This is a genomic window from Rhizorhabdus histidinilytica (assembly GCF_900167915.1).
GTDB lineage: Bacteria > Pseudomonadota > Alphaproteobacteria > Sphingomonadales > Sphingomonadaceae > Rhizorhabdus > Rhizorhabdus histidinilytica.
This window is the reverse complement of sequence record NZ_FUYM01000003.1, coordinates 113,571-334,145: the sequence shown is the minus strand read 5'-3', so window position 1 is coordinate 334,145 and position 220,575 is coordinate 113,571. Positions and strand designations below refer to the sequence as shown.

At 67.2% G+C, this 220,575-nt stretch carries 236 protein-coding genes, 3 tRNA genes and 1 pseudogene (2 of these 240 running past the window's edge); 127 read left to right on the top strand and 113 right to left on the bottom strand.

Annotation, left to right across the window (positions count from 1 at the left end):
- The 16 genes from B5X82_RS26730 to B5X82_RS08220 all read left to right on the top strand — a co-directional run.
- A protein-coding gene (locus tag B5X82_RS26730; protein WP_079647671.1) for a coiled-coil domain-containing protein crosses the window boundary here: on the top strand, positions 1–3,436 show its 3' portion. Its footprint begins 1,625 nt before the window's first position; 3,436 of the gene's 5,061 nt are visible here — the last part of the coding sequence; the start codon falls outside the window, past its left edge; its stop codon occupies positions 3,434–3,436.
- Positions 3,433–4,335 carry a hypothetical protein gene (locus tag B5X82_RS08290; protein WP_079647670.1) on the top strand — a complete coding sequence of 301 codons (903 nt, stop codon included), beginning with the start codon at positions 3,433–3,435 and terminating at the stop codon, positions 4,333–4,335. Before B5X82_RS26730 ends, B5X82_RS08290 begins: the two co-directional genes overlap by 4 nt.
- Positions 4,336–4,347: 12 nt before the next feature.
- On the top strand, positions 4,348–5,184 hold the full coding sequence (locus tag B5X82_RS08285) for a hypothetical protein (RefSeq protein WP_079647669.1): 837 nt from the start codon (positions 4,348–4,350) through the stop codon (positions 5,182–5,184).
- Positions 5,184–5,822 carry a hypothetical protein gene (locus B5X82_RS08280; RefSeq protein WP_079647667.1) on the top strand — a complete coding sequence of 213 codons (639 nt, stop codon included), beginning with the start codon at positions 5,184–5,186 and terminating at the stop codon, positions 5,820–5,822. The genes B5X82_RS08285 and B5X82_RS08280 overlap by 1 nt, the downstream gene beginning before the upstream one ends.
- Positions 5,822–6,439: a DUF4376 domain-containing protein gene (locus B5X82_RS08275; RefSeq protein ID WP_079647665.1), complete on the top strand. Its 618-nt coding sequence runs from the start codon at positions 5,822–5,824 to the stop codon at positions 6,437–6,439. Before B5X82_RS08280 ends, B5X82_RS08275 begins: the two co-directional genes overlap by 1 nt.
- Positions 6,440–6,524: 85 nt before the next feature.
- On the top strand, positions 6,525–6,965 hold the full coding sequence (locus tag B5X82_RS08270; RefSeq protein ID WP_139385059.1) for a hypothetical protein: 441 nt from the start codon (positions 6,525–6,527) through the stop codon (positions 6,963–6,965).
- Positions 6,962–7,564, top strand: coding sequence for a glycosyl hydrolase 108 family protein (locus B5X82_RS08265; protein ID WP_079647662.1), 603 nt, complete (start codon positions 6,962–6,964; stop codon positions 7,562–7,564). Before B5X82_RS08270 ends, B5X82_RS08265 begins: the two co-directional genes overlap by 4 nt.
- Positions 7,561–7,905 carry a hypothetical protein gene (locus B5X82_RS08260; RefSeq protein WP_030092263.1) on the top strand — a complete coding sequence of 115 codons (345 nt, stop codon included), beginning with the start codon at positions 7,561–7,563 and terminating at the stop codon, positions 7,903–7,905. Before B5X82_RS08265 ends, B5X82_RS08260 begins: the two co-directional genes overlap by 4 nt.
- 196 nt (positions 7,906–8,101) lie before the next feature.
- The gene (locus B5X82_RS26725) at positions 8,102–8,968 is read left to right on the top strand and encodes a hypothetical protein (protein WP_176152507.1); all 867 of its coding nucleotides are present in this window, start codon (positions 8,102–8,104) and stop codon (positions 8,966–8,968) included.
- Entirely contained in the window at positions 8,968–10,497 is a 1,530-nt protein-coding gene (locus B5X82_RS08245) for an SGNH/GDSL hydrolase family protein (protein ID WP_079647658.1), read from the top strand. The genes B5X82_RS26725 and B5X82_RS08245 overlap by 1 nt, the downstream gene beginning before the upstream one ends.
- 14 nt (positions 10,498–10,511) lie before the next feature.
- Positions 10,512–10,892, top strand: a complete 381-nt coding sequence (locus B5X82_RS26280; protein ID WP_139385058.1) for a hypothetical protein — start codon at positions 10,512–10,514, stop codon at positions 10,890–10,892.
- On the top strand, positions 10,870–11,106 hold the full coding sequence (locus B5X82_RS08240; RefSeq protein WP_139385057.1) for a hypothetical protein: 237 nt from the start codon (positions 10,870–10,872) through the stop codon (positions 11,104–11,106). Before B5X82_RS26280 ends, B5X82_RS08240 begins: the two co-directional genes overlap by 23 nt.
- 54 nt (positions 11,107–11,160) lie before the next feature.
- Positions 11,161–11,640 carry a hypothetical protein gene (locus B5X82_RS08235; protein ID WP_235862629.1) on the top strand — a complete coding sequence of 160 codons (480 nt, stop codon included), beginning with the start codon at positions 11,161–11,163 and terminating at the stop codon, positions 11,638–11,640.
- 58 nt (positions 11,641–11,698) lie between these two features.
- Complete coding sequence (locus B5X82_RS08230) at positions 11,699–13,645, top strand: phage head spike fiber domain-containing protein (RefSeq protein WP_079647654.1); 1,947 nt, start codon at positions 11,699–11,701, stop codon at positions 13,643–13,645.
- A gap of 10 nt (positions 13,646–13,655) precedes the next feature.
- On the top strand, positions 13,656–14,039 hold the full coding sequence (locus tag B5X82_RS08225; RefSeq protein ID WP_079647653.1) for a hypothetical protein: 384 nt from the start codon (positions 13,656–13,658) through the stop codon (positions 14,037–14,039).
- Positions 14,036–14,302, top strand: coding sequence for a hypothetical protein (locus tag B5X82_RS08220; protein WP_079647651.1), 267 nt, complete (start codon positions 14,036–14,038; stop codon positions 14,300–14,302). Before B5X82_RS08225 ends, B5X82_RS08220 begins: the two co-directional genes overlap by 4 nt.
- Before the next feature lie 235 nt (positions 14,303–14,537).
- Here B5X82_RS08220 and B5X82_RS08215 read toward each other — a convergent pair whose 3' ends face one another.
- Both B5X82_RS08215 and B5X82_RS08210 read right to left on the bottom strand, forming a co-directional pair.
- Complete coding sequence (locus tag B5X82_RS08215) at positions 14,538–14,912, bottom strand: HigA family addiction module antitoxin (protein WP_079647649.1); 375 nt, start codon at positions 14,910–14,912, stop codon at positions 14,538–14,540.
- Positions 14,913–15,013: 101 nt separating this feature from the next.
- The gene (locus B5X82_RS08210; RefSeq protein ID WP_176152506.1) at positions 15,014–15,313 is read right to left on the bottom strand and encodes a type II toxin-antitoxin system RelE/ParE family toxin; all 300 of its coding nucleotides are present in this window, start codon (positions 15,311–15,313) and stop codon (positions 15,014–15,016) included.
- Positions 15,314–15,653: 340 nt separating this feature from the next.
- Here B5X82_RS08210 and B5X82_RS08205 point away from each other — a divergent pair, with 340 nt between their 5' ends.
- A complete protein-coding gene (locus B5X82_RS08205) occupies positions 15,654–16,415 on the top strand; it encodes a Mom family adenine methylcarbamoylation protein (RefSeq protein WP_079647645.1) in 762 nt (253 codons plus the stop codon).
- Positions 16,416–16,807: 392 nt separating this feature from the next.
- Here the strand turns inward: B5X82_RS08205 and B5X82_RS08200 are convergent, their stop codons facing one another.
- The 3 genes from B5X82_RS08200 to B5X82_RS08190 are packed head-to-tail and all read right to left on the bottom strand — an operon-like array spanning position 16,808 to position 17,581.
- A complete protein-coding gene (locus B5X82_RS08200) occupies positions 16,808–17,059 on the bottom strand; it encodes a hypothetical protein (RefSeq protein ID WP_079647643.1) in 252 nt (83 codons plus the stop codon).
- 25 nt (positions 17,060–17,084) lie between these two features.
- Complete coding sequence (locus tag B5X82_RS08195; protein WP_079647641.1) at positions 17,085–17,363, bottom strand: hypothetical protein; 279 nt, start codon at positions 17,361–17,363, stop codon at positions 17,085–17,087.
- Positions 17,360–17,581 carry a hypothetical protein gene (locus B5X82_RS08190; RefSeq protein ID WP_079647639.1) on the bottom strand — a complete coding sequence of 74 codons (222 nt, stop codon included), beginning with the start codon at positions 17,579–17,581 and terminating at the stop codon, positions 17,360–17,362. Before B5X82_RS08190 ends, B5X82_RS08195 begins: the two co-directional genes overlap by 4 nt.
- Before the next feature lie 110 nt (positions 17,582–17,691).
- Between B5X82_RS08190 and B5X82_RS08185 the strand changes: the two genes are divergently transcribed.
- The 6 genes from B5X82_RS08185 (at position 17,692) to cysK (ending at position 23,855) form a co-directional block, all read left to right on the top strand.
- Positions 17,692–18,084 carry an HIRAN domain-containing protein gene (locus B5X82_RS08185; protein ID WP_079647638.1) on the top strand — a complete coding sequence of 131 codons (393 nt, stop codon included), beginning with the start codon at positions 17,692–17,694 and terminating at the stop codon, positions 18,082–18,084.
- 106 nt (positions 18,085–18,190) lie between these two features.
- Positions 18,191–18,445, top strand: coding sequence for a hypothetical protein (locus B5X82_RS08180; protein ID WP_176152505.1), 255 nt, complete (start codon positions 18,191–18,193; stop codon positions 18,443–18,445).
- 543 nt (positions 18,446–18,988) lie between these two features.
- Positions 18,989–19,156: a Flp family type IVb pilin gene (locus tag B5X82_RS08175; protein ID WP_029549160.1), complete on the top strand. Its 168-nt coding sequence runs from the start codon at positions 18,989–18,991 to the stop codon at positions 19,154–19,156.
- Positions 19,157–19,282: 126 nt separating this feature from the next.
- Positions 19,283–21,562: an ATP-dependent helicase gene (locus B5X82_RS08170; protein WP_079647905.1), complete on the top strand. Its 2,280-nt coding sequence runs from the start codon at positions 19,283–19,285 to the stop codon at positions 21,560–21,562.
- 89 nt (positions 21,563–21,651) lie between these two features.
- Positions 21,652–22,941, top strand: coding sequence for an MFS transporter (locus B5X82_RS08165; protein WP_079647636.1), 1,290 nt, complete (start codon positions 21,652–21,654; stop codon positions 22,939–22,941).
- A complete protein-coding gene (gene cysK / locus B5X82_RS08160) occupies positions 22,938–23,855 on the top strand; it encodes a cysteine synthase A (RefSeq protein WP_079647634.1) in 918 nt (305 codons plus the stop codon). The genes B5X82_RS08165 and cysK overlap by 4 nt, the downstream gene beginning before the upstream one ends.
- Positions 23,856–23,902: 47 nt before the next feature.
- On the opposite strand, the gene B5X82_RS08155 is transcribed toward cysK, so the two are convergent.
- From B5X82_RS08155 to B5X82_RS26275, 3 genes are all read right to left on the bottom strand, one after another.
- Positions 23,903–25,249 carry an AmpG family muropeptide MFS transporter gene (locus B5X82_RS08155; protein WP_079647632.1) on the bottom strand — a complete coding sequence of 449 codons (1,347 nt, stop codon included), beginning with the start codon at positions 25,247–25,249 and terminating at the stop codon, positions 23,903–23,905.
- 68 nt (positions 25,250–25,317) lie between these two features.
- Positions 25,318–25,737, bottom strand: coding sequence for a hypothetical protein (locus B5X82_RS08150; RefSeq protein WP_079647630.1), 420 nt, complete (start codon positions 25,735–25,737; stop codon positions 25,318–25,320).
- A complete protein-coding gene (locus B5X82_RS26275) occupies positions 25,734–26,321 on the bottom strand; it encodes a hypothetical protein (protein ID WP_139385055.1) in 588 nt (195 codons plus the stop codon). The genes B5X82_RS08150 and B5X82_RS26275 overlap by 4 nt, the downstream gene beginning before the upstream one ends.
- A 186-nt stretch (positions 26,322–26,507) precedes the next feature.
- Between B5X82_RS26275 and B5X82_RS08140 the strand changes: the two genes are divergently transcribed.
- Entirely contained in the window at positions 26,508–27,773 is a 1,266-nt protein-coding gene (locus B5X82_RS08140) for a dicarboxylate/amino acid:cation symporter (RefSeq protein WP_079647628.1), read from the top strand.
- A 22-nt stretch (positions 27,774–27,795) separates the two neighbouring features.
- Here B5X82_RS08140 and B5X82_RS08135 read toward each other — a convergent pair whose 3' ends face one another.
- The 3 genes from B5X82_RS08135 to B5X82_RS08125 are packed head-to-tail and all read right to left on the bottom strand — an operon-like array spanning position 27,796 to position 29,967.
- The gene (locus tag B5X82_RS08135) at positions 27,796–28,089 is read right to left on the bottom strand and encodes a putative quinol monooxygenase (protein ID WP_079647627.1); all 294 of its coding nucleotides are present in this window, start codon (positions 28,087–28,089) and stop codon (positions 27,796–27,798) included.
- A gap of 11 nt (positions 28,090–28,100) precedes the next feature.
- Entirely contained in the window at positions 28,101–28,949 is an 849-nt protein-coding gene (aguB, locus tag B5X82_RS08130) for an N-carbamoylputrescine amidase (protein WP_079647626.1), read from the bottom strand.
- Between the two features lie 13 nt (positions 28,950–28,962).
- A complete protein-coding gene (locus B5X82_RS08125) occupies positions 28,963–29,967 on the bottom strand; it encodes an agmatine deiminase family protein (RefSeq protein ID WP_079647625.1) in 1,005 nt (334 codons plus the stop codon).
- A gap of 116 nt (positions 29,968–30,083) precedes the next feature.
- Here B5X82_RS08125 and B5X82_RS08120 point away from each other — a divergent pair, with 116 nt between their 5' ends.
- From B5X82_RS08120 to B5X82_RS08110, 3 genes are all read left to right on the top strand, one after another.
- The gene (locus tag B5X82_RS08120; RefSeq protein ID WP_079647623.1) at positions 30,084–31,112 is read left to right on the top strand and encodes an SDR family oxidoreductase; all 1,029 of its coding nucleotides are present in this window, start codon (positions 30,084–30,086) and stop codon (positions 31,110–31,112) included.
- Positions 31,113–31,137: 25 nt separating this feature from the next.
- Complete coding sequence (locus B5X82_RS08115; RefSeq protein ID WP_079647622.1) at positions 31,138–32,415, top strand: nucleotide sugar dehydrogenase; 1,278 nt, start codon at positions 31,138–31,140, stop codon at positions 32,413–32,415.
- A gap of 255 nt (positions 32,416–32,670) precedes the next feature.
- Complete coding sequence (locus B5X82_RS08110) at positions 32,671–33,084, top strand: group II truncated hemoglobin (RefSeq protein ID WP_079647621.1); 414 nt, start codon at positions 32,671–32,673, stop codon at positions 33,082–33,084.
- Between the two features lie 82 nt (positions 33,085–33,166).
- Here the strand turns inward: B5X82_RS08110 and B5X82_RS08105 are convergent, their stop codons facing one another.
- Positions 33,167–33,715 carry a glutathione peroxidase gene (locus tag B5X82_RS08105; protein ID WP_079647620.1) on the bottom strand — a complete coding sequence of 183 codons (549 nt, stop codon included), beginning with the start codon at positions 33,713–33,715 and terminating at the stop codon, positions 33,167–33,169.
- Positions 33,716–33,859: 144 nt separating this feature from the next.
- Between B5X82_RS08105 and metZ the strand changes: the two genes are divergently transcribed.
- From metZ to B5X82_RS08085, 4 genes are read left to right on the top strand one after another with little or no spacing between them, the layout of a single operon-like run.
- The gene (gene metZ / locus B5X82_RS08100; protein ID WP_079647904.1) at positions 33,860–35,068 is read left to right on the top strand and encodes an O-succinylhomoserine sulfhydrylase; all 1,209 of its coding nucleotides are present in this window, start codon (positions 33,860–33,862) and stop codon (positions 35,066–35,068) included.
- 2 nt (positions 35,069–35,070) lie between these two features.
- On the top strand, positions 35,071–35,469 hold the full coding sequence (apaG, locus tag B5X82_RS08095; RefSeq protein ID WP_029549164.1) for a Co2+/Mg2+ efflux protein ApaG: 399 nt from the start codon (positions 35,071–35,073) through the stop codon (positions 35,467–35,469).
- A gap of 16 nt (positions 35,470–35,485) precedes the next feature.
- Positions 35,486–36,271: a LysR family transcriptional regulator gene (locus tag B5X82_RS08090; protein WP_079647619.1), complete on the top strand. Its 786-nt coding sequence runs from the start codon at positions 35,486–35,488 to the stop codon at positions 36,269–36,271.
- Positions 36,272–36,301: 30 nt separating this feature from the next.
- Positions 36,302–36,556, top strand: a complete 255-nt coding sequence (locus B5X82_RS08085) for an aldo-keto reductase family protein (protein WP_079647618.1) — start codon at positions 36,302–36,304, stop codon at positions 36,554–36,556.
- 99 nt (positions 36,557–36,655) lie between these two features.
- Here the strand turns inward: B5X82_RS08085 and B5X82_RS08080 are convergent, their stop codons facing one another.
- Positions 36,656–37,216 carry a dihydrofolate reductase family protein gene (locus B5X82_RS08080; protein WP_079647617.1) on the bottom strand — a complete coding sequence of 187 codons (561 nt, stop codon included), beginning with the start codon at positions 37,214–37,216 and terminating at the stop codon, positions 36,656–36,658.
- Between the two features lie 184 nt (positions 37,217–37,400).
- Between B5X82_RS08080 and B5X82_RS08075 the strand changes: the two genes are divergently transcribed.
- Positions 37,401–37,739, top strand: coding sequence for an ArsR/SmtB family transcription factor (locus B5X82_RS08075; RefSeq protein WP_079647616.1), 339 nt, complete (start codon positions 37,401–37,403; stop codon positions 37,737–37,739).
- Positions 37,723–38,220 (top strand): SRPBCC family protein, encoded by a 498-nt coding sequence (locus B5X82_RS08070; protein ID WP_223811262.1) that lies wholly within the window; start codon positions 37,723–37,725, stop codon positions 38,218–38,220. The genes B5X82_RS08075 and B5X82_RS08070 overlap by 17 nt, the downstream gene beginning before the upstream one ends.
- A 129-nt stretch (positions 38,221–38,349) precedes the next feature.
- Here the strand turns inward: B5X82_RS08070 and B5X82_RS08065 are convergent, their stop codons facing one another.
- The 4 genes from B5X82_RS08065 to B5X82_RS08050 all read right to left on the bottom strand — a co-directional run bounded on the left by B5X82_RS08065 (position 38,350) and on the right by B5X82_RS08050 (position 42,818).
- Positions 38,350–39,450, bottom strand: coding sequence for an NAD(P)/FAD-dependent oxidoreductase (locus B5X82_RS08065; protein WP_079647613.1), 1,101 nt, complete (start codon positions 39,448–39,450; stop codon positions 38,350–38,352).
- Positions 39,429–40,148, bottom strand: a complete 720-nt coding sequence (locus tag B5X82_RS08060) for a methyltransferase domain-containing protein (protein WP_079647612.1) — start codon at positions 40,146–40,148, stop codon at positions 39,429–39,431. The genes B5X82_RS08065 and B5X82_RS08060 overlap by 22 nt, the downstream gene beginning before the upstream one ends.
- Positions 40,148–41,203, bottom strand: a complete 1,056-nt coding sequence (locus B5X82_RS08055) for a type III polyketide synthase (RefSeq protein WP_079647611.1) — start codon at positions 41,201–41,203, stop codon at positions 40,148–40,150. The genes B5X82_RS08060 and B5X82_RS08055 overlap by 1 nt, the downstream gene beginning before the upstream one ends.
- Positions 41,204–41,372: 169 nt before the next feature.
- Positions 41,373–42,818, bottom strand: coding sequence for a sigma-54-dependent transcriptional regulator (locus B5X82_RS08050; protein ID WP_079647610.1), 1,446 nt, complete (start codon positions 42,816–42,818; stop codon positions 41,373–41,375).
- A 156-nt stretch (positions 42,819–42,974) separates the two neighbouring features.
- Here B5X82_RS08050 and B5X82_RS08045 point away from each other — a divergent pair, with 156 nt between their 5' ends.
- Genes B5X82_RS08045 through B5X82_RS08030 form a run of 4 tightly spaced genes read left to right on the top strand, consistent with a single transcriptional unit; the run spans position 42,975 to position 45,999 of the window.
- Positions 42,975–43,118, top strand: a complete 144-nt coding sequence (locus B5X82_RS08045) for an aa3-type cytochrome c oxidase subunit IV (RefSeq protein ID WP_079647609.1) — start codon at positions 42,975–42,977, stop codon at positions 43,116–43,118.
- A gap of 5 nt (positions 43,119–43,123) precedes the next feature.
- Entirely contained in the window at positions 43,124–44,245 is a 1,122-nt protein-coding gene (locus B5X82_RS08040; RefSeq protein ID WP_079647608.1) for an NAD(P) transhydrogenase subunit alpha, read from the top strand.
- Positions 44,246–44,267: 22 nt separating this feature from the next.
- Positions 44,268–44,558 carry a proton-translocating transhydrogenase family protein gene (locus tag B5X82_RS08035; protein WP_047167427.1) on the top strand — a complete coding sequence of 97 codons (291 nt, stop codon included), beginning with the start codon at positions 44,268–44,270 and terminating at the stop codon, positions 44,556–44,558.
- 22 nt (positions 44,559–44,580) lie between these two features.
- Positions 44,581–45,999, top strand: coding sequence for an NAD(P)(+) transhydrogenase (Re/Si-specific) subunit beta (locus B5X82_RS08030; protein WP_079647607.1), 1,419 nt, complete (start codon positions 44,581–44,583; stop codon positions 45,997–45,999).
- 57 nt (positions 46,000–46,056) lie between these two features.
- On the opposite strand, the gene B5X82_RS08025 is transcribed toward B5X82_RS08030, so the two are convergent.
- Entirely contained in the window at positions 46,057–46,950 is an 894-nt protein-coding gene (locus tag B5X82_RS08025) for a LysR substrate-binding domain-containing protein (RefSeq protein ID WP_079647606.1), read from the bottom strand.
- A 95-nt stretch (positions 46,951–47,045) separates the two neighbouring features.
- Between B5X82_RS08025 and B5X82_RS08020 the strand changes: the two genes are divergently transcribed.
- The 3 genes from B5X82_RS08020 (at position 47,046) to fghA (ending at position 49,497) form a co-directional block, all read left to right on the top strand.
- Positions 47,046–48,158: an S-(hydroxymethyl)glutathione dehydrogenase/class III alcohol dehydrogenase gene (locus tag B5X82_RS08020; protein WP_079647604.1), complete on the top strand. Its 1,113-nt coding sequence runs from the start codon at positions 47,046–47,048 to the stop codon at positions 48,156–48,158.
- A gap of 28 nt (positions 48,159–48,186) precedes the next feature.
- A complete protein-coding gene (locus tag B5X82_RS08015; protein ID WP_079647602.1) occupies positions 48,187–48,585 on the top strand; it encodes a VOC family protein in 399 nt (132 codons plus the stop codon).
- A 66-nt stretch (positions 48,586–48,651) separates the two neighbouring features.
- Positions 48,652–49,497 (top strand): S-formylglutathione hydrolase, encoded by an 846-nt coding sequence (gene fghA / locus B5X82_RS08010; RefSeq protein WP_079647600.1) that lies wholly within the window; start codon positions 48,652–48,654, stop codon positions 49,495–49,497.
- 6 nt (positions 49,498–49,503) lie between these two features.
- On the opposite strand, the gene B5X82_RS08005 is transcribed toward fghA, so the two are convergent.
- The 3 genes from B5X82_RS08005 to B5X82_RS07995 are packed head-to-tail and all read right to left on the bottom strand — an operon-like array spanning position 49,504 to position 54,445.
- Positions 49,504–50,526, bottom strand: coding sequence for a threonine aldolase family protein (locus tag B5X82_RS08005; protein ID WP_079647599.1), 1,023 nt, complete (start codon positions 50,524–50,526; stop codon positions 49,504–49,506).
- Positions 50,527–50,531: 5 nt separating this feature from the next.
- A complete protein-coding gene (locus B5X82_RS08000) occupies positions 50,532–50,933 on the bottom strand; it encodes a YybH family protein (RefSeq protein WP_079647597.1) in 402 nt (133 codons plus the stop codon).
- Positions 50,934–50,971: 38 nt separating this feature from the next.
- Positions 50,972–54,445: an indolepyruvate ferredoxin oxidoreductase family protein gene (locus tag B5X82_RS07995; protein WP_079647596.1), complete on the bottom strand. Its 3,474-nt coding sequence runs from the start codon at positions 54,443–54,445 to the stop codon at positions 50,972–50,974.
- A 116-nt stretch (positions 54,446–54,561) separates the two neighbouring features.
- On the opposite strand from B5X82_RS07995, the gene B5X82_RS07990 reads away from it, so the two are divergent.
- From B5X82_RS07990 to arsH, 6 genes are all read left to right on the top strand, one after another.
- Positions 54,562–55,041 (top strand): Lrp/AsnC family transcriptional regulator, encoded by a 480-nt coding sequence (locus B5X82_RS07990; RefSeq protein ID WP_079647594.1) that lies wholly within the window; start codon positions 54,562–54,564, stop codon positions 55,039–55,041.
- Between the two features lie 172 nt (positions 55,042–55,213).
- Complete coding sequence (locus B5X82_RS07985) at positions 55,214–56,101, top strand: OmpA family protein (protein WP_079647593.1); 888 nt, start codon at positions 55,214–55,216, stop codon at positions 56,099–56,101.
- 130 nt (positions 56,102–56,231) lie between these two features.
- A complete protein-coding gene (locus B5X82_RS07980; protein ID WP_079647591.1) occupies positions 56,232–56,564 on the top strand; it encodes an ArsR/SmtB family transcription factor in 333 nt (110 codons plus the stop codon).
- Between the two features lie 11 nt (positions 56,565–56,575).
- Positions 56,576–57,010, top strand: coding sequence for an arsenate reductase (glutaredoxin) (gene arsC, locus B5X82_RS07975; RefSeq protein ID WP_079647590.1), 435 nt, complete (start codon positions 56,576–56,578; stop codon positions 57,008–57,010).
- Complete coding sequence (locus B5X82_RS07970) at positions 57,007–57,675, top strand: aquaporin (RefSeq protein ID WP_079647589.1); 669 nt, start codon at positions 57,007–57,009, stop codon at positions 57,673–57,675. The genes arsC and B5X82_RS07970 overlap by 4 nt, the downstream gene beginning before the upstream one ends.
- On the top strand, positions 57,672–58,418 hold the full coding sequence (gene arsH, locus B5X82_RS07965; RefSeq protein WP_079647588.1) for an arsenical resistance protein ArsH: 747 nt from the start codon (positions 57,672–57,674) through the stop codon (positions 58,416–58,418). Before B5X82_RS07970 ends, arsH begins: the two co-directional genes overlap by 4 nt.
- Before the next feature lie 33 nt (positions 58,419–58,451).
- Here the strand turns inward: arsH and B5X82_RS07960 are convergent, their stop codons facing one another.
- The 6 genes from B5X82_RS07960 to B5X82_RS07935 all read right to left on the bottom strand — a co-directional run bounded on the left by B5X82_RS07960 (position 58,452) and on the right by B5X82_RS07935 (position 67,980).
- Positions 58,452–58,862 (bottom strand): RidA family protein, encoded by a 411-nt coding sequence (locus tag B5X82_RS07960; protein WP_079647587.1) that lies wholly within the window; start codon positions 58,860–58,862, stop codon positions 58,452–58,454.
- The gene (locus B5X82_RS07955) at positions 58,859–60,088 is read right to left on the bottom strand and encodes a carboxylesterase family protein (RefSeq protein ID WP_235862628.1); all 1,230 of its coding nucleotides are present in this window, start codon (positions 60,086–60,088) and stop codon (positions 58,859–58,861) included. Before B5X82_RS07955 ends, B5X82_RS07960 begins: the two co-directional genes overlap by 4 nt.
- Before the next feature lie 88 nt (positions 60,089–60,176).
- Complete coding sequence (locus B5X82_RS07950; RefSeq protein ID WP_079647585.1) at positions 60,177–62,534, bottom strand: TonB-dependent receptor; 2,358 nt, start codon at positions 62,532–62,534, stop codon at positions 60,177–60,179.
- Positions 62,535–62,912: 378 nt separating this feature from the next.
- Complete coding sequence (locus B5X82_RS07945; protein ID WP_079647584.1) at positions 62,913–64,013, bottom strand: LLM class flavin-dependent oxidoreductase; 1,101 nt, start codon at positions 64,011–64,013, stop codon at positions 62,913–62,915.
- Between the two features lie 160 nt (positions 64,014–64,173).
- The gene (locus B5X82_RS07940; protein WP_079647583.1) at positions 64,174–65,178 is read right to left on the bottom strand and encodes an AraC family transcriptional regulator; all 1,005 of its coding nucleotides are present in this window, start codon (positions 65,176–65,178) and stop codon (positions 64,174–64,176) included.
- A gap of 459 nt (positions 65,179–65,637) precedes the next feature.
- The gene (locus tag B5X82_RS07935; RefSeq protein WP_079647582.1) at positions 65,638–67,980 is read right to left on the bottom strand and encodes a transketolase; all 2,343 of its coding nucleotides are present in this window, start codon (positions 67,978–67,980) and stop codon (positions 65,638–65,640) included.
- Positions 67,981–68,121: 141 nt separating this feature from the next.
- Here B5X82_RS07935 and B5X82_RS07930 point away from each other — a divergent pair, with 141 nt between their 5' ends.
- Together B5X82_RS07930 and B5X82_RS07925 are read left to right on the top strand one after the other, a co-directional pair.
- Positions 68,122–68,607 (top strand): Lrp/AsnC family transcriptional regulator, encoded by a 486-nt coding sequence (locus B5X82_RS07930; RefSeq protein ID WP_328588181.1) that lies wholly within the window; start codon positions 68,122–68,124, stop codon positions 68,605–68,607.
- Positions 68,604–69,410 (top strand): SirB1 family protein, encoded by an 807-nt coding sequence (locus tag B5X82_RS07925; protein ID WP_079647580.1) that lies wholly within the window; start codon positions 68,604–68,606, stop codon positions 69,408–69,410. The genes B5X82_RS07930 and B5X82_RS07925 overlap by 4 nt, the downstream gene beginning before the upstream one ends.
- 38 nt (positions 69,411–69,448) lie before the next feature.
- Here B5X82_RS07925 and pbpC read toward each other — a convergent pair whose 3' ends face one another.
- From pbpC to B5X82_RS07900, 5 genes are all read right to left on the bottom strand, one after another.
- Complete coding sequence (pbpC, locus tag B5X82_RS07920; RefSeq protein ID WP_079647578.1) at positions 69,449–71,566, bottom strand: penicillin-binding protein 1C; 2,118 nt, start codon at positions 71,564–71,566, stop codon at positions 69,449–69,451.
- 10 nt (positions 71,567–71,576) lie between these two features.
- The gene (locus B5X82_RS07915) at positions 71,577–77,309 is read right to left on the bottom strand and encodes an alpha-2-macroglobulin family protein (protein ID WP_079647577.1); all 5,733 of its coding nucleotides are present in this window, start codon (positions 77,307–77,309) and stop codon (positions 71,577–71,579) included.
- Between the two features lie 111 nt (positions 77,310–77,420).
- Positions 77,421–77,801, bottom strand: a complete 381-nt coding sequence (locus tag B5X82_RS07910) for a response regulator (protein WP_079647576.1) — start codon at positions 77,799–77,801, stop codon at positions 77,421–77,423.
- Positions 77,798–80,287: a CHASE3 domain-containing protein gene (locus tag B5X82_RS07905; protein ID WP_079647575.1), complete on the bottom strand. Its 2,490-nt coding sequence runs from the start codon at positions 80,285–80,287 to the stop codon at positions 77,798–77,800. The genes B5X82_RS07910 and B5X82_RS07905 overlap by 4 nt, the downstream gene beginning before the upstream one ends.
- Entirely contained in the window at positions 80,284–80,913 is a 630-nt protein-coding gene (locus B5X82_RS07900; RefSeq protein WP_079647574.1) for a response regulator transcription factor, read from the bottom strand. The genes B5X82_RS07905 and B5X82_RS07900 overlap by 4 nt, the downstream gene beginning before the upstream one ends.
- Before the next feature lie 125 nt (positions 80,914–81,038).
- On the opposite strand from B5X82_RS07900, the gene B5X82_RS07895 reads away from it, so the two are divergent.
- Together B5X82_RS07895 and purU are read left to right on the top strand one after the other, a co-directional pair.
- Complete coding sequence (locus B5X82_RS07895; protein ID WP_223811264.1) at positions 81,039–81,701, top strand: response regulator; 663 nt, start codon at positions 81,039–81,041, stop codon at positions 81,699–81,701.
- A 104-nt stretch (positions 81,702–81,805) separates the two neighbouring features.
- Positions 81,806–82,660 (top strand): formyltetrahydrofolate deformylase, encoded by an 855-nt coding sequence (gene purU / locus B5X82_RS07890; protein WP_079647573.1) that lies wholly within the window; start codon positions 81,806–81,808, stop codon positions 82,658–82,660.
- Positions 82,661–82,679: 19 nt separating this feature from the next.
- Here purU and B5X82_RS07885 read toward each other — a convergent pair whose 3' ends face one another.
- The 8 genes and pseudogenes from B5X82_RS07885 to B5X82_RS07850 form a co-directional block, all read right to left on the bottom strand.
- The gene (locus B5X82_RS07885; RefSeq protein ID WP_079647572.1) at positions 82,680–85,307 is read right to left on the bottom strand and encodes a M1 family metallopeptidase; all 2,628 of its coding nucleotides are present in this window, start codon (positions 85,305–85,307) and stop codon (positions 82,680–82,682) included.
- Positions 85,308–85,394: 87 nt separating this feature from the next.
- Positions 85,395–87,212: a sensor domain-containing diguanylate cyclase gene (locus tag B5X82_RS07880; RefSeq protein ID WP_079647571.1), complete on the bottom strand. Its 1,818-nt coding sequence runs from the start codon at positions 87,210–87,212 to the stop codon at positions 85,395–85,397.
- Between the two features lie 86 nt (positions 87,213–87,298).
- Complete coding sequence (locus B5X82_RS07875; RefSeq protein WP_079647570.1) at positions 87,299–88,720, bottom strand: efflux transporter outer membrane subunit; 1,422 nt, start codon at positions 88,718–88,720, stop codon at positions 87,299–87,301.
- A gap of 11 nt (positions 88,721–88,731) precedes the next feature.
- A complete protein-coding gene (locus B5X82_RS07870) occupies positions 88,732–91,917 on the bottom strand; it encodes an efflux RND transporter permease subunit (RefSeq protein ID WP_079647569.1) in 3,186 nt (1,061 codons plus the stop codon).
- A gap of 259 nt (positions 91,918–92,176) precedes the next feature.
- Positions 92,177–93,457 (bottom strand): annotated as a pseudogene (locus B5X82_RS07865) (efflux RND transporter periplasmic adaptor subunit).
- Positions 93,458–93,637: 180 nt separating this feature from the next.
- The gene (locus tag B5X82_RS07860) at positions 93,638–94,399 is read right to left on the bottom strand and encodes a FadR/GntR family transcriptional regulator (protein ID WP_079647568.1); all 762 of its coding nucleotides are present in this window, start codon (positions 94,397–94,399) and stop codon (positions 93,638–93,640) included.
- A 52-nt stretch (positions 94,400–94,451) separates the two neighbouring features.
- Positions 94,452–95,855, bottom strand: coding sequence for an FAD-binding oxidoreductase (locus B5X82_RS07855; RefSeq protein ID WP_079647567.1), 1,404 nt, complete (start codon positions 95,853–95,855; stop codon positions 94,452–94,454).
- A gap of 70 nt (positions 95,856–95,925) precedes the next feature.
- A complete protein-coding gene (locus B5X82_RS07850) occupies positions 95,926–97,416 on the bottom strand; it encodes a carboxylesterase/lipase family protein (protein WP_079647566.1) in 1,491 nt (496 codons plus the stop codon).
- A gap of 253 nt (positions 97,417–97,669) precedes the next feature.
- Here B5X82_RS07850 and B5X82_RS07845 point away from each other — a divergent pair, with 253 nt between their 5' ends.
- Positions 97,670–98,092, top strand: coding sequence for an Hsp20/alpha crystallin family protein (locus B5X82_RS07845; RefSeq protein WP_079647565.1), 423 nt, complete (start codon positions 97,670–97,672; stop codon positions 98,090–98,092).
- Positions 98,089–100,485, top strand: coding sequence for an endopeptidase La (gene lon / locus B5X82_RS07840; RefSeq protein ID WP_079647564.1), 2,397 nt, complete (start codon positions 98,089–98,091; stop codon positions 100,483–100,485). Before B5X82_RS07845 ends, lon begins: the two co-directional genes overlap by 4 nt.
- Positions 100,486–100,691: 206 nt before the next feature.
- Here lon and B5X82_RS07835 read toward each other — a convergent pair whose 3' ends face one another.
- Genes B5X82_RS07835 through B5X82_RS07825 form a run of 3 tightly spaced genes read right to left on the bottom strand, consistent with a single transcriptional unit; the run spans position 100,692 to position 104,800 of the window.
- Positions 100,692–102,215 (bottom strand): DHA2 family efflux MFS transporter permease subunit, encoded by a 1,524-nt coding sequence (locus B5X82_RS07835; protein WP_079647563.1) that lies wholly within the window; start codon positions 102,213–102,215, stop codon positions 100,692–100,694.
- A 4-nt stretch (positions 102,216–102,219) separates the two neighbouring features.
- Entirely contained in the window at positions 102,220–103,341 is a 1,122-nt protein-coding gene (locus B5X82_RS07830; RefSeq protein WP_079647562.1) for an HlyD family secretion protein, read from the bottom strand.
- Positions 103,334–104,800: an efflux transporter outer membrane subunit gene (locus B5X82_RS07825; protein ID WP_079647561.1), complete on the bottom strand. Its 1,467-nt coding sequence runs from the start codon at positions 104,798–104,800 to the stop codon at positions 103,334–103,336. Before B5X82_RS07825 ends, B5X82_RS07830 begins: the two co-directional genes overlap by 8 nt.
- A gap of 94 nt (positions 104,801–104,894) precedes the next feature.
- On the opposite strand from B5X82_RS07825, the gene B5X82_RS07820 reads away from it, so the two are divergent.
- Together B5X82_RS07820 and B5X82_RS07815 are read left to right on the top strand one after the other, a co-directional pair.
- A complete protein-coding gene (locus B5X82_RS07820) occupies positions 104,895–105,527 on the top strand; it encodes a TetR/AcrR family transcriptional regulator (protein ID WP_079647560.1) in 633 nt (210 codons plus the stop codon).
- Positions 105,528–105,694: 167 nt separating this feature from the next.
- Positions 105,695–106,780: an acyltransferase family protein gene (locus tag B5X82_RS07815; protein ID WP_079647559.1), complete on the top strand. Its 1,086-nt coding sequence runs from the start codon at positions 105,695–105,697 to the stop codon at positions 106,778–106,780.
- A 126-nt stretch (positions 106,781–106,906) separates the two neighbouring features.
- On the opposite strand, the gene rpsD is transcribed toward B5X82_RS07815, so the two are convergent.
- Positions 106,907–107,521: a 30S ribosomal protein S4 gene (rpsD, locus tag B5X82_RS07810; protein ID WP_047167529.1), complete on the bottom strand. Its 615-nt coding sequence runs from the start codon at positions 107,519–107,521 to the stop codon at positions 106,907–106,909.
- Positions 107,522–107,720: 199 nt separating this feature from the next.
- On the opposite strand from rpsD, the gene B5X82_RS07805 reads away from it, so the two are divergent.
- Positions 107,721–108,047 carry a chorismate mutase gene (locus tag B5X82_RS07805; RefSeq protein ID WP_079647558.1) on the top strand — a complete coding sequence of 109 codons (327 nt, stop codon included), beginning with the start codon at positions 107,721–107,723 and terminating at the stop codon, positions 108,045–108,047.
- On the opposite strand, the gene B5X82_RS07800 is transcribed toward B5X82_RS07805, so the two are convergent.
- Positions 107,978–108,892: a sterol desaturase family protein gene (locus tag B5X82_RS07800; protein WP_079647557.1), complete on the bottom strand. Its 915-nt coding sequence runs from the start codon at positions 108,890–108,892 to the stop codon at positions 107,978–107,980. The genes B5X82_RS07805 and B5X82_RS07800 overlap by 70 nt on opposite strands.
- A 176-nt stretch (positions 108,893–109,068) precedes the next feature.
- Here B5X82_RS07800 and B5X82_RS07795 point away from each other — a divergent pair, with 176 nt between their 5' ends.
- On the top strand, positions 109,069–110,520 hold the full coding sequence (locus tag B5X82_RS07795) for a UbiA family prenyltransferase (RefSeq protein WP_079647556.1): 1,452 nt from the start codon (positions 109,069–109,071) through the stop codon (positions 110,518–110,520).
- Positions 110,513–112,360, top strand: coding sequence for a hypothetical protein (locus B5X82_RS07790; protein ID WP_079647555.1), 1,848 nt, complete (start codon positions 110,513–110,515; stop codon positions 112,358–112,360). Before B5X82_RS07795 ends, B5X82_RS07790 begins: the two co-directional genes overlap by 8 nt.
- On the opposite strand, the gene B5X82_RS07785 is transcribed toward B5X82_RS07790, so the two are convergent.
- The 6 genes from B5X82_RS07785 to rpiB all read right to left on the bottom strand — a co-directional run bounded on the left by B5X82_RS07785 (position 112,335) and on the right by rpiB (position 117,841).
- Entirely contained in the window at positions 112,335–113,354 is a 1,020-nt protein-coding gene (locus B5X82_RS07785; protein WP_079647554.1) for a glycosyltransferase family protein, read from the bottom strand. The genes B5X82_RS07790 and B5X82_RS07785 overlap by 26 nt on opposite strands.
- 2 nt (positions 113,355–113,356) lie before the next feature.
- On the bottom strand, positions 113,357–114,304 hold the full coding sequence (locus B5X82_RS07780) for a PEPxxWA-CTERM sorting domain-containing protein (RefSeq protein ID WP_079647553.1): 948 nt from the start codon (positions 114,302–114,304) through the stop codon (positions 113,357–113,359).
- A 152-nt stretch (positions 114,305–114,456) separates the two neighbouring features.
- Positions 114,457–115,521: a TrmH family RNA methyltransferase gene (locus B5X82_RS07775; RefSeq protein ID WP_079647552.1), complete on the bottom strand. Its 1,065-nt coding sequence runs from the start codon at positions 115,519–115,521 to the stop codon at positions 114,457–114,459.
- Between the two features lie 78 nt (positions 115,522–115,599).
- A complete protein-coding gene (gene nrdR / locus B5X82_RS07770; RefSeq protein WP_011951976.1) occupies positions 115,600–116,064 on the bottom strand; it encodes a transcriptional regulator NrdR in 465 nt (154 codons plus the stop codon).
- Between the two features lie 5 nt (positions 116,065–116,069).
- Positions 116,070–117,386: a serine hydroxymethyltransferase gene (gene glyA, locus B5X82_RS07765; RefSeq protein WP_079647551.1), complete on the bottom strand. Its 1,317-nt coding sequence runs from the start codon at positions 117,384–117,386 to the stop codon at positions 116,070–116,072.
- The gene (gene rpiB, locus B5X82_RS07760; RefSeq protein WP_079647550.1) at positions 117,383–117,841 is read right to left on the bottom strand and encodes a ribose 5-phosphate isomerase B; all 459 of its coding nucleotides are present in this window, start codon (positions 117,839–117,841) and stop codon (positions 117,383–117,385) included. Before rpiB ends, glyA begins: the two co-directional genes overlap by 4 nt.
- 185 nt (positions 117,842–118,026) lie before the next feature.
- Here rpiB and B5X82_RS07755 point away from each other — a divergent pair, with 185 nt between their 5' ends.
- The 3 genes from B5X82_RS07755 to ada all read left to right on the top strand — a co-directional run bounded on the left by B5X82_RS07755 (position 118,027) and on the right by ada (position 119,995).
- Positions 118,027–118,548: a hypothetical protein gene (locus tag B5X82_RS07755; RefSeq protein WP_079647549.1), complete on the top strand. Its 522-nt coding sequence runs from the start codon at positions 118,027–118,029 to the stop codon at positions 118,546–118,548.
- A gap of 32 nt (positions 118,549–118,580) precedes the next feature.
- Positions 118,581–118,850: a hypothetical protein gene (locus B5X82_RS07750; protein WP_079647548.1), complete on the top strand. Its 270-nt coding sequence runs from the start codon at positions 118,581–118,583 to the stop codon at positions 118,848–118,850.
- A gap of 95 nt (positions 118,851–118,945) precedes the next feature.
- Positions 118,946–119,995, top strand: coding sequence for a bifunctional DNA-binding transcriptional regulator/O6-methylguanine-DNA methyltransferase Ada (ada, locus tag B5X82_RS07745; protein ID WP_176152504.1), 1,050 nt, complete (start codon positions 118,946–118,948; stop codon positions 119,993–119,995).
- Here the strand turns inward: ada and B5X82_RS07740 are convergent.
- Positions 119,973–121,220: a GGDEF domain-containing protein gene (locus B5X82_RS07740; RefSeq protein WP_079647546.1), complete on the bottom strand. Its 1,248-nt coding sequence runs from the start codon at positions 121,218–121,220 to the stop codon at positions 119,973–119,975. The two genes, ada and B5X82_RS07740, sit on opposite strands and share 23 nt — an antisense overlap.
- A 145-nt stretch (positions 121,221–121,365) precedes the next feature.
- Here B5X82_RS07740 and B5X82_RS07735 point away from each other — a divergent pair, with 145 nt between their 5' ends.
- The gene (locus B5X82_RS07735; RefSeq protein WP_079647545.1) at positions 121,366–122,298 is read left to right on the top strand and encodes an EamA family transporter; all 933 of its coding nucleotides are present in this window, start codon (positions 121,366–121,368) and stop codon (positions 122,296–122,298) included.
- Here the strand turns inward: B5X82_RS07735 and B5X82_RS07730 are convergent.
- Positions 122,258–123,001, bottom strand: a complete 744-nt coding sequence (locus B5X82_RS07730) for a MauE/DoxX family redox-associated membrane protein (protein WP_079647544.1) — start codon at positions 122,999–123,001, stop codon at positions 122,258–122,260. The two genes, B5X82_RS07735 and B5X82_RS07730, sit on opposite strands and share 41 nt — an antisense overlap.
- Before the next feature lie 80 nt (positions 123,002–123,081).
- On the opposite strand from B5X82_RS07730, the gene B5X82_RS07725 reads away from it, so the two are divergent.
- Genes B5X82_RS07725 through B5X82_RS07710 form a run of 4 tightly spaced genes read left to right on the top strand, consistent with a single transcriptional unit; the run spans position 123,082 to position 129,310 of the window.
- Positions 123,082–123,489 (top strand): MerR family DNA-binding protein, encoded by a 408-nt coding sequence (locus tag B5X82_RS07725; protein WP_235862626.1) that lies wholly within the window; start codon positions 123,082–123,084, stop codon positions 123,487–123,489.
- Positions 123,490–123,544: 55 nt separating this feature from the next.
- Positions 123,545–124,342 carry an ImuA family protein gene (locus tag B5X82_RS07720; protein WP_079647542.1) on the top strand — a complete coding sequence of 266 codons (798 nt, stop codon included), beginning with the start codon at positions 123,545–123,547 and terminating at the stop codon, positions 124,340–124,342.
- Positions 124,233–125,780: a Y-family DNA polymerase gene (locus tag B5X82_RS07715; protein ID WP_079647541.1), complete on the top strand. Its 1,548-nt coding sequence runs from the start codon at positions 124,233–124,235 to the stop codon at positions 125,778–125,780. The genes B5X82_RS07720 and B5X82_RS07715 overlap by 110 nt, the downstream gene beginning before the upstream one ends.
- On the top strand, positions 125,777–129,310 hold the full coding sequence (locus tag B5X82_RS07710; protein ID WP_079647540.1) for an error-prone DNA polymerase: 3,534 nt from the start codon (positions 125,777–125,779) through the stop codon (positions 129,308–129,310). Before B5X82_RS07715 ends, B5X82_RS07710 begins: the two co-directional genes overlap by 4 nt.
- A 168-nt stretch (positions 129,311–129,478) precedes the next feature.
- On the opposite strand, the gene B5X82_RS07705 is transcribed toward B5X82_RS07710, so the two are convergent.
- Together B5X82_RS07705 and B5X82_RS07700 are read right to left on the bottom strand one after the other, a co-directional pair.
- The gene (locus tag B5X82_RS07705) at positions 129,479–129,910 is read right to left on the bottom strand and encodes a DUF5990 family protein (protein WP_079647539.1); all 432 of its coding nucleotides are present in this window, start codon (positions 129,908–129,910) and stop codon (positions 129,479–129,481) included.
- Positions 129,911–129,921: 11 nt separating this feature from the next.
- Positions 129,922–130,854, bottom strand: coding sequence for an alpha/beta hydrolase family protein (locus B5X82_RS07700; protein WP_079647538.1), 933 nt, complete (start codon positions 130,852–130,854; stop codon positions 129,922–129,924).
- Between the two features lie 250 nt (positions 130,855–131,104).
- On the opposite strand from B5X82_RS07700, the gene B5X82_RS07695 reads away from it, so the two are divergent.
- Entirely contained in the window at positions 131,105–133,585 is a 2,481-nt protein-coding gene (locus tag B5X82_RS07695; RefSeq protein ID WP_079647537.1) for a TonB-dependent receptor, read from the top strand.
- A gap of 82 nt (positions 133,586–133,667) precedes the next feature.
- Here B5X82_RS07695 and B5X82_RS07690 read toward each other — a convergent pair whose 3' ends face one another.
- Complete coding sequence (locus B5X82_RS07690; protein WP_079647536.1) at positions 133,668–134,147, bottom strand: Lrp/AsnC ligand binding domain-containing protein; 480 nt, start codon at positions 134,145–134,147, stop codon at positions 133,668–133,670.
- Between the two features lie 109 nt (positions 134,148–134,256).
- On the opposite strand from B5X82_RS07690, the gene putA reads away from it, so the two are divergent.
- Entirely contained in the window at positions 134,257–137,355 is a 3,099-nt protein-coding gene (putA, locus tag B5X82_RS07685) for a bifunctional proline dehydrogenase/L-glutamate gamma-semialdehyde dehydrogenase PutA (protein ID WP_079647535.1), read from the top strand.
- 316 nt (positions 137,356–137,671) lie between these two features.
- Complete coding sequence (locus B5X82_RS07680) at positions 137,672–138,415, top strand: prepilin peptidase (protein ID WP_079647534.1); 744 nt, start codon at positions 137,672–137,674, stop codon at positions 138,413–138,415.
- A gap of 22 nt (positions 138,416–138,437) precedes the next feature.
- Here the strand turns inward: B5X82_RS07680 and B5X82_RS07675 are convergent, their stop codons facing one another.
- Positions 138,438–139,496: an endonuclease/exonuclease/phosphatase family protein gene (locus B5X82_RS07675; protein WP_079647533.1), complete on the bottom strand. Its 1,059-nt coding sequence runs from the start codon at positions 139,494–139,496 to the stop codon at positions 138,438–138,440.
- Positions 139,497–139,702: 206 nt separating this feature from the next.
- On the opposite strand from B5X82_RS07675, the gene B5X82_RS07670 reads away from it, so the two are divergent.
- From B5X82_RS07670 to B5X82_RS07660, 3 genes are all read left to right on the top strand, one after another.
- Positions 139,703–140,077, top strand: coding sequence for a YciI family protein (locus B5X82_RS07670; RefSeq protein WP_079647902.1), 375 nt, complete (start codon positions 139,703–139,705; stop codon positions 140,075–140,077).
- A complete protein-coding gene (locus B5X82_RS07665; protein WP_079647532.1) occupies positions 140,074–141,318 on the top strand; it encodes an RNA polymerase sigma factor in 1,245 nt (414 codons plus the stop codon). The genes B5X82_RS07670 and B5X82_RS07665 overlap by 4 nt, the downstream gene beginning before the upstream one ends.
- A gap of 82 nt (positions 141,319–141,400) precedes the next feature.
- Positions 141,401–141,850, top strand: coding sequence for an SRPBCC family protein (locus tag B5X82_RS07660; protein ID WP_079647531.1), 450 nt, complete (start codon positions 141,401–141,403; stop codon positions 141,848–141,850).
- A gap of 115 nt (positions 141,851–141,965) precedes the next feature.
- Here B5X82_RS07660 and B5X82_RS07655 read toward each other — a convergent pair whose 3' ends face one another.
- On the bottom strand, positions 141,966–142,337 hold the full coding sequence (locus tag B5X82_RS07655) for a hypothetical protein (RefSeq protein WP_079647530.1): 372 nt from the start codon (positions 142,335–142,337) through the stop codon (positions 141,966–141,968).
- Positions 142,338–142,713: 376 nt separating this feature from the next.
- Here B5X82_RS07655 and pstS point away from each other — a divergent pair, with 376 nt between their 5' ends.
- The 4 genes from pstS to B5X82_RS07635 all read left to right on the top strand — a co-directional run bounded on the left by pstS (position 142,714) and on the right by B5X82_RS07635 (position 146,513).
- Positions 142,714–143,763: a phosphate ABC transporter substrate-binding protein PstS gene (gene pstS, locus B5X82_RS07650; protein ID WP_079647529.1), complete on the top strand. Its 1,050-nt coding sequence runs from the start codon at positions 142,714–142,716 to the stop codon at positions 143,761–143,763.
- Between the two features lie 70 nt (positions 143,764–143,833).
- Positions 143,834–144,787: a phosphate ABC transporter permease subunit PstC gene (gene pstC, locus B5X82_RS07645; RefSeq protein ID WP_079647528.1), complete on the top strand. Its 954-nt coding sequence runs from the start codon at positions 143,834–143,836 to the stop codon at positions 144,785–144,787.
- Between the two features lie 11 nt (positions 144,788–144,798).
- A complete protein-coding gene (gene pstA / locus B5X82_RS07640; protein ID WP_079647527.1) occupies positions 144,799–145,638 on the top strand; it encodes a phosphate ABC transporter permease PstA in 840 nt (279 codons plus the stop codon).
- Entirely contained in the window at positions 145,635–146,513 is an 879-nt protein-coding gene (locus tag B5X82_RS07635) for a phosphate ABC transporter ATP-binding protein (RefSeq protein ID WP_079647526.1), read from the top strand. The genes pstA and B5X82_RS07635 overlap by 4 nt, the downstream gene beginning before the upstream one ends.
- Positions 146,514–146,530: 17 nt before the next feature.
- On the opposite strand, the gene B5X82_RS07630 is transcribed toward B5X82_RS07635, so the two are convergent.
- Together B5X82_RS07630 and B5X82_RS07625 are read right to left on the bottom strand one after the other, a co-directional pair.
- Positions 146,531–147,559 (bottom strand): sensor histidine kinase, encoded by a 1,029-nt coding sequence (locus B5X82_RS07630; RefSeq protein WP_223811268.1) that lies wholly within the window; start codon positions 147,557–147,559, stop codon positions 146,531–146,533.
- A gap of 105 nt (positions 147,560–147,664) precedes the next feature.
- Positions 147,665–149,413, bottom strand: coding sequence for a hypothetical protein (locus B5X82_RS07625; protein WP_079647525.1), 1,749 nt, complete (start codon positions 149,411–149,413; stop codon positions 147,665–147,667).
- Between the two features lie 571 nt (positions 149,414–149,984).
- Between B5X82_RS07625 and B5X82_RS07620 the strand changes: the two genes are divergently transcribed.
- From B5X82_RS07620 to B5X82_RS07580, 10 genes are all read left to right on the top strand, one after another.
- Complete coding sequence (locus tag B5X82_RS07620) at positions 149,985–150,194, top strand: hypothetical protein (protein ID WP_079647524.1); 210 nt, start codon at positions 149,985–149,987, stop codon at positions 150,192–150,194.
- Positions 150,194–150,850 (top strand): hypothetical protein, encoded by a 657-nt coding sequence (locus B5X82_RS07615; RefSeq protein ID WP_079647523.1) that lies wholly within the window; start codon positions 150,194–150,196, stop codon positions 150,848–150,850. The genes B5X82_RS07620 and B5X82_RS07615 overlap by 1 nt, the downstream gene beginning before the upstream one ends.
- On the top strand, positions 150,847–151,362 hold the full coding sequence (locus B5X82_RS07610; protein WP_139385053.1) for a hypothetical protein: 516 nt from the start codon (positions 150,847–150,849) through the stop codon (positions 151,360–151,362). The genes B5X82_RS07615 and B5X82_RS07610 overlap by 4 nt, the downstream gene beginning before the upstream one ends.
- Positions 151,359–151,688 (top strand): hypothetical protein, encoded by a 330-nt coding sequence (locus B5X82_RS07605; protein ID WP_079647521.1) that lies wholly within the window; start codon positions 151,359–151,361, stop codon positions 151,686–151,688. Before B5X82_RS07610 ends, B5X82_RS07605 begins: the two co-directional genes overlap by 4 nt.
- A complete protein-coding gene (locus B5X82_RS07600) occupies positions 151,685–151,903 on the top strand; it encodes a hypothetical protein (RefSeq protein WP_139385052.1) in 219 nt (72 codons plus the stop codon). The genes B5X82_RS07605 and B5X82_RS07600 overlap by 4 nt, the downstream gene beginning before the upstream one ends.
- Positions 151,900–152,058 carry a hypothetical protein gene (locus B5X82_RS26720; RefSeq protein WP_176152503.1) on the top strand — a complete coding sequence of 53 codons (159 nt, stop codon included), beginning with the start codon at positions 151,900–151,902 and terminating at the stop codon, positions 152,056–152,058. Before B5X82_RS07600 ends, B5X82_RS26720 begins: the two co-directional genes overlap by 4 nt.
- Positions 152,055–152,936 carry a hypothetical protein gene (locus tag B5X82_RS07595; protein WP_079647519.1) on the top strand — a complete coding sequence of 294 codons (882 nt, stop codon included), beginning with the start codon at positions 152,055–152,057 and terminating at the stop codon, positions 152,934–152,936. The genes B5X82_RS26720 and B5X82_RS07595 overlap by 4 nt, the downstream gene beginning before the upstream one ends.
- Positions 152,933–153,502 carry a DUF1643 domain-containing protein gene (locus tag B5X82_RS07590; RefSeq protein ID WP_079647518.1) on the top strand — a complete coding sequence of 190 codons (570 nt, stop codon included), beginning with the start codon at positions 152,933–152,935 and terminating at the stop codon, positions 153,500–153,502. The genes B5X82_RS07595 and B5X82_RS07590 overlap by 4 nt, the downstream gene beginning before the upstream one ends.
- A 233-nt stretch (positions 153,503–153,735) precedes the next feature.
- Complete coding sequence (locus B5X82_RS07585) at positions 153,736–154,203, top strand: XF1762 family protein (protein ID WP_079647517.1); 468 nt, start codon at positions 153,736–153,738, stop codon at positions 154,201–154,203.
- Positions 154,203–154,388 carry a hypothetical protein gene (locus B5X82_RS07580; RefSeq protein ID WP_079647516.1) on the top strand — a complete coding sequence of 62 codons (186 nt, stop codon included), beginning with the start codon at positions 154,203–154,205 and terminating at the stop codon, positions 154,386–154,388. Before B5X82_RS07585 ends, B5X82_RS07580 begins: the two co-directional genes overlap by 1 nt.
- Before the next feature lie 45 nt (positions 154,389–154,433).
- Here the strand turns inward: B5X82_RS07580 and B5X82_RS26265 are convergent, their stop codons facing one another.
- Positions 154,434–155,042, bottom strand: a complete 609-nt coding sequence (locus B5X82_RS26265; protein WP_139385051.1) for a hypothetical protein — start codon at positions 155,040–155,042, stop codon at positions 154,434–154,436.
- Positions 155,043–155,178: 136 nt separating this feature from the next.
- Between B5X82_RS26265 and B5X82_RS27215 the strand changes: the two genes are divergently transcribed.
- The 3 genes from B5X82_RS27215 (at position 155,179) to B5X82_RS07565 (ending at position 156,336) form a co-directional block, all read left to right on the top strand.
- Positions 155,179–155,310: a hypothetical protein gene (locus tag B5X82_RS27215; RefSeq protein WP_268878217.1), complete on the top strand. Its 132-nt coding sequence runs from the start codon at positions 155,179–155,181 to the stop codon at positions 155,308–155,310.
- A 90-nt stretch (positions 155,311–155,400) separates the two neighbouring features.
- Complete coding sequence (locus tag B5X82_RS07570; RefSeq protein WP_139385050.1) at positions 155,401–155,856, top strand: hypothetical protein; 456 nt, start codon at positions 155,401–155,403, stop codon at positions 155,854–155,856.
- Positions 155,857–155,862: 6 nt separating this feature from the next.
- Positions 155,863–156,336 carry a hypothetical protein gene (locus B5X82_RS07565; protein ID WP_079647513.1) on the top strand — a complete coding sequence of 158 codons (474 nt, stop codon included), beginning with the start codon at positions 155,863–155,865 and terminating at the stop codon, positions 156,334–156,336.
- A gap of 3 nt (positions 156,337–156,339) precedes the next feature.
- Here B5X82_RS07565 and B5X82_RS07560 read toward each other — a convergent pair whose 3' ends face one another.
- Positions 156,340–156,780, bottom strand: a complete 441-nt coding sequence (locus B5X82_RS07560) for a thermonuclease family protein (RefSeq protein ID WP_235862625.1) — start codon at positions 156,778–156,780, stop codon at positions 156,340–156,342.
- Between the two features lie 29 nt (positions 156,781–156,809).
- Between B5X82_RS07560 and B5X82_RS07555 the strand changes: the two genes are divergently transcribed.
- Positions 156,810–157,418 (top strand): SOS response-associated peptidase family protein, encoded by a 609-nt coding sequence (locus B5X82_RS07555; protein ID WP_079647512.1) that lies wholly within the window; start codon positions 156,810–156,812, stop codon positions 157,416–157,418.
- A 184-nt stretch (positions 157,419–157,602) separates the two neighbouring features.
- On the opposite strand, the gene B5X82_RS07545 is transcribed toward B5X82_RS07555, so the two are convergent.
- The 25 genes from B5X82_RS07545 to B5X82_RS07435 form a co-directional block, all read right to left on the bottom strand.
- The gene (locus B5X82_RS07545) at positions 157,603–157,866 is read right to left on the bottom strand and encodes a hypothetical protein (RefSeq protein ID WP_079647510.1); all 264 of its coding nucleotides are present in this window, start codon (positions 157,864–157,866) and stop codon (positions 157,603–157,605) included.
- Positions 157,863–158,222 carry a hypothetical protein gene (locus tag B5X82_RS07540; RefSeq protein WP_079647509.1) on the bottom strand — a complete coding sequence of 120 codons (360 nt, stop codon included), beginning with the start codon at positions 158,220–158,222 and terminating at the stop codon, positions 157,863–157,865. The genes B5X82_RS07545 and B5X82_RS07540 overlap by 4 nt, the downstream gene beginning before the upstream one ends.
- Positions 158,219–158,446 (bottom strand): hypothetical protein, encoded by a 228-nt coding sequence (locus B5X82_RS07535; protein ID WP_079647508.1) that lies wholly within the window; start codon positions 158,444–158,446, stop codon positions 158,219–158,221. The genes B5X82_RS07540 and B5X82_RS07535 overlap by 4 nt, the downstream gene beginning before the upstream one ends.
- Positions 158,443–158,676 carry a hypothetical protein gene (locus B5X82_RS07530; protein WP_079647507.1) on the bottom strand — a complete coding sequence of 78 codons (234 nt, stop codon included), beginning with the start codon at positions 158,674–158,676 and terminating at the stop codon, positions 158,443–158,445. Before B5X82_RS07530 ends, B5X82_RS07535 begins: the two co-directional genes overlap by 4 nt.
- On the bottom strand, positions 158,673–159,356 hold the full coding sequence (locus tag B5X82_RS07525; protein ID WP_079647506.1) for a glycoside hydrolase family 19 protein: 684 nt from the start codon (positions 159,354–159,356) through the stop codon (positions 158,673–158,675). The genes B5X82_RS07530 and B5X82_RS07525 overlap by 4 nt, the downstream gene beginning before the upstream one ends.
- Positions 159,353–159,847, bottom strand: a complete 495-nt coding sequence (locus B5X82_RS07520; protein ID WP_079647505.1) for a hypothetical protein — start codon at positions 159,845–159,847, stop codon at positions 159,353–159,355. Before B5X82_RS07520 ends, B5X82_RS07525 begins: the two co-directional genes overlap by 4 nt.
- A gap of 45 nt (positions 159,848–159,892) precedes the next feature.
- Entirely contained in the window at positions 159,893–162,343 is a 2,451-nt protein-coding gene (locus B5X82_RS07515; RefSeq protein WP_079647504.1) for a hypothetical protein, read from the bottom strand.
- A 73-nt stretch (positions 162,344–162,416) separates the two neighbouring features.
- A complete protein-coding gene (locus B5X82_RS07510) occupies positions 162,417–164,645 on the bottom strand; it encodes a phage tail protein (protein ID WP_079647503.1) in 2,229 nt (742 codons plus the stop codon).
- The gene (locus B5X82_RS07505) at positions 164,645–165,037 is read right to left on the bottom strand and encodes a DUF6950 family protein (RefSeq protein WP_176152502.1); all 393 of its coding nucleotides are present in this window, start codon (positions 165,035–165,037) and stop codon (positions 164,645–164,647) included. Before B5X82_RS07505 ends, B5X82_RS07510 begins: the two co-directional genes overlap by 1 nt.
- On the bottom strand, positions 165,034–165,579 hold the full coding sequence (locus B5X82_RS07500) for a hypothetical protein (RefSeq protein WP_079647501.1): 546 nt from the start codon (positions 165,577–165,579) through the stop codon (positions 165,034–165,036). Before B5X82_RS07500 ends, B5X82_RS07505 begins: the two co-directional genes overlap by 4 nt.
- Entirely contained in the window at positions 165,576–166,175 is a 600-nt protein-coding gene (locus B5X82_RS07495) for a hypothetical protein (protein WP_139385049.1), read from the bottom strand. The genes B5X82_RS07500 and B5X82_RS07495 overlap by 4 nt, the downstream gene beginning before the upstream one ends.
- A gap of 65 nt (positions 166,176–166,240) precedes the next feature.
- Positions 166,241–168,343 carry a phage tail length tape measure family protein gene (locus tag B5X82_RS07490; protein WP_079647499.1) on the bottom strand — a complete coding sequence of 701 codons (2,103 nt, stop codon included), beginning with the start codon at positions 168,341–168,343 and terminating at the stop codon, positions 166,241–166,243.
- A 42-nt stretch (positions 168,344–168,385) separates the two neighbouring features.
- On the bottom strand, positions 168,386–168,559 hold the full coding sequence (locus B5X82_RS26715) for a hypothetical protein (RefSeq protein WP_176152501.1): 174 nt from the start codon (positions 168,557–168,559) through the stop codon (positions 168,386–168,388).
- Between the two features lie 8 nt (positions 168,560–168,567).
- On the bottom strand, positions 168,568–169,080 hold the full coding sequence (locus B5X82_RS07485) for a GTA-gp10 family protein (protein ID WP_176152500.1): 513 nt from the start codon (positions 169,078–169,080) through the stop codon (positions 168,568–168,570).
- The gene (locus B5X82_RS26710; protein WP_176152499.1) at positions 169,056–169,502 is read right to left on the bottom strand and encodes a phage tail protein; all 447 of its coding nucleotides are present in this window, start codon (positions 169,500–169,502) and stop codon (positions 169,056–169,058) included. The genes B5X82_RS07485 and B5X82_RS26710 overlap by 25 nt, the downstream gene beginning before the upstream one ends.
- Positions 169,503–169,541: 39 nt before the next feature.
- Positions 169,542–169,814, bottom strand: coding sequence for a hypothetical protein (locus B5X82_RS07480; protein WP_139385048.1), 273 nt, complete (start codon positions 169,812–169,814; stop codon positions 169,542–169,544).
- 32 nt (positions 169,815–169,846) lie between these two features.
- Positions 169,847–170,254 carry a DUF3168 domain-containing protein gene (locus B5X82_RS07475; RefSeq protein ID WP_235862646.1) on the bottom strand — a complete coding sequence of 136 codons (408 nt, stop codon included), beginning with the start codon at positions 170,252–170,254 and terminating at the stop codon, positions 169,847–169,849.
- 32 nt (positions 170,255–170,286) lie between these two features.
- On the bottom strand, positions 170,287–170,814 hold the full coding sequence (locus tag B5X82_RS07470) for a phage virion morphogenesis protein (RefSeq protein WP_079647495.1): 528 nt from the start codon (positions 170,812–170,814) through the stop codon (positions 170,287–170,289).
- A complete protein-coding gene (locus B5X82_RS07465) occupies positions 170,814–171,323 on the bottom strand; it encodes a hypothetical protein (protein ID WP_079647494.1) in 510 nt (169 codons plus the stop codon). Before B5X82_RS07465 ends, B5X82_RS07470 begins: the two co-directional genes overlap by 1 nt.
- Positions 171,324–171,335: 12 nt before the next feature.
- Positions 171,336–171,713: a hypothetical protein gene (locus B5X82_RS07460; RefSeq protein ID WP_079647493.1), complete on the bottom strand. Its 378-nt coding sequence runs from the start codon at positions 171,711–171,713 to the stop codon at positions 171,336–171,338.
- Positions 171,710–172,114 carry a DUF4054 domain-containing protein gene (locus B5X82_RS07455; RefSeq protein ID WP_079647492.1) on the bottom strand — a complete coding sequence of 135 codons (405 nt, stop codon included), beginning with the start codon at positions 172,112–172,114 and terminating at the stop codon, positions 171,710–171,712. Before B5X82_RS07455 ends, B5X82_RS07460 begins: the two co-directional genes overlap by 4 nt.
- Before the next feature lie 108 nt (positions 172,115–172,222).
- Complete coding sequence (locus tag B5X82_RS07450) at positions 172,223–172,786, bottom strand: hypothetical protein (RefSeq protein WP_079647491.1); 564 nt, start codon at positions 172,784–172,786, stop codon at positions 172,223–172,225.
- Positions 172,787–172,857: 71 nt separating this feature from the next.
- Positions 172,858–173,961 carry a DUF2184 domain-containing protein gene (locus B5X82_RS07445; protein WP_079647490.1) on the bottom strand — a complete coding sequence of 368 codons (1,104 nt, stop codon included), beginning with the start codon at positions 173,959–173,961 and terminating at the stop codon, positions 172,858–172,860.
- A gap of 13 nt (positions 173,962–173,974) precedes the next feature.
- Positions 173,975–174,694 carry a structural cement protein Gp24 gene (locus tag B5X82_RS07440; protein WP_079647489.1) on the bottom strand — a complete coding sequence of 240 codons (720 nt, stop codon included), beginning with the start codon at positions 174,692–174,694 and terminating at the stop codon, positions 173,975–173,977.
- Positions 174,695–174,706: 12 nt separating this feature from the next.
- Positions 174,707–175,759, bottom strand: a complete 1,053-nt coding sequence (locus B5X82_RS07435) for a DUF2213 domain-containing protein (protein ID WP_176152497.1) — start codon at positions 175,757–175,759, stop codon at positions 174,707–174,709.
- Positions 175,760–175,842: 83 nt separating this feature from the next.
- Here B5X82_RS07435 and B5X82_RS26705 point away from each other — a divergent pair, with 83 nt between their 5' ends.
- Complete coding sequence (locus B5X82_RS26705; RefSeq protein ID WP_176152496.1) at positions 175,843–175,989, top strand: hypothetical protein; 147 nt, start codon at positions 175,843–175,845, stop codon at positions 175,987–175,989.
- Here B5X82_RS26705 and B5X82_RS07430 read toward each other — a convergent pair.
- The 18 genes from B5X82_RS07430 to B5X82_RS07350 all read right to left on the bottom strand — a co-directional run bounded on the left by B5X82_RS07430 (position 175,976) and on the right by B5X82_RS07350 (position 187,779).
- Positions 175,976–176,842, bottom strand: a complete 867-nt coding sequence (locus tag B5X82_RS07430) for a phage minor head protein (RefSeq protein WP_217699570.1) — start codon at positions 176,840–176,842, stop codon at positions 175,976–175,978. The genes B5X82_RS26705 and B5X82_RS07430 overlap by 14 nt on opposite strands.
- Positions 176,843–176,845: 3 nt before the next feature.
- Positions 176,846–178,732 carry a phage portal protein gene (locus B5X82_RS07425; protein ID WP_235862624.1) on the bottom strand — a complete coding sequence of 629 codons (1,887 nt, stop codon included), beginning with the start codon at positions 178,730–178,732 and terminating at the stop codon, positions 176,846–176,848.
- Positions 178,733–178,816: 84 nt separating this feature from the next.
- A complete protein-coding gene (locus B5X82_RS07420) occupies positions 178,817–179,074 on the bottom strand; it encodes a hypothetical protein (RefSeq protein ID WP_079647486.1) in 258 nt (85 codons plus the stop codon).
- A 23-nt stretch (positions 179,075–179,097) separates the two neighbouring features.
- A tRNA-Met gene (locus B5X82_RS07415) sits at positions 179,098–179,169 on the bottom strand.
- Between the two features lie 151 nt (positions 179,170–179,320).
- Positions 179,321–179,554, bottom strand: a complete 234-nt coding sequence (locus B5X82_RS26260; protein ID WP_139385047.1) for a hypothetical protein — start codon at positions 179,552–179,554, stop codon at positions 179,321–179,323.
- 121 nt (positions 179,555–179,675) lie between these two features.
- Positions 179,676–181,190 (bottom strand): phage terminase large subunit, encoded by a 1,515-nt coding sequence (gene terL / locus B5X82_RS07410; protein WP_217699569.1) that lies wholly within the window; start codon positions 181,188–181,190, stop codon positions 179,676–179,678.
- Positions 181,165–181,677: a hypothetical protein gene (locus tag B5X82_RS26935; RefSeq protein ID WP_217699568.1), complete on the bottom strand. Its 513-nt coding sequence runs from the start codon at positions 181,675–181,677 to the stop codon at positions 181,165–181,167. Before B5X82_RS26935 ends, terL begins: the two co-directional genes overlap by 26 nt.
- Positions 181,678–181,719: 42 nt before the next feature.
- Positions 181,720–182,373 (bottom strand): hypothetical protein, encoded by a 654-nt coding sequence (locus B5X82_RS26930; protein WP_079647484.1) that lies wholly within the window; start codon positions 182,371–182,373, stop codon positions 181,720–181,722.
- 7 nt (positions 182,374–182,380) lie between these two features.
- Positions 182,381–183,019, bottom strand: coding sequence for a hypothetical protein (locus B5X82_RS07395; RefSeq protein WP_176152495.1), 639 nt, complete (start codon positions 183,017–183,019; stop codon positions 182,381–182,383).
- Positions 183,009–184,031, bottom strand: a complete 1,023-nt coding sequence (locus tag B5X82_RS07390; RefSeq protein WP_079647482.1) for a DUF1376 domain-containing protein — start codon at positions 184,029–184,031, stop codon at positions 183,009–183,011. The genes B5X82_RS07395 and B5X82_RS07390 overlap by 11 nt, the downstream gene beginning before the upstream one ends.
- On the bottom strand, positions 184,028–184,585 hold the full coding sequence (locus B5X82_RS07385) for a hypothetical protein (protein WP_079647481.1): 558 nt from the start codon (positions 184,583–184,585) through the stop codon (positions 184,028–184,030). Before B5X82_RS07385 ends, B5X82_RS07390 begins: the two co-directional genes overlap by 4 nt.
- 4 nt (positions 184,586–184,589) lie before the next feature.
- Positions 184,590–185,450 (bottom strand): hypothetical protein, encoded by an 861-nt coding sequence (locus B5X82_RS07380; RefSeq protein ID WP_079647480.1) that lies wholly within the window; start codon positions 185,448–185,450, stop codon positions 184,590–184,592.
- Positions 185,447–186,070, bottom strand: a complete 624-nt coding sequence (locus B5X82_RS07375; protein WP_079647479.1) for a hypothetical protein — start codon at positions 186,068–186,070, stop codon at positions 185,447–185,449. Before B5X82_RS07375 ends, B5X82_RS07380 begins: the two co-directional genes overlap by 4 nt.
- Positions 186,070–186,618, bottom strand: coding sequence for a hypothetical protein (locus tag B5X82_RS07370; RefSeq protein ID WP_139385045.1), 549 nt, complete (start codon positions 186,616–186,618; stop codon positions 186,070–186,072). The genes B5X82_RS07375 and B5X82_RS07370 overlap by 1 nt, the downstream gene beginning before the upstream one ends.
- A gap of 97 nt (positions 186,619–186,715) precedes the next feature.
- Complete coding sequence (locus tag B5X82_RS07365) at positions 186,716–186,940, bottom strand: hypothetical protein (RefSeq protein WP_079647478.1); 225 nt, start codon at positions 186,938–186,940, stop codon at positions 186,716–186,718.
- Positions 186,937–187,407 (bottom strand): hypothetical protein, encoded by a 471-nt coding sequence (locus tag B5X82_RS07360; protein WP_079647477.1) that lies wholly within the window; start codon positions 187,405–187,407, stop codon positions 186,937–186,939. Before B5X82_RS07360 ends, B5X82_RS07365 begins: the two co-directional genes overlap by 4 nt.
- Positions 187,408–187,410: 3 nt before the next feature.
- Positions 187,411–187,593, bottom strand: a complete 183-nt coding sequence (locus B5X82_RS07355; protein WP_079647476.1) for a hypothetical protein — start codon at positions 187,591–187,593, stop codon at positions 187,411–187,413.
- On the bottom strand, positions 187,594–187,779 hold the full coding sequence (locus tag B5X82_RS07350) for a hypothetical protein (RefSeq protein ID WP_079647475.1): 186 nt from the start codon (positions 187,777–187,779) through the stop codon (positions 187,594–187,596).
- 85 nt (positions 187,780–187,864) lie between these two features.
- On the opposite strand from B5X82_RS07350, the gene B5X82_RS26700 reads away from it, so the two are divergent.
- Positions 187,865–188,086, top strand: coding sequence for a hypothetical protein (locus B5X82_RS26700; RefSeq protein ID WP_176152494.1), 222 nt, complete (start codon positions 187,865–187,867; stop codon positions 188,084–188,086).
- A 208-nt stretch (positions 188,087–188,294) separates the two neighbouring features.
- Here the strand turns inward: B5X82_RS26700 and B5X82_RS07345 are convergent, their stop codons facing one another.
- A complete protein-coding gene (locus B5X82_RS07345; RefSeq protein WP_051743655.1) occupies positions 188,295–188,537 on the bottom strand; it encodes a transcriptional regulator in 243 nt (80 codons plus the stop codon).
- Between the two features lie 84 nt (positions 188,538–188,621).
- Here B5X82_RS07345 and B5X82_RS07340 point away from each other — a divergent pair, with 84 nt between their 5' ends.
- The 23 genes from B5X82_RS07340 to B5X82_RS07245 all read left to right on the top strand — a co-directional run bounded on the left by B5X82_RS07340 (position 188,622) and on the right by B5X82_RS07245 (position 199,763).
- Positions 188,622–189,281, top strand: coding sequence for an XRE family transcriptional regulator (locus B5X82_RS07340; RefSeq protein WP_051743654.1), 660 nt, complete (start codon positions 188,622–188,624; stop codon positions 189,279–189,281).
- Positions 189,278–189,730 (top strand): DUF2846 domain-containing protein, encoded by a 453-nt coding sequence (locus tag B5X82_RS26695; RefSeq protein ID WP_030089761.1) that lies wholly within the window; start codon positions 189,278–189,280, stop codon positions 189,728–189,730. The genes B5X82_RS07340 and B5X82_RS26695 overlap by 4 nt, the downstream gene beginning before the upstream one ends.
- A gap of 2 nt (positions 189,731–189,732) precedes the next feature.
- The gene (locus tag B5X82_RS07335; RefSeq protein WP_176152493.1) at positions 189,733–190,146 is read left to right on the top strand and encodes an HIRAN domain-containing protein; all 414 of its coding nucleotides are present in this window, start codon (positions 189,733–189,735) and stop codon (positions 190,144–190,146) included.
- A gap of 149 nt (positions 190,147–190,295) precedes the next feature.
- Complete coding sequence (locus B5X82_RS07330; protein WP_079647473.1) at positions 190,296–190,583, top strand: hypothetical protein; 288 nt, start codon at positions 190,296–190,298, stop codon at positions 190,581–190,583.
- Positions 190,580–190,855 carry a hypothetical protein gene (locus B5X82_RS07325; protein WP_079647472.1) on the top strand — a complete coding sequence of 92 codons (276 nt, stop codon included), beginning with the start codon at positions 190,580–190,582 and terminating at the stop codon, positions 190,853–190,855. The genes B5X82_RS07330 and B5X82_RS07325 overlap by 4 nt, the downstream gene beginning before the upstream one ends.
- Positions 190,852–190,983: a hypothetical protein gene (locus B5X82_RS27210; RefSeq protein WP_268878216.1), complete on the top strand. Its 132-nt coding sequence runs from the start codon at positions 190,852–190,854 to the stop codon at positions 190,981–190,983. Before B5X82_RS07325 ends, B5X82_RS27210 begins: the two co-directional genes overlap by 4 nt.
- A 41-nt stretch (positions 190,984–191,024) precedes the next feature.
- Positions 191,025–191,366: a hypothetical protein gene (locus B5X82_RS07320; protein ID WP_139385044.1), complete on the top strand. Its 342-nt coding sequence runs from the start codon at positions 191,025–191,027 to the stop codon at positions 191,364–191,366.
- 45 nt (positions 191,367–191,411) lie between these two features.
- On the top strand, positions 191,412–192,200 hold the full coding sequence (locus B5X82_RS07315; RefSeq protein WP_139385043.1) for a hypothetical protein: 789 nt from the start codon (positions 191,412–191,414) through the stop codon (positions 192,198–192,200).
- On the top strand, positions 192,200–192,421 hold the full coding sequence (locus B5X82_RS07310) for a hypothetical protein (protein ID WP_079647470.1): 222 nt from the start codon (positions 192,200–192,202) through the stop codon (positions 192,419–192,421). The genes B5X82_RS07315 and B5X82_RS07310 overlap by 1 nt, the downstream gene beginning before the upstream one ends.
- Before the next feature lie 13 nt (positions 192,422–192,434).
- The gene (locus B5X82_RS07305; RefSeq protein WP_079647469.1) at positions 192,435–192,719 is read left to right on the top strand and encodes a hypothetical protein; all 285 of its coding nucleotides are present in this window, start codon (positions 192,435–192,437) and stop codon (positions 192,717–192,719) included.
- A 25-nt stretch (positions 192,720–192,744) separates the two neighbouring features.
- Positions 192,745–193,578 carry a recombinase RecT gene (locus B5X82_RS07300; protein WP_217699567.1) on the top strand — a complete coding sequence of 278 codons (834 nt, stop codon included), beginning with the start codon at positions 192,745–192,747 and terminating at the stop codon, positions 193,576–193,578.
- A 3-nt stretch (positions 193,579–193,581) separates the two neighbouring features.
- A complete protein-coding gene (locus B5X82_RS07295) occupies positions 193,582–193,788 on the top strand; it encodes a hypothetical protein (protein WP_079647468.1) in 207 nt (68 codons plus the stop codon).
- Complete coding sequence (locus B5X82_RS26690; RefSeq protein ID WP_176152492.1) at positions 193,788–193,934, top strand: hypothetical protein; 147 nt, start codon at positions 193,788–193,790, stop codon at positions 193,932–193,934. The genes B5X82_RS07295 and B5X82_RS26690 overlap by 1 nt, the downstream gene beginning before the upstream one ends.
- Positions 193,927–194,883 (top strand): phage Gp37/Gp68 family protein, encoded by a 957-nt coding sequence (locus tag B5X82_RS07290; protein ID WP_079647467.1) that lies wholly within the window; start codon positions 193,927–193,929, stop codon positions 194,881–194,883. The genes B5X82_RS26690 and B5X82_RS07290 overlap by 8 nt, the downstream gene beginning before the upstream one ends.
- Positions 194,880–195,092 (top strand): hypothetical protein, encoded by a 213-nt coding sequence (locus B5X82_RS07285; protein WP_079647466.1) that lies wholly within the window; start codon positions 194,880–194,882, stop codon positions 195,090–195,092. Before B5X82_RS07290 ends, B5X82_RS07285 begins: the two co-directional genes overlap by 4 nt.
- 54 nt (positions 195,093–195,146) lie before the next feature.
- On the top strand, positions 195,147–195,599 hold the full coding sequence (locus B5X82_RS07280; RefSeq protein ID WP_079647465.1) for a hypothetical protein: 453 nt from the start codon (positions 195,147–195,149) through the stop codon (positions 195,597–195,599).
- 3 nt (positions 195,600–195,602) lie between these two features.
- Positions 195,603–196,448 carry a hypothetical protein gene (locus B5X82_RS07275; RefSeq protein ID WP_079647464.1) on the top strand — a complete coding sequence of 282 codons (846 nt, stop codon included), beginning with the start codon at positions 195,603–195,605 and terminating at the stop codon, positions 196,446–196,448.
- Positions 196,441–196,785: a hypothetical protein gene (locus tag B5X82_RS07270; protein WP_079647463.1), complete on the top strand. Its 345-nt coding sequence runs from the start codon at positions 196,441–196,443 to the stop codon at positions 196,783–196,785. The genes B5X82_RS07275 and B5X82_RS07270 overlap by 8 nt, the downstream gene beginning before the upstream one ends.
- A complete protein-coding gene (locus B5X82_RS07265; RefSeq protein WP_079647462.1) occupies positions 196,785–197,285 on the top strand; it encodes a DNA N-6-adenine-methyltransferase in 501 nt (166 codons plus the stop codon). The genes B5X82_RS07270 and B5X82_RS07265 overlap by 1 nt, the downstream gene beginning before the upstream one ends.
- Entirely contained in the window at positions 197,282–197,554 is a 273-nt protein-coding gene (locus B5X82_RS26250; RefSeq protein WP_139385042.1) for a hypothetical protein, read from the top strand. Before B5X82_RS07265 ends, B5X82_RS26250 begins: the two co-directional genes overlap by 4 nt.
- The gene (locus B5X82_RS26245) at positions 197,541–198,230 is read left to right on the top strand and encodes a hypothetical protein (protein WP_139385041.1); all 690 of its coding nucleotides are present in this window, start codon (positions 197,541–197,543) and stop codon (positions 198,228–198,230) included. Before B5X82_RS26250 ends, B5X82_RS26245 begins: the two co-directional genes overlap by 14 nt.
- On the top strand, positions 198,230–198,430 hold the full coding sequence (locus B5X82_RS07250; protein WP_079647459.1) for a hypothetical protein: 201 nt from the start codon (positions 198,230–198,232) through the stop codon (positions 198,428–198,430). The genes B5X82_RS26245 and B5X82_RS07250 overlap by 1 nt, the downstream gene beginning before the upstream one ends.
- Before the next feature lie 172 nt (positions 198,431–198,602).
- Positions 198,603–199,763: a tyrosine-type recombinase/integrase gene (locus B5X82_RS07245; RefSeq protein ID WP_079647458.1), complete on the top strand. Its 1,161-nt coding sequence runs from the start codon at positions 198,603–198,605 to the stop codon at positions 199,761–199,763.
- An 11-nt stretch (positions 199,764–199,774) separates the two neighbouring features.
- Here the strand turns inward: B5X82_RS07245 and B5X82_RS07240 are convergent.
- Positions 199,775–199,848 (bottom strand) — tRNA-Cys (locus B5X82_RS07240).
- A 188-nt stretch (positions 199,849–200,036) separates the two neighbouring features.
- On the opposite strand from B5X82_RS07240, the gene B5X82_RS07235 reads away from it, so the two are divergent.
- From B5X82_RS07235 to B5X82_RS07210, 6 genes are all read left to right on the top strand, one after another.
- Positions 200,037–200,681 (top strand): protein-L-isoaspartate O-methyltransferase family protein, encoded by a 645-nt coding sequence (locus tag B5X82_RS07235; RefSeq protein WP_079647457.1) that lies wholly within the window; start codon positions 200,037–200,039, stop codon positions 200,679–200,681.
- 16 nt (positions 200,682–200,697) lie between these two features.
- Positions 200,698–202,182, top strand: a complete 1,485-nt coding sequence (locus tag B5X82_RS07230; protein ID WP_079647456.1) for a TolC family outer membrane protein — start codon at positions 200,698–200,700, stop codon at positions 202,180–202,182.
- Positions 202,183–202,196: 14 nt separating this feature from the next.
- Positions 202,197–202,754: a DUF2497 domain-containing protein gene (locus B5X82_RS07225; protein WP_079647455.1), complete on the top strand. Its 558-nt coding sequence runs from the start codon at positions 202,197–202,199 to the stop codon at positions 202,752–202,754.
- 83 nt (positions 202,755–202,837) lie between these two features.
- On the top strand, positions 202,838–204,880 hold the full coding sequence (locus B5X82_RS07220; protein WP_079647454.1) for an alpha/beta hydrolase family protein: 2,043 nt from the start codon (positions 202,838–202,840) through the stop codon (positions 204,878–204,880).
- A gap of 179 nt (positions 204,881–205,059) precedes the next feature.
- Positions 205,060–207,750 (top strand): valine--tRNA ligase, encoded by a 2,691-nt coding sequence (locus B5X82_RS07215; protein ID WP_079647453.1) that lies wholly within the window; start codon positions 205,060–205,062, stop codon positions 207,748–207,750.
- 5 nt (positions 207,751–207,755) lie between these two features.
- Entirely contained in the window at positions 207,756–209,153 is a 1,398-nt protein-coding gene (locus tag B5X82_RS07210) for an MATE family efflux transporter (RefSeq protein ID WP_079647452.1), read from the top strand.
- 7 nt (positions 209,154–209,160) lie between these two features.
- Here the strand turns inward: B5X82_RS07210 and B5X82_RS07205 are convergent, their stop codons facing one another.
- Complete coding sequence (locus B5X82_RS07205; RefSeq protein ID WP_079647451.1) at positions 209,161–210,063, bottom strand: diacylglycerol/lipid kinase family protein; 903 nt, start codon at positions 210,061–210,063, stop codon at positions 209,161–209,163.
- 110 nt (positions 210,064–210,173) lie between these two features.
- Between B5X82_RS07205 and hemB the strand changes: the two genes are divergently transcribed.
- The 5 genes from hemB (at position 210,174) to B5X82_RS07180 (ending at position 214,763) form a co-directional block, all read left to right on the top strand.
- Positions 210,174–211,166 (top strand): porphobilinogen synthase, encoded by a 993-nt coding sequence (gene hemB / locus B5X82_RS07200; protein WP_079647450.1) that lies wholly within the window; start codon positions 210,174–210,176, stop codon positions 211,164–211,166.
- Positions 211,163–211,693 carry a GNAT family N-acetyltransferase gene (locus B5X82_RS07195; protein ID WP_079647449.1) on the top strand — a complete coding sequence of 177 codons (531 nt, stop codon included), beginning with the start codon at positions 211,163–211,165 and terminating at the stop codon, positions 211,691–211,693. The genes hemB and B5X82_RS07195 overlap by 4 nt, the downstream gene beginning before the upstream one ends.
- Entirely contained in the window at positions 211,693–212,241 is a 549-nt protein-coding gene (locus tag B5X82_RS07190) for a gamma carbonic anhydrase family protein (protein WP_079647448.1), read from the top strand. Before B5X82_RS07195 ends, B5X82_RS07190 begins: the two co-directional genes overlap by 1 nt.
- Positions 212,242–212,329: 88 nt before the next feature.
- A complete protein-coding gene (locus tag B5X82_RS07185) occupies positions 212,330–214,135 on the top strand; it encodes an aminopeptidase P family protein (protein WP_079647447.1) in 1,806 nt (601 codons plus the stop codon).
- 88 nt (positions 214,136–214,223) lie between these two features.
- Complete coding sequence (locus B5X82_RS07180; RefSeq protein WP_079647446.1) at positions 214,224–214,763, top strand: CAP domain-containing protein; 540 nt, start codon at positions 214,224–214,226, stop codon at positions 214,761–214,763.
- On the opposite strand, the gene B5X82_RS07175 is transcribed toward B5X82_RS07180, so the two are convergent.
- On the bottom strand, positions 214,757–214,939 hold the full coding sequence (locus tag B5X82_RS07175) for a hypothetical protein (protein ID WP_079647445.1): 183 nt from the start codon (positions 214,937–214,939) through the stop codon (positions 214,757–214,759). The genes B5X82_RS07180 and B5X82_RS07175 overlap by 7 nt on opposite strands.
- Positions 214,940–215,065: 126 nt before the next feature.
- Here B5X82_RS07175 and B5X82_RS07170 point away from each other — a divergent pair.
- Positions 215,066–215,140: transfer RNA gene (locus B5X82_RS07170), tRNA-Thr, on the top strand.
- Positions 215,141–215,344: 204 nt separating this feature from the next.
- Here the strand turns inward: B5X82_RS07170 and B5X82_RS07165 are convergent.
- The gene (locus tag B5X82_RS07165) at positions 215,345–216,811 is read right to left on the bottom strand and encodes an MFS transporter (RefSeq protein WP_079647444.1); all 1,467 of its coding nucleotides are present in this window, start codon (positions 216,809–216,811) and stop codon (positions 215,345–215,347) included.
- 106 nt (positions 216,812–216,917) lie between these two features.
- Between B5X82_RS07165 and B5X82_RS07160 the strand changes: the two genes are divergently transcribed.
- The gene (locus tag B5X82_RS07160; RefSeq protein ID WP_079647443.1) at positions 216,918–217,382 is read left to right on the top strand and encodes a (2Fe-2S)-binding protein; all 465 of its coding nucleotides are present in this window, start codon (positions 216,918–216,920) and stop codon (positions 217,380–217,382) included.
- A gap of 90 nt (positions 217,383–217,472) precedes the next feature.
- On the opposite strand, the gene B5X82_RS07155 is transcribed toward B5X82_RS07160, so the two are convergent.
- The 3 genes in view from B5X82_RS07155 to B5X82_RS07145 are tightly spaced (at most 39 nt apart) and all read right to left on the bottom strand, a layout consistent with a single transcriptional unit that may run on beyond the window.
- A complete protein-coding gene (locus B5X82_RS07155; protein ID WP_209045937.1) occupies positions 217,473–218,789 on the bottom strand; it encodes a serine hydrolase domain-containing protein in 1,317 nt (438 codons plus the stop codon).
- Between the two features lie 39 nt (positions 218,790–218,828).
- Entirely contained in the window at positions 218,829–219,836 is a 1,008-nt protein-coding gene (locus tag B5X82_RS07150; RefSeq protein WP_079647442.1) for an alpha/beta hydrolase, read from the bottom strand.
- Positions 219,837–219,848: 12 nt separating this feature from the next.
- On the bottom strand, positions 219,849–220,575 hold the end of the coding sequence (locus B5X82_RS07145) for a TonB-dependent receptor (RefSeq protein ID WP_079647441.1). 1,505 nt of this gene lie beyond the right edge of the window; only the last 727 of its 2,232 coding nucleotides appear in the window; its start codon lies off the right edge, out of view; the stop codon is at positions 219,849–219,851.

Here is a 220,575-nt window from a genome sequence, read left to right as displayed (position 1 = left end):
AGGCGATGCTTGGTCGAAGGCGTTCAGCGACAGCCGCAAGGAATGGAATGACGGGCTGAAGAAGTTCTCGGACGACTGGACGAAGAACAGCCAGCAGGCCGCGCGAGACCGTCTCGACGCCAAGGCGAAGGACATCATCGCGGATCGCACGCCGAAGACGAACAGCCGCGCCGACCAACTCGCCCGCGAGGCGGCTGCGACCGAAGCGCAGATTCGGAACCTCTATGCGCTGGCGGAAGCGTATGGCGTGTCAGATGCGGCGGCTCTCATCGCCGAGGCTCGTGTCAAGGCGGAAAGTCAGGCGATCAAGCGGCAGGCTGATGTCGAGGCGGCCGTCGACCGCCAGGTCCGGCTAGCGATCGCGCAGCGCGTCTCGGACGGGGAGAAGGACGCCGCGACGACTCGCGCGCGGGCCTTGGCGCAGGAACAGGTCAATGCGATGGTCGCGGCCGGCCTGGTGCCGGCGGAGCGCACCGCCGACCTCGTGCGTGATCGCATCGCCGATTTGCCGCTGCTCGCCGCAATCGAGGCCGCGCAGCAGCGGGGGCTTGTCGCAGAGGCGGCGAAGGCGACGAGGGCGCTAGAGGATCAACGCGCGGCGCGCGATCGGGCCGCCGATGCGGCCCGCGCGGCACAGTTTCTATCCGCGCAGGCCAGCGCGAACGACGAGATTGAACGGCTCCAGCTTGAGCAGCGCATGATCGACGCCACGACCGAGGCGCGGGTCCGTGCGCTCGCCACGCTGAAGGCGTGGCAGGAAGCGCAGCGGGCGGGCTGGAACATCGACGACGCGTTTGCCTATGTCGCGGCTCAGGTGGAGATCGCGGTCCAGCAGCAGACGGTGAACGCCGAAACCGCGCAGTATAACGAGCAGTTGCGTCTAGCCGCCGACCTTGCGGATTCGCTCGGCGACAGCCTCGCAAAGGCGTTTGGCCGCGGCGGCGCTGCGCTGGGCGACATGGTCAAAATCCTCGGCACCTATGGCGCCCGGCAGGATGAGATCGACAAGCAGGTCAAGAGCCAGCAGATCAGCCAAGCCGCCGGCGCCAAGCTGACCGCCGATCTTCAGATGTCGTCGCTGATCGGTCTCACCGACGCCGCGAAGGGATTCTTCGGCGAAAATAGCAAGGGCTATCGCGCCATGGTTGCGGCCGAGCGGGCGCTGACCGTCGTCCAGCTCGCCCGGACTGCGGTTGACGTTGCTGGCGGTGCCGCGCGCATGTTCGCGACCCTCGGGCCGCTCGCTTTTCCCGCCGTCGCCGCCATGCTCGGCGTCATGGCGTCGCTGGGCTTCAGTGGTGGCGGCAGCGCCGGCGCGGCGCCCCAGACCAACGGCGGCACCGGCACGGTGTTCGGCGATCCCTCGGCCAAATCAGACAGCGTAAAGCGTTCGCTCGACCTGCTCGGCGATCTCGATAGCGAGACGCTCGTATTCACGCGCCAGATGGCCGCGTCGCTCAAGTCGATCGAGACCAATATCGGCGGTCTGACGAACCTTGTCATTCGGCTGGGCGGAACCGACGGGATCGGCGCGAACGCCTCGGCCGGCGTGAACACGGGCTATAACCCGGTCATCGGCAAGACGCTGTCGAACCTCGTGCTCGGCGGCCTTCCCGGCCTCATCGTCGGGCCGCTGCTGTCGAAGATTCCGGTGATCGGCGATATCCTGGGCTTCGCGCAGAAGCTGCTCGGTGGCCTGTTCGGCACCAAGACGAGCATCGTCGGAAGCGGCATCTATGCCGGCTCACAGAGTTATGGCGATATCGCGAGTGTCGGCTTCGATGCGCAGACCTATGCCGACATCAAAAAGACGAAGAAGTTCCTCGGCGTCAGCACCGGCACAAAATATTCGACCAAGTATGGCGACCTCGATGAGTCCATCCAGCAGCAATTCGGGCTGCTGCTGACCAGCTTCGGCGACGCCATCAAGATGGCCGCCGGGCCGCTGGGTGTGGACCTCGACACCATCACCGCCCGGCTCAACAGCTTCGTTGTGTCGATAGGGAAGATCGACCTCAAGGGCCTTTCCGGCGACGAAATCCAGGAAAAGCTGGAATCCGTGTTCGGCGCCGAGGCCGACAAGATGGCGCAATTCGCCATCGCGGGCCTGGAGAAGTTCCAGCAGGTCGGGGAGGGTTATTTCGAGACCCTCGTTCGGGTCGCCTCCACGGTCGATGTCGTCACCACCTCGCTCGAGCAGCTCGGCTTGTCGGCTACGTCGCTCGGCATCGACGCCAGCATGGCGATAGCGGGCTATTTCGAGAGTGCTTCCGCCTATCAAGATGCCGTCGGCGCATATTTCTCGACCTATTACAGTGAGGCCGAGCAGGCCGCCGCGCGCACCGCGCAGCTGGGCAAGGTCTTCAATAGCCTCGGCATCACGATGCCGGACAGCATCGCGAGCTTCCGCGCCCTGGTCGAAGCCCAAGACCTTACCACGGCCGCAGGGCAGCAGATGTACGCGACGCTGCTGGAGATCGCGCCCGCGTTCGCCCAGATCGTCAATTCGGGGCAGAATGCGGCTTCGGCCGCCGCGATCCTGCGCGAAGCGAACGACCTTCAGAAGCAGCTTTACGAGGCGGAGGGCAACACCGCCGCGCTTCGCCAGATGGAGCGCGATGCGCTCGATCCGTCGAACCGGGCCCTCTACGATCGCATCCAGGCGCTGCGCGACGAGGCCGCAATCAGCCAGCAGCGGGACCAGTTGGAGCGCCAGCTTCTCCAGCTCGACGGGAACACCGCCGCGCTCCGGGCCCGCGACCTGGCGCTCGTCCCCGACGAGCTGAAGGCGCTCCAGCAGCAGGTATGGGCGCGGCAGGACGAGATCGCCGCCGCCCAGGAAGCCGCCCAGAAGGCGAAGGAGCTTGCCAGCGCGTGGAGTTCGGTCGGCGACAGCATCCTCGACGAGATCAACCGCATCCGCGGAGTCCCGGCGGGGGCGACCGGCGGATCGTTCGCCAGCCTTCAGGGCGCGTTCAATGCGGCGGTCGCGGCGGCCCGGCTCGGCGACATCGATGCTGCGAAGAACCTGCCGGGCCTCTCCAAGAGCCTGCTCGAAGCCGCCGCCGCCGAGGCGACAAGCAGCCAGGAACTGATCCGCATCCAGGCGCTTACCGCGAACAGCCTGCAATCGGTCTATGACATGATCAACGGCGGGGTCTCATCCCGGGCGGCCACGAACGACAACAGTTCGGCGGCGGCCGAGTGGATGGCGCAGGCGTCGGCCGCTGCCGCTGCCGCTTCGGCCTCGACGTCGACCAGCGAACTGAGCGCTCAGATCGTCCAGATGCGGCAGGAGATGGCCGACGACCGGGCAGCGATGCGGGCCCAGCTCGCGGCGATCGCCGGCAGCACTGGCCGGATCGACGCGACGCTGCAGCGCGCGTCCGAGGAGGGCGAGGGCACGCTCGCGGTGACGGTGGTGGAGGCCGCATGAAGCTGATCCGACCAACCGACGTTACCGACGCGATCCTGTCCAGCAGTTCGGTCGCCGAGACGGAGCATCCGGCCTGGGACGCCCCCACCATCTACGCCAAGGGCGACAAGGTGATCCGGGAGCATCAGCGCTTCGAATCGCTCCAGGATGCGAACTCGGGACATGATCCGCTGCTGGACGATCGCAAGGTGCCGGTCTGGTGGGTCTATCTCGGCCCGACCAATGCCTGGGCGATGTTCGACCAGAGCGTCGGCAGCTCCACCGTTGGTACGGGCGAGATCGTCATCGTGTTGACGCCGGGCGCGATCGACGCGCTGGTCATTCTCGATACGGATGCCGAATTGGTGACCGCTGAGATGACGGTCGACGGCACGGTGGTCTATAGCCAGACCCAATCGACCAATGCCGGCGGCCAGGCGATCACCGACGCCTGGACCTATTTCTTCGAACCGATCGGCATCCGCTCCAGCCTGCGCTTTCTCGATATCCCTGCCTATGGCGACGGCGTGCTGACCGTGACGCTGCTTGGCGCGGACGCGGGAGGTCCGGTCGGTTGCGGCACGCTGGGGATCGGGCGGCAGCTCGACATGGGCACGACCGAGGCCGGCGTGAAGCTGGGCGGCAATGATTTCAGCAAGGTGCGCGAGGACGATTACGGTAACATCACCATCGACGAGCGGCCCTTCGCGCGGACGCTGCAGGGCCAATCGCTGATCGACACGAGCGAAGCCGATGCGATGTACCAGGCCGTCGTCGCACAGCGCGCGAAGGCGTCCATCTGGATCGTCGAAGGCCAGTATGACACGCTGACCGTCTTCGGCTTCATGCGGACCTTCGAGTTTTCGTTCGCATCCGAGAACGTCAGCTATTTCAGCTGGACGCTGCGCAGCCTCACCTGATCGGAGACCATTATGACGACGCTGACCGCGCCGCCCGACCCGCCGTTGCGGTCGGAGGGCCGCGCCGCCTTTTCATCCAAGATGGAGGCTTTCCTCCTCTGGCTGGTGCTGTTCGTCAGCCAGTTGCTGACGCTGGTCGACCAGTTGAACGCGGCGCTCGCCGCCGCGATCGATGCGGCAGCAAGCGCGATGAACGCGCCGGCGGTCAACGGCCACAGCACCACCAACGTCACTGTCGGCACCGGCACGAAGACTTTCTTCGTCGAGACGGGCAAGAGCTTCCGCGCCAACATGTACGTCCTGGCCGCCGCCACCGGCGCGACCGGGGTCTGGATGCATGGGCAGGTCGCCTCCTACAACGCGGCGACCGGCGAACTAGCGATTGCGGTTGGCAAGACGCTCGGGAGCGGATCGTTCACCGACTGGAATATCGGGCCGTCCGCCCCAGTGGTGCTGAGTCCGGCAGCCAGCGCGGCCGACGTCCGCGCCGGCACCTCGGTCGAGGCGATGCTGACGCCCAAGTCGCTGATCGACGCGGTTGCCTGGGTGACGGTGCCCTATGCCTCGACGATCGCCCTCGACCTGACGGCCGGCGTGAACTTCAAGACGACCCTGACCGGCCCGGCCGTGCTCAACGTGACCGGCGGACGGCCCGGGCAAAGCTTCACGCTGGAAGTGCGGCAGGACGGTACCGGCAATCGCGCGCTCGCCTATGCGGCGGCGCTGCGCTTCTTCGGCGTCGTGCCCCAACTGAGCACCACCGCCAACGCCGTCGACAAGTTCACCGGCATCGTCAACGACGACCTGACGGTGACCATGGGCTTCGGCAAGGGCGAGGTGGCCGGCTGATGTTCCCCTTCGCGAGCGGCCTCCTGACGCCCTCCGCGATCAATGCGCGCCGGATCGGCACACTGTCGGCCGGCGACAACGCCGTTCCCAGCGCGGCGCTTGCGTCGATCGGGGCACGGGCCGGCGACTTCGCGATCGGCCTCGGCTCTTTCTACCTCGCCGGTTCCAGCGCTGCGGGTGGTTGGACAAGGCTGGGTGCCACCGCCATCAGCAGCAAGATACTGGCCGCCGGCGACATCGGATCAGGCGTGACCTTCGGCCGCGGCGGCAATGTCGCGGTCTATCGTGGCGTCAATGCACTATCTCTGGCCAAGGCAACGGGGACCAGCGGCGCCCGCACCAGCATGTCGACGTCCGGCTTTTCGCGCGGGCCGTCGCATGCGGGACTACTGCTTGCCACCGTCTCGGTCGGGGCCAACTTCACCGAGGTAGAGCCGACCCTTCCTAGCGGGTTCAACTCGTGGGGAACCCGCACCTTCTATAACGGCGCCGAAAACCCGAACGTTGCGACGCAGCTGCTCGCCTACGACCGGCTCCAGCCCAACGCGCCTCTCTACGACGGTCAGGGCTTCAGCTTCGGCTGGGACACGGCCGGAGGCTCCTACGACGCCTACATCATCGAACTGCTGAGGATCTGATGCGGTACGCCCACAAAGACGCCACCGGCTGGCATGAAATCGACGGTTCGTTCACGATCGGCGAAGGTCTGGACATGATCCAGTTTGCGGCGGGCTGGCCCGACCAGGTCACGGCAGACATGCGCGCCGAGGTCGGTCTGGTCGAGATCGTCGAGCCCGAAGCACCTGCGGAGCATGTGCGCGTTCTCGGCTCGTCGCTCGCCGGGACGTCAGTGCCGCATCGTATCTGGCTAACCGAGCCGCTACCGATCGAGGAGGCCCGCGCGATCGTCTGGGCCCGCGCCAAGGATATCCGCCAGCGCCGCGCCGAAGGCGGCTGCGCAACCATGCTCGGGCGGGTCGACACCGATCCGAACAGCCAGAGCAAGATCACCGGCTATGCCACCGACGCACTCGCCGCGCTCGCTTCCGATGAGCCGTTCATCGTTGGCTTCACCATGGCCGACGACATGGTCGTCACGCATGATGCGCGTGCGATGATCGCCATGCACCGCGCGGTCCAGAAGCACCTCAACGCTTGTCAGGAGGCCGCGGCCGCGATCCGCGACGCCATCCAGGCGGCCGACACCGCCGAGGCCGTATTCGCGGTCGACATCGAGGCGGGATATCCGGCCTGACGGCCGATCTCGACGCTAATCATCCGCCCGCCAGTCGGGCCACACTCCCAGGGGGATATATGCGCTCCACTGAATGGGGCGGCGCGTGACCGGCGCCGTCGAACTTGTCGTGGCCGCAGCCAGCGGCGGCGGGGGAACGCTCATCTTCCAGGGCGTGGCGGCCTGGTGGAAATCGCGCACCGAGATGCGGCGCGATGACCGCGAGGCAGACGCGCGCCTCGAAGCGCGGCGCGACAAGCTGACGTTCGACCTGCTCGACGCGGCGGGCGAGTGGGGCGCGGCGCTGCGCAGCGAGCTCGCCGAGCTGCGACCAATCATCGCTCGGGTCGCGCACTTGGACGAGGCGCTCGACCATATCCACGCGCTCCTGCACGCCGAGGGCGAGGCCGAGCGCCGGGCGGCAGAGCGTCGTGCCAAGGCCTTCCTGCGTCGCATGCGCCCCGAGATCGGCGACCTTCGCAACTCGGCCCAGGCAGCCACCAGCGCACAACGCGTGGCTCGCGATATCGAGGAAGCTGGACAATGATGAACGTCGACCAGTTCGTCGCCGACTATATTCGGCGATGGGAGGGAGGTATGTCTCGCCACCCCAACGATGCGGGCAACTGGAGCACCGGCCAGAAGGGTGTCGGCGTGCTCCTCGGCTCCAACTATGGCGTCACTGGCCGCACTCTGGCGGCCTATCGCGGCATCCGTGTCGAGACGCTGACGATGGCGGACATCGAGCGCCTGCCGTTCGCCGAGGCCTGCGCGGTAGCGAAGAAGCTGTTCTATTCCGATGTCGGGCTCGACCGGCTCGCATGGTCCCGCGTGACCGCTTCGCTGCTCGATTTCGGCTGGGGCGCCGGGCCCGTGCCGGCGATCAAGCGGATGCAGGATCTTCTCGACTGCGGCATCGACGGCAAGATCGGCGTCGGGGGCGAGACCGCCAAGGCCTTCGCCAAGCGCCTCGGGCGCGGCGAGGAGTTCCTGGCCGGCGCCTGGTGGGCGATGCGCGAGGAATATTACGAGGATCTCGTTCTCCGCCGGCCGTCGGACGCCATGTACCTGAAGGGCTGGGACAACCGCTCCGACTACTTCACGCCCGGACATTCCGAGGGCTGGTGGGTGAGGTTCGGGGCATGAGCGGCCACGATCGGCCGTTCCGCTGGACGGTCTGGGTTATCCTGATCGGCGCGCTCGCCATGGGCGCGACGCTGGTCTGGCAGCTCTACGGCCTCACTCCCGCGCGGTGGTGTGTGGTTCCGATCAACGCGGCGAAGATGGCGGGCACGCGGCCCGTTGCCGAGGACTGCACAACGATCGTCCTGCGCCTGCTGGACCTCAAGGACCATGCGATCACGGGCCTGCTGATCGTGCTCGGCCTGTCGTTCGTCGCCATGGTCGTGACGCTGCTCGGCGCCCGGATCAACTTCAACGGACCGGGCGGCATCGGCGGTAGCATCGGCGGCAGGGATGAGCCGTGAGGTGTTCATATTGCGGTAGCAGCCGCCATCAGCTCCGCCTCTGTCCAAAGACGTGGGGCGGCTCCTCCGCTCGCCTCCACCTGCGCTGCACATATTGCGGCGGGCGCGACCATGCCTACGAGGCCTGCCCGAAGATCATGGCCCCGCATCGGCGCGACCCCAACGCCTTCATTCTCGACCGCTGAGGAGCATCACCATGGGAAGCGCCTCGGGCACGACGTTCGCCCTGTCCGCCACGCTGCCAGCGGGCGAAACTGCCGCCGATTACGCCTTGCTGCCGTGGATCGAGGTCGGTGGTATCGAGAAGCTCGGCGCGATCGGGCCGGTATCGGCAAAGATCGAATTTCAGCCGCTGATCGGTGCGAAGCAGAAGCACAAGGGCGGCGCTGACTACGGCACGCTGCAGCCTAACATGCTGCTCGATGATGAGGACGCCGGCCAGGCGCTGTTCCGCATCGCGGCCGACCCGAAGAACAATGATCTCTTCGCCTCCCGGACCATCTATCCGAGCGGTGCGATCCGCTATTCTCAGGGCAAGGCGTTCGGCTGGCCAGAGAACGTCGACGGCGCAGACAGCGCGTTGACCGTCTCGCCGACCTTCGAGCTCTGCAAGGAGATCGTGCGCGTCAACCAGGCGGACCTGCCCGCCAACCCGCCGAGCATATCACTATCGGCCATTGCCCCGGCGACCGAGGGCAACACCGGCACGGTCGGTCGCACCGCGACGGCCACGCTCAACCGCAACGGCTCCAACGGTTCCTATGCCTTCAACTGGTCGATCAGCGGTACGGGCGTTCGCCCCGCGAACGCCAGCGACTTCGCCGGCGGCGTCTTCCCCTCGGGGTCGGGAACCTTCGGCCCCGGCGAGACCACCAAGACGATCAGTTGGAGCATTCAGGGCGACCTGCTGCCCGAGTTCGACGAAAGCTATCTCCTGACCCTCACCGTGACCGGCGTTGGAACCAGGACCGCGACCGGCATCATCTTGAACGATGACGGCACCAGCGCGGACCGGACGAGCGTCACGGCCGACAACACCACTCTGACCGGGGACATGGCCTAATGGCAAAGCAGACCATCAACATCGGCGCGGCTGCGAACGACGGTACCGGCGACAACCTCCGGGCGGCCTTCGGCAAGACGAACAGCAACTTCGACGAGCTCTACGCCGCCGACGCGGCGCTGGGCGCTCAGATCGGCCAGATCAACAAGCCGATCCACCTCATGGTCGAGGGCGACAGCAAGGGCCAACTCGTCGCCGCCTACAACTCGCGGTCGGCGCTGTTCTGGGCGCTCGCGCGTAATCCGCTCGATCTCATCTTCGACCCGGCCGCCGACAACCTGGCGATTGGCTCGTCGACGAGCGACGGCGCGAGCTCGACGACGGGCCTGACCTCCGGCGCTCGCCTGGCGACCGCCGCGGCGCGCATCGCCGCGATTGCCGCCATGGGCCATAACCCGGTTGTCATCCTGAAGATCGGCACGAACGACCTGACGGTGACCAACGACAACGGGGCGAACTCGATCATCGCCAACATCCGTAAGGCATGGGCCTCCTACAAGGCGGCCGGCGCTGCCTACCTGATCCTGATGACGATCGACCCGCGTGCGAGCCTCACGGCTGGTCAGGCGGCGCAGTTCATCGCCACCAACCGCGCCATGCGGGCGCTCGCCCAGAGCGATCGCGCCGTGTTCATCTGCGATACCCAACTGGGTCTGATCGACCCTACGAGCGTGCTCTACGAATCGCTCGGCAAGAACACCCAGGCGCCGGGCGCGGTGATGTACGACAACCCCGCGCTCCATGAGAGCGCCTATGGCGCCTGGCAGATGGCGAAGCCGCTGGCCGACGTCCTGGCGAAGATTTGCCGGCCGCGCGAAAAGAGCCTGAGCATCGGCGCGGGCGACGCCTATGCCAACCCCTCGTCGCCGACCGGCACCGCACCGCGCGCCATTCGTGGCAATTTGCTGCTTCGGCAGGGTCGCTTCGAGGATACGGGCGGCGTCTCCGGCCAGATCACCGCGAGCGGCGGCGGCGGCGTCACGGGGACGGCCAACTGGCCCTCGGCCAAGCTGTTCGGCGTCTATCCCAAGCTGACCGGCACAATGTCCGGCACGATGGCGGTGGCGATCTCGCAGGTGCCGTATCAGCCGGCCATCGACCTCTATGGGCGAAGCGACCTCATGGCGACGCGGCTCACCTTCAGCGGCACGCCGACGTCGGCGGGCACCTTGGCCGTCGATGCGTCCATCACCGTCAGCTCGCTACCGAACTATGATTACACGGTCCCGATCATGATCGACGCGGACCTCTATTTCACCGACGTCAACGGCCTCAACCTGCGCATTGCGGGACCGGGGGCGAACATGGGCGGCATCGGTGTGCCTGCGTCAAACGCCGACGCGCTCGTTCATGCGACAGGCCGGATTACGCCCTATTATCCGACGAGCATCATCCAGTCCTCGGCCCCGTCGACGCTGCAACTACAGGTGCAGTTCCCGTTCTTCGCGAACGTGCCCGTCTCCGGCTCGGTCGATATCTTCGGTCTGGGCATCGTGTCCAACCCGGCGCTGCCTGCCGCGACGCCCTGATCGGAGTCCCTGCCATGCTCAAATTTCTCGCCTCGCTCGCGGTACGCGCGGGCGTTCCCGATCGCTTCGCCCGCGCCATCGTCGCAGCCGGTGCAATATGTGCCCTGGTTGCCCTGCTGGTGCTCGCCAAGTGCTCCTACGATCGCCGGCTGATCGCTGCCCATGATGCCGATCAAGCCGCGCGGCTCGCGCCCGCCGTGCGCCAGGCCGATGCCAATGCGGCCGACACGCGGATCTCCGACCAGAAGAGGAACCAAGCCGATGAAGACGCTGAACGCGCGGCCGTCGCCGCCCTCCCTGCTGCTGGCCTGTCTGATCGCCAGCGCGCTCGTGCTTGCGCCATCCTGCTCCGACAGGCCCGCGAGCGCGGGCTTGAAGGCGCCCCCGGCTGCTGACCTGGTCGTCGAGGCCGAGCCTCAGCTCGACATGAACGCGGTGCTCAACGACAGCGGCGCCGCACTCGACGAATACGACATTGCGCATGCAAGCTGGGGGCGGCGCGGCTGGGCGCAGGTCGGCCGCATCTGCCGATGGTTCCGCGATCTCGGCGTTCCGACGCCGGACTGCGACCCGCCGAACGAAGCCCCCGACCGGGCTGCTTCCCGCTGATCTTCGGGCCCGACGCGGGCGGGCCACCACCATCATCGACATTGGAGAACCGACATGAAGCGGATCAAGAACCTATGCGCGTTGATCGCCGCGGCGGCGCTGCTCATCATCCCGATGACGCCCTCGCCGGCGGCCATGAATTATTCGACGGCGGTCAAGAACGCCCGCCTTGATGCTGTCGAATCGACGATCGGCGCTTCGGCGATCCTTAAGGTCTACACCGGCTCCAAGCCGGCGACCTGCGCCGACACGCGCACCGGCACGGTGCTGGCGACGATCTCGCTCCCGGCCGACTGGATGGCCGCCGCCTCCGGCGGCAGCAAGGCGAAGCTGGGCACCTGGACCGACACAACCGCCGATGCGACCGGCACGGCTGGCTATTGGACGATCTTCAGCTCGGACGGCACGACCTGCGGTATCCAGGGGACGTTCACCCTGACCGGCGGTGGTGGCGACATGACGCTCGACAGCGTCTCCATCACCGCTGGGCAGGAAGTCACGATCGGCAGCTTCTCGCTGACCTCGGCCAACTGATCGGCCGGCCGGCGGGCATTGCTCGCCGGCTTTTCCTATTAAAGCGGGAGGGCGGGCAATGGTGGCGATTACGGGCAACGCCAATATCATCGAGGCCGCCGATTCCGTGGCCGGCGGCAGCACCTATGTGCCGGCGATCGATTGGGATTTTCGTCTCGGTGCACTGCCGCCGGAGATCACCTTTTCGCGGGCGAGCATTGCGACGCTGGTCGACGAGACCGGCAAGATCGCTTTCGCGCCAGCGAACCTGTTCGCGCGCTCCCAAGAGTTTGATATCGGCACCTGGGTCAAGGGCAACCTGACCGTCGTCGCGGACGCTACGATAGCGCCGGACGGGAAGACGACCGCCGACAAGTTGGTAGAGGCGGCGAGCAGCAGTACCCATTATGTGCAACAGAACGTCGGGACCGTCGGGCTGTACGAAGTCCTGACCGTCTATGCGAAGCCCGCAGGGCGCGACTGGATCGGCCTCAATCTGAGCACCGCGAACGCGGCCTATTTCAACGTCGCGACCGGTACGGTTGGCACCGTGACTGGTACCGGCGCTGTCGCGACGATCACGCCAGCCGCGAACGGCTTCTATCGCTGCTCGCTGAAGGGGCTGCGCCAGACGTCCGGCTATAACGCCATCTTCTGTTGCGCGGCCGACAACGCGCCCTCCTATGCCGGCGACGGCACCTCTGGCGTCTATTTGTGGGGCGCGCAGCTGGAGCCGGTCGGATATCAGGGTTCGGCGCGCGCCTATCTGATGACGACCACCGCAGCCTATCACGGCCCGCGCTTCAACTATAATCCGCGGACGCTGGAAGCGCGCGGCGAATTGAACGAGGAGACGCGGTCGAATATCGCGACCCAGAGCGAATTCGTGAACGGGGTCGCCGACGCTCCGACGCGCAGCTCAGTCACCGCCGTTCCATTTGCCGGTCTATTCTGTGGCACCGGCCTGTCGCTGCAGCTTGTGCCGGCAACGACGGTGTATGCCTATAAGACGGTGCCGACGGTCGCAGGCACGATCTACACCTTCTCTATCTTCGTCAGGATGGACGATGGCGGGCCGCCCGTGTTCGGGTCGGCCGGCACGAACAACCCCCTCAACGATTTCGTCCTGAATGTCGGCGGGTCCGTGACGAGTCCGTCGCTTTACACGATCGAGGATTATGGCGGCGGTCTATATCGCGTCTGGTTCAGCGCGGCCGCAGCTTCCGATAATGCCTATGCGGGCGTCATCAAATATGGCGGCAACAGCGGGCGGGGCTTCTCGACCAGCGGCTGGCAGTTTGAGCAAGGATCCTTCCCCACCTCCTACATTCCTACGGGCGCCAGCGCGGCAACGCGCGCGCCCGAGCAGCCGGTCGCTTCGGGGCCGAACTTCACCGGCTGGTTCAACCCTGACGAGGGAACGATAGTCGTCGACTTCGAGGCGCTGGGCTACACGGCGCAAAACATGCTTCTGACCGCTTCGGACGGGGGAAACAACAACCTGATCGAGCTGCGGCTGACGGACGCCGTCACCACACGCTCGCAGTATACCTCGGGCGGAGCGCTGGTGGCTGCGCTGGCGCATTCAACGCCGACGATGGGCGTCGTTCGCAGGCTGGCGACGGCCTATAAGGTCGACGATTTCGCCTCGGTGCTCGACGGTGGGGCGCCAGTGACGGATGCGGCCGGCGCCGTCCCCATCGGGCTGGACCGGCTGGGCATTGGTAACCGGAACGGCAACTTCATCTTCAACGGCCATATCCGCCGAATCCGCTACTTCAGCCAGCGCCTGCCGAACGCGATCCTCCAAGCCTTCACCAAGCCGATCACAGGTACCGGTGCGCCCATCGAGGCGAGCGACGCCGTCGCCGGCACCGGCCGGGTGAAGGTGCAGGGCACCGCCGCGATCGTCGAGGGGGACGACGTCGCGGCGGGCTCGGGCGAGACCGGCATCAGCCTGGTCACGCCGAGCAGCCGCATCGCCCTTTCGGGCTTCTCCCGCCTCTCCAACCGCATCGCTCAATAAGGATAGGGATATGGCAACGCCGTCGACCGCCACGCCGTGGCCCGAAACCATGGACCCAGCCGAGGAGATGGAGTGGATCGCCCCGTTCTGGCTGCTGCTCGAGGAATACGAGCAGGTCGAAAGCTACGAACTGGAGTTGTCGCCTGAGGCGATCGAAGCGGGCGTGATCATCATGACCGGGGACGGCCGCGATCATCACCTGATCACCGGTCGCCCCGATATGCGCGACAATACGGCGGTCATGCTGTGGCTGAAGGTGACCGAGGCGATGCAGCAAGACCCGATGTTCGACGGAGGCGGCACCGCATTTCCGGTCCGGGGCAGGATCAGGACGAACTCGGTTCCGTCGCGGAAGCGGAAGAAGACCTATCTCATAAGGATCGTGCAGAAATGACGGACGATATCGCCGCTGGCGGCCGCTTCGAGGTCGCCTTCTCCTTCTTCACCGGTCCGGCTGGCGTGTCGCCCATGGCCGAGGATCGCACCACCATCGTGGCGATCCGCAAGCCGAGCGTCCGCGGCGCCTATGACGCCGCCGGGACGGTCGCCGGCCAGCCGGTCGAGGTGCTGGGCGTCAGCAAGAGCCCGGTCGAGGGGTACACGCGCGTCACGGCGCGTTATCTAGACGGAGTGATCAATTCCCAAAGCGCCCCCTGAGCCGGGGAACCGGTTTCGATCCGCAATCCCAGCAAGCGCCAACCTCCTTCATCACGCAAGTCTGGTGTGAGAAAATCGCCGTCCGCCCATGCCCACCGACGCAGATCCCAGGCGAAATCGGGCGTCATCAACCAATGGGCAGGCCATTGCCCAACCGGATGTGGCATCCTGCGCGCCAACTTCATCCAAGCTGCGCGCAGTTCGTCGATATGCTCCTGAAGGGCTTCAGCGGCGATCATGCGTCTTCACTCTGCGCGACCGGCTGCATGCGCTCGATCGTCGCCTTGAACGCCTCCCGCTTCTCCCGCTCGCGCGCGAGATCATACTGGAGCTGGTGGGCGATCAGGAGGTCGGCGACCTCGTCACGCATCAGCGCGCCGAGCTTATAGGCGAGATCACGCGACACGTCCGCCTTGCCCTGAAGGACGTTGTGGAGGTTCGGCCGGTTGACGCCAAGCCGGCGCGCCGCCTCCGCGACGTTCAAACCCCATTGGGGCAGGATGGTTTCGCGCAGAAAGACGCCGGGGTGCTTGTCGATCGGCGGCTGCTTCGTCACCAGCATTTCCGCCGGGTCGGTGATCTTGAATTCGTCAGGGTTGCGCTTGGACATGATGTCACTCCTCCACCCTAGCAGGTGTATGGCATCGCAATACATATTGCAAGTGGAAATGTATGGTGCGGCAAGACAGCAATTGAGGGGCTCGCGGCCCCTCAATGATAGTCCTCGTAATCCATCACCGCGACGGTCTGCGCCTCGATGTCGACGAGGAAGGTAAGGCGGTAGTTCCGGGTGACGGTCAGGCTCCACGTCCCGGCCCGCTGGCCTTTCAGTTCATGGGCGCGCCATGCGGGGAAGGCGGCGAGTTGGGCCGGGTCGGTCATCACGCGGATGGCAACGATCATCTCGGCGATCTTGCGGACTTCAAGAGCGGTGAAGCCGCGAACCGCCGTCAGGGTGTCATCCTCGACCAAAGCCTTAACCCGCTTGTCCCGAACCGATATAATCTGCATCGCCGTTCCTCCCTGTATGCTCACACCATACACGAAGGGGCGGGCCGTGCAACAGAAAAGTATGGTATCACCATACATTTTTCTTGACCATCGACTGACGATCAGGCATACAGCTAGTGTGGGAGAGCGGGTCCTTTTCGCGGGCCGCCCCTGATCCAGAGCCTATCTGAAGACACGTCCGCACGGTAGTTTTACGACTTTCCCGTAAAACTCAGCCGGGCGGGGGTTCCGGGCTGCAACCCGGAAACCGACGAGCCTTAGCACCTCGTCACGCGCGGCCGGCCAGCCGCTACGATCCCGCACCCGTGCACCGGGCGGGACCATCTAGGGCCAAACCCCCATGGAGTCTCACACGACGTTGAATGCGCCGATCATCCCGATCGGCGGCACTGCCGGCGAATGCGCCGGATATATCTTTGACCAGGCAGGCGACGCGCTCGGCAAGCGCGAGGCCATCGGCTTCGGCGAGGCGGGCTTCTATGTCGCCGTCATTGACCGCGCGCTGGCGAACGCGACCATCATCGCCAACCACTACAGCCGCCGCGTCTATTCGGCCTCGACGCTGCACCTTGGCGTCTTTGTCGGCGGGCGCTTCGAAGGCGTGCTGCAATACGGCTATGCGATGAATCCGGCTTCGGCTGGGAGCGTCGTCACCGGCACGCTCATGACCGAATATCTTGAGCTCAATCGCATGTGGCTGGCGGACAGCGCGCCGCGCAACAGCGAAAGCCGGGCGCTTGCCTTCTCGATCCGGCTGATCCGCCGCATCCGGCCAGCGGTCAAATGGATACAGTCATTCGCCGACGAGCGCTGCGGCCTGTTCGGCACGGTCTATCAGGCGGCTGGCTTCACCTTCCATGGCGAGCATCTGGGCCGCTTCTGGGAACTGGACGGGGATTGGTATCACGACAGCCTCATGACGAACGGCAAGTCGATCGGTCCGCGCGCCGCGCACCTGCGCGCGAACCGCGACCGGGCGACCATGCACAAGCTGCGGCAGTTTCGATATCTGCGGTTCCTGAAGCCCCGGTTCGCGAAGGCATGCCGATACCCCGCGCTGCCGTTCCCGAAGCCTGATTATGGTGAGCAAATCTCACCTTAGGATGGATGCGCCAAGCGGCGGGGATGCGTCGAACTTCGGTCCGACCCGAAAAGGTAACCGGCGGTTACCTTTTCCCTGTTGCAGTTCGCCGGCAGCAGGGGCAGCAGGATCGTGCGGCCCGTCCAGACGACGAGCCCCTTCCAAGGGGTGTGAGGACGGTGGGAGCCCGTCGGGCCGCTCCACTCAAGAGCCCCTTCAGCCGGCCGGGTTATCTCGACTGAAAAAGCTCTGAAATCCGCCGCTTTCTATCCTCCGCGATCCGATTTCTCTCGACCAGCCGGCACCCCAATCGCGTCGCGAATGCTTGCTGAGCGACTCGACCAAAACCCGCAGATTTCCGACGGAAAACCGAGCGAATCCTATGGGCATGACTCGCGCTATTTGGGTGGCGATCAGTGCAGTCTGATCTCGTCCGCCAGTTCGGCAGGGCACCCGGCGCTAGGCACGGGATCGAGCGTCCAGACGATATCCGCGACCGCGAGCCACAAATCGCGGGCGACCGGGTCGGCATCGACGGCGGTCTTTCTCACCATGGCCATAACGAAGCCTTTCGATAGATCGCCATAGGCAAGCATGACGTCTCTCGCGAGGTCGACCACCTCGCCGCCGGTTAAGCCCGGATCGAATGCGGCACCTTCCATCATAGCCCCTCCTATTGCGGCCACGCTCTCACGACCCGACCGATTCGGACAATAGCCCCGCTCGGTTAACGGGCGGTGCCCATGGATCTCGCGCGCCCAGCTCGCGCTCGTCGACGTTGAGCGCGATAGCCAGGTGCAGCCGCTCCTGCTCGGGCAGGCGCCGCGGCGTCCCACGCTTCACGAACTGCTGCAGATAGGCGTCATTGCGCCCGATCATCCGCGACACTGAGGCGAGATCGAGGCCCTGATCGCGCACCAGCCGCACCACCGTCCGCCGCACGGTGTCGGGGCAGGGGATCGCGCTCAATGGCAGAGCCAATCGGTTTCGGCGTCGTCCAGGGCCTCGAAGGCGTCGCCCTCGGCCCTGATCGTCGACAGGTGCTTGCGCACGTCGTCGACGCTGCCGTTGCGGGGAAAGGTTCGATCAGCGCGCATGCCCTTCGCGAGCGCGCCTATGAAGCCGGGGCGATCGTGCTGCTTCAGCAGCCAGGCGCCGAACGGCTGGCGGGAAGATAGGTCGGCCATGGTGCCTCCATAGGGGTTTATCCGGATCGGACTGAATCGCTCTTGCCCGACTCGAAGCGGCCCCTTCATACGATGTTCCGATTTTGTTCTCAAATTTGGAGGGGTGAGAAATGGGGTGGAACGACTTCCGGCTGGCGGCGCGGGGCGAGCGATATCCGAATGCCGACGGGTCCAGCCGGCAGGACGAGCTGCGCCGTTGCGCGCGCGGCGAGCGCGTCAACCTCATCCGCGAGCCGGCCAATGAATATGATCCGGCCGCCGTCGCGATCTTCTCCTGCCGAGGCGTTCAACTCGGCTATCTCGCCGCCGAGCACGCCAGTTGGATCGGCAGCAAGATCGACCGGGGCTATGATGTCCGCGCGGTCGTCGAGCGCGTGAAGGGCGCGCACCTCGAAGGCGCCACGCTCGGCCTGGTGATCCTGATCAACATGGAAGGGGACGACCCGACAATTGACGGCGATGCGGCTCAGCCGTTCGACCCGGCGGAAGCTTGGGCGGCCTGATCATGGGCTGTAGTTTCCCCGATATCGGCAAGGCGGCTACTGCGATATTCGGATGGCCGACCGGCGGGCGGGGGCGTCGCGCCGGTTGCACAAGGGGGAACTAGCCATGTTGACCTTGGTGATCTTTGCCTCGGCGGCCGTTCAGCCAGCCGCACCGCCGATCGGCTCGGCTCGGTCGGTGATAGAGGCGCAGCTACAGGCGGCGCCTCGCGTCGATGATCAACTTCCGCCCGAGGAGGCAGATGCGATCCGCCAGCGCTACCTAGAATCGATCGGAAAGCCGGTCGAGGGTTCAGGCTCCGGCGGGGGCATGGAGCATTGGTTGAAGCGTAAGTACGATTCGGTGAGCCCGCGTCCCTGACGGCCGACGAAAATAATCTGGGGGCATTCTTGGGGGCAGTTGAAAATAGACGATCTCATGAGATCGCGGATTTCTGCCATTAATTCGGTTTAGTGTGATGGGCGGCGGACCCACCAGACACTCTGCCAGTTTCCCTATCTTTCCGTCATTCCCGCGAAAGCGGGAATCCATGGGCCGCCTATCGGCCGGCCCGCTCTCAGGGTACGAAGATGCTGATGATCTGGCTCGCCAGGAGCCACAGCGCGCCCGCGCCGATCAGCGCGGCGACGAGATAGGCATGACCGGGAAAACGCTCGACCATCGACTGCAAATCCTCATTTGACCTTGGCCCGCCAGATAGGGCCGGCGATCCCGCGGCTCAATCGGCCGGGCCGGACCGGCGTGGGCGTTTCATTCGATCTTAGTCTAACCGGCGGAGCGGGGCCCGATCGGGAGGCTCGTCGGAAAGCTTGGTTTTCGGCGGCTTAACCCTTGCGGGTTACGCGCCTTTAAGGCGGGGCGGTTTAGACCAAAGTCGTACGGGACGGCAAAAGGATGGTCCGAATGCACAAGTTCACGAAGCTCCTTCGCGACAGCCGCGGCGCCACCGCCATCGAATATGGCCTCATCGCGGCGCTGATCGCGGTCGCGGCGATCACCGCGATGACGGCGCTGGGCAATCAGCTTTCCACGACGTTCAACAACGTCAGCAACAATATGAAGGCCTCGTAAGGGCTTCTCCAACCCGCTTCCGCTGCCCCGGCCGGTGCGTCCCCGGCCGGGGTTTTCTGCGGTGGAGGAAGGCGCGCGCCGATCCGGGCCTTGCCCCGGCGCGTGCTGTTCCCTAACTGTTCGCGGGTGACTCAGGATGCCCCCGTTCCCGAACCCGCCTATCTGCGCGGCCTCAACCCGCCGCAGCGCGAGGCGGTGCTCACCACCGAGGGGCCGGTCCTCGTCCTCGCCGGCGCGGGTACCGGCAAGACGGCGGCGCTGACCGCGCGGCTGGCGCATCTCGTCGCGACGCGGCGGGCCTGGCCGTCCGAGATCCTGGCGGTCACCTTCACCAACAAGGCGGCGCGCGAGATGCGCGAGCGGGTCGGGCGGCTGCTCGGTCAGGCGGTCGAAGGGATGCCGTGGCTCGGCACCTTCCATTCGGTCGCCGCGCGGATGCTGCGCCGCCATGCCGAGCTGGTCGGCCTCACCCCCAGCTTCACCATCCTCGACACCGACGACCAGCTCCGCCTGCTCAAGCAGTTGCTCGCAGCGGCCGACCTCGACGAGAAGCGCTGGCCCGCGCGCCAGCTCGCGGGGCTGATCGACCGCTGGAAGAATCGCGGCCTGACCCCGGCGGATATCGACGCGGGCGAGGCGGAACAGTTCGCCAACGGCCGCGGCGGGGAGCTCTACCAGCAATATCAGGAACGGCTGCGCGCGGTGAACGCCTGCGACTTCGGCGACCTGCTGCTCCACATGCTGACCATATTGAAGACGCATCGCGACGTGCTCGCCGATTATCAGCAGCGCTTCCGCTATGTGATGGTCGACGAATATCAGGACACCAACAGCTCCCAATATCTCTGGCTCCGCCTGATCGCGCAGGAGCGCAAGAACATCTGCTGCGTCGGCGACGACGACCAGTCGATCTATTCGTGGCGCGGCGCCGAGGTGGCGAACATCCTGCGGTTCGAGCGCGATTTTCCCGGCGCGGCGGTGATCCGGCTCGAACAGAATTACCGATCGACCCCGCACATCCTGGCGGCGGCGAGCGGGCTGATCGCGCATAATGGCGGGCGGCTCGGCAAGACGCTGTGGACCGAGGAAGCCGAGGGCGAGAAGGTTCGCATCGTCGGCGTCTGGGACGGACCCGAGGAGGCGCGCCGCGTCGGCGACGAGATCGAGGCGCACGAGCGTGGCGGCGGCAAGCTCGACGACGTCGCGATCCTGGTCCGCGCCCAGTTCCAGACCCGCGAGTTCGAGGACCGCTTCATCGCGATCGGCATGCCCTATCGTATCGTCGGCGGCTTCCGCTTCTACGAACGTGCCGAGATCCGCGACGCGCTCGCCTATCTGCGGACGATCAGCCAGCCCGCCGACGACCTCGCCTTCGAACGGATCGTCAACACGCCCAAGCGCGGGCTGGGCGACAAGGCGGTCGCCAAGCTCCACCAGCTCGCGCGTGCCGAGGGGATTCCGCTGACGCTGGCCGCCGCGCGCATCCTCGGCACCGACGAGCTGACCCCGCAGGCGCGCCGCGCGCTCGGCAACCTGGTCGGCGACATCGCCCGTTGGCGCGACCTGCTGTCGCAACTGTCGCATCCCGAGCTGACCCGGCAGGTGCTGGAGGAGTCGGGCTATGTCGCGATGCTTCAGAACGAGAAGTCGACCGAGGCCGAGGGCCGGCTGGAGAACCTCAACGAGCTCGCCCGCGCGATGGAGGACTATGCGACGCTGGGCGACTTCCTTGAACATGTCAGCCTGGTGATGGACAACGACGCCGAGGCGGAGGCCGCCAAGGTGACGGTGATGACGATCCACGCCGCCAAGGGGCTGGAGTTCGACACCGTGTTCCTGCCCGGCTGGGAGGAAGGCGTATTCCCGTCGCAGCGGTCGCTCGACGAAGGCGGGCTCGCCAGCCTCGAGGAGGAGCGGCGGCTCGGCTATGTCGCGATCACCCGCGCGCGCCGGCGTTGCACGATCATCCATGCCGCCAACCGCCGCATCTACGGCCAGTGGACCTCCTCGATCCCGTCGCGCTTCGTCGCCGAGCTGCCCGACCAGCATATCGAGACCGAGACGACCATGTCGGGCGGCGAATCGCTGTGGCGCGCGCAATGGTCCGAACATGCCGATCCCTTCGCCCATGTCGGCCGGTCGCAAGGCCGGGGCCCCGGCTGGCAGCGCGCGACCGCGGCGGGTGGCCTCGGCAGCCCGCAGGCCGGGTCGCGGGTCGTCGAGGCGCGCGCCTCGGCGGTCAGCTTCGCGCAGCCGCCGCGCAAGGACATCGCGCTCGGCCAGCGCGTCTTCCACACCAAGTTCGGCTATGGCGCGGTGGCCGAGATCGAGGGCAACAAGCTCGAGATCGACTTCGAGCATGCCGGCCGTAAGCGGGTGCTCGACAGCTTCGTCAGCCCGGCCTGAGAATATATATCTACCACTTAGGTAGAAATTGTCCGCGTCCCTGCGATGGGCGGTTGCGGGAGGCCCGGCCGACCGCCTAGAGGAAGGTAATGGCGAAGAGCGCGCACCCTCTCTCGATCCCGGCCTATCGCTCCTACTGGCTGGCCCGTTTCGCCTCGACGCTCGCGCTCAACGGCATGGTCGTTATCATCGGCTGGCAGGTCTACGACGTCGCCCGGCGGACGATGCCTCCGCGCGAGGCGGCGTTGCAGCTCGGTCTGATCGGCCTCGTCCAGTTCCTGCCGCTGATGCTGCTGACGCTCGTGACGGGGCTGGTGGCCGACCGGATCGACCGGCGCTGGATCGCGCGCAGCACCGCCGCACTGGAAATGCTGTGTGCCGCAGCGCTGGCGCTGCTGACCTGGTTCGACGCCGTCAACCTTCCGGCGCTGTTCGTGATCGCCGCGCTGCTCGGTGTCGCGCGCGCCTTCGCCGGGCCGGCGCTCCAGGCGCTGGCGCCCAATCTGGTGCCGAAGGAAGTGCTTCCCGCCGCGATCGCGGTCAGCTCCTTCGCCTGGCAGGTCGGCGCGATCGCCGGACCGCCGCTCGGGGGCTATCTCTACGCGATCCACGCGCCGCTCGCTTATGCGGTCAGCGCCGGCCTGCTCGCCCTCGCCACCGTCATGCTGATGCGGATCGGCCCGGTGCCGCGCGCCGTCGTCACCGGGTCGCAGCATCCCTGGGGGCAGATGCTGGAGGGGATTTCCTACCTGAAGCGCAATCGGCTGGTGCTCGGCGCGATCTCGCTCGACCTGTTCGCGGTGCTGCTCGGCGGTGCGACGGCGATGCTGCCCATCTATGCGCGCGACATCCTCCATGTCGGGGCATCAGGGCTAGGCCATCTCCGCGCGGCGCCGGCGATCGGGGCGGCGGTGGTGGCGATCTGGTTGAGCCGCTGGCCGCTCCATTTCAACGTCGGGCTCAAGCTGCTCGTCGCGGTGGCGGTGTTCGGGGCGGCGACCATCCTGTTCGGCATCTCCTATCGCTTCCCCGATCCGCTGGCGCTCTCGCTGGTCTGCCTCGCGCTGCTGGGCGGCGCCGACATGGTCTCGGTCTACGTCCGCCAGACGCTGATCCAGCTCTACACGCCCGACGAGATGCGCGGCCGGGTGGGGGCGGTCTCGACCCTGTTCATCTCGGGATCGAACGAGCTGGGGGAAGCCGAGTCGGGCTTCCTTGCCGCGTTGGTCGGCCCGGTCACGGCGGTCGTCGCGGGCGGCATCGGCACGATCATGGTCGCGGTCTTGTGGGCGCGGCTCTTTCCGGAAATATTGCGGGCGAGGACCTTCGATCCGCCCACGTCGTTCGAAACCATTCCAGGTCAGGAGAAGGCAGCATGACCAAATACGCATCGATACTGGAGACGATCGGCGCCACGCCGCATGTGCGTATCAACCGGCTGTTCGGCGACGCCGAGGTGTGGATCAAGTCCGAACGCAACAATCCGGGCGGATCGATCAAGGACCGCATCGCGCTGGCGATGATCGAGGATGCCGAACGCACGGGCAAGCTGAAGGCCGGCGGCACGATCATCGAGCCGACCAGCGGCAACACCGGCATCGGCCTGGCGCTGGTCGCGGCGGTCAAGGGCTACAAGCTGATCCTCGTCATGCCGGAAAGCATGTCGGTCGAGCGGCGCCGGCTGATGCTGGCCTATGGCGCGAGCTTCGACCTCACCCCGCGCGAGAAGGGCATGAAGGGCGCGATCGAGCGGGCGCTGGAGCTGCAGGCGCAGACCCCGGGCGCGTGGATTCCGCAGCAGTTCGAGAATCCGGCGAACATCGACGTCCATGTCCGCACCACTGCCGAGGAAATCTACGCCGACTTCAAGGACACGCCCATCGACGTCCTGATCACCGGCGTCGGCACCGGCGGCCACATCACCGGCGTCGCGCAGGTGCTCAAGCCGCGCTGGCCGAATCTGAAGGTGTTCGCGGTCGAGCCGACCCTGTCGCCGGTCATCTCGGGGGGGCAGCCCGGTCCGCACCCGATCCAGGGCATCGGTGCCGGCTTCGTGCCCGCCAATCTCCACACCCAGCTTCTCGATGGCGTGGTCCAGGTCGATCCCGCCGACGCCAAGGACTATGCCCGCCGTTCGGCGCGCGAGGAGGGGATGCTCGTCGGCATCAGCTCGGGCGCGACCCTCGCGGCGATCGCCCAGAAGCTTCCCGACTTCGCGGGCAAGCGCTTCCTCGGCTTCAACTACGACACCGGCGAGCGCTATCTGTCGGTGCCGGATTTCCTGCCGGAGTAGGTGGCATCAACTCATGACCGTCATGCCGGTGTTCGCTGGCATGACGGTCAGATGGCGGGCTTCGTCCCGTCCTCCTCCTCGCCCGCGCTGCCGATCGACTGATCGATCAGGCCGGCGCGCATCATCAGCCAGAACAGGATGATGCCGGGCAGGGCGACGACGGTGGTGAGCAGGTAGAAGTTCACAAAGCCGATCGCGTCGAGCATCGCGCCCGCGCTGGTGCCGGTCAGCAGCCGGCCGACGATGCTCGCCGCGGCCGAGATCAGCGCATATTGGGCGGCGGTGAAGCGCAGGTCGCACAGCGCCGAGAAATAGGCGACGACGGTGACGCCGCCGATCCCGCTGGCGATGTTCTCGAACCCGATCGCCCCCGCCATCGCCCAATTGTCGTGGCCGCTCGCGGCGAGCCCGGCGAAGCTCAGGTTGGACACCGCCATCAGCACCAGGCTGAGCAGCACCGACCGCTTCATGCCGAGCCGCGAATAGAGGATGCCGCCGATGAAGATGCCGATCAGATAGGCCCAGAAGCCGAAGCCGACATCGTAGATCGCGATCTCGTCATTGCTGTAGCCGAGGCTGTCGAACAGCAGCCGGAAGGTGAGGTTGGCGAGCGTGTCGCCGATCTTGTGCAGCAGGATGAACAGCAGAACGAGCAGCGCGCCGCGCCGCCGGAAGAATTCGGCGAGCGGCCCGACGATCGAGGCGACGACCTCGCTGCCGGTACGGCGCATCGTCGGCTCGCGGTGGCGTTCGGGCTCGCCCATCACCAGCGCCGCGATCATCGCCGGCAGCGCGAAGGCGGCGCACGCGATATAGGCGGCGCCCCAGCCCATCCGTCCCGCGACGACCAGCGCAAGCGCGCCCGCCGTCGCCGATCCGATCCGCCAGCCATATTGCGACATGCCCGCGCCGACGCCGAGCTGGCGCGCCTCGAGCAATTCGATCCGATAGGCGTCGATGATGATGTCGAAGGTCGCGCCCGCCGCGCCGACCAGGATCGCGGCGATCGCGGTCTGCATAAGGCCGGCGCGAGGGTCGACCAGGCCGAGATGGACTACCGAGGCGATCACCAGCACGCCGATCACCAGCATCCACGACACGCGCTGGCCGAGCCGGCCGATCACCGGCAGGCGGACGCCGTCGACGACCCAGGCCCAGAGGAATTTGAGGTTGTAGACGAGGAAGGCGAGGGTGAAGGCGGTCACCGCCTTCTTGTCGATCCCGTCTTGCGCCAGCCGGGTCGTCAGCGTCGCCCCGATCATCGCATAGGGAAAGCCCGAGCTGATGCCGAGGAACAGCGCCGCCAGCGGCGCCGGCTCGGTATAGGGCCGGATCGCCGCGATGATGCCCTTGCTTTCGACGGCCGCGCCGTCCGCCCCCGATCTTTCGTTCATGCCGCGACCATAGCGAAGCCGCCGCAGGAGGAAAGCCGGGTATCGGCTTTCCTCCTGCGGCCTTGCGTTTATTGCGATGGGGCCGGCGTCGCGCAGAGTTGCACACGCGCCTCCGCGGTGAGGAACGCCCCTCGACCCGCGCAGGTCTCCCGCTGATTCTCGGCCACGAAAGCGGGAGTCAGCCGTTTCACCATCCGGCTGACGGGAATCGCGCAATCGCATTCGTCAGGATCGCAAAACTCCTTCGGATCGAAGGCGACGGGGTGGAGATATTGCTGGGTCGCCAACAGGATGGTGTCGGTTTTGTTCCAGCAATATCGAGCACCATCCCGAATGCCGGGCGCAAGTTCTGTTAATTCTATGTATCTTGGAAATCTGCGATCGATCATGTCTATCCACACGGTTTGTGCGGTATCGTTGGGTATCGTGACAGGAATTGCATCGCAGCCGGCCAAGACGAGGAAAGCAAGAGCGATCGATGTCTTCATCGTTGCGATCGTCTTTGGCGATGCACCCAGTTGGCGAAATCGTCGGCTTCCCGTTCATATGGATTGGGCGTGCCGTTCAAGGCGCCATATAGTGCACTCAACAGATATAGGGGGACGAAGCCGAATTTCTGATATTGGTAAGTGTGGCCGCTTTCATGTTCCGCCGTGTTGGCTTGCGTAGGTTGCCGATCATAGCTTCGTCCGACTGGATCCTCCGGCCTGCTTCCCGGGCCGTGCAGAACGGCATTGCCGAGCGTGAACGCGCGGTCCTTCTCGCCGAGATAACCACTTTCGAACTGGATGCCGTTGTCCCGCACGGAAATGCCGGCACGCTTGTCGCCAGCCAGTCGGGCGGCGGCGACATTCGCCAGGCCAGCCACGCCGCCGGCGAATGTAAGGGGTGCGGCATAGGCTTTCCCCAAGGCATCGGTGAAGCGGTTCGAGGGAAGCAGGCGGTTCGCTGCGGCCTGTTCGGCCTCAGCCTGCCGGCGGCGAACGTCGGCGACAATTCTCGCCACCACCGGCGATGTGAGAGGGTTGGGTCCGGGCTTGGGACGGTTCGGCTGGGGGCTGCGCTTTTGCATATGTAGGCCTCGGTCAATGGACCGTTCCTATAGAGCGGGAACGTCTTTTTGTCAAGAACAAAATAGGAACATTCAGAGGTCATGACCGATCGATCGGCCATGGCTTTCAGCCGGCTGGGCGGTGTCCGGGGTTGACCCGGCCGGGCTTTGGCCCGACCAGAGGCGACATCCTTTTCGGAGACGCCCGTGGCCAAGCGCCTCACTTACTATATCCTCGGCGCGATGATCGCCGGCATCGTCGTCGGCATCACGCTCAACCGGACGATCACCGACCCCGCCACCCTGACCGACGTCACCGGCCATATCTCGATCCTCACCGAGCTGTTCCTGCGGCTGATCAAGATGATCATCGCGCCGCTGGTGTTCGCGACGCTCGTCACCGGCATCGCGCATATGGGTGACACCGCCGCGCTCGGCCGGGTCGGCTTCCGCTCGATCGCCTGGTTCCTGACCGCCAGCCTGATGTCGCTGACCCTCGGCCTGATCATGGTCAACCTGCTCCAGCCCGGCGTCGGCGCCGATCTGGTGCTGCCGCCCGAAGGCGCCTCGGCGGGGGTTTCGCAGGCCGATTTCTCGCTGAAGCAGTTCGTCACCCATCTCGTGCCCAAGAGCTTCTTCGAGGCGATGGCGACCAACGAGATCCTCCAGATCGTCGTCTTCTCGGTGTTCACCGGGGTCGCGATCACCGCGGTCGGCGAGCGCGCCGCGCCGCTGGTGCGCGGCATCGAGGCGCTGGTGCAGGTGATGCTCCAGATCACCGACTATGTGATGCGCTTCGCCCCCTTCGCGGTGTTCGCGGCCGTCACCACCGCGCTCGCCGAGCAGGGCCCCGGCATCCTGCTCAGCTTCGGCAAGTTCATGGGCAGCTTCTATCTGTCGATGTTCCTGCTGTGGGGCTTGCTGCTGCTGCTCTGCTACCTGATCGTCGGCGGCCGGTCGAAGCTGCTGATCCGCTATATCCGCGAGCCGATCCTGCTGGCGTTCAGCACCGCCTCCTCCGAAGCGGCCTTCCCGCGCACGCTGGAGGCGCTCGACCGGTTCGGCGTGCCGCCGCGCATCGCCAGCTTCGTGCTGCCGCTCGGCTATTCGTTCAACCTCGACGGCTCGATGATCTACTGCACCTTCGCGACGATGTTCATCGCGCAGGCCTACGGCATCGAGCTGACCTTCGCGCATCAGGTGACGATGCTGCTGATCCTGATGGTGACGTCGAAGGGGATCGCCGGCGTGCCGCGCGCCAGCCTGGTGATCATCTCGTCGACCCTGGCCTTCTTCGACATTCCCGAGGCCGGCCTGCTGCTGATCCTCGCGGTCGACCATTTCCTCGACATGGGCCGCTCGGCGACCAACGTCGTCGGCAATGCGGTGGCGAGCGTGATCGTCGCGAAATGGGAAGGCGGGCGGCTGGACGAGATCGAGCCCGCCGAGATCGAGCCGCCCCGCGCGCCTTGACGGCGGGGGGCGGCCCCGACCCTTACTTCACCAGATAGTCGTAATAGGAGCCGTCCGGCGGGCCATCGAGCGCCTCCATCAGCGCGCCCATCATCGGCAGCTTCTTGAACGGCTCCTTGGTCGCCTCATGGGCTTCGATGCTCGCCCACTTCTCGATCAGGACGAAGCGGCGCTCGTTGCCGGCGTCGCGCAGCACCTCGGCGCCTTCCGATCCGGCGAAGCCGGCGACCGCCGCGGCCAGGTCGCGCAGCGCGGTCTCGAGCTCGGCGTCGCGGCCTTCCTTGGCGTGCATGATGTAGAGCCGTGCGGTCGTCATGGGTTCTCCTCTCAGATGTCCTCGGCCAGCCGCCCGTAGAGCTCGGGCCGCCGGTCGCGGAAGAAGCCGAAGGCGGCACGATGCCGCTTGGCGAGGTCGATGTCGAGGGTCGCCACCAGCACGCCGGTCTCGGTCGCGCCGAATTCGGCGAGCAGGTCGCCGCGCTGGTCGCAGATGAAGCTGTGGCCGTAGAAGGTCTGGCCGTTCTCGGTGCCGATCCGGTTGGCGGCGACCACCGGCACGACGTTCGACACGGCATGGCCGATCATCGCCCGGCGCCACAGCCGGCTGGTGTCGAGGTCCGGATCGTGCGGCTCGTTGCCGATCGCGGTCGGGTAGAACAGGATCTGCGCGCCCATCAGCATCATCGCCCGCGCGGTCTCGGGATACCATTGGTCCCAGCAGATGCCGACGCCGACCGTGGTGCCCTCGGCCGGCCACACCTTGAAGCCGGTATTGCCGGGGCGGAAGTAGAATTTCTCCTCATAGCCCGGCCCGTCGGGAATGTGGCTCTTGCGGTAGACGCCCTGCACCCGGCCGTCGGGATCGATCATCGCCAGGCTGTTGTAATGGTGCGGCCCGTCCGCTTCGAAGAAGCTGGTCGGGATATGGACCTTGAGCTCGGCGGCGAGCGCCTGCATCGCCCGGACGGCCTTGTGCTCGCCGACCGGCCGAGCGCGGGCGAACATGCCCTCATCCTCGACCTGGCAGAAATAATGGCCCTCGAACAGTTCGGGCGGCAGCACCACCTGCGCGCCCTTGCCGGCCGCCTCGCGCACGAGCTTCGAGACTTCGGCGATGTTGGCGTCGATGTCGTCGCTGAAGGCGAGCTGGAGCGCCGCCACGCTGATCTGGGTCATCTCGTCTGGGTCCTCAAGCGGCCGGTATCTGCTGGCTGATGCAATGGAAGCTGCCGCCGCCGGTCAATATATGGTCGGCGCGGAAGCCGACAACCGCGCGGCCGGGGAACAGCGCGCCGATCGCCGCCACCGCCGCCTCGTCGTTGGGCGCGCCGTAGAGCGGCACCACCACCGCGGCATTGCCGATGTAGAAGTTCATGTAGGAGGCGGGGATGATCTCTCCCTCGTCTCCCTCTTCGGCTTCGCTCTCGACCGCGCCGGGGGAGGGGATGCCCACCACCTGCAGCCCGAAGGCCAGCGCGCGCGCCTTGGCGTCGGCATAGACCGCCGCGTTGGGATCGTCCGCGCCGGCCGGCTCGGGGATCGCGATAACTCCCGGCGCCACGAAGCGGGCGAGATTGTCGACATGGCCGTCGGTATGGTCGTTGGCCAGGCCGTCGCCCAGCCACAGCAGCCGTTCGACGCCGAGGCCCTCGGCCAGTCGCGCCTCGATCGCGGCGCGGTCGAGGTCGGGGTTGCGGTTCGGGTTGAGCAGGCATTGCTCGGTGGTCACGCCGATGCCGGCGCCGTCGACGTCGATCGCGCCGCCCTCGAAGATCCAGTCGCGGGTGCGGACGGGACGGCCGGTGCGGGCTGCGAGCCGCGCGCCGATGCTCTCGTCGCCGGGCAGCTCATATTTGCCGCCCCACCAGTTGAAGCCGAAATCGGTCGCGGCAAGGCCGTCCGGCCCGCGCACGATGATCGGCGCGCTGTCGCGGAGCCAGATGTCGCCGAACGGCTCGACGATCACCTGCGCGGCGTCGCCCGCCAGTTCGGCGGCGCGATCGGCCGAGGCCTCGTCGGCCGCGACCAGGATCACCCGTTCGCCCCGGCCGCCGGCATGGACGGCACGGGCGAAGGCGATCACCTCGGCCCGCGCGGGTTCGAGGTCGTCCTCCCACAATTCGGGGTGGCTCGGAAAGCCGATCCAGACGGCGTCGTGCGGGGCCCATTCGGCGGGCTGGCGATAGTCGGTCATGCCGCGCCAGATAGCGACGGGACGTGACGGTTCAAAGGATGAATTGCGTGCGAAACGAGCGATCGGGCGACATTGCCAATTCCCGCCGTAACGAAGATCGGCTAGGCGTCCGATCCATGACCATGGATCTCGATCGCACGCTCCGCTCCCGCCAGGTCCGCTGGCTGGTCACCGGAGCCGCCGGATTCATCGGTTCGCACCTGGTCCAGACGCTGCTCGCGGCGGGGCAGTCGGTGCGCGGTCTCGACAATTTCGCGACCGGCCATCGCAGCAATCTCGACGATGTCCGCGATCGGGTGGGCGAGGATGCCTGGGCGCGCTTCGACTTCATCGAGGGCGACATCCGCGACCGGGCGGACTGCGCGGCGGCGGTCGCCGGGATCGATCATGTGCTGCACCAGGCGGCGCTGGGTTCGGTGCCGCGCTCGATCGCCGATCCGCTCTCGTCGCACGACACCAACGCCACCGGCTTCGCCAATATCATCGACGCCGCCCGGCTCGCCGGGGTCGGCAGCTTCGTCTACGCCTCGTCGAGCTCGGTCTATGGCGACGAGCCCAACCTTCCCAAGGTCGAGGGGCGGATCGGCCGGGTGCTGTCGCCCTATGCGCTGACCAAGCTCCACAACGAGCTGGTGGCCGAGGTCTATCGCCGCAACTACGGCTTCGGATCGGTCGGCCTGCGCTACTTCAACGTCTTCGGCCCGCGCCAGGACCCGAACGGCGCCTATGCGGCGGTGATCCCGCGCTGGACCGCGGCGATGATCGCGGGCGATCCCGTGCTGATCAATGGCGACGGTGAGACGAGCCGAGACTTCTGCTACGTCGCCAACGCGGTGCAGGCCAATCTGCGCGCCGCGCTGTTCGCGCCGGCGGGGGAGGCGCATCTGCTCAACGTCGCGGTCGGCGACCGGACCACCTTGTCCGAGCTGTTCGCGTTGCTCCGCGACGCGCTGCGCCGTGACGGGGTCATCTATGACCGCGACGCCGAGCATGGCGATTTCCGGCCCGGCGACGTGCGTCATTCGCTGGCGGATATCGGCGCCGCGGCCGCACTGGTCGGCTATGCGCCGACGCACCGGATCGCCGAAGGCTTGGACGAGGCATTGCCCTGGTACCGGCACCTCGCCAAGGTGGAGGCACTTTAGTCAACCTGTCGACTGGGGGGTATGCGTGAGCGTTGAACGAGGAACGAGCCGGATCGCGGTGATCGGTCTGGGATATGTCGGCCTGCCGCTGGCGGTGGCGCTGGCGAAGCATTTCCCGACCGTCGGCATCGACATCGACCAGGGCCGCGTCAACGAGCTCAAGCGCGGCCATGACCGGACCAACGAGCTGACCGCCGATGTGCTCGCCGCCTCGACGCTGGGGCTGACCACCGCGATCGGCGAGGCGGCCGACGCCGACGTCGTCATCGTCACCGTGCCGACCCCGGTCGACCATGCCAACCGCCCCGATCTCGGCCCGGTGATGTCGGCGACCCGCAGCGTCGCATCGGTGCTCGAGCCCGGCCGGGGGACGATCATCGTCTATGAGAGCACCGTCTATCCCGGCGTGACCGAGGATCTCTGCGGGCCCGAGCTGGAGAAGCTGTCGGGCCTCAAGCGCGGCACCGACTTCTTCCTCGGCTACAGCCCCGAACGGATCAACCCGGGCGACCGCGAGCATACCGTCGACCGCATCACCAAGGTGGTGGCCGGCGAGAATCCGGAGGTGCTCGACACGCTCTGCGCGATCTACGGCGCCGTTACGACCGGCGGCACCTTCCGGGCCGCCTCGATCAAGGTGGCAGAGGCGGCCAAGGTGATCGAGAACGCCCAGCGCGACATCAACATCGCCTTCGTCAACGAGATCACCCAGATCTTCGGCAAGGTCGGCATCTCGATCTGGGACGTGCTCGCGGCGGCGGGGACCAAGTGGAACTTCCTGCGCTTCGTGCCGGGCCTGGTCGGCGGCCACTGCATCGGCGTCGACCCCTATTATCTCAGCTATCTCGCACAGCAGCTCGGCCATGATCCGCGCGTCATCCTCGCGGGGCGCGGCACGAACGACGGCATGGGCGCCTGGATCGCCGACCAGATCCACGAGAAGATCGCCAGCGGATCGCGCATCCTGATGCTCGGGCTGACCTTCAAGGAGAATGTCCCCGACCTGCGCAACTCGCGGGTGATCGACGTCGTCCGCCGGCTCGAATGGCTGCGGCACGAGGTGGTGATCCATGATCCGCTCGCCGATCCGGCGGAGGCGCGCCACGAATATGGCGTCGACCTCGCCGCCGATGCGCTCGACGGGCGCTACGACGCCGTGATCGGGGCGGTCTCGCACGGCGACTATGCCGCGCTGCCGGCCGATCGCCTCGCCGCGCTGGTGAAGCCGGACGGCCTGGTCGCCGATCTCAAGGGCATGTGGGGCGGGCTCGACCTGCCCGGGGTCCGGCGCTGGTCGCTCTGAGCGATCGCCCGCACATCCTGAGTAGGGACTGAGCTTGGCGAAGGCCCATATCGAAGGATATTTCCAGCCTCGAACGCCCCTTCGAGACAGCATTTCGACTAGGCTCAATGCTTCCTCAGGGCGAGCGGGAACTTTTGAAGCAGACTCTCAGGACGAGCGGATGAAGGGCGTTCCGGCGAGTCCTTTTGACCGCGGTCAATGCGGCCATGCCGCCGCTTCCGGCAGGAAGCATCCTCCGACGAATGGGAGGATCGCATGGCCGATGGCGGGATCGAGGCGGGGGCGACCCCCTATGGACGGATCGGCGGCGCGCCGGTGGTGCGGGCGATCGTCGATCGCTTCTACGACCTGATGGATGCGGAGCCGCGCTTCGCCGAGCTGCGCGCGCTGCACGCCGACGATCTCGCGCCGATGCGCCGTTCGCTCGCCGGTTTCCTCACGGCCTGGCTCGGCGGGCCGCGCGACTGGTTCGCCGACAATCCCGGCAAATGCGTGATGTCGGTCCATGGCGGGATCGCCATCGGCGCCGGCACCGCCCGGCAATGGACCGATGCGATGCGGCTGGCGATCGTCGATCGGACGAGCGACCCGGACCTCGCCGCCCGGATGGCCGATGCCCTGGAGGGCATGGCGCTGGCGATGGCCCGGGTCGAGCCCGTCGGAGGCTAGAGCATCGTACGGTTATCTGACCCGCTCAGCCCCTCCTCAGGATGTGCGGAGCTAAACGTACGATGTTCCCCCCCGGGCGGTCCTACTTGGCCAGTTCGGCCTCGATCGCGTTGGTGATGATGGGATCGTCCGGCGCGATGTCGGGCGCGAAGCGGCCGGCGACGGTGCCGTCCTTGGCGATCAGGAACTTCTCGAAGTTCCAAAGCACGTCGGTGTCCTTCTCCGGCACGATGCCGTAGCCGGCCAGCTTCTCCTTGAAGCTGCCGTCCTTGAAGGTCTTGTCGGGCTGCGCCGCGACCAGCTTCGCATAGAGCGGGTGCTGGTCGTCGCCCTTGACCGAGATCTTGGCGAACATCGGGAAGTCGACGCCGTAATTGGTCGTGCAGAATTCCTGGATTTCGCTCTCGGTGCCCGGCTCCTGCGCACCGAAATTGTTGGCGGGGAAGCCGAGCACGGCGAAGCCCTTGTCCTTGTAGCGGCCGTACAGCGCCTCGAGTGCGGTATATTGCGGGGTCAGGCCGCATTTCGACGCGACGTTGACCGCCAGCAGCACCTTGCCGGCATAGTCGCCGAGGGTGGCGTCGGCGCCGCCGATCGTCTTGAGCGGAATCTGCTGGATATCGGTGGCCATGATCGACTCTCCTCTTGGTGGACGGCGCCGGTATCCGATGGCGGGCGGTGCGGCGCAAGGGGCGGATATGCGCCCGATCGCGTCGATCGCTCGATTGACGGGACTCGATTGACGGGGCTCGGCTGGGGCGGCAAAGCGGGCGCGATGAAAAAGCTGACTGGCCAGGACCGTTCGATCACCACCCGCTGGAGGCCCGCCACCCAGGCGATCCGCGGCGGCACCGCCCGCTCGCATTATGGCGAGACCAGCGAGGCGCTCTTCCTCACCTCGGGCTATGCCTATGACTGCGCGGGCGACGCTGCCGCGCGCTTCGCGGGCGAGCAGAAGGGGATGACCTATTCGCGCTTGCAGAACCCCACGGTCGAGATGCTCGAGGAGCGGATCGCGCTGATGGAGGGGGCCGAGGCGGCGCGCTGCATGGCGTCGGGCATGGCGGCGATGACGGCGGCCCTGCTTTGTCAGCTCTCGGCGGGCGACCATCTCGTCGCCGGTCGCGCGGCCTTCGGCTCGTGCCGCTGGCTGACCGACACGCTGCTGCCGCGCTTCGGCGTCGAATCGACGATTGTCGACGGCCGCGACAATGATGCGTGGAAGGCGGCGATCCGGCCTAACACCAAGCTGTTCTTCTTCGAGACCCCGGCCAATCCGACGCTCGACATCGTCGACATGGAGGCGGTCTGCCGCATCGCCCGCGATGCCGGGATCGTCACCGTCGTCGACAACGCCTTCGCCACCCCGCTGCTGCAGCGGCCGCTCGACTATGGTGCCGATGTCGTCGCCTATTCGGCGACCAAGATGATGGACGGGCAGGGGCGTGTGCTCGCCGGTGCGGTGTGTGGCACGGAGGCGTTCATCAACAACACGCTGCTGGCCTTCACCCGCAACACCGGGCCGACCCTGTCGCCGTTCAACGCCTGGGTGGTGCTGAAGGGGCTGGAGACGCTCGACCTGCGCATCCGGCGGCAGAGCGAGAACGCGCTGCAGGTCGCCCGCTTCCTGGAAGGCCGCGTGCCGCGCGTCCTCTTCCCGGCGCTGCCCAGCCATCCGCAGCACGAGCTGGCGATGAAACAGATGTCGGCCGGCGGCACGATCATATCGATCTATCTCGATGGCGGGCGCCCGCAGGCGCACGGCCTGCTCGACGCGCTCGAACTGGTCGACATTTCGAACAATATCGGCGATTCTCGCTCGCTCATGACGCATCCCGCGTCGACCACCCACGCCGGTCTCTCGGCCGAGGTGCGCGCGGAAATGGGAGTCGAGGAAGGCATGCTCAGGCTCAACGTCGGTCTGGAAGACCCGCTCGACGTCATCGAGGATTTCGACAAGGCGCTGCGAGCCGTCGGCCTATGATCATGCAGGCGCTCTTCCCGCATGTCGCGCAGACCCGCAGCGTGGTCGTGCGGGTCGCGGTGTCCTTCATGCCCGAACAGTCCGAGCCGGCGCGCGGCCGCTGGTTCTGGTCCTACCATATCCGCATCGAGAATGAAGGGAAGCAGGCCGTCCAGCTCCTCACCCGCCACTGGCTGATCACCGACGGCCGCGGCGTCAAGCACGACGTGCGCGGCGAAGGCGTGGTCGGCGAGCAGCCGGTGATCGAGCCGGGCCAGGCCTATGACTATGTCTCGGGCTGCCCGCTCCAGACCCCTACGGGCTCGATGGAGGGCAGCTACCACATGGTCGCGGAGGACGGATCGACCTTCGAGGCGGCGATCCCGCGCTTTCCGCTGATCGGCCCGGCGGTGGCCTTGTAACGAAAGGGATCGGGGCGTGAAGAGAACCCATCTGCCGCTCAACGGCCTGCGCGTCCTCGACGCCGCCGCGCGCCACCTGTCCTTCACCCGCGCGGCCGACGAGCTGGCGGTGACGCCGGCCGCCGTCGGCCAGCAGATCCGCGCGCTCGAGGATACGCTGGGCGTCGTCCTGTTCCGCCGCACCGCCAAGGGACTCGAGTTGACGCCCGAGGGCGAGGCCGGGCTCGACGCGCTGCGTGCCGGCTTCCTCCAGTTCGAGGAGGCGGTCCGCGCGATGCAGGCGGGCCAGTCCTCCAAGACGCTGACGATCGCCGCGCCGCGCGACTTCACCGCCAAATGGCTGGCGCCGCGCCTCGCCGATTTCGGCCGCAACGATGCCGAGCTGCGCTTCGTCCTGCTGTCGTCGGACGAGGGGCTCGATTTCACCCAGGCCAATCTCGACCTCGCCATCTGCTATGCCGAGGGACCGGGCGAGCATGAGGGCGTCAGGCTCGCGGACGGTGCGCTGGTGACGGTCGGGCTCGCCGACGGCGCCCCGATCGGCTGGCCGGGCGCGCCCACCGCCGACAAGGACGCCGCGCTGATGGTCGCCGACGCCGGGCTGGCGATCGACGCGGCGGCGGCGGGGTTCGGGACGGCGCATGTCCCCGCGCTGCTGGTCGAGCGCGACATCGCCGAGGGCCGCGTCCGTGCCCATGGCGATCCGGTGCCGACGCCCAAGGCTTATTGGCTGGTCGCGCCGACCCCGCAATGGCGCCAGAAGAAGGTCCGCGCGCTGGTCGCGACGCTGACCGACATCTGACGTTCATACGGGATGTGCGAACAAGGGCCGATGATCGATCATCCTACCCTCCGTACTACCGCGATCCTCGCCGGCGCCCTGTCGCTGGCGGGCTGCGTCAGCACCGCCAAGACGGTGGTGACCGCGCCGTTCAAGGCGGTCGGCCAAGGCGTCGACTGGGCGACCACCAGCCAGGAGGAAGCCGACCGCAACCGCGGCCGCGAGATGCGCAAGCAGGAGGAGCGCGACCGCAAGGAGCGCAAGCGCGCCGAAAAGGAAGCGCGCCGCCACCAGCGGGATGACTAGAGCGGTTCACGATCCGATTGCATCGGATCGGCCGCTCTAGCTTCTTGTTTTACCGCGATTTCCGAGTCGGCAGATGTTTCCATCCGCCTGGAAATCGCTCTAGGACGGGTTGCGACCCGAATCGCCAGCTTCACGGTCGAAGGCATAGTGGAGGCGTACGCAGCCGCGATCCAGAGGCAGGGCGCTGATCAGGCGGGGGCTGGACTGGAAGCCGGTTGCGGGGAATAGCGGCCGACCGCCGCCGATCATCTCGGGAATCACATAGATTTCGATCTCGTCGAGCGCGCCCCGCTCGAGGAACGCCATCTGCAATTGGCCGCCGCCGAGCATCCAGACGTCGCCGTCATCGAGCGATCGCAACTCGGCGATCAGCGCATCGACATCGTTCCGTGTTTCCAAAGGACCTTTCGGTGCGGGGATCGGCCGCGAGGTGACGACCAGGACGCGCTGATCGCCATAGGCCCAGGGCACATCCTCAGCGGCGATGAAATCATAGGTGCTCCGCCCCATGACGACGGTCCGGATTCGCTGGAGGAAGCGGCCATAGTCATATTCGCCCAGATCGAGACCGTCATATTTGAACAGCCAGCCGAGATCGTCGTCCTCGGTCGCGATGAAGCCGTCGAGACTGGTTGCGATATAGCCGAGAATCCGAGCCATTGGCTTCCTCTTTCCTGTTTTGGGCGATCGCCTGCAGCCTTCGACCGCAGGCTTCGCCGCGATAGGCGAAACGCGGATCGGTGACAAAGCGCTCGTCGTTCGATGCCGATAACGGACGGCTTTTCGGAACTGGGCGGGTGTTTTCTCCTTTCATATAACTAAGAAGTTATATATCTAAACAGCTATGGAAGATTCGCTGAGTCTCAAGCTGGCGGCGCTCGCCGATCCCACGCGCCGCGCGATCGTCGCCCGGCTCGCACGCGGGGAGGCGAGCGTGTCCGAGCTGCAGAAGCCGTTCGGCATCAGCCAGCCGGCGATATCCAAGCATCTCAAGGTCCTCGAACGCGCCGGGCTGATCGAGCAGGGGCGCGTCGGCCAGTCGCGTCCGCGCCGCCTGCGGGTGGATGCGCTGCGCGCGACCGGGGCCTGGTTCGACCAGGTCGCCGACCTCTGGCGCGACAGTTTCGACCGGCTCGATGCGCTGTTGATGGAAACGGAGAATGACGATGTCGAACACCGATGAATTCGTGATGTCCCGCCTCTTCAAGGCGCCGCGCGACCGCGTCTGGGCCGCCTGGACCCGGCCCGAGCAGCTCGCCCGATGGTTCGGCCCGCGCGACGTGACCACCACCGTGGTGGAGGCCGACATCCGGCCGGGCGGCTTCTTCCATTGCCGCATGGACTCGGCCGACGGCGGCGGCACGCTCTGGGCCAAGCTCGTCTATCGCGAGATCGTGGCGCCCGAGCGGCTGGTCTGGGAGCACAGCTTCGCCGATCGCGACGGCAATATCGTCGGCTCACCCTTTTCCGAGCATTGGCCGAAGCGCCTGCTGACGACCGTGCTCTTCGATGAGGTGGGCGCCGACACCCGCGTCCGCCTGAGCTGGGTACCGATCGACGCGACCGCCGAGGAACTGCGCGAATATCGCGATGCGATGCCGTCGTTCGACGACGGCTGGGCCGGCAGCTACGAGGCGCTCGACCGGTTGCTGGCGCAGGGCTGAGCTTTATCCGAGGGCCTGATCACTTTCGAGACGGGCCTTCGCCAAGCTCAGTCCCTCCTCAGGATGAGCGGTAAGGCACTTTCCGGTCAGCCTCTCGGGATGAGTGGGTCAGATAAGGCGCTCGATGCTCTACCCCACTCCCACCCGCGTCATCGCCGCCGCCTGGCGGAGCAGGCCCGGCATGCGGCCGAGCAGGCCGGCCAGCGGCCCGGCGATCCACGGCGTCTCGCCCCAGTGGCGCAGCAGGTTGGCGAGCGCGATCGGGCGATGGGTGCGACGCGCGAGATCGGCCTGGAACGCGGCGGCGGCCTCCGGGCCGTCGTGGAGGAAGCCGTGCGCGGCGCGGAGCGCGCTCGCCAGCGCGATGGCGATGCCGTCGCCGGCCAGGCTGGCGATCACCGCCGCCTGGTCGCCGAGCCGGAACAGGCCCGGCGCCGCCTGCGTCGCGCGCCAGCCATAGGGGATCCGCGCGATGCTCGACCAGCGCCCCGCCGCCGCCGCGCCGAACCGCTCGGCGAGCAGCGGCGCTTCGTGCGCGAGCAGCGCGATCAGCCGGTCGGGCTGCCCGCCCGCCGCCTTGAGTCGCGACTGCGCGACCGACAGGCAGAGGTTCACGCCACCGTCCTCCTGCAGCAGCAGCCCCGCATAGCCGCGCCGGAACAGGTGGAGCTCGATCGTGCCCGCCAGCGCGGCGGCGAGGGCCGGGGAGGGGCGCAACCGCACGCGCAGCCCCAGCGCCGGGTCGGCGTCGAGCGGCGCGGCGCGGGGATCGCCGCGCAGGTCGTGCTTGCCGGTGGCGAGGAACAGCGCCTCGCCGCCGATCCGCCCGCCGTCGGCGAGATCGAGGCAGCGCGCGGCCGGATCGACCCGCCGGATCGCGACGCCGCGCTCGACCGCCGCGCCCTTGTCGATCGCCTCCTGGAGCAGGCAGGCGTCGAGCCGGTTGCGCGACAGGCCGGCGGCGGCGAAGGGCAGCTCCGCCTCGGCGCGGCGGCGGCCGGCGATGATGCGGGTGCACCCGATCGGGTGCGCGCCCAGCGCGAACACATTGATGCCGATCCGCGCCAGCATCGCGATCGCGCCGGCGGCGAGGAAGCCGCCGCACACGACGTCGTGCGGTTCGGTCTGCCGCTCGATCAGCACCGGCATCGCCCCACCATGGGCGAGGAGGAGGGCGGTGGCAGCCCCCGCCGGCCCCCCGCCCGCGATCAGCGCAGCCGTTCGACGCATATCCGGAAGGGGAAGCGGCGGCGCACCCGCGCCTCGGTCCCGATCCCCGCCTCGGCCAGCACCGGCGGCCATTCGCGCGGGCGGAAGGCGCGCGCGATCGAAAGCTGGCCGTCCTCGCGGACGATGCGGTGCCAGCGCATCGTCCGGGCGAGCAGCGGGAAGCCGATATGGGCGAAACGGTGGCGGTGCAGGTCGTTGATGTGCCAGCCGATCCGGGCATGCTCCTCCATCACGCGGAGGAAGTCGTGCAATTCGGCCGGCGTCATATGATGCGCGACCAGGCTGCTGACGATCAGGTCGAAGCCGCCGTTCTGCCCGTCCGCCTCGGCGGCCTCTACATGGGCGCGATAGTCGCCGGTCCGATAGTCGATCGGCAGATGGCGGGGCGTCGCGGCCGCGGCGATCGCCGCGCTGCGCGGGTTGAGGTCGATCCCGGTCAAGGTTGCGCGGATGCCGCGCTTCCGCGCCCAGCGCGCGATCGCGCGGAGCAGGTCGCCGTCGCCGAAGCCCACATCGAGCAGGCTGAAGCGATCGCGCCCCTTCACCGCACGGGCGACGAAGTCGAGGGTCGGCCGCGCGGCGAAGGTCCAGCGGTTGACCTGCGCGAGGTCGGTCAGGATGCGGGCATAGGTCGCGGGATCGAGGTCGGCCGCATCCATCTGCTCGTGCTGCTGCGCGGGCCGGTCGAGCGCGCGCATCACGGGCTCGCGATCGTGAAGCCCTCGGCGGCGAGGCCCGGTCCGAAGGCGACCGCGATCCCGTCGATCGCCGCCGGTTCCGCCATCAGCGCGGCGAGCACGAACATCAGCGTCGACGACGACATGTTGCCGTAACGCCGCAGCACCGATCGCGACGCCGCCAGCGCGGCGGCGCCGAGGCCGAGGCCATGCTCGACCGCGTCGAGGATCGAGCGGCCGCCGGCATGGACCGCCCAGTGCGGCATCTCGTCGGCCGCGCGGTTGCCCAGGATCGCGCTACGCAAGTCGGCCGTCGCGAGCGCGGCGGCGATCCGTCCCGGCACCTCGCCCGACAGGTGCATGACGAACCCCTCGTCGCCGATGTCCCAGCGGATCAGCTCCGCACTGTCGGGCAGGGTGGCGGCGAAGAAGCGGTCGATCGCGATCCCGCCGGGCTCGGCTGCGACGATCGCGGCGGCGGCACCGTCGGCGAACTGGAGCTGGGCGAGCAGCGAGTCGATCGCCGGCGTGTCCTGCATGTGGAGCGAGCAGAGCTCGACGGTGACGACGAGGATGCGGGCCTGCGGATCGGATCGGGCGATATGGTGCGCGACGCGCAACGCCGCGACCGCCGCATAGCAGCCCATGAAGCCTACCAGCGTTCGCTCGACCGACCCGTCGAGGCCGAGGCGGCGGGCGATGATCTGGTCGATGCCGGGGGCGACGAAGCCGGTGCAGCTCGCCACCACCAGATGGCTGATCCCGTCGAGCGGCACGCGGGCGGAGAGGTCGGCGACCGCCTTCAGCGCCAGCTCGGGCGCCTCGCGCGCATAGGCCGCCATCCGCGCCGAAGTGGGTGGCATCGTGCCGCCATAGAAGCCGCCCGGATCGATCTGGCTGCCGCCGGGCACGGGCGGCAGGACGGTGAAGCGATGCTCGATCCCCGCCCGCCCGGCCATCCGCTCGAACAGCGCTCGCTCGCGTCCTTCCAGCCGCTCCGCCGCCCAATCGATGAAGATGTGGTGGATGTCGTGATCGGGCACGGCCGTGCCGATGGCGTGGATATGGGCGGTCATGACGGCGTAACGCTCGACATCCCGCGATTGTCTCATGAGGGAGGGGAGGGGGCAATCGGAATAAGCGTCACCCCGGCGGAGGCCGGGGTCTCAGGAGCGGGGAGAAGAGGGGGAGGCAAGAGCCGCCCGAGACCCCGGCCTCCGCCGGGGTGACGATTGGAAGGGGCGATCACCCCGCCTGCTCGATCCCCAGTTCGCCGAGCTTGCGGTACAGCGTCGACCGGCCGATGCGCAGGCGGCGGGCGACCTCGGTCATCCGGCCGCGATAATGGCCGATCGCCATGCGGATCAGGTCGGCCTCGATCTCGTCGATCGGGCGGACATGGCCATCCGCCCCGAACAGCGCGACGCTCCCGGCTGGCGGAGCGGTGCCCGCCGGGGCCGGCACCGGCGCATCGTCGTTCGCCGCCGGCTGCGGACCGGCATGGGCGGCGCGCAACTGGGGGAAGTCCGACGCGGTCAGGGTCCCGCCGTCGCGGAAGATCGCCGCGCGGAACAGGACGTTGTGGAGCTGGCGGACGTTGCCCGGCCAGTCATGGGCTTCGAGCAGCGCGACCGCTGACGCGTCGACGGCGAGACTGGGCAGGCCGAGCTGGCGGGCGATCCGGTCGAGCAGGTGCGCGGCGAGCGGGGCGACGTCGCCGATACGGTCGCGCAGCGGGGGCAGGGTCAGCGGCACCACCGCGAGCCGGTAGAACAGGTCCTCGCGGAAGCGGCCGCGCGCGACGTCGTCGGACAGGCGGCGGTTGGTCGCGGCGATGACGCGCACCGACACCTGGCGCGGATGGGCGGCGCCGATCGGCCGGATCTCGCCCGACTGGAGCACGCGCAGCAGCTTGGCCTGCGCGTCGCCCGGCAGGTCGCCGATCTCGTCGAGGAAGATCGTGCCGCCGTCGGCATTGGCGAACAGACCCGGCCGGCGCTCGAAGGCGCCGGTGAAGGCGCCGCGCTCATGGCCGAACAGCTCGGATTCGATAAGATTGGCCGGGATCGCCGCGCAGTTGACGGTGATCAGTGGGCCGGCCTGGCGGGCCGAGGCGCGGTGGATCGCCTGGGCGAGCAGCTCCTTGCCGACGCCGCTCTCGCCCTCGATCAGGATCGTCGCGGGGGTGGCGGCGGCGCGCATCGCCACGTCGAGCGCGCGGCGGAAGGGAGGGGCGGATCCGACGATCTCCGCGAAGTCGAGCGCCTCGGACCATTTCTCGACCAGCGGCCGCAGCTCGCCGGCCGGCCCGTCCGCGGCGACGACATGGTCGAGCGCGGCGAGCAGCCGGTGGCGGGCGATCGGCTTGACGAGCACGTCGTGCGCGCCGGCGCGGACCGCGCGCACCGCGAGGTCGACCGAATCCTGGGCGGTGACGACGATGATCGGCAGCTCGGGCAGGCTCTTGCGGAGCCGCGCAACCGATCGCACCGACGCTTCGTCGGGCGACCAGAGATCGATCAGCGCCGCGTCGAGCCGGATGCTGGAGCGGTCCGACCGCTCGACCGCCTCGGCGACGTCGGCGGCGCGGAGCACGCGCCATCCGGCCCGCTGCGCCAGCGCGCTCACCAGCCCGGCCTGGGCAGGTTCGGCATCGATCAGCAAGAGCCCCGGCGGGGTGTCGCGACGCATTCGCTGCTCCCTTTCGTCCGCCGATTTAGCCTTGAAAAGCTAAGCAAATTTAAATCGACCGGGCGGTCGAGCATGAAGCGGCCATTTGCGCTTGAGACCCACGGGGCCTCCGTCTAGAAGTGCGCCCGAAAATTCTGTCATTAGCGGGGAAGATATATGTCCGACGATCATGGCGCGCCGATGGATTACAAGGCCCACAACAACACCTATTCGGGCTTCCTCACCCTGCTGAAGATTGGCACCATCGCCAGTGCCCTGACCGGCCTGCTCGTTATCTTCCTGATCGCGCCCAAGGGCTGACCCCCTTGAAGATCGCGGTGCTGAGGGAGGCCGCGGCAGGGGAAAGCCGCGTGTCTGCCACGCCCGAGACGGTGAAGAAGTTCATCGCTCTGGGCGCCGAACTGGGGGTCGAGCGGGGTGCCGGCGAAGGCGCTTCGATCGCGGACGGCGACTATGAGGCCGCAGGGGCCAAGGTCGGGGACCGCGCCGCCACTCTCAAGGATGCCGACATCGTGCTCGGCGTGCAGGGGCCCGACCCCGAAGCGCTGGCCGGCGCCAAGCCGGGTGCGTGGATCGTCGCCGGGCTCAACCCGTTCGTCGAACGTACGCGGGTCGACGCCTATGCCGCCAAGGGCTTCGAGGCGCTGGCGATGGAGTTCATGCCGCGCATTACGCGCGCGCAGTCGATGGACATCCTGTCGTCGCAGTCGAACCTCGCCGGCTACAAGGCGGTGCTGCTCGCGGCGGCCGAATATGGCCGCGCCTTCCCGATGATGATGACGGCGGCGGGCACCGTGTCCGCGGCGCGCGCCTTCATCATGGGCGTCGGCGTGGCCGGGCTCCAGGCGATCGCCACCGCGCGCCGCCTCGGCGCGCAGGTCTCCGCGACCGACGTGCGCTCGGCCACGAAGGAGCAGATCCAGTCGCTCGGCGCCAAGCCGATCTTCGTCGAATCGGTCGCCGGGATCGAGGGCGAGGGTTCGGGCGGTTACGCCACCGAGATGTCGGAGGAATATCAGAAGGCCCAGGCCGAGCTGGTGTCGAGCCACATCGCCAAGCAGGACATCGTCATCACCACCGCGCTGATCCCGGGGCGCCCCGCGCCGCGGCTGATCTCCGACGCGCAGATCGCGACGATGCGGGCGGGGTCGGTGATCGTCGACCTCGCGGCCGAAAGCGGCGGCAATGTCGAAGGCGCCGTCCCGGGCGAGACCGTGGTCAGGCACGGCGTCAAGATCATCGGCGCGAAGAATATGGCGGGGACGCTCGCGGCGGACGCTTCGGCGCTCTTCTCGCGCAACCTCTACAATTTCCTCAGTGCCTTCTGGGACAAGGAGGCCAACAAGCCGATCCTCGACGAGGAGATCGGCGACGCGATCCGGCTGACCCAGGGCGGCAAGGTCGTCAACCAGCGCCTGCTCGGCTGATCACGGGAAAAGGATAGAAGCCATGGATTTCATCTCGATCCTGTCGATCTTCATATTGGCCTGCTTCGTCGGCTATTATGTCGTCTGGTCGGTCACGCCTGCGCTGCACACGCCGCTGATGGCGGTGACCAACGCCATCTCGTCGGTGATCATCGTCGGCGCGCTGATCGCCAGCGCGACGGCGGGCGGCAGCGTGCTCGGCAAATATCTGGGCCTGGTCGCCGTCGTCTTCGCCAGCATCAACATCTTCGGCGGCTTCGCGGTCACCGAACGGATGCTCGCCATGTACAAGAAGAAAGACCGCAAGGGCTGAGGCCGGGGCAGGGGGAAAGAACATGCATGAACTCGCTGCCACGCCCGCCTGGGCATCGCTCGCCTATCTGATCTCGGGCATCCTCTTCATCCTGGCGCTGCGCGGGCTGTCCAGCCCGGCCAGCTCGCGCCGGGGCAACCGTTTCGGCATGATCGGCATGCTGATCGCGGTCGCGACCACGCTGGCCCTGCACGGCACCGGCCTGGTCGAGATCGCCATCGCCATCGCGATCGGCGGCGCGATCGGTTTCGTCACCGCGCGGCGCATCGCGATGACCGCGATGCCGCAGCTCGTCGCCGCCTTCCACTCGCTGGTCGGCCTCGCGGCGGTGCTGGTGGCCGGCGCCGCCTTCCTCAATCCGGGCGCCTTCGGCATCCTCGATCTCGTCACCGGCCACATCCACCAGGTCAGCCGGATCGAGATGGGCCTCGGCGTCGCGATCGGCGCGATCACCTTCTCGGGATCGGTCATCGCCTTCCTGAAGCTCAACGGCAACATGTCGGGCGCACCGATCATGCTGCCCGGCCGGCACGTCATCAACCTCGGCATGCTCGCCGCGATCATCGGCCTGATCGGCTATTTCCTGACCGACGACGCGCAGTGGGTATTCTTCACGATCACCGCGCTCAGCTTCGTCATCGGTTTCCTGCTGATCATCCCGATCGGCGGCGCCGACATGCCGGTCGTGGTGTCGATGCTCAACAGCTATTCGGGCTGGGCCGCGGCGGCGATGGGCTTCACCCTGCACAACACCGCGATGATCGTCACCGGCGCGCTGGTGGGCAGCTCGGGCGCGATCCTCAGCTACATCATGTGCAAGGCGATGAACCGCAGCTTCATCAGCGTCATCGCGGGCGGCTTCGGCGGCGACAGCGGCGGTGCGGCGGCGGGCGGCCAGAAGGTCGACCGGCCGTGGAAGCGCGGTTCGGCCGACGATGCCGCCTTCCTGATGGGACAGGCCGAGCAGGTGATCATCGTCCCCGGCTACGGCATGGCCGTCAGCCAGGCGCAGCACGTCCTGCGCGAGATGGGCGACCTGCTCAAGGAAGCCGGCGTGCGGGTGAAGTACGCGATCCACCCGGTCGCGGGCCGCATGCCCGGCCATATGAACGTGCTGCTGGCCGAGGCGAACGTCCCCTATGACGAGGTGTTCGAGCTCGAGGACATCAACAGCGAGTTCTCGCAGACCGACGTCGCCTTCGTCATCGGCGCCAACGACGTCACCAACCCGGCCGCCAAGACCGACAAGTCGTCGCCGATCTACGGCATGCCGATCCTCGACGTCGAAAAGGCCAAGACCGTGTTGTTCGTGAAGCGCTCGATGGGCGGTGTCGGCTATGCCGGCGTCGACAACGACGTCTTCTACATGGACAACACCATGATGCTCCTCGGCGACGCCAAGAAGATGGTCGAGGAGATCGTCAAGGCGATCAACCACTAGGCTCACACATGCGTCATGCCGGCCTCCGTCGGCATGACGCAATCCAGGTAACCGGACCTACTGGACCCCCGGCGCGTTCATCGCCTCGTCCAGCTCCTCCTCCAGCGCGGCGATGACCTGCTGGATCTTGGGCAGCAGCGCGCGGCGCTGCGGATAGACCGCCCAGACCGGCTCGGGCCGGTCGCGATACTCTTCCAGCAGCGGCACCAGCCGGCCGGCGGCGATATGGTCGCGGACGTAGAAGCTGGGGAGCTGGCAGATGCCCATTCCCGCCAGCGCCGCGTCGACCACCGCATTGCCGCTGTTGCAGCGCCAGCGGCCGCTGGGCACGAAGCTGCGCCGTTGCCCGTCCTCCAGGAAGTGCCAGTTCACGCTCGTCCCGATCAGGCATTCGTGCCGGTCGAGATCGGCGAGGCCGCGCGGATGGCCGGCGCGGGCGAGATAGGCGGGCGAGGCGCAGACCTCGGCCGGGCGCGAGGCGATCTGCCGCGCGGCGAGGCGGTGGTCGGTCGGATGGCCGGTGCGGATCGCCACGTCGAACCCCTCGCTGACCAGGTCGACGAGCCGGTTGGTGAGCTCCAGCCGTACCGAGATGCGCGGGTGCGTCTCGATGAAGCGGCGCACGATCGGCGCGACGAACCGCTCGCCCAGCGCGGTCGAGCAGGTCAGCCGCACCTCGCCCTGCATCTCGCCCTGGCCGCGCGCGAGCTGGAGCGCCTCGTCGCGCTCGTCGATGATGCGGCGGCATTGCTCGACCAGCGTGCGGCCGGCCTCGGTAAGCTGGACCGACCGGGTGGTGCGGATGAACAGCTCGGCGCGCAGCCGATGCTCCAGCCGCTGCACCGCGCGGCTGATCTGCGACGCCGACACCCGCAGCCGCCGCGCCGCACCGACGAAGCTGCCCGTATCGGCGATCGCGACGATCTCCTCCAGCCCGTCCCAACCCGCCATGATTATTGCCCTGTTGAAATAGTCGCTTGCATTATTGGCTATTTATCCCGGATTTGCAGCAATGATAAGGCGCTCCGCAAAGGAGACACATCGCCATGAAGACTCGCGCCGCCGTTGCGTTCGAAGCCAAGAAGCCGCTGGAGATCGTCGAAGTCGACCTGGAAGGACCGAAGGCGGGCGAAGTGCTGGTCGAGATCATGGCGACCGGCATCTGCCATACCGACGCCTACACGCTCGACGGCTTCGACAGCGAGGGCATCTTCCCGTCGATCCTGGGCCACGAGGGCGCGGGCATCGTCCGCGAGATCGGCGCCGGCGTCACCAGCGTCGTCCCCGGCGATCACGTCATCCCGCTCTACACGCCGGAATGCCGCCAGTGCAAAAGCTGCCTCAGCGGCAAGACCAACCTGTGCACCGCGATCCGCGCGACGCAGGGCAAGGGCGTGATGCCCGACGGCACCAGCCGCTTCAGCTACAAGGGCCAGACCATCTTCCACTATATGGGCTGCTCGACCTTCTCGAACTTCACCGTCCTGCCCGAGATCGCGGTCGCAAAGATCCGCGAGGACGCACCGTTCAAGACGAGCTGCTATATCGGCTGCGGCGTCACCACCGGCGTCGGCGCGGTGGTGAACACCGCCAAGGTGCAGGTCGGCGACAACGTCGTCGTCTTCGGCCTGGGCGGCATCGGCCTCAACGTCATCCAGGGCGCGCGGCTGGCGGGCGCCAACAAGATCATCGGCGTCGACATCAATCCCGACCGCGAGGAATGGGGCCGCAAGTTCGGCATGACCGACTTCCTCAACAGCAAGGGGATGAGCCGCGAGGACGTCGTTGCGAAGATCGTGCTGATGACCGACGGCGGCGCCGACTACACCTTCGACGCGACCGGCAATACCGAGGTGATGCGTACCGCGCTGGAGGCGTGCCACCGTGGGTGGGGCACCAGCATCATCATCGGCGTGGCCGAGGCCGGCAAGGAGATCGCCACCCGCCCGTTCCAGCTCGTCACCGGCCGCAACTGGCGCGGCACCGCGTTCGGCGGGGCCAAGGGCCGTACCGACGTTCCGAAGATCGTCGACATGTACATGACCGGCAAGATCGAGATCGACCCGATGATCACCCACGTCATGGGACTCGAGGAGATCAACACGGCGTTCGACCTGATGCACCAGGGCAAGTCGATCCGCTCGGTCGTGGTGTTCTGAACCAGCTTTTCATCGAGGGAGAGACGAGATGGCAGTGATTTCGGGTGACGGCGTGTTCTCGCACGCCTGCGTAGGCGCCAGCGACCTGGCCCAGTCGACCAGGTTCTACGACGCGGCGCTCGCGCCGCTCGGCGTGAAGAACCTCGGCCCGTTCGGCGAGGCGGCAATGCTCTACGGCAAGGACAAGCCGGCCTTCCTGGTGCTCAAGCCGGGCAATGGCGAGTCGCCCTCGGGCAACGGCGTGACGATCGGCTTCGCCGCGGCGAGCCAGGCCGACGTCGATGCCTTCCACGCCGCGGGCCTCGCCGCCGGCGGCAGCTGCGAAGGCGCACCGGGGCCGCGCGGCCACCTGCCGGGCGCCTATGCCGCTTATCTGCGCGATCCGGCCGGCAACAAGGTCTGCAGCTACCATTTCACCGCCGCCTGACCGATCGGCGGGCCATGACGGGGGCGCGGGCGATGCCTGCGCCCCTTTGCCTTTGAAGGAATGACGATGAGCCTCGAAACCGTCTCCAGCAACCTGTCCTTCGGCGGCGTCCAGGGCGTCTACCGGCACGCCTCGTCGGCGACCGGCACCGACATGACCTTCTCGGTCTATGTCCCGCCGCACGCGCCCGGCGCGAAGCTGCCCGTGGTCTGGTATCTGTCGGGGCTCACCTGCACCCACGCCAATGTCACCGAGAAGGGCGAGTATCGCCGCGCCTGCGCCGAGTTGGGCCTGATCTTCGTCGCGCCCGATACCTCGCCGCGCGGCGAGGGCGTCGCCGACGATCCCGAGGGCGCCTATGATTTCGGGCTGGGCGCGGGCTTCTACGTCGATGCCACCCAGCCGCCCTTCGCGCAGCACTACCGGATGTGGAGCTACGTCACCGAGGAACTGCCCGCGCTGGTTGCCGAGCATTTCCCCGTCGACATGGGCGCCCAGGCGATCACCGGCCATTCGATGGGCGGCCATGGCGCGCTGACCATCGGCCTGACCTTCCCCGATCGTTTCCGCTCGATCTCGGCCTTCGCGCCGATCGTCGCCCCTGGGCAGGTGCCATGGGGCCGCAAGGCGCTGCCCGGCTATCTGGGCGACGACAAGGCCGCGTGGCGCCGCCACGACGCGGTCGCGCTGATCGAGGACGGCGCGCGGGTCAAGGAACTGCTTGTCGACCAAGGCGAGGCCGACGGCTTCCTCGCCGAACAGCTCAAGCCCAGCCTGCTGGTCGCGGCCTGCGCCGACGCCGGGATCGACCTGACGCTCACCATGCGGCCGGGTTACGACCACAGCTATTATTTCATCTCGACCTTCATGGAGGACCACCTCCGCTGGCACGCGGAACGGCTGCGGGGATAGGCCGGCCTAGCCGATATCCCTGGCGTCCGCGATCAGCGCGTCGACCGCTTCCTTGCTCGTCGCCCAGGAACAGACGAAGCGGGCCGATCGGTCCTCGAACCGGGCGAAGCGCCAGCCCCGCGCCGCCAGCGCGCTTTCCCGCGCGCCGTCCATCGTCACGAACACCGCGTTCGATTCGACCGGATAGGCGCGCGCGAACGGGAGGCCGTCGGCCAGCCGCCGCGCCATCGCATTGGCGTGGCGGGCATGGGCGATCCACGGGCAGTCGTCGCCCGCGCCGTCGAGCAGGCCGATCCACGGCGCCGCGAGCAGCCGCATCTTCGAGGTGAGCTGGCCGCTCCGCCTCAGCCGCTCGTCGAAGCCCCTGGCCAGGCTGGTGTCGAGCAGCACGATCGCCTCGGAGAAAGGGGCGCCGGCCTTCGACCCGCCGAGGACGACGATGTCGATCCCGGCGCGGGTCAGCGCCCTGGGATCGAAGCCCGCCGCCACCGCGTTGGCGAGCCGCGCTCCGTCGAGATGGATGCCGAGCCCCGCATCCTTGGCCGGACCGCACAGCCGGGCGAGCATCGCCTCGTCATAGACGGTGCCATATTCGGTCGCGTTGGTCAGCGACAGCGCCGCCGGCCGCCGTTCGTGGGGCCCGCGCGGACGGGCCAGGGCATGGTCGAGCGCGGCCGGCTCGATCCTGCTGTCGATCCCCGCCAGCGGCTCTATCTCCAGTCCGCCGCCGAAGAAGCTCGGCGCGCCGGCCTCATGGATCAGGATATGCGCCTGCTCATAAGCGAGCACCGCGCCCGCGGACGGGCAGAGCGTCGCGCAGGCGATCGCGTTGGCGACGGTGCCGGTCGAGACGAACCGCACCTCGGCGTCGGCATCGAGCAGCGCGCGGACCGCGTCGGCCGCCTGCGCGGTGAGCCGGTCGGCGCCGTAGCTCGGCACGAAGCCGGCATTGGCCGCGGCGAAGGCGGCCAGCGCCTCGGGACAGATGCCGGCGGTGTTGTCGGAGAAGAAGTCGTGGCGCTCGCGCATCGTGGTCAGGCTGGCTCGGGCTCGAAAATCTCGGACAGGGTGATCCAGCTGCCGCCATCCTGCCGCCATCGCGCCGTGTAGCGGCCCGATAAGGTGGGCTGACCGCTACGGGGTTTCCAGAGGCCGCGCCATCGCCCGGTCTCGGTCGCGCTGAGGCCGTCGGGAGCGAGCTCGATCCGCTCGGGGCGGCGCTCATAGGTCAGGAAGTCGGGATCGGCGAAGCCGGCCGCGAAGGCCGCGCGCACCGCCGCCCGCCCGCTGATCGGCCCGCCGCCGCTCGGAAGCACCAGCACCGCGTCGGCCATCATCGCGACCGCGCCGTCCGCGTCGTGCGCTGCGATGCGCCGGTTCGACTGGTCGCGCGCACGGCGGATGGCGGTCTCGGCGGGGGCGGCGGCGGCGATCACCGCAGTGCCGTAGCCAGCCGCGTCCCGCCGGGCAAGCCTCAGGCCGCGGCCCTCGCCTCCGCCGGGCGGCGGCTCTCGGCCAGTGCCTCGAGCAGCGCCGCTTTGCGCGCCTCGGCTTCGGCGATCGCCGCTTCCTTCACCGGGCCGTAGCCGCGGATCGCGTCGGGCAGGCGGGCAAGCTCGGTCGCGACCGGCAGCGTCGCCGGCGACAGGTCCGCTACCAGTTCGCCGACCAGCGCGACATAATCCTCGATCAGCCGCCGCTCGGTCCGGCGCTCATGGCTATGGCCGAACGGATCGGCCCAGCTTCCGCGCAAGCCCTTCATCCGGGCGAGCAGACGAAAGGCGGTGAAGATCCACGGTCCGAACCTGCGCTTGCGCGGCCGGCCGGTCGCCGGGTCGATCCGCGACAGCAGCGGCGGCGCCAGATAGACCGACAGGCGCTTGCGGTCGGAGAACTGCTCGCCCAGTGCCGCGGCGAAGGCCGGATCGGCATGGAGCCGCGCGACCTCATATTCGTCCTTGTACGCCATCAGCTTATAGGCGTTGCGGGCGACCGCCTCGGCAAAGCCCTCGCCCTGCCGGCCGAGTCTGGCGGCCGCGCGGCGCGCATCGGCGACCAGCGCGGTGAAGCGCGCCGCATAGCGGGCGTCTTGATAGACGGTCAGCTCGGCTGCGAGGCGCGCGACCAGCGCGTCGAGCGTTTCGGCCAGCGGTACGGGGGCGGCGAGCCCGGCCATCTCCTCGACCAGCGCGAGGTCGATCGCGGACAGCCGACCCCACTCGAATGCGCGCAGGTTGAGCGACACCGCCGCGCCATTGGCCCGGATCGCCCCGCGCACCGCTTCTGCGTCGAGCGGGATCAGCCCCTTCTGCCATGCATGGCCGAGCAGCAGCGTGTTGGCCGCGACATTGTTGCCGAACAGCCCCTCGGCGATGCTCGTCGCACGCAGGCGGTGCGTGGCCCGGGCGCGGCGCATGAGCGTGTCGGCCATCGCCGCGCCCGGCAGCGCGAAGTCGCGATCGTTGACGATGTCGGCGGTCGGCGTCTCGTCGTCGTTGAGGACGAGGACGGAGCGGTCGGCGGCGATCCGGCGCAACACGTCCTGCCCGGCCGCGACGACCATGTCGGTGCCCAGCAGCACGTCGATCTCGCCCGCGCCGATGCGGACGGCGTGGATCGGCACCCCCGGTGGTGCGATCCGCACCTGGCTGACCACCGCGCCGTTCTTCTGGGCGAGTCCGGTGAAGTCGAGCACCGTCGCGCCGCGCCCGTCGAGATGCGCGGCGGTGCCGAGCAGCGCGCCGATCGTCAGCACGCCCAACCCGCCGATCCCGGCGACGTAGATGTTGGCGACGCCGTCCTGCGCGGACCGCTCCGGTTCCGGCAGCGTGGCGAAGCGGCTCGCCTCGAACGCCTTCAGCCGCTCGCCGTCGGGCTTGCGCAGCACCGCGCCCTCGACCTCGACGAAGCTCGGGCAGAAGCCCTTGATGCAGGAGAAGTCCTTGTTGCAGCTCGACTGGTTGATCCGGCGCTTGCGGCCGAAGCCGGTCTCCAGCGGCTCGACCGCGATGCAGTTCGACTGGACCGAGCAGTCGCCGCAGCCCTCGCAGACGCGCGGGTTGACGAAGATGCGCCGGTCGGGGTCGGGGAAGTCGCCGCGCTTGCGGCGGCGGCGCTTCTCGGCCGCGCAGGTCTGTTCGTAGATGATCGCGGTGACGCCGGGCGCCTCGCGCAGCCGGCGCTGCACCTGGTCGAGATCGTCGCGATGCGCGATCGTCACGCCCTCGGCCAGGCCGGTCGCGGCGCGCCAGCGGTCGGGGTCGTCGCTGACCAGGTGGACATGGTCGACGCCTTCGGCGGCGAGCTGGCGGCTGATCCGCGCGGGATCGATCGCGCCCTCGGCCGGCTGGCCGCCGGTCATCGCCACCGCGTCGTTGTAGAGGATCTTGAAGGTGATGTTGGCCTTCGCCGCCACCGCCGCGCGGATCGCGAGCAGGCCCGAATGCTGGTAGGTGCCGTCACCCAGATTCTGGAAGATGTGCCCGGTCTCGGAGAAGGGTGCGGCGCCGACCCATTGGAGCCCTTCGCCGCCCATCTGGCTGAAGGTCGCGGTCTTGAGCCGGGGCTGCGACACCGCCATGACATGGCAGCCGATGCCGCCGCCTGCGATCGACCCCTCCGGCGTTTTCGTCGAGCTGTTGTGCGGGCAGCCCGAGCAGAAGAACGGCTTGCGCGCCGGGAAGGGGACGACCTCGCCCATGGGTATCCGTGCCTCGATCGCCGCCAGCCGCGCGGCGAGGTCGGTGGTGCCGGGCAGCCGGCCGACGATCGCCCGTGCCACCATCAGCGGGTCGAATTCCAGCGTCTGCGGCAGCAGCGTGCGGCCGTCGACATCGGTCTTGCCGGTGACGCGCGGCCGGGCGCCGCTGCGGTTGAACAGCGCGACCTTGACCTGTTCCTCGACGACCGGGCGCTTCTCCTCGACGACCAGTATCTCCTCGAAGCCGTCGGCGAATTCGAGCAGGCTCGCGGCGTCGAGTGGCCAGCTCATCGCCACCTTGTAGACCGACAGGCCGATCGCCCGCGCGCCGTGCTCGTCGATGCCGAGATTGGCGAGCGCCTGCATCACGTCCTGGTGCGCCTTGCCGACCGTGACGACGCACAGCCGCCGCCCACCGCCCTGGAGCACGGGCCGATCGATCCCGTTGGCACGCGCCCAGGCGGCGACGGCGGGGAGCCGTTCCTCGATCATCCGCCGTTCGAGCTCGGTGCGCTGCGCCGGCCAGGCGACGCGCGGGTCCCAGTTGAGGCCGTGCGCGGGGACGGCCTCTGCCGGGGCGACGAAGCGCGGATAGCTGTCGGGCAGCTCGAACGATGCGGCGCTTTCGACCACCTCGGCGATCGTCTTCATCGCCACCCACAGGCCGGAGAAGCGCGACAGCGCGAAGCCGGCGAGGCCGAGCGACAATATCTCGCCGACCGTCGCGGGCTGGATCACCGGCATCATCACCGACTGGAAGATGCCGTCGGTCTGGTGCGGGAACATCGACGATTGCGCGGCATGGTCGTCGCCGCCGATCGCCAGCACCCCGCCGAGCGGGGAGGTGCCCAGCACATTCGCGTTGCGGAACACGTCGCCGGTGCGGTCGACGCCGTTGCCCTTGCCGTACCAGATGCCGAACACGCCGTCGGCGCGGGTCTTGCCGAACGCCTTGTGCATCTGCGTGCCCCACAGCGCGGTCGCGGCGAGGTCCTCGTTCAGCCCCGGCTGGAACACGACGTCGTGCGCGGCGAGATGTTTGGAGGCCTTCCAGAGCTGCTGGTCATAGGCGCCGAGCGGCGAGCCGCGATAGCCGGTGACCAGCCCGGCCGTGTTCAGCCCGTTCCGGCGGTCGAGCCGCCGCTGCATCATCGGCAGCCGCACCAGCGCCTGGATGCCGGTCATGAAGCTCGGCCCCTCCTCGGCGCCGTATATGCTGTCGAGGCTGACGATCCGGTCGTGGTGCATGGCGATCCTCCCGCACGAAGGATAGTCCAGGCGCGCTAGGAAAGGTCACCAAACTGAGCTTTGCGACGCGACGATATTGGTTCATATTACCATGATTATTCTGGTTGGTGGTGCATATGAACACGGATGGCGCGCTCGACTCCTATGATGTCCGCATCCTGCGGCGGCTGGCCGAGGACGGGCGCATCACTTGGCGGGACCTGGCAGCGGAGATCGGCCTGTCGCTGACGCCGACCCTGCGGCGCGTCCGCCTGCTCGAGGAGGCGGGCTACATCACCGGCTATTTCGCCGGGCTCGACGAGCGGCGGCTGGCCGGGGCGATGATCGTGTTCATCTCGGTCACGCTCGAACGGCAGGTGCGCGACATCCTCGAAAGCTTCGAGGAACGGGTGAGCGCGCTGCCCGAGATCATGAGCGGCTTCCTGATGACCGGCGGCGCCGACTATCTGCTCCGCGCCGTCGTCCGCGACCTCGACCATTATCGCCATCTGCTCGACGACCTCACCCGCATTCCGGGCGTCGCGCACATCCAGAGCAGCTTCGCGCTCAAGTCCTTCATCAACCGTCCGGCGCCGATCGTCCGGGCGGCCGTATAGCGGGACGGATCGCGCTCGCGCGCCTGCTCCGTATCGGTTCGTCGCAAGCCCAACTCGAATCACCGGCTCGGCCGATGGGCCGGCCGTCGGTGTTCATCTGGCAGACAGGTCGCGCTGAACAGGCAGGCGTTCTGGGGGAGGAGAATGGGGGGAGGATATAAGGAGTCGCACGATGCGTGTCATTTCCAAGAGCCCGAAAATCCGCTTCCTGCTGGCGATGCTGGCGGTATCCGCGGCGGGAAGCCTGCCGGCGCAGCAGCAGAATATGAACGATCCCAACATCGTCGTGGAAGGCGTGCCGATCCCCGATCCGTCGACGATGGCCAAGGGCCCCGAGATCAAGGGCGTCATCTCCGCCCGCAACGGCAACCGGATCAAGGTGACGGCTGCCGACGGCACCAGCACGGTCATCGGCATCAGCGATGCCACCCGGATCAAGTCCGCCTCGGGCCTGTTCGGCAGCAATCGCGGCAAGCTGACCGCCGACGCGCTGCTCAACGGGCTGCCGGTCACGGTCAAGACGCTGCAGCCGGCGGATGGCCAATATAACGCGCTGGTGGCGAGCCAGATCAATTTCCGCAACAGCGACCTCAAGACCGCGACGATGATCCGCAACGCGACCGACCAGCGCTTCGAGGAGCAGACCGCTGCGACCGAGGCGCTGCGGGGCGCCCTGGGCGATATCGACAAGTACAACATCAAGAGCACGACCAACGTGCACTTCGATGTCGGCAAGGCGGAACTGTCCCCTGAGGACAAGGCCCATCTCTGCAGCACCGCCAGCTCGGCGCAGGCGACCGAGAACGCGCTGATGCTGGTGGTCGGCTACACCGATTCGACCGGCAGCGACGAGTTCAACCAGGAACTGAGCGAGAAGCGCGCCAACCGGGTCATCAACTATCTGCAGCAGGCCTGCGGCTGGAAGCCCTATCGCATGCTGACCCCGACCGGCATGGCCAAGGCCGACCCAGCGGCGAGCAACGATACCCCCGAAGGCAAGGCCCAGAACCGCCGCGTCGCGGTGAACATCCTGGTCAGCAAGAGCCTCGACAATCTCTGACCCCTGCGGGGCGGCTCAGCCTGCCCCCGCTATGGTTGCAGGATCGGGCCGGGAGCGGACAGGCCGCCCCCGGCCCGATGCCTTATGGGTGGCCTCTGGTCACGGATAATATATCCATTATACTGGATATATGGATAATGATTCGGCCATCGCGGCGCTGGGCGCCTTGGCTCAGGGAACGCGCCTCGACGTGTTCCGCCTGCTGGTGAAGCATGAACCGGCCGGTATGGCCGCGGGGGAGATCGCCCGCCGGCTCGACGTGCCGCAGAACACGATGTCGGCGCATCTCGGCATCCTTGCGCGCGCCGGCCTCCTCCGTTCCGAACGGCAGAGCCGCTCGATCATCTATCGCGCCGATCTCGACGGCCTGCGGGCGTTGACGCTGTTCCTCGTGAAGGACTGTTGCGCAGGGAATGTCGAGCTGTGCGCGCCGCTCGTCGCCGAACTCTCCCCTTGCTGCTGAAGGATCGTCCCGTGGCCGTCGATATCGTCGTCTATCACAATCCCGAGTGCGGTACGTCGCGCAACGTCGTCGGCCTGATCCGCAACGCCGGGATCGAGCCGCATATCGTCGAATATCTGAAAAGCCCACCCACCCGCACGCTGCTGGTCCAACTTGTCGAGCGCGCGGGCATCCGCCCGCGCGACCTGTTGCGCGAGAAGGGGACGCCCTATGCGGAGCTGGGCCTGGACGACCTGTCGCTTTCCGACGAGGCGCTGGTTGACGCGATGATGGCGCACCCGATCCTGATCAACCGCCCGCTCGTCGTCTCGCCGCTCGGCGTGAAGCTCTGCCGCCCGTCCGAGGCGATTCTCGACATCCTCCCCGCGGCGCAGCGGGGGGCGTTCACCAAGGAGGGCGGCGAACGGGTCGTCGACGCCGCAGGCAGGCGCATCCCGTCGGCATGAGGCGGCCGGCGATCGCGGGCGAGGCGCTGGGCAGCTTCCTGCTGTTCGCGACCGTCATCGGCTCGGGCATCATGGCCGAACGGCTGGCCGGCGGGAATGTCGCCGTCGCGCTGCTGGGCAACACGCTCGCCACGGGCGCGATCCTGTTCGTCCTCGTCACCATGCTGGGGCCTGTGTCGGGGGCCCATCTCAATCCCGCCGTCACCCTGGTCATGCGCCTGCGGGGGCACATCGGGACGGGCTCCGCCGCGGCCTATGTCTGCGCCCAGCTCGCGGGCGGCATCCTCGGCGTCTGGGCGGCCCATGCCATGTTCGCGGCACCGATCTTCGAGCTGTCGGAAAAAGCCCGCAACGGTCCCGGCCAATGGCTCGGCGAAGCTGTCGCCACCTTCGGACTCGTCCTGACGATCCTGGGAACGGCGAAGGTCCGGCCCGACAGCATCCCGGCAAGCGTCGCCCTCTACATCACCGCCGCCTATTGGTTCACCTCGTCGACCAGTTTCGCCAACCCGGCGATCACCGTCGCGCGTTCGCTGAGCGACAGCTTCGCGGGCATAGCGCCCGCCTGCGTGCCGGCCTTCGTCGCAGCCCAGATCGCGGGCGCGCTGGCCGCTCATATCGTCAGCGACATCCTCTTCTCCGACATCCCGAAGGAAGCCGCATGAACCGAGTCCGCCAACTGCCCGACCCCGATCATCTGCCGGCGCTCGACCGCCGCTTCCTGATCGACCGCCCGGCCATGGGGCTCGGGGCAGACCAGCCGCCGCCCCGCATCCTCCTGCTCTACGGCTCGCTCCGCGACAGGTCGTTCTCGCGCTTCGCGGTGGAAGAAGCGGCTCGCCTGCTCGAATTGTTCGGAGCCGAGACGCGCATCTTCGATCCATCGGACCTGCCATTGCCCGATCAGGTCTCCGGCGACGACCATCCCGCCGTCCGCGAGTTGCGCGAGCTGTCCCTGTGGTCGGAAGGGCATGTCTGGTGCAGCCCTGAACGCCACGGCGCCATCACCGGCATCATGAAGACGCAGATCGACCATCTTCCGCTGGAGATGAGGGGGATGCGCCCGACGCAGGGACGCACGCTCGCGGTCATGCAGGTATCGGGCGGCTCGCAGTCGTTCAATGCGGTCAACACGCTCCGTCTGCTCGGCCGCTGGATGCGCATGTTCACGATCCCCAACCAGTCGTCTGTCGCCATGGCCTATAAGGAGTTCGACGAAGCCGGCCGCATGAAGCCGTCGAGCTATTATGACCGCATCGTCGACGTGATGGAGGAACTGGTGCGCTTCACCGTCCTGCTGCGTCCCCATGCAGCGCAGCTCGTCCACCGCTATTCCGAACGCAAGCAGGCCGGGGTGGCGGTCGATCCGGTCTCGGACCTGTCGGCCATCGCCACCGCGCGCGCCTGAGGGCGGAAAAGCAGCTCGGGCTCCGCGCAGCCATCAGCTTTGCCTGGGAAGGCAGGCGATCGCCTCGATCTCCACCACGAGCTCGGGCAATATGAGCGACGCTACCTGCACGCCGGTGCTCGCGGGGCGGTGGTCGCCGAAATATCGGCGGCGGACGTCCCAATATTGCTCTGCACGCTCCCTCGACAGCGGCTCGGTAAAATAGGTGGTGAGCTTCACGATGTCGGCCATCGAGGCGCCGACGCGGCCCAGAATGTCCTGGATGTTCGCGAAGCATCGATCGGCCTGGGCGATCATGTCGTGGGGCGCCACGACCTTGCCGCCGGGATCGAAGGCGCACTGACCCGACAGATAGATCATCTGGCCGACGACCAGGCCCGGCGCAGGCGGGATGTCTCGTTCCCAATCCCAGTGGAGCGGGATCGGTGTGATGGGCGGCTTCATGGATTTCTCCCTCTATCCTGCATCGGCAGGATGTTGAGCGGCTGATCGGCATCGGAACAGCCTCGCCAAGCATCTCCGGGGCCATTGTCTCGCGCGAAGGAGGCCCACGCGGCGCGAAGGCCTGCCCCCAAGGCGCCGACCTCATGCCAGGATGCCCCGGCCAGCATCGGCGCGGCGGCCCAGGCTTCGGGGTCGCCCAGCAGGAAGGGCAATTCGATGCAGTGCGGGGCGCCCAGATGGGAGGCCGGTGCTTCCCAATCGAAGCGATAGAGCCAGGCCTGTCGGCCCGCTGCGACGGCCGCCTGCGCCGCGGCATGGCTGCCGACGCTGAACATGGCGTTCGCCTGGCCGATACGATCCGAATAGGACGAGAGCGTGTCCGGTCCTGCGCGCGCCTGATCGGCAAGCATCAGGAAGGGAAGGCCGTCGTCCCGGGTCCAGCCCGCCATGATGTCCACCGCGAACTCGGCGGGCACGTCGGGGGACGTCGGCCACCAGTCGAAGGCAAAATGGCGCCTGCGGGAAAGTTCGCGCTGGATCGGCACCATCTCGCCCTCGGCCAGCAAGCGTGGGTCGGTACCGGCCAGGCCGATGAACATCTGCGCCACTGTGTCGGCTTCCTCGCGCGTGCGCCTGTACGTGCGGGCGTTGCCGCTCTGCAGGATCGCGCGGCGGACCAGCGATCCGTGACCCCATTGCAGGATCGCTTCGATCGAGGCTCCGCCGGCGGAGTGCCCGAACAAGGTCACATTGTCCGGGTCGCCACCGAACTGCTCAATGTAGCGATGGACCCATTGCAGGGCGGCGATCTGGTCGGTCGTGCCGGGGCTGGGTCCGGCCGTGTCCGCGAGCTGAAGGAAGCCGAAGGCGCCCAGGCGGTAGGTGACTGTGACGACGACGACATCCTGCTCGGCCGAAAGGCGCGCGCCATCATACCATGGGAGCTCGCCGCCGCCGGAGACGAAGGCCCCGCCATGCAGCCAGACCATGACCGGACGTCGCCCGTCGAGCGACGGCGTGAAGACGGACAGGACCTGACAATGTTCGCTCTGGGCGAGTTGGGCGGCCGGCCCCATGATCATGTCGAGGCGGGACGGGTCTTGCGGCGATACCGGTCCGCGCCCGCAATCCCTGTCCAACCCTTCGAACCTGAGAAGCTCGGCCGGCCGGAATCGATCGGCTATTGCGTAGCGAATGCCGCGAAAGCAGCGGCTTGCCGTATCCAAAGCTGGCCTCCTCCGCATGAGAGCATCGTCGACGCGTCACGCCCGCCATCCGCTGGCGTTGCAAGCCAGCGGATGTGCGTTGACGCGACTAGCGAAAATTGAACGACACGGTGACGCCGTAGGTGGCCGGCATTCCCGTCAGGCGGTTGACCGTGTCGAAGTCCTTGTAGGTGTTCAGGATATAATATTTGTCGAACACGTTCTTGCCGAACACCGTGACCCGCCATTGATCGTTTTCGGCGGCGATGCCGGCGCGCAGGTCGACCAACAGGTAGCCGTCGATATCGAAGGTCCGGCCAAGCGGCACTTCCTGCCGGACGGCACCCGGTGGCGGTATGTAGCCCCGGTCGCCGCCGATATTGGCGATCGTGCCAGATCTCGCCGAAATCGATGCGCCGATGAACGGCGAAATCGATCCGGCGCGCCAGCGATAGTCGGCCGTGAAGGAGCCCGACCATTTGGGGGTGAACGGGATTCTGGAGCCGGCGAAATCCGTCACCTGGTTGGACGCGCTGAAGTTCACATATTCGGTGATCTTGCTGTTGATATAGGTGGCGGACCCACCGAGCGTGAGCCCGTCGATCGGTATGAAGTTGACCTCCGCCTCGGCGCCGTAGATCCGCGATTTGGGGATGTTGTCGAGCGCCTGGAGATTGCCGAAAACCGGATCGACGATCGCCCCGCGGATCTGCTTGTCCTTATAGTCGTAATAGAAGGCCGCGCCGTTCAGCCGGAAGCGTCCGCCGATGCCGGTGAATTTATAGCCGGCTTCATAGGCGAGCAGCGATTCCTGTTTGACTTCGATATAGTTCTCGAACGTCGCTGCCGACGATATCGGCATGCTTCCTGCCTTATAGCCTCTCGATATGTTCGCGTAGAGCAGCAGGTCGGGCGTGACCTTGTAATCCAGCCCCACCCGCCAGGAGAGATTGTCCTCGTTCAGGGAGCGCTTGTAGGCGCCGGGCAGGTAGGTGGCGGGCGTGCCGTCGTTGGTGAGATTGTCGAGCGCCGTGCAGCCCGATCCCACCGAGGGCGGAACGACGCCCGAGGGCGTGAAGCCCGGCACCGGAATGATGCCGAGATGGATGAGCTGCACGACGGTGTCGATCGCCCGCGCGAATGTGCCGTCGCCATTGTCGAAGGTGCACTGAACGGCCCTGCGCTTCGCCTTGGTATAGCGGGCGCCGGCCTTGACCGTCAGCCCGGCCGAGATGTCATATTCGGCATTCCCGAACAGCGCATAGTTGCGCAGCTTCTGGTCGGACGTATTCTGATCGCCGGTGAAGCCGAATAGCGCGGAGGTGCTTTCATCGGGGAAGTCGTAGCGCGCATATTCGTTGACCGTGCTGCGCTCGTAATTGGCGCCCAATACCCAGCGAAGCGAGCTGGATTCCGCATTGGCGATGCGAAGCTCCTGGCTGAAGGATTTTATCGTTCCGCTGTCTTCGGCCACGTCGGAATCGCGCAATTCCGTGCCGTCCTGGTCGACGACCTGAAAATGCTTGTAGTGGATATAGCTGGATATGCCGGTGAAGATGATGTCGTCGGCAAGTTCCCAATCGAAGCGCAGCGCGGCCTGCGCGAACCGGTTATTGGCGCGCGGGCGGTTGGCGCCCGGCGTCCATTCGGCCAGGCGGGCATCGTGCGGCGTGAAGGGCTGCGCGGCGATCAGCGGCGGCAAGGTGGCCGGCGCCTGGCTTTGAAGGCCGAAGAACTGGGGTGCCTGGGGATCGCTCTTGTCCTGCCAGGCATTGACGTTGAGATTGAGCGTGAGCCGGTCGGACGGAGTCCAGTCGAGCAACAGTCGACCGGCATAATATTCGACTTCGCCGAGCTTATCGTTGCGAAGATAGCTTTTCTGCCAGTCGTCGGCATGCGCGGCGTTGAAGGACAGGCGGCCTCTCAGCCCCTCGGCGATCGGCCCGCTGACATAGCCGTTCGCATCGATGCGATTGAAGCGGCTGTAGCTGAGGTCGCCGCCTGTGGCGAACGTCGCGGTGGGTTTCGCGGGAATGAAGTTGATGGCGCCTCCGGTCGAATTCTGGCCGAACAGCGTTCCCTGAGGGCCCTTCAGCACCTCGACGCGCTCCAGATCATAAGCGGCGTGCGTGGTCAGGACCGGAAATGGCAGGGGAACCTGATCGACATAGACGCTGGTGGTCGGATAATTCGCCAGCGAAGACTCGTAGAAGCCTACCCCGCGCAACGTATAGACGGGGGTCGCCGTCTGCGACGGCGTGTAGGACAGGCCGGGCACGATCTGCGCGATCTCCGCCAGGGAGTCGATCTGCTGCGCCTTCAGCGTGTTGCCGGAATAGGCGGTGATCGTCAGGCCGACGTCGGTGATCCGCTGCTCGCGCTTGTTGGCGGTGACGACGATCTCAGTGTCCTCGGCCTCGGCCGTCGACACATCGGCGGGCGCGGCCGTCGTCTGTCCATGGGTCAATGACGGGTAAGATGCTCCCAACAAGACGAGCAACTTCAATGTGATCTTTTTCGAACCGAGCCGATAAGTCACTGCCTTTCTCCCTGAGCTATTCAACTTCCAGACCCCTCATTCTGGTCGCCGATATCATCTATCTATTGCTCGTCGCGGCGCGCGCCTGGCGGCGGGCGTCGCATGAAGCAGTCCGGCCAAGGACACATTAAAGTCGTGGACTTCGCGCGCAGCCAACTCGATTATCGCGGCCGCGACGCCGTCTATCCAATTCGCGCAGCTTTCATCTGCGCCGACGGATATCGATGAACCTTGAAGCCCGCCCGGTCATGCCACCGCGAACCGGTGGAGGCGCGGCCTCCTCTCCCGGAGAGGAGGCCGGGGTCCCTATAAGCCGGCGCCGACATTGCAATGGATATTATGCTCTTCCAGGAGGGGGAAGGTTCTCATGGCCACCTCCTTCAGGTTGTTTATGTAATCCGGGACGATGACCAGCAGACCGTCCAGATCGGCTTTGATGACCTGCTGGGACAGCTGGGCGGCAAGGCTCTCATAGGAGCCGATGAACGTCCCGGGCATGACCGATTTATATTTCGGTCCGCCCAATGGAGCGAGGGAAGAGCTGCTGAGCTGTTTGACGCCTTTGGTGTTTTTCTCGTAGCCGCGCGCGAGATCTTCAAGGCCGACGAGATCGACGCCCTCTTCGAGATGGTCCATCAGGGCCTGGGCGTCCCGATCGCTATCGCCCGGGATGAGCGTGACCAGTCCATAGACCTTGAAATCCGGCTTGTTCAGCTCTCTGGCGATCTGCTTCGCCTGCTTCGCCGATTCGATGTAACCGGCTTCGCCGCCGCCCAGGAGAAAGGCCACGTCGCAGCTCGACACCGCGAAGCGCAATCCTCTTCCCGAGGCGCCGGCATTGACGAGGGTCGGCATGCTTCGCGGGCGTGGGCTCAATATCGCGTCGTTGAGCTGGAAGAACTTCCCCTCATGCGTAACCCGCTCGTCGGTCCACAATTGCTTGATGACCTGAAGCCACTCTTCCGCATAGTCGTAGCGTTCGTCATGGGAGAGGCTGTCGTCCCACAGCCCCAGCGGCTCGAAGCTCGATCGGTGGCCGCCGGTCACGACATTCATCCCAACGCGGCCGTTGCCGATTTCGGACAGGGTCGCGACCATCTTGGCGATCGCGGCGGGCGGATACACATTGGCGTGGGTCGTGCCCCAAACCTTGATCCGGTCCGTCGCCTGCAGCAACGCCGCTGTCGTCGTCAGCGATTCGACGGTATCTCCCCAAAAGCGGGACGGCCCCTGGGCGCCGCGCCAGTTTTGAGGGCTGAGGACAAAGTCGAAGCCCAGGAATTCGGCCAGTTGCGTGACCAGAAGCGCGTGCTTGAAGGAGCCGGGGCTGTAGGGAACATTGGATGAATGAACCCAACCGCTTCGGACCGTTGGAATGAATACTCCAACCTCTATGTTTTTCTTCATATGATCCCTATCCGAGGTTTGACCTTTCTGTCTCGGATAGATTGGCCCGCCCGGTGCAGAGTCTAAATCCACTTCGAGCAGCCGCCGGCCGTCATAGCCAGAAATTGCAGACTATTTTGATGGGTTCGAGATCGCCTCCCCAACCTTGCTTCGCTCGACCCTAACGCCTGCGCTGGGTATCCGACGGCAATTCGCCAAATCGCTTGGAATAATCGGCGGCAAATCGGCCGAGATGCGCGAAGCCGGCGTCCAGCGCGACCTGCGCGATCGTGTCCGCCCCGCGCTGCCGCAGCCGCTCCCTTGCGTTGTCCAGCCGTACGTCCTTCAGATAACGGATCGGGCTGGTCTGGCGGAAATGCTTGAAGCTATCCAGCAGGGTCCTGGCGGGGACGCCCGCGGCGGCGGCGATATCGGACAGGCTGATGGGGTCGGCTGCATGGGCGTGGATATAGGCCTCTGCCCGGCGGACGCTGGCCGGTGCGATCTGGCCAGGGGCGTCGTTCCGTTCGCAATGGCTTTGCCCGGCCAGCAGCAGGTTGAGCAGCAGGCGCTCATAGTCGCTGCTGAGGAGGGGGTGATTGCTGATCATCTGCGCCATGCGCGGATTGGCCGCGATCAAGGCGACCTGCTGCAGCCATGGCATCACGGCCGGCGAGCTGAGGTCCAGTTCCTTGCGGAAGACCAGGTGGCGAAATCCCGTATGCGCGCGCACCGCTTCCGTGCTGATCCGGACGAAGAATTGTTCACAGTCGGCCGAGAATGTCCCGAGCATCTCCTCGCCGGGAATCATGATATGGGCCGAGCCGCCTCCGATCGAATATTCCTTGCGATCGGCACGGATCGTCGCGTTGCCCCTGAGGCATAGGGCGACCAGATAATGGGCATAGGAAGGCACATGGACCTGCATGTTGCCGAAGTGAATCGTGCCGAGCCCCACGCGCCCGATGGGGAAATGGTCGACATAGCATTGTGTCCCCTGCCAGCGGCCCTTGGGCGAGAGCAGATGGGGTTGCAGGATGATGGAGATCTGGTCGCGGGTATATTCGACGTCGTTGGACTCGAAAACCCGGTTGGAACGCAATGTCGTCGGCGCGAAGCCCGCTAGCGGATGATGGGCGCGGTGTGGCGGCGATGGTGCACCAGCGTAGCTCAGGGCCGATGTCACGGGCGTCGAGTCCCTCTAAAGAGTGCGGACGCCGTAAATAGTCATGAGATTGTCATCGCTGACAAGGCCAGGCTCCGCCTTCGCACATGCAAAAGGAAGTGGTTCGCCGATTTCTCGCGATTTTCGGATAATGGGACAGGGGGTTGCCTGTAACGCAGGCACTCCCAGCTATCTGCTATCCGGCCGCTGCCGATGGCGACGACGGATGGCCGATTATCGGCCACCCTTGCAATGTAGGGATTGGCTTGCTCCTGTCGCCGTGCATGCGGCGCGGCGCATGATCATTCTCATATGTTTATCACAGCACTGCCGGCAGACGGCTGCCGCGACATCGCAGGCGCTTCGGACGGCGGGCCGCCGCCGGGGCAGCCCGCCCGAATCCGGAAAAACGAAAAAACGGACGGACAACCCCATGCACCCGGGATCGGGCGCGAATTCCCGGCCCGATCCGGTGATCGCTCAGCGGTCGAGGAACAGCTCCGCCGCCGCGTCGGCGATCGCGTCGCTGTCGAGGCGGTAGGTGCGGTAGAGGTCGGGCAGGTCGCCGGTTTGCCCGAACCGGTCGAGGCCCAGCGCGCTGACCTTCTGGCCGCGTACGCCGCCCAGCCAGGAGAGCGCCGAGGGGCTGCCGTCGATGATCGTCACCAGCCCCGCCGTCGGCGACAGGTCGCGCAGCAGCGTCTCGACATGGGCGCGACTCGTGTCGCCGCCCTGCCAGCGCGCGGCGTGGCGCGCCGACCAGCCGCGATGCAGCAGGTCGGGCGAGGTGACGTTGAGCAGGCCGAGCCCGGGGATGTCCTCCTTGAGGTCGTGCCAGGCGGCGATCGCCTCGGGCGCGATCGCGCCGGTGAAGACGATCGCCGCCTCCGCGCCGGGGGCAGGTCGCATCAACCAATACCCACCCTTCAGCGCGTCCTCCTGCCACCCGTCGTCGGCGCGTTCGACCTGCTCGATCGCGCGGGTGGTGAGGCGAAGATAGACCGAGCCGCCGTCCTCGGCCTGCATATGTTCGAACGCCCAGCGCATCGTCAGCGCCAGCTCGTCGGCGAAGGCCGGCTCGAAATAGGTCAGGCCGGGCTGGCCCATGCCGATCAGCGGCGAATTGATCGACTGGTGCGCGCCGCCCTCCGGCCCCAGCGTCACGCCCGATGGCGTCGCCACCAGCAGGAAGCGGGCATTCTGGTAGCAGCCATAGTTGAGCGCATCGAGGCCACGCGCGATGAACGGGTCGTAGACCGTCCCGATCGGCAGCAGCCGCGTCCCGAAGGTCTGCGCCGACAGGCCGAGCGCGGCGAGCATCAGGAACAGGTTGTGCTCGGCGATGCCCAGCTCGATATGCTGGCCTGCGCCATGGCCCGACCATTTCTGCGCCGACGGGATCTTCGCGGCCTGGAAGACGTCCTTCAGCTCCTGCCGGCGGAACAGCCCGCGCTGGTTCACGAAGGCGCCGAGGTTGGTCGACACCGTCACGTCGGGCGAGGTGGTGACGATCCGGTCGGCGAGCGGGTGGCCGGACTTGGAGAGGTCGAGCAGGATGCGGCCGAAGGCGGCCTGGGTCGACTGCTCGGCACCCTCGGGCACCGGCAGCGTCGCGGGCACCGGCACCGGCTCGATCGCCGCGGCGGCCCGGCCCCGGGCGAGCGGCGATCCGGCGACGAACTGGCGCAGCATGGTCGCGCTGTTGTCGCCCAGCCCGCCATAGGGTGCCCATTCCTCGCCCTGGTCGATGCCCAGGCTTTGGCGGAGCCCGTCAATCTGGGTCGGGTTCATCAGTCCCGCATGGTTGTCCTTGTGGCCGGCGAAGGGCAGGCCGTAGCCCTTCACCGTATAGGCGATGAACATGGTCGGCTTGTCGTCGTCGGCCTGGGCGAAGGCGTCGAGCAGCGTTTCGATGCAATGGCCGCCCAGATTGGTCATCAGCGCAGCCAGCCCCTCGTCGTCGAACGAGGCGATCAGCTTGAGCGCCTTGGCGTCGGCGGCGAGGTCGGCGGTCAGCCGCGCGCGCCAGGCCGCCCCGCCCTGATAGGTGAGCGCGGCGTAATCGGCGTTGGGGCAGTTGTCGATCCAGGCCGCGATCGCCTTGCCGCCCGGCTTGCGGAACGCCTCGCGCTGGCGCTTGCCGTGCTTGAGGGTCAGCACCCGCCAGCCACAGGTGCGGAAGATGTCGTCGAACCGGTTGAACATCCGGTCGGCGGTGGTCGCGTCCAGCGACTGGCGGTTATAGTCGACGATCCACCAGCAGTTGCGGATGTCGTGCTTGTAGCCCTCGATCAGCGCCTCATAGATATTGCCCTCGTCGAGCTCGGCGTCGCCCATCAGCGCGATCATCCGGCCGGCGTCGGCCTCGGCGAGGTTGCCGTGCGCGATGAGATAATCCTGCACCAGGCTGGCGAAGGCGGTGATCGCGACGCCCAGGCCCACCGACCCGGTCGAGAAGTCGACCGGGATCTTGTCCTTGGTGCGGCTCGGATAGCTCTGCGCGCCGCCGAGGCCCCGGAAGCGCCGGAGCTGGTCGAGACTCTGGTTGCCGAGCAGATAGTGGATGGCGTGCAGCACCGGCCCGGCGTGCGGCTTGACCGCCACCCGGTCGTTGGGGCGCAGCGCGTGGAAGTAGAGCGCCGCCATGATCGCGGTGATCGACGCACAGCTCGCCTGGTGGCCGCCGACCTTGAGGCCGTCGCGGCTCTCGCGCAGGTGGTTGGCGTTGTGGATCGTCCACGACGACAGCCAGCGAAGCCGGACCTCCAGCGCCTCGATCGCGGCGATGGTGGCGGGGTCCTGGGGCTTCACCTCATGCAGCATCGACGGCGTCTCCGGCAACAACGCCGGTCCGTCCGGCGTTTGGCCCTGATAGCCGATCGTCCGCCGCCGGTCCTTGCGAATTGGCTGGCGGTTTGGCGGTGAATTGGCATAAACTGTCGCCATTACCTGTCGTGGGAGTGAATTATTTCAAATTACCCTCTAGATGCGATAGATCGCAGGATATTGGCGGAGCTCCAGTCGGACGGCCGGATCACCAACCACGACCTCGCGGCGCGGGTCGGTCTCTCGCCCAGCCCCTGCCTTCGCCGGGTCCGCCAGCTCGAGGAGGCGGGGGTGATCCGCAACTATGTCGGGCTGGTCGATCCGGCCGCGCTCGGCCTGCCGGTGACGGCGTTCGTCCGCGTTCGGCTCGACGGGCAGGACGATCGGCATCTCGCCGCCTTCGAGGAGGAGGTCGCCGGCTTTCCCGAGGTGATGGAATGCTACCTCATGACGGGCGAGAGCGACTATCAGCTTCGCGTGCTGGTCGCCTCGCTCGCCGCGTTCGAGGATTTCCTGCGGCAGAAGCTGATCAGGATCGCCGGCGTGTCGCAGGTGGTTTCGAGCTTCGCGCTGCGTCCCGTCGTCTATCGCACCGCGATCCCGGTCGATAAGACGGACGCATGATCGCATCCATCGCCTATCTCGGCCTGCTCGATGACGAGGAGATCGAACTCGACATCGCCGCGCTCGAACTGAGCGCGCTCGACCATCCCGGCGTCGACCTGACGCCCTATCACGAGCAACTCGACGCGCTCGAGGCCGAGCTGCGCGACGAGGGCGCCGACGCGGAGACCAGCGAGGAGCAGGCCGGCGCGCTGTCCCGGCTGCTGGCGGGCCGTCACGGCTTCGCGGGCGACAGCGCCAGCTATGACGCGCCGCTCAATGCCGACATGATCCGCGTGCTCGACCGGCGGCGCGGCCTGCCGGTCAGCCTGTCGATCCTCTATGTCGCGCTCGCCCGCCGGCTGGGCTGGATCGCCGAGGCGCTCAACACCCCCTCGCACGTGCTGGTGCGGATCGGTCCGCTCGATTCGCCGATCCTGATCGATCCGTTCCACGACGGCCTGCCGGTCGGCGACGAGACGCTCGACAAGCTGCTGCGGCGATCGCTGGGGCCGACGGCGCGGATCGAACCCGAGCATGTCGCGCCGCTGCCCAACCGGCTGGTGCTGGTCCGGCTGCTGCTCAACCAGGCGACCCGCGCCGAACAGGCCGGCGACGCCGCCCGCGCGATCGCCATCTACGAACGCATCGTCGAGGTCGCGCCCTCCCACGCGCAGGGCTGGTGGGACCTCGCCCGCCTGCAACTGGCCGACGGCCGCGGCGAGGAGGCGCGCGGCAGCCTGAGCGCGATGCTGGAGATCACCCGCGACGCCGACGCCCGCGCGACGATCCTCGAAGCGCTGGAGGCGCTGTCGGGGCGCTGAGGCCTTATCGTCATGCCGGCGGAGGCCGGGGTGGAAGACTACCGCACCGTGAACAATATCTGGTCGGCGACGCCGCCGTCCGGGCGCCGGAGCTGGAGCCGGTGCGCCCCCGGGCCGGGCAGGACGAGCGGCTGCGCCTCGGCCGGGCCGATGTCGCGGCGGTCGAGGACCAGGCGATGGCCCGCCACCGCGCCGGCGACGAGGATGCGAATGCGCTGGCGATCGCCGGGAATGTCGGGATCGAGCGCATAGATGCTGCCAGACACCGGGCTGGTGATCCGCGCGCGGCGGGCCTCGGGCGGGGTGGGACCGAACAGCGCCTGGCCGGTGCCGCGCAGGAAATATTCGGTGCGCGGCGGCTCGATCCCGCCTGCGAAGCGGATCGCGCGGCTCTCGACGTCGGCCGGGCGGGCGGGGCGGGGCGGAGGCGCCTGGCGGTGGAGCGCCAGCATCACCTCGCGCCACACCGGCGCCGCGCCGCTGGTGCCGGAGACGGCGCGCATCGAATCGCCCTCCAGGTTGCCGATCCAGACGGCGACCGTGTAGCGGCTGGAAAAGCCGACGCACCAATTGTCGCGCATCGCCTTGGAGGTGCCGGTCTTGACCGCCGCCCAGAAGGGCAGGCGCAGCGCGCTGTCGAGCCCGAAGGTCCCCGCCCGCGCGCCCGGATCGGACAGGATGTCGGCGGTGATCCAGGCGGCGGCGGGCGCGATGACGGGGCGGGAGGCTTCGCGGCGGTCCCCGGCGCGCAGCCGGGCGGGCGACCAGCGGCCGGCATTGGCGAGCGCGCGGAACGCATTGGCCTGCTCGGCGAGCGTCACCTCGGCCGATCCGAGCGCGAGCGAGAAGCCGTAATAGTCGCCGTCCTCGGTCAGCCCGCGATAGCCAAGGTCCCACAGCCGGTCGCGGAAGGCGTTGACGCCGACCAGCAGCAGCGCCCGCACCGCCGGCACGTTGAGCGACGCCGCCAGTGCCGAGCGGGCCGAGACCGGACCCCGGAAGCTGCGGTCGTAATTCTGCGGCACATAGAGGCCCGAGGCAGTGTCGAGCTGGACCGGGCTGTCGTCGAGGATCGATCCGGCGGTCAGGTAGCCGCGTTCGATCGCGGCGGCGTAGAGGAAGGGCTTGAGCGTCGATCCGGCCTGGCGTGGCGCCCCGGCGCCATCGACCGCCGCCGCCGTCGACGCGCCGCCGACCCCGCCGACATAGGCGAGCGTGTCGCCGGTCGCATTGTCGAGCACGATCACCGCGCCGTCGCGGGCGCGCTGGTCGCCCAGGCCGATGAGCTGGCGGGAGAGGGCGGTGATCGCGGCGCGCTGGATCGCGCCGTCGAGCGTCGTCGTCACCCGCATCCCAGCATGGTCGATCAACCGCCGGGCGAGATGCGGCGCGAGACCCGGATCGATCCGCTGGCGGCGGGCGGTGCCGAGCGACCGCGCGGCGATCGCGGTCAGCGCCGGGCAGTCGGCGGGCTTCATCGCGCAAGCGCGCCGCGCGACCCGTTCGGGTGGAGCCTGCGGATCGGGCAGCAGCGCGGTCAGCAGCAGCGCCTCGTCGCCCGACAGCCGGTCGGGGGCCTTGCCGAACAATTGCCGGCTCGCCGCCATCACGCCTTGCGCCTCGCCCCGGAAGCCGGCGAGGTTGAGATAGGCTTCGAGGATCTCGTCCTTCGACCAGCCTCTCTCCAGCGCCATCGCCGCGCGCATCTGCCGCGCCTTCTGGCGGATCGAGCGGGCGCCCGGCCGGGCCAGCTCGGGGGCGAGGAAGCCGGCGAGTTGCATGGTTATCGTCGAGGCGCCACGCGGCCGGCGACCCGACAGGCCGTCGCGGATCGATCCGGCGAGCGCCAGCCAGTCGACCCCGCCATGCGTGGTGAAGCGACGATCCTCGGCCGCGATCACCGCGCGTGGCAGGACGAGGGCCATGCGGTCGAGCGGGACCCAGGCGAGCCGCCGCTGGGTGAAGTCGACCCGCACGCTTTCGAGGAGCCGGCCATCGCGGTCGTAGAGCCAGCTCTCCGTCGGTCGCCACGCCGCCTTCACCATGGCGGGTGCCGGCATCGCCGGCGGCAGGGTGAGGACGAACAGCGACAGCAGCAGCGCGAGCGGGCCGAACAGCGCCGCCCGTCGCCACGCCCGGCGCGACGGAAGCCTCATCGCGGTCGCCTCACTGCGGGAAGACCGACATCCGTGCGTTGGGCAGCGCGGCGCGGATCTCGGGCGAATACATCGCCTGCACCCGGGTCGGCGGCATCTGGAAACGGCCGGGGGCGTTGAGCCGTACCGCATATTCTACGGTGAAGCGGCCGCGCGGCACCCATTGATAATAGCCGCGCCACGCATCCTGCCCGCGCTCGACATAGGACGGGCTCACGCCGTCGCCGCCCGATGCCTGCGCCGCGAGTGTCGCCGACTGGCCGCCCAGGTCGCCGACGATCGTCGCACCCGCCGGGATCGGGTCGCTGACCACCACCCAGTTGCGCTCGGCCCCGGCATCGACGGTCAGGCGGATGCGCAGCACGTCGCCCTTGCTCATCTTCTTCGGATCGCGGCGCTGGATGAACTCGACCTGCCGGCTGACGCGATAGCCCGCGAAGAAGGGCTGCTTCATCGGCACCGCCGCTGACACCTGGATCTGCGCCCAGGGACCGGCCTCGCCGGGATGCGAGAGGCGGATCGGCGTCGGCTGCGCGGGCAGCGGGAAGCGCAGCACCGCCGGTTCGGCGGACGGCCAGCGCGCCATCCGCGACAGGCCGAGCAGGTCGACCTCGGTGGTGCCGGCGACGGCGGCGGGTGGATAGAGGCCGGTGAAGCGCCGCACCGCGACCACACCCCAGGCGTTGGCGGTGGTGGTGTCCCAATGGCCGCGCTGCTGGCGGAGCGCGGCACCGACCAGCAGGCGCGGCAGCTCGTCCTGCCAGCCCGGCCGGCCGGCGAGAACGGCGACCGCGCGGGTGGCGATCTCGTCGCCCGAGCTCATCATCCACCAGGGCGCGGTGCCGCTATCGACGAAGTCGAGCCGGGAGCCTTCATAGGCGATCCGCCCGCGCAGCACCGCCTCCGCCTCCGCGATCGCGCGCGGATCGGCGCCGGGCGTGCGGAGCAGCGCGCCGAGCCAGTCGAGCAGCGCGGAGGTCTGCATGTCGCGTGCAGCCATGCCGATCTGGCCGAACAGACTCGGCTCGGACCCGCCGTTGCGGGCGAGCGCGGCGAGCGCGGCGAGCTTCTCGGCGCGCGGATCGTAGGACCAGGGCACGTCGCGGCCGAGCTGCCCTTCGACGACCGACCGCATCGCCGCGACCATCCGGGTCCGTTCCGTCTCGGGCAGCGCCAGCCCCGCCTCGGCGGTAATCGACAGGACATAGGCGGTCAGCGCGACCGATCCCTCCATCCGGTCGTCGGGGAAGTAGCGGAGCAGTCCGTCGCGATCGAGATAGGCGGGCATGTCGGCGGTGAGGCCATTCCACGCCGCCATGTCGCCCGCGACGATCGCCTTGGAAAGCCGCTGTTCGAAGCAGTTGAACAGATAGTCGCGCATGTAGCGCCGTACCCCGTCGAGCGGCGGCGCGATGCTGTCGCTCAGCCGCACCTCGATCCCGCCGCGGCCGGGCAGTGCACCCACTGGCGGCGTCAGCGGCACCAGCGATTGCGGGCCGACGCGCAGCAAGGTCGCGGCCCAGACGTCGACGGGCACGGCGGGAACGATCGTCTGGGCGACGGTCAGCCGGTCGCTGGAACGGCCGTCGGCCGAACGCGCCGTCACCGTCCAGCCGAGCTTGTCGAGACCGGTCGGCGCGGTCAGCCACCAGGTGACCGACTTCGCCCCGCCGGCGGGCAGCGACACGGTCAGCGGCGGCCCCTTGACGATCGACGGGTTAGCGGTGACCCGCGCGGTCACCGTCATCGGTTTCTCCGATCCGTTGCGCAGGACGAAGCTGGCGCCATAGCGGTCGCCGGACCGTACCAGCGGCGCGATGCTCGAATAGATGCTCAGGTCCTGCTGGGTGCGGACCGTCGTGCTGCCGGTGCCGAAGCTGCCGGCGCCGGCATTGGCGATCGCGACGAGGCGGAAGGAGGAGAGCGCGTCGGACAGCGGCACCGCCACCCGCACCATGCCGGACGCATCGAGCGGGACGCGGCCCTTCCACAGCAGCACGGGACGGAAATCCTCACGGTTGACCTGGGTCAGGTCGCCGCCGCCGCCACCGCCGGCCGCCACCGCCTTGCGGCCATAATGGCGCTTGCCGACCACCTGCATCTGCGCGGTCGAGGTGAGCACGCCGAGCGGCCGTTCGCCCATCATCGCGTCGAGCAGCTTCCAGCTCTCGTTCGGCGACAGTGCGAGCAGCGCCTCGTCGACCGCGACGAAGGCGATCTCGGCGGCGCGCGGCGGCTTGCCGTCGGGGCCGGTCACCCGCACCGCGACCTGGGCCCGGTCGCGGACATGATATTTGCCGCGGTCGGCCTGCACGTCGACGGCGAGGCGATGGCGGTCCCAGCCGACGTTGATCTTCGCGACCCCCAGCCGGAAGCTCGGCTTGGCGAGGTCGACCAGTGCGGTCGGCTTCGCGGCGAGGTCCTGGAAGAACGGCAGGTGCCAGCGGCGGGCGAAATCGGCGAGCCACAGCCGCCAGCCCGCGACCCGCCCGCGCACGGCAAGCACCGAGACATAGACGTCGGGCGCATAGGCACCCTGCAACGGCACCTCGACGACCGGATCCTTGCCCGACAGCTTCGTCACGAAGCTCGACAGCACGCCCTCGCGTTCGACCGTGACCAGCGCGGTCGCCGAGCGGAACGGCATCCGTACCTGGAAACGGGCGGTGTCGGTCGCGCGATATTCGCGCTGCTCGGGAATGACGTCCATGCGGTCGCCATTGTCGCCGCCGAACCACCAATCGCCGCCGGCCAGCCAGACCGAGGTCACCGCCCGCGCCTCGTTGCCCGATCCGTCGCGCACCGTCGCGACCGCATAGACCTCGCCCGATATGCCCGGATCGAGCTGGCACGAGGCGAGCCCGCGCGCGTCGGTGAAGACCGTGCAGCCCTGCTTCAGCCGGGTGACCTTCGCATTGTTCTCATAGGCATAGAAACCGCCGACCAGCCGCCGCCGCGACGAGAGGATCTCCCGGCTGTAGAGCTTCACCGAGACGCTGCGGCCCTGGACCGGCTTGCCGTCGAGATCGAGCGCGACCAGCTTGAGGCGCAGGTCGTCCTTCTTCATCAGCCAGCCGTCGGTGCGGATGCCGAGCTGCAGCGAGGCAGGGTTGATCACCATCCGCTGGGTCGCGGTCAGCGTCTCGCCATTGGCATCGGGATAATCCATTTCGACGGTCAGCGTCGCGCCGTCGCGCGCCGTCTCGGGGATGGCGATGCTGGTGCGGCCCGCGCCCTGCCGGTCGAGGTTGAGCGCGAGGAGCTGGACGCCCGGCAGCGGCGCCGCGAGGTCGCGATTGTCGTCGTCGAGCGGGGTGACGCCTTCCTTGAGCGGCGCGCCGCCGAAGCTCCAGCCGTCCCAGCCCTTCGGGCTCGGCGTCGCCTGGTCGAAGCTGGTGCGGACGGCAACCGGCAGGTTGGCCGCCCCGCCGCCCGACAGATAGCCGACATAGAGGTTCACCGGCACGGTCTTGGGCCGCACCAGCGCCTGTTTCGGCCCGGTCACGGTCGCGCGCATCGTCGGCAGGCGATATTCGTCGACCCGTACCGACTGGCTGGTCCCGACCTCGTCCTTGCCGATCTGGAGCGACAGGTCATAGTCGCCCTGCGGCGTGCCTTTGGGCGCGGTCCATTCGCTCAGGGCAATGCCGTCGCGGCCGATCGTCAACGGGATCTCGTATTTGGTGTCGGACCCGCGATGGCGCAGGGTCAGCGTGCCCTTCGCCGCCATCGGCGCGAAGCCGGTCGCGATCGGGCGGCGCAGCAGGTGCTTCATGTGCACCGTCTCGCCCGCGCGCATCAGCGTGCGATCGAACAGGGTGTGGAAGATCAGGGGCCGTTCCTCATATTGGAACGGCATGTCGAAATCATAGGGGCTGAGGCCCTTGCTCCAGCTGGTGAGCGTGAAGCTGAAGTCGCCGTCCTTGCGCGCCGACACCATCAGCGGGTGGGAATCGCCGTCGCACCAACCATAGGTCTGCGGCTGTGGCAGCTTGTCGCGGATCAGCAGCCGGCCGGCCGCATCGGTGGTGCCGCGCGCGATCGGCTTGCCGGTGCAACTGTCGCTGACCTGGATCGCGGCGCCGGCGACGGGATCGCCGCTGGCCAGGCGCGTCACCCAGGCGAGCGAGCTGGCGTTGCCCCATTTGAAATGGACCGCCATGTCGGTGACGAGCGCGCCGGTCGCGACATAGCGGACCGCGTTGCGGCCGAGCAGCGCGCGGCCGAGCGTCGGGCTCGCCACCTCGACCACGTAGAAGCCGGGCTTGCCGAGCGGGATGCCGACCACCTCGAACGCCTTGCCTTTGCCGGGCAGCGGGATGCTGGTCGGCTTCAGGCCCGGCTGGCGGGCGAGCAACGGCGTGTCGCGGGTGTGGTTGACGGTGACGGTCTCGTCGCCGCGCTTCTCGTCGGTGAAGTCGCTGTCCTCGGCATCGTCCAGCCGGCGGAGCCAGGCCGCGACCTCGCCGTCCGAACTGCCGAGCCGCAGCGTCTTGCCGTCGATCGGCAGCGCCTTCGCCGACAGCTTCGGCTCGATCGCGCGGACGGTGAGCGGCAGCATGCCGCCCTCGCTTGCTTCGAGGATGCCGAAGGTCGCGGCGAACTTCGCCAGCGGCGGCGCGGCGTCGAAGCGGATCGGCAGCGGAAAACGGCGGGCATTGGCGAGGGGCCGGTCATTCTCGTCGAGCACCCGCGCGGGCAGCAGCAGCGTCGCGGCGGTCGCCGGGCGATCGGCGGCAATCTCGAACTTCACGCTTTGCACGGTGGGCGAGGGGGTGGCGCCCTCGTCGCCGTCGTCGAAGCCGGCGGGTGCGATGCTGGTGCCGTCAGGCAGGCGGATGCGCACTGCCGCGGCCGTGCCGCGCGGTACCGGGGCGGTGAAGCGGACATAGGCCGGCTCGACCGGGTTGCAGCCGGCGCGCGGATTGGTGCGGGTGCATTCGAAGCGCGCGGTGAACTCGTCGATCACGCGATAGTCGAAGCGCCGCGTCTCGAGTGCGGTGCGGCCGCCGCCGCTGATCGTGTTCGGCCAGACCAGCGCCATGTCGCGGCCCGGCGGCAACGGCCGGCGGCAGCGCAGCGCGACCAGGTTGCGCAGCCCGCCGGGAGCGCGAGCTCGCTCGATGGTGAGGCCGGCTTCCTCAAGGAAATTGCTGAGCTGGTAATTGTTGGGCAGCCCCTCGACCAGCTTGCGCGGCACGTCGGCGGGGAGCACGTCGACCGGCAGCTTCTCGCCGATCCCATCGACCGCGCAATAGGCCTCGCTGGCGATCGATGCGCGATCGGCGGGGACGTTGGTCGCGATCAGGAAGGTCTGGTCCTGCTGGATCGAGCCGCCGTAGCGCGCAGGCAGGACGGCGCGGGCATCGGGCCCGCTGCTGTCGAGGACATAGGCGCTGCGCTCGCCGACCAGCGGGGTGCCGTCGAGCCCGGCGAGGCCGGACCGCAGGGTCAGCGTGCAGCGCGACCCGCCGGGCAGCGGGGCGGCGAACTCGTAGCTGTAGCTTTGCTGGTCGGACCAGCGCCCGCTGCCCGCGACCGGGCAGTTGATGTCGAACGGCCCGCGCGCGCGGGGTTCGCCGAGCGGAACCATCGGCGCCGAGAAACGGATCTGGAAGCTGCGGAAACCGCCGACGTCGTTGCCGGGCCCCGCCGACAGCACGCTCGGCCCGCCGCCCTGCGAGGAGGCGACCGAAGCGAGCAACAGGAGGACCGGAGCAAGCCGTTTCAGGACGCCACGCATATACTCTCCCTCGCCGCCCAGCTTGTGGCAGATGCCGCGGCAAGGCCAGTGATTTTCATCACTGTCCGGCCCTCGGCTCCTCCCGCCAACCCCGCGAAAGAGGGGAATGGCCTAGGCGATCAGCGCCAGCACCTGATCGGCCAGGGTCAGCGGATCGAAGGGCTTGGTGATCACGCCCTTCGCGCCTTGCTCGATATAGGTCCGCACGTCCTGCGGACGGGCGCGGGCGGTGACGAACACCACCGGTATCTTCGCCAGTTCCGGATCGTCGAGCATCGCCGCGAGCACGTCGGGTCCGGTCAGCCCCGGCATCATCACGTCGACCATCGTCAGGTCGGGCCGCCAGTCGCCGCCGCTCAGCACCTCCAGCGCCGCCTCGCCCGAATCGGCGGTGCGGACCTCGATCCCAGGCCGGATGCGCAAGGCGAGCTCGACGATCAGCCGGATGTCGGGCTCGTCGTCGACATAGAGGATGCGGGTCTGTTCGGTCATTGTGGTCCACCATGACGGTCGACGATATCGAGCACCGTCGAGGTCAGCTTCGGCAGCGCGCGACGCGACTTGACCAGCACCGCATCGGCGAGCCGCCGGGTTTCCTCGTCCATCTCCTGGGCCGAATAGACGATGACGGGCAAGGGTTTGTCCCAGGACTTGATCTCGGACAGCAGCGCGAGCCCCGATCCGTCGGGCAGGCCGAGGTCGAGCACGATCGCGTCGGGACGGCGTTCGTCGAGGATCGCGCGGGCCGAGGACAGGCTGGTCGCGTTGAGCAGCAGCCCGCGCCCGGCGAGCGCCGCCGCGAACAGCTCGCGCGTGTCGCCGTCGTCGTCGATATGGAGGATCACCGCCTTGCTCTGCCCCTGGCGGCGGATCGCGCGCTGGATGAGCTGGATCAGCCGCCGCGGATCGAACGGCTTCTGCAACCAGCCGGCATAGGGCTGATGATCGAGGTCGGCGGGCGGGGCGATGCCGGAGATGACGATGATCGGCGGCTTGCCGGTGCCGGGGTCGCTGCTGATCGCCCAGATCACGTCGGAGCCGTCGGCATCGGCCAGCGTCATGTCGAGCAGGATCGCCGCATAGGGCTGCGACCGGGCATGGGCGATCGCCTCGCGCATCGTCGTGACATGGTCGCTGGCATAGCCGTGCGCTGTCAGGATCGACTGGACGGTCCGCCCCGCATCGGCGTCGTCCTCGCAGATCAGCAGCCGCGCCGATCCGATATCGATAGTCTCGGAGGCCTGGGTCGTGTCGCGCGGGATGCTGAAGGCAAAGCGGGCACCGCCCTCGCTGCGGTTCTCGAACGATATCTCGCCGCCATGACTGCGGACGATCTCCCGCGAGATGGCGAGGCCGAGGCCGGTACCGGCGATGATCTGGCGCGCGGGATGGCTGCCGCGGGCGAAGCGGTTGAAGATGTTCTTGGCGAACTCGGGGGGAATCCCGGGCCCGCTGTCGGTGATCTGGATGACGTGGTCGTCGCGGCCCTCGATCAGCTCGAACCGGACGATCGATTCCTCCGGCGAGAATTTGACGGCGTTGGACAGCAGATTGCCGGCCACCTGGATCAGCCGGTCGGCATCGGCGCAGGCCATCACCGGCGTCGCCGGCATCAGCGTCTCGATCCGAATCGAACGGCGATCGGCCAGACCCTGCATCGCATGCGCCGCCTTGGTCATCACGTCGCGCAGGTCGATCACCGCATAGTCGAAGGCCATCCGGCCCTTGCGGATCTGGTCGATGTCGAGGATGTCGTTGATCAGGCGGATCAGCCGCTGGCTGTTGGTCTCGGCGATCTCGGCGAGCCGCTGCGCCTCGGCCGGCAATTGCCCTGCGGCGCCGCTGCGCAGCAGGGTCAGCGAGCCGACGACCGAGGTCAACGGCGTGCGCAGCTCATGGCTGACGGTCGAGATGAAATCATCCTTGAGCCGGTCGATCTCCTTGCGGCCGGCGGCGTCGCGCAGCGCCGCGACGACGTGGATGCCGTCGGGCAACGGCATGGTGCCGAGCACGACGTCGACGGGAACCGGCTCGCCCTGCCGGTCGCGGCCGGTCAGGTCGATCAGCTCGGTCTTCTGCAACTGTCCGTCGCGGATGCCGAGCCGCTCGAGGAAGGAGCCGTTGCCCGGCGCGATGTCGACCAGGGTCGAGATGTCGCGGCGCAAAAGCTGGTCGGCGCTATAGCCGAACATGCGCTCGGCGGCGGGATTGATGGTTTCGATGCTGCCGCTCGGGTTGATCAGGATGATGCCGTCGGTGGCGCTATCGAAGATCGCGCGCTGGCGCGCGGCGGCCTCGCGATGCTCGAAGGCGAGGCGGTTGTTGGTCCGCCGGCCGCGGCCGAGCAGGAATCCGAGCAGGCCGGCGATCACCGCGATGAAGGCGATCGCGCTCCAGATGACCGTCCGATTATGGGCGAGCCGCTCCGCCTGGTGCTGCTGCAGCGCCGCGACCTCGCGGTCGGTCTGCGCTTCCATCTTCCCGATGATCGACCGGATGCTGTCCATCTGGCGCTTGCCTAGTCCCTCACGCAGCCGGACAGCGGCGGTTTCGGGGCCTAGACGGTCGCGCATGTCGATGACCAGGCGCATTTCGGCGAACTTGTCCCCGATGAGCTGCTTCAGCCGATCGAACTGCATGTCGTCGGCATAATCGGGTCGCAGCCGCTCGACCTTGCGGACCTGCGCGTTGATCTTCGCGCTGGCGTCGTCATAGGGGCCGAGGAAGGCGCGCGATCCGCTGATCAGATAGCCGCGCTGCCCGGTTTCCGCGTCCTTGATCAGCGAGAACAGGCGCTCGACCTCGCGCTGGTAGACGAAGCTCGCCTGCAGCGCGTGGCGCGTGGCCTCGCCGCGGCGGCTCTCTCCCCCGAACCAGACGGCCATCGCTGCGAGCAGCAGGGGCCCGATTGCGGCGATCAGGCCGATCTGCAGCCAACTCGGCCGGATCTTGTGCTGGTGCGGCAGGGTCAGCGTCATGAAGGCTGCAGCAACGGACGCATCATCAGGATCGCCTGGGTACGATTGGTTACCCCCAATTTGCGGAAGATCGCCGACAGGTGCGCCTTGATCGTCGCTTCCGACACGCCGAGATCGGCGGCGATCTGCTTGTTGAGGTCTCCCCCTGCCAGCGCCAGGAGGACGCGCCGCTGGGCGCCCGAAAGGCTGTCGAGCCGCTTGCGCAGCATGTCGATATGGGTGTCGGGGCCTGCGGAGGTGGGGAAGACACGGCCGCCGGCCAGGATGATCTCGATGCCGGCGATGGTGGCGTCGAGCGGCTGGCGCTTCGACAGGAAACCGGCCGCGCCGACCGCCTGGGTCGTTGCCACCATCTGTTCGCTGTCATGCGCGGAGATGATCGCGATCGGCGTGCGGCCGAGCAGGTGCTGAAGGCGGAAGAAGCCCCCGAAGCCGTTGGCATCGGGCAGTTCATAGTCGAGCAGCAGGAGCTTGTAGGGTCCGTTGCGCTGGACCAGCGCCTCGGCCTCTGCGATCGAGCCGGCGACATCGACGATATGGCCGGGGTGCCGCGCCCTGATGGAAAGCTGGATGCCCTCACGGATCAACGGATGGTCGTCCGCGATCAATATCCTTCCGATCGTCACGCCTCCTCCCGACATGTTCCGGCCGGAACGGCCCTGGCTCCTCTGCTTTCCGACCCGGCCCTCCCGAAAGGTCGATGGAACGCAGGATGATCGTTGGTTATTATAATTTTTTGGGCTTGGCGAGTATGCGGGAAAATTACGGGATTCTCCTGGTCGATGACGAGCCGGCCTATCGTGCGATCGTGAGCGCGCTGCTGCGGTCGCTGCCGATCGACATCGATCATGCCGCCGACCGCGCGGCGGCGCTGCGCAGCCTGGCGGTGCGGCGCTATGACCTGATCCTCGTCGACATCGAGCTCGGCCGGGACGATGGCCGGGAGGTCGCCGCGGTGCTTCGCGGTGCGGACTGTCCGATCCTGGCCTTCACCGGCCTTCATCCGGCGGAGGGCGAACGCTATTTCACCGATCACGGATTCGACGGCTGGATCGCCAAGCCGTTCGAGGGAAGGACGCTGGTCGCGGCCGTATGCCGCTGGCTCGGCGACGGTGTGCCGTCGACGGAAGCGCCGGCCGAGGGCGGGCAGCTCTCCGCGCTGCTGGGGGCCGATGGCGCGGCGTCGATGATCGGCCGGCTGCACGCCAACCTTGCCGAGGCGGTCGCCCAGATCGACGGCGGGGCGGATGCACGGCCGATTGGCCACCGCATGGGCGGGCTGGCAGGCACCCTGGGCTTTCCGACGCTCAGCGCCGCCTGGCTGTCGTTGCAGGACGATCGCGCGGCATGGCCCACCGTTCGCGCGCTGACGATCGAAGCGATCGCGCGGGCGCAAGGATCGGCGCCGGATTGATGCCGTCGTCCGTCAGGGGGGACTTGACCGGCCCGGCGGCGGCAGCCAAGCGGCAGGCGCGGCCCTTCGGCCGTCCGAGACCCTGAAGCGCGCCTGGAGCTGCCGTGGCCGAGACCCATATCCTCACCCTGTCCTGCGTCGACCATCCCGGGATCGTCGCCGCCGTGTCGACCTCGCTGGCGCGGCATGGCGCCAACATCCTGGAGGCGCAGCAGTTCGATGACCTGCTGACCGGACGTTTCTTCATGCGGGTGGAATTCGCGCTGGTCGGCGGCGCCACGATCGGGCAGCTCGCGGCGGGCTTCGCATCGGTCGCAGCCGATCACGGGCTCGACCACAGCTTCCGGGCGTCGGCCGAGCGCAAGAAGGTGCTGCTGCTCGCCAGCAAGTTCGACCATTGCCTCGCCGACCTGCTCTACCGCTGGAAGATCGGCGAGCTGGCGATGGAGCCGGTCGGCATCGTCTCCAACCATCCGCGCGAGACCTATGCCCACCTCGACTTCGGCGACATTCCCTTCCACTTCCTGCCGGTCAGCCGCGACAGCAAGGCCGAACAGGAGGCGCGGATCAAGGCGATCGTCGAGGCGACCGGCGCCGATCTGGTGGTGCTCGCCCGCTACATGCAGATATTGTCGGACGACCTCGCCGCCTTCCTGGCCGGGCGCTGCATCAACATCCACCACAGCTTCCTGCCCGGCTTCAAGGGTGCCAAGCCCTATCACCAGGCCCATGCGCGCGGGGTCAAGCTGATCGGTGCGACCGCCCATTTCGTGACGGCCGACCTCGACGAGGGGCCGATCATCGAACAGGACACCGAGCGGGTCAGCCATCGCGACACCCCCGACGATCTCGTCCGCAAGGGCCGCGACATCGAGCGCCGCGTCCTCGCCAGCGCGGTCCGCGCCGTGCTGGAGGACCGCGTCCTGATGAACGGCGCGACGACGGTGGTGTTCAGCTAGGCGCGACCGGCAGGGGGCGTCACTTGCCCCCGAACATGGCCGCGATCTCGGCGCCGCGCCGGGCTTGCAGCACGCCGCAGCTGTTGATCTGCTCGACGGTGCGGTCGAGCGCCAGCGCGCCGCGCTGGTAGCGGACGATCTCGGGCCGCAGGGCGGCCTCGACCGCCGCCGCCTTCTCGGCCGAGCAATAGCGGACCGGGACGGCGGGAAGCTGCGACGCGACGAAGATGCCGGCATTCTTCACCAGCTCGGCATAATGGCCGATCATCCACTGATAGGCCATGTCGCGGGTCGCCGGTTCGAGCGCCATATATTGGATCAGCGCGGTGCGATCGCCGCTGCGCAGCCGCTTGTCGCCGAGATGATCGAGCAGCCAGCGGCCCGCCGAGGCGCTGTCGGTGCTGGCGAGCGCGCCGATCGCGCTGTCCCGGAACAGCGTGTCGTCGCTGGTCACCGCCTTCTCGAACAGCGTCGCGACCGCGGCGTCGCCGCCGGCGGCCAGATAGGCGCCCAGCCCGGCGCCGAAGAAGGCCTGATCGAGCGCCGCCTTGTCGCCGGCGAGCCAGGTCTTGGCGGCGGTGGCGAGCGTTGCGATCAGCGCCTTGTCCCCGGCCTCGCCCGCGACGAGGGTGACGAGGTCGGCGCGCAGCTTCTGCCGGTCGCCGTCGTCGGACGCATAGATTCCGGCGCGCGGGTCGAAGCCGATCGCGGCGAGCTTGGGACGGTAGATGTCGGCCATGAAGGCGCGATAGCCGTTGACCGCGTCGCCCGAGATCATGCCGCGCTGGCGCAGACCCGCCAGCCGCAGGCCGCCGGCGGTCGCCGCCACCGAATAGTCGTTCGCCGCCATCGCGCGGGTGGCGTCGAGCAGCAGCGACGGCGCCACCTCACCGGCGCGGAAACCGGCCCACAGGCTGTCGGTCAGCGCCAGCGCCTCGCCGGGCGGCAGGCTGGCCGCCTCGGCGATCAGCGTCTTCCACTCGGCCTCGGGAAGGGAGAAGCGGTAATAGCCGGTGCCGCCGGCATTGGGGATGATCGCCCCTTTCGCGGTGATCGGCACGGTGCCGGACGGCTTGTCGAGCAGGGTGCAGTCGCGGCTCTCGCCGACCCGGATGCACAGTGGGATGATCCAGCTCTGCTGCGGCAATTGGGTGCCGAGCAACGCATAGCGCTTCTGGGCCACCGACAGGCCCGTTGCGGTCCGCTCGACGCGGACCACGGGCACGCCCTGCTGATCGACGAAGCTCCGCAGCGATTCGAGCACGCGCGGATCGTGCGACGCGTCGGCGAGTGACCCGAAGAACTGGTCGGTGGTCGCATTGCCATAGGCATAGCGGTTGAGGTGGAGGCGGACGCCGTCGCGGAATTTCTCGTCGCCCAGATAGGCGGCGATCATCGCCACCACCTGACCGCCCTTGCCATAGGTGACCTGGTCGAAGGCGCTATCGATCTCGCCATTGGTCTTGATCGGCTGGTGGATCGGCCGGCCCGCCTTCAGCGCGTCGACGTTCATCGCCGCGAACGCCTCGTCGATCGCGCCCGCGCCGATCTTCAGGTCCGGGCGCCATTCGTTGCCGATGCGATAGCCCATCCAGTTGGCGAAGCTCTCGTTGAGCCACAGGTCGTCCCACCAGGCGGGGGTGACGAGGTCGCCGAACCACTGGTGCGACAGCTCGTGCGCGACGACCATGCCGAAGGTCTTCTTCTGGTCGGTCGAGGCGCCCCGGTCGAGCAGCAGGATGGTGTCGCCATAGATGTCGGCCCCGGCATTCTCCATCGCGCCCGGCATCACCGGCGAGCCGATCTGGTCGAGCTTGGGGAACGGGAAGGCGGTGCCGAAATATTTCTCCAGCAGCGTCACGATCGGGCCGGTGTTCTCCAGTGCATAGCCGAGCTTGTCCTTGTAGGGCTGGGTGCCGACGATGCCGATCGGCAGCGGCTCCTTTCGCTCGGCCGTCGGCGGAACGGCGCCGGTCGCGGTAGCGAAGGGACCGACGGCGAAGGCGACCAGATAGGTCGGCAGCGGCTTGGTCGCCTCGAATTCGTGGCGGACGAGGTCGCCGACCTTGGTGGTGCGGACCTCGCGGCTGTTGCCGATCGCGACCTCGCCCGGCCGGGTCGTCACGGAGACCGTGAAGGGCGTCTTGTAGCCGGGCTGGTCGAAGCCGGGAAAGGCGGCGCGCGCATCGATCGACTCGAACTGGGTCCAGGCATACCATTGGTCGGCGACCTTGACCCGGTAGAGGCCCGATGCGCCGTCGCCGAACGCGGCGTCATAGTCGAACGCCAGCGTCACCTTGCCGGCGGGCAGCGGGCTGGCGAAGTCGAGCCTCGCGACGCCCGATCCGTCGACTTCGCTATAGCGTGCCTCGACCGTGCGGCCGCCCGCCCTGGCGACAACGCGCGCGACCTTCAGCGAGCGGCCATGGAGGAAGAGCGACCCTGTCTCGCCCTTGAGCGTCGCGTCGATCTCGGCATGGCCGGAGAAGCGCTCGCGGTCGGGCAGGATGGTGAGGTCGAGCCGATAGGCGAGCGGCGTCGCGGCGTCGGAGAGGATGCCGAGCGGCACCGGTTCGGCCACGGGCGCGGCGGCGGAGAGGGGAACGGAAAGGGCCGCCAGGGCAACGGCGGCAAGCAGCTTCTTCATGGAACCCCCTTCGAATGGAATGCCAAGGTCATATAGTCGACTAATACACCTGGCAAGCCGCGCCGGCGTAGCATCGGGAGGGGGCGATCAGGAGGCGGCCCGGACCCGGTGTTTCGGCCCCGGCGGCGTCTGGCCGGCGATCACCACCCGGTCGCGTCCGTTCTCCTTGGCGGCGAGCAGCGCGCCGTCGGCGACGCTGATCAGGCTCGCGGCGTCGGCCTCGGCCGGGAAGGCAGCGACGCCGATCGACACCGTCACCGGCGGCAGCGGACGACCACGATAGGCAAGCGAGACCTTGCGGATCGTCTGGCGGATCTCTTCGGCCCGCTCGGCGGCGGCGGCGCTGTCGCGGCCGGGCATCAGCAGGACGAACTCCTCGCCGCCATAGCGGCAGGCAAGGTCGCGCTCGCGCGCGTGGGCCTTCAGCACCTGGGCGACGTGCTGCATGACGAGATCGCCCGCGTCATGGCCGAAGGCGTCGTTGAAGCGCTTGAAATGATCGATGTCGACCAGCAGGCAGCCGAGCGGCGTGCGCTGGCTTTCCGCCAGCGCGCGCTCGACGTTGAAGACCTCTTCGAGATGGCGACGGTTGGAAAGGCCGGTCAGCGGATCGCGAGTCGCCAGCGCGCCGAGCGTCGCCCGGAGCTGGATGTTGGCGAGGGCCAGGCCGATATTCTCCGACATCAGGTCGAGATAGATCGCCCGCTCGGCATAGCGGCCGTCGCCGTCCTGTCCCTCGAAATAGAGCATCCCGACCGTGCCGCCCTGCGCCATCAGCGGCACGCAAAGGCAGTCCTGCCCGTCGATGTCGCCGATATGCTGGCAGCAGATGTCCTCTCCCTTCGCATTGCTGCGATGCGAATGGCCGCGGCGCAGGCCCCAGCAGAAGGAGGGGGCGAAATCGGCGATGGTCAGCTTCGGGTCCTGCCAGCGGCCGATCGTCGCCAGCCGGCCGCGGCCATGGTCGTAGACGAAGATGTGGCCGGCGAGGTCGGGGAAGATCTGCGGCGCGTAGCAGACCACCACGTCGGCCAGTTCGGCCTCGACGTCGCAGCCCTGCATGCGGTGCATCATCCGCGCGATCAGGTCCTTGATCCGGCGGTCTTCGTCGCGCTCATGCTCGAGCCGCTCGCGCTCGATGCTGTTGCGCCGGAACAGGCGGAGCGCGCGGGTCACCTCGCCGATCTCGTCATGGCGGCGGTCGTCGGGCAGGTCGGCGTCGAAATCGCGATCGGCCATGCGGACGACGACGTCGCTCATATGCGCGAGCGGACGCGCCACCCGCCGCGACAGGATGAAGTAGAGCACGGCCAGGAACAGCAGGCCGGTGAGCCCCAGCAGCAGCCGGGCGATGTCGTCCCAGCGGTCGGCGCGCTCGCGGGCGCGCTGGAGATCGCGTTCGGCGCGCGCCTTCAGCGCCTTCTTGAACGCGCTCAGCGACCGGTCGACCCCGGCGTCGAGCGCCAGATAGTCAGGCCCGTAGAGCAGCCGCTGCGCCTCCGCCCGGTCGCCGCGGTCGACGGCGGCGATCGCGCGCCGCTCGATCGCCTCGATCCGGTCGAGGTCGCGGTCGGCGGTCAGCAATTCGGCATATTCGTGCTGCGGGATGCCGAGCGCGCCAAGCCGGCCGACGGTGCGATCGACCACGCCGACATCGTCACGGTCGCGCAGCCAGGCGGTCTTGTGCGCGGCTTCGCCGCGCATGGCGTAGAGCCGCGCCTGATCGGTCATCCGCTCGACGATCAGCTCGATGTCGTCGGCGATGCGGATATAGTCGGAGCGGCGCTCGACGGCGATCCGCTCGTCGCCGTCGGCCCGGACCGAGGCCATGAAGGCCGCGCCCGAGCCGAAGGTCAGCAACAGGGTGACGCCATAGGCCCAGTTGGTGATCGTCGCTATGCGCATGGTGCCGCCCGCCAGCCTCTCGATGGCGCGACGTTAGATCATCGGCCCGGTCTTGTGCACCCTCCGCAAAATTGCGGATGAACCGCTCAGCGCGACGCCATCCTGCCGTCCCCGGCCTGCCAGCCGCCGCCGAGCGCGCGGAACAGGTCGACCTGGGCGTTGGTCACCCGCGCGTCGGACTCGGCCAGGTCGGCATCGGCGCTGGCCGAGGTCCGCTCGGCGTCGAGCACGGTCAGGAAGTCGACGCGCCCCTCGCGGAGCTGGGCGCGGCTGATCGTGGCGGCGGTCTGCGCCTGCGCCGCCGCCTCGCGCAGCGCCTCGCGGCGCTCCAGCTCATGGCCATAGGCCGAGAGCGCGGTCTCCGTCTCCTCCAGCGCGCGCAGCACGGTTCCGTCGAAGCCGGCGAGCGCGGCGCGGGTTGATGCCTTGGCCTGGGCGATCTTCGCGCGGCCGACCTCCTGGTTGGGGAAGTTCCAGCTCAGCAGCGGACCGAGCAGCCAGCGCAGCGGACCGCCGCCGAACATGTCGCCGAGCGACGGGCCGGTCGACCCGACCGAGCCGCCGAGCGAGATGCGCGGATAGAGATCGGCGGTGGCGATGCCGATCCGCGCGGTCTCCGCCGCCAGCCTGCGCTCTGCCTCGCGGATGTCGGGGCGCCGGGCGAGCAGGCCGCGCCCGTCGCCGACCGGGATCGGCCGGTCGAGCCGCAGCGTCAGCGTGCGCGCGCCCACCTCGGGCGGCAGCTCGGCCGGCGTCCGGCCGGTCAGCGTCGCCAGCCGGAACAGCGCCGCATCGCGCTGGGCGCGCAGTGGGGAGAGTGTCGCCCGCTGCTGCTCGCGCAGCGCCGAGGCCCGCGACAGGTCGAGCTTCGAGGTGCGGCCGGCCTCGAAACGCTTTGCGGTCAGGTCGACGACCTGGTCGAGCAGGCCAAGCGTGCGTTCGGCGACCGCGAGCCGCTCGACCGCCGAGGAGGCGTCGGCATAGGCGCGGGCCGTCTCGGCGGCGATCGCCACCTTGACCGCGTCGCGTGCCGCCTCGGCTGCCTGCGCGTCGCCGCGCGCGGCCTCGATCGAGCGGCCGACCCGGCCGAACAGGTCGACCTCGTAGGACACCGACAGCCCCGCGTCGAACGACCAGTCCTCGCGCTGTGCGCCGGCCGGGCGCTGGGTCGCGGGCAGGCGGCCGTAATTGGCCCCGGCGGAGACGTCGGTCTGCGGCAGGCGACCCGCCCGGCTTTCGCGCAGCAGCGCGCGCGCCTTGTCGAGATTGGCGACCGCGATGCGCAGGTCTGTGTTGGCCGCGAAGGCGTCGGCGATCAGCCGGTCGAGCACCGGATCCTGATAGAGCCGCCACCAAGCCTGATCGGGCTCGGCCTGGGTGATGGGGGCGGCCGGAGCCTTGATGAACGGGCCGTCGGCGCCGGCCGGGTCCGCCGGGCGGACATAATTGGGTCCGGCGGCGGCGACGGTCAGCAGCGCCGAGCCCGCGAGCAGCAGTTTCCTCAGCATGTTTTCCTCCCTTATTCGGCGGGGACGGCGGCGGTGCCGTCGTCGTCCCGGCCGTCCGCATGCCGGCCGAACCGCTTCGCGAAGCGGTCGGCGAGGCTGCGGGTGGCGACGTAGAAGGTCGGCGTGAAGACGAGGCCGAAGAAGGTCACGCCCAGCATGCCGGAAAAGACCGCCGTGCCGAGCGCCTGGCGCAGCTCGGCGCCCGGCCCGGTCGCGATCACCAGCGGCACCACGCCGAGGATGAAGGCGAAGCTGGTCATCAGGATCGGCCGCAGCCGGTCCTTCGCCGCGCGCACCGCCGCCTCGACCGGCGACAGTCCTTCCTCCTCGGCCTGCTTGGCGAACTCGACGATCAGGATCGCGTTCTTGGCGGCGAGGCCGATCAGCACCACCAGGCCGATCTGCGTCAGGATGTTGTTGTCCATCCCGCGCAGGTTCACGCCGGTCATCGCCGCGAGCAGCGTCATCGGCACGATCAGGATGATCGCGAGCGGCAGCATCAGGCTTTCGAACTGCGCCGCCAGCACCAGGAAGACGAACAGCACCGCCGCGGCGAAGACGATCATCGCGGCGCTGCCGGCCAGCTTCTGCTGATAGGCGACCTCGGTCCATTCGGTGCCGACGCCCGCCGGCAGCTTGGCGGCCAGCGCCTCCATCGCCGCCAGTGCCTGGCCGCTGCTGTGGCCCGGAGCGACGTCGCCCTCGACCTCGATCGACGGATAGAGATTGTAGCGGACGACGCGATAGGCGCCGTTGCGGTCCTCGACCGTCGCGACCGCGCCCAGCGGCACCATCCCGCCCCGGTCGGACCGGGTCTTGAGCTGCTGAATATCGCTCGCGTCGTCGCGGAACGGCAGGTCGGCCTGCGCGGTCACGCGATAGGTGCGGCCGAGCAGGTTGAAGTCGTTGACATAGGCCGACCCCAGATAGACCTGCAGCGCCTCGAACACGCGGCTCGGCGGTACGCCCATCATGTCGGCCTTGGCGCGGTCGACATCGGCGTAGAGGCGCGGCACGCCATATTCGAAGTTGGTGTAGACCATCTTCAGGCTGGGGTCCTTGTTCGCCTCGGCGATCATCGCCCAGGCGGCCTGGTTGAGCTTCTCCAGCCCCTGGCCGGAGCGGTCCTGCAGGATCATCTTGAAGCCGCCGCCGGTGCCGATGCCGCGGATCAGCGGCGGCTTCAGCACATAGATATGCGCCTGGTCGAAGCCGTGCGCGGCCTTGTTCGCCTCGGCGAGGATCTTCTCCTCGGTCAGGCCCTTCTTCGCGCGTTCCTCGAAGCTGTCGAAGACGAGGAAGGCGACCGCCGCGTTGGAGGCGGTGGTGCCGCTCGGCCCGTGATAGCCGGCCAGCATCACCGCACCCTTGACGCCTGGAACCTTCAGCATCTTCCTGGCGACCGCCTGCATCGTCGCGTCGGTCGACGCGAGCGAGGTGCCGGGCGGGGTGAAGATCGCGGTCATCAGATAGCCCTGATCCTGCGACGGGATGAAGCCGACCGGGGTTGCGCCGAACAGCGCGGCGGTCAGCGCCAGCAGGCCGGCATAGGAGAACAGCACCCGCTTCGGCCGGGCGAGCAGCTTGCGCGTGCTCGCGGCATAGAAGGCGCTCAGCTTGTCGAAGCCGGCGTTGAAGCGCTGCGCGCCGATCGCGGCCATCCGCCGCCAGCCGCCGGCGGGCAGATGCTCGGCCTTCGGCTTGAGGAGCCGGGCGGCGAGCGCCGGGGACAGGGTGAGCGACAGGATCAGCGAGATGATCGTCGCCGACGAGATGGTGACGGCGAACTGGCGATAGAATTCGCCGGTCAGCCCGGTCAGGAACATCGTCGGCACGAACACCGCGCACAGCACCAGCACGATTGCGACCAGCGCGGTCGATACCTCGTCCATCGACCGGAACGACGCCTGCATCGGGCTCAGCCCATGCTCCAGGTTGCGCTCGACATTCTCGACCACGACGATCGCGTCATCGACGACGATGCCGATCGCGAGGACGAGGCCGAACAGCGACAGGTTGTTGAGCGAATAGCCCATCGCCGCGAGCACCGCGAAGGTGCCGATCAGCGACACCGGGATCGCGATCACCGGGATGATCGCCGCACGCCAGCTCTGCAGGAAGACGAGGATGACGATGACGACCAGCACCACCGCCTCGAGCAGGGTGTGCTGCACGGCGTTGACCGACTCGCGGATGAAGTTGGTGGGGTTGTAGATCACCCGATAATCGAGCCCGCGCGGGAACTTCTCAGACATCAGCTTGAGCTCGGCGAGGACCGCGTCGGCGGTGGCGAGTGCGTTCGATCCCGGCCGCTGGAACACCGCGATGCCGAGCGACGGCTGGCCGCTCAGATACATGTTGATGCCATAGTCCTCGGCGCCCAGCTCGACGCGTGCAACGTCCTTGAGCCGGGTCAGGTGGCCCTCGGCGTCGGATTTGATGACGATGTCGGCGAACTGCTGCGGGGTGGAGAGGCGGCCCTGAGTCTCGACGTTCAGCTCATAGGCGCCGGTCGCCTCGGGCGGCTTGCCGATCGCGCCGGCTGCGACCTGGACGTTCTGGGCGCGCAGCGCGGCGACGATCTCGCCCGCGGTCATGTTGCGCGCGGCGGCGCGGCCCGGATCGATCCAGATCCGCATCGCATAATCGCGCGCGCCGAACAGCCGCACCTCGCCGACGCCCTCGATGCGGGCGAGCCGGTCGCGCATCTGGGTCAACGCATAATTGGAGATATAGCCGCGATCGAGCGAATTGTCGGGCGAGATCAGGTTGGCGACGAGGATGAAGTCGGGCGAGGTCTTGCGCGTCACCACGCCCTGGCGCCGGACGTCCTCGGGCAGGCGCGGCTCGGCCAGCGCGACCCGGTTCTGGACGAGCACCTGTGCCTCGTCGAGGTCGGTGCCCAGCTTGAAGGTGACGGTGATCGTCAGCCGGCCGTCGCTCGTTGCCTGGCTCGACATGTAGAGCATGTCGTCGACGCCGTTGATCTCCTGCTCCAGCGGGGAGGCGACGGTGTCGGCGATCGTCTCGGCCGACGCGCCCGGATAGGTCGCGCTGACCGTGACGGTGGGCGGCACGACGTCGGGATATTGCGAGATCGGCAGGCCGAAGAAGGCGAGCGCGCCGACGATGGTGATCACCACGGCGATGACGCCGGCGAAGATCGGCCGCTTGATGAAGATATGGCTCAGGCGCATGGCCCCGTTCCCCTGTGGCGCCGGCGCGAACGGGGCCGTTCGCCCTTCCGCGCGGGAAGGGCGTCAGGCCGCCGCGCGGGCGGTTGTCGGTTGGTTCAGAGCATCGGGCTTTTTATCTGACCCGCTCATCCTGAGGAGCCATTGGGCGAAGGCGAAATGGCGTCTCGAAGGAGTGGCCCCTCAAGACGGGCCTTCGCCTTCGTTCAGTCCCTCCCCAGGATGAGCGGAAGATTAAACGCTCGATGCTCCAGTGCTTGCTCTAGCGCGCTGCCGCCAGCGTCGCCTGTGACGATATCGGCGCGGGGACGGCCGGGGCCGCCGCGACTTTGGTGGCCTCGATGCGGCCGGCTATGGTCTGGACCTTGGGTGCGCTGGCGGCGAACTGCACGCCCGAGATCACCACGCGGTCCTTCGGCTTCAGCCCCGAGCGGATCACCCGGAGACCGTTGATCAACGGGCCGGCCTCGACCGGGCGGGCCTCGACACTGCTGTCCTTGCCGGTGACGACATAGACGACCTTGCGGGCCTGGTCGCTGACCACTGCGGCGTCGGGGACGAGCAGCGCCTTGCGCGCGCCGCCGGCCGCCAGCCGCATGTTGCCGAACATGCCCGGCGTCAGGAAATAGTTCGGATTGTCGACGACGGCGCGGCCCCGGATCGTTCCCGATCCGTTGTCGAGCGCATTGTCGGTGAAATCGACCTTGCCCTTCCAGCGATAGTCGGGCTCGTCCTGCAGACGGATCTCGACACGGTCGCTGCCGTCCTTCTGGCGCCGCTGCTTGAGGTAGAGCGATTCCGATCCGTCGAAGCTGAAATAGATCGGGTCGAGCGCGTTGACGGTGGTCAGCACGGTGGCACTTGCCGCGGCATCGCCGGAGACGAGATTGCCGATGTCGACCCGCCGGTCAGAGACGCGACCGGAGATCGGCGCGCGGACCTGGGTGAACTCAACGTCGAGGCGGCGGGCCTGGACCTGCGCGCGCGCCGCCGCCAGCGCGGCCTCGGCCGACTGGACGCGGGCGCGCAGCGAGTCGACCTCCTCGGCGCTCACCGCCTGGTCGGCGATCAGCCGGTTGGCGCGGGCGAGGTCGGCATGCGCCAGCGACAGCGCTGTCGCGGCACTCGCCGCGCGGGCGCGCGCCTCGGCCAGCGCCGCCGCGAAGGGGCGCGGGTCGATGGTGAAGAGGAGCTGGCCCTTGCGGACGATCTGGCCGTCCTTGAAGTGGATGCCGGTGAGGGCGCCCGAGACGCGCGGCCGGATCTCGACCGCCTGGCTCGCCTAGAACCGGCCGACATAGTCGTCCCATTCGACGATCGAGCGCTCGATCGGCTGGCTGACCGTGACGGTCGGCAGCGGCTGGGTATCCGCCTGCGCCTTGTCATGCCCGATCAGGCCATAAGCGCCGAACAGGATAAGGCCCGCGACGGGCAGCGCGGCATAAGCGGCGCGCTTGCGGGTGAAGCGGGGGGCTCGCGTCGGCTGCTGCTGCTCGGGCTCGGGCAGTTGGGCCGGATCCCCCTTGAGTTCGGAGAGGTACATGTTGCGTGTCCCTGCGTAAGCAAAATGTAACAGAACGGTACGTATCAACCGTAAGTACCGATCGGTTACATATATTGCAAGTGCGAAGGCCGTTCGCCCGCATGCAAAAATAACTATGCGCGTTGGAAGAAATCGGTTCGGAACCGAATCCGGACCGAATATCGAGCGATCAGGAAGGCTCTATCGCGCCTGATCGAGGCGGAGCATGTCGTCGATCGTCCGGTCGAAATGGCTGGCCATCGCCGCGCGGGCCGCCTGCGGATCGCGATCGGCGATGGCCCGGGCGAGCGCGCGGTGGCGGGATATCATGTCGGCGCGTTCGTCCTCGGTGGTCCGCGTCCGCCAGGCGGCGGGGACGACCCGCTGCATCATCGGCGCGAAGGAACGGATGATTTGGAGGAACAGCGGATTGTGGCCGGCACGCGCGATCGCCTCGTGCAGCGCGATGTCGGCGGCGACCACCCGGGCCCGGTCGTCGCCCGCATCGGCGATCGCCTCGGCCAAAGCGACGATCAGCGCGGCTTCCTCCTCGGTGCGATTCTCGGCCGCGAGTTCGGCGGTGCGGACCTCCATCGTGCGACGGACGTCCCAGATCTCGATGATCGACACCTGCGCGGTGGCGACCGCATGGTCGAGCGAGGCGGCGATCACCGTGCCGTCGATCGCGCCGACGCGGGCGCGCCGCCCGTTGGCGACGTCGATCAGCCGCAGCGCGGCGAGTGCGCCGAACGCCTCGCGCATCACCGCGCGACTGACCCCCAGCAGGTCGGCGAAATGGCCCTCGCCGGGCAGCGTGTCGCCGACTCGCAGCCCATTGTCGCGGATATGGTCGCGAACGGCCTGCATCGCGTGCTGGACCAGCGATCCGCCCGGATGTGCGGGGGATTCCCGCTCCGGCGTCATGCCGGCGGAGGCCGGCATCTCGGGCGTCTCCTGCCTCAACCTCGTCTCCTTTCTCCCGAGATCCCGGCCTCCGCCGGGATGACGGTAAAGGTCATAGCTGGAATATCTTGCCGGGATTGAACAGGTTCTTCGGGTCGATCGTCCGCTTGATCAACCGCATCAGGTCGACCGCGTCGCCCAGCTCGTCGAGCAGGAACTGCTGCTTGCCCAGGCCGATGCCGTGCTCGCCGGTGCAGGTGCCGTCCATCGCCAGGGCGCGGGCGACGATCCGTTCGTTGAGCGCCTCGACCTCGTGCATTTCGTGGGGGGCGTTCGGATCGATCGCGAAGACCACGTGGAAATTGCCGTCGCCGACATGGCCCAGGATCGTCGACGGGACGGTCGAGCGTGCCAGGTCCGCCTGCGTCTCGACGATGCATTCGACCAGTCGGCTGATCGGCACGCAGACATCGGTGGACCAGCCCACGGCACCGGGGCGCTGGTTCATCGCGGCATAATAGGCCTCGTGCCGTGCCTTCCACAGCCGGTTGCGCTCCTCGGGCCGGTTCGACCACAGGAAATCGCCGCCGCCATTGTGCCCGGCGATCTCGCGTACCGTCTCGACCTGCTCCTGCACATGGCGTTCCGATCCGTGGAACTCGAACAGCAGGGTGGGTTTCTCGGGATAGTCGAGCTTCGAATAGGCGTTGCACGCCCGCATCTGCGCTTCGTCGAGGATCTCGATCCGGGCGACCGGCACGCCGATCTGGATCGACTGGACGACGGTGTCGACCGCTCCTTGAAGCGTCTCGAACGCGCAAACGGCTGCGGAGATCGCCTCGGGAATGCCGTGCAGGCGCAGGGTGATCTCGGTGATGATCCCGAGCGTCCCCTCCGCGCCGATCATCAGCCGGGTCAGGTCGTAGCCCGCCGCCGATTTGCGCGCGCGCCGGGCGGTGCGGACGATCCGGCCGTCGGGCGTCACCACCCGCAGCGACAGCACCGCTTCTCGCATCGTGCCGTAGCGGACCGCGTTGGTGCCGGAGGCGCGGGTCGAGGCCATGCCGCCGATCGTCGCATTGGCGCCGGGATCGATCGGAAAGAACAGGCCCTGGTCGCGTAGATGCTCGTTGAGCTGCTCGCGCCGTACACCGGCCTGGACGGTGCAGTCGAAGTCCTCGGGATTGACCGCGAGGATCGCGTCCATCTCCGAGAGATCGATCGTCAGGCCTCCCCGTACCGGCGTGACGTTGCCCTCCAGCGAGGTGCCCGCGCCAAAGGCGACGACCGGTACTTCGGCGGCGACGCAGAGCTTGACGAGCGCGGCCACCTCCTCGGTCGACCGGACGAACGCCACCGCGTCGGGCAGCACCGGATCGAAATGGGTCTCGCTCGATCCGTGCTGGAGCCGGATCGCATCGCCGGTGCCGAGCCGGTCGCCGACCACCGCCCGGACGTCGTCAAGGAAGCCCGTCGGCAGCGGCTTGCGGTCGTGAACGGTGAACGGCGCGGTCATCCGGTGGTCTCCCTGATAGGCTGCTCGTGCACCTATCAGATAGCTAACCTTTCAGAAAGGTCTGTTTTGCTCAGGGCAAGAAGGGCTGCGCCGGCATCACCGGCTCAGGCCGCGCCAACCCGTCGACCAGCGAATAGACCAGCCGCTTGTCGGGATCGAACGGCGCCCAGGGCAGGCTGCCGTCACGCGCGAAACCGGTCCAGATGCGATGGGTGCGATCGGCCAGCTCCTGCGGCGGATTCGCGCCGACCAGTCCCTGCGGCCCGGTCGCGACCGCCAGCGTATCGAACATGAAGGGCAGCTCGAGCCCATGGCAGGCGCCGAGCTCGCCCCGGAAGGCGGGCGAGCGCCAGTCGAACTCGTACATATGGGTGCGCCCCCGATGCTCCTCGGCGAAGCGGCGGGCGGGCCAGCGAAAGACCAGGTCGTTCATCGCATCGGTGAGCGCCTGGCCCGCCGACACGTCGCGCTGGCCCAGCCCATAGGCCTTGAGCACCTTGCGCGCCTTGGGCTGGGAGCGGCTGAGCAGGAAGGTGGCGAGAAGGCCGCCGATCCTGTCGCGGATACCCGAGGGGACGAGGTAGAGGTTCATCTCCTCCGCATTGGTTCCGATCAGCACGTCGACCTCGGCGCCCGCCCCCTGCCGCAGCGCCTCGAGCGGTTGGAGCGGCAGCACGTCGTCGCCATGGACGGGGGTGAAGCGGCTGATCCCGAACACCGGCTCATGGCCGCTGGAGTCGCGCAAGTCGATCTTGGCGGTCGGCAGAGATATCCGTTCGACCGCGTCGAGCAGCGCGTCGAGCGGGACGCTTTCGAAGCCCGCCTTGTCGGGGCTGATCCGCAGCAGCTTGGCGAGCTTCTTGACGAGCCGCTGCATCACCGCGATCTCGCGCGTCATCGCTCCGTGGCCGCTCTGAATGATCGCGCGGCGGAACAGGCCCTTGCTCAATGGCGAGGCGATCAGGTCGGCGATCGCCATCGCGCCCGCCGACTCGCCGAAGACGGTGATATTGTCGGGATCGCCTCCGAACGCCGCGGCGTTGGCGCGCACCCAGTGCAGTGCTGCGATCATGTCGCGCAGCCCCAGGTTGGTGGGCACGCCGGGGATCGGCAGGAAGCCGTCGACGCCGAGGCGGTAGTTGATCGCGAAGCAGACGATGCCGTCGCGGGCGAAGGCGCTGCCGTCGCTGATCGCGGCGTCCTTGCTGCCGATCACGAAGCCGCCGCCGTGGATCCAGACCATCACCGACCGGCCGCCGCCGTCGCCATCCGCGTCGGGCGTCCAGACGTTGGCGGAGAGATATTCGTCGCCATGGACCCAGCCCGTGCCGATCAGTGGTGCGATATCGAGGCCGGGGAAATCCTTCACCCGCTGCGGGGCGGTGGGGCCGGGACGGGTGGCGTCGCGTACCCCTTCCCAGGGCTCGGCCGGCTCGGGTGCGGCGAAGCGGCGCGCGCGGACCGGTGCGGCGGCATAGGGGATGCCGAGGAAACGGCGGACGCCTCCTTCGCTGATCCCACGGACCGTCCCCGCGGTCGTGTCGGCGATTGCGTCTGCCATCACATTCTCCTGTCCATCTTCCGTCCCGTCTAAACCCATATACGCGTCAGTTCGCCCGGCATTGCATCGTACCGGTGCGCTTTTGCCATGCCGCCGCCGTGCCGCGGGAACTTCGTCGGCCGCCCGGCGTCGGGAAGGTCGGGAGGCCGGGCTCGTTTCGGGTGCCGCTTGAAATCGGGCGTCCGGCTTTCCTTATAAAGGGGAGCGGCCGGCGCCCGACAGCGCCATCCCCTGCCGCGAGAGAGGACGTCACATGAATTCTGGCCGATCACGGGACTGGATGTGGGCCGAGGCCGTCGACCTGATCGACCGGGTGCAGCGCCTGCACCAGCGGGCCTTCGCCCCGTCGCGCGCGAGCGGCGGCACCCCCGCCTGGGAACCGCCCGCCGACATGCTGGAGACCGAGCATGAGCTGCTCGTCCTCGTGGCGCTGCCGGGGGTCGATCTCGACAAGACCGAGGCGTTCATCGAGGACGGTGTGCTGGTCGTGCGCGGTTATCGCATCCTGCCGCCGGAGCTGCGAACCGCCAGGATCCATCAGCTCGAATTGCCCCAGGGGCATTTCGAGCGGCGTCTGCCGCTGCCGGCAGGGCGCTATGATTCGGTTCGCCGGGCGGGCGTCAACGGATGCCTGCTCGTGACGTTGAACAAGGTGAATGGAGGGCCGCGGCGATGACCGACCTGGCCGACAGCAAGACGATCGATACCGGTGAGGCGCCTGCGGCGACGGGGCCCCGCCTGCCCGAATTGCCCGGCGACGCGATGATCATCGTGCCGGTCCGTAACTTCGTGATGTTTCCCGAGGTGGTGATGCCGCTCGCCATCGGCCGCCCCGTCTCGATCAACGCCGCGCAGGCGGCGGTGCGCGAGAGCAGGCCGGTCGGCGTGCTGACCCAGCGCGACGCCGAGGCGAAGGAGCCCGGCCCGCTCGACATGCACCGCACCGGCACGATCGCCAACGTGCTGCGCTACATCACCGGCCCTGACGAGACCCACCATCTGATCGTCCAGGGCGAGGCGCGTTTCCGGATCGTCGAGTTTCTCGACGGGTGGCCGTTCCTGGTCGCCCGGATCGAACGAATCGAGGAGCCGGCGCCCGAGGGCGCCGAGGTCGAGGCGCGCTTCATCAACCTGCGCAATCAGGCGCTGGAGACGGTCAGCCTGCTGCCGCAGGCGCCGCAGGGCCTGGCCGAGGCGATCCGCACCATCGCGGCGCCGGGCGCGCTCGCCGATCTGACCGCAGCCTATCTCGACATAGGCGCCGACGACAAGCAGGGCATATTGGAGACGATCGCGCTGCAGCCGCGGCTCGACAAGGTCATGGCGCTGCTCGCCCAGCGGCTCGAGGTGCTGCGCCTGTCGGCCGAGATCGGCAAGGGTGTGCAGGAGAAGCTGGGGCATCGCCAGCGCGAGCATCTGTTGCGCGAGCAGATGGCCGAGATCCAGCGCCAGCTCGGCGAGGACGACGGCAATTCGGCGGAGATCGCGGAGCTCAGGGAAGCGATCGCCAAGGCCGGCATGCCCGAGGAGGTCGAGAAGCAGGCGACCAAGGAACTGCGCCGGCTGGAGCGCATGCCCGATGGTGCGGCGGAGCACGGCATCATCCGCACCTATCTCGACTGGCTGACCGAGCTGCCCTGGAAGCTGCCCGAGCCCAAGGAGATCGACATCGGCCAGGCGCGCACCCAGCTCGACGCCGACCATTACGGACTTGAGAAGATCAAGACGCGGATCATCGAATATCTCGCCGTCCGCAAGCTCGCGCCCGAAGGCAAGGCGCCGATCCTGTGCTTCGCCGGCCCTCCGGGGGTCGGCAAGACCTCGCTCGGCCAGTCGATCGCCAAGGCGATGGGGCGAGAATTCGTCCGCGTCAGCCTGGGCGGCGTCCATGACGAGGCCGAGATACGCGGCCACCGGCGCACCTATATCGGGGCGATGCCGGGCAATATCATCCAGGCGATCCGCAAGGCCGGCACGCGCGACTGCGTGATGATGCTCGACGAGATCGACAAGCTGGGCCGCGGCATCCAGGGCGATCCGTCGGCGGCGATGCTCGAGGTGCTCGATCCAGAGCAGAACGGGACGTTTCGCGACAATTATCTCGGCGTGCCGTTCGATCTCAGCCGAGTCCTGTTCATCGCCACAGCGAACATGCTCGACACCATCCCGGGGCCGCTGCGCGACCGCATGGAGGTGATCTCGCTCCCCGGCTATACCGAGGAGGAGAAGCTCCATATCGCCCGGCGCTACCTGGTCCGACGCCAGCTCGAGGCGAATGGGGTGACCGATGCGCAGGTCGAGATCGACGATGCCGCGCTCGAGGCGATCATCAGCTACTACACGCGCGAGGCCGGCGTCCGGAATCTCGAGCGTGAGATCGGCAAGGTGATCCGTCACGCCGCCGTGCGCATCGCCGACGGCAGCGCGACCCATGTCGCGATCGGCGAGGCGGACGTGGCCGAGGTGCTCGGCGGTCGCATCTTCGAGGACGAGGTGGCGCAGCGCACCAGCGTGCCGGGCGTGTCGACCGGGCTCGCCTGGACGCCGGTCGGCGGCGGCATATTGTTCATCGAGGCGACCAGGATGCCCGGCAGCGGACGGCTGATCCTCACCGGCCAGCTCGGCGACGTGATGAAGGAGAGCGCGCAAGCCGCACTCAGCCTGGTCAAGAGCCGCGCGGCGACGCTGGGCATCGACACGGCCTCGTTCGAGCGGAGCGACATCCACGTTCACGTCCCGGCCGGCGCCACGCCCAAGGATGGGCCGAGCGCGGGCGTCGCCATGTACCTGGCGCTGACCTCGCTGCTGACCGGCCGGACGGTGCGCAGCGACACCGCGATGACGGGCGAGATATCGCTGCGTGGGCTGGTGCTGCCGGTCGGCGGGATCAAGGAGAAGGTGGTCGCGGCGGCGGGCGCCGGGATCACCCGGGTCATGCTGCCCGCGCGCAACCGCCGCGACTATGACGATATCCCGGCCAATGCGCGCGAGAAGCTGGAGTTCGTCTGGCTGGAGAAGGTCGAGGACGCGCTTGATCAGGGGCTCGATCCGCTGCCGGCGAAGTCCTGACGATTAGAGCCAATGGGCGTTGGAGTATCGAGCATTCGATCTATTGATCTATAAACCGCTCGCCCTGAGGAGGCATTGAGCGAAGTCGAAAGGCCGTCCCGAAGGGCCCGTCGAGGCTTGATATCCTTCGATACGGGCCTTCGCCGAGGCTCAGTCCCTACCCAGGATGAGCGGACTGGGCTGTGTCGGATAAAAAGCTCGATGCTCTAATGCCCGCCGGCCATCGGGTCGGCCATGCGCTTGGGCTTCGGCGCGAGCCAGACGAAGAGCGCGATCAACCACATCAGCAGCCCGGCGATCAGGAATATCTTGTCGGTCGCGATCGTCAGCGCCTCGCGATCGACAAGCTGCGCCATCAGCGCGCGCGACTGCTCGACCGAGAAGCCGGCGATCGTTCCGCCCGGTGTGTCGGGGTTGAGCCGGCCTGCGAGCTCGCTTCCCGCGACACGCGCCTGATCGTTCCAATAGGTCATGACGACCGAGGTCGACACCGCCACCCCCATGATCCGCAGGAAATTCTGAAGGCCCGCCGCCGATGCGAGCTCCCGGGAGGGCACCGAACTCAGCGACATCGACGTTGCCGTCACGAAGAAGAAGGGCATGCCCAGGCCCATGATGAACTGCGGCAGGCCTAGCGTCCAGAAATCGGCGCCGCTCGTCCAGTTGGTGCGCAGCAGCGTCGCGCCGCCCGCCCAGACCAGCGCGCCGGAAAGGACGATGCGGGGATCGATCTTGGTGATCAGCACCGGTGCCGCTCGCCCGACGAGCAATCCCGCCATCCCGGTGAAGGCGGTGGCGAGCCCCGCCCAGGTGGCGGTGAAGCCCAGCGTGATCTGCATCCATTGGGGGATGACGACGATACCGGCGAAATAGGTGCCGAAGCCGAAGGCGATGGTCAGCGCGTTGATTGTGAAGCCGCGGTGGCGGAACACGCGCAGGTCGACCACCGGATGCTCCTCGGTCAGCTCCCAGATCACGAAAACGACGAAGACGATCGCGGCGAACAGGGCGAGCGCCAGCACGGTGGGGTCTGCGAACCAGTCATGCTCGCGGCCGATGTCGAGCATGATCTGCAGCGCGCCGATCCACAGGATCATCAGCGCCAGGCCGACGCGGTCGATCGGTACCGTCTCGACCGGCGTCTCGACGACGCGGAGGAAGGAATAGCTTATCCCGGCGCTGAACAGCACCACTGGCACGTTGATGAAGAAAATCCAGTGCCAGCTCCAATTGTCGCTGATCCATCCGCCCAATATCGGACCCAGCACCGGGCCGATCAGGGTCGTCATCGCCCACAGCCCCATTGCGCGGGCGCGCTTGTCGGGGGGAAAGATGCGCATCAGCAGCGTCTGGGTGAGCGGGATGAGGGGCCCGCCCGACAGGCCCTGACCGATCCGGCAGGCGACCAGCATGCCGAGCGTCGTCGACAGGCCGCACAGCACCGAGAACAGGCCGAAGCCAAGGATGCTGAGGATGAAGACCCGTACCGACCCGAAGCGCTGCGCCAGCCAACCGGTCAGCGGCACGCAGATCGCCTCGGCCACGGCGTAGGAGGTGATCACCCAGGTGCCCTGGCTCGGTGAGATGCCGAGATTGCCGGAGATGTGCGGGACCGAGACGTTGGCGATGGTCATGTCGAGCACCACCATCAGGTTGACCGACGCCAGGGCGATCCCCGCGACGAAGCGCCGCCGGCCGGTGACGAGATCGTAGGAGGCGGTCCCGGCCATGGCCTCAGTCGCCGGAGACGTCGATATCGACTTCCATCGACAGGCCGACCCGGAGCGGATGCTCGGCCAGCTCGCGCGGGTCGAGCTCGATGCGGACCGGCAGGCGTTGGACCACCTTGATCCAGTTGCCGGTGGCGTTCTGCGCCGGGATCAGTGCAAAGGCCGATCCGGTGCCGCCCGAGAAGCCGACCACCTTGCCGTGATAGACGACGTCGCCGCCATAGAGGTCGGCGGTGACCTTGGCCGACTGGCCGGGCTTTACGCGACGGAGCTGCCGTTCCTTGAAATTGGCGTCGACATAGACCTGCGACACGGGGACGATCATCATGATCGGAGACCCTTGCGTCACCCGCTGGCCGACCTGGACCTGCCGGCGCGTGACGACGCCGTCGATCGGCGCGCGGATCACGGCGCGCTCGAAGTCGAGCCGGGCGGCGGCGAGCTTCGCCTTCGCGGCGAGCACCATCGGGTCGGTCTCGACCGTCGATCCGGCGACAAGGGCCTGGTTGGCGGCCAGTTCCCCGGCGGCGGCGCCCTGGTTGGCGCGGGCCTGGGCCAGCTTCGCGCGGGCGGCGTTGAAGGCGTTGCGCGCGGCGGTCAACTCGTCGCCCGAGACCGCGCCCGACGGCTGGAGCGCGAGGCGGCGGTCGAGGTCGATGCGGGCCTTGTCATAATCCGACTGGGCGGTTGCGATGTCGGCCTCGCGCGCGCTGACCTGTGCCGACAGCGCCGCGCTGGTGGCGGTACCCTGGCGGAACATCCGCCGGGCGCGCGCCAGCTCGGCCTCCGCCTGCGCGAGCGCGATCCGCATGTTGCTGTCGTCGAGCCGGACGAGGATGTCGCCGCGCTTCACCGCCTGGGTATCGCTGACCCGCACCTCGACCGCCTGGGCCGAGATCAGCGGCGTGACCTGGGCCACCTCGGCGTTCACATAGGCGTTGTCGGTGCTGACGTGGTTGCGCCCGATCAGCATGTACCAGGCGCCGAAGAGCAGGGCGACGACCGCCAGCCCGATCGCGAAGCGGATCAGCCAGGTCTTGCGCGCGCGGAGTCGGGCTTCCCGCCGGGCCTCGCTGTCGGCATCCGTGGGGTCGGCGCTGGTGATGGGGGGATCGGCGTCAGCCATGGGAATCGTCCTTGGCGAGGGCAGGGGACGGAGCGGTGAAACCGCCGCCGAGCGCGCGGACGAGAGCGACGTCCAGCGCGAACATCCGGGCATCGAGATCGGCGACCGCACGGCGGGCCTGCAGCAGCGTCTCTTCGGAGCTCAGCACGTTGAGATAGGTGGAAAGGCCACCCTCATAACGTTTGCGGGCGATCGCATAGGCTTCCTCGGAATCGGCCAAGGCCTGGCGCGACAGGGCCAACCGATCGGTGGCGGCCCGCTGGCTGGTCACCGCGTCGGCGACCTCATGATAGGCGGCGATCACGGTTCGGTTGTAGAGCGCGACGGCCTCGTCATAGCGACCGCGCGCGCCGCGATACTGGCCGCTCAGCGCCCCGCCGCGGAAGATCGGCAGGCTGATCGCCGGGGTGACGTTGCCATAGGTCGATCCGCTGTCGGTCAACTGGTCGAGCCCGAGCGACCGGACCCCGACCAGCGCGCCGAGGCGGATGGCCGGGAAGAAGTCTGCGCGCGCCACCCTGATCCGGCTCGCGGCCGCCTCGGCCTGCGCGCGGGCCGCGGCGATGTCGGGACGGCGACCGATCAGGTCGGTGGTCACCTGGGCCGGCACGCCGGCCGGATGGAGCGCGGCGAGAGCGGGTCGTTCGATGGCGAGGCCGCGATCGGGGCCGGCGCCGACCAGTGCGGCGATCTGGTTGCGGACCAGCGCGATCGCCTCGTCGGTGGCGGCTAGGTCGGCGCGGGCGGCGGGCACCGCCGCCTCGGCCTGCTTCAGCTCCGCCCGGGTGTCGAGCCCGTTGCGGACCCGGTCGGCGACGAGCTTGCGCGTGGCGGTACGCAGATCGACGGCGGCAGCAAGCACGTCGCGTTCGGCATGGAGCCGCGCCAGATCGGCATAGGCCGAGGCGATCCCGGTCGCGAGCATGAGCCGCGCCTGGTCCTGCTCGATCCGCGCGGCCTCCGCTTCGGAGGTGGCGGCGGCGAGCGCCGCGCGATTGCGGCCCCACAGATCGAGGTCGAACGACAGGTCGACCGAGGCCTGGCCGACGTCCTGCCATCCCTTGGGCACGAACTGCGCAGGGATGCCGACATTGTAGCTTTGCTTCTCGAGCCCCGCGTTGGCGCCGACGCCGATCGAAGGCAGCAACGGCGCGCCGGCCGCCTGCGCCATGCCTCGCGCCTGGCGGAACCGTGCGGCGGCGATCTCGGCGTCCGGGGAGGCGCGCAGCCCTTCCTCGATCAGCCGGGCGAGCTGGGGATCGCCATAGGTCTGCCACCAGCCGTTCGCGGGCCAGGCGCCGCCGGTGCTTCCACCCAGGCTCTCGCCTGCCGCCACGCTGGTGGCCGTGCGCAGCTCCGGACGAGTGCCGAGGTCTGGCACCGACGCGCAGGCGGCCAGCACGAGCGAAAGACCCAGCGCGGAGACGGGGCGGAGAAAGGGCGCGCGACTCGGAGACATGGGGGACGACCGTACTATCTGGTATCGGTGGGCGATGTGCGACGAGGATCGCCTCTTGTCAACGCAAAACCGTACCATATAGTACGGCATTGAGATGACCCGCCAGAGCACCAGGCCCGGCCGTCGCGAGACGAAGCGGCTCGATCGCCGCGAAGCGATCATCGGTGTCGCGCACGCCTATTTCCTGGAGCACGGCTATGCGGCGACGACGATGTCGGGCATCGCGGCGACGATCGGGGGCTCGAAGGCGACGCTGTGGAGCTATTTCCCGTCCAAGGAGGCGTTATTCGAGGCGGTGCTCGACCGTGCGACCACGCATTTCCGGGAGCGGATCATCTCGGTGCTCGTTCCGGAGGCGGACCTGGAAACCACGCTCCGCAGCTTCTGCCGACATTTCCTCGAAAAGGTGACGAGCCCAGAAGCGATCGCGCTCCACCGCCTGATCGTCGCGGAGGCGGGGCGCTTCCCCGAGATCGGCGAGATGTTCTACCAGCGCGGGCCGAACACGATGATCCGCCTGCTCGGCGATTTCATCGAGCTCGGCATGGCGCGCGGCAAGCTGCGGCTGGACGATCCCCGGAAGGCGGCGAAGCTGCTGTTGGCACTGTGCCTGCAGGGCGATCACCAGCAGGTGCTGCTGGGACGGATCGACCGGGTCGACGCCACGCAGATCGCCGCGACCGCCGATACCGCCGTCGATTTTCTTCTTCGCGCCTATGCCCCCTGAAGAGCGGCCCGGGCGCAATATCCTCGGGGCTATTTCCTGAAGGCCGATAGTCGCGTATCGATCCTCGAAGGGGCAAGCAGGACGATCCGCCGCCGGGGCTGATGGCGGCGGGTCGTCCTGTGTCCGCGGGCGCTCCTTGGGAGTGCCGCGCGGGCGTTGGGGGGACGATGAAGCTTGATCTGGGAGGGCATGCCTTCGGGCAGGCAGCGGAGCGACCGGACGGGCGCCGCTATCTGTTGTCGATCGATCTGGCGCGTGCGCTCGGCATCGTGCTGATCGTCGCCACCCATAGCTGGCCCGACATACCCTGGACAGCGTCCGAGACGGAGATGATGCCGCTCTTCTTCCGGAGCAGCACCGTGATGCTGGTGTTCATATCCGGCTTCATGTTCAACTATATCACGCGCCGCTCCGATCGCCCGATCGGCCATTACATCGCGAAGCGGATCACGCGGATATGGAGCGCGTATCTTGTCGTCTCCGCCCCGATCCTGTTCGTCATCTTCTTCGTCCACAAGAGGGCGGACGTCTGGCCCTGGGTCTATGAGATGCCCCTGGCCGGGCAGGCGGCGATATTCCTGATCACCGGAAAGCACATCGCCTATCTCTGGTATATCCCGGCGATCAGCCTGTTCATCCTGCTGTCGGGATGTTTCCGGTTCGTCGACCGCAGGAATCTCTACGGCTGGCTCATCCCCATTTCCGCCGTCGTCGCGATCCTGCTCGGCCGGGACAGCCTCTATGGTGTCTATTCCATCATAGGGAAGGCTATATTCATCCTGCCCTCCTACCTCGTCGGCATGTGCTTCTGTAACTATTATGTGGGCAACGGCTATCGGGTCGGACGGCTTCCGACGCTGGTCTGCCTCTTTCTGGTCACGACCATATCGGCGGCCTATTTCCTGTGGAGCCGTTTCGACGTCCATCTGCTCTGGATACAGAAGGTCGCCCTGGTCATCCTGCTGATAAGGGCATTCGACGACCATGGCGAAAATGCGCTGTTCTGTAACATGCTGAAGGGGATCGCGAGCCTCGCCTTCCCGATCTATTTCCTGCACGGCTATGCGATCAACCTGCTGCGGCTGGCCTATAGCGACAGCGCGCTGCTCGCGCTGGTCGGGAATCCGCCGGCCGCGAGGATCGGCTATCTGCTGGTGAAGATCGTCGTGGTGACGGCGCTGTCGATGGGCATGTGCGCGCTCGTCCAGTTGATCGCCGGCCGGCGGCGGAGCCGCTACCTGATCGGCGCGTAGCGCGGCCGCTCGTTCCCGTCATTCCGGCTCTGGCCGGATGGCCATCGGGCGGGGGGGACGCCGCCGTCCAAAAGAAAAGGGCGGCCGTGGGGCCGCCCTTCGTTCCTTCCCGTCGAAGGAAACCGATCAGCGCGAGTAGAACTCGACGACCAGGTTCGGTTCCATCTTCACCGGATAGGGGACTTCGTCGAGGGTCGGCACGCGGACGAAGGTGACCTTCGCGCCGCCGTCCTGGGCGATATACTCGGGAACGTCGCGCTCCGAGAGGCCCTGCGCCTCGAGCACCAGCGCCATCTCCTGCGCCTTCGCGCCCAGCGAAATCTCGTCGCCCGGCTTCACCTGGCGCGACGCGATGTTGCACTTCACGCCATTGACGCGGATGTGGCCGTGGCTGACGAGCTGGCGCGCGGCGAAGATCGTCGGCGCGAACTTGGCGCGGTAGACGACCGCGTCGAGGCGGCGCTCGAGCAGGCCGATCAGGTTCTGCGAGGTGTCGCCCTTCATCCGCGACGCTTCGGTGTAGTTCCGCTTGAACTGCTTCTCGGTGACGTCGCCGTAATAGCCCTTGAGCTTCTGCTTCGCCTTGAGCTGAATGCCGTAGTCGGACATCTTGCCCTTGCGGCGCTGGCCGTGCTGGCCGGGACCATATTCACGCTTGTTGACCGGGCTCTTCGGGCGACCCCAGATGTTCTCGCCCATGCGGCGGTCGAGCTTGTACTTGGCGCTGGTGCGCTTCGACATGATGTCTTCCTTCAATCGCTACAACGTTACCCGCCGTCGCCGGAGCGGGGCGGGATCGATCCCGGTATTCCGCGCTGCCGGGCCTAGAGGACCGGCAGGGCCACCGCTTCACCGGGGTGCGGGGCCGATTGCGAAGGCGCGCCTATGGCTGCGAAGAGGCGGATAGTCAAGCCCGCAGCGCTGGGCTAAGGCCGCGCGCATGACCGACACCACCGCAAGCAAAGCCGTCCCCGCCGCCGAATGCACCGACATGGCGCAGGTCCGCGCCGCGATCGACGGCCTCGACACGCTGATCGTCAGCCTGCTGGCCGAGCGGATGCGCTATATCGAGGCGGCGGCGCGCATCAAGCCCGCCCGCGACACCGTGCGCGACGACGTGCGCAAGGCCGAGGTCGTCGCGCATGCCGTCAAGGTCGCCAACGACCGCGGCTTCCCGCCGAAGCTGGCCTATCGGCTCTACGACATGCTGGTCGAGGGATCGATCGCGCACGAATTCGACGTATTCGACGCCCGCGATCCTTCCTGAGCGGACGTCGCGTCCCTGGCGGGAGCAGGCGGCGTTTCGTCCGCCTCGCCATATTGCGCGGCGATCAGCACCTCGGGGCGGTTCTCCGGCGCGATGCCGTAGCTCGGCGGCCATTGCCTGGGGAGGTGATGGGTGCCGAACAGCCGGTCGTAGATCGGTAGCGTCGACGCATAGTTGCGGTTGACATGGTCGACCCGCGAATGATGCCAGTGGTGGAAGCGCGGCGACGACAGGACATGTTCGAGCAAGCCCAGCCGGACGTTCAGGTTGGAATGGATGAAGAAGCCCCAGAAAGTCCCGACCAGCAGGACGATGAGCGGGATGATGCTGCCCGATCCCGAGCCCGGCGTGCCGAGCCCGGCGATGTAGACCAGGCTGAGGCCGAACATGCGCGTGAAGACGAGGTCGACCGGATGGGTGCGGGTGTTGACCAGCCAGTCCATCCGCACCGGCTCGTGGTGGATCGCGTGGAAGCGCCACAGCCAGGGCACCTGGTGCATGATCCGGTGGCCCCAGTAGAAGCCGAACTCGCCGATCAGGATCGCGAGCCCGACCTGGATCGCGACCGGCAGGCCGGTGATCCAGAGGTGGTAGCTTTCCGGCAGCGCCTGACGGGACAGCGCGGTGATCGCCCCCAGCGGAAATGACAGGACGAAGACGGGGATCAGGCCCGACAGGAAGAAGTAGCCGAGATCGACGAGCATCTGCGGCCGTCGGGTCGGCTGGCGATGGACGCCGGCGAGCCGTTCCAATGGAACAAACAGGGCGGTGAACAGGAAGAGCCAGATGATCTGGCTGACCACCACCCTGCCGAGCAGGGGCAGGCTCTCGAACAAACTCAGCATCTCGCCTTTCCTATGGCAGGAAAGGGGGGCGATTTCAATTTGGCGGCGCGGGCCCGCGCAGCTGTCGCAAACCTTGCAATCCCGGCGAAATCGGGCGATCGAAGGGCGGTTGGCGGCGATCGTCGATCGGGGGGATATGATCAGGTGCGGAACGGCCGACGGGTGCGGCCATCGTGATGGCTGACGGGGACGCGCTGCCGCTGGTCGTCGACCTCGACGGCACCCTGACGCCGGCCGACACGCTGGTCGAGTCGGTCGTCGCCCTGCTCAGGCGATCGCCGCTGAACCTGTTCAGGCTGATCCTGTGGCTGTTCGGCGGCCGGGCGAATTTCAAGCGGGCCGTCGCGTGCCATGTCACCATCGACGGCGCGGCCCTGCCGTACAACCAGCCGCTGCTCGCCTGGCTACGGGAGCAGAAGGCGCGGGGGCGCAGCATCATCCTCGCGACCGCCGCACACGGGAGCATCGCCGAGCAGGTCCAGCGCCATCTGGGTCTGTTCGACCTGCTGATATCGACGGCGGACGGCGAGAACATGAAGGGGCGCGCGAAGCTGGCGGCGATCCGCGCGGCGATCGGCGACCGCTTCGCCTATGTCGGCAATGGCGGCCCCGACATGCAGGTGTGGGCGGGGTCGGCCGCCGCGATCGCGGTCGACGTACCGGCCGGCGAGCTGCGCAGGTTGCGCGCGGCGCTGCCGATCGAGCGCGAATTCCGGTCGGGCGAGGGGCGCCTCGGCCTCTGGCTGCGCGCGCTGCGGGTGCATCAGTGGAGCAAGAACGCGCTGTTGTTCGTGCCGCTGCTGACCGCTTTCTCCTTCCTGGAGGCGGCCAAGACGCTCGACGTCCTGCTGGCCTTCGTCGCCTTCTGCCTGGTCGCCTCGGCCAGCTATGTCCTCAACGACATCGTCGACCTGGAGAACGACCGCGTCCATCCGCGCAAGAGCGAGCGGCCGTTCGCGAGCGGCCGGTTGCCGCTGCTCCACGGCGTCGCGATCGCGCTGGCGGGCCTCGCCGCCGGCCTGCTGGTCGCGACGACGGTGTCCTGGGCCTTCGTCCTGATGCTGCTGTCCTATCTCGCGCTGACCAGCGCCTATAGCTGGACGCTCAAGCAATATGTGCTGATCGACGTGCTCACCCTGTCGCTGCTCTACAGCTGGCGGATCATGGCGGGGGCGGTCGCGATCGACGTCCGGCTGAGCTCCTGGCTGCTCGCCTTCTCGGTGTTCGTGTTTCTCAGCCTTGCCCTGATCAAGCGCTGTACCGAGTTGCTGGTGGCGCAGGGCAGCGGCCGGGCCGGGCTGCGCGGCCGCGACTATCGCACCACCGACCTGGCGGTGCTGTGGCCGCTCGGCGCCGGCAGCGCGCTCAGCTCGGTGGTGATCTTCGGCCTGTTCATCAGCTCGCCCGAGACTGCCGGCCGCTATGCGAGCCCCGGGCTTCTCTGGCTCGCCGCATTCGGACTGATCTACTGGCTCGGGCGGATGTGGGTGAAGACCTCCCGCGGCGAGATGCACGACGATCCGATCGTCTATTCGTTCAAGGACCGGGGCAGCCGGATCGCGCTGGCCGGTATCATCGCGGTGATGATAGCCGCCCGCTTCGTGCATGTCGCAGTGCTGCATGGATAAGGAGGTTGGGCGGTCGCCCTGGATCGACCGGGGGCTGCTTGCGGCGCTGGTGATCGCCGCGACGGCGGTGTCGATCGCCGCGACAGGCTTCCGCTTCGGCGTCAACAACAACGTCTTCCACATCCCCTATGTGCTCGACTATGCGAGCCTCCCGCAGTTCCGCGACGATCCGGTCTATCGCTCGCTCGACAAATTCGTGTCGCTTGCCTGGCCGGCGGTACGGCTGGTCAGCACCGAGGGCAATGTCCGCGCCGTCTTCCTGACGGGGCTCTTTCTCGGCCGGCTGGCGGTGTTCGCGGCACTGTTCGGCTTCTTCCGGCTGAACGGGCTGCCCGGCCGCTGGGCGATGGGCACGGCACTGGCGGTGGTCGCGGCGACGCCCTGGCTGACGCAGCTTTCGGTGGTCGGGGGCCATGGCCTGTTCATCGGCTATTTCACCCATTCGGAACTGAGCTGGGGGCCGCTGCTCGGCGCGCTGGTCGCGGTCCAGCACCGGCGCCTCGGCCTGGCCGGCCTGCTCTGCGGCATAACCTTCTGCCTCAACTTCTTCGTCGGGTTGTGGCTGCTCGCGGCGATCGCTTTGCCGGTGCTGGCGTCGGTCCGCGACTGGCCGGTTCCCGCCTTCCTCGCCCGGCTCGGCCCGATCGCGCCGATCCGCCCGGCGGCTGTCGGCCGGGCGCTGCTGATCTTCCTCGCCACGGCGTCGCCGGTGATCGTCTGGGTGGCGTCGACCCTGGTCGAAACGAGGGGCGCGCGCCCGTTCGACTATGCCGGCTATCTGCGGCTCTATTTCCCCGATCATTCGCTGATCGACGCCGCGCCGGGCACCGAGCTGCTCGAATTCGCCCTGATCCTCGCCGCTTATGGGCTGGCGGCTCTGCTCTCCCGCACGCCGCGCTTCTGGATGCTGGTGCTGGCGGGCTGGGCGCTGCTGTTCGTCGTCGGCGCCGCGGGACCCTATCTGGTCGACAGCAAGCTGCTGTTCAACCTCAACGCGATCCGATCGGTCGGCTTCGTCCAGTTCGTTGGCTTCGCGCTGGTCGTCCTCGCGGCGGTCAGGACGATCGCCGACGACGGACCGCCGCTCTGGCAACGCCTCGCCGCCTGCCTCGTCCTCGCCGAGCTGGTCCATCCCGACCGGCAGGTCCACCAGCTCCTCACCGTCGACGTGCTGCTCGCCGCGATGTTGCTGTACCGCCGCCACGCGACGGGCTTGTCGGCGCCGCTGCTCGCGGCCGGCTATGGCGCGCTCGTCATCCTGATCCTTGCCGTGCAATTCTCCGCCGCCGCGACCTGGTCGCCGACGGTGCTGCTCCGGCTTGTGCTGCTGGCCGCGCTGGGTGGCTGCGTGCTGCGGGGATGGCGATCGCCCGCCCTGGCCCTGATCGCGGGGCTGGCGCTGTTCAACGTCGCCACCCTCGTCAAATGGCGCAAGGATGGCGTGGCGCAGCGGCTCGCGGTGGAGGCACCGTTCGAGCGGATGACCGACTGGGTTCGCCGGAGCACGCTCGCCGGTCCTTTCCTGGTCCCGGTCGACGAGCCGCATCGCGACCTGTTCGACAATTTCCAGCTCAAGGCCCTGCGCCCGGTCTGGGTCGACTGGAAGCAGGGGGCGGTGGTGATGTGGGAACCGGGTTTCTATCCGCGCTGGTCGACCCGATATGCGGCGGTCGAAAGCTTGGGCGACGCCGACCAGTTCCTGGCCTATGCCGCCGCCAACGATATCCCCTATGTCGTCCTGCCCGAGGATATCGGCGATTGCGGCGCCGCCCGCACGCTCTATCGCGACGGCGGCTATGCGATCTGCGCGCCTGCTATCGCGGCTCCCGCGCGCCGATGATGTCGGCCGGGATGCCGGGCCAGTCGTCCAGCAGCAGGCGCTCGTCCTGCGGGTGGCCGGCTCCCTCGGCTATCGCCTCATATTGGATCGAGCGGGCGCGCACCCGCTCGCTCGACAACCGGTGGATCAGTCCGCCGCCGAGCGAGCGATGGACGGCACGCCAGTCGAGGCCGGGGAGGGGGCTCTCATGGACCTTGCGGTGGAAGCGGACATCGGAGCGCACCAGCCGGTACTGGGTATCGGGATAGAAGGCCGAGGGCCGGCCGTCGACCAGGTTCAGCCGGGCGAAGCCGACCACCTTGTCCGCATGGCGATCGGCATCGGCGACGATCGCGGCGAGATTGGCGGCGAGCCGCACGTCGGGGATCTCGTCGGTGTCGAGGTGGAGGATCCAGCGGGTACGGGCAAGCCGCTGCACGCGGTTCCGCTGGGCGCCGAAATCGCCGGCGAGCGGGGCGGCGTCGATCGCCAGCCGCGGCACTCCCGGCACCGCCGCCAGCGCCGCGTGCACTCTGTCCGCATCTTCGACGGTGCCATCGACCATCACTGCGATCGCATCGAAGCCGGCGCCGTGGCCGGCAACCAGCCCGACCAGCGCCGGCAGGTCGGCGGCGCGGGCGATACAACCGAGCGCCACGTCGGGCGATACCGAGCGGGCCTTTTCGAAATCCGCGAGGGTGACGGCCGATCGCAACGCGCGCACCGGGACGCGGCCCAGCAGGCGCCTTGCCAGCGGGCCGAGCGTCGCCGTCCGGTCGAAGCGGCTCGCCAGCGTGCGCAGCGTCTCCAGGCCCAGCACCAGCCCTTCGGCGCCGACATGTCCGTTTCGGAAGGACAGGCGACGGCAGGCGGCCAGCGCCGCGAAACGGGGATCGTCATGCGCGGGTGGCGCCGAGCCGGTCCAGACCAGGCCGCATTCGCCGCAGTGGGAATTGCCGGGATCGACGGGCGCGCTGCACAGCCCGCAGCGCAACGGCGCGGTGGCCGGGGCCACCGTCAGACGATCTGGGCCCTGATCACCTCGCGGCAGACCGACGAGCGCCGGTTGCTGCGCATGATGCCGCCGACCAGGCCGAACCCGATCAGCATCATCGCCCAGGTCGACGGTTCCGGCACCGCTTCGAGGTTCAGGCCGTCGATCAGCGCGAAGGGCGGCTGCCCGGTCGGCAGGCCATAGGCGAGCAACGACAGCTTCTGCGTGGTGTCGTTGGCAGTGAAGTACATCGTCTCGAACTGCCAGGGCACAAAGCCATGGTTCGCATTGTTCACGGTGCCGGTGCTCAGCAACTGGTCACCGGGGGCGAGGTTGTAGGTCGCGTGCCCGTCGCGGTAATCGAGGAAGATCGGCGCATCGGGACTGATCGAATAGTCGCACACGCCGAAGCAGATCTGCCACTTGTCCTGGGTGGTGCCGTTATAGGTGGTCTGCTGGGCGGCTGCCCACCAGAAGGTCAGCTTGTAGACCTTGCCGACCTGCAGGCCCGATATCGTCTGCTCGATCGGGGCATTGCCGTAAGCGCCGTCGGCGCCGACGAAATTGCCGCCCGTAGGGCTGTTCGTCAGGCCGTTGTTGGTCCCGATGTCGGGGCCCCACAGCGACAGCCGGGCGCCCGGGTCGCAATTGCCGTACAGGCAGGCGCCGTTACCGAAATCGTCGGCCCCGGTCTGCGTGACGGGATTGCCGCCATTATAGCTAGGGTTGTTGACGAAGACGAAATTATAGCCGCGCGTCGTCCAGCCGGTGACGGTCGGCAGGTTCTTCACCGCCGCAGTGACGGCGGCATTGTCGAGCGCGTTGCCGAAGATCGTCGAATGGAGCGCATTGCCGTTGGTCATGGTGACCATTTCAAAGTCACCGTTGACGAGCAGGTTGGTCGCCTGAAGCTCCCCCCCGGTCACGCAGCCAAACAAAGCTGTCAGCAGCGCGAGCAGCCTGACACGCATCACTCAATGTCCCCCGACACAGTACGCATGGCGGCTTCTGTACGATAATTTTGCGTTAAATACAAGATTCCGCAGAATTTTGCGGTTTACACCAAGTTTACAATGTGCCAGCCATAGTAATAAGCGCCAAAGCCCCCGGTCCATACCGCTTTTTATCGGTTTCGGGGTCTCTCCAGCGCGCTCAGAACCCCTCGCAGCGTCCGTACTTCCTGCGCGTTCCATGCGGGCTTGGTGAGCAGGCCGCGCAGCGTCCGACGTGTCGCCGGCACCCGATCGGGCGGAAAATAATAACCCGATTCGTCGAGCAGCCGGTCGAGATGGCCGATCAGTCCTTCGAGCTCGACCTGCGGTGCCGGCGGATCGAGATCGACCGCGGGCGGCGAGGCGAGTGCCATTCCCTTCGACCATTCATAGGCGACCAGGATCACCGCCTGGGCGAGGTTGAGGCTGCCGAATTCCGGGTTGATCGGGACGGTCACGATCGTCCGCGCGACCGCTACGTCGTCGGTCTCCAGCCCGGATCGTTCGGGGCCGAACAGGATGGCGGAACGGCCGGGCTCGCCATGGATGCCGCGCGCCGCCTCCTCGGGGGTCACAACCGGCTTGGTCACGCCGCGCTTGCGGACGGTGGTGGCATAGACATGCGCGCAATCGGCGGTCGCCTCCGCCACGCTGTCGAACACGCGGGCGCCTTCCAGGACGATGTCGGCGCCCGAGGCGGCCGGCCCGGCCTGGGGGTTGGGCCAGCCGTCGCGCGGCGTGACCAGCCGCAGCTCGGTCAGCCCGAAATTGAGCATCGCCCGCGCCGCCTTGCCGATATTCTCGCCGAGCTGCGGACGCACGAGGACGATGACGGGGGGCGGGGCGATCCCGGGGGGAAAGGTGTTCCGCTCGTCCTGAGGAGAGGCTGAGCTGGGCGAAGCCTCGTCTCGAAGGACCGTCACGCGCTTGCCTAGGCGGCTGACCGCTGCCCAGTTGCCATCGATCAGCGCCTGCTTCTTCAATCGCGACCAGCCCTTGATCTGGCGTTCAGCGGCGAAAGCCTGATCTCGTTCGGGAAATGCTTCCGACCAGACCAGATCGACCGGCCTGCGCTTCTGCGTATATCCCGGCAGCGCGCCGGATTGATGCTGCGCGATCCGGACATCCAGATCATCGGTATGGCCGACATAATAGCTGTTGTCGGAGCAGCGGAGCATATAGGCCCAGAATGTCACGGGCAGTCCTTCGATACGGGTCTTCGCCTTCGCTCAGCCCCTACTGAGGATGAGCGGAGGATGGAAGGATGTTGACTATCAACCGTCCCGCCCGGCTTCGCTCACCGCGCCGGCGAAATCCTCGAAGTCCTTGGCTTCGCGGAAATCCTTATAGACGCTCGCGAAGCGGATATAGGCGACGCTGTCGAGCGCCTTGAGCCCGTCCATCACCATGCCGCCGACCGAGGCGGCGGGGATCTCGCTGTCGCCGCTCGTCTCGATCTGGCGCTGGATCGCGGTCGCGAGTCGCTCGATCCGCGCGGGATCGACCGGCCGCTTGCGGCAGGCGACGCTGATCGAGCGTTCGAGCTTCGAGCGGTCGAACACCTCGCGCCGGCCGTCGCTCTTCACCACCGTCATCTCGCGGAGCTGGATCCGCTCGAAGGTGGTGAAGCGGGCGCCGCACCCTTCGCACTGCCGCCGCCGCCGGATCGCCGCCCCGTCGTCGGTGGGGCGGCTGTCCTTCACCTGGCTGTCGTCATGGGCGCAGAAGGGGCAGCGCATCCGGCTTACAACTCCGGATAGATCGGGAAGCGGTCGCAGAGCGCCTCGACGCGCGCCTTGACGTGCGCCTCGGTCTGGCCATTGCCTTCCGGGCCGTTCTTGGCGAGGCCGTCGAGCACGTCGGCGATCATATCGGCGATCTCGCGGAACTCGGCCGGGCCGAAGCCGCGGGTCGTGCCGGCCGGCGAGCCGACGCGGATGCCCGAGGTCTTGACCGGCGGCAGCGGATCGTTCGGCACGCCGTTCTTGTTGCAGGTGATGCCCGCGCGCTCGAGCGCCTCGTCGGCATCGCGGCCGGTGACGCCGATCGGGCGCAGGTCGACCAGCGCCAGATGCGTGTCGGTGCCGCCCGAGACGAGGTCGGCGCCGCGCTCCTTGAGGCGGGCCGCGAGTACCTTGGCATTTTCGACCACGGCGGCGGCATAGGCCTTGAACGACGGCTGCAGCGCCTCGCCGAACGCCACCGCCTTGGCGGCGACGACGTGCATCAGCGGGCCGCCCTGAAGGCCGGGGAACACCGCCGAGTTGATCTTCTTGGCGATCGCCTCGTCATCGGTGAGCACCATGCCGCCGCGCGGACCGCGCAGCGTCTTGTGGGTGGTCGTGGTGACGACATGGGCGTGGCCGAACGGGGTGGGGTGGACGCCGCCCGCAACGAGGCCGGCGAAATGCGCCATGTCGACCATGAAATAGGCGCCGACCTCGTCCGCGATCGCGCGGAAGCGGGCGAAGTCGATGTGGCGCGGATAGGCCGATCCGCCGGTGATGATCAGCTTGGGCTTATGCTCGCGGGCCAGCGCCTCGACCTGGTCGAAGTCGATGCGATGGTCGTCGGGGCGCACGCCATACTGCACGGCATTGTACCACTTGCCCGACAGCGCCGCCTTGGCGCCGTGGGTCAGGTGGCCGCCGGCGTCGAGGCTGAGGCCCATGATCGTGTCGCCGGGCTGGGTCAGCGCCAGCATGACCGCGCCGTTCGCCTGCGCGCCCGAATGCGGCTGGACGTTGGCGAAGCCGCAGTTGAACAGCTGCTTGGCGCGGTCGATCGCGAGCTGCTCGACGACGTCCGACGGATGGCAGCCCTGATAATAGCGCTTGCCGGGATAGCCCTCGGCATATTTGTTGGTGAACACCGAACCCTGCGCCTCCAGCACCGCCTTGGAGACGATGTTCTCGGACGCGATCAGCTCGATCTGCTTCTTCTCGCGCGCGATTTCCTGGGTCAGACCGCCGAACACCGCCGGGTCGGCATCGGCAAGGCCGCGGGTGAAGAAGCCGTCGGGCTGGACGTCGGACAGGGTGGCGGCGGGGTTGCTGCTCATGCGTGCTCCTTGTGGAAGCGGGGGTGGGATAGCTTGTCGACGCGGCGCTGGTGGCGGTCGCCCGCGAAGCCGGTCGAGAGGAAGGCGGAGACGCAGGCCTTGGCCTGTTCGAGGCCGATCAGCCGCGCACCGAGCGCGATGATGTTGGCGTCGTTATGCTCGCGGCACAGCCGGGCCGACAGCACCTCGTTGACCAGTGCGCAGCGCGCGGCGGGGTGACGGTTGACCGCGATCGAGATGCCGATTCCCGATCCGCAGAGCGCGATACCCCGCGCGGCCTCGCCCGCCGCGATAGCTTCGGCCAGGCGATAGCCATAGTCGGGATAATCGACCGAGGCGGTGCTGTCGGGGCCGAGGTCGAGGACCTCATGGCCTTCGGCGCGCAGCCATTCGGCAAGCGCGGCCTTCATATCGAAAGCGGCATGATCGGATGCGATGGCGATGGTCTCGGCCATATCCATTTCCCGTGCTGGCGAGTCGGCTGTTGGCCGCTCTCTAGGAGCGATGGGCCGATACCGCAATGCCGCATCCACCGCCGCCGCGATCATGGAGGTCGGGGCAGGGGAGCTTTTCGGGTTGACCGGACCGGCCGGATATCCTTGATGCGACGGGCATTTCCGTGGCGATGAGGAGACGTTCGATGAAGATCCGCACCGGTGCCGGCCTGGCCGCCATGCTGCTGACGATCGCGTGCGCGCGCGGCGAGGACGCCCGTCCGATCGAAAACGCCACGGTGGCTGACAATGCCACCGACGAGGCGATCGACGACGTCGAGCCCGCCGACAATGCGGCGAGTGCCGGCCTGCCGACCGATGCCTGGATCGGGAAGTGGATCGGGGTCGAGGGGCTGGTCCTCGATATCCAGCCGACCGGCGACCGCGGCCATTACATGCTGAGCGTGACCCTGCTCGACGGCACCAAGAGCTATGAGGGCGTCGCCGACGGCGACATGATCCGCTTCACGCGCAATGGCCGCCCCGAAAGCGTCCGTGCGGCAACCGGCGACCAGACCGGCCTCAAGTGGCTGGCCGGCAAGGCCAACTGCCTGATGATCCAGCAGGGCGAGGGCTTCTGCCGCGACGATGCGGGGACGAAGCCGGGCGAGGATCCGGCCGCCCAACCGGCCGCCCAACCGACCGCGGAGCCTGCCGCGCGGCCTTGAAATAGCCGGTTTTCGGGGCTAGGGGCGCGGCCATGACCAAGCCCGCGCCGCTGATGACCGCCCAGGAGTTCGCCGATCGCGCCCGCGAGATCGTCGCGACGATGCGCGGCCATGCCGCTCATCGCGCGATCGACCTGCTGACCAACGACGAGCTGCGCGGCCTCGGCTATGGCGAGGGCATCGACATCTTCGAGGCGCAGGTCGGCCATTGGCATGAGGCCGACGCCGTCTATCCGCATGCCGGGCCGTGCCCGGACTGCGAACGCGCCGCAACCGAAGCCGAGCGCCGCGCCGCGGCCTGATCGTTCGATACGAAAGCAAGGGGCGGGAAGCGCCGTCCTGCTGGCATCGCCATGATTATCCCACCATATGATGTGGGAAAGGTCATGAGATGCTGATGGACACCACCGTCAACGATCCGCGCTGGATGAAGCTCGTCACCCGCGATGCCGGGGCCGACGGGAGCTTCGTCTATTCGGTGGCGACGACCGGCGTCTATTGCCGGCCGAGCTGCCCGGCACGTACCCCCAATCCACGCAACGTCGCCTTCCACGCCGATCCGGCGGCGGCCGAGGCGGCGGGGTTCCGGCCGTGCAAGCGCTGTCGCCCGACCGAGCCGCCGCTCGCCGAGCGCCAGGCGGCGATCGTCGCGGCGGCCTGCCGGCGGATCGAGGCGGCCGAGGAGCCGCTGTCGCTAGGCGAGCTGGCCGACGGCGCGGGGCTCAGCCCGCATCATTTCCACCGGATGTTCAAGGCGGTCACCGGGCTGACGCCCAAGGGCTATGCCGATGCCCATCGTGCGCGGAAGGTCCGCGATGCGCTGGGCAAGGGCGCGCAGGTGACCGAGGCGCTTTACGACGCCGGCTTCGGATCGAGCGGCCGCTTCTATGCGGCGGCCAACGGCGCGCTCGGCATGCTGCCCGGCGCCTATCGCAAGGGCGGGGCGGCGGCCGGGATCCGATACGGCATCGGCGACAGTTCGCTCGGCCGGGTGCTCGCGGCGGCGAGCGAGCGGGGCATCTGCTCGATCATGCTGGGCGACGACGATGCCGAGCTGGTCGCCGATCTCGGCCGCCGCTTCCCCAATGCGCGGACGATCGAGGCCGACGCGGATTTCCAGTCGACGATCGACGCCGTCGTCGCGCTGGTCGAGGAGCCCGAGCGCGGCCTGTCGCTGCCGCTCGACATCCGCGGCACCGCATTCCAGCGCCGCGTCTGGCAGGCGCTGCAGGCGATCCCGGCCGGCGAGACGCTAAGCTATGCCGGCGTCGCCCGCGCCATGGGAGAGCCGCGCGCGGCCCGCGCCGTCGCCGCCGCCTGCGCCGCCAACAAGATCGCGATCGCCATTCCTTGCCACCGCGTGGTCCACAGCGATGGTTCCGACCGCGGCTATCGTTGGGGCGTCGAACGCAAGCGCGCCCTGCTCAGGAAGGAAGCGCGGGACTGACCCTGTTCCGCCCGGCCGCCTTCGCCTGATAGAGGGCGGCGTCGGCCTTCTCGATCAGTCTCCAGAAGGTCCTGGCGTGCGTGGGAAAGGCGGCGATGCCGATGCTGACCGTCATCGTTCGCTCCAGTTCCGGATGGCGGTTGTCGGCCACCGCCGCCCGGATATGTTCGGCCAGCGCCATGGCCTCCGGAAGCGCCTGCGGGCACAGCAGGGCGAATTCCTCCCCGCCATAGCGGAACAGTTCGGCGCCTTCGCCCTTGGTGGCGGCGATCGTCTCGGCGATCGTGCGGATCACGCCGTCGCCGACGACGTGGCCGTGGCTGTCGTTGACCGACTTGAAATGGTCGATGTCGATCATCATCAGGCTGAGCGACGCGTTCGATCGGGCCGCGGCCTGGAGCATCTCCGCGCCTTTCGCATCGAGCTGTCCGCGGTCCAGAAGCCCCGTCAGCGCATCACGGCCGACCCGCTCCACCAGCCGTTCGTAGCGATGGCGATAGGTCAGCCGATCGAACACGTCGCCCGCGCTGCGCGCTCGAGCGGGCAGCGGCTGCCGCTCGAAGACGTGGAGATAGACGGTCATCACCAGGCTGAAGAAGGCGGCCGCGGCGATCTTGGCGATCCATCCCCCGAAGAAGGCCGAGGACGGCACCCCGGCCAGGAAATGCAGCCCCAGGTAGAAGAATGCCTGGTCGAAGCTCAGCACCAGCGACAGGCTGATGAACATGCGCATCGGAACGGTTTTCGCGATCGACCGGCCGAGCCTTTCATAGATGATGACGAGGGCGATGAGGTCGATGAACAGCAGCAGCGAGCCCACGACCATGAGCAGGCCCATCTGGTCGACGAAGTTGAAGTCCGGGTTATAGCCCGGCAGGTTCGCGGTCTGTCCGTAGAGGCGCAGGATCAGGCCCAGCGCGATCATCAGGACGTTGCCGGCGAGCAGGCCGTAGATCGGCTGCCGCATCACCTCGGCATCCTCCTTGATGTAGAGCAGCAGGAAGAAGGCGAGCTTGCCGGTGAACATCACGGTCGAGCCGGGCGAGATCAGGCCGAAGGGCAGTTCGATGAAGAAGGTCGCCGCCAGATAGGTCTCGAGGAAGTGCATCGTGCCGAGCAGGCAGAAGAAGACGCCGAGCCCGGTGCTGTGCCGCGTCCTGAAAACGGCCCCCATGACCATCGAGTAGATGACGCCATGGACGAGCAAGGCGAAGAAGCCGTACATATCTTGAAGGAACCCCCGGTTTGAAAATCGACCCTGCCATGTCGCCCTACGCCCCTCAATAGCGCGTTTGCCCCGCTTGAAGGGTGACAATAAAAGCCGATTGTCCGGATGGTCAGACGGCAATCCTGTCGATAGGCCTCGCGCCATGAACGATGCCGGCCATCATCGCGTTCCCTTGTCGCACCTGTTGCTGGCGTTGGGCGTCGTGCTCGTCTGGGGAACCAATTTCACCGTCATCCGGGTCGCGCTCGACGAGCTGCCGCCGCTGCTGTTCGCCGCGCTGCGCTTCTTCTTCGCGCTGGTGCCGGCCGCCTTCTTCATCCGTCGTCCAAGGGTGTCGTGGCGGTCGCTGGCCGCCTATGGCGTACTGATCGGCGTCGGCCAGTTCGGGCTGCTCTACATCGCGATGGATGGCTTCATCTCGCCGGGGCTGGCGTCGCTGGTCGTGCAGAGCCACGTCTTCTTCACCATCGTCCTGGCGATGCTGTTCTCGGGCGAGGCGCTGCGGCCGTTCCAGATCGTGGCGCTGTCGCTGTCGGTGCTGGGGATCGCCCTGATCATCGAGCATGGTGATGCCAGCGCGACGCTGTTCGGCCTCGCCCTCACGCTGGTCGCGGCTCTGTGCTGGGGCATCGGCAACCATGTCGCCAAGGCGAGCGGCGCGACCGACATGCTCGGCTTCGTCGTGTGGGCCAGCCTGTTCGCGGTGCCGCCCCTGTTCCTCCTCGCGCTGGCGGCGGAGGGCTGGCCGGCGATCGCCGGCGCGATCCTCCATGCCGGGCCGACCGCCTGGGCGGCGGTGCTGTGGCAGTCGGTCGGCAACACCATGTTCGGCTATGCCGCCTGGGGCTGGCTGCTCGCGCGCCACCCTGCGGCGGCGATCACGCCGACGGCGATGCTGGTCCCCGTCGTCGGCATGGCCACCTCCGCCCTCGTCCTCGGCGAGGCGCTGCCGGCCTGGAAGATCGCCGCCGCGGCGCTGGTGATCGGCGGGCTCGCGCTCAACATGCTGTGGCCGCGCGCCGCGCGCCTGGTCCTCACATCGCGAGCATCCACACCGCCATCGCCACCATCATGACGTTCTCGAGCATCGACACGAAGCCGAGCGGCACGTTCGACGATCCGCCGACGCAGGCGCACTTGATCGACCGCTTGTCGACATAGACCGCCTTGAACACCGACACGGCGCCGATGCCGCCGATGAACAAGGCGATCGGCGCCGACAGCCAGGTCAGCACGCCCGCCGCCATCAGCACGCCGGCCAGCCCCTCCGCATAGGGATAGATGGTGCCGTAGGGCACCCAGCGGCGCGCCAGCAGGTCGTAGTTGAGGAACATCGTCGCGAAGCGATCGACGTCCTGGAGCTTGAGCAGCGCGAGCGCACACATGCTGAAGGCGATGAACCATTGTCCCGCCTGCACGGTGAAGGGCGATCCGAACGCCGCCACGCTCGCCGCCAGCGCCATCAGCGCGGTCATCGCGAACAGCACGGCGACCGGGCGGTAGCTGGTCGCGCCGGGCTCGGCGACCTTCAGTCCGAAATGGCGGCGCAGGTCGTCATGGCCGCCGATCCGCCGGCCGCCGATGAAGACCTGCGGCGTCGTCTTGACGCCGTGCTCGGCCTTGAAGGCGTCGGTCTCCTCGCGGGTGCGCAGCCAGCGGTCATCGACCGCATAGCCCCGGCTGCGCAGCAGGTGCAGCGCCTTCAGCCCATAAGGGCAGACATGGTCCGGCATCACCATGCGATAGAGGATGGCGGTGGGCCGGTCGGCGGTATCCATGGGCATTCCTTCGGTTGAACCAATAACGATGCGCCCTATCTAGGGGCCGTACCATGGTACGGTTGCAAGGGGTGACGCCGATGGCTGCGGGACTAACGATTTCGGGACTGGCCGGTGCCGGTGGCGTCGGGGTCGAGACGATCCGCTATTATCAGCGGCGTGGCCTGCTGGCGGAGCCGCGCCGACCGCACGGGTCGGGCATGGCGGGTGGCATCCGCCGCTATGGCGCGGAGGACGTCCGCCGGCTGCGCTTCATCCGCTCGGCCCAGGCGGCGGGCTTCACGCTGGGTGAGATCGCCGAGCTGCTCGCGCTCGATGCGGGGCAGGACCGGCAGCGCGCCCGCGAGCTGGCCGAGACGCGGATCGGCGCGATCGACGCGGAGATCGCGAAGCTGCAGCAGGCGCGCGAGGCGCTGCGTCGGATGGCGGGCGCCTGCGCTTCGACGCAGGACGGGCCGTGTCCGATCCTGACCGCCTTCGACGGCTGAGTGCTTCCCCTTGACTCGTCCCCCGGCGGGGAGAGTATAAGAACAAAAGTAGAACATGCGTGAGTCGCCGTCCATCCTGGCCGCTCTTCGCGCGCGCGTCGGCGCGATCGAAGGGCCGAGGCCCGCCGAAGGCGCGCTGTTCGCCCTGGGCGCGGCGGACCTCGACGCGCAGCTCGGCGGCGGCCTGCCGAAGGGGCGCCTGCACGAGCTGTTCGCGGCTGAGGCCGACGATCGCGCGGCACTGGCCGGCGCCGCGCTGATGCTGGCGATGCGCGCGGGGGGAGGGGCCGGGTCCGAGCCGCTGCTCTGGCTGCGGCAGGAGGGCGCGGTGAAGGCGGCGGGGACGCTCTACGGACCGGGGCTCGCCGATCTCGGCTTCGATCCGGCGCGGCTGATCGAGGTCGTCGCGCCCGACGAGCCGGCGCTGCTGCGCGCGGCGGGTGACGCGGTCCGCTGCCCGCAGGTCGGCGCGCTGCTGATCGAGCCGTGGAAGGCGGCGCGCGGCCTCGACCTGACGGCCAGTCGCCGGTTGGCGGTCGCGGCGGAGAAATCGGGGGTGACGGTGTTGCTGCTCCGCGCCGAGGCGGAGCCGGGGCCGAGCGCCGCCTATAGCCGCTGGCGGGTGCGGTCGCGCGCGTCGGCGGCGCTGGAGGCGGGGGCGCCGGGGCATCCGGCGATCGGAATCGAATTGCTGCGCCATCGCGGGGGGCTGGATGGCCTGAGCGCGTGGCTGGAGTGGAACCGTGACGAGCACAGCTTCGAACAAGCGCCGCTATCTGGCGCTGTTCTTCCCCTTCCTGCCGGCCGACCGGCTGGCGCGGGCGGCGCGGCGCCGGAGCGGCTTTCCGCCTGACGCGCCCTTCGCACTGGTCGAGAAACGCAAGGGGGCGATATGCCTCGCCGCGGTCAACCGGGCGGCGCTGGCGCTGGGCATGGTCCCGGGCCTCAGCCTCGCCGACGCCCGCGCGCGCCTGCCCGATCTCGGCGTCACCGATCATGATCCCCAGGCCGACGCCCGCTTCCTCGAACGCATCGCCGACGGCTGCGACCGCTACACCCCGATGGTCGCGCTCGACCCGCCCGACGGGCTGCTGCTCGACATCAGCGGCTGCGCCCATTTGCTCGGCGGAGAGACGGCATTGCGCGACGATCTTGTCACGCGGCTCGGCCGGCTGGGGCTGGAGGTGCTGAGCGCGCTGGCCGACACGCCTGATGCCGCCCATGCGCTGGCGCGCTATCGTCCAGGGGGCGTCGCCGGAGTGACGCTTGGGGCCTTGCCGGTCGAGGCGCTCGGCCTCGACGGGCAGGATATCGTCGGTCTCCGCCGGGCGGGGTTCAGGCGGCTCGGCGATCTGGAAGCGCGGCCGGCACGGCTGCTCGCGGCGCGCTTCGGGGAGGGGGCGTCCGACCGGCTGCGCCGGATCGTGGGCGAGCGTGACATCCGCATTACCCCGCGCCGGCCCGAACCAGCACTGATGCTCGAACGGCGCTTCGCCGAGCCGATCGGCCGCACCGAAGGCGCGCTCGCCGCGATCGGCGAACTGGTCGGCCAAGCGGCGGTGCGGATGGAGGAGGCGCATCGCGGCGGCCGGCGGTTCGAAGCCCAGCTCTTTCGCACCGACGGGCTGGTGCGCGCGCTGCGGATCGAAACGGGACTGCCGGTGCGCGACGCCAGGGTGGTGATGCGGCTGTTCGACGAGCGGCTGGCGGCGCTCGCCGATCCGGTCGATCCCGGTTTCGGCTTCGATCTGGTGCGCCTGTCGGTGCCGATGTTCGAGCCGCTCGACCCGCTCCAGCTCCCGCTCGAAGGCGGCGCGCTGGCGGAAGGCGAGCTGGCGCAGTTGCTCGACCGGCTATCGACCCGGCTCGGCCGCCATCGGGTGCGGCGGCTGGCCCCGCGCGACAGCCATGTCCCCGAACAGGCGGCGTTCGCCTTTCCCGCGATCGAGGGTGGCCCGGCGGGCGGTTGGCCCGCGCTGGAGGCCGGCGAGCCGCCGTTGCGCCCGACCCATTTGTTCGATCCGCCCCAGCCGATCGAGGTGATGGCCGGCGTCCCCGACGGCCCGCCGAGCCGCTTCCGCTGGCGCCGCGAGCTGCACGAGGTGACGCTGGCCGAGGGGCCCGAGCGGATCGGCGCGCTATGGTGGCGCCGTGCCGACAATGCCGGCCTCAGCCGCGACTATTTCCGGGTCGAGGACGGCAAGGGCCGGCGCTTCTGGCTGTTCCGGCTGGGCCTCTACGGGCGCGAGGCGGAGCAGCCCGCCTGGTATATCCACGGCCTGTTCGCATGAGCGCCGGGGCCTTTCCCTTCGCCGAGATGGTCGCGGCGACCAACTACAGCTTCCTGCGCGGAGCCTCCCCGGCGGAGGACATGGTCGCCGCGGCTATGGCGGCCGGCCATGCCGGCATCGGCATCGCCGACCGCAACAGCGTCGCCGGGGTGGTGCGGGCGTGGGACGCGCTCCGCAAGGCGCAGGCCAAGGCGGCGGCGGCTGGGCTTCCCGCAATCCCGTTCAAGCTGGCGACGGGCGCGCGGCTGGTCTTCGTCGACGGGACCCCCGACATCGTCGCCTATCCCGCGACACGGCGTGGCTGGGGCCGGTTGACCCGGCTGCTGACCACCGGCAACCGCCGCGCGATCAAGGGCGACTGCATCCTCTTCCTCGACGACCTGCTCGGCCATCTCGACGACCTGCTGCTGATCGTGATGCCGGGCGGCGAGGGGATGGCGCTGGGCGAGGAGGGCGCGCGGCCGCATCCGACATGGGATGGAGAGCGTTCCTCCCCCGAAGCGTCGCCCCAGCGAAGGCTGGGGCCCATGTCTCTCGCCACGGTCGATGGCGTGCGGGTGGAGGGCGATCCATCTCCGGCCGCATCTCGCGAGAGCACAGACATGGATCCCAGCCTTCGGCCGAAGGCCGAAGTCCATCCCGAGCGCCTGCCTTGCAGGCAGTCGAGGGGCTGGGATGACGCGGTGAAGAGGACGCTCTCCATCCTCAAGCGCGCCGCGCCGGATCGGGTCTGGCTGGGTCTGTCCATGCCCTATTCGGGGCGCGATCGCCGAAGGATCGCCACCTATGCGCGCCTGGCGAAGGAGGTCGGCGTCCCGTCCCTCGCCACCAACGACGCGCTCTACGCCACGCCCGGCCAGCGACCGCTCCACGACGTCGTCACCTGCATCCGCCTGGGCCTCACGCTCGACGAGGCGGGGACGCGGCTCGCGGCCAATGGCGAACGGCATCTCAAGCCCGGAGAGGAAATGGCGCGGCTGTTCGGCGATCATCCGCAGGCCGTCGCCGAGAGCGTCGCGCTGCTCGACCGGATCGATTTCGATCTGAAGCAGCTGCAATATGAATATCCACACGAACCCGTTCCCGAAGGCTGGACGCCGCAGGGCTGGCTCGAACATCTGGTCGAGGAGGGCATAGCCTGGCGCTATGGGCCCAATCCCGACCGGAAGGTGCTCGACCTGGTCGAGACCGAGCTGAAGCTCGTCCGCGCCGCGCGCTATGCCTATTATTTCCTGACCGTCCGTGACGTGGTCGCCTTTGCCCGCGACAACAGGATCCTTTGCCAGGGGCGGGGATCGGCGGCCAATTCGGTGATCTGCTACGTCCTCGGCATCACCGAGGTCGATCCGGTCGAGAACAAGCTGCTCTTCTCGCGCTTCATCTCGGAGGACCGCAACGAGCCGCCCGATATCGACGTCGATTTCGAGCATGAGCGGCGCGAGGAGGTGATGCAATATGTCTATCGGCGCTATGGCCGTCATCGCGCCGGCATCGCCGCCACCGTCATCCACTATCGCCCGCGCAGCGCGGTGCGCGAGATATCCAAGGTGCTGGGCCTCAGCGAGGACGTCGCGGCCAAGCTGACCTCGACCATCTGGGGCAGCTATGCCGCGAAGATGGAGGACAGGCGCTTCCACGAGACCGGCTTCGACCCCGGCAATGTCGAGATCGGCCGGCTCAACATGCTCGTCGCGCAATTGCTGACCTTCCCGCGCCATCTGTCGCAGCATGTCGGCGGCTTCGTGCTGACCGAGGATCGGCTCGACGAGACGGTGCCGATCCACAACGCCGCGATGGACGACCGGACCTTCATCGAATGGGACAAGGACGACATCGATGCGCTCGGGCTGATGAAGGTCGACGTGCTGGCGCTCGGCATGCTGACCTGCATCCGCAAGGCCTTCGCTCTGATCGAGACGCATATCGGGAAGCAATATGCATTGGCGACGATTCCGCCCGAACAGCCGGACATCTACGACATGCTGTGCCGAGGCGACAGCATCGGCGTCTTCCAGGTCGAGAGCCGCGCCCAGATCAACATGCTGCCGCGGCTGCGGCCACGGACGCTCTACGATCTCGTCGTGCAGGTCGCGATCGTCCGGCCGGGGCCGATCCAGGGCGGCATGGTCCATCCTTATCTCAAACGCCGGAAGGAGGAGCGCGAGGGGCGGCTTGTGATCGATTATCCGGGGCCGAAAGGACCGGACGGCGCGCCCGAACTGGAAGATGTGCTGAGCAAGACCCTCGGCGTTCCGCTGTTCCAGGAACAGGCGATGAAGCTGGCGATCGTCGCGGCCAGGTTCACCGATGGCGAGGCCAACCAGCTGCGCCGCGCGATGGCGACCTTCCGCCATGTCGGCACCATGCCGGAGTTCGAGGGCAAGATGGTCGAGGGGATGGTCGCGCGCGGCTATCCGCGCGACTTCGCCGAGCGTTGCTTCGCACAGATCAAGGGCTTCGGCAGTTATGGCTTTCCCGAAAGCCATGCCCAGTCCTTCGCGTTGCTCGTCTACGCCTCCTCCTATCTCAAGTGCCGCTATCCGGCGGTGTTCGCCTGTGCGCTGCTCAATTCGCAACCGATGGGTTTCTACGCTCCGGCGCAGATCGTCCGCGACGCGCGCGAACATGGCGTCGAAGTGCGCGCGGCCGACGTCAACCGCAGCGGCTGGGACAACAGCCTCGAAGGGTCGCCCGACCGGCTCGCGCTGCAGATCGGGCTCCGCCAGGTCGAGGGCTTTCGCGAGGTCTGGGCCGACGATATCGCCAAGGCTCGGGTGAACGGGCCCTTTGCCACCATCGAGGAACTGGCCCGCCGGGCGAAGCTGCCGCGCCGCGCGCTGCGCCTGCTCGCCGACGCCGACGCCTTCCGCTCGCTCGGGCTCGATCGACGCGCCGCCTTGTGGGAGGCGCGCCGCACCCCCGACGGCGAGTTGCCGCTGTTCGCCGCGGCCAAGGCGCGCGAGCTGGGCGAGGAGCCGGATGCCATGCTCCCGGCGATGCCGCTGTCCGAGCATGTCACTGCCGATTACCAGATGACCCGGCTGTCGCTCAAAGGCCATCCGATGCAGTTTCTGCGCGACGTCTTCCGTCGCGAGGGCGTGCTGAGTTGCGCCGAGGTCGCGCAGGGCCGGAACGGCCGCCGCGCCAAGGTGGCGGGGGTGGTGCTGGTCCGCCAGCGACCGGGCGAGGGCAAGGCGATCTTCATCACCCTGGAGGACGAGACCGGGATCACCAACGTCCTGCTGTGGGCGCGGACCTTCGAGGTGCAGCGTCGGCAGGTGATGGCGTCGCGGCTGATGGTGGTGGAGGGTGAGATCCAGAAGAGCCCCGAAGGCGTCGTCCATCTGATGGGCGCGATCGTCCACGATCGCACCGCCGAACTCGACCGCCTGTCGGAGGATCACCGCGCCGAGATCGAGCTGTCACGGGCCGACATGTTCGAGTATCCCCAGCCGCCCCGCGATCATGTCCCGCGCGGCAGCCACCCCCGCAACGTCCGCATCCTGCCCAAGTCGCGCGATTTTCATTGAGCGATTCCTAGAGCATCGCGGCCGCCCTATCTGCTCACCCCGAGGAGGGCTGAGCGAAGTCGAAGCCCGTCTCGAACGGCCTTCGAGACGCCACTTCGCCAAGCTCAGTGGCTCCTCAGGCGGAGCGGGTCATATTCAAGGCGCGACGTTCTAGGGAATGCCCGCGTCTCAGCGCGGAGCGAGGCGCCGGGCCACCGGCCGCACCGTCGCGCAGGCCGGCGTACCGTCCGCGGCGGTGCCCTCGATCGTCGTTTCGATGACGGCATCGCCCTGCATCGCACGATCCAGCAGCGCATCCCCGATGTCGTGGATGTCGATCTTGATCCGGCGCGACCAGGGGGAAGCCGGATCGCCGGCCAACTGCCCCACGCGGATATAGATGAACCGTCGGACCGGCCCTTCGCGGCGCACCTGCTCCCCGAAGAATTTGGGGCCGGGCCCCACGCGGATCGGAACGTCGAAGACGAGCGCTTCACCGCCGAGCGAGCTCTTCGGGTCCAGCGGAAGATCGTCCTTGCCTTGCAGGCTGTGGAGCACGCCGATCACGGGCCGCTCGATGATGATCCGCAAGGCGATGTCGGTCCGATCCGTCCGGGCCATGGCGCGCGGTCCTACTTGCTTTCGAAGAAGTCGCCTGGCGGCAGACCGGCGCGCAGGCCGGTCGGACTCTGCAGCCATTGCAGCGCCCGCTTGTCATGGCCGAGCGTCGCGTACCAGAAGGCCAGCGTCGTCGCGATCACCGTGTTGCGGATGTGAGGGGTCGGTTCGCCGTTCAGCGTGGTGCGGAACAGCTGGCCCGCGAACATCTCGTGGGTGCCGTCCTTCAGCACCAGCAGATATTTCTCGCCCGGCGGCATGAGTCGGAAGGGCTGCTGCCGCTGGAGCGCGGTGATCGGCGTGACGAACGGTACCGCGTCGGCGGTGCCGGTGATCGACAGGAAGGGGATGCGGATCGTCGCGAAGGCGCTCTCGGGCGATCCGGTGAGCGGGGGCGAGGGGCTGAGGCCCACCGCGGCCCGCAACCTGGGATCGCTCAGCGGCGGCTCGATCTTGACCGGGAAGCTCTGCCCGGCGATCGCTTGGATCGTCTGGGCGCCGAAGCTGTGGCCGGCGACGCCGATCCGGTTGAGGTCGATCCGCTGCAGGTCGCACGGCCCTTCGAGCAGCCGCCGGCCGAGCTCGCCGATCACGAACTGGATGTCGCGCGCGCGGGCGGCGAGCTGCTCTCCATTCAGCGCCGACTTGAAGCCTGGCTTGCCGAAGATCGCGCTGTCGCTGCCCTCATGCTGGACGTTGACGACGGCGAAGCCGCCCTCGGCCCAAGCATGCGCCCAGATCGTTCCCGCGTCGAGCGAGCCGCCGAGGCCGTGGCTGAACAGGATGACGCCGACCTTCTCGCGCCCGGCCGGCATGCGGATCCGCACCGGCACCGACCGGCTGCGCGTGGCGTCGAGCCACACCCCCTCGCACAGGGTGATCGGCGATGCCGCATGGGCGGCGGTGGGGAACAGAGCGAGCCAGAACAGCCAGCAAAGACAACGCATGGAGATTCCATAGCGGGCCCGGGCCCACGGGGGAAGCATGACGGGGTCGTAATGCAGTGCGACATATTTACAACGGTGTCGGAATAAAATGGCGATAGCCTATCGGAGCGAGCTGGGGCTTTTCTCGAATATTGCGACGCAGCATGAGGGGCTGTAACAAAAATGTCATCCAAGATCAGCACGGGTGACACATCGACGCGGCAGGTGGCCGCCATCCGAACTGCTCTCGAAGATGCTAAGGGGTATATACATGAAGAAGCTGATGCTGGGCTGCGCCATTTCGGCGCTGGCCGCTTCCGGTGCTTATGCGCAGTCGACCGGCTCGATCGACTTCGAGAACGACATCGTCGTCACCGGTTCGTCGATCAACAGGGGCGTCGCCGGCGTGATCGCGCCCGACACGTCGAAGTCGAAGGCGGTGCTGACCCAGGAATTCATCACCCACCAGACGCCGGGCCAGACGATCAACGACGTCATCAACCAGCTTCCGGGCGTCAGCTTCCAGAACAACGATCCGTTCGGCTCGGCCGGCGGCACGCTGACGATCCGCGGCTTCGACGACCAGCGCATCTCGCAGACCTTCGACGGCGTTCCGCTGAACGACTCGGGCGGCTATGCGCTCTATTCGAACCAGCAGCTCGACCCCGAGCTGATCGAGCAGGTCAACGTCAACCTCGGCACCACCGACGTCGACAGCCCGACCGCCGCGGCGACCGGCTCGACCGTCAACTACCGCACCCGCAACCCGACCCAGGATTTCGGCGTGAACCTGATGGGATCGGCCGGCCGGTTCGACTTCATGCGCATCTTCGGCTCCGTCGACACCGGCGTGTTCACGCCCTGGGGCACCCGCGCCTTCGTCGCGGCCAGCCGCGCGACCAACGACGCGATCTTCGGCAAGTACGGCAAGATCGACAAGTCGCAGTACAACGCCAAGATCTATCAGCCGATCGGCGACAATGGCGACTTCATCTCGATCGCCGGCCACTATAACCAGAACCGCAACAACTTCTTCGGCTCCTCGCCGCTGCGCGTCGATACCACCGGCGGCCGCACCGTCGGCACTGACTCGTCCAACCGCTTCCCGCTCACCAAGGACGAGCGCTTCTTCGCGGTTCCCCGCTGCACCGTCGCGCCCGGCGTGACCGGCGTCGCCGACGCGGCCAGCAGCTGCGGTTCGCTGTTCGACTATCGCCTCAACCCGTCGAACACCGGCAACATCCGCATCAATTCGAAGTTCACCCTGTCGGACAAGCTGACGCTGACCGTCGATCCGAGCTACCAATATGTGAAGGCCAATGGCGGCGGTACCTTCGTCGCCAGCGAGAAGCTCAACGCCCAGGGCTATTCGGGCTTCGTCCAGGCCTCCTCGTCGTCGCAGCCGTCCTATTTCTTCGGCAAGGACCTGAACGGCGATGGCGATGCGCTCGACAATGTCCGCATCCAGGCGCCCAGCCAGACGCGGACCGATCGCTACGGCCTGATCTCGTCGCTGCGTTACGATCTGAACGACGACCACACCGTCCGCGTCAACTACTCGCTCGACTATGCCCGTCACCGCCAGACCGGCGAAGCGGGCCTGCTCGACGATGCGGGCAAGGAAACCGCCTTCCCGGCCAACAACCCGCTGGTCGGCGTCAACGGCAACGTACTCAACAAGCGCGATCGCCTGTCCTACGCGATCCTCAACCAGTTCTCGGCCGAGTATCGCGGCGAGTTCCTGGACGACAGCCTGGTCATCAACGCCGGCATCCGCGCGCCTTTCTTCAAGCGCAAGCTGACCAACTACTGCTTCGCGCTCACCGCCACCGGCAACGTCGCCTGCTTCAGCGGCAACGATGCGGGCGAGGCGGCTTATGCGGCGGCCAACCCGACGATCCAGGGCCCGCAGAAGCGCACCTTCAAATATGACAAGATCCTGCCGAACATCGGCTTCGTCTATGATCTGACGTCGAAGATCAGCGCGTTCGGCAGCTATTCCAAGGGTATTCAGGTTCCGGGCACCGACAACCTGTACAACTCCTTCTTCTATGCCCGGAACACCCCGAGCGCGAACCCGGTCCCCGAGACGACCGACAATTTCGACCTCGGCGCGCGCTATCGCTCCGGCAAGGTCCAGGCGCAGGGCTCCTTCTGGTACACGCTCTACAAGGATCGCCTGGCCTCGGCCTATGATCGCGACCTGAACGTCACCATTTACCGGAACCTCGGCAAGGTGACGAAGTACGGTTATGACGGCAGCATCTCCTACACGCCGATCCCCGAGCTCTCGATCTACGCCTTCGGTTCCTATCTGAAGTCGAAGATCAAGGACAATGTCGAGCTGAGCGCGACCACGGTCGCGCTGACCAAGGGCAAGCGGGAATCGGGCGCTCCGATCTACACCGCGGGCGGCCGCATCCAGGGCAATCTCGGCCCGGTCCAGCTCGGCGTCCAGGCCAAGCGCACCGGTTCGCGCTATGTCAACGACCAGAACCTGCCGGTCTTCGCGAACGGCGTCCAAGTCTACGGCGCCAAGGTCAGGGGCTATACGCTGGTCGATCTCGACGCGCGCATCTCACTCGAATGGGCGGGCCTGAACGACAAGACCTATTTCCAGATCAACGTGACCAACCTGTTCGACAAGCTCTATGTCGGCGGCTTCGACGGCACGCTGTCGAACACCGGTACGACCTTCGCGAACATCGGCGCGCCGCGCACCGTGATCGGAACCCTGTCGATCGGCTTCTGATCCGCTTCGAACGATGGAAGGAGCCCGTCGCCGAAAGGCGGCGGGCTTTTTTCATGGGCGGTCGCGATCGGGGCGCCCGTCCTCACACCGCCAGGCGAGTGGTCAGCTTGACTTCCTCCAGCACCGCATAGGTGCGGGTTTCGCGTACCCCCGGCATCGCCGTCAGGATGTCGCCCAGGAAGCTGCGATAGGCCGCCATGTCCGACACGCGGACCTTGAGCAGATAGTCGAAGCCGCCCGCCACCATATGGCATTCCATCACCTGCGGCACGCGGCGGACATGCTCGGAAAAAGCGCTGAACACATCGTCGGTGGTGCGATCGAGCAGCACTTCGATGAAGATCATCAGCGCCTGGTCGAGCTTCTCGGGGTCGAGCAGCGCGGTATAGCCGGTGATCACGCCGCGCTCGCGCAGCCGCTTCACCCGGTCGAAACAGGCGGCCGGTGACAGGCCGCAGCGCTGCGCGAGCGCCTGGTTGGTGATTCGGCCGTCCTCCTGCAGCGCCCTCAGCAGGCGGCGGTCGGTCTCGTCGATCGGAACATGCTTCGGTTCGGCCGCCATTATTCAGTCATCCATTCGGATCGTGGTGTCATAATATGAAGCACCTTCGGCAGGATTGGCAATATCATGGAGATGTATCGGGAATCGTCGCCGATCGCCGGAGGATGTGATGGCCAGCCTGCTTTCGAATTGGGACATGATCGACGCCGGCAAATATGCCGACGAGGGCGATGTCGTCCGCGGCCTGCTCGAGCGCCAGCCGCTCGGCCCCCAGGACCGTGCCGACGTCGTCGCCGAGGCGACCGCGCTGGTCGAGGGCGCGCGCGGGGCGACCAGGAAGCAGGGCGTGGTCGAAAGCTTCCTCCAGCAATTCTCGCTGGGCACGCGCGAGGGGCTGGCGCTGATGTGCCTGGCCGAGGCGCTGCTGCGCACCCCCGACGCCGACACCCGCGACCGGCTGATCGCCGAGAAGATCGGGTCGGCCGACTGGGCCAGCCATCTCGGCCAGTCGGACAGCCTGTTCGTCAACGCCTCGACCTGGGGGCTGATGCTGACCGGCCGGCTCGTAGACGTCGACGAGGAGGCGAAGAACGACCTGGGCGGCTTCCTCAAGCGCATCACCGCGCGCTTGGGCGAGCCGGTGATCCGCCAGGCGGTCGGCGCCGCGGTCAAGATGATGGGCGAGCAGTTCGTGCTCGGCCGCACCATCGGCGACGCGCTCGCCCGCGCCAGGCGCGAGGGCTATCTCTGTTCGTTCGACATGCTGGGCGAGGGCGCGCGCACCGCCGCCGACGCCGCGCGCTACGAGACGATCTATGCCGATGCGATCGAGGCGGTCGGCAAGGCGGCCGATGGCGCCGGGCCCGAGCTGGGCCATGGCGTCTCGGTCAAGCTTTCGGCGCTGTCCCCCCGCTATGAGGCGGTGCAGGAGGCGCGCGTCTGGGAGGAGCTCTATCCGCGCGTCAAGCGGCTCGCTTTGATCGCGGCCCGTCACGACCTCAACTTCGCGATCGACGCCGAGGAAGCCGACCGGCTCGTGATCTCGCTGAAGATGATCGAGCGGCTGGTGAAGGAGCCGGAGCTGGGCGGCTGGAAGGGCCTCGGCGTCGTCGTCCAGGCCTATCAGAAGCGTGGCCTGGCGGTGATCGGCGCGCTCCGCGCGCTGGCGGAGAGCAGCGGGCGGCGGATCATGGTGCGGCTCGTCAAGGGTGCCTATTGGGACAGCGAGATCAAGAAGGCGCAGGTCGCGGGCCGCCCCGACTATCCGGTCTTCACCACCAAGGCGGCGACCGATCTGTCCTATCTGGTCTGCGCCAAGGCGCTGATCGACGCGAGCCCGGCGCTCTATCCGCAGTTCGCCAGCCACAACGCCCATACCCTCGCGGCGGTGCGCGGCATGGCCGACGGCGCGGGCGTGACGATCGAGCATCAGCGCCTCCACGGCATGGGGGAGGCGCTCTACGCCGCCGCCGAGAAGCGCTATGGCGAGCTGCGCCTGCGCGCCTATGCGCCGGTCGGCGGGCATGAGGAACTGCTTCCCTATCTGGTCCGCCGCCTGCTGGAGAACGGCGCCAACACCAGCTTCGTCCACGCCCTGCTTGACGAGCGGGTGCCCGCCGAGCTGGTGGTCGCCGATCCGATCGCGGCGGTAGAGGCGCATCCGCAGCGCCATGCGCGGATCGCGCTGCCGGCCGACATCTACGGCCCGGCGCGCCGCAACCCGCTCGGCCGCGACTATTCGCTGGTCGAGGCGCGCGGACTGGCGGCGAAGACGACCGTGCTGACCGCGGGCGAGCGCGAGACGTCCGGCGCGATCGTCCAGGGCCGGCTGATCGCCGCCGCGTCCGATCCGGTGACGAGTCCCGCCGATCGCGGCCGGGTGATCGGCTATGCGTCGACCGCTACCCCCGCCGACATCGACCGCGCGATCGCCGCCGCGCGCGCCGCGCAGCCCGGCTGGAACCGGCTGGGCGGCGCCGGCCGCGCCGCCGTGCTGCGGGCGATGGGCGACGCGCTGGAGGCGGAGATGGACCCGCTGATCGCGCTGCTCTCGCTCGAGGCGGGCAAGACCCTCAACGACGGCGTCGCCGAGGTCCGCGAGGCGGTCGACTTCTGCCGCTATTATGCCGACCTGGCCGAGCGGCAGTTCGGCGCGGCCACGATCCTGCCCGGGCCGGTAGGGGAGACCAACCAGCTCGAATTGGCGGGGCGGGGCGTCTTTGCCTGCATCAGTCCGTGGAACTTCCCGCTCGCCATCTTCACCGGTCAGATCGCGGCGGCGCTGGCGGCGGGTAACGCCGTCCTCGCCAAGCCGGCCGAGCAGACCCCGCTGGTCGCGGCGCGCGCCGTCCGCCTGTTCCACAAGGCGGGGCTCGATCCCGACCTGCTGGCGCTGCTGCCCGGCGACGGCGCCACCGTCGGCGGCGCGATCGTCGGCCATGCCGGGATCGACGGCGTCGCCTTCACCGGCGGCACCGAGACCGCCTGGGCGATCAACCGCCAGCTCGCCGCGCGCAACGGGCCGATCATTCCCTTCATCGCCGAGACCGGCGGCCTCAACGGCATGTTCGTCGACACCACCGCCTTGCGCGAGCAGGTCGTCGACGACGTCATCCTGTCGGCCTTCGGCTCGGCGGGCCAGCGCTGCTCGGCGCTGCGGCTGCTGTTCGTGCCGCACGACAGCGCCGACGAGCTGGTCGCGACGCTGAAGGGCGCGATGGAGGCGCTGGTCATCGGCGATCCGGCCGATCCCGCGACCGACGTCGGCCCGGTGATCGACGCCGAGGCGAAGGCGGCGCTCGCCGCGCACCGCGAGCGGCTGTCGCGCGAGGCGGTGATCCTCCACGAATGCGCGGCGCCCGAGGGCGGCGACTTCTTCGCGCCGCTGATGGCCGAGATTCCCGCCGCCGACTTCCTGGAGCGCGAGGTGTTCGGCCCGATCCTCCACATCGTCCGCTACGACCCGGCCGACCTCGCCAAGGTCGCGGGGCGGCTCGCGGCGCGCGGCTATGGCCTGACGCTCGGCGTCCACAGCCGGATCGAGCGCTTCGCCGAGGAGGTGCGCGAGCTGGTGCCGGCCGGCAACGTCTATGTGAACCGCTCGATCATCGGCGCGGTGGTCGGCGTCCAGCCGTTCGGCGGGGAGGGGCTGTCGGGCACCGGCCCGAAGGCCGGCGGTCCGCACGCACTGCTGCGCTACGCGACCGAGCGGGCCTTGTCGGTGAACATCACCGCGCAGGGCGGCGATCCGGCCTTGCTCAATCTTTGAGTGGAAAATGCGGTTTCACCGCATTTTGCGGCACCTGCCCGCTCCCCCACCCGGCCTCCCATCAAGGATACACTGAGTGGGAGGCCGGGTGGGGGAGCGGGCAGGTGCCGCCTCGAAATGCCCTCTTCCGCGCATTTCCAGACAGATTCTGCGGCGCGGTCGCGTTGCGGGTGGCGAACATCAGCAACCGCCCGAGCAGGCTCCACTGACAGCTTCCGATATTGCGCATGAGCGTGACCACTATCCTTCCGCCCGGCCCTATTGCATGACTGCATGACGGCCCCATGACAGCGGGCGGCAGGGGATTGGGACCGCAATGCTGATCGCGGCAGGCGCGCTGCTGGGGGTGATCTTCGGCAGCTTCATCGCGACGATCGTCGTCCGCTGGCCGCAGGGCCGGTCGGCGGCGCGCGGCCGTTCCGCCTGCGACGGGTGCGGCGCGCCGCTCGGCCCGGCGCGGCTCGTGCCCGTCCTGAGCTATGCGATCCAGCGCGGCCGGGCGGCGTGCTGTGGCGGCCGGATCGACTCCGTCCATCCCCTGGCCGAACTGCTCGGCGGCGCGATCGGCGCGCTCGCGGTCGCGGCGGCCTCCGATCTTCCACAGGCGATCGCCGGGGCGCTGTTCGGTTGGCTGCTGCTGACCCTGGCGCTGCTCGACCTCCGGCATTTCTGGCTGCCCGACCGGCTGACGGCAGCCCTCGCGTTCGCGGGGCTGGGTGCCGGAGTCGCTGGGCTGCCGCCCGATCTTGCCGACCGGCTGGTCGGCGGCGTGGCGGGTTTCCTCCTGCTGGAGGCGGTGCGTCGTGGCTATCGCCGCCTGCGCGGCCGCGAGGGCATGGGCGGCGGCGACCCCAAGCTGTTCGGCGCGATCGGCCTGTGGCTCGGCTGGCGCATGCTGCCGATCGTCCTGCTCGGCGCGGCGCTGGCGGGGCTGGCGGCGGCGCTGCTCCTGTTGCTGGCGGGGCGCCGGCTCGGCACGACGTCGCGGCTGCCCTTCGGCCCTTTCCTGGCGTTGGCGGCATGGGGTGCCTGGCTGGTCCAAAGATGGCAGGCCGGGTGACTTCAACTGCGCTTCTTGATGGTTAAACCGGGTCTGTCGCCGCCATCGTCAGATAGGCGGTGTAGCCGACATGGTCGGACAGCATTGAGCCGTCGGCCTCGCGGCCGAAGGGGGTGGCGATGCGGCGCACCGCCAGGTCGGCGGCGGCGCCGGGGATCAGGAATTGCCAGTCCTTGGCGCGGCGACGGGCCTCCCGGGCGTCGGCGGACAGGCCGTCGCGGCAGGCGCCCGTACAGGCGGACAGCGCGTCGGCCGGCATCGCGCCATGGTGGCGCGCCAGCACCTCCATCACCATCACTCGGCGCGTCGCGCTGCGGCCGATGTTGAAGTCGCCGCCGACGATCATCGGCATGCCGGGGACATGATTGGCCGCCAGGAAGCGGTCGAGCGCCGCGACCTGTTGCCCGAAGGCGGCGTCGGCGCGTTCGATCGCGACGCCCGAGGCGCGCTTCGAATTGAGGTGGAGGTTGACCACCGCGATCGGGCCCGGCCCGCCCGGCACCGTGACCACCGCCATCACCATGCCCTTGTTGGCGAGGCAGTCGAAGCCGGCGCAGGCCGTGGCGGGGAAGGCGGCGCGGCGCACCGACAGGATCGGATAGTCGGACAGGATGACGAGCCCGCTGTCGAGCAGCTTGCCGCTCCGTTCGCCCTTCAGGAAGGAGGCTTCGGCCGCGAAGGCGCTGTCGACGGGGGAAAGCGCCGACGGGCCGGCGGGCGCGCTGTCGGGGCCGACGGCGGCATAAGGGTAGCCCGATGCCGTGCGGATCGCCTTGGCGTCGTCGGAAAAGGCCTCCTGCAACAGGACGATGCGCGGCTGGGCGCCGGCCGCACGCAATGCCGCCAGCCGCTCGCCGATGCGTGCCAGCGCGGCGCCGCGTCCGAAGCGGGCCGGCCAGGGCAGGCCCTCGACATTATAGGTCATCACCGACAGGCCGGCGTCGCCGCGCGGGGCGGGCCGGAGCAAGGCGGGCTGCTCCCGCGCCGCACCGCGCGTGGCGAGCAGCAGCAACAGGCAACCCAGCAACAGCACGAGCACGCCCTGCCGGCGGGACAGGCCCTGCCGCACGATCCCGTCCATCGGTGATCCTCCGCATGTTCGTCGGCGCGGCACGCACCCCTCGGCCGCTGCGGTGCGCCCCCTATATCGGAGCACGGCGAAGATTTTTTGACGGGCGCGTTGCGGTTCCTGTCGGATCGCGGGTCAGTTCCGCGTCTTCAAGGACAGACGGTTGCACCGCCTGCGCGCCGACGCGATCATGGCGGCGGCCGGATAAGGAGATGGGCATGTTATACGCGATCCTCTGCTATGATTCCGAAGAGGTGGTCGGCGCCTGGAGTGCTGAAACGGAAACGGCGGTGATGGCGCGGCTGGGCGCGGTGCAGGATCGGCTGCGCGCCGAGGGGCGGCTCGGACCTGTCGCCCGGCTGATGCCGACGACCGCCGCGACCACGGTGCGCAAGGGCGCCGAGCCCTTGGTGCTCGACGGTCCCTTCGCGGAGACCAAGGAACAGCTGCTCGGCTTCTACGTCGTCGATTGCGACAGTCTCGACGCCGCGATCGAGGTCGCGGCCGAGCTAGGCCGGGCGAGCGGCTCGGCCGGTGCGCATGAGGTGCGGCCGTTGATGGTCTACCGGCCCGGTCAGGTGGAGCCTTCGTGACCGACCTTGCCTGGATCGATGCGGCGCTGGCATCGGCCCGGCCGCGCGCGGTGGCGGCGCTGCTTCGCTATTTCCGCGACATGGACCTGGCCGAGGAGGCCTATCAGGAGGCCTGCCTGCGCGCGCTGGCGCGCTGGCCCGAGCAAGGCGCGCCGCGCGATCCCGCCGCCTGGCTGATCCTGGTCGGCCGCAACAGCGGGATCGATGCGGTGCGCAAGGCGGCGCGGACCGAGGCGCTGCCGCCCGAGGACCAGCTCTCAGACCTCGACGATGCCGAGGCGGGGCTCGCCGACCGGCTCGACGAGGGCCAGTATCGCGACGACATATTGCGGCTGCTGTTCGTCTGCTGCCACCCCGATCTGCCCGCCACCGGCGCGATCGCGCTGGCGCTGCGCATCGTCTCCGGCCTGACCGTGCCGCAGATCGCGCGCGCCTTCCTGGTCGGCGAGAAGGCGATGGAGCAGCGCATCACCCGCGCCAAGGCGCGCATCGCCGACGGCGGCGTGCCGTTCGAGACGCCGGGGCCGATCGAGCGCGCCGAGCGGCTGGGGGCGGTTGCCGCGATGGTCTACCTGATCTTCAACGAAGGCTATTCGGCGAGCGGCGCCGAGGCCGGTGCGCGCGAGCCGCTGTGCCGCGAGGCGATCCGGCTCGGTCGGCTGTTGCTGCGGCTGTTCCCGTCCGAACCCGAGATCCAGGCGCTCACTGCGCTGATGCTGCTCCAGCATGCGCGCAGCGCCGCACGACTCGACGGGGAGGGGCAGGTCGTCCTGCTCGAGGACCAGGACCGCAGCCGCTGGGACGGCGCGATGATCGCCGAGGGGCTGGCGCTGCTCGACAAGGCGATGCGGCATCGCCGGCCCGGTCCCTATCAGGTGCAGGCGGCGATCGCGGCGCTCCATGCGCGGGCGAAGACCGCCGCCGATACCGACTGGGCCGGGATCGAGCGGCTCTATGCGACGCTCGAACGGATGCAGCCCTCGCCGGTGGTGACGCTCAACCGGGCGGTCGCGCTCGGCCGGCTGTCGGGGCCCGAAGCCGCGCTGGACCTGATCGCGCCGCTCGGCGAGCGGCTCGACGGCTATTTCTATTATCATGGCGCGCGCGGCGCCTTCCTCGACCAGCTCGGTCGGGCGGAAGAAGCGCGCGCCGCGTTCGGCCGGGCGATCGGCCTGGCCGGCTCGGCGGCGGAGGCCGCCTATATCCGCCAGCAGCTCGACCGGCTATCGCAGCCCAAATGAACGTGACCAAATAAATGTGGAGCGGCTGTCGGATCGGTCGCGCCGCCATCGTCGTACCGACGCAGACGATAGGAGATGCCAGATGCACGAACTGACCCTGACCCGCCTGATCGACGCCCCGCGCGAGAAGCTGTTCCGCTGCTGGACCGATCCCGAGCTGATCCCGCAATGGTTCTGCCCGCCGCCCTGGGGCGTGTCGAAGGCCGAGGTCGACCTGCGGCCCGGCGGTTCGAGCCTGATCGTGATGCGCGGTCCCGATGGACAGGAGATGCCCAATCCCGGCGTCTATCTGGAGGTCGTGCCCAACGAGAAGCTGGTCTTCACCGACGCCTTCACCCGCGCCTGGGAACCGTCGGAGAAGCCGTTCATGACCGGCATCCTCACCTTCGCCGACGAAGCCGGCAAGACCCGCTACACCGCGATCGTCCGCCACTGGACCGCCGAGGACAAGGCCCAGCACGAGGCGATGGGTTTCCACGAAGGCTGGGGCATCGCGACCGACCAGCTGGAGGCGCTGGCGAAGCGCATTTGAAGGACCCGGTTGGGGGTGGGCTGCGATCGACGGCCAATGGGGGGAAGCCGGACCGCGTCACGGGGCAGTGCGCCCACCCCCCGCCCCGCCGCAGGGATCCGGCGGGGAGTTCGGTTCAGGCGAGCCGGCCGCGCCGGCCCTCGCTGCCGAGATAGGCGAGCAGGCCCTGCGCCTGGCCGCGCGAATAGCCCGATGCGAGGAAGCTGCCGACGTCGTCCTCGCCCAGCTCATTGGCATGGTGGCGGGCCAGCGAGGCGAAGCGGCGCAGGCTCTCCAGCCGCGGATCGGCGAGCGGCCGGGCGAGGCGGACGCCCAGCGCCCATTCGACGAAACGGCCGAAACGGCTGTTCGGCGCAATCTCCCGCGTCGCGTCGACGCGTTCGGCAAGGCCGATCACGCGGAGTTCGGTGGACGAGAAAAGCCCCGCATCGGAGGCCGTCGCCGTCCTGGTTTCCCCATCGAGGGGGGAGAAGCCCAGATAGGCCATGGCATTGTGTCCCCTGACAAGATGTTACAGATCGGTACGTGGTATGAAAGGCCACGTACCGTTCGGTTACATCCTCGTCAAGTCCAGGCTGGCGATCGGGGAAAACTTATTCTGTCAGCCCTGACAGAAAGGCTGACGCCACCGGGTTGTCGACCATGGCTTCGTCGCGCTGAATCGAAATCGGATGAGCTGTTCCCGTGGGGAGGGCCCCGCGACGAACTGGCCGATGCTACAATTTTATGTCAGTTCGATGACGCGGCAGTGCCGCGATAGGCTTCGCCGCCGCCGCATAAGGCGTCCCGCTGTAACATTGCTGTAACAGCCCGGGATTAAGCGGGCCTCGCGCCGGAGGGACTCCGGCATCGGAGAATCTTTCATGCTCAAGCATTTCGTCGCCTCGCTGAGCGCGGCCCTGATCCTCGCCTCGGGCACGGCTTCGTCCGCCCATGCCGCCAACATCTCGGGCGCGGGCGCGACCTTCCCAGCGCCGCTCTATGCGAAATGGGCGGAAACCTACAAGGCGACCACCGGCGTCGGCCTGAACTACCAGGCCATCGGTTCGGGCGGCGGCATCAAGCAGATCAAGGCGAAGACCGTCGACTTCGGCGCGTCGGACAAGCCGCTGAAGCCCGCCGAGCTGGCCGCTGCCGGCCTCTACCAGTTCCCGACCGTGATGGGCGGCGTGGTACCGATCGTGAACCTGCCCGGCGTCAAGCCCGGCCAGATCAAGCTGACCGGCGCGGTCCTCGCCGATATCTTCATGGGCGGCATCCGCAAGTGGAACGATCCGCGCATCGCCCGGCTCAACCCCGGCGTGAAGCTGATGCCGCTGCCGATCACCGTCGTCCATCGTTCGGACGGCTCGGGCACCTCCTTCCTCTTCACCACCTATCTGTCGATGAAGAACCCGGTCTGGGCGAAGAAGGTCGGCGCGAGCGACGCGGTGTCCTGGCCGACCGGCATCGGCGGCAAGGGCAATGACGGCGTCTCGGCCTTCGTCAAGCAGACGATGGGTTCGATCGGCTATGTCGAATATGCCTATGCCAAGCAGAACCGGGCAACCTTCGTCCTGCTGCAGAACAAGGCGGGCCAGTTCGTCGCCCCGGGTGCAGCCAACTTCGCCGCCGCCGCGGCGGGCGCGCAATGGTCCAAGGCACCGGGCAACTATGTCCTGCTGCTCGACCAGCCGGGCCCCAAGACCTGGCCGATCACCGGTGCGACCTTCATCCTTGTCTACCGGAACCAGGCGAACCCGGCGACGGGCGCCAGCGTCCTGAAATTCTTCGACTGGGCCTATAAGGCGGGCGACGCCTCTGCGGCGCAGCTCGACTATGTGCCGCTGCCGGCGGCCGTGAAGACCCTGGTTCGCAAGCAATGGTTGACCAACGTGAAGGCGGGCCCCAAGCCGGTTTACGTTCCGCGCTGAGCCACGGCTGGCGCCTTGGTTGCTGGAAACGGGGGCGAGGGGATCGCCCCCGTTGCCTTGAAAGGGAAACATGGCAAGCGCTGCTCCACCTGACACCGCACGCTTCGGTACGTCCGGCTCGGCAGGGGAAACCCTGTTCCACGCCGCCTGTTTCGGGGCGGCGACGCTGCTGCTGGTCACGCTGGGCGGGGTGGTCGTCAGCCTCGCGATCGGCGGCTGGCCGGCGATCGAGCATTTCGGCTTCGGCTTCCTCACCTCCAGCGAATGGAATCCCGTCACCGAAGTCTATGGCGCGGCGGGACCCGTCGTCGGCACCCTCGCTACCGCGCTGCTGGCGCTGGTGATGGCGCTGCCGCTGGCGATCGGCGTCGCGGTGTTCCTGGTCGAGTTCTGCCCGCGCCCGGTGGCCCAGCCGGTGGCGATCGCGGTCGAGCTGCTCGCCGGCATCCCTTCGATCGTCTACGGCATGTGGGGTCTGTTCGTCCTCGCCCCCTGGTTCGCCGAACATGTCCAGCTTCCGCTGATGATGGAGGCCGAGCCCGGCTCCTGGCAGGAGAAACTCTTCTCCGGCATCCCCAACGGCGCCAACATCTTCACCGCCTCGGTGATCCTCGCGATCATGATCCTGCCCTATATGGCGGCGGTGTTCCGCGAGCTGTTCATGACCGTCCCCGCGCAGCTCCGCGAGGCCGCCTACGGCCTGGGCTGCACGCCGTTCGAGGTGATCCGCGCGGTCGTCATCCCCTATGTCCGGCGCGGCATGGTCGGCGTGATCATGCTCGGCCTCGGCCGCGCGCTGGGTGAGACGATGGCGGTGACCTTCATCATCGGAAACGCCCATGGCTTTCCCGATTCGGTGTTCGCCTCGGGCTCGACCATCGCCTCGACGATCGCCAACGAGTTCGCGGAGGCGACCAGCGACATGCACAGCGCCGCGCTCGTCGCGCTCGGCCTGGTCCTCTTCCTGATCACCTTCGGGGTGCTCGCGATCGCCCGCGCGCTCCTCGGCAGCCAGCGCCATTGAGGAGGACAGCGATGGACCGCGCCCTCGTACGCCGCCTCTCCAACATCGCCTTCGTCATCCTGACCGCGATCGCGACGCTGATCGCGCTCACGGCGCTGGTGCTGACCCTCTGGTCGCTGCTCAGCAGGGGCATCGGCGGGCTGGATACCAAGATCTTCACCATGACCCAGCCGGCACCGGGCTCCGAAGGCGGCTTGTCGAACGCGATCATGGGATCGCTGATCATGTGCGGAATCGGTCTGGCGATCGCGGTCGTGGTCGGCGTCCTCGCCGGAACCTGGCTGTCCGAATATGGCGGCAACACCCGCTATGGCCAGGTCGTCCGCTTCCTCAACGACGTGCTGCTGTCGGCGCCGTCGATCCTGATCGGCCTGTTCGTCTACGAGATATTGGTGCGGCCCTTCCACGGCTTCTCGGCCTGGGCGGGCGGCGTCGCCCTCGCCATCCTCGCCATGCCGATCGTCACCCGCACGACCGAGGACATCCTGAGCCTCCAGCCGAGCGCGCTGCGCGAGGCGGGCATGGCGCTCGGCGCCAGCCGCGCTTTCGTGATCCGCAAGATCGTCTGGAAGTCGGCCCGCGCCGGCCTCGTCACCGGTGCGCTGCTCGGCTTCGCCCGGATCAGCGGCGAAACCGCGCCGCTGCTGTTCACCGCGCTCGGCAACCAGTTCTTCTCGACCGAGCTGACCCAGCCGATGGCCAGCCTGCCGACCACCATCTTCCAGTTCGCCCTGTCCGCCTATGAGGATTGGCAGCGCCTGGCCTGGGTGGGTGCGCTGCTGATCGCCGCCGCCGTTCTGTCCATCAACATCATCGGGCGCATCGTCGCCCGGGAGGCCCGCCGTTCATGACCGACCTTCCGTCGCACCTGTCCGAGGAAGTCCATCTCGCCTTTCCGCCCCGTGACGCGCTGGCGATCGAGGCGCGCAAGCTCGACTTCTTCTACGGCAAGACGCAGGCGCTCTACGGCGTCGACCTGCCGGTCGAGCGGAACAAGATCACCGCGCTGATCGGCCCCTCGGGCTGCGGCAAGTCGACCCTGTTGCGCGCGCTGAACCGAATCTACGATCTTTATCCGAAGCAGCATGCGGTCGGCCGCATCCTGCTCGACGGACACGACGTGCTCGCCGATCGCAGGAGCCTGCAACGGCTGCGCGATCGCGACGGCGGCGGGGACGACACCGCGATGATCCGTTCGCCGGTCGACGTGGCGGGCCTGCGCGCCCGCGTCGGCATGGTGTTCCAGAAGCCGACGCCTTTCCCGATGTCGATCTACGACAATGTCGCCTTCGGCGTGCGTCTCTACCAGCGCAAGAGCCGCGCCGAGATGGACCAGATCGTGGAGAAGTCGCTGCGCCGCGCGGCTCTGTGGGACGAGGTGAAGGACAAGCTCCACTCCTCGGGCCTCGGCCTGTCGGGCGGCCAGCAGCAGCGCCTGTGCGTCGCCCGCGGCATCGCGGTGGAACCCGATGTGCTGCTGCTCGACGAGCCGGCCTCGGCGCTCGATCCGGTGTCGACGGCGAAGCTCGAGGAGACGCTGATCGAGCTGCGCCAGGACTTCACGATCGTGATCGTGACCCACAACCTTCAGCAGGCGGCGCGCATCTCCAACTATACCGGCTTCATGTATCTCGGCCGGATGATGGAGTTCCAGCCGACCGAGGAGCTTTTCGCCAATCCGCGCGGCCAGCGCACCCGGGACTATGTGACGGGCCGGTTCGGCTAGGAGAGCCTCCAACAGGTTCAGCCATGGGCGAGGCTGCCGTGCGGCACCTTCAGCTCGCAGCGGGTGCCGCGGTCGATCGTGGTGCCGCTGCTGATCTGAAGCTCGGCGCCGAGCGAGCGCGCCAGCATGTCCATCAGCTTCGAACCGGTGCCGTGGCTGCGGTCCGGGTTGTGTCCGGCGCCGTCGTCCTCAATGGTGACGAGGATGTTCCCCTCCGCGTCGGGGCGCAGCCAGACCGCGACCGCGCCCACCCCTTCGGGGAAGGCGTGCTTGGCGGCGTTGGTAAGGCATTCGTTGACGATCAGCGCGATGGACACGGCGGTCTGCGCCGGCACCTCGATCGGTTCGGCGTCGACGCTCAGGGTCACGCCGGCGGGCAGCATGCCGTCGCGGATGCGTTCGCAGATCTCGCGCAGATGTTCGTGGAGCATCACGGTCGACAGGTTGGTGCTGCTGAGCGCTAGGTTGGAATAGACCGAAGCCAGCGACTGGAGCCGTCCGGCGGCAGCCTGCAGCTCGCCGCGCAGCTCGGGATTGTCTTGTCCGGCGGCGCGCGACAGCAGCAGCGAGGCGGCGATCTGGAAATTGTTGCGGGTTCTATGGTCGACCTCGCGCAGCGCCAGCGACAGCAGCTCGACATGGCGCTGCTGCTCCTCGCGCAGCCGGAAGGCGGCGGCGCGGAAGCCGGCGACCACCCAGGCGGTCAGCAGCAGCGACGCCGTCGCCACGAAAAGGCCCACGCCGTGCGGGAAGTCGATCGCGAAATCGCGCTGGGGCGGGATCACGAAATACCAGATCAGCAATTGGCAGATCACCGTGACGATCAGCCCCGACCTCAGGCCTGCGATCAGGCAGGAGAAAATCACCGCAGGGAAGACGAACGAATAGGCGAGCACGCCGGGCGCGAAGATGTCGACGATCAGCCGGCCGGCCACGGCAAGCCCGACGCCGGCCGTCGCCACCACGACGTCGGTCGCCAGATCCGGTTTCCGCCCCGCCAGCCGGTGCGGAAGATCGAGGATCGCGGATATCGCTCCTGCTCCCATTTATCCGGTGCGAACCCCGGATGACGCCGTTTGCCCTACGACGGCTGCCATAATATCCGTCAATCCGACGGAACGAAAGTCATTCCGCCGGCGAGGCATCCCTCTTCAGTTCGCGATCAGGCGCGCGTTGCGCAGATGGATCATCGCCCGCTCGCGAACCTTGGCGGCATAGCCGATGCGTTCGAGAAAACCCCGCGGATCGCGAGCGACCGGGCCGCTGCCTTCCTCAAGCTGCGCCCATGCCGCGCGGGCGCGGGGGACGTCGCCGACCATCGCATAGCCGACCGCACTGGTCAGGAAGAAGAGAGCGTGCCGGCCCAGCACGGGCGGCGCCATGTGCGTCAGTGCCTCGCGCGCCATCACCTGGTCGTCGCGGGCGATGGCGAGCAGCAGGAGCGGTCCGTAGAAGCGGCCCTCGGGATCGTCGTCGAGCGTGATCGCCCGCCGGATTAGCGATTCGGCGCGGGGATCGTCGCAGTCGAGCAGATAGACGCCGGCATCGGCGAGCAGCGCCGGATCATAGGGCTGGAGTTCGCTTGCCCGTATCGCGAAACCGACCGCCTGCGCACAGGCGTTGCGCGCCACCGCGACGCGCGCGCGCGCGGCGTTGCCCCAGGCGTCGAGCGGGTCGATCGAGCCGGCGATCTGGGCATGGCGGCGGGCGGTCAGCAGCAGCGCGGACCGGTCGCGCGGGTCGGTGTCCGAGCTGACCATCTTCTCGATGGCGAGCTGGGCGGCGGCGGCCTGGAGCTGGGCATTGTCGGGATCGCGCTTCAGGCTCTTTTCGACGCATGCCTGGACGTGGCGGAGCTCCTCGGTCGTCCGTTCCTTGCGGTAGCGGTGATAGAGCAGCAGGCAGCTGTAGCCGGCCGCCTCGATCCCCCCATTCTCCTGCAGCTCGTGGGTCGCGATCAGGCCGTTGACGCGGCCGATCGTGGCGATCATCGGCGCCAGCCGCTGCTCGAGCGCCTCGCCGTCGAGCTGGCCGGCATCGCCCAGGCTGATGTCGCCCGACCAGATCAGCCGGTCGGGCGCGACCCGCAGCAGGCGCAGGAACAGGCGGGGATGCTCGCCGCCGATCAGGTCCCCGCCCAGCCGATAGCGGGCCTGCGGAATGGTCGCGACGGCGGCGGCAGGCGCGGTGGTCGCACCATTGACGGCCGAGCGGCGCAGCGGCCGCACGTCGAACATGTCGCTCCGGCCCAGCCCGTTGATCAGCGTGACGCGGACCAGTTTGCCGAGCGGGCTGTCCTGGGCCATCGTCGTTCCACCGATCTCCAGGATCGGCCGCTCGCGGCCGGCATTGGGCGGCGTCGTCCGCATCGGCAGGAAGTGGAGCGTCAGCGCCGCCGCCAGACCGACCAGCAGCAGCAACAGCGCGATGTGCCAGCCGAACTGGAACGGGCGCTGGGGCAGGGCGGGGGGCGCCGCCGCATCCGGACCGGCCGGTTCCTCGGCGGGCCGCAGCGCGACGCGATAGCGACCGCTGGGGATCGTCAGGCGCAGGCCGTTGACAGGCTGGTTCGTCCGGTAGTGATTGTCGAGCATGCGCCGCAGCCGGCCGACCTGGACGCGCGGATAGCTGTCGGCGCGGGCGTCATAGTCCGGCGCGCGGCCAAGCCCGTCGACCGCCACCGAATAGGCCTTGAGCTGATCGCCGCGGCCGGAGGCGGTTTCGCCCACCAGGAAGGAGAGCAACCGTTTCATGATCGGCGCGCGCGCGAAATCGGGCGACGCGATCACGGTATCGAGCTCCTGCCGCATCAGTTCGGCATCGCTCAACGCGGGATTCGCCGGCCGGCCGGCCGCCGCCCCTTCGTCCCGATCGGCGGTCACCTCGCGAGCGTCGTTCATGCCCGCAAGGCGATAGCCTGAAAATCGGTGCAAGTCATTCGCAGATTGAAGGCGTCTCCTTATCGCGACTGTAACGGTTACAGAGACGGAGAGACACTGCCAGTCGCCGATCGGCTGGGTTTCATTGCCGCAGCAGTTCGCTGCGCTCCATCGCTGCGTCGCGCCGAAAGTCCTACCCCCAACGGGACGATCGACGGGCCGGGCATGGGAAATGGTCGATCGTCCGTTTGGCCCCCACCAGCGGGCGATCGGCCTTTACCGCCGGCGACCGGCGAACTTCTCCCGCGAACGGCACCCCTCCGACATCAGGCGCTCCGAATGGATCGGCCGAATCGGCCGATCGCATCGATCGGCGCACGCCGCCGCAGCCCCGGACGGGAACGAACCATCGTTAAGACTGTAGGGAGGTGGAGGCCCGAGCCGGGCACTCCCAAAACGCCGGATTCAACAACTTACCGTGTCTAACCCCTGAGAAAGGGGGCACGGAAATCTGCGGCGCACACGCCGCAATGTCTAACCCTGAGATCATCCATTTTCGCCCTCGCCTGAGCCTGCGTTTCGGGGGTGCAGCATGAGCGCGCTCCGTCCCCACATCCGCGTCGCGCGGGCCTATGAGGCGGCCTACGTCGCCGAAGCCGAACGCCTTCATGGACAGCAGCGCTACGAAATCGCGCTTCACATGCTAGCTCAGGCTTCGGCCCACCGCCGCGCCGCCGAGATGATGGAGGCCGAGGAGGCGCAGTCCGCCACCGACTGGCCGGTCCAGCGGGAGGGCTGCTGATGAAGGTCGCGGCCCTCTACGTCGAAACGGACGGATGCTACTTCGGCCTGCCTGATGTCGATCCATGGGATGAAGCCCGGGATGCCCGAAAGTACGATGGTCCGTGGCCGGTGGTCAGCCACAGCCCCTGTCAGCGCTGGGGGAAGATGTGGTTCGGGCAACCCCTGACCGTCAAGCGCACAGGGATCAGGAAGCGCAAAGGCGACGATGGCGGATGCTTCGCGCATTCCCATCGTGTCGCCCGGTTGTACGGCGGCGTGATTGAGCATCCGTGGGGCAGTTGGGCGTGGCCGCATTTCGGCATCAATGTGCCGCCGCGAGAAGGCGGATGGATCAGTTCGGGCTTGTTCGATGGTGGCTGGACCTGCTGCGTCGAGCAGGGGCGCTATGGCCACTACGCCCGCAAGCCAACGCTGTTGCTAGTTTACCGCATTCATCCGGCCGATCTGCCTGACCTGGACTGGGGGATTGGCGAGCCACGGCTTGATCCGGCGGTCGTTGAACGCATGGGGCTGAAACGGGCCAAGCGTCTTGGTGAAGTGGGCGCGAGAGGGGGGGGGATGGACAGCAACCCTCGCATCCATACGCCGCTGCCCTTCCGCGACCTCTTGCTGGGCCTCGCCCGATCAGCCGACGTTGCTGTGAGGGCCGCATGAGCCGCCGTCGCCCCGGCTGGGAAGACGAGGTTCCCATGGAGGACATGGAGGCCGCTGCGCTGCGCTTCCATTATTGGGCGGGCAAGTTCGCTGAGCCGGCGCCGGACATCGCCGACGTCCTGGCCGCGCGGCTGCCAGATGCCCGTCACCTGATCGCAATCTGGGAACCTCTGGCGACCAAGGCGCCGAACCCGTCCCGCTGCCTGCCGTTCTGCTGCCTCCGCCGGACGGTGGTCTTCTATCACCGGCCCTACGTGGTCGGCTGGCCTCGCGGTGGCCGAGACATGGACGGCGTGTTCCATCCCGACTGGAACAAGGGCTTCATCGAATACGACCAGATCGAAACCCGGCTGGGCAGCGATGACATCGTCGAGTTCGACGGCGATCGCTTCGAGGTCGGCGGTGGTCACGTCTGCTGGTCGAAGTCGCGGCCGGGTGCGCACAAGCGCTGGTGGATGCGGTTCTGGGCGCGGCGGCAGGCCGAGGTGGCGCGAAGCGGAGGGCGGCAATGACGTGGTTTACCGAGCGCCGTCTCGATTGGATCGAAGATCGCCTCTTCGACTATGGGCGACTCAATCGCGATAACCTGATCCAGTACTTCGGCATTTCGATGCCACAGGCCAGCATGGATATTCAGGCCTATCTCGCCCTCAACGCCGACGTCATCTACGACAAGCGCGCTAAGCATTACTGCCAGGGTCCGGATTTCAAACCTGTCCGCGGATCGACCGCCCTGAGGCGTCGAACTTGGGATGCGTGGCCCGTCAACCATCAGTCATGGTGCCCGGATGCGGACGATCATCGGCCGGGCATCTTTTGCGCAGAATGCGCGCGATGACCGGCGGCTGGACACCAGAGGCGATCGCTGCCGCCCGCGCCCGTCTTGAACTGGACACCGACCCGGTGCGCGTGGATGTCGGGATCCGCGCCAGGGCGGCTCAGGCTGCCGAATGGGGCACGCCGGCGCGATGCGAGACCAACCAGACCGGGTACCTCGGCGAATGCCTGCTCTGCGGTGATGAGCAGGGCGAGCGCGCAAGGTGTCGGCGATGACCCCGACCGCCAAGGCCCTGCGCCAGCTCGCGCGCCAGCTTGACCGGGCGTACCGGCATGCCTCCCTGGGCGGCAACGACGTCTCCGTGCGGGTGAAGGATCCGCGCATCCTCATCAACATCATGCGCCGCGTCGCTCGGGAGCTCGAGCGATGACGCCGTTCTTCTCCCGTACCGGCACCAAGCGCAACCTCGATGCGGCGCGCGCCGCTGGCTGGGGCATCCTCGTCTCGGCGAGCGGCGTCTGGCGCGACGAGGGGTTCGATCTCATCGGCGCTGACAACGGTCAATGGACCGAGCGGGATGATCCGCTACCGTTCAAGCGAGACCGCTTCCTCCGCTTTGTCGACTGGCTCGGTGATCGCGCTCTATGGCTGGCGCTGCCCGATGTTCCCTTTCGAGGTCTGGAGAGCCTAGACCTGACGCTGCAATGGCTGCCGGAGATGCGGGGGCATCCGTCGATTCTGCTGATCGTTGTCCAGGATGGGATGACGCCCGCTATGATCGCTCCCTTCCTCGGCCCGCGCGTCGGAATCTTCGTCGGCGGCACCGATGATTGGAAAGAGACGACCCTTCCGCTCTGGGGCGCGCTGGCCCGCGAGGCTGGTTGCTATCTCCACGTCGGCCGGGTGAATAGCGCTCGGCGGATATTCCTCTGCGGGGCGGAGGAAGCTGACTCCTTCGACGGGACGAGTGTGACGCAATTCGCCGATACGCTGCCGATGCTCGACCAGGCGCGTCAGCATGTCGACCTCGCGACCAAGTGGCGGGATCGGCCCAGCGAAAGGACGCCTGCCGGGTTTGCCCGCCGCTGTCGCGAAATCGTGGCGACTATGCCGGGCCATGCCGCCCATCGCGCACTGGATCTGCTGACCAACGACATCCTGCGCGATCTCGGGTTCGGTGCGGGCATCGAGATATTCGAGGCGGCGGTGCGCGACTGGCATCGCCGGGGGCAGCCGTACCCGATCCCGACGGAGCCTCATTGGATCGATTGCGAACGGGTGCTGGCGGGCATGGAGCGCAGGCAATGACCGAGATCGACCTCTTCGGCGCGCCCGTCATGCAGCGGAGCGCCGACTTCGCCACCCCGACGATCCGCCGGACCCTGTCGCGGCAATGGGCTCCGGGCCCGCGCGCGCTAGTCATCGGCTGTAACCCTTCGGACGCGGGAATCGACCGAGACGATCCGACATCGCTGTGGTGGAATGCCTGGTTCCAGCTTTTCGGCTTCGGCGCCTACGATGCGGCCAACCTCTATCCCTTCGTGACGCCAGACCCGCGCGCATGCCGGCGGCGGGTCGAGGAAGCGTTCGGTGGCGAGTGGCACGATCGAGACGCGTTGCTGGCGAACGTCGACCATATCGTCGCGCTCGCCAAGGCTGCCGACCAGGTGTTCGTCTGCTGGGGTAACATCGCGTGGGACGACTTCTGGGTCGACCATGTCGTTGAGCAGATCTCGACCGGGGTCGAGCCCTACCCGGACCTCTGGTGCTGGGGGAGGACGAAGTCTGGCGCGCCGATCCATCCGATGGCCCGGGGCAAGCACCGCATCGCGCGTGATCAAGCGCCCATCCTGTGGAGGGCCGCCTCGACATGACCGAGATCGACAAGATGTTCGGGTGGGAAGGGTGATGATGAGGCGCACGGTCGGATGGCTGAGCTGGGGTGGCATCCGCCCCCTTTACGATGACGGTACGGTCGGCGAGCCTTTGAAGTCGGCGATAGATCGGACGCGGAAGGAGATAATCGAGGCATTCAAGCGTGGTGATCCAATTCCTGCGCGGATGAAGCACAAATGACCACCCCCGCCGGCCAGGTCGGGCTCAACTGATGAAAATCGTCCCCCTCACCCTGCGCGAGGCGAACGATTTCGTCGAGCAGCACCACCGACACAGCGCCCGCACGTCCAACGACGGCGGGAAGTTCGCGATCGGGATCGAGGTCGGCGGCGAGCTCGTCGGCGCTGCGATCGTCGGGCGACCGGTCGCGCGGATGCTCCAACGGCCAGGCGCGGCCGAACTGCTCCGTTGCTGCGTTTCGCCGGCGGCGCCGCGCAATGCCTGCTCGCGCTTAGAGGCACGGTGCAAGCGCATCTGGCAGCAGATGGGCGGCACCCGGTTGCTGACCTATACGTTGGCGCGGGAAAGCGGCGCGAGCCTGCGCGCGACGGGAGCCGTCCGCGAGGCGACCGTCGACGCCGAATCGTGGAACCGGCCGAGCCGGCGGCGTGCTGCGCGGTCGATCGAGGCCGAGGACAAGGTTCGCTGGTCGTGGACGCTCCCGGAGATCCCGGCCTGATGACCACCGACCGCGCTTGGCGCCCGAACCCCGGCACGAGCGCCTCGCCCAAGGATCCGAACGCTATGGTCTGGCTGCGCTTCCGGTGTGGTCAGGAGAGCCCGGCACCGCGGCGGGCGGGGAACTTCATCTGGCTTGACCGCGGATGGGATTTCGACATCGTTGCGGCGGCGAAGGTGGATTGATTTCTTAGTAAGGGGGCTAACACGGTATAATCATTTTTCGCCGAATCAGCCATCGGCGTTCGGTATAGGTGGCCAGATCGATTCTATTTGAGCTTTGCAGACTCTGGCATCCGACCAGACAGTCCACGTCCGGCCGATTTTATTGTTACGAAAATCGATATTTTCATCATTTAGAAATATAGGATCGATTAACTCAATCGCGCGGCTACCTTGGCGTCCCCAGACCCGAAGTCCATAATGAACGACCTTATCTTTGAAGGTAATCTCGACTTCCGCGAGCTGGGCGTCGGTGCGAACCAACTCGGCCCCCCATTCCGTCCTATCAAGTATATAGTTGAGCGCTTCGTTCAGCGGCAGATCAGGCTCCAGAACATTATGTCGTTGAGGAGCGTCGACTGCGGTCGACGTCAACAGCGTCCCGAGCTTTGCGACGAATAAGCCACTAAGGAAGCCGAGAATTCCCACCGCGACGAGTTGCACCGCGTGATTTGCTGGGACTGACATAAGCCAGATTGCGGCGCGATTTAGCCGTAGAAACGTCGCCCAATCGGCGAGCGTGGCAACGAACTCACTTGGTTTGAGGGCGCCCAGCGTTGTTAGAAAGAAAAAAATGGCAGCCAATACTCGCCCGGACCATTTCAAAAATTGCGCCATCAGCCCCTCCGCTCCCCATCGCTAACCCGTACCGCCACCCGCATCAATTAGAACGAGAGCGAGTTAAAATCTTGGCCGCAGTCATGAAGAGTTGTGCGTTTGAGGAACCGCTTCCGCCGATCCGCGTCTTACCATCATGGATGACCTGCCCGACCTATCGAAGCTGACCGACGCCGAGCTCGTAGCGCTCTATTCGTCGAAGGAGCCGGACGACCCTGATATCGACCGGATCGCCAACGAGATGGAGGCCCGCGGCGTCGACTTCTGACGGCCCCGGCTTGACTCTTTTGTTCTCACTGTGTTCTCATAATCGCACCCCAACACGAGTCGGGCGCGACGCCCGCATATGGACACGATCATGAGCACAGCAACGCTGGTGCGCACGCACCACGGCGCGAAGACACGCGCCCGCGAAACCTATGAGACCGATCCGCAGGTCGAGACCCTGTACCGCGGCGACCTGGCCGGCGCGATCGCCGCGGCGCGGTCCCTCCCGGCACAGCAGCGCGCCAGCGCGCGGATCGAGACGGACGCCTATTTCTACGGGCCCGACCTGTTCGACACGATGACGGACGAGAGCGTGCCGCTCGCCGATTACGACCTAATCGACGGCTCCAACATCGTCCGGCTGGAAAAGGGCGCGCTCGAGCTCCTGCGCGGCGACCGCCACATGATGCCGCCGGCGTCGATCGTAAACGACCAGATCGAGATCATCACCGTCATCCTGCGCCACAAGAAGACCACCCAGGACGTGGAGGATCTGGACGGCAAGCGCCTGATCCGGATCACAGCGGCCGACATCGAGGCGGCTTGATGATCGATGGGCGCTCGACGCGGGCCGGCGTTCTTCCCGGCCTGGACCCACACCGTCGGCGCCATGAAGGCGGCGCGCGACGAGAAGCCTGATCACTTTGGCGTCCGGGTTTCCTGCGATACCTGCCGGGAAGGTCGTGACGTCGATCTCGACGCGATTATCACGAAGAAGGGGGCCGACTTTTCCTTGGTGAACAGGCGGGCCCGCTGCAAGCTGACGCGCGGCTGCCGGGGCTGGAACCGTTTCTTCTACCAGGGCGGCGTCATGCGGCCGCTGTGGACTCAGGAACAGGTCGAGAAATGGATGCGAGCCGACACGGCGCGGCGATCGGCGGAGAAGCTCGGCCGGGAGAAGGTGGTGCCTCTGCTGCACGGGCGTGACTTCCGGCTCGACCCGCCACCGCGCGGAATCGATCAGTTGCTATGGGCGGTCTGCACGGATGAGGAGCGGCGGGAGCTGATCAGGAGGCGGCCACGGTAGCGGTCAGCAATCCAGCCGCCCATAGCGCTCGACCGCGAAGCCGTCCCGCACCATCTGGCAGGACAGATCCACACCATCTGCCGAGCAGCGCACCACGGCGCGACCATAGCGGTCCTGGTCGACCTGTTCGCACCGGACATTGCGGCCGGCGGTAAGCCCGCGCAAATGATCGCGGGATGCATACGGGTCGCCGGGCGTGCATTGGCGACCTGGGCGACACGCTCCTGGCATCTCAGGGGCGTCGATCCCGTAGAGCCGCATCGAGCGTCCGGCGCTGCCGCAGCGAATGGCGTCCCCGTCGTGGTGCTCAGGTGAGGGACAGGCGAAGCTTGGCGCGTCCGACGAAGCTCCGGCGGCCCCGAATTCGCTCCAGCCTATGACCGCCGCGGTGAGAGCCAGGATCATCGACAGGCCGCCGATCAGCGATTTATGGTGTGCTCGCATCAGGCCGCTATATCCGGGGGGAGTTCCGCATGTGCAACCATTACCGCACGAACCCGGAGGCGATCCCGAGCTGGCGCGAGTACATCGGATGGTCGCTGTCGATGCCAGAAGAACCCTTCGCCAGCGATGTCTACCCGAAGCGCAAGGGCCTCATCGTTCGCCAAGAGGCCGGCAAGATCGCGACCGATGTTCGCTCCTGGGGCATCACGACCAAGATCAAGGGCGCCTCGGGTAAGATGCTCGACAAGGCCGTCACCAACGTCCGCAACCTCTCTAGCCCTTTCTGGAAATCGACGCTCGCGAAGCCCGAACAGCGCTGCCTGGTGCCTTTCACCACCTTCGCCGAACCGACGCTCGATCCGCATCCCGAAATCGGCAAGAAGGGCGAGCATTGGTTCAAGCTGCCGGCCTATCCCGTGGGCGCGTTCGCCGGGATCTGGCGCGGCGGCGAATATGCGTTCCTGACCTGCGAGCCGTGCGCGCTGGTGGCGCCGCTGCACCCGAAGGCGATGCCGGTGATCCTCCATCCCGAGGATTACGAGGCCTGGCTGACCGGCGACTTCGATGCGGCCTGCAAGCTGGCGCAGCCATTCCCGTCGCAGATGATGGAGGTGGAGACGGTATGGCCGATGGGATGAACACGCTGCCGATGGAGACCATGCCAAGTGATCGGCGTGACGGGCGTGTAATGCTCATCCGCCACGGTCATAGGCCTTGGACCCGAAGGGCACGCTTCTGGCCCGATCACCAGGGCGGGGGCTGCTGGATCGATGAGGTGACCGGCGGCCAGCTTCTCAACGTGACGGGCTGGGCTGACGCGCCTTAGCGCTTGCTGGCCTCGGTCGCCGCTTTGTCGAGCCGATCCGACAGCGACAGGATTCGGGTGTGCACCTGGTCGAGCAGGGCGTTGAGCTGGTCGATCTGGTCGGCCGCGAGCGCCGCCTTGCCCTCGTCCACGTTGCGACGCACGACCGCGGCGATGTCGTTCACCGCGTCGATGATCGGCGCGGCACCGGGGATCAGCCCCGACGCGGTGACGATCTTCGCGGCGCTTTGCGCCAGGCTCAGAAGGTCGTCGAAGGTCATTGCCCGGCTCCCATCGTCAGCGCTTGCAGCTTGAAGGTCTGGTCGAAGGCCTGCGCGACGAGCGCGGCGCGCTGGGCGGCGTCCGTGGTGGCCTTGGCCTTGACCAGCAGGTCGGTGACGGTCGCATTCAGGTCGCGGACCTTGGCGGCAGTCTCGCCCTTGATGACGCCGGCGTTGATCAGGTCGAGCGCGAGCGTCGCGGCGCTCTCATAGCCGAGCTCGGCGAGGATCAGTCCGCGCGTTCCCTCGATTACGACCTTGTCGACGACCTGCTGGACCGGGGTGCTGCCCGGCGAGGTGGGATGCGGCGTACAGGCGGCGAGCGCCAGCGCGGCGCAGATGATCAGGCGCTTCATGGATTGTCTCCCTTGGATTCCGGTGCGGCCTTCCCGCCCGAGCTCGATCCGATCCAGAAGGTGAAGGCGGCGACGGCGAAGCTTTTCCATGTGCCGATCACGTCACCGCGCATGGCAGCGTCGGTCGACCAGCCCACCACCCATATGCTGAACCCGGCGTAACCGAGGATCGCGAGCGCCGAGGCCGCGACGACGATGCGCAGGTGCGGGATGGCGGACTTCATGGCAGCCCGTCCAACATGTGGCGGACCATGGCCTCCGCCTGCGTGGCATCGAACAGGTTCGTGCCGCTGGGCTCATGGCGCATCGGTTCGGTCAGCCCCAACAGTTTCATAGTTTCCGGGCCGTCGTTATATTCGGCCTTGAAGGTGATCCCACCATCAGGGCTGAAGTCCTCGGGCAGCTTCCACGATAGGAAGCGGTTCACCATATGCTTGATTTGCTCGTCGGTCATGACAACAGCCCCATGATTTTCGAGAACAGCGCCTTCACATGGTCGAGCCCGATCAATCCGCCGTTCGTGATCCGCCGGGCGCCGGCCAGGTCACCGGCGTCGACCTTCGCGAGGACGCCATTCGCGCGATAGAACTCGCAGGCGATCAGCAGCGACAGCGCGGGCACGGCGGCGATCTCGGGATGCGTGTCGAGACCGATGCCCAGCCGCTTGTCGAACAGGAGATAGTTCGCCTTGCCGGTGAGCTGCAGCATGCCCCGGCCGCGATAGGCCCAACCGTCGCCGGGCTGGTCGTTGCCCATCCGGCCGCCATAGACCTCATTGGCGATCGCCTCGGGCTGGCGCGCGAACCGCGCGGCCTTGGCGGCGTTGAAGCGGTTCGGCCATGTGCGCACCAGCGCGCCGGCTGAATAGTTCAGGTTTTCCTCGAAGCGCGTATAGCCGCCGGTCTCGTTCGCTGTCTCGGCGAGCGCCCAAGCGAGCCGCTCGCGGCTGTCCGTCAGCCCATAGGCCGGCAGATGAACGAGCGCCGCCGTCGCCAGCGAGTTGATGATGCCCTGGTCCGGCGTCGCATCGGCCAGCGTCGACACGCGGCGCAGCAGGGCGCGCATCGTGTTGGGCCCGATGATGCCGTCCGGCGTGACGCCGATATTGCGCTGGGCGGGCTTCCAATCGATCACGGCTTGCCCTTCCCAAGGTCTACCGGCGCCCGCTTGAGCGCCTGATATTCGGACGGGGCCTTGCCGGTGATCTGGTCGACGATGACCTCTTTCGCGGAAATCTCCGCCTGCACCTCGTTGCGGATCTCGGCCCTCTGCCGGTCGACGACCGCCCGCAGCTCGCTATCGACACGGTCGAGGAAGCGTTCGGTGTAGAGCTTGACCAGACGATCGGCGCCGACGGTAGCGAGGGCGCTCAGCAGCGCGGCAGCTTCGCCGTTCGCGCCGAGCCGCGACGTGATCGAATATGCGATCAGCGCGACCATGGGCAGTAGCAGCAGGTCGGCGAGCACCAGCGCGCCTCGAATGCGGATGCCGCGCTTGATCAGCAGAGCATATTTCGCCGCGAGGCCGAACGACAGGCCGATCCAGATCCATCCATATTTCAGGAAGGCGGCTTCGAACCAGGGCGTCACCGCGGAGCGTCCAAGCGTGACAGCCTGGGCATTCATGCCGTCCGTCCGACGGTGTTCATGAAGTAGCTCATGGGATTGTCCTCACCGTTCATTGCGAGGCCGAGGCGTGGTCCCAGCAGCGCCAGTTGCGAGCACGATCCGGCTTACCGACACGTCACCGATCCCGCTGGCGGCGGCATAGACGCGCCCGGTCAGCGTGGTTGCGTCGTTCGGCACGGGCGGGATGTAGAGATATTTCCAGACCCACCCGCTGACGGGCTGACCCTGGCCGCTCTGGTCATAACGGAAGTTGGAGACGGCGCCGGTGCCGTTGGAGAACATTTCAAGCCGGCCACCGTCGTTGCTGCCGCCGGGCTCACGATACAGACGCACCGCCATAACGACGGCCTTGCCGCGGTAGGGCGTCGCATCGATTGCGAATTGGAGATAGCTGGATCCCGTCGTCTGGCGCATGCGCACCGATGTCGATGCCGATCCGGTCGGCCCTTCCGTGCTCTCGGCGTCGATGCGCAGGCTGGACCGCTTGATCGTCCCATCACCGCTCGCTGTGAAGGTGAAGCCCGTCGGCACCGCCCCGTCGAAGTCGTCGAAGCGGCCATTGGGGAGGAGGTTCGCGGCGAATCCCATCGCAGCCGGCGCAACGACGGCGGGGCGCGTCCACGCGGCGTAGGCAGGGCCGAAAACGGCATAGAAGGCGTCGACCCCGTCCGGTTCGGACAGGTGCAGCTTGTCGGGCGCATAATAGCTCAGCGGCCGGCCGGCACTGTTGAAGGCGGTATAGACGTCGACGGTCGTGATATCGCCATAGAAGGCCGCGACCCGGTCGACCGCCGCCACCACCGGATCGATCCGCGTGTCGCCAGGGATGCCGATCGGATAAGTCCGAATCATCAGCCATGGGGCTTTCGGAAAGACCCTGCGGAACTTGTCGATGGCGTCCATGAACTCGCCGGCGCGCAGCCATCCGTTGGGATCGGTGGCGCTGGTCACGAACATGTTCTGTCCATGGTTCAGGATGATCTCGTCGACATGGTCGAGGCCGCCGTACATGGCAGCGAACAGCGACCCGAGGCCATAGCTCGGCTGCGACCCGCCGACGCTGGCATTGGCCACGAAAATGCGATTGCCGGCGCCGCCGCCAGCGCTGCCGGTCGCTACCTTCTCCCAACCGCACCACAGGCCGCTCTCGAGCCCCCAGTTCCTATAAAAGATGTCCTTGGTCGGGTTGAGGGTCGCGAGGCCCGTGGCGCCTGCGTCGAGCACCCATTTCCGGAATGGCTCCGTGCCATAGTCGGTGACGGCTTCGTCGATATCGTTGCCGGTGCTGTCGCCGACGATCAGGATGACCTTGTCGGTCGAGGTGATCACTGGCTCGATCTGGCTGCGGAAGGTCGAGACGGCCAGCGCGCGATTGGTCGGCACGCTCGGCGCCGCGATCCCGCCGTAGAAGACGAAGCCTTGCGCGGGATTGGGCGTCCGCGCCGCGCCAAGGCAGTTGAGGTTCACATAGCCGGGGGCGCTGTCGGCGGCCTGGACGTTGTTCGAAATTGGCGAACGCCCGGACGTTTGCGCCCCACCGTTCAGACGACAGTCGACCGAACCTACGATCGCAAGCGAATCCAGGACGAAGGAGGTACCGACGCGCGACGCGTAGATCGAAGTCTTGGGGATTACCCAGGTGCGCCCTGCGGTGAAGAAGCGGAGGTTCGTCCGCATCGTGCTGAAGGTGTCGGCGGCGAAGGCAAACTGATCATAGCCGCCGGGCGTATTGTCGGCGTAGAAGCCGAAGAGCGGATTCGCTCCCTGATCAGCCTTCCGCATCGCCATGAGCAGGTAGAAGGGAAGCTTGAGCGTCTTCTGCGCGCGACTGTACATCGCCGTGCCATTGGCGCCGACGACGGCGGGAACACCATCGAGGATCTGGAATGTCGGGCGGGCGGCGTTCGTGGCCTGAATCAGGTCCCAGCTCGTGTCGCCGAGAATATTCCTGATGCAGCCGACCGGCTGTCCTGCGGCGGTCACGGGGACGGTTGCCGCGGCATCCTGGAACAGGTTCCTCTTCCAGAAGCGAAGGTCCCAGATGCCTGCCCCGCTCCCGTCCAGCGTGATCCCATAGTTGCTGGCTGTCAGGTTCGATGCCGACACGGCGGCGGCTGCAGCGCTGGCGGCAGCGGCATCCGTATATGGTCCAGCCAAAGCTCCAATGATGTCGTGGAGCGCGCCAGTATTCGTCCATGAGCCTGAACCGCTGGCGCCAACCTTCACGTAGAGGTCGTTGTTGGCGTCGGTGCTGTCGGCATAGACAAGGCCGATGGTGCCGGCATCATGGGCGAGATCCGCGTTCAGCGCCGACCGCGTCGCATAGGTGACGCCAACCATCGTGCCGAGACCCATGTTTGCGATCGCGGCCTCGATGACCGGGCCGATGGCGCGAATGTCGGCCTTATCGGGCTCATAGGCACCAGACGACGGGACGCCGTCGATGTTGAAGTTGCGGTAAGCTTCGCCGAAGCTGTCGCTGATCGTGCCCATGGTTCCTCCAGTCCATTGGAGAAATTATGGGCCGGGGCTATGTCCATGTACCGCCGTCACAGCGCCCTCGTTGCTATGTCACCGTCACCATTTCCGGGCCGGTAGGTGTAGCTCCGGCGCCCGACGAATTGAACGCGCGGGTCCAATAATAATACGTTCCGGCGGCGACTGTATCGGTGAAGGGCTGGGTTGCGCCTGGCGCGCCGGTGATCGCGCCGGAAACATCGCTCGCGGAACCGAACGACGCGGTCGTGCCGCGATACAGCCGACTATGGTCGAAGTTGCTGCTCGCAGAATTGCGCCACGAACCGGTCGCCTCGCCCATGCCGCCCGTAGCGGTGAAATCCGTATTAGGGCTGGGGGCAATGTCGGCTGTCGAAGTGCTTACCGTCTCGGTGTCAGACCATGGCGAGTTACGCCCATCGCCGACCTGATACTGGACCTGCACCTCGATCGTGTTGTCGGCCGCCACGAACTCGGTCAGGATCTCGACGCCACCGATCGACGGGTCGATGTCCGTGTATTCGCGCTCATCCCAGGTCGCCTCGCCGCTGGGCCGCGTGCGAACGAACCAGATGAGATCGACGCGCAACGGGCCATCGACCACGAGCTGGATGCGCGTGCCGGTTGTATTCGATCCGCTGTCCTGGGACGTGACGCGCGCGGCCGATGTGATCGTCGGCTTCACGAGAGCGGAAGGTGAAACACTCTCCTCCACCGGCGCGGGATCACCTTCCTCGGTTTCCGGGTCCCAATCATCGACCGCAGGATCGGCCAGCACCCAATCGAAGGTGACACCGAACAGCAGGTTGCGCGTCAGGCGGACGACCTCGACGGGCCCCGAATAGAATACCGTGCCGGCCTCTTCGAGGTGGACATCGACGAAGCGCTCGCCACGGACGGCGAGGCCCGCGTTGTTGGTAGTGATCGTGCCGCGCTTGGGCGCGCGAGCTCGCATCATCGTGCGTTTAGCGAGGCGCCGGGCCTGTCCATGGCTCGGCACCTGGTTGGCTAGACCGCTCGACTTGATCGCGCCTGCCGCCTCGATCGCGGCGGTGTCCTGCCATGGCGTGGTATCGACCGTGCTGTACTGATGCTCGGATGAGACATAGGAGACCGCATATTCGTTGAACTCGGTCTCGTCGTCGATGCCATCGGTGACGGTGAACGACAGTATCTCATCCGGTCCGAGCGATACCATCGGTTCGTAATAGCGCCCGGAATACACGATCAGAGCCCCGTCGGCGCGAGCAGCCAGCCAGCCATCGAAGCAGGCGGTCAGCGCCGCAATGACCTCCTTGTGCGGCGATGTCAGTTCATGGGCGACGCATGACCGATAGCGCGGTTCGGTGCCCCCGGCCTTCAACGCCACACCAGAATCGGCATCATCGGCAGCAGCGGTCCAATAGGTCACCGTGGGGGCGAAATAGCGGTCCCAGGCGACCTGCAGGTTGGGGCCGCTTGGAAAGACCTCGCCCGGCTCGCGCTTCGCCTTCTCCCGCACCAGCTTGTAATGCGCCGTCTGAAGAACCGCATTCTCGGTCCACGTCCAAGTCGAGGGATCATCGACCGATTGGGCCTCGTCGCGCCAGTCGAAGCATTTCTGCCAGCGCGCGGCGATCCCAACGGCGGGCGGAAGCCCCGTCGGATAGACGTCCTGGAAGTCCTTGGCCTTCACGGCTTCGAAGGTCGCGCCAACGATCACGACGCCATCGCCCCGGTGGCTGTCGTCCCACGCCGGGATGAGGCTTCCGATCGCCGACAGCCACGTCCCCGGCGTCTCGCCGAGCGTGGCGTATATCTTGACCTTGCCGTCCTTGTAGCGGCCGTCCGTGCCTTCCTGGACGGTGTTCCCGACCAGCGTGACGAGATCGTCGCCGAGATAATATTGCTCGATCGCGTCGATCGGTCCGTCGTGAATAGCGTAGACGTCGACCGCCGTTCCCGCGCCGACCGTCGAGAAGCCGGCATCGTATCCTTCTGAGGTCTCGAAGAGGATATAGGTGCCGAACAGCTTGGAGCGGCCGTAGGCGGCGACGCGGGGCGGAATAGGTATGCGCTTGGCCGTATCCGCCGTTTCCGGCTTTGGAGCCTTCGGTCCCAGGCCGATAAGCCCGGCAGTTGATTGCAGCGCCACGGTTGTGGCTGTCACGCCGAGTGCAGTGATGACGCCTGCAGCAGCCGTAGCACCTGCGGTCGCAACGCCAGGAAGCGCCGCGAAGGCAGCCGCCGTGCCAAACGAGACAACCGCCAGCGCAGCGGCGCCAGCGATGACGGCGATCGTTCCCAGCGTCTTGCCCATCAGGGCCTCCACAGGCGCACGACGGCGCCGGGGTCGAGCGAGACGAAGCCGAGACCGCGCGTCGCCGGCACGAAGGCCCAGCGGCGGCCGGTGAAGATCGCACCGGCCTGGTGACCGAGCAGGTCGACCACACCGATGTCGCCGCATTCCGGCTCGCTGACCTCGCGGATGCCGGCGTCGTCCATGCCAACCTCGAACAGCAGGGCCAGATCGCCCGCGTCGCCGATCATGCGCTCGGCTTCCTCGTCGGTCAGATACGTGCCCCGCCAGCGTTGCATGGGATCCGGCCGGCCACAGGCGATGGCCCAGTTCGCAGGGAAGGTGCAGCAGTCGTGGATTCCCGCCTGCCGCCGCGCGCCGAGCAGTTCCTCGAGATATGGGCCCAGCATCATTTCGGGCCAAACCGTCGGGACTTGCCCGCCACCATGCCCGCGACGTGCGAGAAGATGTTGTCGGTCGCCGAGCGACGCTTCTGGTTGGCATCGGTGAAAAAGGCGATAGGGGCGCGCGAGCGTCCGGTGTCATCCGAGCCGACCGAAAGCGTGATCGAACGGACGCGCCCGGTCTGGCTGCCCTGGCTGGACACTGTGAGCGTGTCGCAGCGGAACTCAGCCTCCCAGGCGACCTCGACCACCTGCCACGCCTCGTTGAACGTCACGATACCGACATGGAGGGATGCGCCGCGGACGGACGTGGCCTCCTCGACGGCCATCGCGATCGTCTCGGCCGACACGCCGCTCAGCGTGAACTCGATGCGCTCGGCGGTGCCGTTGATGAGTTGCTGGAAATCGGGAACGCTGATCAGCTCACCAGCGCCGAGATAGATCGCTTCCAACGGCTCTACGTCGTCGGCCGGGATGAGGATGTCGCCCACCCCCTGCCAGAAGCGCGCTGGCTCCTCGCTATCGATGCGGACGATGATCGACTGCCTCATGCCGGCTTCCGCATGTCTTCGACGAAGCTGATCGAAGGCGCCCCGTAGCGGCCGACGTTGAGGGCATTCGAGGTGGGCTGAGCGCGACGCATGACGCACCGCGGATCATCGAACTCGATTTCCGTTCCGGCAGTGACTGCCTCGCGCAACGGTGGTCGAAACTCGATCGTGGCGCCATCGATCGCGATGATATTGTATGCCCGCCAACCCCAGTTTGGATGGAGGATGCTGAACCATTCACCGCCAACGAGCGGTAGCTCCGAACTGCCGGCGATCGTGATTGTTGTGGCGCGGAGGGCTGCGGCGACCGATGCCTCATAATCCGCGCCGCCGCTCGAATATTCCTCGTCGTCGCTGAATGGTGCATCGTCGCTGTGCGGGACGGAAGCAGGATCGCCGACGGGCTGGTGATAGCGATCGCCGAAGTGGACCACTACGCGTGCGGCACCGCCGTCGAGTGAAGCGGCGAAAGCGCGCCAGGCGAGCACCTCCTCGCGCTCGGCGACGTCGCCATTCATGAAGTCGGCCACGACAACGCCGCCGCCGTCGGTCGCGATCGGCTCCTCGATGCCGGAAAGCGACGGACCCGAGGACACGACCTGGCCCTCGACCCGGATATCCTGGTCGTCGAAATGGAAGATGCAGGGAAAGAAGCTGCGCATCAGCTACCGAGCAAGTTCTGTTGCTGTAGGCGCTGCGGGGTGGCGTTGTAGACCGCCTTGCCGCTGACCGCGTCGAGTTGCACGGCGCGCTGCTCGGCCTGTGCAAGGATCATGGCCGCGAACTCGCGATTCATCACGGCGCCGCGGGCGTCGACGGCGATCGTCTGAAGTACGGTCGTTCCGCCGACGGAGGGGGCGGCCTGCGACTGTCCGAGCGGGATCACCTGTCCGCCCGACGGCCCCATGCGGAGCAGCTCGACGCCGCCGGCGGTTTCGTTGACGCGGGTGAGGCTGCGCGGTGCGACATATCCACCCGACGCGCGGCCGAATAGCGAGCCTGCGACCGAGCCGATCAAGCCGCCGCCAGATCCGCCAAAGAGGAAATTGCCGAGTGGTTTGATCAAGGCCTGCTTGATGGCCATGTCGATGAGATCGCCGACGATATCGCCGAAAATGCCGTGCAGATGCAGGGCGCTTTTCACCGTATCGTCGAGCTCCGAATTGAAGCGCTGGAGGTACCCGACGGCCTTCTCGTCAAAGGTGTCCGCTATCTGGTCGGTCCCCAGCGACCGGAGATAGTTTTGGCTGGCAGAGGAATTATTGCGCTCGATATTGCGACGCCCGAGATCCTGAAGCTCGGGGAGCGCTTCGAGCACGGCCCTGGCACGACGTTCCTCTTCTGCCGAGGCTTTCCCCGCCGCCGCCAAATCGACGATCGACTGGGCGCGCAAGCGCTGCTCCTCAATCTGCAAATCGAACAGCTTGAGTTCCAGTTCGCGGCGCTGGGCGATGGTGGTCGCCAGCCCTTGCTGCGCCCTGGCGACATCCTGTTGATTCTTGTTCGCGTCGAGCGCGGTCGTCAGCTGCTCTTGGGCGAGCCGGATCTCATCCTTGCGGTTGATGAGGTCGAGCTTGTTTGCCGTGATCGCCTCGACAAGCGCCGAGCGCGCCTGGAACTCGGCTTCGCCGATCTCCTTGCGCCGCATCTGCTCTTTCAGTTCGGCCACCTGACCATCGCGACCTAGTTTGACGAGATCACGCTGATATTGGTCCTGCTCCTGCACATCGGCGGTGAGATCGGCTTTCGACGCAATGAGTTGCTCGGTGATGGATCGAAGCCGCTGGGCCGCTTCGAAACGGGCGCGCGCCTCCTTCTCGGCGGCCCGGGCGTCGGCCTTGCTCGTATCCTCGTAGGGTTTGAGATCGCTGGCGATGCCTTTGCCATCGAGCGCATCGAGCACTTGCTGGGCGGCCTTTTGATCGTTCGCCAGCCTGCCGAGATTCACGAACTGCTCTAGAACGCCGGCCATCGCCGTTTCGCTCAGACGGCCGGCCTTGGTGAGCTTGTCGAGCTCCTTGCGGGCCGCCTCGATGCCGATTTTCCCGTCGGCGAAACGCGAAGCAATGTCCTGAATGTCCTGATTGCCCTGCGGCAGGCCGATACCCGTATATAGCGAGCTGAAGCTTTGCAGCAGGGACGGCTTGCCCTGCTGCCGGACGGCATTTCGCGCATCGCTCTCCTGCGCCGCCGCGGCCGTCTTACTGGCGAGCGCCTGCAGACGGATCGCTTCCAGGAGTACCTCGTTCTGCGTTTTCAGCTTGCCGGTGGTGAGGTCGATCGCCTTGCCGAGCAGGGATTGGGCCTCGCCGAAGCTGTCGGCGCTCTGCGCGAGCTTCTTGACCCGCTTTTCCGTCTCCTCGGCCTCATGGCCCGCTTCGAGCAGCTTCGGAATGAGGGTGGTGGCGAGAATGGACCCGGCAGCGAGGATAGCCGCCCCCCACGGGCCGGCGAAGAACGCCGCCACCTTCGCCGCCTTGCCGCCTGTATCCGCCAACGCATCGGCCACCTGGGGCGCCTGCTGGGCGAAGATCAGGAAAGGACTCTGCCCACCTGCAAGCTGGGTCCCGATGTCCGAAATCTGGCGGCCTATGTTGCGCTGGGCGTTCGCCATACGCGCCGTCGACCGCTCGACGTCGTTTGCAGCCTTCATCGAACGCGCCGCTGCGCGCTCGAAATTGTCGGCCGACTTGTTGACGTTGGCGTCGTGCGAACCTGTGTTCGCGATCAGATCGACGACGACGCTATCGGCTGTGACGGACATGGGGGCGACCCTATGGCCGCCGCGCTGCCCCGATTACCGCCGTCAATGACGTGTCTGAGCAGCCATCGCCTTGCGCATCCGGTCGTGGCCGCCGGGTGACGCGACAGGATCCGACTTGCCGTCGCCGTGCCGACGGTTCCATTCTGCCTTCAGGGACATGAACGTCGCGAAGCTGTGCTTCTCCCAATCGACGCCGATGATTGCAGCGTCGGCCATGATCTCGTCTAGCCTGAGAGCTTGGAAGCCTTTTGCGAGATTCGCTTTGCCGGCGCCTTGGCCGGCGGGGCTTTTTTTGGCGGGTCGAACCCTTCCACGGCGGCGCGGAGTATCGCGGCGGCCAGCGTCCAGCGCTCGACAAGGGGGCGGGTGTCGACATAACTCTCGACGAGCTTGAGCGCGCGTGCCGGGCTAACCTGAATGTCCGCACCATCGACCAAGCCATAATTGCCGCCAATCAGCCCGAGACGAACGACCTCGCGACATTCAAAGGCTGACGCACGGCCTGCCATCGGATTCGCTACCACTTCACCATCGACGACGAGCAGGCCGGCGATGACGTCGGCATAAATCTCGATGATGCCCTTTCGCCGGCGAACGCCGCTCTGGTCCGGCGCGCCGCATTTGTCTTCGAGCTCGATCTGCTGGGGAAGGAGCAGCGCGAACTTATAAACACCGTCGGCGAAGTCGATCGTGATGTCGGTAGGGAGCGAGGTCACGCGGCCGTGGTCCAGGTCCACGACCCATCGTTGTTGAGGGTGATCTCGCCCGTGCTGTCGCCATTCGGATCGGCCGTCATGTTGTCGGACATGAGCATGAAAGCACCGGCATAGGTGCCGAGCAGGACGCCGGCGTCGCTGCCGTCGGACTGGCGAAGCTCGATCTGGTAGTTGCGTTTGATGCCAAGCACCGATTCGAACGTGGAGATATTGTCAACGTTCGCGGCGCCCGAGGCGGTGACTGTCAGCGAGATGCCGGTGGCGCGGTTCTTCCGCGCGCCGGGAATACCCGGCTTCGCACAATCGCGACGGTACCGGTCATTGGAATTGACCGCTTTGTTGATCGAGACATTCTCGATGCCGCAGATGGCCGTGAAAACCTCGGGGCTCTCGCCATCGCCGAGCTTCACGATCATGAAATCGGCTTCGGTGGGCTCGGACATTCTCTTCCTCCGGTAAAATCGGGAGGAAGCTATGGCCCGTCAGGCGTCGCCGCTACCGCCGTCAATTCCTTGGATGACGCGGAAGCGGCTGCGCGCCTCCTGGGCGACATCACCCACAACATCCAGCTCGGACCTCATCAGTAGCGTTTCTGCCAGAAGCGCCATGTCGGCGAAATGCTGCTGATCCTCATCACGCTTGGCGAGATCGGCCGACCGTTTAAAATCTGCACGCATTCGCTGGACCAAATCAGCCGGAATGATACCCGCCTTCATCATCTCGACGAAGAGGCGCCCATAGAGCTCAAGCTGCAATCGGGGCAAATCCATAGTCCGGCTATGCCATATCAGGCGAGATGGCGCATCTGGAAGTTCTGGACGGTATGGAAACCGCCCGCTTCCTGAGCGTCCTGCAGGAGCTGCGAGCCGGTCCAGCGGATTCTCACCGTGCCGCCGCCTTCGAGCGGTAGGCGCTTCCCGTCGAGGGCCCGAGCGATCGCATCACCGATACGGCCGGCGTGGTCCTCTGCGGTCTCGATCAGCTTCTTGCCCCGGCGGACGCCAGCAGTGAAGCCGTGGACCGCCACGATGCTCTCCGCGCCGTCCATGCATGCGCCTCGGATCGCCGAGACCCCGCTCGGCACACCCATTTTCACCAGCGGCCAAGATTGATTGGCCGGTACTGTTTGGGGGAAGATCGAAGTTGCGGGGACGAGCGCGATAAGCGGGGCGCTCCCCTTCAATTCGACAAGCATCGCCCGACGAATATCTCGATCGCGTGCCATTGTCATTTTGTGCCACTCAGCAGCTTATTGACCGCCTTGCGGACCAGTTCAATTCCTGGCTTGCGGTTCTTGGCGACCGCAGGCCGCATATAGGGACGCTCCGGCAGCGTGATCGTGTGTGGCTTCGTCCTGGGGAGATAGGTCGACAAGATACTGCTGTCGGGCACGAATACGGCCAAGCCGCCATCACCGATGAAATATGCTGTGCCGCCAGGATGGTTGATCGTCCCGCCGAACTCCTGGATGGCCGCGTACGGTGCATTCGATGTCACCTGAACATGCAGCGGGCCGGCGATAATCGTCTCGATATTGTTGGCAAGGGTCCCCGAATCATTGTTCGGAGGAGTACCTGGCGCCGACGGCTTGTGGCTGTTGCCGCTTACCGCACCGGTCGTGATGCTGGTCTGGGCGTCGGTTTGAACATTCTGCCCGACCGTGAAAAGCGCCTGTGTCAGCACGTTTGCGGCCTCGGGGCTGGTAAGCCGCCGTAGCCGCGCCGCATGTTCCTTCGCGCCGCGGATCCGCGCCATCAGGCCGCGACCGTGCGCCCGATGACGAGGATATCATAGGTCACGCCCGTCGTCCCGCCGCTGTTGGCGATCTTGAGATCGTCCGTCGTGCCGGCGCCGACGGCCCAGCCCGAGCGGGACACCGCGAGATAATATTCGCCGGGCTTGATCGTGTAGGTGCCGGTCGCGCCAAGCGGGCCGGGGAAGGCGGCCGTGGCAGCCCCGACGACGACGTTGTTCGTGTTGCTCTCGTGCGCCTTGATGAAGATCGCCACGACCTCGGCCGCCGTTATCGTCGCACCGAACGCATTGGCGAGCTCGCCGGCCAGGTCGAGATCCTCCGAAGACGAGGCGCCGACCGTGCGCGTATCCGCGAAGAGGATATCGGCCTTGTTCACCGCATCGGTGCCGGGCACGAGCTGCAGCAATTCCGAGATCGGATCGATCTTGAGCTTCGGATTGCCCAGGTCGCCGGTGCCGACGAGCGTCGCGGCAATGGAAAGGGCGATTTCAGCATTCACGCCAGCCATGATGGTTCTCCTTCACGCCGGGCGGGCCCGGCATTCCCAATAGACGGCCATGGGGTCTGTCCCCACGGACTGGATCGAAAACAGACCGGCGTCGGGACCCGCGAGCACTTCCACCATCGCGTCGGTGTCGAGATCGCCGTCGATCGTCGCGCGCAGGATCAGCAGGCGGACGTCCTTGTCGGAATAGCCCTGCTCCGATCGCATCGCTTCCGTGCAGGCGTCGATCTGGGCCGAGCAGTCGCGATCGACCGGCTCGCCCGGGTCGACGATCGAGCCACCGTCATCCTGTTCAGCCTCGCCCTGGTCGATCACCTTGGCATCAAAGAACGGACCTCCGAACGTTGCGGACAGCCCGAGCGCGATCCCGGCGAAGGCTTCGGCGATGCTCATGACAACGGCCGGCAGGGGCGGGCAGGGCAACCGACCAGGCGGGCACCGCCCTTCGACCGGCGTTGCAGCAACGCGAACTCCTGCCCGTAGCGCGTCGCGCCATATCCGCCGGCCGCTGACCGCGCCGCCGCGGCATCCGAAAAGGCGACGTCCATCGCACCGGAGCGGAAGCGGGTGAGGCCTGCGGGGAGGTCGCCAGCGATGCCGCCTCCGAGACCGTTCATCGCCATCTGGTGAGCGGCATAGGCCATCATGGCGGCGGCCCGGTCGCCTTCGATCCAGCAATCGGTCACGAAGCGCAGCGAATCGTCGAGCCAATATTGGATCACGGTGTCACCGACCGCGGCGAATGCCGGGTAGCGCATCGTGAGGTCGGCGGGCGTCGGCGCGGTGTAGGCCATGCCGCCTTTTCGCAAGGGACGGCAGACGGGATTACCGCCGTCAACGAAAAGGGCCGCGCTCCCCCCATTCAGGAACGCGGCCCCGATCAGCCCGATACGGGCGGGCGATCAACCCTTGGCGAGCGCCGCCTTCGCGGCTTCGCGGGTGAGGTCGGGTGCGAGCGCCTTGATCTGGTCGCGGGTAACTTTGCCCCCGGCGAGAGTGGCGACGGCATCGACCGCCGGGAGGCCGGCCGCGGTCCAATCCTCGTCCTTGGTCGGGTCGAGGAGTTCAAGCGCCGTTTTCACGCTCTCATCGCTCGCCGGCTCGGTCTGCGCGGTACCGCCGGGGTGGCCGTCGCCGTCATGGTCGAACGCGGCGAGCTTGGCCTTAAGATCCTCGTTCTCCACCAGCAGCGCGTCGACGCGAGCCTCAGCGGATTCGGCGCGTGCGAGCGCCGCCGCGAGCGCCTCGGTCGAGACGCCTTCCTCATCGGCTGCCGGCGTAACCGCCGCCTCGTTGTGGGCCTGCGCGTCCTTGCCGAATAGGAACGACGCCTTGTCCGCTGCCGCGATCTCGTCCTTGGCGATCTCAACATCGTCGCTGGTCTGGCCGGGCTCGAGCATCAGCATGGCGCCGGTGAGAAGGGCGATGCCGCGCGGGCCGGCGGCGATGTTTTTCACAATGGTCATGTCAGGTCTCCGAAAAAAGAGGCGACCCGCAACCGCGAGCCGCCCCGTGCTTGTTCAGTTCCGCGACGGCATCAGAAGCTGTCGCGATAGACGATCGCCTTGGGCAGCCGGATCTCCACGCCGCCGACGTTCATGATGCCGCCGACCTCGTAGACCATGCTCCCCTTCTGGAAGGGCGGCAGAAACTGGTGCGGTCCAGGCAGGTGGAAGCGGATCACCTCGCGGCTGTTGTCGTAGGCGATCAGCCGCTTGCTGTTGCCGGTGCCGGCCGTTTCCAGCGCGCGGGTGGCGCGGATGGTGAGCGGCTGTCCGGTGAGCGCGGTATAGGCGTTCTTCTGCCGGATGAAGTCGAGCAGCGTGTCGGCCGTGTCGCCCAGGCGGCGGCTCGCCAATTCCTGATAGGTGCTCGTCGGCAGCAGCAGCGTATTGGCGACATGTGTCTCACCGGTGGCGGTGTGAACCGCGATCAGCGCTTCGTTGATGTCGCGGAGCACCTGCGTATCGGTCTTCGACGCGAAGGTGCGGGCCGGGCCGGTGCCGTCGTTCGGCACCTGGGCCGAGGGGACCGACGCATTGTTGACGAGACCGGTCCAGCCCTTCTCCGACGTCGCGGCGCCGGGCGTGCGGCCCGTCATTGCGATCGACCAGAGGAACGCCTGCGCGGCCTGGTCGGCGGCCATAGCCTTGTCGCTCGACAGCGAGCGGCCGAGCCGGGCTGCGCGCTCCATCTCCTGGACGGACCATTCGTACCCGATGCCCGCCAGGTGGAAGGCATGAGTATGTTGGTTCATCAGGGTCGAGGCGTAAGGCATGTCGAACGCCTTGCCCGCCAGGAACTCGGCTTTGCCGACCTGATCCATCGAATAAAAGACCGTGCCGACGTCCCAATGATCGCCATCGGTGATGACGGTCATGAGCTGACCGAAATCGAAGCTCGGATACTTCCGCATGTAGACCTCGGTCTCGATGCGGTAGAGCTGCGGTACCAGGAAGGCCCGGCCGACCTGTGCGTCGACGAGGAACTCCGCGGTCTTGTCGGCGAAGCTGGCGGCGAGCCGCGCATCGTGCGCCTTCCAAGCGGTGAGGGCGCGTTGGCGGGTCGACTCGTCGGCACCGTGCCAGGCGTTGGCATCGGTGATGATGCCGCCGGTCGCGTCTGCGAAATTGATGAACATGTGCCCGTGCTCCTTAGCGCGCGACGATCTTGGCGAGATCGCCAGAGGTGCCGCTGTTGTCGAAATCCCAGCCATCGAGACCGATGCCGCCCGAAGGCTCGAAATCGCCGTCGGCCGCGACGTGGACGCCGTTGCCCTGGGCGAAGTTCGCGCCCGACTTCACCCAGATCGGCGCGCCGCCGGTCAGGATCGGGACGTTCTCGTACTGCGGATATTCGTCCGCATCGGCCCCGGGCAGCACCGCAAGCGCCTCATGGGCAATCGTGATGCCGAGGAACTCGTTGCCGGTGACGTCGACGTAGAAGGTGTCGCCGATGGTCATCGTGCCCGCGTTGCTGATCGTGAAGGTCAGCCCGCCGCCCGAGAACTGCGTCGCGACGTTGCCATGACCGACGAGATTGCCATCCGGGTCATTGACCGCGAAGGCCGCCGTTGCGGAAGTCGCGAGGAGGATCGCAGTATAGCGCCCGATCTTCGCGCCGGCCGCGACCGTGGGCACGTCGGTGATCGTGCCGGTACCGACATTGCCTGCGGCCTCCGAGCCCGCCGCGACGAGCGTCTGGGTGGCGGTGCAGCCATGGTCGCCGACTCCGCGGTACACGGCCTTGCCGAACCCGATACCGGCCGCATCCTCGCAGGTGCGGGTGATGCGATTGCCGACTTCGCCATTGGCGATCATGCCGGGATAGGCCGGCGCCAGGTTATCGGTGTAGGTGGTCTGAACTTCTGCCATGACCCTGATCCCTTAGGAGGCGTAGCGCGAGAAGCGCGCCTGGTTGCGGACATCGGCGGCGTCGCCGAGCGAGGAGGGGGCGCCGATCGGCTGCACCTGCGGCTTGGCGTCGCCGAGCGGGGCATAGGCGGCGAAGGCACCGGCGATCGCGTCGTCGGACATGGCTTTGGCAGCGTCGCCGAGCTTGGCCTCGACCGCGGCGCGACGGATCTCCGCCTCGGTCTTGCCGTCGACCACCAGCTTGTCGCCAGCGATCTTCTTGGCGGCATCGACGACCTTGGCCCGGGCCTCGTCGCGCGCCTTGACCTTCGCCGGGTCGGTCGCATCGGCGAGCTGGCTCTTGAGCGCAGCGATCTCGCCGTCCTTCGCCTCGATCGAGGTCTTGAAGGTTGCGTTTTCGGCGGTGAGGGTACCGACCTTGCCCTCGGCGTCCGAGAGTCTGCTCTGCAGCGCACCGACGGCGACCGCGACGGCCGCGCCGTCCGACAGGTCGACCTCGGAGTCGCCAATCTTAATCTTGGACATCTTCATTTCTCCGTTGGGACTCGTGCGCTCGTCGACGATGCGCAGCTCGGCACCACCGCGAGCGTGGCGGCAGAGGGCGAGGTGGTTGATCCGGATGTTGCGCATGACCCCGTCGTAGGATTGGTCCCCGAAGGTGCCGGGCGTCATGTCGAGGTCGGCCTTGTAGCCGAGGCTGAATTCCTGATGCGTGGTGGTCGCGGCCTGCACGCCGTCGGCATCCATCACCATGATCGGGAGGCGAAGGAACTCGCCGTCGCGCAGCACTTCGCCGCCGGTATCACCCACCGCGAGGCGCTTCCAGTTGGCCGCGCTGACATCCTCGGCGGGGTGGTCGACCGTGATCGGGCGATGTGCGGCGCTCTGGACAGCGTCGCGGGCGAAAACCTCGGCCTCGGGACGGAAGATGCGATAGGGGGTGCCGTCCGGCTTGGGAGCCTGGCCTATCTCATGCGGTAGATAGTCCTGGACATTGTTCGCCCTGGCCGCGCGGGCGACGGCGAGCAGGTGCCCCTCCCGCGTGATGCGAGCCGGTCCGTCCAAAATGGCGCGATCTGTGAACAGCATGCGGCATTGGATGCCGCGCGGGGCGTGCTATCGTTACCGCCGTCAATAGGGAGGGCATCATGAACGATAGCTACGCACAACGGCTGAGCAACGATCTGAGTGCTATAAGGCGAGAGCAACGCCAGCAGATCGATCAATTAAAACGAATTGCGGATGCGCTAGAAAAGCTAGTCGAATTAAAGGCTCAGAGCGCTAGTCGAACGTGAGCACCGCCTGCTTCCGGCACCCGCAATAGGGCGGAACCCCCGGCATATCGTCGCGCGCGATATCGTCGGGCCCCTCGACCTGCTCGCCTGTTTCCAGCTCATAGAGCTTCCCGTCGCGCGCCCGGTGCCATTTCCGGGCGTGGAGCTTGCCCGAGTGCCGATATTTGAACTGGCTGATCCCGGCGTCATGCATGCGCTCGCTATCGAGGCCAGAGGCGAGCTTGGCGAGTTGGTCCGAAGCGATGAGCTGCGATCGACGCCTCGACATGCCGACTGCATCACGGATTTGCGCTGCGACCTCGCGCGCCGGCTTGCGTGCTTGCAGCCCGGCGAACACTGCCGATGATATGCGCTGACGGGTCTGGTCGCTCACATCCTTGATGAGCGCGGTGTTCCACGCGAGCGTCTCACCGACGGTGGTGGGGGTGCCCGATGCGTAGAGGATCGTCTCGATATCGACGCCTGTCGCGCTGAGCACGGCGCCGCGCCACTGGTCGCGATGCCAGCGATCTGTGCGGAACGTCCAGTCGCGCAGTTCGGGGATGATGTCGAGGATGAGCCGGGTCAGTTCATCGCCGAGGATGCGGAACAGGTCGCCGAGATCCGAAGCGCTGTCAGATAGAATCTGAATATTTTTGCCCGGATTTGCAGATGCGTCCCGCACCGGCACGCTTCGCTCATATTCCGCCATGATCCGCGGTATCGCCGCCTCCCATGCCGCGCAAACGCGGGCGTAGCTTGACCGATACAGGTCGCTCGCCAGCATCTGCGGTGGCCGGATATCGCGGATCACGATCTGCTTGCGGCGCGGGTTGCGCTTGTGGCGGACCAGGGCGGCGAGGCTGTAGGCCACCGCTTACGCCTCTGTGACCTTGCTCTTCCAGTCCAGATCGAGCGGCTCAAACAGCTCGGGCCCGAACAGCAGGCGTCCGGTGAACGGTTTGATCGCGTCGAGGTCGATCCCCGCCGGCGCCTCGTAGGTCAGCGTGACATGGGGCTGATAGTCGCCGTAATCGTGGCTCCCGCCGGCGCGCACCATGGATTCATGCCGCCATGAGAGCTCAGACGAGGCGAACAGGAGCACAACGGCGTTCTCACCCAGGCGCTCGATCGCGCGCGGGCCGCCGGGCTTGACGGCGATCTCGCCCTTCTCGTTCTCGTTCCAGCTTTCGCCCATCTTGATCGGATCGACCGCGGTGCGCGAATAGAGGACGGTGACGTGCATGTCCTCGGCCGGCAGCGTCGAGGTGAAGCCGACCGATTTTGCCCAGGCGATCAGTTCGTCGGCATTGAGAAGCTTGCGCTGGACGTAGAGCGGGCGGGGCTTCGCGTCGGCGAAGAAGTGGGCTGCATCACCCGCCACCACGGTCGTTCGCGGCTGCCCCGCAATCGCGCTGGGGTCGCCGCCCAGGTCAGCGGCCGTCGGCTCGGCCATGCCTCCATACCGCTCCGCCTCGGGCACCTCCTCGAGCGCTTGGTCTAGGCCGGGGATATATTCCCGCTCGGTGAGCAGGTTCTGGACGCCCTTGTTGAAAGCCTCCTCCGGGATCGCGCCTGTGTTCATGAGCGCGGTGACGGCATCCATTGTCGTCTTGAACGTGTCCGCCTCTTCCTTTTCGGTGGGCGTCCAAAGCGGCGCGAACTTCCAGGTCACCTCATCGGGTTGCGCCACGCCCGCCGACCGGAGAAGGATCGGGTCGATCTGGTTGAGGCACGGCTTCGTTTCGAGGTTCTGCCCCGATGCGACGGCCCGGTTCCAGTTGTCGGTGTCGTGCTGGCCGGTCGAGTTCATGCCGGCGGGCGAGCGACCCATCAGACGGGTGAACGGGATATCAGCGACGGCCGCGACGCGCTGATCGAACGCGTCCATCACGGCAGGGATGCCGGTCCAGGTGACCTGGTAATCGGTGACCGTCTCGCCAGCATCGCCGTTGGCACCGGCCGAGCGGAAGACGGTGGCGTTGAGGATGCCCTCACCCTCGGCGATGAGTCCGACGCGCTTGGCGATCCGGTCTTCGTCCATGCTGTCGAGGTCGGGAATCCCGATGCGCAACAGCTTCGCCTTGCGGACGAGGGCGGCGAACCAGCCTTGCGTTTCGTCGGCCCGCTGGACCTCGGTATAGACCCGGAGCAGGCGGCTATCGCCCCAGAAGGCGTCCTCGTCCGATACGGTGCCGCCGGCGGGGATCGGCTCGCCCCGGAAGCACACGACGCGGCTCGGGTGGATCGGGGTCTGCTTGCCGTTACTCGACACCTCCCACATCGTGGGGGCGCCGTAATCGGGGCTGGCGAGATCGCGGATCCAGTTGCGCCCACTGATCTGCCACCGGCTCACGACATTGACGGCGACGAGGCCACCCTGGGCGATCTGTTCGGGCTTGAGCGGCTGCGCATGATCGCCGGCAGTGATGAGGATCAGCGCGCCGCCGCCGATGCCGCGCAGCACCTCGGCCTGCTTGACCTTCGCCTGGAGCCCAAGCCGGGCCTCCTCGGCTTCGATCAGCGCGATATCGTCCTTCGACGCCTGCCAGTCGCGCCATTCGCGCACCCGATCGTCGGCCGGGATCGCGATGACCTTCCGGAGCATGCCCGACGACATGTACGCAACGAGGGCGAGCTGGTGCGTGAAGACGTTGGGAAGCGCAGTCGCGGCGCGGTTGAGGGGATTAAGCCCGGCGACGGAGCCGATGGCGGTGCGAAGGCTGTCGGTGATCCAGGCCATTTCGCGGGTATGACGGTGCACGCCGGGCGCGATTACCGCCGTCACGGCATGCGAAAAGGGCCGCCCCGAAGGACGGCCCCGATCAATTACGGGCAAATCCCGTATTTAGATGTTTCGGTCCGCCGATCGTCGCCGGACATGGGCTTCGTGACGGAGGCCTTGCTGCAGCGAGGCGTCGAGCGGAGCGCCGGCCGGGAGGGCGTCGGCATGACCTTCGCCGACTAGTGCGAACGGCTGAGGAGGCCACGCAATGCTCGAAAGCACGAATTCGAGGAAGCGATCCACCGCGCCGACGATGGCGTGGGCGGTGCTGACGGCAAAGGTCGCCAGACTGGCGATGGCAAGGATCACATAGCGGATCATGGGAATCTCCCTGGTTCAATCGGTGGCGGGGGCGGGATTCGAACCCGCGACCTTCGCGTTATGAGCGCGACGAGCTACCACTGCTCTACCCCACGTCGATGGGAGGAACCTGCCGGGCCCGGCATGCATCCGTTACCGCCGTCACAAGAAGACGGCCGAGGTTTCCCCCGGCCGCCCGTTCAACAGGAGAGGATGCCTGAAAGGCGAGATAAACATCCCCATTGCGCCCAGGATGTATTACCGCCGTCAGTTCAGAGACGTATTCGTCTCGATTTTCGCACTTTGAAGATGATAGCCTTGCGTTGCGATATTGTTAAGGCACTCATCGGTATTGACGACGATCCTCGAAGATTCGCCGCGCTGCATCCCAATTGTCGAATGGTGCGTCCACACTCCATAATCTTTCGGGAGATTGGCCCCAGTCTCATCTGGCGTGAAGCCGTATATCCCACCCTTGCCGGCAAAAATATAAATCTGCATATCGCTCCTCGCATCGACACCCGATTGTTTCGATCTGTTAATAAATCAGATATCTGGGGCTGGTTTGCTACCTCGTGTTTCGAGATGAACGAGGTTCATCGCTGCGTGTGACAATTTTGCCTCAGATCAGCGCGTCGATATTATAGCTCCCACCGAGCGCCAACTCGTTGAGCGCATCGGCGAACGCGTCGACCTGGTCGTCATGCGCAGCGTTGGGGAACGCGCAGACCTCGTCGAGAAACGCCTCGTTCCAATCCCCGCGCAGCAGCTTGACGTTACCGGCCTCGGCCTGGGCTGATGCCGGCTTGGCACGCGTGGCCTTGTCGCCGGTGGCGGGCTTCGAGACGACCGAAAAGCCCGCGAGGAGCCGCGTCTTGGTCTGCACGTCGGCCTTGCCGGCGGCTCCCGGGTCCTGGGTCAGACGGACAGTGCAGCGCCCCCCGTCCTGGGTCGCGGTGTTCTTGAGCACCCGCTCGACGCCGGCGGGCGTCCACTGGCCGCGCACGACGTGGTCGATATAGAACACCCCGTCGATACGGCACATGCGCAGCCCGACAGTCCAGTCCGGCGACGTGCCGGGCTTGGGGATCGACGCCGCGAAATCCCAGGCGCGGACCAACCGGTGCTTCCCCGCCGGCAGCGCATCGACGATCTCGAAATCCTCGCGCTGGAACATGCCGCCCGACCGCGGCGTCGGCCGCTGCTGGAACTGCCCCGCCACCGCGTAGGAGCCCATCGGGATCTTGTCGCGCTCCACGACCTCGCGCGGGAAGCGCTCTGGGAATAGCAGTTCGCCGGCATAGGTACGCGGATCCTCGAAACCGATCGACGTGATGCATTTTCGCTCGGGCTCGAACTCCATCGGGAGCATCAGGTGCTCATATCCGAGCTTGAGCGCCAGGATGACGCCCGAGACGTCGCGCTCGTGGAGCCGCTGCATGATGACGACGATCGCCGAGCGGATCGGGTCGTTGAGCCGGGTCGGCACCGATTCGCGGAACGTCTTGATCGTGGCATTGCGCTCAGCGTCGCTGTCGGCACCGTCGACGCTATGCGGGTCGTCGATGATCACGCGATCGCCGCGGCCGCCGGTGAGGCGCGAGAACGGCTTGCCCTGGCGGAAGCCGGTCGCAGCGTTGGTGAAGGCCATTTCGCCCGATCGGACCAACGGGGTAGGCCAGAGCGACTGGAACCATTCGGAGGTGATCAGGTCGCGCATCCGCCCGTTGTCGCGCTTGGCATAGTCCTCGGAATAGCTTGATCCGATGATGCGCGTCGCGGGGCGGCCGCACGGTCCCCACTCCCATGCCGGCCAGAAGACGCCGGCGAGGAGCGATTTCATCGTGCCGGGTGGGACGTTGATCAGCAGTCGATTGATCTGGCCGCGCGTGATCGCTTCGAGGTGCTCGCAGATGACGTCGATGTGCCAGCCATGGACATAGGGGTTGACCGGCTCGAGCACCGACCACGCCTCCCGGACGAAGCCGGAGAGGGTGCGGCAGCGCTGGCGGATGCTCTCGGCGTTGTCGGCGCGACGGCGGCGTTCGGCTTCGAGCTCGCGGATTTCGCGGCGCCGCGCTTCTTCATCGAGGAGCGCCAGATATTCACGATCAGTGAGCGGTTGGGCGCTTGCCACGGGCAGCCTCATGCGCGGCGATGCGAGCGGATATCTCCTCGTCGGAGAGGTTCGCATATTCGATCGGCCCGCCGTTTGGGCCGGAATGTTCATGCGACTGCGTCGGCCGTCCGAATCCGCGATCGAGCAGGGCATTGGCGGCTGCAACACGTGCCGATTCACTCTCGCCCTTGCGCGCGATCTGGGCCAGCGTACGGATCGCAGTTGGCGCATGCTTCCGCGCCAGCTCGGCCAATGTGGCTCCCTGCTCGACGGTCGCGACGGACCGAGAGCCCTTAGGCCGGCCAGCGCCCGGACGAGCTCCACCCCGCTTCGAGATCATGCCGATTTCCGTTTGATAATTTTCAATCTCGTGACGGAATCGCTCACCGCGACCTCCGCGCATCCCAACCGATGGCCGCGACACGCCCATCCGGTGCCGTCCAGAAATATGCAAATCGCTCTTCGTCGAGCCGAACATCGGCACGGTCGCCGCCGTGCTGGTCAACGAAACGGTTAATGCTATCCAGCGCCGCTTTCTGCTCAGGTTTCACCGCCCCTTCCTCCGCTCCGACTTGCTCTCCACCGTGACGATCACCCCATCGCGCACGACCGCCTTGTGCCCGGTTTTCATGATCACCTTGCCGCCGCCCATATCGTCGGCGAGCGACATGGCGGGCGACAGGATCTCCGCGTCGAGCTTCTCGATGTCGACGCCCTTCACCCGCTCGAGATAGCGGACCCGGGCGTGATCGCTGACGCGCATCGGCCGGGTCGGGCGGGGCGGGGTGAACCCGTGCATGTCTTCCTCCAACACAAGGTTCATCTGGGCGCGGGGCGGGATGTTGCCCCAATCGAAAACGCGGGTCGGGCGCAGCCGGCGGCCGGCGACATAGTCCGACCGGCGCGAGCCCCGGAGCTCCTGCCGGCGGATGCGTTCGCCATGCTCGGCGAGCCAGTTAGTGCGGGCCGCCTTCAGGTGGATCCGGCCCATCGCCTCGTCCTCCGCGATCTGCTCGATGATCCAGCGCCGGATGCACCGCCAGTTGGTGCGGAAATGCTCGTCCAGACCCTCCCAACCCATGCGGACATAGACCTCGCGGAAGTCCGCCGGCCGGGGCCGATAGGGGCGCAGCAGGCCGGTATCCGGCGTGCGCTTGCGCCGGACGGTCGTTTTTCGGGTCGTGGTCGACTGCGCCGCCATGGTGATCCTATTCCGCCGCGGCCTGGTGCTGAGCATCGACGGGGAGCCGCATCGCTTCCGGCAGGTGCTCCTCCGGCACCCCCATCGCGAGGTAGTCCTCCCGGGTCGGATTGCGCGCTGGCCCACGATTGGCGCGAGCCTCTCGCTCCGCCTTGGCATCGAGGATCGAAGCAAACCCGTTGTCGCGGAGGATTTCCGCCACCTGTTCCGGCGTCGGCCGCTTGACCTCGACCGGATCGGTTCGGGTGTACGTCACCACCGCGCGCAGCCGGGCGAGAGCGCGCTTGCGCTTCGCGACCATAGGCTCGGCGATCTTCCTGATCGCGCCGACGCTCGGCATGTAGCCGCGCTCGCTGGCCTTGATCGCTTCGTCGATCGCGTCGGCCGCGATGTCGCCGGGCAGGTCGGACAGTAGCCGGATCGTCTCATGCAACCATGCCGCCGATACCCTCGGGTCGCGGCTGTGGCCCATGGCCGTCCACATGATTGTCAGCCGGTCCTCGAGCCACTTGCCGTCGACCGGAAGCAGCGCGTTCTCCAGCCTGGCAATGCAAATGGGCACATGCGCAAGCTGGCCATCGCGGCGAAGTTCGCGGATGCCTTGCGCGACATCCCACGCCTCACCGGGCGCCGAGTTATCGGTCAATGCCGAGATTACGGCGCGCGGCAAGGATGGCCTCTGCGGGACTGGCGCAGAGGCCTCCTCCTCCTCCTCCTGCCCCTGCTCGACCAGCGCGGTTCCGGGCTTGTGGCTCATGTCCATGGTCGTGCGCCTCCTTGCGCGCTCGGGCTTGGCGGATACTCGGATCGAAAAACTTGAGGCTGTGGATCGTCGTGGTCGCCGAGGCGACGGCATCGCGGATTGCGGGGATGATCTCGGTGTCGGGATCGAAACCGTCGCTCAGCCATTCGCGGGCCTGGTCGACGTGCCGGTTGATGGCGCTCGGCTCCAGGTGGCGAACTCCGCCGATGCGGCAGAGCTCGGCGGCGAGGGAAATCGGGTCGTGGGTGGGACATGCGTCGGCGGGCGCTTGCGCGCGCGCGTCAACATCATCGTCATCTATAATAGAATCTCCCTCTCCCTCTCCCTCTCCCTTGGAGCCTGTTTCCCGAGGGACATCGGCATCTGTCCCTGAGGACAATGGGGTGGTGTCCTCGGGGACAACTACTCGTGTCTCGAAGGACAGATAGGGGACTGAGGCGGGGAAATTCGCCGTCGCGTAGCTCTCGAAATCGGGACACGGATGGTCTGTCCCATTGCGTTGATTGGCTTTTTTGATCCGCGCGCACTCGGTCCGGTGCCGCTGCTCGACCTTTCGTTGCCACCGTTCGATGACCTGTTCTGCGACGACAGGGTGATAAAGTCGCCCGTCAGCGCATTTCACGAAACTTCTCAGCGCGCCGGCGCGATGTTTCTTCCAAGTGCGCGAATCACGCCCTAGACCGACCAGTCGCATGAGCACGGTGTCGTTGTCGGGAAGGCTTCCGGCGGGGATCTGATGCCAGGAGGCGGCCCAGAGCAGCACTGCGTACCAGCAGGCCTCGGGGTGCTCCTCGGCTGCCAGATCGCTATCGCGCAGGCGCGCGACATGGAGCGGCATGAACGGGAAGTCCTGCAGGTCCGCGTCGGGCGGGGTCAGCGGTGCGGGAGCGGTCATAGACGGCCTTCTCGAATGGTCCGGCCGCCGAAGAGGAGCTGATCGCGCCATGGCGGGGTGAGGTTGAGTTGGTCGCAGGCGTAAGAAAGGCCGCCGATGGCCTCGGCCTCGTCGTGGGTCGCGGGCTTGAAGCCGAGCTGCCGACACCGCTGCATCGACATCAGCTTGAGGTCGGCCGTCTTCGTCGCCCGCGGCATCGCCCCGATGAAGAAGCGCCGCCAGACGGCCATGTTGACCGGCCTGATCACGCGGCAGCGCACGGCCTCGCCCCAGCTCGCGGCATGGGCGGCGAGGCCGCCGAGGACGCGCACGCTGTCGATATTGGTGTGGCCGTTCAGCACCCGGGCATCGAGCGGCTCTTCCCAGAAAATGGCCTCGATCCGCCCGAGCGCATGCAGGCCGGACAGGTTCTGGTGCAGCTTGCAATAGACCAGGCCGTCCGAGGTGAACTCGGAACCGAGCACCCACGCGCCGGAAACCGGGCGAGGGTCGCCAGGTCCCCAGCACGCGTAGCCCGCCGAGCGCTTGGACAGATCGAGGAAGATCACCCGCATGGCGCTATTCGGCCGCCTCGGACACCATGGGACCGGGCAGCGGGCCGGCGGAGTCGACGATCTGCAACCCGTCGGCATCCTCGCCGAAGCTGTCGATCATCTCCTGGGCGCGGGCCTTGGTGAAGCGGCCGCAATCCGCGAACGCCGCCCAATCCTTGCCGGTGTCGTCGATATACAGGTTGGCCTCGGGATCGAAGACGACCCAGGCCTCGGCATCGTCGGCGCTGGCGGTCGGCGTATCGCCCCCGCCGGCGAGATCGGAATCGTCGCGCGGCACGGTTGCGAGCTGCGGCTGTCGGCGCTCGCCGATCGGGATCACCTCGCCGCCGGCATCGCCGTTGCCCTGCGCGGCATCGACGAGATCGCTCGGCATGAAGATCTTCAGTTCCTTGAGCAGGCCCCGGAAGCAGCGCAGGTAATCGTCGCGCTTGCTCTCCTCCATGGCGTCGAGCCGGAAGGCGAGGCGTGCCGCCTGGGGTTGGATATGGGCCTGTTTCTTGATCGCCTTGTAGGCGGTCGACATCTCCTGCGCGGCCTCGCCGACCGTGCCCTGGGCCGGTCGGATATCCTCGCGGTAGATTTTCACCGCCATCTCGAAATCCGGCTTCGGGACCTCGCCGTTGACCGTTCCGGTCTGCTTCTTCCGTCGCGCCATTACTGGCTCCTCTGTGGTGGTGCTGGCGGGCCCGGCCAGCGCGGGTATGGGGTCGAATGCTTCCGGTGGCGGCGGCTCGCGCGCGTCGTCCTTGTCGATGAGCTGCGCCTCGCCGAGTGAGATGCCGGCGAAGGCGGCGGCTTGTTTCGTGTCGAGGCCATCGGCGCGGTACCGGCGGTAGGCGCGGAGCTGCTGGGAGCCGCCGGTCATGCGGCCCTCGGCTCAAGCCATCGAACGCGCGTCTCGCGATCGTGCGGCCGCGTCCAGACGATCCAGCAAAAATCGGTCGTGCCGCCTTTGAAGGCCCGTTCGCCCATTTCGGCGACGAGGTGACCGGGCGGCATGCTGGGCCGCTGCGACAGGATCAGGATGTCACTGGGCGGGAACTCTGCGAACAGCTTCGCCCGCCCGCGACTCGCGAGGAATGGCAATTGCTGCAGGATCGCTACCCTGTAGTCGACCAAGGGCAGCAGCTTTCGGACGATGGCTTCGGCCTGCTTAAATGGTGGATTGAGAATCGCATTGATGCGCATCCCCGCCTTGACGGCAAAAGGAGCTCCCGATTGCAGGACATCCCATTTCTGAGCGAAGCGCTGGTATCCGCGGTCAACGACGTCGGTCGCGATGACGCGGTTCTGGCCGATGCGTTCGGCGAAGACGGCCGGAATAGTTCCTCCGCCGCAGCACGGATCCCAGACATAGGAACCCTCGACAAGCGGCAGCGCATCGGCCAGCGCTTCCACACACCAACGCGGCTCGACGTACCAGTCCTGGGCCGCGCGGGCGTAATCGCCGACCTTATGATTGCGGGACGCGTTGCCGGTGCTCATCAGTACGCCTGCGCTTTCCGGCGGCGCTCTTTGGCCTCCATCTCTCGCGTGATGCGCTCGACGATGCGGCGACCTTCTGCCTCGGGTGATGCGCGGCGCTCGATATCGATTATGCCGTTGATGACCTCGATGCGCTCGGCTTTTGTCAAACCCTTGGTGCGGCTCAATTTGCGATATTCATCCCGTAGATGTTCGGGGATATGCGAAAGCTTCGTGGCGCTGATCCGGGGGCCGGCCTTTCGCCGCGATTCCGTCGTGTGACCGCTGAGCAGGTTCGGCGCTCCATAACGCCGCCCGACTTCGCGCTTGCGGGCCAACCATTCCGGGTCTTTCGCGGCACGTTTGATCGCGTGCCTGACTTTCTCGGTATGCTCGGCCTTGAACGCTGCATCCTGATAGCGCTCGCGCATGGCAGCGCTGCATTTCGCCCGATGGTCTGGCGAGGCATTCACGGCGATCGCATTGCACCGACGGCAGTGGCTGGTGGGCTTGGCGGCCGTGCAGGCGTCGCGATTAAGGCAGTGCGGGCGAGGGGTGTCCGGCGTCATAGCGGACACCTCTGATATACACGAATCTGGCTCCCGCCAGCCCAACCGATGAGAATTTCCTCGGCCATGCGGCGCTGTCGAAGCGGGGTGCGAACGATCATGCCGGAAGCCCCAGCTCGGGGCGGAGCGCGCGGGCCGCCGCCGCGGCGCGAGACCGGCGGGTCGACCAGGCGGCTTGATGCGCCTCGGCCACGCGCTGGCGGATGTCGCGCACGGCGCCGTCGGTGATGCGGTACGAGCCGTCGCGCTCGCGGCGTGACAGCGGCTCGTGCTGGACGAGCGGGCCGCCGGGGCGGTGGTGATCGATATGATGCGAAGTCATTCGCTCCTCCCGTCGATGCGCGCCAATCGCTGGCGCCATCCGTCGAAGACCGCGCCGGCGGCCTCGATCCAGTCGCGATCCTCGACGAGCTCGTCGTCTTCGAGCAGGCCGTCTTCGAGGTTCTCGGCCATCGCGACCTGGGCCCGCATGACGATCGTCATGGCCTTGCGGTCGCAGTGGTGCTCGGCGTCCAGCGGCACCAGCTTGAGCCCGAGCATCGCAAAGACGGAATTGGCGAAGCGGCCGTTCCAGCGCAGGCAGGCGCGAAGGAACGTCGTCATCGACATCTCGGACGAGCCGTGGCGATAGGCTTCCGCCATGTCGCCGCTCTTGCCGAGCTCCTGACCGAGATCAGCGTAGGTCAGGCCGTCGGCGTCCTTGATGGCCTTGAGGGACAGGCCGGCCGTCTCGATCAGCTTCGATGCGGAAACGGTGCGGTAGCGGGGGTGGATGTCCGGTGCGGCCATCGCTTAGGCCGCCTTTCCATGAAGCGAACGCCCACGATCACCGGTCCGGAAATGCACGAGCATGTTGTAATTCTCGTCGAGGGTAAGCCTCGGCGAGATGAAGCGGAGCGGTTCGACGCGGATACCGTGGCTGTCCGATTGCGCGAGGCAGCAGCCGCGCAGCATATTGTAGAGGTGCTTCGCCATCTACCGAGCGCTCCCGCTATGGCAGGCGCCCGCCAGGAAGAGGGCGGCGAAATTGACGAAGATGAGCGCTCCGACGAACGCCCAGGTCGGGACGATCAGACCTGCAAGGCCGAGCAGCCAGCGCGCGGCTATGACCGACAGGGACATGGCCGCGGCGAAGAGGAGGTAGGACTGGCGCGGGGTCATTGGCCCAGCCCTCCGCCGCCGAGGATCGACTCCCCGGCGGCTTCGGCTACAGTCGTGGTGCGATCGACGACTGGAAGGGACGCAGGTGACGAACGAAGTTCAAGCTTCGCTTGTGCGGGGTTGGCAATTGAATCGGGGGATGGGCTTCGCGATCCTGACGTTTGGGGTAGATGCGCAGGGGCCGAATGGAGAGACGGGCATCGTCCCGTCGCCCAACTTCCTCCTGTCAGAGGAATATTGCCGCCAACTAGCTCAACAGCTCGTAGAGCAGGCCGACCGGCTGAAAGTGGATGGTGGTTCGGCGTAAAGAATTCGCCGCCGCGGAGGATTGAAGCGCTCATATCAGCAGTCCTCCTGCTCGGCAGCGAGGCGGAGATGCTCGGCGGGGATGCCGCCCGGTGTGAATTCGAGCCGCACAGCCTTGCCGGTGATCAGCGCCCGCATTTTTCGGCCGCTCGGACGACGTTGACAAAACCGGTGGAGCCCCGGCTGCTGGCGGAGGACGGGGTGGCGCGTCATGCCGCGGCGCCTTCCGGTGCTTCGGACGGATATATGTCAGGGCGCAACTGGTGTCGGTCGACGCCCAATGCAGCGGCCTCCACCTTCAGGACATACTGCGGTGGGAGTGCGGCGCCCTTTTTGAGCAACTGCCAGATATTCCCTTGGGTACATCCGCAGATCTTGGCGAAGTTGGTCTGCCCGCCAGCCGCCTCAACGGCTTTGGCGAAGGCGGCGTGGGGGGTCATGAGCTTAGCCATGACGACGCTTTGTAATAGCAATCTATTGTGCTCGCAATAGACAACTTCAATAGCGGCCTATTCCGCAGTCGCTATGATCGCGCCATGGCGGAAAGCATTCAGGTTCAGCGGCTGAAAGAGGCCATGGCTGCGGCCGGTTTCGACCAGGCGCGCCTAGCCAAGGAGGCGGGCTGCACCCAGGGCGCCATCAGCCAGATACTTCTGGGGAAAACGCAGCGATCGCGATACCTGGCAGACATTGCGAGTGCGCTCGGCGTTTCCGTGCAATGGCTCCGGGGCGATAGCGATTATGTGGGCGGCCCGACGCCGAGTGCCTCACCGGCGCGCGACGGCCAGTCTATTGCGCTGCGCCATGTCGACCTGAGCTACTCGATGGGTCCGGGGACCAATATCGATGATTATGCCGACGAGAGCTCCTTTGAGTTCGATGCGGCGCTGTTGAATCGTATAACCCGCTCGCCGGCGGACCGGCTCTTTGTAGCCAGCGGGGGAGGGGACAGCATGTTCCCCACGATCATCGACAATGACCTGGTCGTGATCGATACCGCGCAGCGCATCTTGAACATGCAGGACCGCATCTGGGCTATCAGCCTCTACGGAGCAGGGGCAATCAAGCGGCTCCGCACAGTCGGACCGGGCAGGATATTGGTCATTTCGGATAATAAAGACGTCGACAACCAGGAAGTGTCGGCGGAAGACATATATTTGCTAGGGCGGGTCATCTGGCTGGGGAGGCGGATGTGATTAAAGGGGTGGTGGGTGCGATCCTTCTTGCGGCGGCCGTGTCAGCCAACGGGCAGACTACCGTCGACGCAGTAAATCAAGTGGGCCCTGAAGCCGTGGCGACGGCCGATGCTGCGCCAGCCAACGGAAAGATTATCATCTATCGGCCCTCGTCGATCATGGGCATGGGGATTGCCTGCCCCGTGCGGTTCAAGGGCCACGAACTGGTGGAGCTCGGCCGCGGCAAATTTGCGGAGTGGGAAGTCCCCGCCGGCCGCTATATCCTGAACAATAAGACGAGCAGCGTGGAAGTTACCGTCGATGCCGGTGGATCGAGCTATGTTCGCTGCACGATCAAGCCGGGCTTTATGACGGGTCGCGCCGATCTCCAAATTGTCGATCAGGAGAGCTTTGCAGAGCACCAAGCCGACTTCGAGCGCAAGGAGATCGCGGTTCCGTCAGGATCGTAAATTTGCCGCGTCAACTGTCTCTGCTCGTTAAAGGGGCGGACTATCCTAATCGCAAACCGCGGTCTCGCGGCCAAATTCCTCGCAGGTTCGAGATCGCGACTTGCGTCCCGGGCGAGCCGCTTCAACTCGTTCTAGAGCCTGACAACCCGGCCGATCCCAACGCCATCATGATCGTCACTCAGCGCGGCATCCAGATCGGATACGTTGCGGCCGAACGCGCCCCGTTCATTGGTAAGCACATGCGCGAAGGGGCCGCCGTTCTGGCAGTGTTTCAAGAAGCAACGCAGCGAGGAGCGATCATCCGCGTTTCGCTTGATGGCAGCGTCCCCGAGCTCCCGGAGCGGCGCGAATCGCTGAAGCCGCAACCGACGGATTACGACCACTATTTCAGCGACCCAATCTGGCCGGACGACTGAGCGTAATAGCAATCTATTTTTTTTGTTGACGCAGAATAATAGATAGCTATTTTCATCCTCACCGCTGATCGAGACATCCGCAGCTCGTCAGCGTCCCCAGGCGCCGCGCTCAAGCCCCCCCGAGCGCGGCGCCGCATCGAGGATGGCTCATGAACGCGCAGACGAAGATCGTCGCAGCAGATGTCTGGATTCCCCACGACGGCAGCGAATGCCCGCTGCCCTATGAGACGCTGATCCACGTCCGCTTTCGCAACGGCATCGAGGATCGCAAGGCGCACTTCGCCGGCTTCTGGGCCACCGGCCTTCGGGACGCGTGGCGGCATCAGGGCCCGCGCGACTGGCATATCGTTGCGTATCGGCTCGTGCCGGTTGCTCCGGTCGTCAACCTGCCGGCGCGGCTCGATCGCGTCGCTGAGGCGCGGAGGGCTGCGGCGTGAGCAAGCTCGATAACCCGCCGGCCTTTCCGACAGGCGTTGATGACACCGAGGGCATGACCCTGCGCGACTGGTTCGCTGGGCAGGCATTGGCGTCGGGCGTTTCAGCCGAGGACTTCCAGTGTGCGAGCGGCGAGACCCGCTGGCAGGCCGAGGCGCGGTACTGTTACCGGCTCGCCGATGCCATGCTCGCCGAGCGGGGTGAGGCGGATCGAAATTGCGCCAGCTATCTTGCGTTCCTCAAGGAGCGCGAGGCGGAGGGCCGCGACCAATGACCCTCACCCACATCCTCTGCACCGGCGCCATGATCGCCGCTGGCATCGTCGCCCTCGTGGCGATCGTCATCAGCTTCCGCGAGAGCTGGCACGAGTTCCTCGACGCGCTTGAGGGGCAAGATCGGTGACGCGCCCCGACCTCATCTACGCCGCGCCGGGCGCCTCGCCTGTGACAGCGACGGGCTTCGACCCCGACGCCCCGATCCCTGGCTACTACCGGATGCGCCTGCGCAGCGGTGGCGTGTTCGTCGCGATCCGCATCTGGTTCGGTCAGCCCCGCGACCCGCTGACCGGCGACCTGATGGACCGTTCGCTGCGCTGGCAGGCGACGGCCAATGGCAATCCGATCGATCTCGACCGGGTCTGGCCGCAGTGCGCCGCCGACCCGATCGACGAACGCGAGGCCCGGCACCTGGTGTCGCTCCAACGTTGGGGCCGCGAGACCGGCCACGCCGCGCTCGCCGACCCGACGCGCAAGCTCAACCCGCTTTCTACCCCGTTGCAATTCTAGGAGACCGCCGTGACCCGCATTGCTGCCGCCGTCGCCAATGACACCGTGGAGAACCCGCGCGCCGTCATCGGCTCCAACCGCGCCCCGATCGACGAACAGGTCGTCATCGACCTGGCCGAGGCGCTCGTCGCCGAGGGGCTGACCAAGCGAATCGATGAACTGCTCGCCAGCTTCAGTCGGGCGCCGGAGATCACGTCTCCCGAGATCGCCGGTCGCTACGCCGAGATCATCAAGCAGATGGTGGCCGCGGGCAAGGCGGTTGAGGCCGAGCGCGAGAAGCTGAATCGTCCCCTGCTGACTGCGCAGCGCGCGTTGAAGGGCAGGGCGGACGCTATCACCGCGCCGCTTAAAGAGGCGGAACTGACCGCCCGCGCCCGCCTCAAGAAGTTCGACGACCACATCGCGGAGCTGGAACGCCAGCGCGAGGCCGAGGCCCAGCGCATCGCGGAGCAAGAGCGGCAGAGATTGCAGGCGATCGCCGATCAGGAGGCGCAGAAGGAGCGCGATCGCCTGCAAGCCATCGAGAACGAGCGCGCCGCCGCCGAGGCGCGCGAGGCTACGGTCGTTGAGGTCCAGGCCGAGACCGTCGAGGTCGCGGTCGAGGTGACCACCAATGCCGGCCCCATCGCCCAGGGCGACTTTGGTGCCAAGGTCTCGCGCACCACGACGTGGAAGCATGAGATCATCAGCGTCCGCCAGTTGCCCGACAGCATCCTCAAGCACGCCAAGGTCATCGAGGCGATCGACAAGGTGATCGCAGCGCAGGTCCGCAGCGGAACGCGCGAGATGAAGGGTGTCCGCATCTTCGCCGAGACCGGGATTGCGATCCGCTGATGGCCGGCCCGCCCATCCCGCCTTTCTACGTCGTCTGGTGCGAGGACGGCGCCTCGCCGACCCGCAAGCACGACAGAGAATATCAAGCCGAGCAAGAGGCGAAGCGCCTCTCGCGTGAGAACCCCGGCAAGAAATTCTGCGTGCTCGCGCCGGTCACCCGGATCGTCACGCAGCAGACCGTGATCGAGAGGTTTGACGCCTCCGACGACATTCCCTTCTGAGGAGACCCCGACCATGACCGTTTACGTCGCCTGCAAGTTCCGCTCCGCCGACACCCGCAGCTATACCTACAGCTACGACGGCGATGATACCTTCGCCCCCGGCGATATCGTCAAGGTGCCCGACAACCGCGACCCGACCGCGTGGAAGCGCGTCGAGGTCGTCTCGGTGAGCGACCAGGCCCCGCCGTTCGCGTGCAAGCCGATCCTCGGCCGCGTCGAGGATGCGTCGCTTGAGGAACTGCCGGTTTACGAGGCCGAGCCCACCCGCAGCGACGACGACCCCGTCGTCCAGTTCTGACCCCATCCCCCGGAGACCCTGACCGATGAACCAGTTGACCAACCGTCCCGCGCGTGCCGCCGCCATGCAGCGGCAGGAGAACGCGATCCAGCAGAACGTCCAGCGGATCGAGGCCACTAAACGCATGTCGGCCCTCGACGTTATGGCCGCGCGGCTCAACATCACGTCCACCGGTCTCAAGAGCACGCTGATGAACACCGTCTTCCGAATCAAGGAGAATGGGAAATATCGCTCGCCGACCGACGATGAGTTCGCCGCGCTCGTCATTGTCGCCAACGAATATCGGCTGAACCCGCTCACCAAGGAAATCTATGCCTATCCCGCCAAGGGCGGAGGCATCGTTCCGGTCGTCTCGATCGACGGGTGGCTGCGGATCATCAACGAGCACCCGCAGTTCGACGGGATGGAGCACAAGGATATCCCCGACGAGAACGGGAAGCTGCTGGCCATCGAAACGACGATCTGGCGGAAAGACCGGTCGCGGCCGATCCGCATCCCGGAATATCTGAGCGAGTGCAAGCAGAACACCGACCCCTGGCGCAACATGCCGGCGCGGATGCTGCGGCACAAATCGACGATCCAGTGCGGGCGATATGCGTTCGGGTTCGCTGGCATCTACGCCGAAGGCGACGCTGAGATCGGCACGGTATCGCTGGGCGGTGATCTCGGCCCCATGCCGATGCGTGACGTGACGCCGCGCCAAGACGAGCAACCGCGGCAGCTCGTTCGCCCCGACGTTGAGCGCCGGACGGCCTACGATCAGGAAACGGGCGAAATCCTCGACGACGAGAGCGACGAGGAGACGGCCGCCCGCCTCGACCGTGAGGGTTATGCCGCGATGGAGGGCCGCGACCAGTAGCAGATGGGCGAAGCGCAGACCACCGTCGACGCGGCCGAGGCCATGATCGCCGAGATCGTCGCGCTGACGACCGTGCCCGACGTTAACAGTTGGATGTCGAACGCGGACTTCTCGCTACTAGACGATGACGAGGCGGAGCGCGTGCGGACGGCTGCGGCCGAGCATAGCGAGCTCATTAAGCGGGCGGCGAGGGTCGCCGCCAGCAAATAATGCCACGCCGCGCCCCCATTCCCCCCGCCTTCCGCGCCGCGCCGTTCGGCCCGATCGACCTGTACGCGGTCCAGCTCCGCATCTGGGCGGCGAAGCTGATCATCGCGGCCGCCCGCTATCGTCACATGGAGTTTGCCCATGGCTGAGAACACAAAGATCGAGTGGGCGCACCACACCTTCAATCCCTGGATCGGCTGCATGAAGGTCGGCCCCGGCTGCGACCATTGCTATGCCGAGACGCTGGCGACGGCGCGCCTGGGCGTGAAGTGGGGCGCGGGCGCACCTCGACGCCGCACGGCCGCATCGACGTGGAAGCAGCCGCGCCGCTGGAATGCGCGGGCCGCGAAGCTCGGCATCCGTTATCGCGTGTTCTGCTCCAGCCTCGCCGACGTGTTCGACAATGAGGTCGACCCGGCGTGGCGTCAGGATCTCTTCGAGCTGATCCGCACGACGCCGCATCTCGACTGGCTGCTGCTGAGCAAGCGGATCGGCAATGTCGTCGGCATGATCCAGCGCGACGGCGCGATCGCGGGCAATGGTCGCTGGTATGTGCCCGATAACGTCTGGCTCGGCGCGACGATCGTCAACCAGGCCGAAGCCGACCGAGATATCCCGAAGCTGCTGGCGACCAAGGCGCAACTCGGCGTCCGTCGCGTTTTCCTGTCGATGGAGCCGCTGCTGGGGCCGGTAGATCTGACTGATATCGGGCTCGCATCGAGCGTCCATCTCAACGCGCTGACAGGCGGCGGCTTCGACGAGCTGGGCGAGCGCGGACGTGGGCCGGCGCTCGACTGGATCATCGTCGGTGGCGAGAGCGGCCCCGGCGCCCGGCCGATGCATCCCGATTGGGCGCGGAGCCTGCGCGATCAGTGCGCGGCGGCCGGCGTGCCCTTCCTGTTCAAGCAGTGGGGGGAATGGGCTGATGAGCGCGAAGAGCGCGGAGCCCATCTTGGCCGCACCGAGGGGGCAATCCTCTATGCGAACGGTTGGTCCTTCTCGCCGCCCGGCCATCAACACGGCGAAATGCGCCGCTATGGCAAAAAAGCCGCCGGCCGGCTGCTCGACGGCGTCCAGCACGACGGGATGCCGGCATGACCGACCCCGCCACCGACCGCACCGTGCCCGCGACGGCGCAGTACCCCGGCATGACCCAGATCGTCCGCGATGGCCGCAGCTTCCAGGTCAGCGGCGTCGGCCCGGCAATCGAACAGATGCTGGAACTTCACGCGAAGGCCGTGATGCTCGGCGAGGCGCTCCCGGATTACGGGCGGCGCTGGCCGGTGGTCGAGGAAATCTCGGCGTGACAACCCCCACCGAATCCCTCCGCTTCCACCTCAACCGACTGAAGGAGGCCAGCCGTGGCTGATGAAGCAGTATGCATCTACGATCGCCTTTGGGAAGCCAATGTCCGCATCGAGCAGATGTGGCCCTTCCCTGTCGGCCCCGCTCCGAGAGAACTTCGCGACGCCTTTGAGATGGCGGGCGACGAAGGTTTGCCTGAGGCGGTCAAGTCGCTGATCGAGAATTGGGACGACGGCGAGCTGGATGAACTTTTCGACGGCGCCCACGACGCGTTCGAAGAGCTCATGGCCTCCGCTTTTCGGCGCGATCTCAAGGGCTGGATCGGCATTGCCGCAGTCCCGGTCTTCGAACCAACGAAGCGCGGCCACGTCTCATTCTCGTGGGGCTATTACAACACTCAGATGTTGTTCAGCCCCACGGCCGACGGGCTGCTGACTGCTGCCGCTGAATGGGGTGAGGGACTCTACGACAAAGCCCATGAGAGGGCTGGTTGGTGCGAAAGGTGGTGAAGCATGACCACCGACCCCACCCGCGCGGCGGAGATCGTCGTGGAGCAGCGGCATATTGATGCAGCACAACACATCTATGACAAGGTTCCACTCTTCGCGATGGGGCATGTCAAAGCGCGGCCCAGTCACGATCTCGTTCAAGCCTTCGCCCGCTTCGAACGCGACCACATGCAGCGCCCCACCGATACCGCGAGGGCGAGTGAAGGGTTTTTGGCACAATTACGGAGGGTCAACGCCGAGCGCTACGAAGCTTGGGCACAAGAACCTGTCATGCTCTGTGAACATTGCGGATCAGATCAACCTGAAACGCTCAACTGCGCCCCTCCCTTCCAAGTTCAACCGCACAGTTTCACCCGGCCACATCCTTATCTGACACGGAGCAACGACGCCGGTATCATGTTCGATGCCATCGAGCTTGGCGGTGAAGTCGGTGAGCTTCTCAATATCGTCAAAAAATTCGAACGTGAGGAACGGGGATGGCGAGGTTCGCGTGCTGAGCCAGCAGCTTTTGCAGATGAGTGTGCTGACGTTCTTATTTGTCTCGACAAGTTGGCACGTCGCAGAAATATCGACTTAGAGGCGGCAACAATCACCAAGTTCAACGCCACCTCTGTTAAGGTCGGCCTGCCTCAAAAGCTCGCCACCCCCTCGCCTGTAACGGATGAGGCGGCACTGAGCGGGGAGGATCGTCCGGACTTCAGTTTCCACCGGGTTTTGCGAGAAATGCGCAATGGGATGACCGCCCACAAATGGTGGAGAAAGGTCGACGGCACGCCTGCCCAAAACGACTTGCCGGTGATCGCCGCAAACATAGCAATTCGCCTCTTGCAGGAGCAGCGCAATGGCTGACGAGAGAACGATCGAAACCGCAATCGGCGGCGCCTACGAGATGCCGGATGGCCGGTCGTTCTGGATCGATGCCCCCGTTGCGCGTGAGATGGCACGCCGTGTTTTAGCCGCCCTCGCATCCACCCCACAACCGGCGTCAGCGGAGACGGTGGAGCAGGCCGTAGCAGCCGAGCGCGAGCGGTGCGCGAAGATTGCGGACGACATAGCGACGAAGTTTCATGAAGCTCAGCGACGCCTAGGGCGACATCATGCTGATTATTCGCAGGAAGGACGATTCTACACCACATCTAAGTGTATCGCCGCAGCCATCCGCCAGAGCGCGAAGGGCGGCGAGTGATGGGCGCCTACGAAGCTGCTGGCGAAAGCGAGGAATGGTACACGCCGCCATATATCTTCGAGGCGCTGGGCGTGCGGTTCGACCTCGATGTGGCATGCCCTGTCGATCGGACGCACATCGCGGTCCCGGCGAACAGCTTCATCTCCGATCGCAGCCTTGAAAAGCAATGGTCGGGACTGGTCTGGATGAACCCTCCGTTCGGCCACCAAGCGACCAAGCGTAAATGGCTCGGCAAGTTTTTTGACCATGGCAACGGCATCGCGCTTACGCCTGATCGCACATCGGCGCCTTGGTTTAGAGAGGCGTGGCGGCGCGCGGATATCGTGCTGTTCACGCCCAAGATCAAGTTCGTGCGACCCGATGGATCCCTAGGGTTGTCGCCGGGAACTGGAACTTGTCTCTGGGCGGCCGGCCCTGTCGCGATCAAGGCGCTGCACCACGCGGCCGACGGCGGTCTAGGCATCGTCGCAAAGCCTATATCCCCCGGAGCCGACCAATGAGCGAAGATAATGCGCCCGACGTTGCGGCGATTGCGGGGCGGTTAGATGCCGACTTGCGTGCATTGGTGATCCGCATGGGTGACGACCGACTGGTTTACGGGGGCATCGCGACGTTCAATATCGAACCGCATGATGTGGTCAGGATGCGATATTTCGGGCTTTGCCGCTGCGAACATCAGCCCGGCGCATATTCTCCCATAGATCGCCTTACCCCGCGCGGCCTCGCCCTCCGCCAGCACCTCATGGAGAAGAACGATGTCCAGGGATGAGCAGGCGCGGGCGCTTCGAAAGAAGCTCGGATCAGCCATTTCCGATCCGGGAGTGACGCAAGGCTATAAGGGCGAACGAACGCTGACGGAATGGCAGCTAGATGCCGTCATGCCGATCGTTCTCGAAGCCCTCCGAGGCGCTTCCGGCGGTGGGGCGGGTGCGAAGGTCGGAGATCGTGAAGCGCTCGGCGAACTCGGTTGGATCGTGGCTTCTGCCGATGGCGCGAGGTTCCGGTGCTGGGAGAGCTGCGGTCCCGCCTGGACCGCTGATCCGAAGATGGCGACCCGCTATGCGCGCCGGATCGATGCCGAATCGGTCCATGCCGAAGATGAGGACGCGTGGCGGGTGATCCCGTTCGACGATGTCGCCCCCGACCACCCCGCAGAAAACGCAAAGTCCTCGGGCGAGGTGGATGGATGGCAGCCGCGCATCGGCGATGAGGTCCGCGCATCGGAACATTTCCTGAAGGAATATGGCGAGTGGCGCGATCAGCCCTTGTGGGTGGCGGGCTTGCAAGGCTGCGAGCGCGGCGGGATCAACGTCTCCGTCTCGGAAGATTGGCCCCGCAACAACCGGTCTCTGGGGCTGACGGACGGCTTCTACGTCAACCGGCCTGATCGTCCGAACGACCTTGTCCCAGCCGCCCTCGCGCGCAGCGGCAAGGGGGAGCGGTGATGGCCAATCCGCTCCTCACCTGGCCCGCCGCCGATGCGCGCCGGCGCATCCACATTGAGCCGGCCGGTGCTCGCGTCGTCTGGTCCTTCGGTCCGCGGGATATGCAACGCCATGCCGACACCGCAGGCCAGGCGCTCGACGCCGCGCTCGAGCGGATCGGCCATGAGGATGCGGTCATCATCTACGGTGGGAGGGGATAGGTGTCTGCCTTTGCTCGCTTCAAGCAGGAGGACGTCACTCGCGCCGTGAAGGGCTGCGAGAAGGCGGGCATGCGTGTGGGGCGAGTTGAGATTGCACCTGACGGTCGAATCGTGGTCTCGTCGGAATCGGTAGCGCCCTCTGCGCGGCGCGGATCGATGGATCACCTGAAACATGGCTAAACGTCGCTTTCTCCCGAAATATGTAACCGCCTTCTCCGACCGGCACGGCAAGGAATGGCTCCGCTTTCGCAGGAAGGGTTTCGAGAGCCACTATTTCGACGCTCCGCTTGGCACCGAGGCTTTCCGGATCGAATATCAGACGTGCATGGCCGGGAAGGTTGACAGCAAGGAACGGGCTGTCGCGCGGACCGTGCCGGGGTCGATCGCCGAAGCTGTGACCCGCTATATCAGCGTCCCGTCGCGTCTCGGGCCGACGCCAACGACCCAGGCCAAGATCACCGCCATCTTGACCAAGTTTCGCGATCGCTACGGCAATGGGCCAAATGGCCCGTGCATGCTCGTAGATTGCGATTTCGAGGTGATCGACGTGATCGTGGGTGAAAAGCGCCAGAAGGTGAAGGTCGATGGAAAATGGGAGGGGGGCATTGAAGCCGCCCGCAAGCTGCGAAAGGAGCTGATCCGCTTCTTCGACTATTGCATTAAGGCCAAGATGATCACCGTGAATCCGGCCTCACAATCAGAGCGCGTCAAGGTGGCGGCTGGTCAAAAGTCCAAGGGATTCCATACCTGGACCGAAGACGAGATCGAACAATACCGTAAGCGGCACGCTCTGGGGACGAAGGCCCGCCTGGCGATGGAGCTGCTGCTCTGGACGGACCAGCGCGGGATCGATGCGATGCATCTCGGTCGCCAGCACATCAAGGATGGTCGCTTCAACATCTCGCAGTCGAAGAATGGCAAGGATCTACGTATCAAGGTCGCGCCCCAGCTTCTCCGCGCAATCAGCTCGATGCCGGCGGGTTCGCTTGGTGAGATGTGCTATCTCGTCAATGCATGGGGAAAGCCGTTCACCCGGAAGGGGTTCGGCAACAAGATGCGCCAGTGGTGCAATGAGGCGGACCTACGTCATTGCTCGGCCCATGGTCTCCGCAAGGCGATGATGCGCCGCATGGCTGAGCTCGAGATGGGCAACCAGACCATGAAGGCCGTATCCGGCCATACCCGCGACGAAGAGGTGGCTAGGTACACCGCTGCGGCCAATCAAGCGAAGCTTGCAGACTCCGCAATCACCAAGGTTTCACAATGGGAAATGTCTAACCTCGAAACAGGGTTAGACATTGGCCCCCAGGAAGGGGTTGAGAATGTTGCATAATTCGAAAGGGGTGGAGGCCCGAGCCGGAATCGAACCGGCGTGCAAGGATTTGCAGTCCTCTGCGTAACCACTCCGCCATCGGGCCGGTGTGGGCGCGGGAAATGGCGGCAGGGCGAGGGAATGTCAACCGACATCGACACGAAGCCCGCCGACGGCGAAGGACGGGCCATGCACGCCGGAGATCGCGCTTGGCGGCGATGAGGCGACGCGATAAAGCCTTGAAGCACTTTCAACTGTATTGTATGTCTAAGACACCAGAGGCGGGTAGAGCCAGTGACCGAACAGAATTTCGAGCAAATGCGCCATGCCATGGTGGTGAGCCAGCTCCGCACCACCGGCGTCAACGATCCGCGCGTCGTCGCGGCGATGGGTGAGGTCGCGCGCGAGCGTTTCGTCGGGGCCGACAAGGCGGCGATCGCCTATGCCGACCTGCCGCTGCCGATCGCGCCGGGCCGCGCGCTCAATCCGCCGATGGTGACGGGCCGCCTGCTTACCGAGGCGCAGGTCGCGCCCGGGGAGACGGTGCTCGTCGTCGGCGCGGCGACCGGCTACACCGCCGCGCTGCTCGAAAAGCTCGGCGCCAGAGTCGTCGCTGTCGAGGAGGATGTCGATCTGCTCGCGGCCGGCAAGGCGGCCGTTCCCGGTGTGACCTGGGTCAAGGCGCCGCCGGCCTCCGGCAGCAAGAAGGGCGCTCCTTATTCGCTGATCGTGATCGACGGTGCGGTCGAGCAGATTCCGCAAGCGCTGATCGACCAGCTCGCCGATGGCGGCCGGCTGGTCGGCGCGCTGATCGACAATGGTGTCTCCCGGCTGGTGTCGGGGGTGCGTGCGGGTGGCGGCTTCGGGGCCACGGCCTTCGCCGATGCCGATGCCGCCGTGCTGCCGGGGTTCGGGGTGCCCGCCGCCTTCAGCTTCTGACAGGGATGGAAATCAGGTGAAACGCAAGCTTCGCGGAGCGGCCGCCGGCCGCTGGAGTGTGTCTGTCGCAGCGCTGGTGTCGGTCGGTCTCGGCACGCCGGCGGCGGCCGATACGCTGCGCGAAGCGCTGGGCCTCGCCTATCAGACCAATCCGACGCTGACCGGCGCCCGCGCCGGCCTGCGCGCGACCGACGAGGATGTCGGCATCGCCCGCGCCCAGGGCCTGCCCGACGTGAGCGCCACCGGCTCCTACAACGAGTTCGTCAAGCGCTCGGCCAACGCCTTCACCCAGCCGAAGCGTTCGCTCGGCGGATCGGCGACGGTGTCGGTGCCGATCTACCAGGGCGGCTTCGTCCGCAATTCGATCCGTGCGGCGAAGGCGCGGGTGGAGCAGGGCCGTGCCGGCCTCCAGGCGACCGAGAGCAACGTCTTCACCCAGGCGGTCGCAGCCTATATGGACGTGATCCGCGACACCGCGATCGTCGACCTCAATGCCGGCAATGTGAAGGTGCTGGAGACCAACCTCCAGGCGAGCCAGGACCGGTTCCAAGTCGGCGACCTGACCCGCACCGACGTCGCCCAGTCCGAGGCGCGCCTTGCCGGTGCGCGCGCCAATCTCCGCACCGCGCAGGCGCAGCTCGACGCGAGCCGCCAGACATATCTCGAGGTGGTCGGCAAATTCCCCGACGCGCTCGAAACGCCGCCGGCACTGCCGGGGCTGCCGGCGACCTCCGAGGATGCGGTCGACATCGCCGTTGCCAACAATCCCGACCTTGCCTCCGCTCGACAGGCGACCCGCGCCGCCGAATATGACATCGGCGTCGCCGAGGCGTCGCGCATGCCCCGCCTCAACGCGGTCGGCACCGGCGATTATGTCGACTATCGCGGCACGCTTGCCGGCGGTGCGGCCGGCGTCCGCCAGGTCGACAAGACCGCGACGGTAAGCCTGCAGCTCCAGGTTCCGATCTACCAGGGCGGCGGGCCGGCCGCGCAGGTCCGCCAGGCGCAGGCACGCAAGAGCCAGGCGATCGAGAACCAAACCGCGATCGAGCGGGCGGTGATCGCCGACGCGCGGGTCGCCTTCGCCCGCTATGAGGCCGCCCTCGGTGTGATCGACTCCTCGCAGGTGGCGGTGTCCGCCAACGAGCTGGCGCTCGAAGGCGTGCGTGCCGAGCAGAGCGTCGGCAACCGCAACCTGCTCGACGTGCTCAATGCCGAGCAGGAACTGCTCAACTCGCGCTCGGCGCTCGTCTCCGCGAAGCGCGACGCCTATGTCGCCGGCTTCGCGCTGATCGCGGCGATGGGGCGCGCGCAGGCGAAGGACCTCGGCCTCGACGGCGGCGCGCTCTACGATCCGGTCGCCAACTACCGGCGGGTCCATGGCCGCATCTGGGATTGGGACAGCGATCCCCGGCCGAAACCGGTCGCAACCTCGACCCTGAAGGAGCCGAGCGTTTCGGCGGTTCCTTCGCACAGCCTGGTGGAAAGCCCGGCGAAATAGCCTATATTCGGCGCATGGCCGATCCGCGTCCCGAACCGTCGATGGAAGATATCCTGGCTTCCATCAAGCGAATCATCCACGACGATCCCGCGCCGCCGAGGCCGGCCGCCGCGGCGATGACACCGCCGGTCCAGCCTCCGCCCGAACCGCCGCGCGTCGCGTCCGGCGATCCCGCGCCGCCCTGGCCGCGGCGTGCCGATCCGACCCCGCCCGATTCGATCCTCGAACTGACCGACCGGGTGCCCGAGACCTTCCAGGCGCGCCAGCACGCGCCGACGCCTGCGCCCCAGGCCGCGCCGGCCCCGGCGGCCGCTCCGGCGCCGGTCCAGCGCGCGGTCGAGCGGCTGCGCCAGGCCGAGGCGGAGATGCCCGAGCCGGCGCCGCGCCCTGTACCGCGCGACCTGCTGCCCCGCACGCCCGCGCCGCGCGCGACCGGCGGCGACGTCACCCTAGACGCGCTGGTGCGGGAGATGCTGCAGCCGATGCTGGCCGACTGGATCGAGCGCAACCTGCCCGACATGGTCGAGCGGCTCGTCCAGGCCGAGATCCGGCGGATGACCGACAAGGGCTGATTTCGAAAGGGTGATCGGACCGGCTGTACCAGTCGCCTGATACAGTCTTGGCGAGCGGGACCATTTTGGTCTAGGCCCTCGTCATGCAGAAAACATCGCTTCTGGCCATTGGCCTGATCGCGGGTCTCGGCGCTGCGGCGCAGGCCCGCCCGCTCACCATCAACGACGTCGTCTCCCTCTCGCGCATCGGCGGCGCCGACGTGTCGCCGGACGGCCGCTGGCTGGTCTGGGACCAGCGCGAGACCGACATGGCCGCGAACAAGGGCCGTACCGACCTGTGGCGGCTCGACCTGTCGCGCAAGGGCGCCGTTCCCGAGAAGCTCGCCGCCGATCCGGCGAAGAGCGAGTCCGGCCCGGCCTTCTCGCCCGACGGCCAATGGGTGTTCTTCACTGCCGACAATGGCGGCAAGTCGGCCGTGTGGCGGGTCGCGATCGCGGGCGGCGCGCCCGAGCTGGTCGCAGACCAGGACGTCGGCGGCTTCCGGATCGCGCCGACCGGCGACAAGCTGCTCGTCTGGGCCGATCGCCCGGTCGGCGCCACGTCGCTCGCCGACAAGGCCGCGAGCAAGGACGGCGGCAGCGCCCGCACCTACGACCATTATTTCGTCCGCCACTGGGATACGTGGAGCGACGGCCAGCGGTCGCAGATCTTCGTCCTGCCGCTCGCGGGCGGCAAGGCGACCGGCGACGGCGTCGCGATCGGCGGCGCGCTGGTCGGCGATACGCCGTCCAAGCCGTTCGGCGACGGCAGTGAGATCGCCTGGAGCAAGGACGGCAAGACCGTCTATTTCACCCTGCGCGAGGCGGGAATGACCGAGCCGCTGTCGACCAACCTCGACATCTTCGCGGCGCCTGCCGACGGATCGGCGGCGCCGGTCAACCTGACCAGGGCCAACCAGGGCACCGACACGCTGCCGACCGTCTCCCCCGACGGCAAGTGGCTTGCCTATGTCGCGATGAAGCGGCCGACCTACGAGGCCGACCGGCAGGTGATCCAGCTCCGCAACCTCGCCACCGGCGAGGTCCGCGCGCTGACCGAGGGCTGGGACCGCTCGGTTGGCAGCCTCGCATGGAGCAAGGACGGAAAGACGCTCTACGCGACGGCGCAGGACGCCGGCGACGATGCGGTGTTCGCGGTCGACGTCGCCACCGGCAAGCCGACCCGGCTGACCGGGGAGGGCACGGCGGCCGGCGTCCTCGCGACGCCGAAGGGTTATGTCTATACATTGAACAGCCTCACCGCCCCGTCCGACTTCTACGCAGGCACGGGCGTCAGGGCCGGCGGCAAGCCGACCCGCCTGACCTGGGTCAACAAGGACAAGCTCGCCGGCATCGACATGCCGAGCGTCGAGCATGTCAGCTTCAAGGGCGCCAACGGCGACACCGTCTGGGCCTATGTGATGAAGCCCGCCGGGCTGGCCGAGGGCGCCAAGGCGCCGATGGCGTTCCTGGTCCATGGCGGCCCGCAGAGCAGCTTCGGCAACGGCTGGTCCTATCGCTGGAACCCGGCGCTGTTCGCGGGCGCCGGCTATGGCGCGGTGATGGTCGATTTCCACGGGTCGACCGGCTACGGCCAGGCCTTCACCGATGCGATCAACAAGGACTGGGGCGGCAAGCCGCTCGAGGACCTCAAGCTCGGCTTCGCGGCGGTGACCGCGAAATATGGCTGGCTCGACGGCAACCGCGCCTGCGCGGCGGGCGGCTCCTATGGCGGCTATATGATGAACTGGATCGCAGGCAACTGGCCCGACGGGTTCAAGTGCCTCGTCACCCATGCCGGCGTCTTCGACGCGCGCGCCATGGCCTATGAGACCGAGGAGCTGTGGTTCGACGAATGGGAGCATGGCGGCCCCTATTTCGAGGTCCCGGCCAACTACGAGAAGTGGAACCCGGTCAACCACGTCACCGCCTGGAAGACGCCGATGCTCGTCCTCCACGGCGAGAAGGACTTCCGCATCCCCTATACCCAGGGGATCGCCGCCTTCACCGCCGCCCAGCGCCGCGGCATCGAATCGCGGCTGGTGGTCTATCCCGACGAGAACCACTGGATCCTGAAACCGAAGAACAGCATCCAGTGGTACGGCGAGGTGCTCGGCTGGATGGACAAGCACACCAAGGGGAAGTGAGCTTCGCTTAGCCCGAAACCGTCATGCCGAACTTGTTTCAGCATCTACCCATCATCCGCACTGTCGCGGCTTGTGGCACGGTGGATGCTGAAACAAGTTCAGCATGACGGCTTTTGTAAGTGACGCGCTTACAAATCAGTGGCGCGGCTCCCGCTTCCCCCGCTAAAGCCGGCGCCATCATGACGATCGACAAGACCTTCGACCCCGCTGCCATCGAGGCGCGCTGGTATGCCCATTGGGAAGACAACGGCCTGTTCCGCCCGGAACGGCCGGAGGCCGAGCCCTATACCATCGTGATCCCGCCGCCCAACGTCACGGGCAGCCTGCACATCGGCCATGCGCTCGACGACACGCTGCAGGACGTGCTGATCCGTCACGCCCGCCTGAAGGGCAAGGACGCGCTGTGGGTGGTCGGCACCGACCATGCCGGCATCGCCACCCAGATGGTGGTCGAGCGGCAGCTCAACGCCCAGGGGCGGAAGCGCACCGATTTCACGCGCGAACAGTTCATCGCCAAGGTGTGGGAGTGGAAGGAGGAGAGCGGCGGCACGATCACCCGCCAGCTCCGCCGGCTTGGCGCGTCGTGCGACTGGGCGAACGAGCGCTTCACCATGGACGAGGGCTTCTCGAAGGCGGTCCTCAAGGTGTTCGTCGACCTCTACAACCAAGGCCTGCTCTATCGCGACAAGCGCCTGGTCAACTGGGACCCAGGCCTCAAGACCGCGATCTCCGACCTGGAGGTCGAGACCAAGGAGGTGCAGGGCAGCTTCTGGCACTTCTCCTATCCGCTCGCCGACGGATCGGGCGCGATCTCGGTCGCCACGACCCGGCCTGAGACGATGCTCGCCGACATGGCGGTGGCGGTGAATCCGGAAGATGGCCGCTATCGCGCGCTGATCGGCAAGTCGGTCAAGCTGCCGATCACCGGCCGGCTGATCCCGATCGTCGCCGACGAGCATGCCGATCCGGAGCTGGGATCAGGCGCGGTGAAGATCACCCCGGGCCACGACTTCAACGATTTCGAGGTGGGCAAGCGCGCCGGCTTCAAGCCGGCCGAGATGCTCAACATGCTCGATGCCGAGGCGAAGGTCGTCCAGACCGCCGACGGACTGATCCCGGCTGACTATCTCGGCCTCGACCGTTTCGAGGCGCGCAAGAAGGTGGTCGCGGCGATCGAGGCCGAGGGCCGGCTGGAGAAGGTCGAGGACCGCGTCATCCAGACGCCCTATGGCGACCGTTCCAACGCGGTGATCGAGCCCTGGCTGACCGACCAATGGTATGTCGATGCCGAGACGCTGGCGAAGCCCGCCCTCGAAGCGGTGCGTTCGGGCGCGATCAAGGTCGTCCCGGAAAGCTGGACCAAGACCTATTATAACTGGCTGGAAAACATTCAGCCCTGGTGCGTCTCGCGCCAGCTCTGGTGGGGGCACCAGATTCCCGCCTGGTACGATGCCGACGGCCAGGTCTACGTTGCCGAGGACGAGGCGGCCGCGTCGGCGCTCGCCGGCGGCAAGGCGCTGAGCCGCGATCCCGACGTGCTCGACACCTGGTTCTCCTCCGCGCTGTGGCCGTTCGGCACGATCGGCTGGCCCGACCAGGCCGGCCAGCAGCCGCCCGAGGCCTATCGGGCGGGCGGCGCCGGCAAGGCCTCGAAGCTCCAGCGCCACTATCCCAACGACGTACTGATCTCGGGCTTCGACATCCTGTTCTTCTGGGACGCCCGCATGATCATGCAGGGCCTGCACTTCATGGGCGAGGTGCCGTTCCGCACCCTCTACCTGCACGGGCTGGTCCGCGCGGCGGACGGGTCGAAGATGTCGAAGTCGAAGGGCAACACGGTCGATCCGCTGGGCCTGATCGACAAGTACGGCGCCGACGCGCTGCGATTCACCCTGACCGCGATGGAGAGCCAGGGCCGCGACATCAAGCTCGATGAGAAGCGGGTCGAGGGCTATCGCAACTTCGCGACCAAGCTGTGGAACGCGGCCCGCTTCGCGCAGGGCAACGGCATCGGCGCTTCGTCGTCGATCGAGCCGCCCCGGGCCGAACTGGCGGTCAACCGCTGGATCATCGCCGAGACGGTCAAGACGGTGCAGGCGCTCGACCTCGCCATCGCCGACCTGCGCTACGACGAGTCCGCCAACACCATCTACCATTTCGTCTGGGCGAGCTTCTGCGACTGGTATCTGGAGCTGATCAAGCCGGTGCTCGCCGAGGGCGCCGATCCGGCGCAGGCGGCCGAGACGCGCGCGGTCGCGGGCTGGGTGCTCGACCAGATCCTGGTCATGCTGCACCCGTTCATGCCGTTCATCACCGAGGAGCTGTGGCACGCCCTCGGTACGCGGGACTATGACATCATCGTCGCGACATGGCCGATGGCCGATGCGCGCGCGATCGATCCGGCGGCGCAACAGGAGATCGACTGGCTGATCCGCATGGTGAGCGAGGTCCGCGCGGCCCGCACCGGCCTCAACGTGCCCCCGGGCGCGCGACTGCCGGCCTATGCCCGCGGCGCCAGCGAGGAGACCCGGCGGCGGCTCGCGGCGAACGCGGTCGCGATCGCACGGATGGCGCGGATCGACCTGGCCGAGGGCGATGCCCCGGCCGGCGGCGCGGCGCAGGTCGTCGTCGACGAGGCGACCTATGTGCTGCCGCTCGAAGGGGTGATCGACCTCGACGCCGAGCGGGCGCGCCTCGCCAAGGGCATCGCCGCGGCCGAGAAGGAGCGCGACAGCCTCGCCGCCCGTCTGGCCAACCCGGCCTTCGTCGAGAAGGCGAAGCCCGAAGCGGTGGAGAAGGCGCGGGCCGACCATGCCGAGAAGAGCCTGGAAGCCGAGCAGCTCGGCGCCGCGCTCGCCCGCCTCGGCTGACCGCGATGGCGGGGGGACGGCAGGACCTGACGCAGGGACCGATCGCGAGCACCCTGCTGCTGTTCGCCATCCCCACGCTGGCGGCGAACGTCCTCCAGTCGCTCAACGCTTCGATCAACACGGTGTGGATCGGCCGCTTCCTCGGTGAGCGGGCGCTCGCGGCGACGGCGAACGCCAGCAACATCCTGTTCCTGATCTTCTCCGCGCTGTTCGGATGCAGCATGGCGGCGATGATCCTGGTCGGTCAGCATATGGGCCGCAGGGATGTCGACGGCGCCCGGCGCGCGGTCGGTGCTGCGGCGACGCTGCTGCTCGGCATATCCGTCGTGATGATGGCGATCGGCATCGGGCTGACCGACAAGCTGCTCCACCTGCTCGGTACCCCGGCCGACGCGGCGCCGCTCGCCTCGGCCTATCTCAAGATGATGTTCTGGAGCCTGCCGTTCAGTGCGATCATGGTGCTGTTGATGATGACCCTGCGGGGCATCGGCGATGCGATGACGCCACTCTGGTTCATGATCGTCGGCATCATCCTCGATGCCGGGCTCAATCCCTTCTTCATCGCCGGGATCGGTCCCTTCCCCGAAATGGGGATCGTCGGGTCGGCGATGGCGACGCTGATCGCCAACGCGGTCTCGACGATCGGCATGCTGGCCGTCGTCTATTGGCGCGACCTGCCGATCCGCCTGCGCGGCCGCGAGCTCGCCTATCTGCTGCCCGGCCCCGCGCTCATCCGCCTGATCTTCGGCAAGGGCATGATGATGGGCCTGCAGATGTTCGTGCTCACCGCCGCGGCGCTGGTGATGGTCGGGCTGGTCAACCAGGCCGGCGTGATCGTGACCGCCGCCTATGGCGTCGCCTTCCAGCTCTGGAACTATATCCAGATGCCGTCGATGGCGGTGGCGTCGGCGGTCAGCGCGATGGCGGCGCAGAATATCGGCGCCGGGCGCTGGGACCGGCTGGGATCGATCACCAATATCGGCCTGCTCTACAATTTCCTGATGACCGGCGTCCTGATCGCGTTGCTGACGCTGGTCGACGATCATGTGCTGGGCCTGTTCCTCGGTGCGGGGAGCCCGGCGATCGGGGTGGCGGAGCGCATCCATCTGCTGGCGAGCTGGAGCTTCCTCTTCTCCGGCGCGACGATGGTGCTGCTCGGCACCATCCGGGCGAACGGCATCGTGCTGATGCCGCTGATCATCATGATCGTCGGCCTGTTCGTCTGCAGGCTCGGTTTCGCCCTGTTCGCGCAGCCCTGGCTGCATTTCGACGCGCTGTGGTGGGCCTTTCCGGTCGGATCGATCGTCTCCACCGCGCTGACCTGGGCCTATTATCGACAGGGCGGCTGGAAGAAGAGCGCGCTGGTCGAGCAGGCCGAACGCGCCGAGCACGCCACGGCCTGAAGCGCCGTCATCCCGTCGTGCGGGGTGTCATCACCTGCACGGCGCCGGCTGCTATCCGCGCGGTGAACGGCGTCCGCGCCAGCACCTCGCCGTCGATCGAGACCTTCTGCGGCGGGGTCGTCTCGACGCCGATCGCACGGCCGCGATATTCGACCGTAGTGTCCTTGCGCGCACGCAGCCGCAGCCAGCTGGTGAACCAGCTCCAGCCGAGCTGCGCGGGTGAGCGGCCGACCACCGCCTGCACGACGATCTCGCCGCTCTGCGGATCCGCCGCGTCGACCAGCTCGACCCCGCCATGATAGGGCCCGTTGGCGATCCGCACCTCCAGCACGTCCAGCTCCTCGCGCACGCCGTCATGGGTGACGACCAGCCGGAAGGACTTGAACTTCATCGACTGCCAGGTCGCCCAGATCAGATAGCCGAGCCGGCCGAGGCTCTTCTTGAGCAGCGGTGGAATCTGTCCGCCGATCTTGGTCGACAGGCCGATCGCGGCGCAGTTGCAGTAATAGTCGTCGTCGATCATGCCGAGATCGATGCGGCGCGGAACCCCGTTCGCGATCACGTCGATCGCGCCGTCGAGATCGAGCGGGATCTCCAGCGACCGGGCGAAGCTGTTCGCGGTGCCGAGCGGCAGCGGCGCGAAGATCGTGTCGGTGCCGACCAGATGGTCGACCGCGCAGGACAGCGATCCGTCGCCGCCGCCGACGATCAGCATCGCCGGCTTCTTCGCCATCGCCTCGGCGACGACCGTCTCCAGCGTGCCGGGCCGATCGATCGCGACCGCGTCGGTCAGCTCGATCCCCGCCGCGCGCAGCTTGTCGCGCGCGACGTCGAACTGCTTGCGCCCCTGTCGCGACAGGGCATTGACGATCAGGATCGCGGGGCGGGGCGGGGAGGCCGGTTGGGTCATGCGGAAGGATCAACGCGCCACGATCGTTTCGGATGCATAGCCTCGCTCGTCATGCAAAAGGGGACGTCACGCCTTTGCACCGGCTCGCCCCACCCGCTAAAGCAGCGCCCATGACTCAGCCCGCCTTTCCCGCACTCCGCCTGCGCCGCCCGCGCCGCCATGGCTGGAGCCGCGCGCTCTTCGCCGAGAATGTCCTCACCCCCGCCGACCTGATCTGGCCGCTGTTCATCGCCAATGGCGACGAGGTCGAGCCGATCGCGTCGCTGCCGGGCGTGTCGCGGTGGCCGCTGGCGCAGATCGCGGCGCGGGCGGAGGAGGCGCGCGACGCCGGCATTCCCTGCCTGGCGCTGTTCCCGAACACGCCGCGCGACCGGCGCAGCGACGACGGGCGCGAGGCGCTCAACCCCGACAATCTGATGTGCCGGGCGATCCGCACGATCAAGGACGCGGTGCCCGACATCGGCGTGCTGACCGACGTCGCGCTCGATCCCTACACCACCCATGGCCATGACGGCCTGGTCGACGCCGAGGGGCATGTCCTCAACGACCCGACCAAGGAAGTGCTGGTCGGCCAGGCGCTGGTCCAGGCCGAGGCGGGCAGCGACATCGTCGCCCCGTCGGACATGATGGACGGCCGGGTCGGCGCGATCCGCGAAGCGCTCGAGGCCGGCGGCCATGTCGACGTGCAGATCATGGCCTATGCGGCCAAATATGCCTCCGCCTTCTACGGCCCGTTCCGCGACGCGGTCGACACGCGCGGTCTGCTCAAGGGCGACAAGAAGGGGTACCAGATGAACCCCGCCAATGCCGAGGAGGCGCTGCGCGAGGTAGCGCTCGACCTAGCCGAGGGCGCCGACAGCGTGATGGTGAAGCCGGGCCTGCCCTATCTCGACATCGTCCGCCTGGTGAAGGAGCGGTTCGAGGTGCCGGTGTTCGCCTATCAGGTGTCCGGCGAATATGCGATGATCGAGCTGGCGGTCGCCGCCGGCGCCGCCGATCGCGACGCGATGGTGCTGGAGACGCTGATGGCGTTCAAGCGGGCCGGCGCGTCGGGCGTGCTGAGCTACCATGCGCTGCACGCGGCGCGCCTGATGGGCGCATGATCGCGACCGACCGGCTGGTCCTGCGCGGCTGGCGAGAAAGCGACGCCGCGCCCTTCGCCGCGATGGGCAACGACCCGGCGGTGATGGAGTTTCTCGGCCCGCCGATGACGGCCGACGATGTCGCGCAGGCGATCGAGCGCCAGAACGCCTTCCTCGACGCGCACGGCTATTGCTTCTGGGCGATCGAGCGGCGCGACGACGGCGCCTTCATGGGCTTTTGCGGATTGAAGCCGGGGGCGGCGGGAACGCCGATCGAGGGCCGGATCGAGACCGGCTGGCGGCTCGCCCGGGCCTATTGGGGGCAGGGCTATGCGCGCGAGGCGGCGCAGGCGTCGCTCGACTGGGCCTGGCGCCATCTCGACGCCGACGCCGTCTGGGCGATCACCGTGCCCGCCAATGTCCGTTCCTGGGGGCTGATGGAGCGGCTGGGCATGAGCCGGCGCCACGATCTCGACTTCGATCATCCGCTCCCTGGCCTCGAGGAGCGGCTGAAAGCCCATGTCACCTACAGCATCGAAAGACCATGATGAGCGACGCACCCACCATCCTGACCTATGAGGGCATCACCCCGACGATCGACGCCAGCGCCTTCGTCGCGCCCGGCGCGCGGGTGATCGGCGACGTCGTGATCGGGGCGGAATCGAGCCTGTGGTACAATGTCGTCGTGCGCGGCGACGGCAATTACATCCGCATCGGCGCGCGGACCAACGTCCAGGACGGCAGCGTCATCCATATATCCGCCCACACCCATCCGACCGTGATCGGCGACGACGTGCTGATCGGCCATATGGCGATGGTCCATGGCTGCACGCTGCACGACCGCTCGTTCGTCGGCTTCGGCGCGGTGGTGATGGACGGCTGCGTGATCGAATCGGACGCGATGCTCGCCGCCGGCGCGATGCTGACGCCGGGCAAGCGCATCCCGAGCGGCCAGCTCTGGAGCGGCCGCCCGGCGCGCTACATGCGCGACCTGTCGCCCGAGGAAATGGCCGGCAACCAGAAGGGCGTCGCCGCCTATGTCGTCGAGGCCCGCAAGCACCGCAAGGCGCTGGCCGAGGCGCAACCGGCGGAATAGCGCCGTCCCCGGCGGGAAGGGGGAAGGCGTTGCCGCCACCATCGCCCGCGCCTATCTTGGCCGCATATCCGCATCGAGGTCCCATTCCATGTCCACCCATGAAGATCGGCTCAAGGCGCTCCGCGAGGAACTGGCGCGCCGGAAGCTGGACGGTTTCGTCGTGCCGCTGACCGACGAGCATATGAGCGAATATGTCGGCGCCTATGCGCAGCGGCTCGCCTGGCTGACCGGCTTCCAGGGGTCGGCCGGCTCGGCGGTCGTGCTGCCGGCCGAGGCGGCGATCTTCGTCGACGGGCGCTACACGCTGCAGGTGCGCGAGCAGGTCGACGGCAAGCATTGGAGCTACCAGTCGGTGCCGCAGACCAGCGTTGCCGCCTGGCTGGAGGAGCACGCCCCCGGCGGCGGGCGGATCGGCTATGATCCCTGGCTGCACACCAAGGGCTGGGTGACGGCGGCGCGCAAGGCGCTTGCGGCGAAGGGCGCCGAGCTGGTCGCGGTCGACACCAATCCGGTCGACGCCATCTGGCCCGACCGGCCGGCGCCGTCCAAGGCTCGGCTGGTGGTGCAGCCCGACGAGCTGACCGGCAAGTCCTCGGCCGCCAAGCGCGCCGACATCGCCGACTGGCTGACCGCGAAGGGTGCCGACGCGGCGGTGCTCTCCGCGCTCGATTCGATCGCCTGGGCATTCAACATTCGCGGCCAGGACGTCGACCGGACGCCGGTGGCGCTGGCCTATGCCGTCGTCCATGACGACGCGACCGCCGACCTCTATGTCGCCCCCGACAAGATCGACGACGCGGTGCGCGCGCATCTCGGCAATGGGGTGCGGCTGCACGATCGCGCCGCGTTCGAATCCGCGCTCAGGGCGCTCGACGGCAAGACCGTCGCCGCCGATCCCGAACGGGCTGTCGCGGCGATCTTCGAGGCGCTGGAGGCCGGCGGTGCCCGGCTGATCGAGGAACGCGATCCGGTCGTCCTGCCCAAGGCGATCAAGAACCCGGTCGAGATCGCCGGGCACAAGGCCGCGCAGGCGCGCGACGGGGCGGCGCTCAGCCGCTTCCTCCACTGGCTGTCGGTCGAGGCGCCCAAGGGCGGACTCGACGAGATCCAGGCCTCCGACAAGCTGCAGGCGTTGCGCGCCGAAGGCGGCCTGCTCAAGGATCTGTCGTTCGACACCATCTCCGGCGCCGGGCCCAACGGTGCGGTCGTCCATTACCGCGCCAGCGACGAGACCAAGCGGGTGCTGGAGCCCAATTCGCTCTATCTGGTCGATTCGGGCGGGCAATATCAGGACGGCACCACCGACGTGACCCGCACCGTCGCGATCGGCACGCCGACACAGGAGATGCGCGACCGCTATACTCGTGTGCTCAAGGGCCATGTCGCGATCGCCCGCGCGGTTTTCCCTCATGGGACGCGTGGCGGGCAGCTCGACATCCTCGCGCGGCAATATCTGTGGGCGGCGGGGCTCGACTATGCGCACGGTACCGGCCACGGCGTCGGCGCCTATCTGTCGGTGCACGAGGGGCCGCAGCGGATCGCCACCTTCGGCGGCGGCGACGAGCCGCTCCAGCCCGGCATGATCCTCTCGAACGAGCCCGGCTATTACAAGGCCGGCGAATATGGCATCCGGATCGAGAATCTGATCCTCACGGTGCCGATGGCGATCGAGGGGGCGGAGAAGGAGATGCTCGGCTTCGAGACGCTGACCTTCGCACCCTATGAGCGCGCGCTGATCGATACCTCGATGCTCGATGCGGGCGAGATCGCCTGGATCGATGCCTATCATGCCCAGGTGCGCGCGGTGGTCGGCCCGCAACTCGACGGCGACGCCGCGGTCTGGCTGCGGCGGCAGACCACGCCCTTGCTTGAAAGCGGCGATAGCCGATCTTAAGGTTCATCGCCGTTGCGATGAGTCGGGCCTGCCACTGGCCGGGGCATGGTTTTCGGCGTCGGGGCAGGGGAAACAGGCGACGGGCGAGATGCAGCCGCTACGCCGGATCATGACGGGCCTTCTCACCGCGGCGGCCTGCACCGCCGCGCATGGCGCCGTGCCGCTCTGGACCCCGCAGGACCTCAGTCAGCGCCTGCTCGCCGCTCATAATGCCGAGCGGGCGAGGCTCGGCATCCCGCCGTTGAAGTGGAGCGACAAGCTCGCCCGCCAGTCGCTCGAATGGGCACGGCAGCTCGCCCAGGTCGAGGGGTTGGAGCATAGCGACACCGCCGATTATATCGACCCGACCGACGGCGAGGAGGGCGAGAATCTCTGGCGCGGGACCAAGGGCTATTACACCCCCGAGCAGATGGTGAACCTGTGGGTCGACGAGCGGAAGATCTTCGTCAACGGTCCGTTCCCGCGCAACAGCACCACCGGCCAATGGCGCGATGTCGGCCATTATACCCAACTCATCTGGCGGTCGACGACCGAGGTCGGTTGCGCGATCGCGGCGAGCGAGGAGGACGAGGTGCTGGTCTGCCGCTATCTGGAGGGCGGCAACGTTATCGGCGAGAAACCTTACTGACCCGGCTTCCCGGTGTCGTGCTGCCCGCCACCCGCACCATCGTCGATCGCCCGAGCCTGCGCCTTGCGGCGGTGGAGGTTCGCGCGCAGTGCCTGCGCCAGCCGCGCGGCGCGGGCGTCGGCGGGGTTGGCGTCGGCGGACTTGGCGTTGGTGGGCTGGGGTTCGGCCTTCTTCATCGCACGATCGATAGACTTATCGAAAGATGATCGGCAAGCCGCCTTGACGTGGGCCGCAGCATTGTCCATAGGCGCGCCACACCGCCGGAGTTCACCTCTCCGGCATGCCCGCGGAACGCTGGCAGTGCTGCCGTAGCTCAGTGGTAGAGCGCATCCTTGGTAAGGCTGAGGTCGTGAGTTCAATCCTCACCGGCAGCACCATTTTTTCTTAGATTCAACCCGTTAGGGGCTGGCTGCGTGTCAAGTGCTCGCTCCTCCCGGGTTCGGGAACGTTCCGGGTGAAACATCGATCGAAATTGAGACGATCGATCTTCGATCCAGAATCGCATTCATGTGCTGATGCCCATTCTGGAAGGGGCACTGCCGTCATCAAAACCAATCCGTGTCGATGCCCTGATGATGGATTCAGCTTCGACGGGCACGCAGCGGGATGAACAGCGCAACGGCGGCCGCGGCGATGCAGGCGGTGCCGGCCGCCCAGTGGAAGCCGGTTAGCAGCGCTTCAGGCCGCAGGCGAAGATCGAACAGGGCGGCCTGGCTTATCGCGGTGGTGGCCGACGGCGCCTTTACGAGGTTGGCCGCTTGCACCGCCGAGCCAATCTGTGCGGCGAGAGCCTGGATGGCGGCGGTGCTCATAATCGCGCCGATCAGTGCTATCCCCACAGAAAGGCCGGCTTGGCGGGCGACGTTGATCGTCGCCGAGGCGGTTCCGGTGCGTGTCGGCGGGGCGGCGCTCATCGCCAATGTGCTGGTGGTCGGTACGGTCATGCCCATGCCGGCACCCAGTAGCAGCAACCAGGGCAACGTCATGACGAAGTCAAGGTCGACCGACCAGAAGATCATCGCGCCCAGCGACAGCGTCATGCCCAGAAACCCGACGAACAGATTCCGCCAGGCCCCGATGCGCGCGACGAGCCTGCCCGAAATGGAGGAGACCAAGGCCAGCGCCGCGAACTGGGGGGTGAGGCGCAGGCCCGTCTCGGCCACCGACAGACCCTGGACCTGCTGGAAATAGAGGGAGAGGAAGAAAGGCGAGCTGAATGCCGCGAAACCGATCACGAAGGAGCCGAAGATGCAGGCCCGGAAAGCAGAGATGCGGAACAGCTCGATCGGCAGCATCGGTGCCTCGATTCGACGTTCGGCAGCGATGAAGACCCCGAACAGCAGCAGGGCGCCCCCGAGCAGCCCCAGCGTGACCGGGTCCGACCAGCCGATGTCGCCGCCCCGGATCAGGCCATAGGACAGGCCCGCGAGCCCGAGCACGGACAGGACCTGCCCGACCGGGTCGAGCGACGTGTGGGCGGGGTCGGCGCTTTCCGGGATCGAGATGATGCCGAGAATGAGCGTGATCAAGCCAACCGGCAGGTTGATCAGGAAGATGCTGTGCCAGCCGAAATGCGCGATCAGGAAGCCGCCGATCAGCGGGCCGGTGATCAGCGATATGCCGCTGAAGGACGACCAGGCGCCGATGACGTGCGCGCGTTGTTCCCGATCCGGGAAAGCCCGGGACAGGATCGAAAGCGGGCCCGGGATCAGCAGGGCGCCGCCTATCCCCTGGACCACGCGGCCGCCGATCAGGGCCGGCATGTCGGCCGCGAAGGAGCAGATCGCCGAGCCGATGATGAAGGTGGCCAGGCCCAGCGTCCAGACCCTGCGGCGTCCATAACGGTCGCCCAGGGCACCGGCGGTGAGCAGGAAGGCGGACAGGCACAATGTGTAGGCGCTTACGACCCATTGCAGTCCGGCGATGTCGCTCTTCAGCGAATGCTCGATCGTCGGCAGGGCGACGTTCACGATCGACACGTCGAGCATGACGACGAAGCTCCCGAGGAAGATCGCCGCTATCAATATCCATCGCCGCTGTTCAATCATCGCATCACCGCCTTCTTCCGGACTTGGGGCAGTGTATGGTTGCCATGGATTGCAATCGTTTGTAATAAAAATCCGCATAATGTTGGCGGGGGCTTGGAAGGGTACGATGAGCTATTCGATCAAGGTCAACGGCAGCGTCCATGAAGTCGATGCCGAAGCCGATACGCCGCTCCTGTGGGTGCTACGCGATGAGCTTGGGCTGATGGGCACCAAATATGGCTGCGGTATCGCGATGTGTGGCGCCTGCACGGTCCATATCGAAGGACAGCCGATCCGTGCCTGCTCGATCCCCGTCGCAGATGTGCAGGGCGAGGTGACGACAATCGAACGGGTGGAGGGGCCCGAGGCGGAACGGGTGCGCGAGGCCTGGGTCGCCCGCGATGTACCGCAATGCGGCTATTGCCAGTCGGGCCAGATCATGAGCGCGGTTGCGCTCCTACGCGAAAATCCGACGCCCGGCGATCATGACATCGATCTGGCGATGGCGGGCAATATCTGCCGTTGCGGCACATATGTCCGCATTCGCGCGGCGATCCACGATGCCGCCCGAGCGCTGGTTCGGCCGCTCTAGCTTTTTGTTGAATCGCGATTTTCGAATCGGCGGATATTGCGGTGGCAAGCGCGAGGATTGAGCCGGCCTGAAAGGGCGGGCACGTCGTCGCTATTTCTCGAAGGCACCGTAGACGAGATTGTGAAAGCGCTGGCGCATACGGATTCGCTGCTGCCCGGACATGGTCTGCGTCATCATGATCGCGATCATGCCCTCCTTGGGATCGACCCAGAATTCGGTGCCGGCGAAGCCCAGCCAGGAGAATTCGCCGACAGAACCGATCTTCGGACTGTCGCCGGGATCTGTACGCACGGCGAACCCCAGGCCGAAGCCGTAGCCGACGCCCATGAGTGCGTTCTGCGTAGCTGCATTGGGTTTGATGTTCGTCGACGGACCGATGTGGTTGCTGGTCATGAAGGCGACCGTCTTGGGACTGAGATAACGCTTCCCGTCCAGGGCGCCGCCATGAAGCAGCATTTGTGCGAAGCGTAGATAGTCGACCGGCGTCGAAACCAGACCGCCACCGGCCGACTCCCATTTCCGGGGCTCGCGCGGATCATTCATGCCGGTGGTGGCGCTGACGAAGCGATCCTTGGGAAAGGGCTCGGCGACCATAGGGAATTTGGCCTGGTCGGCGACATAGAAGCTGGTGCTGTTCATGCCGAGCGGATCGAACAGCCGGTCCTTGAGGAAGCCGTAGAGCGATTGCCCGGAGACGATTTCCACTACGCGGCCGAGCACGTCGGTGCCATAGCCGTAGTCCCAGGTGGTTCCCGGCTGGTTGCGCAACGGCAGCTTCGCGACGCGCTCCACATATTCTTCGTTGCTGAGGGTCAATGGGTCGAACAGGCCCGCGCGCAGATACATCTTGTTGACGGTATCGGCACCAAAGAAGCCGTAGACGATGCCTGAGGTATGGCGCATTAGATCCTGGATCGTGATCGGCCGATCGGCCTCGACCAACTCCAGTTCGATCTTCCCGTCGACGCCCTTTCTTTCGACGCCGACCTTCATATTGGCGAAGGACGGAATGTAGGTGGACAAGGGTTCATCCAGGGCCAGCCTGCCTTCCTCGACCAGCATCATCGCGGCAACCGAGACCACCGGCTTCGTCATCGAATAGATGCGGAAGATCGTGTCCGGGGTCATCGGCGTCTTGGTGGCGGGATCCCGGACGCCAAAGCCTTCGAAATAGGCGGCCTTGTCGTTGCGCTGGATCAGGACGATGGCGCCGGGGATACGCCCGGTCCGGACTTCATCCTCAAAGAAATCCGTCACCCGATCGAGGCCAGCGGCCGAGAAGCCCGTCGCCTTGGGATCGGAGTGGCCCAGCGAATAGGCAAGCACTGGTTGGGGGATCGATGCCAGCATGATGGCTGGCGCGACTATTCCCTTCATGAAGCGCGACATCGGAAGCTGACCAGCCAATTGCCGTTCCTTTCGCTATCGGCGCAATCGGACCGTCTCTCAGAGAATATCGGACAGGAAATCGAGAATCCGCGGCGCTGCTTCGGCCGACCAACTATGTTCGGCGGTGGGAGACTCGGTGAGCCAATAATGGCCCGCGCCGGGAAGGACGATTGAACGGGTGTAGTTGCCGGCCATCCGCGCGACGGCGGCAAAGGCGCGGGATTGGCGCTCGGGATCGACGACGTCGTCCCGGTCGCCATAGACGATCAGGAAGGCAACCGAACGATGGCGGCTGTCGAGATAGCTGATCGGCGAGGCCTCGATATAGGCCATGCGGTCGTCGAGGACCGAGCGGCCCATGAATATCTCAGAGATGCGCCCGGGAAGGACGCGGGTGGCGTTGTCGGTGGTCCACTGGGCGGCGAGGTCATAGACCCCGTAGAGGCCGACAACGGCCCTCACCTTGTAATCCTCGGGCCTTGCGGAATGGGACGCGAACTTCGCTTCGTCCTTTGCCGCCTTTTCGAGCAGGCCCTCGGGATTGAGCGCCGCGAGGGCGCTCAGATGGGCGCCCGCCGAATCTCCGATCATCGCGATACGGTCCGGATCGATGCCCAGTTCCTTGGCGTGGCTGCGGACATGGGCGATGGCGGCCAGCACGTCATAGGCGGCGCCTGGCCAACTGCCGGCGCCCGGCTTGGCGAGCCGATAGTCGATGGCGACGACCGTATAGCCCTTGGCGGCGAGAAATGGACCCCATTCCTTGTACATGCCAGCATCGCCGACACGCCATCCGCCGCCATGCACGGCGATGAGCACGGGCGCCGGCTTGCCGCCCGGCGCCTTGTAGATGGTGGCCGGGACATCATGGCCGTCGAGCGACGAGATCGTCGTCCGGATGATACCCGCCGTTGCCGCCGTGCGAGGCGCGGCATGCGCGGGAAGCGCCGGCGCCGCCAGGATCGGCGCCAGCGCTATCGACAGGGCGAACCCCAGGCCGTTCTTCCGCATTGCCGAACGACACTGCATGAAGAGGTGGCCGGCCGTGAGGTTCGTGATCGTCATGTCGTTCCGGCCTTAGCGGCCGCCTCCCATCTTCCATGTGACCGCGACGCCGTAGGTACGAGGCGCGCCGTAAAGGACGTAGCCCGTGTTGAACACTGCGGTGGTGTGCCGAACATACAGCTCGTCGGTCAAATTCTTGCCCCAGAGCGAGAAGGTCCAGCTGCTGCCCGCCGGCGTGAAGTCCAGGTTGGCGTTCACCAGCTCATAGGAATGGACCCTGGTCACCGGGCTGTTGTTGTTGTCGAAGAAGAAGGACGAGGTATATTCATAGGAAGCCCGGCCGGTCAGTCGCGCACCGGAAGCGAATTCCTGGTCCATGTTCAGCGAGATGCTGCCCTGGTGCTCGGGCGAGCGGCGGGTGTGGAAGCCTTTCAGGTTCACATTGTTGACGATCAGGTCCGATGCGAAGCGCGAATGGAGATAGCCGTAATTCGCGTCGATGCGGAACGGGCCGGCGACCGCGAGCGAGGCTTCGACCTCAATGCCCTTCGATACCACCTTGCCGGCGTTCACCAGGATGCGCTGCGGCGGGATGGCGGGGTCGATCAGCAGCAGCTGCTGCGTCTGAAGGTCGGTATAGTCGGTGTAGAAGGCCGTCAGGTTCAGGCGGAGGCGGCGGTCGAACCATTCGGTTTTCGCACCGATCTCGTAATTCCACGCAAATTCGGGATCGACGGGCGTCTGGGCGGCCTGCGGGCTGGTCGCACGCGAGCCGTCGAACGCGCCGCTCTTATAGCCG

What these genes read in the sequence shown, in the direction of transcription:
- B5X82_RS08290 (WP_079647670.1), top strand. Translation starts at nt 3,433, where the DNA reads ATGAAGCTGATCCGACCAACCGACGTTACCGACGCGATCCTGTCCAGC.
- B5X82_RS08285 (WP_079647669.1), top strand. Translation starts at nt 4,348, where the DNA reads ATGACGACGCTGACCGCGCCGCCCGACCCGCCGTTGCGGTCGGAGGGC.
- B5X82_RS08280 (WP_079647667.1), top strand. Translation starts at nt 5,184, where the DNA reads ATGTTCCCCTTCGCGAGCGGCCTCCTGACGCCCTCCGCGATCAATGCG.
- B5X82_RS08275 (WP_079647665.1), top strand. Translation starts at nt 5,822, where the DNA reads ATGCGGTACGCCCACAAAGACGCCACCGGCTGGCATGAAATCGACGGT.
- B5X82_RS08265 (WP_079647662.1), top strand. Translation starts at nt 6,962, where the DNA reads ATGATGAACGTCGACCAGTTCGTCGCCGACTATATTCGGCGATGGGAG.
- B5X82_RS08260 (WP_030092263.1), top strand. Translation starts at nt 7,561, where the DNA reads ATGAGCGGCCACGATCGGCCGTTCCGCTGGACGGTCTGGGTTATCCTG.
- B5X82_RS26725 (WP_176152507.1), top strand. Translation starts at nt 8,102, where the DNA reads ATGGGAAGCGCCTCGGGCACGACGTTCGCCCTGTCCGCCACGCTGCCA.
- B5X82_RS08245 (WP_079647658.1), top strand. Translation starts at nt 8,968, where the DNA reads ATGGCAAAGCAGACCATCAACATCGGCGCGGCTGCGAACGACGGTACC.
- B5X82_RS26280 (WP_139385058.1), top strand. Translation starts at nt 10,512, where the DNA reads ATGCTCAAATTTCTCGCCTCGCTCGCGGTACGCGCGGGCGTTCCCGAT.
- B5X82_RS08235 (WP_235862629.1), top strand. Translation starts at nt 11,161, where the DNA reads ATGAAGCGGATCAAGAACCTATGCGCGTTGATCGCCGCGGCGGCGCTG.
- B5X82_RS08230 (WP_079647654.1), top strand. Translation starts at nt 11,699, where the DNA reads ATGGTGGCGATTACGGGCAACGCCAATATCATCGAGGCCGCCGATTCC.
- B5X82_RS08225 (WP_079647653.1), top strand. Translation starts at nt 13,656, where the DNA reads ATGGCAACGCCGTCGACCGCCACGCCGTGGCCCGAAACCATGGACCCA.
- B5X82_RS08220 (WP_079647651.1), top strand. Translation starts at nt 14,036, where the DNA reads ATGACGGACGATATCGCCGCTGGCGGCCGCTTCGAGGTCGCCTTCTCC.
- B5X82_RS08215 (WP_079647649.1), bottom strand. Translation starts at nt 14,912, where the DNA reads ATGTCCAAGCGCAACCCTGACGAATTCAAGATCACCGACCCGGCGGAA.
- B5X82_RS08210 (WP_176152506.1), bottom strand. Translation starts at nt 15,313, where the DNA reads ATGCAGATTATATCGGTTCGGGACAAGCGGGTTAAGGCTTTGGTCGAG.
- B5X82_RS08205 (WP_079647645.1), top strand. Translation starts at nt 15,654, where the DNA reads ATGGAGTCTCACACGACGTTGAATGCGCCGATCATCCCGATCGGCGGC.
- B5X82_RS08200 (WP_079647643.1), bottom strand. Translation starts at nt 17,059, where the DNA reads ATGATGGAAGGTGCCGCATTCGATCCGGGCTTAACCGGCGGCGAGGTG.
- B5X82_RS08190 (WP_079647639.1), bottom strand. Translation starts at nt 17,581, where the DNA reads ATGGCCGACCTATCTTCCCGCCAGCCGTTCGGCGCCTGGCTGCTGAAG.
- B5X82_RS08185 (WP_079647638.1), top strand. Translation starts at nt 17,692, where the DNA reads ATGGGGTGGAACGACTTCCGGCTGGCGGCGCGGGGCGAGCGATATCCG.
- B5X82_RS08180 (WP_176152505.1), top strand. Translation starts at nt 18,191, where the DNA reads ATGTTGACCTTGGTGATCTTTGCCTCGGCGGCCGTTCAGCCAGCCGCA.
- B5X82_RS08175 (WP_029549160.1), top strand. Translation starts at nt 18,989, where the DNA reads ATGCACAAGTTCACGAAGCTCCTTCGCGACAGCCGCGGCGCCACCGCC.
- B5X82_RS08165 (WP_079647636.1), top strand. Translation starts at nt 21,652, where the DNA reads ATGGCGAAGAGCGCGCACCCTCTCTCGATCCCGGCCTATCGCTCCTAC.
- cysK (WP_079647634.1), top strand. Translation starts at nt 22,938, where the DNA reads ATGACCAAATACGCATCGATACTGGAGACGATCGGCGCCACGCCGCAT.
- B5X82_RS08155 (WP_079647632.1), bottom strand. Translation starts at nt 25,249, where the DNA reads ATGAACGAAAGATCGGGGGCGGACGGCGCGGCCGTCGAAAGCAAGGGC.
- B5X82_RS08150 (WP_079647630.1), bottom strand. Translation starts at nt 25,737, where the DNA reads ATGAAGACATCGATCGCTCTTGCTTTCCTCGTCTTGGCCGGCTGCGAT.
- B5X82_RS26275 (WP_139385055.1), bottom strand. Translation starts at nt 26,321, where the DNA reads ATGCAAAAGCGCAGCCCCCAGCCGAACCGTCCCAAGCCCGGACCCAAC.
- B5X82_RS08135 (WP_079647627.1), bottom strand. Translation starts at nt 28,089, where the DNA reads ATGACGACCGCACGGCTCTACATCATGCACGCCAAGGAAGGCCGCGAC.
- aguB (WP_079647626.1), bottom strand. Translation starts at nt 28,949, where the DNA reads ATGACCCAGATCAGCGTGGCGGCGCTCCAGCTCGCCTTCAGCGACGAC.
- B5X82_RS08125 (WP_079647625.1), bottom strand. Translation starts at nt 29,967, where the DNA reads ATGACCGACTATCGCCAGCCCGCCGAATGGGCCCCGCACGACGCCGTC.
- B5X82_RS08120 (WP_079647623.1), top strand. Translation starts at nt 30,084, where the DNA reads ATGACCATGGATCTCGATCGCACGCTCCGCTCCCGCCAGGTCCGCTGG.
- B5X82_RS08110 (WP_079647621.1), top strand. Translation starts at nt 32,671, where the DNA reads ATGGCCGATGGCGGGATCGAGGCGGGGGCGACCCCCTATGGACGGATC.
- B5X82_RS08105 (WP_079647620.1), bottom strand. Translation starts at nt 33,715, where the DNA reads ATGGCCACCGATATCCAGCAGATTCCGCTCAAGACGATCGGCGGCGCC.
- metZ (WP_079647904.1), top strand. Translation starts at nt 33,860, where the DNA reads ATGAAAAAGCTGACTGGCCAGGACCGTTCGATCACCACCCGCTGGAGG.
- apaG (WP_029549164.1), top strand. Translation starts at nt 35,071, where the DNA reads ATGCAGGCGCTCTTCCCGCATGTCGCGCAGACCCGCAGCGTGGTCGTG.
- B5X82_RS08085 (WP_079647618.1), top strand. Translation starts at nt 36,302, where the DNA reads ATGATCGATCATCCTACCCTCCGTACTACCGCGATCCTCGCCGGCGCC.
- B5X82_RS08080 (WP_079647617.1), bottom strand. Translation starts at nt 37,216, where the DNA reads ATGGCTCGGATTCTCGGCTATATCGCAACCAGTCTCGACGGCTTCATC.
- B5X82_RS08075 (WP_079647616.1), top strand. Translation starts at nt 37,401, where the DNA reads ATGGAAGATTCGCTGAGTCTCAAGCTGGCGGCGCTCGCCGATCCCACG.
- B5X82_RS08070 (WP_223811262.1), top strand. Translation starts at nt 37,723, where the DNA reads ATGTCGAACACCGATGAATTCGTGATGTCCCGCCTCTTCAAGGCGCCG.
- B5X82_RS08065 (WP_079647613.1), bottom strand. Translation starts at nt 39,450, where the DNA reads ATGCGTCGAACGGCTGCGCTGATCGCGGGCGGGGGGCCGGCGGGGGCT.
- B5X82_RS08060 (WP_079647612.1), bottom strand. Translation starts at nt 40,148, where the DNA reads ATGCGCGCGCTCGACCGGCCCGCGCAGCAGCACGAGCAGATGGATGCG.
- B5X82_RS08055 (WP_079647611.1), bottom strand. Translation starts at nt 41,203, where the DNA reads ATGACCGCCCATATCCACGCCATCGGCACGGCCGTGCCCGATCACGAC.
- B5X82_RS08050 (WP_079647610.1), bottom strand. Translation starts at nt 42,818, where the DNA reads ATGCGTCGCGACACCCCGCCGGGGCTCTTGCTGATCGATGCCGAACCT.
- B5X82_RS08045 (WP_079647609.1), top strand. Translation starts at nt 42,975, where the DNA reads ATGTCCGACGATCATGGCGCGCCGATGGATTACAAGGCCCACAACAAC.
- B5X82_RS08035 (WP_047167427.1), top strand. Translation starts at nt 44,268, where the DNA reads ATGGATTTCATCTCGATCCTGTCGATCTTCATATTGGCCTGCTTCGTC.
- B5X82_RS08030 (WP_079647607.1), top strand. Translation starts at nt 44,581, where the DNA reads ATGCATGAACTCGCTGCCACGCCCGCCTGGGCATCGCTCGCCTATCTG.
- B5X82_RS08025 (WP_079647606.1), bottom strand. Translation starts at nt 46,950, where the DNA reads ATGGCGGGTTGGGACGGGCTGGAGGAGATCGTCGCGATCGCCGATACG.
- B5X82_RS08020 (WP_079647604.1), top strand. Translation starts at nt 47,046, where the DNA reads ATGAAGACTCGCGCCGCCGTTGCGTTCGAAGCCAAGAAGCCGCTGGAG.
- B5X82_RS08015 (WP_079647602.1), top strand. Translation starts at nt 48,187, where the DNA reads ATGGCAGTGATTTCGGGTGACGGCGTGTTCTCGCACGCCTGCGTAGGC.
- fghA (WP_079647600.1), top strand. Translation starts at nt 48,652, where the DNA reads ATGAGCCTCGAAACCGTCTCCAGCAACCTGTCCTTCGGCGGCGTCCAG.
- B5X82_RS08005 (WP_079647599.1), bottom strand. Translation starts at nt 50,526, where the DNA reads ATGCGCGAGCGCCACGACTTCTTCTCCGACAACACCGCCGGCATCTGT.
- B5X82_RS07995 (WP_079647596.1), bottom strand. Translation starts at nt 54,445, where the DNA reads ATGCACCACGACCGGATCGTCAGCCTCGACAGCATATACGGCGCCGAG.
- B5X82_RS07990 (WP_079647594.1), top strand. Translation starts at nt 54,562, where the DNA reads ATGAACACGGATGGCGCGCTCGACTCCTATGATGTCCGCATCCTGCGG.
- B5X82_RS07985 (WP_079647593.1), top strand. Translation starts at nt 55,214, where the DNA reads ATGCGTGTCATTTCCAAGAGCCCGAAAATCCGCTTCCTGCTGGCGATG.
- B5X82_RS07980 (WP_079647591.1), top strand. Translation starts at nt 56,232, where the DNA reads ATGGATAATGATTCGGCCATCGCGGCGCTGGGCGCCTTGGCTCAGGGA.
- B5X82_RS07970 (WP_079647589.1), top strand. Translation starts at nt 57,007, where the DNA reads ATGAGGCGGCCGGCGATCGCGGGCGAGGCGCTGGGCAGCTTCCTGCTG.
- arsH (WP_079647588.1), top strand. Translation starts at nt 57,672, where the DNA reads ATGAACCGAGTCCGCCAACTGCCCGACCCCGATCATCTGCCGGCGCTC.
- B5X82_RS07960 (WP_079647587.1), bottom strand. Translation starts at nt 58,862, where the DNA reads ATGAAGCCGCCCATCACACCGATCCCGCTCCACTGGGATTGGGAACGA.
- B5X82_RS07945 (WP_079647584.1), bottom strand. Translation starts at nt 64,013, where the DNA reads ATGAAGAAAAACATAGAGGTTGGAGTATTCATTCCAACGGTCCGAAGC.
- B5X82_RS07935 (WP_079647582.1), bottom strand. Translation starts at nt 67,980, where the DNA reads ATGCTGCATGAGGTGAAGCCCCAGGACCCCGCCACCATCGCCGCGATC.
- B5X82_RS07925 (WP_079647580.1), top strand. Translation starts at nt 68,604, where the DNA reads ATGATCGCATCCATCGCCTATCTCGGCCTGCTCGATGACGAGGAGATC.
- pbpC (WP_079647578.1), bottom strand. Translation starts at nt 71,566, where the DNA reads ATGAGGCTTCCGTCGCGCCGGGCGTGGCGACGGGCGGCGCTGTTCGGC.
- B5X82_RS07915 (WP_079647577.1), bottom strand. Translation starts at nt 77,309, where the DNA reads ATGCGTGGCGTCCTGAAACGGCTTGCTCCGGTCCTCCTGTTGCTCGCT.
- B5X82_RS07910 (WP_079647576.1), bottom strand. Translation starts at nt 77,801, where the DNA reads ATGACCGAACAGACCCGCATCCTCTATGTCGACGACGAGCCCGACATC.
- B5X82_RS07905 (WP_079647575.1), bottom strand. Translation starts at nt 80,287, where the DNA reads ATGACGCTGACCCTGCCGCACCAGCACAAGATCCGGCCGAGTTGGCTG.
- B5X82_RS07895 (WP_223811264.1), top strand. Translation starts at nt 81,039, where the DNA reads ATGCGGGAAAATTACGGGATTCTCCTGGTCGATGACGAGCCGGCCTAT.
- B5X82_RS07885 (WP_079647572.1), bottom strand. Translation starts at nt 85,307, where the DNA reads ATGAAGAAGCTGCTTGCCGCCGTTGCCCTGGCGGCCCTTTCCGTTCCC.
- B5X82_RS07880 (WP_079647571.1), bottom strand. Translation starts at nt 87,212, where the DNA reads ATGCGCATAGCGACGATCACCAACTGGGCCTATGGCGTCACCCTGTTG.
- B5X82_RS07875 (WP_079647570.1), bottom strand. Translation starts at nt 88,720, where the DNA reads ATGCTGAGGAAACTGCTGCTCGCGGGCTCGGCGCTGCTGACCGTCGCC.
- B5X82_RS07870 (WP_079647569.1), bottom strand. Translation starts at nt 91,917, where the DNA reads ATGCGCCTGAGCCATATCTTCATCAAGCGGCCGATCTTCGCCGGCGTC.
- B5X82_RS07855 (WP_079647567.1), bottom strand. Translation starts at nt 95,855, where the DNA reads ATGACCGCGCCGTTCACCGTTCACGACCGCAAGCCGCTGCCGACGGGC.
- B5X82_RS07850 (WP_079647566.1), bottom strand. Translation starts at nt 97,416, where the DNA reads ATGGCAGACGCAATCGCCGACACGACCGCGGGGACGGTCCGTGGGATC.
- B5X82_RS07845 (WP_079647565.1), top strand. Translation starts at nt 97,670, where the DNA reads ATGAATTCTGGCCGATCACGGGACTGGATGTGGGCCGAGGCCGTCGAC.
- lon (WP_079647564.1), top strand. Translation starts at nt 98,089, where the DNA reads ATGACCGACCTGGCCGACAGCAAGACGATCGATACCGGTGAGGCGCCT.
- B5X82_RS07835 (WP_079647563.1), bottom strand. Translation starts at nt 102,215, where the DNA reads ATGGCCGGGACCGCCTCCTACGATCTCGTCACCGGCCGGCGGCGCTTC.
- B5X82_RS07830 (WP_079647562.1), bottom strand. Translation starts at nt 103,341, where the DNA reads ATGGCTGACGCCGATCCCCCCATCACCAGCGCCGACCCCACGGATGCC.
- B5X82_RS07825 (WP_079647561.1), bottom strand. Translation starts at nt 104,800, where the DNA reads ATGTCTCCGAGTCGCGCGCCCTTTCTCCGCCCCGTCTCCGCGCTGGGT.
- B5X82_RS07820 (WP_079647560.1), top strand. Translation starts at nt 104,895, where the DNA reads ATGACCCGCCAGAGCACCAGGCCCGGCCGTCGCGAGACGAAGCGGCTC.
- B5X82_RS07815 (WP_079647559.1), top strand. Translation starts at nt 105,695, where the DNA reads ATGAAGCTTGATCTGGGAGGGCATGCCTTCGGGCAGGCAGCGGAGCGA.
- rpsD (WP_047167529.1), bottom strand. Translation starts at nt 107,521, where the DNA reads ATGTCGAAGCGCACCAGCGCCAAGTACAAGCTCGACCGCCGCATGGGC.
- B5X82_RS07805 (WP_079647558.1), top strand. Translation starts at nt 107,721, where the DNA reads ATGACCGACACCACCGCAAGCAAAGCCGTCCCCGCCGCCGAATGCACC.
- B5X82_RS07800 (WP_079647557.1), bottom strand. Translation starts at nt 108,892, where the DNA reads ATGCTGAGTTTGTTCGAGAGCCTGCCCCTGCTCGGCAGGGTGGTGGTC.
- B5X82_RS07795 (WP_079647556.1), top strand. Translation starts at nt 109,069, where the DNA reads ATGGCTGACGGGGACGCGCTGCCGCTGGTCGTCGACCTCGACGGCACC.
- B5X82_RS07790 (WP_079647555.1), top strand. Translation starts at nt 110,513, where the DNA reads ATGGATAAGGAGGTTGGGCGGTCGCCCTGGATCGACCGGGGGCTGCTT.
- B5X82_RS07780 (WP_079647553.1), bottom strand. Translation starts at nt 114,304, where the DNA reads ATGCGTGTCAGGCTGCTCGCGCTGCTGACAGCTTTGTTTGGCTGCGTG.
- nrdR (WP_011951976.1), bottom strand. Translation starts at nt 116,064, where the DNA reads ATGCGCTGCCCCTTCTGCGCCCATGACGACAGCCAGGTGAAGGACAGC.
- glyA (WP_079647551.1), bottom strand. Translation starts at nt 117,386, where the DNA reads ATGAGCAGCAACCCCGCCGCCACCCTGTCCGACGTCCAGCCCGACGGC.
- rpiB (WP_079647550.1), bottom strand. Translation starts at nt 117,841, where the DNA reads ATGGCCGAGACCATCGCCATCGCATCCGATCATGCCGCTTTCGATATG.
- B5X82_RS07755 (WP_079647549.1), top strand. Translation starts at nt 118,027, where the DNA reads ATGAAGATCCGCACCGGTGCCGGCCTGGCCGCCATGCTGCTGACGATC.
- B5X82_RS07750 (WP_079647548.1), top strand. Translation starts at nt 118,581, where the DNA reads ATGACCAAGCCCGCGCCGCTGATGACCGCCCAGGAGTTCGCCGATCGC.
- ada (WP_176152504.1), top strand. Translation starts at nt 118,946, where the DNA reads ATGGACACCACCGTCAACGATCCGCGCTGGATGAAGCTCGTCACCCGC.
- B5X82_RS07740 (WP_079647546.1), bottom strand. Translation starts at nt 121,220, where the DNA reads ATGTACGGCTTCTTCGCCTTGCTCGTCCATGGCGTCATCTACTCGATG.
- B5X82_RS07735 (WP_079647545.1), top strand. Translation starts at nt 121,366, where the DNA reads ATGAACGATGCCGGCCATCATCGCGTTCCCTTGTCGCACCTGTTGCTG.
- B5X82_RS07730 (WP_079647544.1), bottom strand. Translation starts at nt 123,001, where the DNA reads ATGGATACCGCCGACCGGCCCACCGCCATCCTCTATCGCATGGTGATG.
- B5X82_RS07725 (WP_235862626.1), top strand. Translation starts at nt 123,082, where the DNA reads ATGGCTGCGGGACTAACGATTTCGGGACTGGCCGGTGCCGGTGGCGTC.
- B5X82_RS07720 (WP_079647542.1), top strand. Translation starts at nt 123,545, where the DNA reads ATGCGTGAGTCGCCGTCCATCCTGGCCGCTCTTCGCGCGCGCGTCGGC.
- B5X82_RS07710 (WP_079647540.1), top strand. Translation starts at nt 125,777, where the DNA reads ATGAGCGCCGGGGCCTTTCCCTTCGCCGAGATGGTCGCGGCGACCAAC.
- B5X82_RS07705 (WP_079647539.1), bottom strand. Translation starts at nt 129,910, where the DNA reads ATGGCCCGGACGGATCGGACCGACATCGCCTTGCGGATCATCATCGAG.
- B5X82_RS07700 (WP_079647538.1), bottom strand. Translation starts at nt 130,854, where the DNA reads ATGCGTTGTCTTTGCTGGCTGTTCTGGCTCGCTCTGTTCCCCACCGCC.
- B5X82_RS07695 (WP_079647537.1), top strand. Translation starts at nt 131,105, where the DNA reads ATGAAGAAGCTGATGCTGGGCTGCGCCATTTCGGCGCTGGCCGCTTCC.
- B5X82_RS07690 (WP_079647536.1), bottom strand. Translation starts at nt 134,147, where the DNA reads ATGGCGGCCGAACCGAAGCATGTTCCGATCGACGAGACCGACCGCCGC.
- putA (WP_079647535.1), top strand. Translation starts at nt 134,257, where the DNA reads ATGGCCAGCCTGCTTTCGAATTGGGACATGATCGACGCCGGCAAATAT.
- B5X82_RS07680 (WP_079647534.1), top strand. Translation starts at nt 137,672, where the DNA reads ATGCTGATCGCGGCAGGCGCGCTGCTGGGGGTGATCTTCGGCAGCTTC.
- B5X82_RS07675 (WP_079647533.1), bottom strand. Translation starts at nt 139,496, where the DNA reads ATGGACGGGATCGTGCGGCAGGGCCTGTCCCGCCGGCAGGGCGTGCTC.
- B5X82_RS07670 (WP_079647902.1), top strand. Translation starts at nt 139,703, where the DNA reads ATGTTATACGCGATCCTCTGCTATGATTCCGAAGAGGTGGTCGGCGCC.
- B5X82_RS07660 (WP_079647531.1), top strand. Translation starts at nt 141,401, where the DNA reads ATGCACGAACTGACCCTGACCCGCCTGATCGACGCCCCGCGCGAGAAG.
- B5X82_RS07655 (WP_079647530.1), bottom strand. Translation starts at nt 142,337, where the DNA reads ATGGCCTATCTGGGCTTCTCCCCCCTCGATGGGGAAACCAGGACGGCG.
- pstS (WP_079647529.1), top strand. Translation starts at nt 142,714, where the DNA reads ATGCTCAAGCATTTCGTCGCCTCGCTGAGCGCGGCCCTGATCCTCGCC.
- pstC (WP_079647528.1), top strand. Translation starts at nt 143,834, where the DNA reads ATGGCAAGCGCTGCTCCACCTGACACCGCACGCTTCGGTACGTCCGGC.
- pstA (WP_079647527.1), top strand. Translation starts at nt 144,799, where the DNA reads ATGGACCGCGCCCTCGTACGCCGCCTCTCCAACATCGCCTTCGTCATC.
- B5X82_RS07635 (WP_079647526.1), top strand. Translation starts at nt 145,635, where the DNA reads ATGACCGACCTTCCGTCGCACCTGTCCGAGGAAGTCCATCTCGCCTTT.
- B5X82_RS07630 (WP_223811268.1), bottom strand. Translation starts at nt 147,559, where the DNA reads ATGGGAGCAGGAGCGATATCCGCGATCCTCGATCTTCCGCACCGGCTG.
- B5X82_RS07625 (WP_079647525.1), bottom strand. Translation starts at nt 149,413, where the DNA reads ATGAACGACGCTCGCGAGGTGACCGCCGATCGGGACGAAGGGGCGGCG.
- B5X82_RS07620 (WP_079647524.1), top strand. Translation starts at nt 149,985, where the DNA reads ATGAGCGCGCTCCGTCCCCACATCCGCGTCGCGCGGGCCTATGAGGCG.
- B5X82_RS07615 (WP_079647523.1), top strand. Translation starts at nt 150,194, where the DNA reads ATGAAGGTCGCGGCCCTCTACGTCGAAACGGACGGATGCTACTTCGGC.
- B5X82_RS07610 (WP_139385053.1), top strand. Translation starts at nt 150,847, where the DNA reads ATGAGCCGCCGTCGCCCCGGCTGGGAAGACGAGGTTCCCATGGAGGAC.
- B5X82_RS07605 (WP_079647521.1), top strand. Translation starts at nt 151,359, where the DNA reads ATGACGTGGTTTACCGAGCGCCGTCTCGATTGGATCGAAGATCGCCTC.
- B5X82_RS07600 (WP_139385052.1), top strand. Translation starts at nt 151,685, where the DNA reads ATGACCGGCGGCTGGACACCAGAGGCGATCGCTGCCGCCCGCGCCCGT.
- B5X82_RS26720 (WP_176152503.1), top strand. Translation starts at nt 151,900, where the DNA reads ATGACCCCGACCGCCAAGGCCCTGCGCCAGCTCGCGCGCCAGCTTGAC.
- B5X82_RS07595 (WP_079647519.1), top strand. Translation starts at nt 152,055, where the DNA reads ATGACGCCGTTCTTCTCCCGTACCGGCACCAAGCGCAACCTCGATGCG.
- B5X82_RS07590 (WP_079647518.1), top strand. Translation starts at nt 152,933, where the DNA reads ATGACCGAGATCGACCTCTTCGGCGCGCCCGTCATGCAGCGGAGCGCC.
- B5X82_RS07585 (WP_079647517.1), top strand. Translation starts at nt 153,736, where the DNA reads ATGAAAATCGTCCCCCTCACCCTGCGCGAGGCGAACGATTTCGTCGAG.
- B5X82_RS07580 (WP_079647516.1), top strand. Translation starts at nt 154,203, where the DNA reads ATGACCACCGACCGCGCTTGGCGCCCGAACCCCGGCACGAGCGCCTCG.
- B5X82_RS26265 (WP_139385051.1), bottom strand. Translation starts at nt 155,042, where the DNA reads ATGGCGCAATTTTTGAAATGGTCCGGGCGAGTATTGGCTGCCATTTTT.
- B5X82_RS27215 (WP_268878217.1), top strand. Translation starts at nt 155,179, where the DNA reads ATGGATGACCTGCCCGACCTATCGAAGCTGACCGACGCCGAGCTCGTA.
- B5X82_RS07570 (WP_139385050.1), top strand. Translation starts at nt 155,401, where the DNA reads ATGAGCACAGCAACGCTGGTGCGCACGCACCACGGCGCGAAGACACGC.
- B5X82_RS07565 (WP_079647513.1), top strand. Translation starts at nt 155,863, where the DNA reads ATGGGCGCTCGACGCGGGCCGGCGTTCTTCCCGGCCTGGACCCACACC.
- B5X82_RS07560 (WP_235862625.1), bottom strand. Translation starts at nt 156,780, where the DNA reads ATGCGAGCACACCATAAATCGCTGATCGGCGGCCTGTCGATGATCCTG.
- B5X82_RS07555 (WP_079647512.1), top strand. Translation starts at nt 156,810, where the DNA reads ATGTGCAACCATTACCGCACGAACCCGGAGGCGATCCCGAGCTGGCGC.
- B5X82_RS07545 (WP_079647510.1), bottom strand. Translation starts at nt 157,866, where the DNA reads ATGACCTTCGACGACCTTCTGAGCCTGGCGCAAAGCGCCGCGAAGATC.
- B5X82_RS07540 (WP_079647509.1), bottom strand. Translation starts at nt 158,222, where the DNA reads ATGAAGCGCCTGATCATCTGCGCCGCGCTGGCGCTCGCCGCCTGTACG.
- B5X82_RS07535 (WP_079647508.1), bottom strand. Translation starts at nt 158,446, where the DNA reads ATGAAGTCCGCCATCCCGCACCTGCGCATCGTCGTCGCGGCCTCGGCG.
- B5X82_RS07530 (WP_079647507.1), bottom strand. Translation starts at nt 158,676, where the DNA reads ATGACCGACGAGCAAATCAAGCATATGGTGAACCGCTTCCTATCGTGG.
- B5X82_RS07520 (WP_079647505.1), bottom strand. Translation starts at nt 159,847, where the DNA reads ATGAATGCCCAGGCTGTCACGCTTGGACGCTCCGCGGTGACGCCCTGG.
- B5X82_RS07515 (WP_079647504.1), bottom strand. Translation starts at nt 162,343, where the DNA reads ATGGGCACGATCAGCGACAGCTTCGGCGAAGCTTACCGCAACTTCAAC.
- B5X82_RS07510 (WP_079647503.1), bottom strand. Translation starts at nt 164,645, where the DNA reads ATGGGCAAGACGCTGGGAACGATCGCCGTCATCGCTGGCGCCGCTGCG.
- B5X82_RS07505 (WP_176152502.1), bottom strand. Translation starts at nt 165,037, where the DNA reads ATGATGCTGGGCCCATATCTCGAGGAACTGCTCGGCGCGCGGCGGCAG.
- B5X82_RS07500 (WP_079647501.1), bottom strand. Translation starts at nt 165,579, where the DNA reads ATGAGGCAGTCGATCATCGTCCGCATCGATAGCGAGGAGCCAGCGCGC.
- B5X82_RS07490 (WP_079647499.1), bottom strand. Translation starts at nt 168,343, where the DNA reads ATGTCCGTCACAGCCGATAGCGTCGTCGTCGATCTGATCGCGAACACA.
- B5X82_RS26715 (WP_176152501.1), bottom strand. Translation starts at nt 168,559, where the DNA reads ATGGCCGACGCTGCAATCATCGGCGTCGATTGGGAGAAGCACAGCTTC.
- B5X82_RS26710 (WP_176152499.1), bottom strand. Translation starts at nt 169,502, where the DNA reads ATGTCCGAGCCCACCGAAGCCGATTTCATGATCGTGAAGCTCGGCGAT.
- B5X82_RS07475 (WP_235862646.1), bottom strand. Translation starts at nt 170,254, where the DNA reads ATGCTTGTCGAATTGAAGGGGAGCGCCCCGCTTATCGCGCTCGTCCCC.
- B5X82_RS07470 (WP_079647495.1), bottom strand. Translation starts at nt 170,814, where the DNA reads ATGGCGCGGATCCGCGGCGCGAAGGAACATGCGGCGCGGCTACGGCGG.
- B5X82_RS07465 (WP_079647494.1), bottom strand. Translation starts at nt 171,323, where the DNA reads ATGGCTGGCGTGAATGCTGAAATCGCCCTTTCCATTGCCGCGACGCTC.
- B5X82_RS07460 (WP_079647493.1), bottom strand. Translation starts at nt 171,713, where the DNA reads ATGAGCATCGCCGAAGCCTTCGCCGGGATCGCGCTCGGGCTGTCCGCA.
- B5X82_RS07455 (WP_079647492.1), bottom strand. Translation starts at nt 172,114, where the DNA reads ATGGCCTACACCGCGCCGACGCCCGCCGACCTCACGATGCGCTACCCG.
- B5X82_RS07450 (WP_079647491.1), bottom strand. Translation starts at nt 172,786, where the DNA reads ATGACCATTGTGAAAAACATCGCCGCCGGCCCGCGCGGCATCGCCCTT.
- B5X82_RS07445 (WP_079647490.1), bottom strand. Translation starts at nt 173,961, where the DNA reads ATGTTCATCAATTTCGCAGACGCGACCGGCGGCATCATCACCGATGCC.
- B5X82_RS07440 (WP_079647489.1), bottom strand. Translation starts at nt 174,694, where the DNA reads ATGGCAGAAGTTCAGACCACCTACACCGATAACCTGGCGCCGGCCTAT.
- B5X82_RS26705 (WP_176152496.1), top strand. Translation starts at nt 175,843, where the DNA reads ATGAACGATAGCTACGCACAACGGCTGAGCAACGATCTGAGTGCTATA.
- B5X82_RS07420 (WP_079647486.1), bottom strand. Translation starts at nt 179,074, where the DNA reads ATGATCCGCTATGTGATCCTTGCCATCGCCAGTCTGGCGACCTTTGCC.
- B5X82_RS26260 (WP_139385047.1), bottom strand. Translation starts at nt 179,554, where the DNA reads ATGCAGATTTATATTTTTGCCGGCAAGGGTGGGATATACGGCTTCACG.
- B5X82_RS26930 (WP_079647484.1), bottom strand. Translation starts at nt 182,373, where the DNA reads ATGGCGGCGCAGTCGACCACGACCCGAAAAACGACCGTCCGGCGCAAG.
- B5X82_RS07390 (WP_079647482.1), bottom strand. Translation starts at nt 184,031, where the DNA reads ATGACCGCTCCCGCACCGCTGACCCCGCCCGACGCGGACCTGCAGGAC.
- B5X82_RS07385 (WP_079647481.1), bottom strand. Translation starts at nt 184,585, where the DNA reads ATGCGGGTGATCTTCCTCGATCTGTCCAAGCGCTCGGCGGGCTACGCG.
- B5X82_RS07380 (WP_079647480.1), bottom strand. Translation starts at nt 185,450, where the DNA reads ATGACCGGCGGCTCCCAGCAGCTCCGCGCCTACCGCCGGTACCGCGCC.
- B5X82_RS07375 (WP_079647479.1), bottom strand. Translation starts at nt 186,070, where the DNA reads ATGAGCACCGGCAACGCGTCCCGCAATCATAAGGTCGGCGATTACGCC.
- B5X82_RS07370 (WP_139385045.1), bottom strand. Translation starts at nt 186,618, where the DNA reads ATGACGCCGGACACCCCTCGCCCGCACTGCCTTAATCGCGACGCCTGC.
- B5X82_RS07365 (WP_079647478.1), bottom strand. Translation starts at nt 186,940, where the DNA reads ATGACTTCGCATCATATCGATCACCACCGCCCCGGCGGCCCGCTCGTC.
- B5X82_RS07360 (WP_079647477.1), bottom strand. Translation starts at nt 187,407, where the DNA reads ATGGCCGCACCGGACATCCACCCCCGCTACCGCACCGTTTCCGCATCG.
- B5X82_RS07355 (WP_079647476.1), bottom strand. Translation starts at nt 187,593, where the DNA reads ATGGCGAAGCACCTCTACAATATGCTGCGCGGCTGCTGCCTCGCGCAA.
- B5X82_RS07350 (WP_079647475.1), bottom strand. Translation starts at nt 187,779, where the DNA reads ATGACCCCGCGCCAGTCCTACCTCCTCTTCGCCGCGGCCATGTCCCTG.
- B5X82_RS07345 (WP_051743655.1), bottom strand. Translation starts at nt 188,537, where the DNA reads ATGGCTAAGCTCATGACCCCCCACGCCGCCTTCGCCAAAGCCGTTGAG.
- B5X82_RS07340 (WP_051743654.1), top strand. Translation starts at nt 188,622, where the DNA reads ATGGCGGAAAGCATTCAGGTTCAGCGGCTGAAAGAGGCCATGGCTGCG.
- B5X82_RS07330 (WP_079647473.1), top strand. Translation starts at nt 190,296, where the DNA reads ATGAACGCGCAGACGAAGATCGTCGCAGCAGATGTCTGGATTCCCCAC.
- B5X82_RS27210 (WP_268878216.1), top strand. Translation starts at nt 190,852, where the DNA reads ATGACCCTCACCCACATCCTCTGCACCGGCGCCATGATCGCCGCTGGC.
- B5X82_RS07310 (WP_079647470.1), top strand. Translation starts at nt 192,200, where the DNA reads ATGGCCGGCCCGCCCATCCCGCCTTTCTACGTCGTCTGGTGCGAGGAC.
- B5X82_RS07305 (WP_079647469.1), top strand. Translation starts at nt 192,435, where the DNA reads ATGACCGTTTACGTCGCCTGCAAGTTCCGCTCCGCCGACACCCGCAGC.
- B5X82_RS07300 (WP_217699567.1), top strand. Translation starts at nt 192,745, where the DNA reads ATGAACCAGTTGACCAACCGTCCCGCGCGTGCCGCCGCCATGCAGCGG.
- B5X82_RS07295 (WP_079647468.1), top strand. Translation starts at nt 193,582, where the DNA reads ATGGGCGAAGCGCAGACCACCGTCGACGCGGCCGAGGCCATGATCGCC.
- B5X82_RS26690 (WP_176152492.1), top strand. Translation starts at nt 193,788, where the DNA reads ATGCCACGCCGCGCCCCCATTCCCCCCGCCTTCCGCGCCGCGCCGTTC.
- B5X82_RS07290 (WP_079647467.1), top strand. Translation starts at nt 193,927, where the DNA reads ATGGCTGAGAACACAAAGATCGAGTGGGCGCACCACACCTTCAATCCC.
- B5X82_RS07285 (WP_079647466.1), top strand. Translation starts at nt 194,880, where the DNA reads ATGACCGACCCCGCCACCGACCGCACCGTGCCCGCGACGGCGCAGTAC.
- B5X82_RS07275 (WP_079647464.1), top strand. Translation starts at nt 195,603, where the DNA reads ATGACCACCGACCCCACCCGCGCGGCGGAGATCGTCGTGGAGCAGCGG.
- B5X82_RS07270 (WP_079647463.1), top strand. Translation starts at nt 196,441, where the DNA reads ATGGCTGACGAGAGAACGATCGAAACCGCAATCGGCGGCGCCTACGAG.
- B5X82_RS07265 (WP_079647462.1), top strand. Translation starts at nt 196,785, where the DNA reads ATGGGCGCCTACGAAGCTGCTGGCGAAAGCGAGGAATGGTACACGCCG.
- B5X82_RS26250 (WP_139385042.1), top strand. Translation starts at nt 197,282, where the DNA reads ATGAGCGAAGATAATGCGCCCGACGTTGCGGCGATTGCGGGGCGGTTA.
- B5X82_RS26245 (WP_139385041.1), top strand. Translation starts at nt 197,541, where the DNA reads ATGTCCAGGGATGAGCAGGCGCGGGCGCTTCGAAAGAAGCTCGGATCA.
- B5X82_RS07250 (WP_079647459.1), top strand. Translation starts at nt 198,230, where the DNA reads ATGGCCAATCCGCTCCTCACCTGGCCCGCCGCCGATGCGCGCCGGCGC.
- B5X82_RS07245 (WP_079647458.1), top strand. Translation starts at nt 198,603, where the DNA reads ATGGCTAAACGTCGCTTTCTCCCGAAATATGTAACCGCCTTCTCCGAC.
- B5X82_RS07225 (WP_079647455.1), top strand. Translation starts at nt 202,197, where the DNA reads ATGGCCGATCCGCGTCCCGAACCGTCGATGGAAGATATCCTGGCTTCC.
- B5X82_RS07220 (WP_079647454.1), top strand. Translation starts at nt 202,838, where the DNA reads ATGCAGAAAACATCGCTTCTGGCCATTGGCCTGATCGCGGGTCTCGGC.
- B5X82_RS07215 (WP_079647453.1), top strand. Translation starts at nt 205,060, where the DNA reads ATGACGATCGACAAGACCTTCGACCCCGCTGCCATCGAGGCGCGCTGG.
- B5X82_RS07210 (WP_079647452.1), top strand. Translation starts at nt 207,756, where the DNA reads ATGGCGGGGGGACGGCAGGACCTGACGCAGGGACCGATCGCGAGCACC.
- B5X82_RS07205 (WP_079647451.1), bottom strand. Translation starts at nt 210,063, where the DNA reads ATGACCCAACCGGCCTCCCCGCCCCGCCCCGCGATCCTGATCGTCAAT.
- hemB (WP_079647450.1), top strand. Translation starts at nt 210,174, where the DNA reads ATGACTCAGCCCGCCTTTCCCGCACTCCGCCTGCGCCGCCCGCGCCGC.
- B5X82_RS07195 (WP_079647449.1), top strand. Translation starts at nt 211,163, where the DNA reads ATGATCGCGACCGACCGGCTGGTCCTGCGCGGCTGGCGAGAAAGCGAC.
- B5X82_RS07190 (WP_079647448.1), top strand. Translation starts at nt 211,693, where the DNA reads ATGAGCGACGCACCCACCATCCTGACCTATGAGGGCATCACCCCGACG.
- B5X82_RS07185 (WP_079647447.1), top strand. Translation starts at nt 212,330, where the DNA reads ATGTCCACCCATGAAGATCGGCTCAAGGCGCTCCGCGAGGAACTGGCG.
- B5X82_RS07180 (WP_079647446.1), top strand. Translation starts at nt 214,224, where the DNA reads ATGCAGCCGCTACGCCGGATCATGACGGGCCTTCTCACCGCGGCGGCC.
- B5X82_RS07175 (WP_079647445.1), bottom strand. Translation starts at nt 214,939, where the DNA reads ATGAAGAAGGCCGAACCCCAGCCCACCAACGCCAAGTCCGCCGACGCC.
- B5X82_RS07165 (WP_079647444.1), bottom strand. Translation starts at nt 216,811, where the DNA reads ATGATTGAACAGCGGCGATGGATATTGATAGCGGCGATCTTCCTCGGG.
- B5X82_RS07160 (WP_079647443.1), top strand. Translation starts at nt 216,918, where the DNA reads ATGAGCTATTCGATCAAGGTCAACGGCAGCGTCCATGAAGTCGATGCC.
- B5X82_RS07150 (WP_079647442.1), bottom strand. Translation starts at nt 219,836, where the DNA reads ATGACGATCACGAACCTCACGGCCGGCCACCTCTTCATGCAGTGTCGT.